This is a genomic window from Aeromonas enterica (assembly GCF_054052465.1).
In genome coordinates this window covers 115344-337926 of the sequence record NZ_JBSTYL010000001.1, presented here as the reverse complement: position 1 = coordinate 337926, position 222583 = coordinate 115344, and the positions used below count along the sequence as shown (strand labels likewise).

Genomic DNA, 222583 nt, shown 5'->3' with positions numbered 1-222583 from the left:
TTGTGTTCAGCAATGCTATGGCTGAAGCGTTCAAAGCTGCCAAGGGTGAATAATCCTTGATGCAAGAAAAGGGCGGCTTCACGCCGCCCTTTTTTATATTGGCGTAATGAATATTGCATGTGATCGGGGAAGGAGATTTAATGTTATGACCAAATCAGATCTCATCGAACAATTGGCTGCGAGCCGCATGCATATGCCGGCCAAAGATGTCGAAGCTGCCATCAAGGAGATCCTTGAGCAGATGGCATCGACTTTGCAAAACGGCGATCGGATTGAAATCCGTGGATTTGGAAGTTTTTCACTGCACTATCGTGCCCCCCGTGTGGGTCGTAATCCCAAGACCGGGGACAAGGTTGAACTGACTGGGAAATATGTCCCTCACTTCAAGCCTGGCAAAGAGTTACGCGAGCGCGTGAACATTATTGAATAATGCAGAAAACGGCATACCTGGGTATGCCTTTTTTGTTTTTATGGCCGCTATTGTGCCAATTGTCCGGTTTCTCCAAGTCTTTTCCCATTCGCTCTAGAGTCTGCCCGTGATTTTAAGGATAATCAGCCTTTCATTAGATACTGACAGGGAGCTCCTATGAAGCGTATCTTGGCCCTCATTCCGCTGGTGCTGGTGTTTATTCTGACCCTGGCCATCGGTTCGCAAAATGGTCAGCTGGTGCAGTTCAACTATCTGATTGCCCAAGGGGAGTTCTCGCTCTCCATGCTGCTGGGTTTCTTCTTTGGCGGTGGCTTCCTGCTCGGCTGGCTGGTGTTTGGCCTGCTATTTTTGCGCCTCAAGATGCAAAACCGCACCCTCAACCGCACCATGCGTCGTCAATCCCGCGAGTTGGAGCTGGCTCGGTCGGCAGTCAAGGAATAATGTCCCTCGATGCTTGAACTGCTTTTCCTGCTGTTGCCGATTGCCGCTGGTTATGGTTGGTACATGGGGCGCAGGAGTGTTCGCCAGGACACCCAGAAACAGAGTAACCAGTTTTCCCGCCAGTACGTGGCGGGCCTCAACTATTTGCTGTCTGACGAGTCGGACAAGGCGGTGGATCTCTTCATCCAGCTGCTGGAAGTGGACAGCGAAACCATCGAAACCCACCTCTCCCTTGGCAACTTGTTTCGTCAGCGCGGCGAGGTTGATCGTGCCATCAAGATCCACCAGAACCTGGTGACCCGTGAGCTGACTCGTGAACAGCGCCAGCTTGCGCTGCAGGAGCTCGCGCGCGACTTCCTGGCCGCGGGCTTGCTGGATAGAGCGGAGGCGCTCTGGAACGAGTTGTGCGAAGACGGCGACTACGAAGAGACGGCACTGGCCCAGTTGTTGATCATCCATCAGCAGTTGCGTGACTGGGACAAGGCCATCGAGGTCGCGGTGCGGTTGCAGAAATATCAAGGCAAGAAGCTGGCCGAGCCTATCTCGCATTTCTACTGCGAGCAGGCAGACAGCGCCTTTCGGGATGGTAACAAGCCTGCGGGGCTTGCCAAGCTCAAGCGGGCGTTGGGTGTCAACCCTGCCTGCGCCCGCGCCAGCCTGCGATTGGCCGAACTGGCGATGGAGGCGGGGGAGTATGAGCAAGCGGGCAAGGAACTGCTGCGGGTGTTCGAGCAGGACATCGACTTTGCCTCCGAAGCCATCCCCTGGCTCACCGAATGCTACCAGCGTCAGGGCCGATCTCTCGAGCTTATTCCCTTGCTGGAGCAGGCAGTGGAGGATCACGCCGGCGTCAGCGTGACCCTGGCCCTTGCCAAGTTGGTGGAGGAGCGCGACGGCCTGAGTCAGGCCCGCGCTCTGGTGCTGCGCCAGCTGCGTCGTCACCCTTCCATGAAGGGTTTCTACCAGCTGGTTGGTTTCCAGCTGGCCAGTGCCGAGGAGGGGCCTGCCAAGGAGAGCCTGGAGTTGCTGCAGCAACTGGTTGGCGAACAGATCAAGATCAAATCCACCCACAAGTGTCGGCAGTGTGGTTTTGCCACCCACTCGCTGTTCTGGCAGTGCCCATCCTGCCGTCAGTGGGGATCCATCAAGCCGATCCGCGGCCTGGACGGCGAATAAGAACCAAATCGATTGAAAGTGAGATGCCGGGTGCTGCAAGTGCCGCCGCGGTGTCATCAGGTTGAACCTGGGCCTGGATGGTGAAGCCACGCCCAGATGGTGAACAACAATCAATAGGAAGTGAGATGCTAGATCCCAAAGTACTGGTAGCGCTGGATTATCAGCACGAGGCCGATGCCTTCGCGTTCATTGAACGTATCTCTCCGGCCCAGTGCCGCCTCAAGGTGGGCAAGGAGATGTTTACCCTGTTTGGCCCCCAGTTTGTGCGCCAGCTGGTCGCCAAGGGATTCGATGTGTTTCTGGATCTGAAGTTTCACGACATTCCCAATACCGTGGCCAAGGCCGTGGCCGCCAGTGCCGAGCTGGGTGTCTGGATGGTCAACGTCCATGCCAGCGGTGGCGAACGCATGATGCGTGCCGCCAGAGAGGCCTTGCTGCCTTATGGCGACAAGGCGCCGCTGCTGATCGGGGTTACCGTGCTGACCAGCATGGAGCAATCTGACATGGCGCCGCTTGGCCTGGACGTGAGCCCGGCCGAGCAGGTGATCCGGCTGGCGACATTGACCAAGGCCGCAGGGCTGGATGGAGTGGTCTGCTCCGCCAATGAGGCGAGTGAACTCAAGGCTCTGCTCGGCGCCGACTTCAAGCTGGTGACCCCGGGTATTCGCCCCACCGGGTCCGCGGCCGGGGATCAACGCAGGGTGATGACGCCGCTGGCTGCGATGCAAGCCGGCGCCGACTATCTGGTCATAGGTCGCCCCATCACCCAGGCAGAGGATCCCGCCGCCATGTTGTCAGGCATCAATGCGGAGCTGGCTGGGCATTAAGTGTGTGAGCAGGCCGGATTGACCCCGGCCTGCTTATTGGTCAAGGCAACCAGGCGTTGAGCGCGATTATGCCTTGCTGGCCTGACTGCCGAGACTGACCGGCAACAGGCCGAACAGCAGCCCCGCCGCCGAGCCAATCAGATGTGATTCGATGTGAACCCGGGCGCCAATCAGTACAGAAACCGGGCTCTCGCCCGCACTGTAGAAGTCCACTCCGAGCTTGATGGCCACTCCCAGCAGCATCAGCCAGCCCGAATAGCGGCGATAGCGGATGTCCTGTAAGGCTCCCCACACGAACAGGCCGTGCAAGGCCCCCGACAGCCCCATGTACCACTGGGTCTGCGGGCATAACCACCAGATACCGAGACCGACGGCGCACCCCAGCAACAGCAGCAATACCGGCAGGCGGCAGCCCGTCAGGTATTCACGAAACAGGCTGTAGAGCACGCACAGACCGCTCAGGTTGAGCAGCAGGTGCCATAGATTGGTGTGGGCCAGATTGCCTGTTATGATGCGCCACCCTTCGCCTTGGGCGATCAGGGTGCGATCGAAGGAGAGCACATGATTCGGTACGGTGAAGAAAAGCAACAAGCTGGCGAGTGAAAGCGTGATGACCCAGAGTAATCCTGATTTTTCTGACAACATGAAACAGCCCAACGACAAGAACAGTCGATACTGTACACGTTGCACCAGAGCCCTCAAAGCCTGTCTGTGTGATTATATTCGGCAGGTGCCTCATCTCGCTCCCCTCCATATTTTGCAGCACCCGAGCGAAGCGGGGCACCCCAAGGGCACTGCAGCCCTGCTGGCTGCCTCCCTCACTCACGCCAGCATTCATGTGGGGGAGGATTTTGCCGAGGCGTATTGGCTCAATGCCTTGCTGGCGGATCCCAATATGCACTGCTATCTGCTCTGGCCTGACGAGCATGCGCTGGCGCTGGATCAGGTACAGGATCAACTGCGCCAGGCGGGAGAGCGCCGCCAGGTCTGCTTTTTGCTGCTCGATGGTACCTGGCGCAAAGCGTATCGCATCTTGCACAGCAATCCGGCCCTGCTGCGGCTGCCCAGGATCAAGCTCGGTGCCATACCGGGCCAGTACTCCATTCGCAAGAAGCCGTTTCCCGAGGCGTTGTCGACTCTGGAGGCGGGTTATCATCTGTTATCCCAGTGGGAGGGTGAGCCCGAGCGATTCGCCCCGCTGATGAACCTCTTTTCCCATTTAAACCGGCAGTGGCATGACTTTGCACAAGGTCGCCGTACTTGAACTGCCTGAAGGAGTGATAAACGTGAAGAAAGCCGTCGTGGTATTCAGTGGTGGACAGGACAGCACTACCTGTCTGGTACAGGCTCTGGCCCGTTATGACGAGGTGCACGCCATTACCTTCGACTATGGCCAACGCCATCGGGAGGAGATAGAGACGGCTCGCCGACTGGCCGACGCGCTTGGCATTGCCGCCCACAAGGTGATGGACGTGACCCTACTCAATGAACTGGCGGTCTCGGCCCTGACCCGGGATGACATCCCAGTCAGCTGCGAACTGCAGGACAATGGTCTGCCCAATACCTTCGTGCCGGGTCGCAATATCCTGTTTCTGACCCTGGCCTCCATCTATGCCTATCAGGTGGGCGCCGAGGCGGTGATTACCGGGGTGTGCGAGACCGATTTCTCCGGCTACCCGGATTGTCGCGACGAGTTCGTCAAGGCGCTCAATCAGGCGGTCGCTTTGGGGCTTGATCGTGGCATCCGCTTCGATACCCCGCTGATGTGGCTCGACAAGGCCGAAACTTGGGCGCTGGCGGATCACTATGGTCACCTGGAGACGGTGCGCCAGCAGACACTGACCTGCTACAACGGCATCGCTGGTGATGGCTGTAGCACCTGTCCCGCCTGCGAACTGCGTAGCCGGGGGCTGAACCTGTATCTGGCCGACAAGGCGGGCATCATGGCCCGGCTTTACGAGAAAACCGGATTGGGCGAGAAAAGCGGACTGTGAGCCTGCGTCTTGCCCTCGCTTGGGGTATAATCCGCGACTTTTGCAACAAGCCGTGACCGAGATGCACTACCCAATCAACGAGATATTCCAGACCATCCAGGGGGAGGGCATATTCACCGGCCTGCCCGCCATCTTCGTTCGCCTGCAAGGCTGCCCCGTGGGTTGTCCCTGGTGCGATACCCGTCATACCTGGATTGTCGATCCCGCTCGTGAAGTGGGGGTTCAGGCGGTGCTCGACTGTTCCAATGAATCCGATGGTTGGAGCAAGATGAGCACTGAGCAGATCCTGGCCAGTTTCCAGCAGCTCGGTTATCAGGCCCGTCATGTGGTTATCACCGGCGGCGAGCCTTGTCTGTATGACTTGCAGGCGCTCTCTTGTGCTCTGCTGGCAGCCGGGTATCAGGTGCAGATCGAAACCAGCGGTACCAGCGAAATCCAGACCCATGCCAATACCTGGGTCACGGTTTCGCCCAAGATTGGCATGAAGGGGGGACTGCCCGTGCTGATATCAGCCCTTGAGCGTGCCAACGAGATCAAGCATCCGGTGGCCACCGAGCGCCATATCGAGGAGCTGGATGCGTTGCTGGCGACCGCCACCTTGCGCCCTGACGTGGTGATTGCGCTGCAACCCATCAGCCAGAAGTCCAGAGCCACCCAGCTGGCAATGGCCACCTGCATCGCCCGTAATTGGCGGCTCTCCATCCAGACCCATAAATATCTGGACATCGATTAGTATGGAGTGGCTCTCTGACGAACGGGTGTTGCTGACCCTGACCCACACTATGCCTTATGGCAAATATCAGGGGCGGCGCATCATCGATATTCCGGAGCCTTATTTGGTGTGGATGGCGCGTGCTGGCTTTCCCCCCGGTGCGTTGGGTCAGACCCTTGCCCTTGCCTATGAGATCAAACTCAACGGGCTCGAATCCATGATTGTTCCCATTATTAACAGGATGTCGGTATGAGAATATATACGAGGCAGGGTGATAAGGGCATGACCCGGCTGGCCGATGGTGTGCAATTGGCCAAGGATGATATGCGAGTAGATGCCTATGGCTATATTGATGAATTAAATTCTCATATAGGTCTACTCATTGCCGAGGTTCCAGTCGTTGAAGTCGACTTATTAGCCGACTTGTTATTATTGCAACAAGAGTTGTTCGATCTGGGCGGTGAACTGGCATTTTCCAGCGATGCTCAGCAAGAGGCTATCTGGCAGGTGAATAATGGATGGACATTGCGACTGGAGCAGCAAATTGATGGCTACAGTGCCAATTTGCCCGTGCTGCGCAATTTCATTTTGCCCAGTGGTTCCCGGGCGGCGGCGCAAGCTCATGTGGTACGTACTTTGACCCGTCGCTGTGAGCGTCTGCTGTTGACGCTGAGTCGCACTGAACGTATAAACCCAGCCATTCTGCCCTACATGAACCGGCTGAGTGACTGGTTTTTCACCATAGCCCGCTACCTGCTGGCCTGCACGGCCACGCCCGAGGTACTCTGGGTCAAGGCTGCCGAACGAGGTTGATAAGGGGTTATCAGTTATAAAAAAACCTCGCCATGCGAGGTTTTTTATTGGCTATGTCCCAATTACGTGTTGCATGGGGTGCCCCAGCGCCTCATGCAAACACGCTTTGATATTTACTCCCCTTCCGTAACGCTCCAGCATCCTGCGCCAACCCAGGTAGTTCTTCAGGTAGTGGGTCGCCACACCATGAAATCGATCCATCCACGCTTTCAACCGATGGTGATACCCGTTTACGTGCTGGATGTGATACGCACCGACCACACGCTCGCCCTGACGATTGTGTACTACCTGATGGGTCACGCCCTGCGCTTGGCTGAAACTGGCATACACACCCGCACCATCGCTACACAGCACCGCTTCCGGTGACACCAGCGGCTTCAAGACCGCTATCACCGTCTTGGCATTCATCTGCGCCAGCTGAAAATCTGCATGGTGTCCTGCCCGATCTTGCACCACCATCACCGGAATGTAATCCGGCCCGGTTCCACGAGTTCGCCCTTTACCCCCGCGACGTCGTGCCGGGCGCGGCAGCCCCCGTTGCCCCTTGAACGACTCGAGGAAGAAAGTCTCATCGACCTCAACGATGCCCTCTTCCCACGTGGCTTGATGGCCTGCCATCGCCCGCAAGAAACGGTGACGCCAGAGGAAGGCGGTGTTTTTGCTGACCCCGCAACGCATAGCTGCCTGGCGGACGGTCAGTCCTTCGATGAGGGCTTGCGCGTAGTCTTCCCAGCACTGGGCTTTGCGCAACCGGGCCAGGGGCGTCTTGGTGAGCACGGTGCTGGTGCGCAGACACAGTTTGCAACGGTAGCGGCGCAGTCCCCGACTCCAGCCCCAGGGGGCCAGCTGAGCGGGTTCTGCCTGACAGTGCGGGCAACCGCTGCATGCCGGTAGCTGGGTATTGAGCGAGGTAATGGCGTGTGGCGCCGTGAGCTCCTGCTGGGCAACACGGCGCTGGCGCAGGGTTAACTGGGGAAAGAGGGACAACAGGTGTTGAAAGGCAGGGGTATCCATGATGGTAGACCTCAAGGAGATAGCCTACTTCAAGATTAGCCTTTCAACACGTAATTGGGACAGAGCCATTATTAAGGGGCAGACCTTGCATCTTTCAGCATTGCCTTTTCGCGCTCACGCGGATTAATGGGCGCTTCCGCGCCTGGATCTTCTGCGGCTCAGGGATAGGGGGGGGCCATGTCGCGCTGATGTTGGCGTTGCAGACCTCATCGGTGATGCTGGGTATCACCGACATCCAGTGAGCGGCTGGCTTCGGAAACAAAATATCCCTGGTCGAGTACCAGGGATGTGGCTTCCAGTATGAACTTGGCGGTATATGAGCGACATAGGCTTGTCATTGAACACCTCTGCCGATGCTGGCAACGGAAACCTGAAATAGGTCCTGGTTGCTTAGACCCTCGGCAATCCCTCTCGCCTCAACGCAGGAAGGCGGGTTCTGGCAGAGGGATGCCACGTTCTTCCATCACGGCACGTAACCGATCCGGATAGTCGGTAATGATGCCGTCGACCCCATTCTCCAGCATGCGGTTCATTGTCCCCTCATCGTCAACAGTCCAGGGGATCACCTTGATGCCTTCAGCATGGGCTGCATCGACCAGATCTGGCGTGGTGTACTCCACATAGCCAGGATCTCCGTAACGACCGCCCTGAGGGTCGCCGTGTACCGGGGAGATGGCATCGGCACCGAAGGAGGCCACGGCCTGCACCAGATCGCCATTGAAGTCATCGATATCGATACCACCCAGCCAGGGAGAGGCGCCTGGCATGCCTGCTTGCAAGAACGGCTGACCATTGGTCAGGGCGATGATGGGCAGGCTGGGCTCGAGTTCCCGAGTCAGCATCAGTGCACCCCAGTCGAAGCTCTGTATGGTCGCCTGCCGCATCAGGCCTGCGTCACGGATATCCTTGAGCACCGTTTTGACAAAGCGTTCCCGGGGGGCCGTCTCTTCCGGAGCCCCCGCCTCGACCTTGGTCTCGATATTGAGCAGTACCTGTTCGGCACGATAAGATTTCACCAGGGTGAATACCTCTTGCAGGGTCGGTATGGTTGCGCCCGGCACCAGAACCTGCTCAGGGAAATCGACCAATGGCAGGGAGCCGCAATTCAGCGTTTTCACCTGAGCCAGAGTCAGGTCTTTGATATATTTGCCCACATAGGGGTACAGGGGGTCGCCCTCGCTAACAGGTTGGGTATCCAGACACTTTTTGTCCGAAATCTTGCGATCATGAGTCACGACCGCGATACCATCCAGGGTGATCTGGGTATCCATCTCCAAGGTGGTGACCCCCATTTCCAGGGCATTGGCAAAGGCTGCCAAGGTACTTTCCGAGACAAGGCCAATACCCCCACGATGCGCCTCTAGATCGAAGGCTCTGGGTTCGTTGAACAGGTGCGACGAAGCGCTTGGCTGGGAGGTCGATTCATTCCCATTGCAAGCCGAGAGCAACAGGGGGGGCAAAAGCACCAGGCTCAGGAGCCGAGGTGTTGAAATAGGCATGGCAATAACCTTTTGGACAAGTGTTATTGGTTAACCTAATGATTTTATGTTTCCAAATTATTAATCTGATTGGAATTTTGATTGATAGCGTTCTGATCTGGCGTTTGGCATGGCACGAAGACTCAAGGTGATGCCAGCATGGCACCTTGTCCCGATGACGCCGCGAGACGCGGCGGCCAGCTAGCCCGCATATCGCAGAAACCAGCAATAAAAAAGCCAATAAACACAATGCCAGTCAGTGTTAACTGACCGGCATTGTGGACTCACAGCCCCTTTATCAGCGGGTAGGCGACCTCAATCGTCGTGCCTGTGTTTTTTATGCTTCTTGTGTTTCTTGTAGTGCTTGTGATCATCGTCGTCGTAGCGATCGTTATTGCTCTTGTGACCATCCCCCGTGTTGGCTCCAATTGCCGAGCCGCTGGCGCCACCGACCCCGGCACCGATCAGCTGGCCTGTGCTGCCTCCCACGCTCTTGCCAATGGCCGCACCACCCAGGGCACCGACGGCGCCTCCCAGGGCGGCTTCATTCTTGTTGCCTTTGTTGGCCGTGGCGGCGCCACCAGCCGCCCCACCAAGCGCCGCCCCCACCAGAGCACCGGTATCCCCACCCAACTCTTTGCCGATCATGGTGCCCGCCACACCACCAGCACCGCCACCAAGTATGGTGTTGAGCGTCTCAGAGGCCTGTACCGCGCAGCTCGGCAGCAGCAGGGTGCCCAGCAGGGCCAGGGCGCTCATGCCGCGCGTTTTCATTTCCATGGAGTACTCCTGTCAAACCTGATTAGTTTCCCCTGCACTATACAAATGGCCGCCAACCGCGCCAGTGGTACCAAGAGTGGAGCCTTCTGCCATAAAACAGCCCGGCTCGGATAAAACCGCATAAAACAATAAATAACATCATGAAAAACAAAGAAAAAATATATTTTATTGAAAAAATGAGGGGGTAACACAACGAGGCCGGATTGTCGCAGCCCATTCTGACACCATGGTGATCAGACAGATACTGTCATTGCCGCAGAAATCACCATGAAAAGTGCCAAGCCGGCCAGGTCATGCCGGCGGCAGATGCCAGCGATCACGCCCCAGCCGCTTGCTCTGGTAAAGGCACTCGTCGGCCCGTTCGAACAGAAAGAGTCCGTCATCCGGATAGTGGGCACCGCCCGCACTCAAGGTGACCGGCCCCTGACATTCACGCCATTGCTGGTTGCGCATCCGTGCCAGCAGGTAGGTCAGCCGCCGTTCCAGTTCGGAACGATCCCACGACAACAAGGCGGCAAATTCGTCTCCCCCGATGCGGTAGACAGTGCTGTTGCCCAGTTCGGCTGTCATCAACTCTGCCACCCGACAGAGCACGCCATCCCCCACGCTATGGCCCCAGCTGTCATTGATGCATTTGAAGTTGTCCACGTCGAACAGCACCAACCAATGGGGGACGAGGTTCTCCTCCAGCTCGCTTCTGCGCTGGGTAAAGGCTCGCCGGTTCATGATGCCGGTGAGGGGATCGTGCAGCAGGGCATCCTGCCCCTGCAGAAAACTGGCTCTCACCTGATCGATTTCACTGAGACTGCCATGCACAAACCAGGTCTTCAGCTGTGAGGATGCCTTGGGGATGGTCGGGTTCTGCACTATACCGCTCAGCGAGCCGGAGACCAGCGCCTGCTCCTCTTGAAAGATGCGCACCAGAAAATTGATGCTGCAAAACCAGATGGCAAACAACGAGAGCAGGGGCAGCACCACCATCAGCAAGGCCTCGTAGAGGCTGTCACGAAACAGCTTGGGCGGCAGATAGATGTTGAGATCCCAGTCGATATCCTCCATTTCACGCTTGAGGTGACTCCCACGCCAGATCACGTCCAACCCCAGCTGGTTGGGGCTCACAGCCACATGGGCATTGTTGTGAAACGCCATGTTGCTGCCCACCACCAACCGGCCACTGCTCCGCTGACTGATGTAGATGGCCGCCTGATTGCGACCCATGGCCCGTTGCAGCGCTTGCTGAAGCGCATCAAACGACATGTCCACCATCAAGAGACCAAGCAGTGCGCCTTCATCATCCTTGACCCGCTTGATTAGGGTCAGGATCAGGTTGCTGGAGCTGTATTCCTGATAGGGACCAAACCAGAGCAGTTCGTCTCCTTCCATCGACAACACCTTGTACCAGGGGCGGCTGGCGGCCCGATACCCGGCAGGCTGTTCCCAGGCAGGATAACTGCTGATCTGATCGGTATGCGGGTTGTAAAAATAGATGTAGTGATTGTCGCGCTTTATCTGGTGGGCGATGGCCCACAGCGGGTTGTCAGCCGGCTCGCCACGGGCAATGGCAGACTTGTCGAGCGAAGATTCCAGTACCGCCAGTTGCCACTGATTGGTCAGCACCATCTCGTGAATGAGCGCCGCTTCGATGGTGGAGATCATGTGACCGTACCCAGCCACTGTTTTGTCGATACTACGCAGATAACTGACCGCCGCCAGGGTCAGGGTGACGACCAGTATCAGGGCTCCCAGCAGGAAAGAACACGAGGTCAACACATAGTAACGCCGATTAATCACCCACTGGATCATGCCCACTCCATCGAACCTACTGATATGACAGGATTCTATGGTGAAAAGGCAACTTCAATCGTTGATTAAAATCAGCCAGGACAGGACCAATTGATAAAAAACATTAAAATGTGAAGTGATTCATTCGCTCCCCGACTATCAATATCCACAAAAAGTAAAAACAGTGACCACTGTACGTTGACGGTCAGACTACAAGCGGGTGTTATAGTCTGTAACTTGAACAATCGGAGCCGGATGGCCTTGCCAAGGACTACCGATGACGATTCCCTGTCAAACAAAGGAGATGTTATGAGCAGTCCGTTTATCGAACAGATCAAAGCACGTCGTACCATCTATGCCCTGGGCGACCAGGTCTCCCACACACCGGAGCAGCTGACGACCCTCATCCAGGATGCCATCAAGCACAGTCCCTCCTCCTTCAACTCCCAGAGCTCCCGTGCGGTCCTCCTGTTTGGCGCTCAGCACCACACACTGTGGGACATCGTCAAGGCGGAGCTGAAGAAGATAGTCCCGCCGGAGGCCTATGCCCAGAGCGAAGCCAAGGTGGATGGCAGCTTCCGGGCCGGCTTCGGTACCGTGCTCTTCTTCGAAGACACGGATGTGATCAAGGATCTGCAACAGAAGTTCGCCCTCTATGCCGACAACTTCCCCATCTGGTCCGAACACGCCACCGGCATCGCCCAGTTCGCGGTCTGGACCAGCTTGGCACAGGAAGGGATTGGTGCCTCCCTGCAGCACTACAACCCGCTGATCGACGCAGCGGTGCGCAAGGAGTGGGATCTGCCCGCCAGCTGGTTGCTGCGTGCCCAGATGCCCTTTGGCAGCATCGAGCAACCGGCCGGTGACAAGACCTTCATGGACGACGCCGTGCGTTTTCGCGTCTTCAAGTAATCCGGCTGTCTCGTCATCCCAAGCCCCCGCTCGCCGGGGGCTTTTCATGGCCTGCGTCCCCATCAGGTCAGCAGCATCACCTGCAACTCGCCCCCAGCCCCATCAAGCACCCTCACCTGACGCCAATCTTGGATCACCGCCGTCACGGCCGGATCGAGCCGCCGGCTGCCACCGACCTGCACTACTGTGCAACCGGCCCGCAGAGCGCTCGCTACGCCGGCTGGCGCATCCTCAAACACCAGGCAGTCGGCGGGGGCAACCCCAAGCCGCGTCGCCGCCAACAGATAAGGCTCGGGATCCGGCTTGCCCTGCATCACGTCTTCCGCCCCCACCAGCAGAGCGGGCAGTGGCAGACCTGCGCTCGCCAGCCGATGGCGGGCGACCCGCTGACTGGCGGAGGTCACCAGCGCCCAACACCCGACTGGCAGGCTGGCCAGTACGGCCCGGCACCCCATGATGGCCTCCGCCTGACCGGTGTGGTTGATCTCCAGTTCGTCGAGCAGGGCTACCTCCTGCGCCATGTCCAGCTGCGGGGCCAGGGCCCGGATCACCTCCCGCGAGCGCACACCGTGACACATGGCCAATATCGGCTCGGGGACCAGCTGATGACGGCGACACCAGAGCCGCCATACCGTCTCCACCTCGCCGGTGGAGTGCACCAGGGTGCCATCCATGTCCAGCAGCAGAGCGCGGGCCCGCAGGGTGAGCCGGGTCATGACGGGGCTCCGGCCAGCACGGGCTCAGCCCCGGCCAGCACGCTGGCGAAGGCTGACTGCTGAGCAGCTTGCTCATAACAAGCCAACGCCTGTTCGGCATTGCCCGCCCAGACCTGCAGAGGAGCCACCACAAATCCCTGTTGCAGCAAGCTCGTCAGCAGCTCTCCCGTCTCCGGCGCAGCCAGTGGCTGGGCCATTACCAGGGTTCCCTTGATCAAAAACAGATAGCGTTCGCTAGGCATGACATGGTTCCTCGTTGTGCATCAGGCAGGGCCGGTGGCCCGTTACGAGACCATTAGAACAAGGTGGTTAGATAATTTATAATTAATAAATGGCCATATTGGATAACAAAACGGAATGAAATTTGACTTGAGGCAACTGCAAGCGTTCGTGATGCTGGCCGAGACCGCCAACTACCGGGAGGCCGCCAGCCGGCTGTTCATCACTCAGCCGGCACTGACCAAGCAGATCCAGGGGCTGGAGCTAGCGCTCGGCAGCACCTTGTTCAACCGGGGGCGTCACGGCGCCAAACTGACCGCCATGGGTGCACAGCTGCTCACCCAGGCCAGCGCACTGGTCGAACACGGCAAGGGGTTTGAGCGTCATGCACTGGCACTGGCGAGCGGCATAGCAGGGCGGCTCAAGATTGGCTTCGGGCTGTCGAGTTTCGCGCTGGCCCCCTCGCTGGTCGCCCGTTTCAAGCAGCAGGTACCCGATGTGATGGTGCACCTGCAGGACATGACCTCCGCGATCCAGCATGAACGCTTGCTGTCGGGTCAGTTGCAGCTGGGATTCATGCGCCGGCCACACGCGCCGCAACTGCGGGAGCACAGGCTGCTGACCGACCGGCTGGTACTGGCCGTACCGACCCAGATGACGGGGCCGGATCCGGCTGCATTCGACGTGGAGTGGGCGCTGGCCCATCAACCACTGCTGCAGATGGTCGGCCACCGTTGCCCGGGCCTCAGCCAGCAGATCGCAAGCTTTCTCGGCGCCAATCGGCTGACCGGCATGGTCCAGGAAGCGGAAGATATCCAAACCCTGGTCGCCCTGGTGGCCGCCGGCATAGGCAACGCCATATTGCCGCGCAGCGTCAGCTTCATTGCGGGCCAGGATGTTACCCTCTATCCCTTGTCCGGCCCCTGGTCAGAATGGGAAATCAGCCTGGTCTGGAACCCGGCATTTGCCGATCCCATCCGCGATCGTTTCCTGCAACTGGTCATGGCGGCGCATCCCACGCCATGCTCGGCGGTGCCCGCGCGCTGAGTCGGGCATCGCCCGCCTCCCGAATACTCAAAACGCGGATCCCGAGGTGGAGCGCCTTCCCCATCAGCAAGGCGGCCTCCTTGCCGGTATTGCCGAAAACCAGTGCGAATGTATCGCCCTCGAACCGGCTTGGCAGATCCGCTGACAAAAAGCGTTGAGCAGATGGCCGGTCTGAGGACATCATCCCCGACCTGATGGCCCAAGTGATCGTTGCACGCCTTGACGTTGTCCAGACCCGGCATGATGAAGGAGATGGGTATGTACTCCCGCAGGCCGCGGCGTCACTCGTTATGCAAAAAGCGGTTGAACAGGCCAGCCTCAGTGGCCACACCACTGATCCTCACAGGGAATACCGTCCCCCTCCCCGTCCATCTTCATATTCGGACAGTGTTGCAGGAACCAGGTCGCCTCGTCGCAGGAAGTCATCTGGGAACAATACTCACGGCCATCGCACCCATAGCTGCGGGCCGGCGTCTGCGGGGTGCTGGCAGCACGACTCTCGACGCTGAAGGAGGAAACCGGCAGGGGAGCCATCGACTCGGCCGAGAAGCGAGAGTAGACAGAGAACAGCCCCGCCAGCACCAGCAAGGGGATCAACTTGCCGCGCCAGCTGCTCTTGCGGCGATAGGAGAGACCTGGGCGCGGTCTGGACGAAACGGGTTGCGGTACCCCCCTGGCCGCCGGTCGGCGAACCGCGTCTTTGCCGGACAAGGGGGGCACGGACGTGTCAGCCAGCGACAAGGGCCGGTCGGGAAAGAACACCTGCTCGGCCCTGGGTTTGCCGTCCTGACCGGCGCCAATCTGATAGGAGACCCGCTCCCCCGCCTCGGGCAGCCGACCATCGGATTGCAGCGCCGAGATATGCACGAACAGCTCGCGCCCTTGCTGCTCGCCCCCCTTCTGCTCCGGCGTGATAAAGCCAAAGCCGCGCGCCTCGTTCCAGCGCACGATCCGTCCCTGATAACGCATGTCCCATCCTTGTGGCCATCGATGCTTGGTCCATGTTGCCCAAAATGAACGCGGCCCGACAGGGGGCCGCAGACAAAATGTCAAAACAGTGAGCAAGCTCCGCCTGCCGCGGGGATCAGGCCAGCTGGGCCACCTTGATGATCTCGGCGATACGGCCGAGCATCCGCAGCGAACCGTGATGCTCGCTGGCATCCGCCGCCGCGCAGGCATCCTCCAGTATGGTGATGGCGTAGTCCCGATCATGGCCGTCCCTTGCCGCAGCCTGAATGGCCCAGCTGGTGCTGACCCCACACAGATAGAGGTGATCGATGCGATTGGCCCGCAGCGCAGGCTCCAGCGCCGTGCCATAGAAGGGGCTGACTCTGGGCTTGGTCAGCACCAGATCGCCGGATTGCACATCCAGCTCGGGGTGAAAGTCGGTGCCACTGTCCGCCAGCGAAAGCGCACCAAACTGATTGGCCCGACCAAACATGGGGGATCCCTTGGGCTGCAGCTGATAGCCGCCGTCAAAGCCCACCTTGATCAGGATCACCAGCCAGCCATGGGCGCGAGCATGGGCCAGCGCCTGATTGGCGTGCGCGATGGCGCCCTGCTCCAGCACATGGGCCGCCGAGGCGGCGATACGCCCGTCCGGGTGGGCGATGTCGTTGATGAAATCGATCACCAGCAATGCCTTGTTCATGCGATCTGCTCCCTTGTGATGGCGCCGCGCGCCTTAAACCAGCCCCAATGCGTAGCGCAGCGCCATCTCCTTGAGCGGGCCCGCCTTGTCCGCCAGATTGAGGGCCAGGTTGCGGGCCAGCTTGAGCGGCCCTATCTCGTTGCTGAACACCCCGTAGAAGAGATCCATCCCCGATTGCATCAGCAGGTTGTCGGGGCGACGACGGCGCTCATAGCGATCGGCCAACGCCAGTTGATGCCAGTCGGTGCCAGCCCCCTGCAACAGCTCGGCCCAGCAGGCCACGTCCTTGAAGCCGAGGTTGACCCCCTGCCCCGCCAGCGGATTGATGGTGTGGGCGGCATCGCCGAGCAGGACCACCCGGCCGGCGTGATAGTCGTTGGCATGGCGCCGCACCAGCGGGAAGCTCCCCTTGGCCGTGACGGTGAAACCACCGAGCCGGGCTGGAAAGTGGCGACGCACCTCCTCCCCCAGCCGTTCATTGCTCATGGCCGACAGGGTGCGAATGCGGGCGGGGCTGTCATACCACACCAGGGAGCCGTGCTGGCCCGGCAGCGGCAGGAAGGCGCGCGGGCCGTGCGGGGTGAACTGCTGCCAGGTGATGTCTTCCTGTTCGAAGTCGGTGTCGATGTTGATCAGCATGCAGTGCTGGCGATATTCGAAGTGCGACACGCCTATGCCCACCAGCCGGCGCATCTGGGATTCGGCGCCATCGCACGCCAGCACCCAGCGGGCGGCGAGTTCGGTGCCATCATCCAGGGTCAGCACAGCCTCGTCCACACTCTGACGCAGGCTCGTCACCGCTGCCGGGGTGTGGGTCTGGATGTTGGGGAAATCCTCCATGCGCCTCAGCAGCGCCAGCTGCACCAGCCGATTTTCTATGATGTAGCCGAGCTGGGGCAGGCCGAGGTCGGCGGCGTTGAAGCGGGTGGCAAAGCCGTCCAGCTCCCAGGTCTCCAGCCGGCGATAGGGGCAGAGCCGCATCTGCTGCAGATGTTGCCAGGCACCGGCCTGCGTCAGCAGCGCCACCGAGGCCTGACTGATGGCGGAGACCCGCAGATCCAGCGGCTGCTGTGGGGCGTATTGCTCGGGCAATTGGGTCTCTATGACCCGGATGGAGAGGCCCTGCGCCGCCAGCAGACAGGCGGTGGCGGCGCCAACCATGCCAGCGCCGACAATGGCGATATCACACTGTTCCATAACTTGATTCCTGAAAGGGGACGCCCCGGACAAGGGTAGACGGGGCCAAACCGAATGGGGACATGATACCGCAAGGGACCGGCAGAAACAGTGAGGCAAATTGTGAATTGCCGCGCCAAATCAAGGAGAAAACCCGAGTACATACCGGCTAGCCATGAGGGAGAAAGACCCATGACGGGCTGGATATTAGCTAGGCAGTATCCAGATTGCGGAGTAAAATGCCCGGTCCTTTGACCATGCCGATTTCCAAACAAGTCAAGAGAAGCAATGAGCAAGAAACTTCACATTAAAACCTGGGGTTGCCAGATGAACGAGTACGACTCGTCCAAGATGGCCGACCTGTTGGATGCCAGCAATGGCTATGAACTGACCGAGGAGCCCGAAGAGGCAGATGTCTTGCTGCTGAATACCTGCTCCATCCGCGAAAAAGCACAGGAGAAGGTGTTCCACCAGCTGGGGCGCTGGAAAAAACTCAAGGCCAACAAACCCGATCTGGTGATCGGTGTGGGTGGCTGTGTCGCTTCTCAGGAAGGGGACAACATTCGCACTCGCGCCCCTTATGTGGATATCGTCTTCGGTCCCCAGACCCTGCATCGCCTGCCCGCCATGATCAAGCAGGTGCAGGAGGGCCGGGGAGCCCAGGTGGATATCGCCTTCCCCGAGATCGAAAAATTCGACAGCCTGCCGGAACCCCGTGCCGAAGGCGCCACCGCGTTCGTCTCCATCATGGAAGGCTGCTCCAAATATTGCTCCTTCTGCGTGGTGCCCTACACCCGTGGCGAGGAGGTGAGCCGGCCGATGGACGACGTGCTCTACGAAATCGCCCAGCTCGCCGAACAGGGCGTGCGCGAGGTGAACCTGCTGGGCCAGAACGTCAATGCCTACCGGGGCCCGACCTTTGATGGCAGCATCTGCTCCTTCGCCGAGTTGCTGCGACTGGTGGCCGCCATCGATGGCATAGACCGCATTCGCTACACCACCAGCCACCCGATCGAGTTCACCGACGACATCATCGAGGTCTACAAGGACACCCCGGAACTGGTCAGCTTCCTGCACCTGCCGGTGCAGAGCGGTTCGGATCGCATCCTGACCATGATGAAGCGCCCGCATACCGTGCTGGAGTACAAGTCCAAGATCCGTCGCCTGCGTGCCGCCCGTCCCGACATCACCATCAGTTCTGACTTCATCGTCGGCTTCCCGAACGAGACGGACGAGGATTTCGAGGCCACCATGAAGCTGATCGAAGAGATCAACTTCGACATGAGCTTCAGCTTCATCTACAGCCCGCGCCCCGGCACGCCGGCCGCCGACATGCCCGACGACGTCGACATGGAAGTGAAAAAGGCCCGCCTGGCCCGCCTGCAGCATGTCATCAACAACCAGTCGATGCAGATTGGTCGCGCCATGCTGGGCTCCACCCAGCGCATCTTGGTGGAAGGGCCCTCCCGGCTCGACCCCATGCAGCTGTGTGGTCGTACCGAGAACAACCGGGTGGTCAACTTCGAAGGGCTGCACACCCTGATCGGCGGCTTTGCCGACGTGGAGATCACGGAGGTGCGTCCCAACTCCCTGCGCGGTCGTTTTATCCGTGGCGAGGATGAGATGAACCTGCGCATCGCCACGGCGCCGCGCGAGATCCTGGCTCGCCGTCCAGACAACGTGCCGGACGAGCTGGGCGTAGCCGCCTTCACTCCCCACTAATCTCTTCGTGCCCATCTGGCCAGGTCAGATGGGCACTGCGTCAAGACGAGGACATTTTGAGCCGACACATCTCGACCCTGAACCTACATCTGGAGCCCGCCGACAATCGGCGCCTCGCCAGCCTGTGCGGACCCTTCGATGACAACATCAAGCTGCTGGAACGCCGCCTCGGCGTCGAGATCAGCTACCGTGACAGCCACTTCCAGCTGGTTGGCAAACAGGCCCAGCTGGATGCCGCGGCCGTCATCCTCAAGCACCTCTATGTGGAAACCCAGCCCCTCAAGGGCGGCAAGGTGACCGACATAGTACCCGACATGGTGCACCTGGCCATTCAGGAGTCGCGGGTGCTGGAGCAGGATGACGAACCGGCCGCCGGCATTCCTTATGGCAAGGAGGTAACGGTCAAGACCAAGCGCGGCCTCATCAAGCCGCGCAGCCCCAATCAGGCGCAGTACATCGCCAACATAGTCCAGCACGACATCAGCTTCGGCATAGGCCCGGCCGGTACCGGCAAGACCTATCTGGCGGTGGCCGCCGCCGTGGATGCGCTGGAGCGTCAGGAGATCCGCCGCATCCTGCTGACCCGCCCGGCGGTGGAAGCGGGCGAGAAGCTCGGTTTCCTGCCCGGCGATCTCTCCCAGAAGGTCGACCCTTACCTGCGCCCGCTCTACGACGCCCTGTTCGAAATGCTGGGCTTTGAGCGGGTGGAGAAGCTGATGGAGCGCAACATCATCGAGGTGGCGCCGCTCGCCTACATGCGCGGTCGCACCCTCAACGATGCCTTCATCATCCTGGACGAGGCCCAGAACACCACCACGGAGCAGATGAAGATGTTCCTGACCCGCATCGGCTTCAACTCCAAGGCGGTGGTCACCGGCGACATCACCCAGGTGGATCTGCCGCGCAGCACCAAGTCCGGCCTGCGCCACGCGCTGGAAGTGCTGCAAGGGGTCGATGGCCTGTCGTTCAACTTCTTTGAATCCAAAGACGTGGTACGCCATCCTGTGGTAGCCCGTATCGTGCAGGCCTATGAGGCGTTCGATGCCAAACAGGTCGAGTCCATCCCTGCCAAAGCCAATAAAGAGAGTGCCCAATGAGTGTGACCCTGGATCTGCAACTGGCCTGCGCTCAGGTGGAAGATCTGCCGAGCGAAGCCACGCTGCAAGGCTGGCTTGACGGCACCATACTCGGCTTTCAGGAAGAGGCCGAGGTGACTGTGCGCATCGTCGATGAGGCGGAGAGCCGCGAGCTCAACCTCACCTATCGCGGCAAGGACAAGCCCACCAACGTGCTCTCCTTCCCGTTCGAGGCGCCGCCCGGCATGGAACTGCCACTGCTCGGCGATCTCGTCATCTGCCGCCAGGTGGTGAAACAGGAGGCCGTCGAGCAGAACAAACCGCTGGAGGCCCACTGGGCCCACATGGTTGTGCACGGCAGTCTGCATCTGCTAGGTTATGACCATATCGAGGATGAGGAAGCCGAGGAGATGGAGCAGCTGGAGCGCGACATCATGCAAGAGCTCGGTTTTGCCGATCCTTACCAAGACGATGAAGTTGCAGAGTAGATAGGAGAACGCCGAAGAGATGGTGCCACGCCTGGAGCGCGACATCATGCAGGAGCTCGGTTTTGCCGATCCTTACCAGGACGATGAAGTTGCAGAGTAGACAGGAGAACAAAGCCGAAGAGATGGTGCCACGCCGGGAGCGCGACATCATGCAGGAACTCGGTTTTGCCGACCCTTATCTGAACGACGAAGAGTAAAAGCGTAAAGGACGGGAGAGTCATCGTCTTGAAACAGCCGATGACCATCCTTATATCACCAAGACAATTCCAAATGTGTTCAAGCGAGTAACCAAGAGAAAAAATGACCGACGATCACCCTAGTACCGGCTCGCCGAAGAAAACCTGGCTCGACAAGCTCAGCCAACTCTTCCAGGGCGAGCCAAAAGACCGCAACGATTTGGTGGACGTGATAGCCGATGCCGAGGAGCGCGATCTTATCGATCAGGACACCAAGGACATGATTGAAGGCGTGCTCGAAATTGCCGAGCTGCGCGTGCGCGACATCATGATCCCCCGCTCCCAGATGGTCACCATAGAGAAGTCCCAGCCGGTGGACGACATCTTGCCCGTGATCATCGAATCAGGTCACTCCCGCTTTCCGGTGATCAATGAAGACAAGGATCATGTGGAGGGCATTCTGCTCGCCAAGGATCTGCTGCCGTTCGGTTTCGGCGGCCACCATGCCAGCGAGCCACTGCAGCTCGAGAAAATCTTGCGCCCCACGGTGATCGTGCCCGAAAGCAAGCGGGTCGACCGCCTGCTCAAGGAATTTCGTGAAGAGCGCTACCACATGGCCATCGTGGTGGACGAGTTTGGTGGCGTCTCGGGTCTGGTGACCATCGAAGACATACTCGAACTGATCGTTGGCGAGATCGACGACGAGTTTGATGACATCGAGGATGAGCCGGACGAGATCCGCCGCATCAGCAAGCGGGTCTTCTCGGTCAGCGCCCTCACCGAGATCGAGGATTTCAACGATTTCTTCGGCACCCAGTTCAGCGATGAAGAGGTGGATACGGTGGGCGGTCTGGTGATGCACGCCTTCAGCCACCTGCCCAAAAAGGGCGAGGAGATAGAGTTGGACGGCTACCTGTTCAAGGTGATGCACGCCGACAGGCGCCGCTTGCAGCAGTTGCAGGTGAAGATCCCCGACAACCATGTCGCGGCCCAGTCTGAAGCCCAATAAGTTACGTGCGGCCACCAGCCAGCCGTAAAGCATCAGCGCCCCGCTCGTCGGGGCGCTTGCCATTTTGCCCCCAGGCAAGGTGACTGCGCCACGGCCCCCACACACCATCCTCTTCCAGGCAAACCGCCCTGTCTGTCCCGTTTTCTGCCCGGTTTTGCCCGCCACGGCCGGGAGGCTCGCCGTTGACCGCATTTACAGGTTAAGATACCGACCAATCAACCTGTTGCAGTCCAATCCGAGCCTCTATTGCCCGTGAAATCGAAACTCCTGACAAGCCTCTGTGCCATGGCATCCGGCGCACTCGCCGTACTGGCCTTCTCCCCCTTCAACTACTGGCCGCTGGTGATCCCGTCCCTGCTCGGCCTCTATGCTCTGCTGGACAAGGCCAACCCCAAACAGGCAGCCTGGCGCGGCTTTGGCTATGCCATGGGTCTGTTCCTGCCGGGGCTGTGGTGGATCCATGTCAGCATGACCATGTTTGGCGGCATACCGCTGCCGGTCGCCTTCGTGCTGCTGGCCGGTCTGTCTGCCTATCTGGCGCTCTACCCGACCCTGGCCTGCTGGGCCTTCGCCCGCTTCTTCAGCGGCCGCCACTGGAGCCGCTGGCTGCTCGCCTTTCCGGCACTCTGGCTGGTGGCCGACTGGCTGCGCGGCTGGGTGATGACCGGCTTCCCCTGGCTCTGGTTCGGTTACAGCCAGATCGACGGGCCGCTCAAGGGCCTGGCCCCCGTCCTGGGGGTGCAGGGCATCACGCTGGCGCTGCTGCTGTCGGCCTCCGCCCTCTGGCTGATCTGGCAGAGCCGCAAGCCGGTCTGGCTACTGCTGCCCATCGCGCTGATCGGTGCCGCTCAGGGGCTGATGCAGCTCAACTGGGTGACCCGGGGTGAGCCGGTCAAGGTCGCCCTGGTGCAGGGCAACATAGCGCAGTCCCTCAAGTGGGATCCCGAGGCACTGGTGCCGACGGTACGCAAGTATCAGGATCTCAGCCGCGAGAACCAGGATGCCGACATCATCATCTGGCCGGAATCGGCGATCCCGGCCATCGAGAAGGAGATGGGCAATTATCTGGAGAGCCTGGACAAGGCGATGAAAGTGAATGATACCGGCCTGCTGGCGGGGATCATTCATTACGATTTCGAGCAGCAGCGCTTCTTCAATACCGTGCTCGGCATGGGAGTGCAGGATGCGGATGGCAAGGAGTCGTATCACTACCAGCACCAGAACCGCTACTACAAGTACCACCTGCTGCCCATCGGCGAGTTCGTGCCGTTTGAAGATCTGCTGCGCCCCATTGCGCCCTTCTTCAACCTGCCCATGTCCTCCTTCAGCCGCGGAAATGAGCAGCAGCCGAACCTGATCGCCAAGGGGCTCAAGTTTGCCGCCGCCATCTGCTACGAAATCATCTTCCCGGAAGAGGTGCGCCGCAACGTGCAACCGGATACCGACTTCCTGTTGACTGTCTCCAACGATGCCTGGTTCGGCACCAGTATCGGTCCCTGGCAGCACATGCAGATCGCCCGCATGCGTGCGCTGGAGCTGGCTCGCCCGCTGCTGCGCGACACCAACACCGGCATCACCATAGTCACCGAAATCGATGGCAGCATCATCGCACAGATCCCGCAATTCGAGGCAGGGGTGCTGAGAACCGAGGTGCGTCCTGCCCACGGTTCGACCCCCTACCTGCGCTTTGGCAGCTGGCCCATGTACGGGCTGACCGCTCTGCTGCTCGGCCTGGCACTGGCACTGCGCCCCCGTGCCCATCCCTGGGCCCGCGAGCTCTGAACCTGTGACCGGTCAATCGCTGAATAGCTGAATAAAAGAGGCGCCCCCTGGGCGCCTCTTTCCATCTGGTTGTCTAACGGGATCAGGGCGAGAGCGGCTCGCGGTGATACTCGGCGCAGCCGCACTCGGGACAGGTATCGAGCTGCTCGGGATGGAGCACGGTATGGCGCCAGCCACACTGGTCACACACCATGACCCCGAGTCCCACCCAGTCACCCGCCTCATAGACCCCCTTGTGTTCCAGCTCCTCCGCCAGCTCGCGCCACTCCACCTGGGCGCGATCGGTCACGTCTGCCAGCCAGGACCAGGCGGTATCCTTGAGGGCCAGCATGAAGGCGGACTCCTCCACCTCGGCACGCCCTTCGTCATAGTTGCCCAGATCCCGCTTCACGTACTCGGCGATCAGCGCCAGCTCATCCTGGGTCAGGTCGCCGGCCGCCTCCAGATAGGCCTGCACCTTGGCAATCATCCGGTTGAGGCGCTCCCCCTGGAACTCTTCTGTCTCTTGCCACTGCTTTTGCAGCTCGGCAATGAAGGCTTCATACCCTTTTTGACGTTTGTCCATTGCCGTTACTCCTCTACTGAACCCTGATCATGCCCGGCATAAGGCCTGACGGATGCTGGCGGTTGTTGCCGCCGCTGGATATGGGTATTCTATCGGGATTTCCCAGCTGATTTATCTATTCATTTCACAGATCCGGATGTCACCAATGCAAGAGCAATACGTTCCCCAATCCATAGAACCAGCAGTGCAAAAGCACTGGGATGCCAAGAAAACCTTCAAGGCCGTGGAGAAAGTAGACAAGGAAAAGTTCTACTGCCTCTCCATGTTCCCCTATCCGTCTGGTCGTCTACACATGGGGCACGTTCGCAACTACACCATAGGTGATGTGATCTCCCGTTATCAACGCCTCAATGGCAAGAACGTGCTGCAACCCATAGGTTGGGATGCATTCGGTCTGCCGGCGGAGAACGCCGCAGTCAAGAACAACACGGCGCCGGCCCCCTGGACCTACGAAAACATCGAATACATGAAGAACCAGCTGAAAATGCTGGGTCTGGGCTATGACTGGGATCGCGAGCTGGCCACCTGCAAGCCGGATTACTACCGCTGGGAGCAGTGGTTCTTCACCAAGCTCTACGAGAAGGGTCTGGTCTACAAGAAGACCTCCTCCGTCAACTGGTGCCCAAACGACATGACGGTGCTGGCCAACGAGCAGGTTGTCGACAACTGCTGCTGGCGCTGTGACACCCCGGTGGAGCAGAAAGAGATCCCCCAGTGGTTCATCAAGATCACCGACTACGCCGAAGAGCTGCTGAACGACATCGACAATCTGGAAGGCTGGCCGGAGATGGTCAAGACCATGCAGCGCAACTGGATTGGCCGCTCCGAAGGGGTCAACATCAGCTTCGCCATCGAGGGTCAGGCTGAGCAGCTTGAGGTCTACACCACCCGTCCGGATACCTTCATGGGGGTCACCTATGTCGGTATCGCCGCCGGTCACCCACTCGCGCTGCAAGCCGCCGAACACAATCCGGAACTGGCCGCCTTCATCGAAGAGTGCAAGAACACCAAGGTAGCCGAAGCCGAGCTCGCCACCATGGAGAAGAAGGGCATGGCCACCGGCCTCTATGCCATTCATCCGCTGGATGGCCGCAAGGTACCGGTCTGGGTCGCCAACTTCGTGCTGATGAACTACGGCACCGGCGCCGTGATGGCGGTTCCGGGTCACGACCAGCGTGACTTCGAGTTCGCCACCAAATATGGCCTCGACATCAAGGCCGTCATCAAGCCGGTCGATGGCGACGTCGACGTGACCGAAGCCGCTTACACCGAGAAAGGCGTACTGTTCAACTCAGGCGAGTTCGACGGTCTCGACTTCCAGGGCGCTTTTGACGCCATCGCCAACAAGCTGGAAGCCCTCGGCCACGGCAAGCGTACCGTCAACTTCCGTCTGCGTGACTGGGGCGTCTCCCGTCAGCGTTACTGGGGTGCCCCCATCCCGATGCTGACCCTGGCTGACGGTACCGTAGTCCCGACGCCGGAAGAGCAACTGCCGGTGCTGCTGCCGGAAGATGTGGTGATGGACGGTATCCAGAGCCCGATCAAGGCCGACGCCGAGTGGGCCAAGACCACTTACAACGGCCAGGAAGCGTTCCGCGAGACCGATACCTTCGACACCTTCATGGAGTCCTCCTGGTACTACGCTCGCTACTGCTCCCCGGACTACGACAAGGGCATGCTGGATCCCGCTGCCGCCAACCACTGGCTGCCGGTGGATCAGTACATCGGCGGCATCGAGCACGCCTGTATGCACCTGCTCTACGCCCGCTTCTTCCACAAACTGCTGCGTGACGCCGGTCTGGTCAACAGCGACGAGCCGTTCAAGCGCCTGCTCTGCCAGGGCATGGTGCTGGCCGACGCCTTCTACTACAAAGACGAGAAGGGCGGCAACGTCTGGGTCAGCCCGGTTGACGTCAAGGTCGAGCGTGACGACAAGGGTCGTATCACCAAAGCCGTCGACAACGAAGGCCGTGAAGTCATCCACTCCGGCATGACCAAGATGTCCAAGTCCAAGAACAACGGCATCGACCCGCAGCTGATGGTGGAGCGTTACGGCGCCGATACCGTCCGTCTGTTCATGATGTTCGCCTCCCCGGCCGAGATGACCCTGGAGTGGTCCGACTCCGGCGTCGAGGGTGCCCAGCGCTTCCTGCGTCGCCTGTGGCGCATCACCTTCGAGCACGTCAGTGGTGGTGCCGTTGCCGCGCTGGATCTGGCCGCCCTCAGCAGCGAGCAGAAGGCGGTACGCCGCGAACTGCACAAGACCATCGCCAAGGTGAGCGATGACGTGGGTCGCCGTCAGACCTTCAACACCGCCATCGCCGCCATCATGGAGCTGATGAACAACCTCTCCAAGCTGGGCAGCGACGAGCAGGATCGCGCCCTGATGCAGGAGGCGCTGGAGGCCGTGGTGGTCATGCTCTCTCCCATCACCCCGCACATCGGCTTCGAGCTGTGGAAGATGCTGGGCAAGGGTGACGACGTGGACCATGCCGTCTGGCCGGTGGCCGACGAAGCGGCCATGGTCGAGACAGAGAAGCTGGTGGTGGTGCAGATCAACGGCAAGATGCGCGGCAAGCTGACCGTGCCGGCCGAGATAAGCCAGGCCGACGTCGAGAAGCTGGCCATGGCCGATGCCTCGGTACAGAAGTTCACCGATGGCCTGACCGTGCGCAAGGTTGTCTATGTGCCGGGGAAATTGCTCAACATCGTTGCCAACTGATTGTTGACCACTGACTTGTTGCCAACCCATGGCGACACTCGGATGATAACGGCGGGCCCTGCGCCCGCCGCTCTTCCCTTCATGCAAAGAGGATTTCATATGGGCACCACCCTCACTCGCTGGATGGCCATAGTACTGATGGGCCTGCTGTTGCAGGCTTGTGGTTTTCAAATGCGAGGCACCGCGATCCCGCCCGAGTTGATGACCATGAAAGTGGTCGGTGACAACAAGAGCGACTTCTACCGGCTGGTCACGACCCGCCTCAAGGCAGCGGGTGTGCAGCTCGCCGACAAGGAGGGCATTCCGGTGCTGACCCTGTCCGGTGTCGGCAGCACCAGCCAGGTTGCCTCGGTCGACTCCATCGGCCAGGCCCGCGAATACGTGCTGGGCTACAACACCCAGTTCACCGTTTCCATGCCTGGCAAGCCGACCCAGGTCTTCCCCATCGCGTTCAACCGCAGCTTCCTGAACAAGCCGGATGCGGCATTGGCCTCTTCCCGCGAGCAGGAGCAGCTTGGCAAGGAGATGCAGGAGCAGGCTGCCAGCCTGGTGATCCGCCAGCTGAGCCAGGTCAAGTTCTGATGCGAGTATCTTGATGAGAGTTTACCCCGAGCAGTTTGCGGACCATCTCAAGACAGGGCTCAAGCCCTGCTATCTCGTTTTTGGTGACGAGCCTCTGCTCAAGCTGGAGGCCATCGACGCCATCCGTCAGGTCGCCCGCAAACAGGGGTTTGATGAGCGCCACACCTTCGTGGTGGAGCAGGGACTGGACTGGAATCAGGTTTATGACGCCTGTCAGGCCATGAGCCTCTTCTCCGCCCGCCAGATCATCGAGCTGGAGCTGCCGGCCAAGGTCGACAAGGATCTGGCCGCCCGCATCAGCGAGATCGGCAAGCAGTTGCACCCCGACCTGCTGCTGGTGCTCAGCGGTGGTCGCCTCAACCAGACCCAGATGAAGGCGGCCTGGTTCGACAAGCTCAGCCAGAACGGCACCTATGTGCCGGTCAATCACCCCGAGGCCCGCTTCTTTCCACGCTGGATGAGCGCCCGCTTCCAGCGTTTCGGCCTCAAGGCGCTGCCGGATGCCATCAATTTCATGTGCCACTCCTACGAGGGCAACCTGCTGGCCGCCAGCCAGGAGATCGAGAAGCTGACCCTGCTGGCGCCGCCCCAGCCCATCAGCGTCGCCTATCTGCAAGAGACCATCATACGCCACGCCCATTTCACGCCATTCCAGCTCATCGATACCCTGCTGGAGGGCAAGGTGAACCGGGCCCAGCGCATCTTGCTGGCCCTGCGTGCCGAGGGCACAGAGCCTGGTATGCTGGCTTGGGCCCTGTGCCGCGAACTGGAGCAGCTCACCGAGCTGGCGCTGGCGGCTCGGGCCGGCCAGCCGCTGGTGGAGCACTTCTCCCGCCTACGTATCTGGCAGAGCCGCCAACAGCTGATCCAGCAGGCCCTGACCCGGCTGCCCTTCACCAAGTTGCAGCAGCTGTGGCAGCTGATGGCCCGGCTTGACGACGCCCAGCGTCGCTTCGACACCGAGCAGGCTTGGCTGATGTTGCAGACTATCGCCCTCGGTTTTCGCGATGCGACCCCGTTGCCGCTGCCGATGGAGAACAGCCCATGCTGAAGGCTTCTATCAGCCGACTGAAGGCTCCTGTCGGCTTGCTTGGCGGCACCTTCGACCCCATCCATATCGGTCATCTGCGCCCGGCCATCGAGGCGCGCGATGCCCTCGGGCTGGCCGAAATCCGGCTGATCCCGAACCATATCCCGCCCCACCGTGCCAATCCGTTTTGTTCGAGCGAGCAGCGCCTCGCCATGGTCAAACTGGCGGCGGCGGAGAATGCGGGGTTCGTGGTGGATGAGCGCGAGCTCAAGCGGGACACCCCCTCCTGGACCATAGACACCCTCATCGAATTGCGGCAGGCGCTGCCGGGCACCCCGCTCTGTTTTCTGATGGGGATGGATTCCTTGCTCGGCCTGCCGAGCTGGCACCGCTGGCAAGAGCTGCTCGATCACGCCCACCTGGTGGTGAGTGTGCGGCCGGGCTGGCAGCCTGACTATCCAAGGGAAGTAGCCGAGCTGCTGGCACGCCATCACACTACGGATGCCACCGTACTGCACCGGCGCCTTGCCGGGCATATCTGGCTGGCGGACAATCTGCCCATCGAGCTGTCGGCCACCCGGCTAAGAGCCCTGCTGGTAGCGGGGGAGGATCCCCGCTACCTGCTGCCGCCGTCGGTGGCCGATTACATTCGCCAGCAAGGCCTCTACCAGCCAAGCTGACCGCAACCGGCACCGACTATTGTCCTGGCCGGTTGCGCACTATATTGATCAACAGGGGCCTGGTTTGCCAAGCAGGCACGGCCCCCGTTCCACTCCCCTTCACCGGACTGGGAAACGGGAGTGACCATGATATAATCCGCCGCCCTCAGGCGTCGGAACACAGGAGAAGATCATTGCAAGGCCAAGAACTGCATGCCTTTATCGTCGACAAGATCGATGACATGAAAGGCCGCGACATCATCACCCTCGATGTGCGCGGTAAATCCAGCATCACAGACGCCATGATCGTCTGTTCCGGCAACTCCAGTCGCCATGTCAGCGCCATCGCCCATCACCTGGCCAGCGAAGCTCGCCATACCGGGCTCGATCTGCTGAGCGTGGAAGGTCAGCTCACCGGTGAATGGGTGCTGGTGGATCTGGGGCAAGTCATAGTGCACGTGATGCAGGACGAATATCGCGACTTCTACCAACTGGAAAAACTCTGGGGCGCTACCGCTCAAGTGAATGCGCAATAAAAGAGCACAAGTGTAACAAACGATGAAGATCCAGTTGATTGCAGTGGGCACCAAGATGCCTGCCTGGGTAGAGCGTGGCTTCGAAGAGTACCGTCGCCGTTTCCCCAAAGACATGCCGTTCGAGCTGGTCGAGATCGGCGCCGGAAAGCGCGGTAAAAATGCCGATATTCCCCGTATCCTGCAAAAGGAAGGGGAAGCCATGCTGGCCGCCGCCGGCCGTTCGCGCATCGTGACCCTGGATATTCCCGGCAAGCCCTGGACCACGGAGCAGCTCGCAGTGCAACTGGAAGCCTGGAAGCTGGATGGTCGCGACGTGGCCCTGCTGGTGGGTGGCCCCGAAGGCTTGTCGCCCGAGTGCAAGGCCGCCGCCGAGCAGAGCTGGTCGCTGTCGCCACTGACCCTGCCCCACCCGCTGGTGCGGGTGCTGGTGGCCGAGAGCCTCTACCGCGCCTGGAGCATCACCACCAATCATCCGTATCACAGGGAATGAACCATGCACATCTGGCGCATCACCCCCTTATATCACCCGTATCACAGGGAATAACCCATGGGGTTTTTGTCTTCTCCCTTCGTCTGTCATAAGGTAGCGGCATGCTGAAGAATCGCATCGAAATGCGCGACCACAGCGCCGAGGGTCGTCTCTTCTTCCGACGCACTCTGGTTGCCTACATCGGCATGATAGTGCTGATGCTGGTGCTGCTGGCCAATCTCTATTACCTGCAGGTCGAATCCTTCGAGACCTATCAGACCCGCTCCAACGACAACCGGATCCGGGTCGTGCCCGTGGCACCGCCACGAGGCCTCATTTATGACGCCAACGGTGTGCTGCTGGCGGAAAACCGCCCCGTTTACAGCCTGGAAATTGTGCCGGAAGAGACCCAGGATCTGGAGAAGACCGCCGATGACCTCATCGCTTTGCTGGGCCTGCCGGAAGGCACCAAGGAGAAATTCCTGGCCGAGGTCAAGCGCCAGCGCCGCTTCAAGCCGGTGGCGCTGTTTGAGAAGCTGACCGAGTATCAGGTCGCCCTCTTCTCGGTCAATCAACACAACTACCCGGGTGTCAGCATCGAGGCCTACCTCAAGCGCTACTATCCGTTTGGTGACACTCTCACCCATGCTCTCGGTTATGTGGCCAAGATCAACACCCGCGATGTGGAGCGCCTCGACAAAGAGGACAAGCTCGCCAACTATGCCGCCACCAAGGACATCGGCAAGCAGGGGGTGGAGAAGTACTACGAGGATCAGCTGCACGGTGTGGCGGGTTATCAGGAGGTCGAGGTCAACAACCGTGGCCGGGTGGTCCGCACTCTCAAGTTCCAGCCGCCCGAGCCCGGCAAGGATATCTACCTCAACATCGACATTCGTCTGCAGCTGAAAGCCCAGCAACTGCTGGCCGGCCGCCGGGGCGCCATCGTGATGATGGATCCCAATACCGGCGCCATCCTGGCCATGGAGTCGAGCCCGAGCTACGACCCTAACCTGTTCGTGACCGGCATCTCCAGCACCAATTACTCGGCGCTGCTCAACGATCCGGCCCGCCCGCTGGTGAACCGCACCACTCAGGGCATCTATGCTCCCGCCTCCACCGTCAAGCCCATGATGGCGGTGATGGGGCTGAACGAGGGGGCCATCACCCCCAACTATCGCTACTTCGGCGGTCCCAGCTTTTCCATTCCCGGCACTACCAAGAAGTTCCGCGACTGGCGCCGTTGGGGTCATGGCTGGCTTGACGTCTACCGCGCCATCGAGGTATCGGCAGATACCTATTTCTACGATCTCGCCTATCGGGTCGGCATCGACAAGATCCACAGTTACATGACCAAGTTCGGCTTCGGTCAGTACAGCGGCGTCGATCTCTATGAGGAGACCAAGGGGGTCATGCCGTCCCGTGACTGGAAAATGGCACGCTGGCGCCAGCCCTGGTATCAGGGTGACACCATCTCCATCGGCATAGGTCAGGGCTACTGGAGCGCCACCCCGATCCAGCTGGCCAAGGCGATCAGCATCCTGACCCAGAACGGCCACGACGTGACGCCACATCTGCTCAAGAGCACGGCATCACAGGATGGGGTGGTCAATGCGCCCGTCAATCCGAACATGGCGCTCAAGGCCAAAAATGATGCCTATTGGCAAGTGGCCAAGGACGGCATGTGGCGCGTCATCAACGGCCATGAAGGCACGGGGCGCCGCGCCTTTGCCAACACGCCTTACAAGGCGGCGGGCAAGTCAGGCACCGCCCAGGTGGTGGGTCTGAAAGAGAACCAGGTCTACAACGCGGCCACTACCAAGGTGGAGCACAGGGATAACGCCCTGTTCGTCTCCTTCGCCCCGTTCGAGGCACCCAAGGCCGTAGTGGCTCTGGTGCTGGAGAACGCCGGCGGCGGCAGCAGCATGGCCGCGCCTGTGGCACGCCAGATGCTGGATGCCTATCTGGTGCCACCAGAGCCCCAGTTGCCACCCGCACCCAAGAAGCCATCCCCATCGAGCGAGGTCGTATCCAATGAGTAATTCCGCTCGGCAACAGAGCATCTGGTACAAGCTGCACATCGACCTTCCCCTGCTGCTCGGACTGCTGACCCTGATGTCCCTCTCCATGGTGGTGCTCTACTCCGCCTCCGGTCAGGATGTGGACTCCATCGTGCGCCAGCTGGTGCGCGGAGGACTGGCCTTCGCCCTGATGATCGGCATGGCCCAGCTGCCTCCTTCCCTCTATGCCCGCTGGTCGGTCCCCCTGTTCGTGGTGGTGGTATTGCTGTTGGTGGCGGTGGACGTGTTCGGCCATATCGGCAAAGGGGCCCAGCGCTGGCTGGATCTCGGCTTCATGAAGTTCCAGCCCTCCGAGGTGATGAAGCTCTCCATGCCCATCATGGTGGCCGCCTGGCTCAGCCGTCATTCGCTACCCCCCAGGTTCAGCCATTTGATGCTGAGCCTCATCATGGTACTGCTGCCCACCCTGCTGATCGCGGCTCAGCCCGATCTTGGCACCTCCATTCTGGTGGCCGCCTCCGGCTTCTTCGTCATCTTCCTGGCGGGGATCAGCTGGTGGCTGATCGGGCTGGCGGTACTGCTCATCTGCGCGTTCATGCCGGTGCTCTGGTTCTTCCTGATGCACGACTACCAGCGCCAGCGGGTACTGATGCTGCTCGACCCGGAGAAGGATCCGCTCGGCCGCGGCTACCACATCATCCAATCCAAGATAGCAATCGGATCCGGTGGCGTATTCGGCAAAGGATGGCTGCAAGGCACCCAGTCCCAGCTTGAATTTCTACCCGAGCGCCACACCGACTTCATCTTCGCGGTATTCAGTGAGGAGTTCGGTCTGGTGGGCGTCGCCCTGCTGCTGGTCATCTACCTCTACATCATCAGCCGCTGTCTGTTCATCTCCATGCAGGCCCAGAACAGCTTCGAGCGCCTGCTCGGCGGCGCCCTGACCCTCACCTTCTTCGTCTATGTGTTCGTCAACATGGGCATGGTGAGCGGTATTCTCCCTGTGGTGGGGGTACCTCTGCCGCTGGTGAGCTATGGCGGTACCTCCATGGTGACCCTGATGGCCGGTTTCGGCATCCTGATGTCCATTCAGACCCATAGAAGATTGCTCGCCTGATGAGAGGGGCCTGGCTGGCGCTCTCCCTGTGCTCGCTGACGGCGAGTGCAGCCCCTGCGCCCGAACGGCTGGCGCAGCTGGCCGAACAGCAGCAAGTGCCGCTGGCCGAATTGCAGGCGGCCACGGCGCAGGCCCGGTTGCGCCAGGACATCCTCGATACCATCAGCAAGCCGTGGGAAGCCAAACCCTGGCACAGCTACCGGCCCTTGTTCGTGACCCAGGCCCGCATTCAGGACGGGGTCAGTTTCTGGCAACGCCATGCCGATGCCCTGACGCGGGCCGAGCAGCGCTACCGGGTGCCCGCCGCCCTCATCGTCGCCATCATCGGCATAGAGACCTTCTACGGCCGCCAGATGGGCCGTCACTCGGTGCTCGACAGCCTCTACACCCTGGGATTTCACTACCCCGCGCGTGAAGAGTTCTTCGCCAAGGAGTTTGCCCAGCTGGTGCTGCTGGCCAAAGAGGAGAAGTGGCCACTCACCCGCCTCAAAGGCTCCTATGCAGGCGCCATGGGCATGGGGCAGTTCATGCCCTCCAGCTATCGCCACTACGCGGTCGACTTTGACGGCGATGGCAAGCGGGATCTGTTTGCCAATCCGGTGGATGCCATCGGCAGCGTCGCCAACTATTTTGCCCTGCACCAATGGCGCTGGGGGGAATCGGCCGTCGAGCCCGCCTTGATCGGGCTGGCGCCAGTGAGTACCCTGCTTCGGCCCGAACCCGAGCTCAAACAGCAGTGGGCAGAGCTGGCTGCCGCAGGCATTGAACTCGCCACACCGCTGGCACCCGACACGCCGGTGAAACTGCTGGCATTGGAACAGGCCGATGGACCGGAATACTGGGTCGCACGCCACAATTTTTATGTGATCACCCGCTATAACCGCAGCCCTCTCTATGCGATGGCGGTGCATCAACTCAGTCAAGCAATCCAGGAAGCGTATGCATTACAGCCACAAACTTCTCCCGCTCAGCCTGAGCTTGTTGCTGGCCGCCTGTAGCAGCCAGCCGGAGCAGGCCCCCCTGCCGCAGGAACCCGTTCAGCAGGAAAAACCCCAGGTCATCGAGATCCCGCAGGCCACCGGCGCCATACCGCGTCCCGAGCCCCTGAGTGCCAGCGGCAACCGGGACTACTGGATAGGCAAGCAGAAGAACGAGGTGTGGCGCGATATCAAGCACTACAGCGAAGAGGGCACTGCCAGCTGGCTTGCCCAGGATCTGGACGGACAGAAGACCGCCAACGGCGACGTGCTGGACAGCAAGCTGTTCAGTGCCGCCCACCGCAACCTGCCGCTGCCAAGCTATGTACGGGTCACCAATCTGGCCAACGGTCTGGAGACAATCGTGCGGGTCAATGACCGTGGCCCGTTTGACAGCACTCGCCTCATTGATCTCTCCTACGCGGCAGCCAAGCAACTGGACATGGTGGGCAGTGGCGAGGCCCGGGTGAGGATTGAACTCATCAACGACACCCCGGACCAGATGGTGATCATGGAGCCGATGAAGCCCATCGAGATGACCCCCACCACTTCGGCTACGCCACAGGCAACCGCACAAGATGGCTTCCTGGGTGAACCAACGACGCCAGCTGCGGCTCCGGCCAAGGCCCCTGCGGCCAAACCCGCCAAACCGGCACCAGCCAAACCGGCCGCCCCCGCCAGCAGCGGCGACGGCAAGATGATTCAGGTGCTGGCCAGTGGCTCCCAGCCCAGGGCCGAGGCCATGGGCAAGGTGATGACCCAGCGCTACGGCGTGCCTTATCAGGTGGTGGCCCACGACGCCATTTTCCGAGTTCTGCTGGGCCCGGTCGCCACCGACAAGCAGGCAAGCTTGCTCGAACAGATCCGCCAGGGAGGGTTGGAACAAGCCTTTATCGTTCCCTGATACACCTTGGCTCACCTCGAGTGAGCCATCGTCGAACACCTGCCGTTACGTCGTTTCCCGGCGTGACAATGGCAATCGATGGATAAAAAACCAGGCCAGATGGCACGTCGGGCTTGGACCGACGGTCGCTTCTGGTATAGTGAAGCCCGCATTTTTAACTTGGGTTACCCCCATCCAGGCACCAGGAATTTCAAGATGTCCAAATTTGCCCGTTCAGTTATTCTGGCCTCCCTGATCAGCGCCACCGCCCAGGCCAACACGCCTGTACCGACCCCGAACGCCAACCCGGTTGTTGTTCCCGCCGCGCCGGAGATCTCCGCCAAAGCCCATATTCTGATCGACTATTACTCAGGGCAGGTGCTGGCCGAGCAGAATGCCGAAGAGCGTCTGCCGCCCGCCAGTCTGACCAAGATGATGACCTCCTACATCATCGGCCAGGAGCTGCTGAAGGGGAACATCAAGCGCACCGACATGGTGACCATCAGCCAGAATGCCTGGTCCAAGAACTACACCGATTCCTCCAAGATGTTCATCGAGGTGGGCAAGCAGGTCTCCGTCGATGACCTGAACAAGGGCATCATCATCCAGTCCGGCAACGATGCCTGCGTCGCCATGGCCGAATTCCTGGCCGGCAGCACCGACTCCTTCGCCAGCCTGATGAACTCCTGGGCCGCCAAACTCGGCATGAAAGACAGCCATTTCATGAACCCGCACGGTCTGGATGCGGAAGGTCACTACAGTACCGCTCACGACATGGCGCGCCTGGGTCAGGCCCTGATCCGCGACCTGCCTGAGGAGTACAAGATCTACTCCCAGAAATCCTTCGTATTCAACGGCATCACCCAGCACAACCGCAACCGCCTGCTGTGGGATCAATCCCTGCAAGTGGATGGCATCAAGACAGGTCACGTCAGCCAGGTCGGCTACAACCTGGTCTCCTCCGCCACCAACAACGAAGGCATGCGCCTGATCGCCGTGGTGCTGGGCGCCAGCAGCGAGGGTTCCCGCGCCGCCGAGAGCAAGAAACTGCTCACCTACGGCTTCCGTTTCTTCCAGAGCCTGACCCCGTACAAGGCCGGCACCGAGCTGGTCACCCAGAAGATCTGGATGGGCGACAAGTCTGAAGTGAAGCTGGGTGTCGACAAGGATGTGTCCGTGCTGGTCACCCGTGGTCAGGGCAACAACCTGAAAGCGGACTTCCAGCTCGAGAGCGAACTGAAAGCCCCGCTGGCCAAGGGCCAACGTGTCGGTACCGTGTTCCTGAAGCAGGGCGACAAGGAGATCAAGCAGGTTCCGCTGGTCGCGCTGGAAGAAGTGCAAGAGGGTGGCCTGATGAGCCGCCTGTGGGATTACCTGGTGATGCTGGTCTCCAGCTGGTTCAAGTAAGACAGACGCACAATCCTGACCAAACAGCGGCGCCAACAGGCGCCGCTGCTGTCTTTACCCGGTCATACCAGCGAATAACCCTGCAATCTGCAGGTTCCGCCGACTGGCGATTTGTGGTAAAAAGCAGCATCTCCATGTCTTGTCGCGCTGTCCGGGCCTTGATCTCCGCCCGGGCGATGCCCATATAGACTTGTACATGGCGGGCTGATGAGCCTTAGGCCATCAGCCACGCAAGATTAAAGATGAAGTCATCCCGTGATGACGCCAAAAGGTGAGTAGATGAATACCAAGTTTGATGAACTGCTGGAGTTCCCCTGCAAGTTCCCGTTCAAGGTGCTCGGCATTGCCGACCCGGCCCTGCCGGATCAGGTGGTTGAAGTGCTGCAGCAACACGCCCCCGGTACTTACAGCCCGACCGTTCAGCCCAGCTCCAAGGGCAACTACCACTCGGTCCGCGTAACCGTGACGGCCCAGAGCAAAGAGCACATCGAAGCGATGTACCACGCCCTTGGCAAGATCGAGCTGGTGAAATACGTACTGTAATTTCTCTCTCGCCCCGCCAGGGGCGATTGATTTTGCGTCACCCCCGAGCGCTGACCCATGGTGCCGACTCAAGCGCCAGCCTGTGAGGAAAAGATGTCACCCCAGATCCCCGCCCAGCCACAGCTGCTCGTCAGACACCTGGGTCGCCGCCCCTACCAGCCGGTATGGGATGCCATGAAGGCCTTCACCGACAGCCGTACCCCCGACACCCCGGACGAGTTCTGGGTGGTGGAGCACGACCCCGTCTACACCCAGGGTCAGGCCGGCAAGGCCGAACATTTGCTCGCCCCTGGCGACATCCCGGTGGTGCAGAGCGATCGCGGTGGCCAAGTGACCTATCACGGCCCCGGCCAGCTGGTGCTCTACGTGCTGGTGGATGTGCGCCGCAGCAAGCTGACGGTGCGCGAGCTGGTGACCTGTCTCGAGACCGCCATCATCAATACCCTGGCCAAGAGCGGGATTGAGGCTTATGCCAAACCCGATGCCCCCGGTGTCTATGTGAAGAACCAGCTCGGCGCCTCGCTGCAGACAGAAGCCAAACTGGCCTCGCTCGGCCTGCGCATCCGCAAGGGTTGCTCGTTCCACGGCCTGGCGCTCAATATCAACATGGACATGGCCCCCTTCCTGCGCATCAATCCGTGCGGTTATGCGGGCATGGCCATGACCCAGACCAGCGCCCTGGGCGGCCCGCAGAGCGTGGCCGAGGCACAGGCCATTCTGGTGGCCGAACTGGCCAGCCTGATTGGCTATCACACGATCACGAATACCGACGATGCGGCATGAGCAAGCCCTGCCGTGCGGCCGCAAGGGCACAGAGATGACCCCGACGGCTATCAACCAAACAATAACAAACACCGAGAGTGAATCATGAGCAAACCCGTTCGTATGGAGCCGGGCGTCAAGCTGCGCGATGGCGACAAGATGGCCCTGATCCCGGTGAAATTCATGCCGGATCCCAACGAGGAAGTGCTGCGCAAGCCGGACTGGATGCGGATCAAGCTGCCGCCGTCGAGCCAGAAGATCGAGCACATCAAGAGCACCCTGCGCAAGAACAAGCTGCACTCGGTATGTGAAGAGGCCTCCTGCCCCAACCTGGCGGAGTGCTTCAACCACGGCACCGCCACCTTCATGATCATGGGGGCCATCTGCACCCGTCGCTGCCCCTTCTGCGACGTGGCACACGGCCGCCCGCTGGCGCTGGATCCCGACGAGCCGCAGAAGCTGGCACTCACCATAAAGGAGATGGGGCTGAAATACGTGGTCATCACCTCGGTGGACCGCGACGATCTGCGCGACGGCGGTGCCCAGCACTTCGCCGATTGCATCAAGCAGATCCGCGAGCACAGCCCGCAGACCCGCATCGAGATCCTGACCCCGGACTTCCGTGGCCGGATGGAGCAGGCGCTGGAGGTGTTTCGCGAAACGCCACCGGACGTGTTCAACCACAACCTGGAAACCGCCCCGCGCATGTACCGGGTCGCCCGCCCCGGCGCCGACTACAAGTGGTCCCTTGAGCTGCTGCGCCGCATCAAGGAGATGCACCCCCATGTACCGACCAAGTCCGGTGTCATGATGGGCCTTGGCGAGACCAACGAAGAAATCGTGCAGGTGCTCACCGACTTGCGCGAGCACGGCGTCAACATGCTGACCCTGGGCCAGTATCTGCAGCCGAGCCGTCACCACCTGCCGGTGAAGCGCTACGTGCCGCCCGCAGAGTTCGACGAGCTGAAGAACGTCGCCATGGGGCTGGGCTTCTCCCACGCCGCCTGCGGCCCCTTCGTCCGCTCCTCCTACCATGCGGACCTGCAAGCCAAGGGTGAAGAGGTGAAATAACCTCATCCACCCCTGGTCAAAAAAGAGCGCCCAAGGGCGCTCTTTTTTATGAGCCAGCCGCCGGTTGGCACCGTTCCAGCCCCCCGGCAACAGCCAGCGCCGTTTGCGCTCACTTCGCCGCCGGGTTAACGTGGGCACCTCTTCTCCCCTTGAGTGATGTGCAGGATGCCAACCCCCCTCGTTCGCCTGATCCCCATGAGCCAGGCTCACTACCCTGCCTATTGCGCCTACTTCATCGAGGATTACGCGCAGGATCTCGCCAGCAATCATGGCCATGATCTCGCCACCGCCCGCCGCAAGGCCGAGGCCTCCCTGCAGCACTCCCTGCCGCAGGGGGTCGACACAGCTGGCCACCGCTTGCTCTGCATCCTGCCCGCCGGCGAAGAGGAGGCGGTTGCGGCCGCAGAAGTGCAGCCACTGGGCTATCTCTGGCACGCCATCGACCCCGATGCCAGCGCCACCTTTATCTATGACTTCTATGTCGCGCCGGCTCACCGCAGTCAGGGCATTGGCAAGGCCGCCATGGCGGTGCTGGAGGCTGAGCTCAGGGCCAATGGCATAGGTCAGATCAAGCTGCGGGTCGCGTACGACAACCCGCGTGCACGGGCGCTCTACCAGGAGGCGGGCTTCGCCATCACCGGCTACAACATGGCCAAACGGCTGGGCTGAGCGGTTCCCTCCCTGTACCACCCCAGACAGGGGCGTGTCGTCCCCAGGGGGCGCTGCTATGATGTGACCGCCCCGGCCAATTGCCGCAGCGGCACGGTTTTTCATTCCCTGTTGCCCCGTTCAGGATCCTGTTTATGTCACACATCCGCGTCTTCATCGTGCACGGCTACACAGCCTCCCCCCAGTCCAACTGGTTCCCCTGGCTCAAGGAGAAACTCGAGTCATGCGGTATTCATGTCGAGGTGCTGGCCATGCCGGACCCGCATCAGCCGGAACCGGCGGTGTGGGATGCCGCCATGGACAGCCTGGTCCAGGATCACGATGAGCGCACCTTCCTGCTGGGCCACAGCCTCGGCTGCATCACCATACTGCGTCAGCTCAACCACCTGCCCCTCTCCAGCCGGGTGGGCGGGATCCTGCTGGTGTCCGGTTTCGATCAGCCGCTGCACACCCTGCCGGAGCTGGATCCCTTCATGCAGCCGGGCTACGACCCGGCGCACATCATGACCTTGGCTCCCCAGCGCGTCGTGGTTGCCTCCCGCGACGATGCCATCGTGCCTTATCGCTACTGCCAGCACCTGAGCGAGCAGCTGGCCGCGCCGCTCTACAGCCTGGAGCATGGCGGCCACTTTCTCGACCGGGACGGCTTCCTGACACTGCCGCTGGTCCACGACCGGCTGTTGGGGATGATAGCCCCCGCCGAATAGCAAAACGGCCACGCAAGTGGCCGTTTTCACAGGGGGCGTGCCTAGAGCGACATGCCGGAGAAAGACATGAAACCGAGCGACATCAACCCGGCCACTATGAAGGTGATGCCGATACCGCGCAGCCCCTCGGGTACATCCGAATACTTCATCTTCTGGCGCAGACCGGCGATGGCGACGATGGCGACGATGGCCAGCAACCAGCCAAGCCCTGAACCCGCCCCATACACTATGGATTCGATGAAATCGTAATCCCGCTGGGCCATGAACATGACACCGCCGAAGATGGCGCAGTGCACCGTCAAGAGCGGCAGATAGATGCCCAGCGCGTGATGGAGCGCCGGGAAATGCTTGTCGAGCACCATCTCCATCACCTGTACCAGCGCGGCCAGCACCCCGATATAGACAATGAAATCGAGAAAGCTGAGATCAAATTCGCCGAGGAAGGTGCTCTCGGGCCGCAGGATATGACGGTAGATCAGGTTGTTGAGGGGAATGGCGATCACCATGACCACCAATACCGTCAAGCCCAGGCCGAAGGCGGTATTGATGTTCTTGGAGACGGCCAGGAAGGTACACATGCCCAGAAAGAAGGCAAGGGCCAAGTTTTCGACAAAAATCGACTGAATAAACAGGTTTACATAATAATCCATCGGATCGGCTCACAGCTTGTTCAGATAAGGGCCCGGCTCCCGCACGGCAGGCGGGGTAAGCAGGGGCAACAAGGCGCGGCAACCGATCGCAGGCGTCAGCCAGCAGAGGGGTAAAACAGTCAATCGACGAGGAAACGCCGGATCCGGTGCGCGCTCAGCAGCAAGCCGGACGCGAGTGGCCGTGGCAGAAGCGAAATTGCAGGTGATGGCAGACCAGCAGCCGTTTGTGCAGGTAACCGAAGTAACCGGACAACTGCCTGAGGTAGATGAGGGGCAGGAAGAACAGCAGGCCGCAGAGCAGGCCCAGGATCTCGTGCTGGAACCAGGCCAGCAGCATCTGATAGAGCTCAGGATGGCTGGCGCTCTCCAGCCGCCGTCCCTGCTCGAAGCTGAGCCGCCACTGACCGCCCGGCGGCAGGCTGACGCTGTTGACGAGCCCCGGATCGGATGGCTCGTGCAGTTGCATCGCGGCCACCCGCCCGCCCGATATCGGCTGATCAGGCGCACTGGCGCCTCCCGCCGCGAAGGCGGCAAGCCACAAGATAGAGGCGATGGCGAGGGCCATCAGCCCTGTTGGTGATCGGCCAAGGGGTGGCAAGCGGTCAGGTCCCTGAAAAAAGACAACGAACGAATGGGGCAGAATGTATCACACTCACTCCATTTATTGAATTTAAAAATCTAGTAATTATATTTATTTGATACTAAACACCCGTTAAATCCAAAATAATGGCATTTAAAATCCATAAAAAGAACCCTACCGTCCTTCGCTGACACGGGCTCCTCCCTGATTGGCAGCCCAGGCCGATAACTACACGGCCACCCTGGGGTGGACGTTGTCGTGAACAGACGCGCTGGCGCTAGATGCCGGCAGCTTCCAGATGCTCCACCAGCAGCTGCACGCTGCGATTGCCGCGCCACTCGTTGACATCGAGTCGATAGACCAGCCGCACCCGCTTCACCGAGGCATCGGGCCAGCGCTTGAGATCGACCCCGAAGGCGATGGCATCCACCGCATGGCCCGAATCCGTGGTCAGCATCATCTTGAGGTGTTTCTCCCCCACCAGCCGCTGCTGCACCAGCACGAATTCGCCGTCAAACAGCGGCTCAGGGAAGGCCTGGCCCCAGGGGCCGGAGGCGCGAATAAGCTCCGCCAGCTCAAGGCTGAGCTCATCGGGCAACAGTTCGCCGTCGGTGAGCAGCACCCCGGTCAGCAGCTCCGGCGTCACCAGTTCGCTGATGACCGTCTCGAAGGCGCGACCGAAGGCCTCGATGTTGGTCTTGGGCAGGGTCAGCCCTGCCGCCATGGCATGGCCGCCAAACTTGCCCATCAGTCCCGGATGACGGGTATCGAGCAATTCGAGGGCATCGCGCAGATGCACGCCGGGAATGGAGCGACCCGAGCCCTTGAGCTCGGTGTCGCTACTCTCGGCAAAGGCGATCACGGGTCTGTAGTACTTCTCCTTCACCTTGGAGGCCACCAGCCCCACCACCCCCTGATGCCACTCGTCTCTGTGCAGCACTATGCCGGAAGGCACCTCGCCGTCACGAAAGCGGATCTGCTCCAGGGTGGCGAGCGCCTCCTGCTGCATCCCCTGCTCTATCTCCTTGCGCTCCTGGTTCAGGCTGTCCATTTCGGAAGCGAGCTGGCGCGCCAGGTTGATGTCATCGCTCAGCAGGCAAGCAACCCCGAGCGACATGTCATCGAGCCGGCCCACGGCGTTGAGGCGCGGTCCCAGTGCGAAACCAAGATCGGCGGCGGTGAGGCGGCGGCCATCGCGGCCCGACACGTCCACCAGCGCTTGGATGCCGGGACGGCAACGACCGGCCCGGATCCGCTGCAGCCCCTGATGGACCAGGATGCGGTTGTTGCCATCCAGCGCCACCACGTCGGCAACCGTACCAAGCGCCACCAGATCCAGATAGTCCGCCACATTGGGGGCACGAATGCCCTGCCGCTCATACCAGCCCAGCTGACGCAGGTGGGTGTTGAGGGCCGCCATCAGATAAAAGGCAACGCCCACCCCGGCCAGGGACTTGGAGGGGAAGTCGCAGCCGTGCTGGTTGGGGTTCACTATCGCGTCGGCAGCTGGCAGCTCCTGGCCCGGCAGGTGATGATCGGTGACCAGAACCTGCATGCCGGCCGCCTTGGCCGCCGCCACCCCGGCGATGCTGGAGATGCCGTTGTCTACCGTGATGAGGAATTCGGCGCCGCGCGCCACCGCCAGCTCGACTATCTCGGGGGTGAGGCCGTAGCCGAACTCGAAGCGGTTGGGCACCAGAAAATCGATGTGATAGCCACCCATGGCCCGCAGCGCCAGCACGCATAACGCCGAGCTGGTAGCGCCGTCACAGTCGAAATCCCCGACGATCAGGATGCGCTGCTGAGCAGTCAGGGCCGCCGCCAGCAGCGGTACCGCATGCTCCATGCCGAACAGACGCTGGGGCGGCAGCAGCGAGCTGGCACTGCGCTCCAGCAGGACGGGATCCTCTACGCCACGGCTGGCGAAGACTTGACGAAGCAGTGGATGCAGGGTGGCGGGCAGATGGGAATCATCAACTCGCGGACGACGACGGATTTGCAGGGGCATTGATGTGATCCAGTATCTTGAGCAGTTGTTCAGGGCTCTGATAACCCCGCACCAGATCCCCGTTTGGCAGGACCCAGCTTGGCAGCGCCTTGATCCCGAGCCACTGGCTCAGGCCGATATGATGGCCAAGGATCTCATTACAACCGGTCGCAGGCAAACGATCACTGAGACTGAGTTCACTGAACAGGGCGGGATCGCACCAGCGCGCCTGCGCTTCGGCCAGATCGGCAAAGGGGCCGAGCACCGGCAGCAGCTGCACGCTGACCCCCCTCGCCTGCAGGACCGGCAGCTCTTCCAGGGTGGTGCGACAGCTGCTGCAGGCGAGATCGGTGAACAGGGTGACGCTGTGGCGCTCGGGCACGGCCTTGAGCTGCACCCGCCGTTCGCCGATCTGGGCCAGGGCCAGCCGACGTTGCTGGCGCGGACCCAGCATGGTGAGATTTTTCATGTCGTGGCCCAGATCCAGCATGGTGCCCTGGAGCACATAGTCCCCCTTGGCATCGGTGTAGAGCAGCCCCTGAGCCGTTCCCAACATGAAGAGACCGGGCATGGGGGTCTCTTCCACCAGATATACCTGCACCCCGAGCCTCTGTTCTATGGTCTGTCGCAATAAGTGGGGATCCATCCCCGCGCCGGCAGCAAAAGTGCACAGCAGCATCATTCCCAGTAGTAAATGCTTCACTCTTTTACTCACTTGGCATGAACGAATGGACTCACAAGGTAACTCAGTGAATAGATGGCTCTCAACCGCTTAATTACTGACTGGTTAATAGCGGTCGCCGCAAAAAATCCCTCTCCGACAGGTTGCCAATTGGGCAGAGGCCCAGCAAGCTAACCGTGACGACAGGAAAAAGACGGTCATCCCTCTGTTTTCCTGATGCTTTATTATTCAAACATGGGTGCGGCAGCGGCCGCACTCTGACTATTTTTGGAGGGAAACATGAGTCTGATTCAAGAGTTCAAGGCCTTTGCAGCCAGAGGCAACGTCATCGACATGGCGGTCGGTATCATCATAGGTGCCGCCTTCGGCAAGATAGTCTCCTCCTTCGTGGGTGACGTGATCATGCCGCCAATTGGTCTGATCCTGGGGGGAGTGGACTTCAGCGATCTCGCCGTGACCCTGAAGGCCGCCGAGGGGGCCACCCCGGCCGTGGTCATCGCCTACGGCAAGTTCATCCAGACCATCATCGATTTTCTGATCATCTCCTTCGCCATCTTCATGGGGCTCAAAGCCATCAACACCCTCAAGAAGAAGCAAGAAGAGGCAGCCGCTCCCGCCGGTCCCACCAAGGATCAGGAGCTGCTGAGCGAAATCCGCGATCTGCTCAAATCCCAGCAGGGAAAATAAGCGCCAACTCCTGTCGTGTATTCGAAAAAAACCGCCTTCGGGCGGTTTTTTTGATGCCAGCGGATAGACTGAGGGCAACCAGCGAGACGCATCAGGGCCCCTGCCATCACGAAATAGGCCGTCCGCCCTCCCCGCCCGGCAGAACGGGCATAATATCGAGCCTATTCAAACCGCATTCGCTACCGGAGTCGCCATCATGCCCCCCCTCACCGTGACAGCCAGGCCCCATCACAGCTTCATCCTGCGATACCTGCTGCTGCTCGCCATGCCCCTGCTGTTGCTGACCGCCGGCAGCGGCTATCTGTTCGTCACCAAACAGCAGGAGACGATGCGCAGCCGGCTCGAGTTTTTCAGCAACAGTTCTGCCCAGCAGTGGGATGGCGCACTGGCTTCCGTCGAAGCGCAGATCAACATTCTGGCAGCGGATCTCGAGCTCAATGACGGCATCCTGCCCCCCGTGCTCAGCCAGCGCCATCATCAGGTGTGGCAGCAACTGAACCGCACCGGCAGCATGCTCAAGGGGCTTTACTATGTGCAGCGGGACAACAAGCTGGTCAACTTCGCCCATCTGCCTATTCCCCGCTCGTTCGATGCAAGCCGGCGCAACTGGTATCAGGCGGCGATCAAGACCCCCGGTATCAACGTCTGGGGTGCCCCCTACCTCGACGCCATTCAGCACGTCCCCGTCATCACCCTGTCACGGGCGGTGCTGAACCGGCAAGGGGAGCTGCTGGCGGTGATCGGCATCGATGTCGACCTGTCGGAGATATCGGAACGGATTGGCCGGCTGCTGCAGGGAGGGCGCCAGATAAGCTATCTGCTGTACGACATGAAAAACCACAGCGTGGTGGCTCACAGTGATCCCCTCAAGAACGGGGCCCCGCTTGATGACGAGCGGCTGGCCGGGCTCAAGGGGCGCAGCGGCTCCCTGCTGAGCGACAATGACGAGCTGATCGCCTACTACACCCTGGCCAACAACCCCAACTGGCGGGTCATCATCATCTACCCATTCAGCAACTCTTTCGTCATCAAGGAGTGGCTGCCCACCATGATGGTAGGGCTGCTCCTCTCGCTCACCATGTACATACTGGTGGCCGTCATCTTCCATCAGCGACTGGAAAATACCATCGGCATGCTGGTGCAGGTGGTACGCCAGCTGCGGATCACCCCGCCGGGACAGCCCCTCATCATCCCCCGCATTCCGGGCATCGAAGAGCTGGAAGACGAGATCACCATGATTTCCGACCAGATGCAGGCAGAGAGCGAAAAAGCCCAGCGCGATGCCCTGACCGGGCTCTACAACCGCCGCTACATGGACACTCTGCTGGCCGAGCTACACCAGCAGCATACCCCCTATGTACTGGCCATCATCGACATCGACAACTTCAAGCAGATCAACGACCGATATGGCCACCCCGCCGGCGACAGCGTGCTCAGACGTACCACCTCCCTCGGCAGCAAGCTGCTGGAGGGCAAGGCTACCCTCTGCCGCTTTGGTGGCGAAGAGCTGGTTGCCATCTTCGCACAGGGTCGGCTGAAGGAGGCCCATCAGCAGATGGAGCAGTGGCGCCGTGCCATGGGCAAGCAGAACTGGCGCGAGCCCGGCCTGACCGTCACCTTCAGTGGCGGACTGGCCGAGGCGCTGGACGCTCCCCCCGCCCAGGTGCTTGCCCAGGCGGACGCCGCCCTCTATCGCGCCAAACAGGAAGGGAAAGACCGTCTATCTCTGGCCTAGGCGCGCGGATGGTGCTCCCCGTGCAGCGCCTTGAGTCGCTCGTTCGCCACATGGGTGTAGATCTGGGTGGTGGAGAGGTCCGCATGACCCAGCAACATCTGCACCACCCGCAGATCGGCGCCGTGGTTGAGCAGATGGGTGGCAAAGGCGTGGCGCAGGGTGTGGGGAGAGAGCTCGCCCTGGATCCCGGCGCGCAGGGCATAAAGCTTGATGCGATGCCAGAAGGTCTGGCGGGTCATCATGCGGGCCAGCCTGGAGGGGAACACCACGTCCGAGCTGGTGCCCCCCAGTAGCAGAGTACGGGCCTCGCGGTAGTAACGCTCGAGCCAGTGGATAGCCTCCTCCCCCATGGGCACCAGCCGCTCCTTGTTGCCCTTGCCCACCACCCGCACCAGCCCCTGGCGCAGGCTGACATGCTCGGCGGTGAGCCCCACCAGCTCGGAGACCCGCAGCCCGGTGGCGTAAAGCAGCTCCAGCATCGCCTTGTCACGCAGCTCCAGCGGATCGTCCACCAGCGGCGCCGCCAGCAGCGCCTCCACCTCCCCTTCGCTGAGATCGGAGGGGAGCTTCTTGGGCAGCTTGGGCCCTTCCAGCAATACAGTGGGATCGTCGCCTCGCAGCTTCTCGCGGTTCAGATACTGATAAAAGCGGCGCAGGGCAGACAGAAAGCGGGCCGTGCTGCTGGCGGCAAACTGGTGATCCACCCGCCAGGCGAGGTAGTGCTGGATCTCGTCCATCCCGGCCAGCAAAAGAGAGCTGCCCTGCTCATCGAGCCAGAGGGCAAATTTTTCCAGATCGCTGCGATAGGAGCTGACAGTGTTGTCAGACAGACCCCGCTCCAGCCAGAGGGCGTCGAGGAAGGGTTCGATCAGGGGATGATTGTGCACGGCAGGCGCTGGCTTGGTCATGGTACTGGGTCTTGGGCAAACGGTAGCCCATTGTAACGCGCGCGGCGCCGGGCGAAAGCGGGATCTGACAAGGTCTGCACCACGCTTGCCCCGTGAAGGGTGCCGGGCAATCTGTTAAACTGGCGCCCCTCCCTGCAGCCTTTGCGCGCGCCAGCCCCACGCGCCGCCAGGATAAAGAGCTATCTGTTTTACGGTAAGGACAGTGCGATGAAGATAGGTTTGTTTTACGGTTCCACCACCTGTTACACCGAGATGGCCGCCGAGAAGATCCGCGCCCTCATAGGCCCGGAGCTGGTCGATCTCCACAACATCAAGGATGTGCCCCTCATCCGCATGCAGGAGTACGACATCCTGATCCTCGGCATCTCCACCTGGGACTTTGGCGAACTGCAGGAAGATTGGGAATCCCGCTGGGAGGATATCAAGGATGTCCATCTGGAGGGCCGCATCATCGCCCTGTTCGGCCTGGGCGATCAGCTGGGCTATGGCGAATGGTATCAGGATGCCCTCGGCCTGCTGCACGATCAGCTGGTGCCCAAGGGGGTCAAGCTGGTGGGTTACTGGCCCAGCGAGGGGTACGAATTCGACGCCTCCAAGGCGCTGATCGACGATGGTCGTCACTTCGTCGGCCTGGCGCTCGATGACGCCAACCAGTACGACCAGACCGAATCCCGCATCGAACAGTGGGTCGACCAGATATTGAGCGAGATCCACGAGCTGCTCTGATCCAGGTGGCTTGCATGCTCGATGACCCCTTGGATGCGGATCGACGATGGCCATCATCTTGTCGTCGGCCTGGCGCTCGATGACGCCAACCAGTATGACCAGACCGAATCCCGCATTGAACAGTGGGTCGACCAGAGCCTCGGCGAGATCCACGAGCTGCTCCAACCTCCCCTGGCGGCGGCCGGATTTTGGGCCGCCGGGCGCACAAATCGCACCGATTTTCTCAATCGGTATCATCGCATGACGCTATAGCGACTTTTTTGTGCTGGTCTGCAACAATGCAATCGACACCCCATAACACCATCAGAACGGGTGTCGGAAGCAAACAGGAAACAGACCAGAAAAGGATATTCTATGACCTCATTCTCCCTGTTGGCCCCCACCATTGCCCGCGACGTGCTCGATCACGCGCTGGCGCTCGGTGCCGACTTCGCCGAGCTGTTTGTGGAGCGCAAGCACCGCAGCCAGCTCAGCCTGCTCTCCAGCCAGATAGAGAACATCAGCGGCGGCCTCGATTTCGGCATCGGCGTGCGCCTCTGCTACGGCCACAAGGTACTCTACGGCTACACCAATCTGGCCGATCGCAACGAGCTGCTGCGCATCGTCACCCTGCTGGCGGCCAAGGACAGACGCGACCCCGTGGTGACCGCCACCGCCTTCGACTTCAGCCGTTTCACGGACCGCAATCCGGTCACCCTGCCGCTCGGTGCCGACAAGCTGCTGGAGCAGAAGATTGCCTACCTGCACGCCATGGATGCCGCGGCCCGCGCCGAGAGCGCCAAGGTAAGCCAGTTCTCGGGCAATGCCCTGGGCTGGGAGCAGGAGGTGGAGATCTTCAACAGCGAAGGGCTGCAAGTGGCCGATCGTCGCCACTACAACCGCATCATGGCCCAGACCATAGCCATGGAAGGGAGCGAGCAGAGCGTGGGCTACGAGGCCCCCGGCGCCATGATGGGCTGGGAACACGCGGCCCTCATAGACCCGCGCGAGCTGGCCCTCACCGCCACCCGCCAGGCGCTGGTGAAACTCGGCGCAGCCCCCTGCCCGAGCGGCACCCTGCCGGTCATCATGGAGAGCGGCTTTGGCGGCGTCATCTTCCACGAGGCGTGTGGCCACCTGCTGGAGACCACCTCGGTGGCCAAGAAGGCCTCGGTGTTCCACGACAAAATGGGTCAGCTCATCGCCAACCCCGTGGTCAACGCGGTGGACGAAGGCTTGCAGGGCAACGCCTGGGGCTCCATCAACGTCGATGACGAGGGGATGGCGACCCAGCACACCCAGCTCATCAAGGATGGCGTGCTGACCGGCTTCCTGGTCGATCGCATGGGGGCGCTCAAGACGGGCTATGCCCGCACCGGCTCGGGGCGACGTGAATCTTATCGCTTCGCCCCGGCGTCGCGCATGCGCAACACCTATATCGAGGCGGGCAACCACAGCCTGGAGGAGATGCTGGCGACGGTGGAACACGGCATCTATGCCAGGCGGATGGGCGGCGGCTCGGTGCAGCCGGGCACGGGCGAGTTCAACTTCAACGTGCAGGAGGCCTACCTCATCGAACACGGCAAGGTCACCCGGCCGCTCAAGTCGGCCACCCTGATCGGCACGGGGCCCCAGGTGCTCAAAGAGATCTCCATGGTGGGCCGCGATCTCGCCATCGCTGCCGGCATGTGCGGCTCTGTCTCCGGCTCGATCCCGGCGTCCGTCGGCCAGCCACCACTCAAGGTCGACAATATCCTGGTCGGAGGGAACGCCTGATGAGCCAACTCGATATGAATACTCTGCTCGCCCGCCTGCTGGACAAGGTCGCCGATCTCAATGCCGAGGCGGACATCATCGCCAATCGGGACAAGGCTTTCTCCCTCAAGGCCGACAAGGGCGAGCTGGGTGAATACAAGGTCACCAGCAGCCAGCAGCTCGGCATCCGCCTCATCAAGGATGGCCGGGTCGGCATCGCCTACTCGGAATCCCTGGATGAGCCGGCGCTGGATGCCATGCTGCAGGATGCACTGGATGCCAGCCGCTTCGCCAAGCTGGATGCGGATCAGCGCATCTCGGTAGCCAACAGCCGGATCACCACCGACAGCGCCGAGATAAACCAGCCTGACACCACGGCGGCGGAGGAGAAAATCGCCCTGGCCGTGCGCCTCGAGGCGGACATGCTGGCGCTGCCAGACGTGACCGGCGCGCCTTACAACAGCTTCTTCGAGGGGGAGAGCCGGCTCTGGCTCGCCAACAGCCTGGGCAGCCTCTGCCAGCACAGTGAATTCAGCGTCGGCTGCTACACCTCGGCGCTGATCGAGCGGGCTGGCCGCCAGTCCATGCATTCCCAGGGGCAGTATGGCCGCCGCTTCGACGAACTCGACAGCCAGGCCCTCATAGCGCAGATCCATGCCGTGGCCGACGGCCTGCTGCCGGGGGAAGCCGTGCCGAGCGGTCACTACAGCGCCCTCTTCAGCACCAACTGCTTCGCCAGCCTGTTTGGCTGCTTCCAGGCGGCGCTCTCGGGCAAGTGGGCCCAGCAGGGGATCAACCCCTGGCGGGGCAAAGTGGGCCAGTCTGTGGCCTCCCGCTGGCTCACTCTGGAGAGCCGGGCCTATATGCCGGGCGGCATGAACATCAAGGCGTTTGACGGTGAAGGGGCGCCCACCTCGGATCTGCTGCTGATTGGCGAGGGCGAGCTCAAGACGCTGCTGCACAACAGCGCCACCGCTCACCACTTCGGCCTGGTCAGCAACGGCTCGGCAGCGCGCAGCGCCCGCGGCGCGCTGGATGTGACGGCGCGCCACCTGGTATTTGGCACAGGCCCCCACAGCGAGGCCGAGGTCAAAACCGGCGAGTACCTGGAGCTGGTCAAACTGGACGGCCTGCACTCGGGCGCCGATGCGGTGAGCGGTGACTTCTCGTTCGGGGCGTCGGGCTTCCTGTGCCGGGACGGCGTTCGCATCCAGCCGGTGCGCGGCATCACAGTGGCGGGCAACTTCTACCGCCTGCTGGGTGAGCTGGAGGCGGTCGGCGATCGGCTGCACCACGACGATGGCAAGGGCTTCTACGCGCCTCTCATTCGTTTTGGCGGTTTGAATATCGCAGGAAAGTAAGTGACACCAGCGGGAAAATCATTCGATTCCTCATCCAGAAACGGCGCCATCAGGCGCCGTTTTTTATCTCTGCCTCTGGCTCTTCACACTGCAGCCAACGGGCTGAGGCCCGCCCCGCAGGCTCCGCAAACAACAACGGCGACCATCAGGTCGCCGTTGTTCATTAGCGGGCTTTCCGGCGGGTCATCAGACCTGCGGGTTGAGACGGGTCGGCATGCCGGTACGCTGTTCCAGCACCTGCTTGACCACGTTGGAGTCACTGTCCATGTGGGCGATGAAGCGGGTGATGGCCGGGGTCATGGGCAGCGGTACGGAGGCGGTAGAGTTGAACTCCTCCTCGTTGCGCGACAGCGGCTCATGGACTTCCATGTAGCGACCGCCATCCGGCTCGACCGTGGACTTGACCGGCTGGTTGACGAACTGGACGCGAGTACCGACCGGCACGTTGTCGAACAGGTACTTGATGTCATCGGCACGCAGACGGACACAGCCGCTGCTCACCCGCAGACCGATGCCGAAGGTGGCATTGGTGCCGTGGATGGCGTAGAGATTGCCGATGTAGAGCGCGTGCAGACCCATGGGGTTGTCCGGGCCTGCCGGCCAGACCGCTGGCAGGGTCTTGCCCTGAGCGGCGTAGCGGCGACGGATGTTCTCGGTCGGGGTCCAGGTCGGGTTGGCACGCTTGCGCTCAACCTTGGTGATCCAGTTCTCCGGGGTGTTGACCCCCAGCTGGCCGATACCGATGGGCAGTACCTGCACCACGTTCTTGCCTTTCGGGTAGTAGTAGAGACGCATCTCCGCCACGTTGATGACGATCCCCTCGCGCGGCGCATTCGGCAGGATCAGCTGATGGGGGATGACCAGTTTGCTGCCCGCCTTGGGCAGGTAGGGGTCGACACCCGGGTTGGCTTCCATGATGTTGGTCAGACCCAACTGGAAGTCGGAGGCGATCTGCTCCAACGGACGGTTGTCCGCGGGTACCACGTACTCCTGGTTCTCACCGATCAGACGGCTGTTGGCTGCAGGCAGCTGGTATTCAACGGCGGCAGCCTGCTGGCTGACCAGCGCCAGAGTACATAAAAGAGCCGAAGCGGCAGTGCGAAGCGGATTCATAAAATTCCTGTGTGGTTTCCTGTACCAAGTTGGCCGACGGCCATTTCATCCTCGGTCTGGCCTGTGGCGAGTCACCCTGCGCCCGAGGTCAATAACCGAGCGCGCATTCTTTCCTGAGTCGGCCAAAAATTCAACGTCGGGATGGCTCTTTTTGCATGAAAAAGTGCATCCATCGCCGCTGGCGCCTCCTCTTTTCATGTCAATCAGGCTAACAACCACAAACTGAGCAGAAGCTGAACAAAAAGGAGGTCAGTCGACCCCACTCTGTGATCAGTTGCTGACGAACGGGGTCGTCACGGCTCAGTGATGGCGACCCAGGTATCCAGCCTCTTCATCGCGTCTGCCAGCATACACATCCGGACCCGATAGCATGGGATGGACCTGGCTGGCGGAGGTCGGGGCATGCGCGCAGCCAAACTGCTGAAACGGGCATGGTCGGCTTGTAGATGCCATCCGGAGGAGCGGTACATAGCTGGAGTCGAAGAGGTGCTCGTGGTGTGCCTGCGCACCTTTACTTCCTGCACACCGCCAGAGGTCACATCATGATCTCGCCCCGGCGCTCGGCGTAGCGGGTCAACCGCTTGGGCGGGTTCAAGACAGGGCCGGGTAGGCCGCCAGATAATCCTGGGCCGCCTGCCAGCCCATCTGGTAACCCTGCTCCAGCCGCGCCCGGTCGGTGGTCATGCGGCCGACCCGAAAACCCGCCGGCGGCACTATGACCCGGATGCGGCAATCGGCCGGCGGCTGGCGGATGAAGTCGATGGCATCGTTGTAGCTTTGATGACGCGAAAGGCTGGCGCGAGCCAGGGCCGGCGTCTCGCGCAGCAGGTAGCGATGCAGGGCGGGCAGGCGCGGCGCCCGCTTGCGATAGCCCAGTGGCCGGGAGAGCACCACTGTGATGTCGCGCGCCCCCTGCTCATAGGCGTGACGCACCGGAATCGAGTCGGCCACTCCGCCGTCCGTCATGGCCTCCCCGTCGATGCGCACGAAGTCCCGGTAGACCAGTGGCACCGAGCAGGAGGCCTTGATCTGCTGCTCCAGCTCGGCCGCATTCCCCTTGAGGTAGGCGGCCTGACCGTCCGATACCCGGGTGGCCACCACGGTCAGCGGCACCGGATTGGCGGCGAAGCGGGCCAGATCGAGTCGGCACTCGCGGATGGTGATCTCCCACAGCCAGTCGAGATCGAGCCAGTGGCCGCCGCGCACGAACCTGGCCAGACTGATGAACTCGGGGCGACAGGAGTAGTCCGTGATGACGCTGTGGTTGCGCCCCCGCTGGCCAGCCAGAAAGGCCGCCAGATTGACCGCCCCCGCCGACACGCCGATGCAGTGATCAAACGCCGTGCGGCCCTTTGCCAGAAAGGCATCCAGCACACCGGCGGCAAAAATGCCGCGCATGGCGCCCCCCTCGACTACCAGGGCCGTTTGTCGCCGACTCATCTCGCCTCCCCGTTTTGCTCTGTGAATGGACTCACACTTTGGCTCATCCGGCGCCCGGCCAGGGGCCGGGATCCCTATAATGGGCGCGCCTCAACGCTCGTACCAACGAGATATAACTTATTGATGCTACGGAATATTACAATGAAAAATATCAGCAAGTCCCTACTGGCCGCTGCCATTTCCCTCGGATTGATGGCAGGCTGTAACAGCCAAAATGACTCCGAGACCCCGACCCCCATGGTTCGCTTCGCTACCTTCAACCTCTCCTTCGATCGCACCGCTCCCGGCATGCTCGCCGGTGAACTGGCCCTGAGCCGCGCCGAGCAGGATGCCCTGCTGGCGCGCCTCGCCGACGGCAGCCTGAGCGGCGCAGAGAAGACCAAGGCCCTCGACGTGCAGCAGATCCGCAACATCGCCGAAATCATCCAGCGCACCCGGCCGGACGTCTTCCTGCTCAACGAATTCGACAATGACGGCAAAGGCACCAGCACCACTGATCTGAAGGCGTTCAACGACAACTATCTGGCCCACGCCCAGCACGGCGAGGTGACCGCCATCAGCTACCCGGTGCTGCAGAACTTCGCCACCAACACCGGCCTGATGAGCGGCCATGACCTCAACTTGGACGGCAAGATCAACAACGGGCCGGACGACGCCTGGGGCTTTGGCAACTACCACGGCCAGTACGCCTTCGCCGTGATGTCCCAGTATCCCATCGACACCAAGCAGATCCGCACCTTCCAGAAATTCAAGTGGAAGGATATGCCCGGCGAAGCGAACCCCGTCATCGACGACTGCAACAATGCCAAGGCGCCGATCCCGGCCGGCCGCCAGTGCGGCGATGCCTGGTATGACGACGCCGCCTGGCAGGCCTTCCCGCTCTCGTCCAAGAACCACGCCGACGTGCCGGTGCGCATCAAGCGTGGCAACAAGGAGGAGGTGATCCACTTCCTCATCTCCCACCCGACTCCGCCCATTTTCGGCAACGCGGCGCGCCACAACGTCAAGCACAACCGGGCCGAAGTCGCCTTCTGGCAGGATTACGTGGAGACCGCCAGCTACATGGTGGATGACACCGGCAAGGCCGGTGGCCTGCCCGCGGGTGCCAAGTTCGTCATCGCCGGCGATCTCAACGCCGATCCCCAGATTGGCGATGGGGATCTGACCGCCATTCAGGATCTGCACAACCATGTGCTGGTCAATCAGGCCGTCACCAACGGCGCCCTGATCCCGGTCAGCCAGGGCGGCCCCGAGTGCCTCGCCAGCCAGCCGGATCAGTGCAAGCGCAACAACAACCGCCCCACCCCGGAGCGCATCACCAGCGGCAGCGGCCTGCAGCTCGACCACGTGCTGCCCTCCGCCAACCTGAACGCGGTCGCCTCCGGCGTGTTCTGGCCGGCCAGCTTCGAGCCGGGCTACCACCTGGTGTATGACGCCAAGCTTGGCATCGCCAAGCGAGTCAGCTCGGATCACCGCCTGGTGTGGGTCGACTTCAAACTGTGACAGTGACGCAGAGCAGAGAAGCAACGGGGCCCGCAGGCCCCGTTTTCATTGGGTCGTCATACCAGCTTCTCCACCCGGGCCGGCAGCCCCTGGCGGGCCGAAGAACCGATGGCCCAGTCAACCAGGGGGTAGCGGCCATGGCGGCTGGGATCCAGCACCGCCAGATCGTTGAGGTTGACCCCGGCCCCGCGCAGCGGATTGGCAACCACTTTTTGGCCGTCTATCCAGTGTTCCCGCGCCCCCAGCTCCTTGTGGCCGAAACCGTGTTCGATGGCGATGGCATCGGCCTGCACCCCGGCCACGCACTCGGCCACCCCGATCACGCTGCCATCCGGGGTGCTGACCCGCACCCTGTCCCCGCTCTCGATCCCCAGATGCGCCGCCGTCTGCGTATTGAGTCGCACCCGGTTGCTGGGGTTCACCTGGCGCAGGCGATCCGAGCCGATGCTCATGGAGCTCATGGTGTGAGACTTGTAGCTGGTGAGCAGCAGTGGCCACTGGGCCGGCTTGAACGCCTCATTGAGCGGCGTGCCGTCCGCCAGCTGGGGGCGGAAAAAGCGCGGGGTGCCGCTTAAGAACTGGCCGCTCTGGCTGTGACGGCGGCTGCCCACCTCGGGGTTCCACACCATCAGCGGCTTGGGCCAGCGCTTGCTCGGTTGACCCGCGTCGTCGCGCCCCTTCGCCACCGGCTCGAAGCGCCCGCCGCGAGCGAAGAGATAGGCGGCGCGGCCCGCCTCCTCCGCACTCAGGGTGGCATTCAGCACTGGCAGGATCCGTTCCACCCCGGACCAGGCGAGATCCTCGAGACCTATGGCGGGCACCGGCTGACCCAGGTAGGCCACGTTGGCAGCCCCGTAGAGGGAGAAGTCCGCCGCCTTGTGCAGGGCATGCACCTTGCCGTCCGCCCCCTCGACCGCCCCCTCGCCAAAGCCCGGCAACCCCAGCCGTTTGGCCACCGCGATAAAGAAGGACTCCATGCAGACCGGATCTCCCTCGGCAGTCTTGGCGACACGGGGCTCCACGATGGGCCAGCGGCCGGTGGAAACCTTGGTCAGCACCCCGTGCCAGGCGGTGGCCCAGCCCCAGGATTCGTAGGTCAGGGTGTCCGGCACTAGGTAGTCCGACAGCGCCGACGACTCGTTGATGAAGCTGTCTATGCTGACCACAAGCGGCAGCACGGCAGGATCCTTGAGCTGCTCACCGATGGCCTTGCTGAGCCCGGCCTGGCCGTAGAGGGGGTTGCCCATGTGGTTGATCCAGGCCTTGAGCCGGTAGGGGTAACCGTTCACTGCCGCAGTCAGGTGTTCGCCGAGCAATGGGCCCGAGATCGGGAACCAGGGCTCTTGCGCCGGATAGGGGTTCTGGCCCGCCTCGCGCTTGCGTCGATACTCAGAGGTCTTCTCGTAGGGGAACTTGGATCGCGACAGGAAGACCCCGGCGGGCTTGACCATACCGGGGAAGCTCGCCAGATCGTAACGCGGCCCCTCCCCGAAGGGATCGAACTTGCCGCCGCTCGCCACGGCGCCGCCCCGGGCGTTGAGGTTCCCAATCATGACGTTGAGCATCATGATGGCCCAGGCCGAGTAGAAGCCGTTGGCGCTCATGGTGCCGCCGTGGGAGACCACCGCCGCCCGGGTGCCGTGGCTGGTGAACTCCCGCGCCAGCGCCTCGATGTCGGCCACCGGCACGGCGCACTCGGCGCTGTATTGCTCGAGGGTGTGCTCCCGGCACGCCTCGGCCAGCAGCTGGAAGCTGCTCTTCACCATCAGCTCCCCCTTGGGGCCCTGAATGCGGCGATCCACCCAGAGGTGGGCCCGCTCACACTGACCAGCGGGTCTCAGCTCGCCGCTGCCCGCCTCCTCGACCAGCATGGCGTCTCCCTCCCCATAGGCTTCCCCATCAAAGGGCAAGCCAAGATCGCTGGCCCGCAACATCTGACCGCAGCGCGGGTGCGACTCGTCGCAGAGCACCAGGTGGCTGGCGTTGCAAAAACCGCGATAGCCGGCCTGCTCGGCCGCGGCGGCATGGGGTGCCATCAGGAAGGGCTCGGCGTAGCGCCGGTTGTCGATGATCCAGCGCAGCATGGCCATGGCCAGCGCCGAGTCGGTGGCGGGCCGGATCGGCAGCCAGCGGTTGGCCGGGGCAGACGGCATGTTCACCGTGTTGGGCAGGCTGGGCGCCACCACCACGTAGGAAAACGGCTTGTCCTGCCGCGCCCGGTTCGCCGCCAGCTGACGGGATTGCCGCTTGAAGGGGTTGCCGGATTGCTGGGGCGAGGTGCCCATGAACAGCAGGAAATCGCTCTCGTCCCAGTCCGGCTTGAGGTGGGCGTTCTTCTCAAGATCGTCCAGCAGGGCGCCGGCCCCGACCCGGAACGACAGACCGCAGTAGGCGCCGTGGTTGGCGAAGTTGCGGGTGCCAAAGCTGTTGAAGGTGAAGCGCTTGATAAAGGCATCCCGCCCCTCGTCCGAGGCGTTGCTCACCAGCAACTGGTTTGCCCTAGGGCCGTATTCCGGGTTGGCGGGATCCAGTGGCTCGTTGAGGTTGCGAATGGCCCGCAGCCCCTCGATCTGGCCCTCACCAAACAGGTCTCCCCCTTCCACCACCTCGGCCACCAGCTGCTCGAACGGGATACTCTGCCAGCGACCGCTGCCACGGGGACCGACCCGCTTGAGACAACGGGTGACTCGCTGCGGGCTGTCGAGCTGCTCGAGCATGGCGTTGCCCCGTGCGCAGGCGGTGGAGCGCCCCTCCAGCCCCCCTTCCTGATAGCCGCTGGTAGCGATCAACGCCTGCTTGACCGGCGTCTTGAAGTCGATGTGATGGCGGGCGGAGAGGGGATGATAGGGATTGCCGAGGATGCGCACTATCTTGTCGCTCTCGTTGTCGATACGGGCCCGCACCCCGCACAGGGTCCAGCAGCCGAGGCACATGGTATTGGCAACGCGCTGGTCCGGGTTGGGGTGAAGCTCCCCTTTCTCGTCAACCCTGTACTCCACGGCCAGCGAGTTGCCGTGGATGGGATCCCGGGTCGGCTTGCCGGCGCTGCCGGTCGTCACCCCGCTCGCCACCTGCTTGAGGGTATAGCTGTAACCGGCGACGAACAGTCCGGAGCCCCCGGCAATGGCGGCGCCCTTGAGAAACTTGCGTTTGCTGTGATCCATCAGAGTGCCTCGCGAGCGGAATGGGGAGTGGATACCTGAATGGCGGATGCTTGAGTAACAGATGGCGGAGCCGGGACGCGCACCAGCTCGGAGAGTGCCACCAGCAAGGCCAGCAGCAAACCGAAGGTGCCGAGAATGCCGAGCACGCCTTCCGGCCCCCAGGCGATCTGGTAGACATAGACACCGGCGCCATATTTGGGCACCAGCTGCCCCTGAATGAGCACCAGCCAACGCAGGCCCCACACCAGATGCAGGGTGAGCAGCGCGATCCCCCAGAGTGACAATCGGGTAGAGATCCTCGGCCGGACCAGCATCAGCAGGCCGACCAGCCCCAGAGTCAGCAGCAGCCAGTGGGCCGCCAGCCGCCAACTCGGGTCGAGCCGGTAGAGAGCTGCGGCCTCTGCTGCCGAGGCGCCGCCAAAGAGGGACCAACCCAGCAGGGAGAGTGCGAGCAGGCCCAAGGCAGGGCGCAATTGACGCAACAGCCGCGCTTCCGTGTCTGCCTGCCAGCCCGCCAGCAGGCGGTTGAGCAGCAGCAGGACACTCTGGGCCGCCAGCACGGCGCTCAGCGCCAGCAACCAGGGGAGCCAGGGGGAGTGCCAGAGCGGGCGCGCCGCCACCGCCATGGTCTCGAACCCGGTGTAGAGGGCGATGCTGAGCCCGCTCAAGGCCGCCAGCAGGGAGAGCGGCCTGAGCCACGTCTCGCCGGACCAGTCCCCCAGACAGAGCCACCGCGCCAGAGCCGCGACCCTGTCATTTTCCTCCCCGCGCCGGGCCAGGGCGGGTCTTAGCAGCAGCCAGCCAAACAACATGGAGAGCAGGCTGAACAGCGGCAGCAGGTAGGCGCCATACCACATGATGGAGCTGAACCGGGTCTGGGCGTAGAAGTGCCAGGCCCGGGCCGGCTGGTGCAAATCCGCCGTCAGGGCGATGGGCGCCACCAGGCCGGCCCCCATCATCAACACGGCGGCCAGGGTCTGCAGCCGCCGATCCGGCGTCTTGCGCCACAGGTCGACGTCGCCGAGCCAGAGAGCGCCATAGGCGAGGCCAATGAGGAAGAAATATTGCACCGCCCAGGGCAGCCAGGTGATGGGCTGATCCGGGGCCAGCAGTTCGTTAATGGTCATGGGCTATCTCCTTGCCGTCGCTGTCGAGCAGGCTACGCAGGGCCGGGTTGCCATCGATCTTGCTGACGAAGGCCTCGTCCATGCCCAGATAAAAGACCCGCGGCTGGGTATGGGCCTCGGGCTTGAGCACCTTGAGTTCGGATGCGTGCTCGCGCAGCAGGCGGCTGATCCGGCTCGCGGGATCGTTCAAGTCGCCTATGATGCGCGCCTCGCCGACGCAGCTCTCCACGCAGGCGGGCAGGAGACCCGCCTCCAGCCGGTGGGCGCAGAAGGTGCACTTGTCAGCGGTGTTGGTCTCGTGGTTGATGAAGCGGGCGTCATAGGGGCAGGCCTGCACGCAGTAACCGCAGCCGACGCACCAATCATTGTTGACCACGACTATGCCGTCATCGCGCTGAAAAGTGGCGCCGGTGGGGCAAACATCGAGGCAGGCGGGTTCGGCGCAGTGGTTGCAGAGTCTGGGCAACATGAAGAGGGAAGCGGGAGCATCGAGCGCCGCGACGTCGCTCACCTCGTACTGGCTGACGGTGGTGCGAAACTGACCGAGGGGGGGCTGATTTTCGATGGTGCAGGCCACGGTGCAGGCCTGACACCCGACGCAGCGGCGCAGATCGATCAGCATACCGTAGCGTTTGCGGTTGTCCCCCCGGCTGATGGCCGCCCGCCCATTGCGGGGAGCGGGAACGGACTGGGCCTGAACCTGAGTGACGGGGATCAGGGCGGCCCCTGCGGTGAGGGCGGCAATGCCGGATAGCAACCGGCGCTTGCTTGGCTCCATGGGATCTTCCTTCTACTGAGCTGGCGGACCCCTGCTGGGGTGTTGCGCCCATTCTCTTCAAGGCTCGACGCCACCTCTATTGTGGTTTTCCACATACCGGGAGCCGGGTTGATCCAGCGCAATAAAAAACGCCCCATCCCTGCTGAACTGTGACCGGGGCGGCGTTTGTCCCCCCCCTCCGGCCCCCGCTCGAGTGCAAGGGGGCGCTCCGGTGATAGACTGCCCCCTTTGCACCGAGAGGAGAGACAACTGCGCTACCCTGCCCCCTTGCCACTGCTCAGCCTGCTGCTCTGGCTCGCGCTGTCAGCCCTGCCGCTTCGGGTGCTGGCCGCCCCGGCCCACTCTTCGCCAGAGCAGGCCCGACAGGAGCCCGCGCCATCTCTGGTCAAGCCAGTGCGGGCCAAGGCCGCGCCGATACGAATAGGCGTGCTGGCGACCCGCGGCCCGGCGCTGGCGCGAGCACAGTGGCAACCACTGATGCGCTGGCTGGATCAGCGCGTGCCCGGCCATCGCTTCGTGCTGCATCCGCTGGGGCTCGATGATCTGGCCGAGGCCGTCGCCCTCGAGCACCTCGACTTCGTCATCACCAATCCGGGCCAGTCGGTGAGTCTGGCGCGCCAGTATCCGCTGGCCTGGCTCGCCACCCTCAAGAGCCCGGCCGGGGGCGACAACCTCGCCATCGGCGCCGCGCTGGTGGTACCCGCCCAGGCGCCCTACCGACACTGGCAGGATCTCAAGGGGCAGCCGGTCGCCGCCGTCTCGGAAAACGCCTTCGGCGGCTACCTCGCCTATCGCTTCGAGGCCGATGAACGGGGAGTCAGGCTGGACAACTTCTTCTCCGCCGTGCGCTTTACCGGTTTTCCGCTGGACCGGCTCATCGAGCGGCTGGCCGCGGGCGAGGTCGCCGCCGCCATCGTGCCGGTGTGCCAGCTGGAGCGAATGGTGCGGGAGGGCAAGGCCGCCCGGGGGGCGTTTCGCGTGCTGGACGATCAGGCCCCGCCCGGCTTTGGTTGCCAGAGTTCGACCCGGCTTTACCCCAACTGGTCCTTTGCCAAGACGGAGCAAGCTACCCCCGAACTGGCGCTGGCGGTGACCCGTGCGCTGTTCGATCTGCCCTTTGATAGCGAGGCGGCCATCGCCGCCGATTCGACGGGCTGGACCGTGCCCACCAGCGAGCTCGCCATCGACCGTCTGCTCAAGGCGCTGGATCGCCACCCGCTGCAGGGCCCCTGGTGGCAAGCGGCCTGGCACTGGTTGCGCCAGCATCAGCAGTGGGGCTGGGGCGCGCTGGCACTGGTACTGCTGCTGGGCGGCCACCACCTGCTGCTGCAATACCTGTTCAACCGCAGCCAGCGCCGGCTGCTCGCCGCCCGCCACCAGCTCGAGCAGAAGGGGCGCCAGCTGGCACAGGCCAGACGGCTCGCCGAACTGGGCGAGCTGGGCGCCAACGTGGCCCACGAGATCAACCAGCCTCTCACCGCCATCGCCAACTACAGTCAGGGGGCCTTGTTGCGGCTGGACAGGCTGACGCAGGATCCCGCTCAGGCTGCCGCCCATGCCTCCCTGCGCCAGGCGCTGGAGCAGATAGGACTGCAAGTCCAGCGCATCACCCAGACCGTCAACCGGCTGAGAACCCGGCTGCAGAAGCGCCCTCCCCGGCTCGAACCTTGCGATCTGCTCACCCTGATGGACGACTTGCGCCCCCTGATAGACCAGATGCTGGCACCGCTCGACGTCAACTTCATCCTGCACTGGCGGGGCCAGCCGCGCCGGCTGCCCCTCGACGGCATCGGGATGGAACAACTGCTGGTGAACCTCATCAAGAATGGCGCCGAGAGTGCGGCGCAGAGGGCCCGCACTTCTACGCAGGCACCGGCACAGGAGCCTGCCCGGGTCGAGCTGCTGATCGCGTTCGAGGCGGATCGATTGCTGCTGGAGATCCGTGACAACGGCGCCGGCCTGAGGGTGCCCGTGAGTGAACTGCAACAGGCGTTTTACAGCGACAAGCCTGATGGCATGGGGCTGGGGCTGGCCATCTGCCGGGACGTGGTCGAGAGTCATCACGGTCAGTTCACCCTCGACAACCTGAGCCCCCATGGCTGTCTGGCCCGGGTCACCCTGCCCGCGCCGCCACCCGAGGCCCCCACCTCATCCACCCCTACCACGCTACCGACACCAAGGAACTGAGATGCCGCACCCTGCCCGCCCCCCGCTCTATCTGGTCGACGACGATGAGGCCGTGCTCGACTCCCTGCGCTTCATGCTGGAGAGTTGTGACGAGCGGCAGGTGTACAGTTTCACTGACGGCAAGCGCTTTCTGGCCGAGGTTGATCTGCACCAGCCCGCCAGCCTCATCCTCGACTGCCGCATGCCGGGGCTGTCGGGCCCCGATGTGCAGCAGCGTCTCAAGGCGGCCAACAGCCCCATTGCCATCTTGTTTCTCACCGGCCACGGCGAGGTACCGCTGGCGGTGGAGTCCCTCAAACAGGGGGCCGTCGACTTCCTGCAAAAGCCGGTACAACTGGCCCCCTTGCTCGCCGCCATAGAGCGGGCCGAACGGGCGACACTGGCTGCGGCAATGCGTCTCACCAATCTGGCGGCCTATGCGCGGCTCACCCCGCGCGAACACCAGCTGTTGGAGCTCATCGCACGGGGCCACAAGAATCAGCAGATAGCGCAGGATCTCTGTATCTCGGTGCGTACCGTCGAGGTGTGCCGCGCCAGTCTGATGAAGCGCCTTGAGGTCAATTCCTTGGCCGAGCTGATGCTGCTCTATGCGGATGTCCACTCGGCGCCCTGATCCCGGTCAACCAAGGCTGCCCCGAGCGCCTCAGCAGCATCAGCCTGCAGCGCTATCGCCAGCGGGTATGGGTCGGCGCTCAGCTCACTAGCCTGATTGTTTCCATCTCTCGTGAATGGGCAGGCCAGGCGGCGACATGGGATGCCTTTGGCTCAGGCTGTCAGCCAAATCTGTGCGCAGGCCCGCTATTCCTGCGCCCGTGGCTTGCAGCGCAAATCGGGGTTTGCTAATACTCCGCGTCCATTGGATGAGCATCCCCTTTCGAGATAGTGTGCCGTGGCTTTCGAACAATTCGCGCTCGTGATATCTCTCTTCCAGCAGCTCTGCGTCTACCTGGTGATCGCCTGGCTGCTCTCCAAGACGCCGCTGTTCATGCCGCTGACCCAGGTGACCCTGAGCTGGCCCCACAAGATCCTCTGCTACCTCATCTTCTCCGGCTTCTGCGTGATGGGCACCTATTTTGGCCTGAGGGTCGAAGACTCCATCGCCAACACCCGCGCCATCGGCGCCGTGCTGGGCGGCATCGTCGGCGGCCCTGTGGTGGGGCTACTGGTGGGGCTCACCGGCGGCATCCATCGCTACTCGCTGGGGGGCTTTACCGCGCTCGCCTGCACCTTCTCCACCATCGCCGAGGGGCTGCTCGGCGGCCTAGTACACCGCCACTTCGTCGCCCGCCACCGGCTCGACCTGCTGTTCAGCCCCTGGGTAGTGGGCTCGGTGGCCCTTATCGCCGAGCTGATGCAGATGGGCATCATATTGCTGGTGGCCCGCCCGTATGACGACGCCGTCCACCTCATCGAGAACATCATAGCCCCCATGCTGGTGGCCAATACCCTGGGGGCCGCCATGTTCATGCGGATGATCCTCGATCACCGCGCCATGCTGGAGAAGTACTCGGTCGCCTTCTCCGCCCGCGCCCTCAAGATCGCCGAGCGGGCGATGCGGGTGCTGGACAAGGGCTTCACTCAAGAGGCGTGCCAGCAGATGGTGCGCATTCTCTACGAGGAGACCGGGGTCGGTGCGGTGGCCATCACGGATCGGGAGAAGCTGCTCGCCTTCATCGGCATCGGCGAGGATCACCACCTGCCGGGCACCGCCATCAACTCGGCCCACACCTTCAAGGCGATCCAGCACAACGAGGTGGTCTATGCGGACGGCAACCTCATCCCCTACAGCTGCAACCTGCATCCCCAGTGCCGGCTCGGCTCCTCGCTGGTCATTCCGCTGCGGGGGGAAGAGGGGTCGGTGGTCGGCACCATCAAGCTCTACGAGCCCAAGCGCAAGTTCTTCTCCTCCATCAATCGCACCCTGGGAGAGGGGATCGCCCGGCTGCTCTCCGGCCAGATCCTGGCCGGCAAATACAACGAGCAGAAGCGGCTGCTGGCCCAGTCGGAGATCAAGCTGTTGCAGGCGCAGATCAACCCGCACTTCCTGTTCAACGCCCTCAACACCCTGTCGGCGGTGATCCGGCGCGATCCCGAGAGCGCCCGCACTCTGGTGCACCACCTCTCCACCTTCTTTCGCAAGAACCTCAAGCGGCAGGGAGACGAGGTGACCCTGGCCGACGAGCTGGAACATGTGAACGCCTACCTGCACATCGAGCAGGCCCGCTTCGCCGAGCACCTGAGCGTGCAGATCCATATTCCCGAGCCGCTGCTGGAGTACCGGCTGCCCACCTTCTCCCTGCAGCCCATCGTCGAGAACGCCATCAAGCACGGCATCTCCCAGATGTTCGAGCCCGGCCGGCTCACCCTGACTGCGCGACAGGAGGGCGAACAGCTGGTGCTGGAGGTCGAGGACAACGCCGGCCTCTATCAGGCCAAGCGGGAGGAGAGCGGCCTTGGCATGAACATAGTGGACCGGCGCATCAAGGCCCGTTACGGCGCCGAGTACGGGGTCACCATTCACTGCGAACCCCATCAATCCACCCGGGTGAGGATCACCCTTCCCCTGCAGGAGAGCCCATGCTGACCGCCCTTATCGTCGACGATGAACCCCTCGCCCGCGAGGAGCTGCGGCTGCTGCTGGAGCAGGCAGGCAACATCCGCCTGCTGGGGGAGTGTGCCCACGCAATGGAGGCGCTGCCCGCCATCCATCGCCTCAAGCCCGACCTACTGTTTCTCGACATCCAGATGCCGCGCATCAGCGGGCTGGAACTGGTGAGCATGCTGGATCCGGACTTGCGTCCCCACATCGTCTTCATCACCGCCTACGACGAGTTTGCCCTGCGCGCGTTCGAGGAGAACGCCCTCGACTACCTGCTCAAGCCGGTCACGGCAGAGCGGATGAACAAGGCGCTGGAGCGCATCCAGCGGCTGCTTTCGCCAAAAGGTGAGCTGGCGGGCCAGCCGATGCAGGATCCGACCCGCATCGCCCAGCCCCTGCGCAGCATTCCCTGCAGCGGCCACAACCGCATCCTGCTGCTGCCCCTTGGCGAGGTGGAGTTCGTCCACAGCGATCTGGCCGGCAACAAGGTGGTGAGCGCCCAGCAGCAGGGCACCACCGAGCTGACCCTGCGCACCCTGGAGGAGAAGACCGGCTTCGTGCGCTGTCACCGCCAATACCTGCTCAACCCCGGCCAGATCCGCGAGATCCTGCTGCTCGACGGCGGCCTGGCGGAGGTGGTGACCCAGGGCGGCCACAAGGTGCCGGTGAGCCGCCGCTACCTCAAGCCCCTCAAGGAGCTGCTGGAGATCCCCTGATGGGGCGGGCCACTCATCCAGCTCCTGTTCTGCCCGCTACCGCTTACCACGCCCGCCGGCTCATCCCTCAAACCGCTCGGGGTCGCTTTTCTGCCGCTCACGGGCGGCCCTCTGCCACTGACCTTTTCTGCGCTCCCCTTTCCCCACCACGTCGGTAGAGTGCAGCCTGAGCCCGGCCGGATTGGCCGCAGGAAAAGGAAACTCCGTTATGCAACACGCAATCACCTTCGTCATTGCGGCCCTCTGCATCCTCGCCATCGCCTATCGCCTCTACGGCGTGTTCTTTGTGCGCAAAGTGCTGATGGCCGACGACAAGCTGGTCACCCCCTCCCACCAGCTGGAAGATGGCAAGAACTATGTGCCGACCAACAAGTGGGTCAACTTCGGCCAGCACTTCGCGGCCATCGCCGCCGCCGGCCCGCTGGTGGGCCCGGTTCTGGCCGCCCAGTACGGCTACCTGCCGAGCTTTCTCTGGCTGCTGATCGGCTGCGTCATCGGCGGCGCGGTGCACGACACAGTCGTGCTGTTCGCCTCAATGAAGCATCAGGGCAAGTCCCTCTCCGAGGTGGCCAAGGCCGAGCTCGGCCCCATCGCCGGCTGGTGTACCGGCCTTGCGATGCTGTTCATCATCACCATCACCATGGCGGGTCTCTCCATGGTGGTGGTGCACGCGCTGGAGCGTAACGCCTGGGGCGTATTCGCGGTCTTCATGACCATCCCCATCTCCATGGTGGTGGGGATCTGGCACAAGTTGACCGGCAACCTGCAAGCCGCCTCCTGGGTCGGCTTCATCGCGGTGCTGGCCTGCGTCTTCTTCGGCCCCTACGTGCAGGAGAGCGCCTTCGGTGCCTGGCTGACCCTGCGTGCCGAGACCATCAGTCTGGCGCTGCCGGTCTACGCCTTCTTCGCCACCGCGCTGCCGGTCTGGCTGCTGCTCACCCCGCGCGGCTACATCTCCAGCTTCATGAAGATCGGCGTATTCGGCGCACTGGTGATCGGCGTCATCTGCATCAACCCGGAGATCCAGTTCCCCGCCATGACCCAGTTCGTCCACGGCGGCGGCCCGGTACTGGGCGGCCCGGTCTGGCCCTTCATCTCCATCACCATCGCCTGTGGTGCCATCTCCGGCTTCCACGCCTTTATCGGCTCCGGCACCACCCCGAAACTGGTGGACAAGTGGAGCGACATCCTGCCGGTCGCCTTCGGTGCCATGCTGGCCGAATGCGTGGTGGGCGTGATGGCGCTGATCGCCGCCACTGCCCTGCACCCGGCCGACTACTTCGCCATCAACGCTACCCCGGAGGCCTTCGCCAAACTGGGGATGCAGGTGGTGGATCTGCCGTTCCTCTCCCAGGAGATCGGTATGGATCTGAACGGCCGCACCGGCGGCGCCGTCACCCTGGCAGTGGGCATGTCCTACATCTTCACCAAAGTGCCCTGGTTCAGCAATCTCGCCTCCTACTTCTTCCAGTTCGTGGTGATGTTTGAAGCGGTGTTCATCCTGACCGCCGTCGACTCCGGCACCCGGGTCTCCCGCTACCTCATTCAGGACTTCTTCGGCGAGTTCTACCCGCCCCTCAAGCGTATCGACTGGATGCCGGGCGCCATCGGAGCCAGCGTGCTCGCCTGCGTGATGTGGGGGTATCTGCTGATGTCCGGCGATATCGGATCTGTGTGGGCGCTGTTCGGGGTCTCGAACCAGCTGATGGCCTCGGTGGGCCTGATTATCGGTGCCACCATCATCTTGCGACTGGCCAGCAAGCGCCGTTACATGCTGACCTGCCTGATCCCGCTGGCCTACCTGTTCGTCACCGTCAACTACGCCGGTTACTGGATGGTCAGCCACGTCTACTTCAACCCCGAAGCCAAGGGCTACAACCTGCTCAACGGCGGCATCTCACTGCTGATGCTGGGGCTTGGCGCCGTCATACTGCTGTCGGCCATCCGCAAGTGGATTGAGCTGTGGAAGCTGCGCCAACAGCCCGAGTTCCAGATTGCCCCGGCCAGCGCCAGCTGACGGGAACCGTCCTCAATGATCAAGGCCCCACTTCGGTGGGGTTTTTCGTATTCAAAACGTGGCGAAATACTGCTCATCACAGATATCGGTGGAGCGGGCGAGGCGGTTGAGGCGGTGGAAGATGGTGCAGAAAATGGACGGCTTGATAACCGGCCAGAAGGTGGGCTCATCAGGATACATGAGCCGATCACAGAACCCGGCGGCCAATCGGGTTAGAATGGGGTCTCTTGTCGCCATGCCACACCCTGGCGGCGCCTCCTCCGCTTTCACTCATGAGGACACTTTTCATGGAACTGCTTCTTCTCAGCAACGGTAAAGCCACCGAATTTCCGGGTCTGCTCGGTTGGGCCCGCGACCGGGTGCAAACCCTGCTCGCCCGCAAACAGGTCAAGCGCATCCTGCTCATCCCCTACGCCGTGATCCGCAGCGACTGGGACGCCAGGGCCAATGAGCTCGGCGAGAGCCTGGGGGTGGAAGCCATCAGCATCCATCAGTTCGACGACCCGGTGGACGCCATCAACCAGGCCGACGCCATCTTTATCAGCGGTGGCAACACCTGGCGCCTGAACCAGCTGCTGCACGAAAATGGCCTGGTCGTGCCGATCCAGCGTGCCGTGCGCGAGCGGGGCGTGCCCTATGTGGGCTGGAGCGCAGGTTGCAACGTGGCCACCCCGAGCATTCGCACCACCAACGACATGCCGGTGTGCAACGCCGCCGTACTGCCCGCGCTGGGCCTGTTCCCGCTGCAGATCAACCCCCACTATCTGGATGCCAGCATCAGCGGCCACATGGGGGAGACCCGCGACGAGCGTCTGGCGGAGTTCTGCGCCATCAACCCGAGCGAATACGTGGTGGCCCTGCGTGAAGCCAGCCTGCTCCAAATAAGTGGCGAGAGCAGCGGCGACACCCTTGAATACTGGAGCGCCCGCGGCGAGAGCTTCAAGATCTTCAAGCACGGCGAGGCGATTCAGGAATGCATGGATGCCAGCCCGCTGGCGGCATTGACGCCGTTTCGCCCCCACGGCTGAACCATGATGCAAGCGGGTACACCGCAGCGTGGGTCGCCATTCTGAGCGACCTGGCCTGTGGTTTGCCATGCTGTGAGGGGCAAGGGAGATTCCCTCGCCCCTTTTCTTTTCGGCGGGAGGATGCAATGACGACACGGATAGAGCACGACAGCTTCGGGGAGATAGCCGTTCCGGCCGAGCGGCTGTGGGGAGCCCAGACCCAGCGCTCCCTGCACCATTTCGACATCTCGGGGGAGCGTCAGCCCATGGCGCTGATTCATGCCCTGGCGCGCATCAAGTCTGCCTGTGCCCGGGTCAATCACGCCAAGGGACTGCTGCCCGCTCGCACGGCCCAGGCCATCATGAGTGCCGCCGATGAGATCCTCTGCGGCCAGCACGAAGAAGAATTTCCGCTCAGGGTCTGGCAGACAGGCTCGGGCACCCAGACCAACATGAACGTCAACGAGGTGCTGGCCAACCGTGCCAGCGAGCTGCTCGGCGGCACGCGCGGCGAAGCGCGTCTGGTACACCCCAACGACGAGGTGAACAAGAGCCAGTCGAGCAATGACGTTTTCCCCAGCGCCATGAATCTGGCGGCCGTCAGCGCCATCACGCTGCAACTGCTGCCCGCCCTGATCGCCCTGAGCGCCACCCTGGCCCGCAAGGCGCACGCCTTCGACGACATCGTCAAGATAGGCCGCACCCACTTGCAGGATGCTACCCCGCTCACCCTGGGACAGGAGTTCTCCGGCTGGGTCGCCCAGCTGGAGCAGGGAGAACGCCACATTCGGGCCGCCCTGCCCCATCTGTGCGAACTGGCGCTGGGGGGGACGGCCGTCGGCACAGGCCTGAACAGGCCACCCGGCTTTGCCGACGAGGTGGCGGCTACCCTGGCGGAGCAGACAGGCTTGCCGCTGGTGAGCGCGCCCAACAAGTTCGAGGCGCTGGCGGCGAGCGATGCTCTGGTTCATGCCCACGGCGCACTAAAGACGCTGGCGGCATCGCTCATGAAGATCGCCAACGACGTACGCTGGCTGGCCAGCGGCCCCCGCAGCGGGCTGGGAGAGCTGCTCATCCCGGAAAACGAGCCAGGATCTTCCATCATGCCCGGCAAGGTCAACCCGACCCAGTGCGAGGCGCTCACCATGCTGTGCGCCCAGGTGATGGGCAACGACGTCGCCATCAATATCGGCGGCGCCAGCGGCAACTTCGAGCTTAACGTGTTCAGGCCGATGATCGCCCACAACTTCCTGCAGAGCGTGCGGCTGCTGGCGGACGGCATGCAGAGCTTCCACGACCACTGCGCCGTCGGCATCACCCCGAACCAGCCCCGCATCGACGAGCTACTGGCCCGATCCTTAATGCTGGTGACGGCGCTCAACCCCCATATCGGCTATGACAAAGCGGCCGAGATAGCCAAGCGGGCCCACCATGAAGGGCTCAGTTTGCGGGAGGCGGCCATCGCCTCCGGCCACCTGACGGCGCAGCAGTTCGATGCCTGGGTGGTGCCGGCCGACATGGTAGGTCGACGCGGCGGCTGAGCCACCCCGGAGGGAAGCATGCGATAAAAAAGAAGCCGGACTGCGCCGGCTTCTTTTTTCATGAATGAGTCAGGACTTGATCAGCTTGCTCAGCGCATCCAGCTCGCGCTGGGCGGCCAGCAACTTGGTCTGGGCCTCTTCCAGCTTGGCCTGTTTCTTGGCGATCTTGTCAGGCTTGCCCGACACCCGCGCATTTTGCAGTTCGAGCAGTCGCTCGTTCACCTGCGCTTTCAGCTCGGCCACCCGTTGTTGCTGCTCCTTGAACAGGCCGGCATCGGTGCAGTGAGCCTCGATATTGCGCAGCGCCCGCTCCAGCCCGGCCACCTGATCCGCGTTGTTGTGCGCCTTGGCGAAGGCCAGCTGGTCCGCCACGGCCTGTTGCCGAGCCTTGCAGCCAACTTCCTGGCTGCCATAGGCCTGACCGGCCAACAGCAGCATACTCATTCCGACAGCCTTCCACATAACGACCTCACTCCTCTGTCATGTTTGATGGCCGCCTATCAGACCGCACTCGGCCAAGCGGGTCAAGCCGTGCGCCAACCGGTACGACAGAGTTTGTGCAACATCACGCCAGCGCGGCCCCGGCGAGTCTACAATAGCGGCTTTCAGGATGGAGTCTTTTATGAATCAACGAATTGTCATCATTGCCAACGGCGCTCCCTACGGCAGCGAATCCCTGTTCAACGCCCTGCGGCTGGCCATTGCCCTGGGCGAACAGGGCGGTGCCAGCCTGCAACTGTTTCTGATGTCCGATGCGGTTGGCGCCGCACTGGCGGGGCAAGCCCCGGCCGAGGGGTACAATCTACGCCAGATGCTGGAGATCCTGCTGGCTCAGGGTGCCCTCATCCGCTTGTGCAAGACCTGTACCGATGCCCGTGGCATCACGGCCCTGCCGCTCATTGAAGGGATCGAGATCGGCACACTGCCGCTGCTGGCCCAGTGGACCCTAGCGGCCGATAAAGTGCTGACCTTCTAGTGCATAGAAAGATGGGCGCAGGCGTTGAGCTGCAACAACCCTGCGCCATTTGAAAACCATTCCCCTGCTGTTAATGTCTACACTGTCAGTTAGATAACAAAGTGCGCGCCGTCATTTTCGTTCAGGGAACTGCCATGAATCCAACCGAACAGACTCTGCTGGAGCAGATGCGGATAACAGAGTTCGAGATTGCCCATCGCAAGGAGCTGCTGCTGTTGAGCGAGGAAGATTTCACCCTGCTCGCCAGCTACCGCGTCAAGATAGAGCCCCACATAGATGCACTGGTCGACAAGTTTTATATGCTGCAGACCGGGATTACCGAGATTGCCCTGCTGATCGGCGACGCCGATACGCTCACCCGGCTGCGGGCGGCCCAGCGCCGTTACATCCTCGACCTGTTCAGCGGCCTGTATGACCTGGAATACGTCAACAACCGGCTGCGGATCGGGCTGGTGCACAAGCGGATCGGGGTGGAGCCCAAGCTCTATCTGGCGGCCATCAACACTCTCAAGGGGCTGCTCATCGAGGATATCTTCTCCCAGATAGAGCACGAGCCGGATCGCATTACCATGCTGACCGCCCTCGACAAGCTGTTCCTGTTCGACATTACCCTGGTGTTCGAGACCTACATCCGCAGCCTGGTCTCGGAGATAGAGTCATCCAAGGAGAAGTCCGAGATCTACGCCAAGACGCTGGAGGAGAAGGTGCGGGAACGCACCCAGCAGCTGGAGGAGATGAGCCGGACCGACTCCCTCACCGGCCTGCTCAGCGTACGACACCTGCAAGAGAACCTGACCCGCACCCTGCGCACCTGCCAGCGCCGCGCCGAGCCAGTGGTCATTGCCTACCTCGATATCGATGACTTCAAACAGATCAACGACAGTCAAGGGCATCAGCGGGGAGACGAGATACTGCGCATCGTCGGCACCTGCATTCGCAAAGTATCGCGGACGGAGGACAGCTGCTTTCGTTACGGCGGTGATGAGTTCTGTCTGATCCTGCCCAACTGCAATGAGGATCAGGCCAGAGATGTCTATCTGAAACGACTGACCAGTACGCTGGCAGAACAGCTCGGCGACGTGACGCTCAGCATCGGCATGGTGCAGACGGGCCCGGTCCAGTTCGACGAGGGAAACAGCCTGATCCGGCTGGCTGATGAACGCATGTATGCCGCCAAGAAGGCGATGAAGCAAATCAACCAAAAGGAGGCCCACTAACTCTCGCGGGAGCAGGCTTTCACCACCTCGGGGCGCGGGATACGTGCGCCCCACTCGTACAACAGGAAGGTCAGCATGCAGCACAGCGCCATCAGTATGTAGAGTGATTGTCCGCTCCATCGCTCCAGGATCCAGCCACCCAGCACGGCTCCTATGGCACCACCCAACCCGGCCAGCGCACCGGCACCGAAATAGCTCCCCTTTAGATGAGGGGGCGACATCTGATCGATCAGCACGTTGAGCAGCGGGAACAGGATCGTCTCCCCCACGCTCAGCAGCAGCACGGCCCCGATCCAGTGCGACCACTGCGCGGGATCCCCCAGTGCAAACAGCACCTGAGCCCCCAGAAACAGCATGATGCCAAGCTGCAGCCGCACCTTGCCCGGCCAGCGGGCGAGCAGATGCAGCAGCGGGAATTGCAGTAAAACGACGGTCAGCGCATTGATCGTCACCAAAATGGCGACCAGCCGCGCCACCTCGGGAGTCTCGGCCCGCGTCAGGTACTGCACCAGGGGTGAGTGAAACTGGGAGTAAACCAGCACCATCAGCAGGTTGGCCATCACCAGCAGCAGAAAACCCCGATCCAGCCACAGCACCTTGATGGCGGCCCGCAGACCCAAACCGCCACCGCGCCGCGCGTCCTCGTTCAGAGCGCGAAAGCCCCAAACGAAGGCGGCTCCCAGCAGCAGATAACTGCCGGCGAGCAGCAGGAAGGTCTGCTGCTGAGCACTGATACCCAGAGTCACCCCGAGCAAGGGCCCTATCGCCGCCCCCAGGTTGAGCAGGAAGTAGCGCAAATGCAGCGCCAGCTCGCGCGCCTTGGCCGAGGCGAGGCTGTCGGCCATCAGCGCCTTGCCCGGTGCATCGATGAGACCGGAGGAGAGACCGCTGCCGATCACCCCTACCCCGAGCCAGAGTACTGAGTGGGAGAAACCGAGCAAGCCATAGCAGAGCAGCGCCACCAGGCAGCCAGCCAGCAAGATGTTGCGCCGGCCCAGCCGGTCCGACAGCCAGCCGCCGTAGAAGCTGATCAGGGTGGAGAGCGCCGCGCTTGCTCCCAGCATGGCCCCTATGCCGGTGGCCGAGAGGGCATACTCCCGATAGAGCAAGATGGAGAGAAAGGGCCAGACCATGTAATAGCTGGTGCGCACCATGAAGGTGCCCAGGATCACGGTCCAGACCAGCGGGGGAAACTGCCTGAGGAGAGCCCACGACATCATACTGCTCCTTGTTGCCCGTCGCGCGGGAAGCTCATTGTTGTAACAGAGGGCTTCATAAGAAACAACACTGCTGCCGAGCAGACACAAAAAAGCCGACCCTGAGGTCGGCTCTTCAACGGCACGGCAGCCTTATTCGGCAGCAGGGGCCTCGACAGCAACAGCCTCGGCAACCGGGGCGGCAGCTTCGGTCGGTGCATTCGCTTCCTTGATGGAGAGACGCACACGGCCCTGACGGTCCACTTCCAGTACCTTCACCTTCACCACATCACCGATCTTCAGGAAGTCGGCCACGTTTTGCACGCGGGCATCGGTGATCTGGGAGATGTGTACCAGACCGTCTTTACCCGGCAGGATATTGACGAAGGCACCGAAGTCAGCCAGACGCACAACCTTGCCTTCGTAGATGCGGTTCACTTCGATCTCGGCTGTGATGGCCTCGATGCGACGAATGGCTTCCATGGCGGCTTCATTGGCAACGGCGGAGATGCGGACGGTACCGTCATCATCCAGCTCGATGTTGGTGCCAGTCTCTTCGGTCAGGGCGCGGATCACGGAACCACCCTTGCCGATCACATCCTTGATCTTCTCAGGATTGATCTTGATGGTGTGGATACGCGGTGCGAAATCGGAGATTTCGCTACGCGGCGCCTGGATGGCCTCGTCCATGACCTTCAGGATGTGCAGGCGAGCGCCACGGGCTTGCTTGAGGGCAATCTCCATGATCTCTTTGGTGATGCCTTCGATCTTGATGTCCATCTGCAGCGCAGTGATACCCAGGGTAGTACCGGCCACCTTGAAGTCCATGTCGCCCAGGTGATCTTCATCACCCAGGATGTCGGACAGCACGACGAAACCTTCTTCTTCCTTCACCAGACCCATGGCGATACCGGCAACGGAGGCCTTGATCGGCACACCCGCGTCCATCAGCGCCAGGGAGGAACCACAGACGGAAGCCATGGAGGAGGAACCGTTGGATTCGGTGATTTCAGAGACCACGCGCACCACGTACGGGAACTCGGCGGCGCTCGGCATCACGGCAGCAACGCCGCGCTTGGCCAGACGACCGTGACCGATTTCACGACGCTTCGGGCTACCCATCATGCCGGTCTCACCGACGCAGTACGGCGGGAAGTTGTAGTGCAGCATGAAGCGGTCGGCACGGTGGCCAGCCAGCTCGTCGATGTTCTGGGCGTCACGCTCGGTACCCAGGGTCGCAACGACGATGGCCTGAGTCTCACCACGGGTGAACAGGGCGGAGCCGTGAGCACGGGGCAGGATGCCGGTGCCAACGGACAGGGCGCGGATCATTTCCGGATCGCGACCATCGATGCGCGGCTCGCCACGGACCACACGGCCACGGACGATGCGGCTTTCCAGGCTGTGGAACTCTTCGCCAATCTTCTTGGCGTCATCTTCCACACCGGCGGCGATCACTTGCTCGACCACGCGCTGCTTGATGGCACCGATGGCGGCGTAACGCACGGCCTTCTCGGTGATGCGGTAGGCTTCACCCAGCTCGGCGGTCGCCAGCTCGGCAATCTTGGCCTTGAGCGCTTCGTTGGTCGCAGGCGGGGTCCAGTCCCACGGCTGGGTGCCCACATCGGCGGCGAATTCGTTGATGGCGTTGATCACGACTTGCATCTGCTCGTGGCCATAAACAACGGCGCCCAGCATCACTTCTTCAGAGAGGATGGCCGCTTCGGATTCCACCATCAGTACCGCGTTGGCGGTACCGGCAACCACCAGATCCAGATCGCTCTGGGGCAGTTCGGCAGTGGTCGGGTTCAACACATACTGACCGTTCATGTAGCCCACGCGAGCAGCCGCAATCGGACCGCCGAACGGGATGCCGGAGATGGCCAGTGCAGCAGAGGCACCGATCATGGCAACGATGTCCGGGGAAACCAGCGGGTTCACGGACATGACGGTGGCAACCACCTGAACCTCATTGAGGAAGCCTTCCGGGAACAGCGGACGAATAGGACGGTCGATCAGGCGGGAGGTGAGGGTTTCGCCTTCGCTCGGACGGCCTTCACGACGGAAGAAACCACCCGGGATACGACCAGCAGCATAGGTACGCTCCTGGTAGTTGACGGTCAGCGGGAAGAAATCGCGACCGTGATCGGCCTCTTTCTTGCCTACTACGGTCACAAATACGCAGGTATCGTCCATGCTGACCATAACGGCCGCAGTGGCTTGACGGGCCATCACACCGGTTTCCAGAGTGACGGTGTGTTGACCGTACTGGAATGACTTTACAATAGGATTCACGTGAATTTCCTTTTTACAATTTGGCTCTTTAAATTCGCGTGCAAGTATACTTGATTCGAACCAAAAGGTAAGCAGTGACACAAATTCTGTGAAGCCGGCAACAGCCTGACGCGCAATAAAAAAGGGGAACCCTGAGGTTCCCCTTTTTCGCGAAATCTGATGGTCGATTAACGACGCAGACCCAGCTTGGCGATCAGAGCAGCGTAACGCTGAACATCTTTACGCTTCAGGTAGTCCAGCAGCTTGCGACGCTGGGAAACCATGCGCAGCAGACCACGACGACCGTGGTGATCTTTAGCGTGCTCTTTGAAGTGACCTTGCAGATGGTTGATCTGGGCAGTCAGCAGGGCAACCTGCACTTCGGGGGAGCCAGTGTCGTTGGCGCAACGAGCGTTGTCAGCAACGATGGAAGCTTTGATCTCAGCATTTAGAGACATGGTATTACTCCAAGTAGAGTGTTTAAAGGTTCACAGCCAATCTCTAATTCAGCCGTGAAATGAGGGCGGTATCATAATCGTCCCCGTCACTTTTCGCAACGGGAAAGACGCCCAGATACCGCCGGAGGATCACTCCTCGTCGTGATCGTCGTGGTAGCGCACCAGACGCTTGGGGGCAACCCGCCCTTCGTCGTCGATCTCGCCCACCCCGATGAACTCACGTTCAGGGCCGACCGTCATGCGGACCTGGCCGCTTTGCGGCGCCCCGGCAACCTGCACGGCCTGTCCCTGGTTCACATAGGCAGCCACCGCCGCCAGCATGTTCACCTCGGGCAGCGCGGCCACGGCGGTATCCATCGGCAGCAACAAGGGGTCAAGCTGTTCCCGTGGCGGGATACTCTCGGCCTTCGCCTGCTCGAAGATGCACTCGAGTTGTTCCAGAGTCAGCATCCGCTCATAGGGATAACTGGCCACTTGGGTGCGGCGCAGCTGGGTGACGTGGGCGCCACAGCCCAGCACTTCGCCCAGATCGTCCACCAGGGAGCGAATGTAGGTGCCTTTGCTGCAGTGCACCTCCAGCTTGACCTCATCCCCTTCAAAGCTGATGAGCTTGAGCTCGAACACTGTGATGGGGCGGGCTTCCCGCTCGATCTCTATGCCTTCGCGGGCATATTCGTAGAGCGGGCGACCGTTGTGCTTGAGGGCGGAGTACATGGACGGCACCTGCATGATGGGGCCGCGGAACTGGTCCAGCGACTCGATCAGGGTGCCCACGGCCACGTTCACCGGCCGGGTGGAGACCACCTCGCCGTCGGAGTCGCTGGTGTTGGTGCGCTCGCCCAGTTTGGCGGTCACCTCATAGCGCTTGTCCGCTTCCAGCAGATACTGGGAGAACTTGGTGGCTTCACCGAGGCAGATCGGCAGCATGCCGGTCGCCAGCGGATCCAGGGCGCCGGTGTGACCGGCCTTGGCGGCGTTGTAGATCCGCTTGACCTTCTGCAACACATCGTTGGAGGTCAGACCGGTCGGCTTGTCCAGCAGCAGGATGCCGTGTACGTCACGACCCTTGAAACGGCGTCTACGAGACATCTCAGGCTTTATCCTCTGTATCATCCGGTGCGGCTTCGTCTTCTTCACGGCCGGCTTCGGCCATGCGACGCTTGTCGTCACGCACTGTGTTGGACACCAGGTTGGAGATGCGCATCCCCTCGACCAGGGTCTGGTCGTAGTAGAAGCGCAGCTCGGGCACCACCCGCAGGCGCATGGCGCTGCCGAGCAGGCTGCGGATGTAGCCGGCCGCTTCGGTCAGGCCCTTGAGCCCTTCCGCGATGCGCTCGGCATCGATATCCAGCTGCAAGAAGGTGACATAAACCTTGGCATAGTTGAGGTCCTTGGACACTTCCACGTCCGAGACGGTTACCATGCCGATGCGCGGGTCCTTGACCTCACGCTGCAAGATCAGCGCGATTTCACGCTGGATCTGCTGGCCGACCCTGTTGGTCCGGCTGAATTCTCTGGCCATATTCTATCCTGCGATAAAAGGGGGCCGCGGCCCCCTATTTTGTCTAACTCTCGGCTTACAGAGTCCGTTGAATTTCAATGGTCTCGTAAACTTCGATCTGGTCGCCTTCGCGTACGTCGTTGTAGTTCTTGACCGCGATACCACACTCGTAACCGTTGCGGACTTCGTTGACGTCATCCTTGAAGCGGCGCAGGGATTCCAGCTCGCCTTCATAGATAACCACGTTGTCACGCAGAACACGGATACGGTTGGAGCGCTTGACCACACCTTCGGTAACCATACAGCCGGCAACGGCGCCGAACTTGGGTGACTTGAAGACACTACGCACTTCAGCCAGACCGATGATCTCCTGACGATACTCAGGAGCCAGCTTGCCGCTCATGGCCTGCTTCACTTCGTCAATCAAATCATAGATGACGGAGTAGTAACGCAGATCCAGGCTCTCGGACTCGATGACCTTGCGCGCAGATGCGTCGGCACGGACGTTGAAGCCCACCAGGATGGCGCTGGAAGCCGCTGCCAGAGTGGCGTCGGTTTCGGTGATGCCACCGACACCCGAGCCCACGATCTTGACCTTGACTTCGTCGGTAGAGAGCTGGACCAGCGCATCGCAAATCGCTTGCACCGAACCCTGTACGTCGGCCTTGATCACCACGTTCACTTCGGACACTTCGCCCTCGGTCATGTTGGCGAACATGTTTTCCAGCTTGGCCTTCTGCTGGCGAGCCAGCTTGACGTCGCGGAACTTGCCCTGACGATAGAGTGCCACTTCACGGGCCTTCTTCTCGTCACGTACAACGGTGGCTTCATCACCAGCAGACGGCACCCCGGACAGACCCAGGATTTCCACCGGCAGGGACGGACCCGCTTCCTTGATTTCACGACCCAGTTCGTCACGCATGGCACGGATACGACCGTATTCCAGACCACACAGTACGATGTCGCCCTGGCGCAGAGTACCTTCTTGTACCAGCACGGTGGCAACCGGACCACGACCCTTGTCCAGGAAGGATTCGATCACGACGCCGCTGGCCATGCCATCGACAACCGCTTTCAATTCCAGCACTTCGGACTGGATCAGGATAGCTTCCAGCAGGTCGTCGATGCCTTCGCCAGACTTGGCGGAGACGTGAACGAACTGGCTGTCGCCACCCCAGTCTTCGGACATGACGTTGTAACGGGACAGCTCGGTCTTGACGCGATCCGGATCGGCTTCAGGCTTGTCGATCTTGTTGACCGCAACCACGATGGGCACTTCAGCCGCCTTGGCGTGCTGGATGGCTTCGATGGTCTGCGGCATGACGCCGTCATCGGCAGCAACAACCAGAACGACGATATCGGTCGACTTGGCACCACGAGCACGCATGGAGGTAAAGGCCGCGTGACCCGGGGTATCCAGGAAGGTGATCATGCCACTGTCGGTTTCGACGTGGTAAGCACCGATATGCTGGGTGATACCACCGGCTTCGCCAGCAGCTACCTTGGCTTTACGGATGTAGTCGAGCAGCGAGGTCTTGCCGTGGTCGACGTGACCCATGATGGTCACGACAGGTGCGCGCGGCTTGGCTTCGGAGGTCTCGTCACGATCGGACAGTACCGCCTCTTCCAGCTCGTTCTCACGACGCAGCACAACCTTGTGACCCATCTCTTCGGCGACCAGCTGAGCTGTCTCCTGATCGATCACCTGGTTGATGGTCGCCATGGCGCCCATCTTCATCATCGCCTTGATGACTTCCACGCCCTTGACGGCCATCTTGTTGGCCAGTTCGGCCACTGTGATGGTTTCGCCGATGACGACGTCACGGTTAACCACGGCAGCAGGCTTGTTGAAGCCGTGCTTCATGGCATTGGGCATGGCCACCTTGCCGCGCTTGCCTTTACGGGCACGCGGGTTGCGGGAGTCGCGATCATCTTCACGACGACCGGCCTTTTTCGGCGCCTTGACGGCGGCGGCGGCGGTACGACGGCTGGTCTCTTCCTTCCGATCCAACTCGTCTTCTGCGGCTTGCGCATGCTTGTTGGTGGTCAGATGATAGTCACTGCTCTCTTTGGCGCGAGCAGCTTCTTCTTCAGCCCAGCGAGGGCCGTTTTGTTCCGCCATGACGCGAGCCTCTTCGGCTTTCTTCGCGGCGAGTTCTTCTGCTTTTTGCAAAGCGGTTTGATCCTGTTGGCGCTTCAGTTCTTCTGCTTCGCGCTTGGCCATCTTTTCTGCCTCTTGCTGAGCTGTGCTACTGGCTGCTTTGGCGGGCTGTGGAGCCTGTCGAGCCTTTTGTTGTGCCTCGATCCGCGCCTTTTCCTCAGCTTCACGACGAGCCTGCTCAGCCTCACGGCGAGCCTTCTCTTCAGCATCGAGACGAACCTTGTTTTCGGCCTCGCTACGAGCTTTTTCTTCTGCTTCCAAACGCGCTGTTTCCTCGGCTTCCGCCTGGCGCTGTTCATCTTCCAGCGCCGAGCGTCTTACGTAGGTGCGAGATTTACGCACTTCAACCTGCACTTCCTTGTTTTTGCCGCCAGTCCCCTGAACACTGATGGTGCTCTTGGTCTTGCGCTGCAAAGTCATGCGGGCAGGTGCGGTGACCTCGTCACCTCCATGCTGTTTCTTCAGATGGGTCAGCAGAGTCTGTTTCTCAGACTCACTGACCATGTCGTCGGCCTTGCTCTTGCTGATACCGGCATCGACAAACTGCTGGAGAAGACGATCAACCGGTGTGTCGATGTCAGTGGCAAGTTGTTTGACTGATACTTCTGCCATTCATTTTCCTCCGTTTGATCTTACTCAGACTGCTCTTCTCCGAACCAACAGATATTACGAGCAGCCATAATCAGCTCACCGGCTTTCTCTGCCGTCAGCTCTTCAATATCAGCAAGGTCATCAATGCCTTGCTCTGCCAAATCTTCCAGGGTGCCGATACCGCGAGCGGCCAGGGCATACGCCATGTCACGGCCAAGGCCGTTCAGATTGAGCAGATCTTCGGAAGGTTCTACACCTTCAAAGGATTCTTCTTTGGCCAAAGCTTTGGTGGTCAGCGCATTCTTGGCGCGCTGGCGCAGCTCTTCAACCATGTCTTCGTCCAGGCCATCAATGGCCAGCAGCTCGTTGACCGGTACGAAGGCGATCTCTTCCAGGGTAGAGAAGCCTTCTTCCATCAGCAGACCGGCGAAATCGTCGTCGATATCGAGGGTGCTGGTGAACAGGGTCAGGATGCGGTCGTTCTCGGCCTGGTGCTTGGCACGCATGTCCTCAATGGTCATGACGTTCAGCTCCCAACCGGTCAGCTGGGATGCCAGACGCACGTTTTGACCGTTGCGACCGATGGCCTGGGCCAGATTGGCGGCTTCCACGGCGATGTCCATGGTGTGGTTGTCTTCATCCACTATGATGGAGGCCACATCGGCGGGCGCCATGGCATTGATCACGTATTGTGCGGGGTTGTCATCGTACAAAACGATGTCTGCGCGCTCACCGCTCAGCTCGGCGGAGACGGCTTGCACACGGGCACCACGCATGCCGATACAGGCACCAATCGGGTCAATACGACGATCGTTGGTCTTCACCGCGATCTTGGCGCGGGAGCCCGGGTCACGGGCGGCGCCCATGATTTCGATCATCTCTTCACCGATTTCCGGTACTTCGATGCGGAACAGCTCTTTCAGGAAGTCCGGGCTGGAACGGCTGACGAACAGCTGGGAACCACGGGCTTCGGGACGCACGGCGTAGAGCAGGCCACGGATGCGGTCGCCCGGACGGAAAGTCTCGCGCGGCAGCATGTCGTCACGGAAGATCACGGCCTCGGCATTGCTGCCCAGATCCAGGATCACGTTGTCACGGTTGCTCTTCTTGACCACACCACTGATGATGGTGCCTTCCTTGTCCTTGAACTGGTCAACGACTTGGGAACGCTCGGCTTCGCGCACTTTCTGCACGATAACCTGTTTGGCGGTCTGGGTGGTGATACGGTCGAAGGTCACAGAATCGATCTGGTCTTCTACATAGTCACCGAGCTGGATCTCGGGCTGCTCTATCTGAGCGGCTTCAAGGGTGATTTCACCGTACGGGTTCTCCATTGCAGCCTGATCGGCCACAACAACCCAGCGACGATAGGTATCGTAGTCACCGGTCTTGCGATCGATTTCGACCCGAACTTCAATCTCGCCTTCATATTTTTTCTTGGTCGCAGTCGCCAGCGCGGTCTCCAGAGCCTGGAAAATTTTCTCGCGGGGCACAGCTTTCTCGTTGGATACTGCGTCAACGACCAGCAAAATCTCTTTATTCATATCCGATAGCCTCGTTAACCAAAGTTCGGCACTATGTTCGCTTTTTGGATATTGGTGAAAGCCAACACGTCGTCCTTACCATCTACTGTCAGGGTGATCATGTCGCCTTGCACAGCTTTGATTACGCCTTTGAACTTGCGGCGGTTATTTGTTGCCATCCGCAGCTGCACCGCCGCCTCTTGGCCAACGTATTTTTCGAACTGGGCAACCTTGAACAGCGGACGATCCAGACCAGGGGAGGATACTTCCAGGAAGTATTCTTCTGTGATGGGATCCTCGACATCCATGATGGCGCCAACCTGATGGCTGACTTCAGCACAGTTCTCGACAGTCACACCATTCTCGCCGTCGATAAAGACACGCAAAGTGGAGTGGTTACCCGCGCGGATAAACTCAATACCCCAAAGTTCAAAACCCAAGGCAACGACCGGAGCCTCGAGCAGATCGGTCAAACGTTGTTCCAACGTAGCCAAAGTCACCCTCCGAAAAACAAAAAAAGGGCATAAAGCCCAGATAGAGATCGATTCAGAGTAAATCGCACATAACAAAAAGCCCCGATGTCAAATCGGGGCTTGGCGCTTTACCCTGATTGTCGCCTCGCAGCGACCGCCTTCCTGAGCGTAGGAAATGCGTGAAATTTGGTTGCGGGGGCCGGATTTGAACCGACGACCTTCGGGTTATGAGCCCGACGAGCTACCATGCTGCTCCACCCCGCGTCCGAAATCGTGCGAGATTATAGCCAGTTCATTCTCTTCACACAAGACTGACTGACTATAATATACCCGGTTACCCGAGCTCACTACTTAATTGGTGCCGTGGGCGGGACTCGAACCCGCACACCCTAGAGCACTACCCCCTCAAGATAGCGTGTCTACCAATTCCACCACCACGGCAAAACTCACTTATTCGGGAACGTCAGTGTCTTTCTTTACTGGCGCTTTGGTCTGCTCAACCTGTTTGGTTTGTTGCAGATTTTCCCATTCACTACCCTGCTTGACCTTGTTGCTGGACATAGAGCCGAGCACCAAGCTAATCAGAAAGAACAGAGTAGCCAAAATTGCTGTTGTTCGGGTCAGGAAACTGCCTGATCCACCGGAGCCGAATACGGTATTCGATGCCCCTGCGCCGAAGGAGGCGCCCATGTCAGCCCCTTTACCTTGCTGAATCATCACCAGACCAATCAGAGCCAGTGAAACCAGCAGATAAACGACTAAAAGAATTTCGTACATTTAACTTGCACCCTTTGCCGCTTCAACAATTCCTAAAAACGTCTTGTCATCGAGACTCGCTCCACCAATCAGGCCGCCATCAATGTCGGGCTGGGCAAACAAATCTCTCGCATTGGTCGGTGTCACGCTCCCACCATAGATGATTCTAACTTTCTCACCTATTACCGGAGTATCCTCCGCCAAGCGACCACGTATAAAGGAATGAACCTCTTGTGCCTGCTCGGGTGTGGCGCATTTACCTGTACCTACAGCCCAAATCGGCTCGTAGGCGATGATAGCATTATCGAAAGCCATCGCGCCATTTTTCTCTATGACGATGTCCAGCTCTTCGGCGATCACCTCGAAGGTTCTTCTCGCCTGCCTCGCCGCGCCCGATTCACCCAAACAGAGGATGGGGATCAAGCCTGCAGATCTGGCTGCCGCAAACTTCTCTGCGACGATAAAGCTGGTCTCACCAAAGAGACGCCTGCGCTCGGAGTGTCCTACCAATACGTAACGACACCCTGCCTCAACCAGCATCTGACACGAGACTTCACCCGTGTAAGCGCCAGCCTGGTGCTGACTCACATTCTGAGCCCCCAACTTCATCACCTTCTGCTCGTTGAGCAGCGCGGCCGTGAAGTCGAGATGCACATGGGATGGACACAAGACCACATCTACTCGCTCATCCATGCCTAGCAGGCACTGGCCAGTAAACTGCTCTAACTGCGACCTACTACCGTGTAACTTCCAGTTGGCGGCTACAAACGGCTTGCGATGTCCCATCGGCAACTCCCTTGCGAAAGCGGGGCTGATAATATCCAGAGGATTGTCAGCTGACAAGCGCTATTTTTGAATTTTCGAATCGTTTGAACAAGATACAACCAGGGCGGCTAAAAAGCCGCCCACTTTGTTCATTAAAACGCCGATTCGACCTGTTGAGCAATGCGTTGTGCCATGTCACGCACCTGCTGCTCATGCTCACCTTCCACCATGACCCGGATCAGAGGTTCGGTACCGGATTTGCGTAGCAGAACACGGCCACGGCCAGCCAGCTCCTGTTCCACTCGGGCTACTTCCTGGTTGACGGCATCAGCCGCCAGCGGATCCTTGCCCTCGGCAAAACGGACGTTCACCAGCACCTGCGGGAACTTGCTCATACCGGAACGCAGCTTGGCCAGCGGCATCTCGGCGGTGCAGATGGCCATCAGTACCTGCAGGGCGGCGACGATACCATCCCCTGTGGTGGTCTGATCCAGGCAGATGATGTGACCGGAGTTTTCCCCCCCGATACGCCAGCCCTTCTCGTTCATCATCTCCAGCACGTAGCGGTCACCCACCTTGGCACGGGCGAACGGGATCCCCAGAGTCTGTAGCGCCAGCTCCAGGCCCATGTTGGCCATCAGGGTACCGACGACCCCGCCCTTGAGGCGGCCGTTGCGCAGCGCATCGCGGGCGATGATGTAGAGGATCTCGTCACCGTCGATGATGTAACCCGTGTGGTCCACCATCACCAGGCGATCGCCGTCACCGTCGAAGGCCACGCCCAGATCCGCTTTGCACTCCAGCACCTTGGCTGCCAGTGCCTCGGGAGCGGTAGAGCCAACACCATCGTTGATGTTGAGGCCATCCGGGCTGCAACCGATGGCTATCACCTCGGCGCCCAGCTCGCGGAAGACGGAAGGGGCTATGTGATAGGTAGCGCCATTGCCGCAGTCGACCACCATTTTCAGCCCTTCCAGGCTCAGATGGGAGGGGAAGGTACTCTTGCAGAACTCGATGTAACGACCCGCCGCATCCTCGATGCGCACGGCTTTGCCCAAATCGGCAGACTCGACGCACTTGATCTCGTGATCCAGCTCGGCTTCGATAGCCATCTCGACCTCGTCAGGCAGCTTGGTGCCATCGGCGGAGAAGAACTTGATGCCGTTGTCATAGTAAGGGTTGTGGGAGGCGCTGATGACGATGCCGGCCTCGGCACGGAAGGTGCGGGTCAGGTAGGCAACGGCCGGGGTGGGCATGGGGCCCATCAGTATCGCTTTGAGACCGGCGGCAGAGAGACCTGCTTCGAGCGCGGACTCCAGCATGTAGCCGGAGATGCGGGTGTCCTTGCCGATCAGCACCTTACGGGTGCCCTTCTTGGAGAGCACCTTGCCCGCGGCCCAACCCAGTTTCATCACGAAATCAGGGGTGATCGGGAATTCGCCAACCTTGCCGCGGACACCATCGGTGCCAAAATACTTTCTTGCCATTGTCTGTTCTCGTTTTTTATTTGGATATGAAATCTTGTCCCGTCATTACCATCCAGCCGGCGCGCAGGGCATCCATGGTCTCTCGCACATCGTGCACCCGGATGATCCGGGCACCATGCTGCATCCCGATGAGGGCGCAGGCCAGACTGCCGGCCAACCGTTCATCAACCGAGCGACCGAGCAGGTTGCCTATCATAGACTTTCGCGACATACCGACCAAGAGCGGAAGCTGGTAATCGAGCAACTTCTCCTGCCAGGCCAGCAGTTGATAGTTGTGCGCCAGCGTCTTGCCAAAACCATAGCCCGGATCCAGCAACAGCTGCTGACGCCTTATCCCGGCGGCCAGACAGGCGGCGATGCGTTCGTCGAAGAAGGCCCTCACCTCCCCCAGCAGGTCGTCATAGTGGGGTTCGGCCTGCATGGTTCTCGGCTGGCCTTGCATGTGCATGAGGCACACGGGTACATCAGCTTCTGCGGCGGCGGCCAGGGCACCGGGTTCGAGCAAGGCCCGCACGTCGTTGATAAGGTGGGCCCCCGCCTTGCAGCCTTCCCGCATCACGGCGGCCTTGGAGGTATCGAGGGAGATCATCACATCCAGCTCGGCGACCATCCGCTCGACCACGGGGATCACCCTGTCCAGCTCATCCTGCTCGCTTACGTCGGGGGCACCCGGACGCGTCGACTCCCCGCCGATGTCGATAAGTGTTGCCCCCTCGGAGATCATCTGGCGAGCATGGGCCATGGCCCGGTCAATCTGATTGAAATTGCCGCCATCGGAGAAGGAGTCAGGTGTCACATTGAGGATCCCCATCACATGGGGACGATCGAGGGAGAGGCTGAGCCCCTTGCTGGTTAGCTGCATCTTCGCTTCCATTTACATAAAGAAAAACCCCGGGACCAGCCCGGGGTTTGCATCATCACGATTTATTTGGCCGGGAGATCGTTGGCCTTGTCGATGTCGACATCCGCCACCGGCTCCACGTCGGTCACTGCCGGTTTGGCATCCGCCGCGACAGTGGCACCGCCTTGCGGCGTGTCGCTGTGCTCGTCATGCCAGTTGCTGGGAGCACGCACCTCGCGACGGGCCATCAGATCGTCGATCTGCTTGGCGTCGATGGTTTCGTACTTCATCAGCGCATCTTTCATGGTGTGCAACACGTCCATGTTGTCCAGCAGGATCTGCTTGGAACGGGCGTAGTTGCGATCGATGACCTGCTTGACCTCGGCATCGATGACGCGCGCCGTGTCGTCGGACATGTGCTTGGCCTTGGCCATGCTGCGACCGAGGAACACTTCGCCATCTTCTTCCGCATAGAGCATGGGGCCGAGACGCTCGGACATGCCCCACTGGGTGACCATCTTGCGGGCGATGTCGGTCGCACGCTCGATATCGTTGGACGCACCGGTCGATACCTTCTCGGCACCGTAGATCAGCTCTTCCGCCAGACGACCGCCGTACAGGCTGGAGATCATCGACTCCAGGTGCTGCTTGGAGTGGCTCCAGCGATCCTGCTCCGGCAGGTACATGGTCACACCCAGCGCACGACCGCGCGGAATGATGGAGACCTTGTAGACAGGGTCATGATCCGGCACCAGACGGCCAATAATAGCGTGACCGGCTTCGTGATACGCAGTCATCTCCTTCTCGGAGTCTCTCATCACCATGGAGCGACGTTCAGCACCCATCATGATCTTGTCCTTGGCCTTCTCGAATTCGGCCATGGAGACCACACGACGGCTTTCACGTGCAGAGAAGAGAGCCGCTTCGTTGACCAAGTTGGCCAAGTCAGCACCGGAGAAACCTGGGGTACCACGGGCAATCAGCGCCGCATTGACGTCATCTGCCAACGGAACCTTGCGCATGTGCACTTTCAGGATCTGTTCGCGACCACGGACATCCGGCAGACCCACCACAACCTGACGGTCGAAACGGCCTGGACGCAGCAAGGCAGGGTCCAGTACATCGGGACGGTTAGTTGCAGCGATAACGATAATGCCTTCGTTACCTTCAAAACCATCCATCTCGACCAGCATCTGGTTGAGAGTCTGCTCACGTTCATCGTGACCACCACCCAAACCGGCACCACGCTGGCGACCAACCGCATCGATTTCATCGATAAAGATGATGCAGGGGGAAGATTTCTTGGCCTGCTCGAACATGTCACGCACCCGGGAGGCACCGACACCAACGAACATTTCTACGAAATCAGAACCGGAGATGGTAAAGAACGGCACTTTGGCCTCGCCGGCAATGGCTTTGGCCAGCAGAGTCTTACCGGTACCGGGAGGGCCTACCAGCAATACGCCGGTGGGGATCTTGCCACCCAGTTTCTGGAACTTGCTCGGATCGCGCAGATAGTCGACCAGCTCTTTCACCTCGTCCTTGGCCTCATCGCAACCTGCGACGTCGGCAAAGGTAGTTTTGATCTGATCTTCGCTCATCAGACGAGCCTTGCTCTTGCCAAACGACATGGCACCTTTGCCACCACCGCCCTGCATCTGACGCATGAAGAAGACCCAGACACCGATCAACAACAGCATCGGGAACCAGGAGATGAAGATAGAGGTCAGCAAAGACGGCTCTTCCGGCTTCTCACCCATCACTTTGACATTGTGATTGAGCATGTCGTTGAGCAGCTGGGGATCCGGCGCCGGTATGATGGTGGTGAAGCGTTCACCAGTGCGCTTGACGCCATTAATGACCTTGCCATCCATCCGTACTTCACGGATCTGCTCTTGGGTCACTTCTTTAACGAAGCTGGAATAGTCCAGCTGGCGACTGGTGGTATCGCTGGGGCTGAAGCTATTGAACACCGACATCAACACGACGGCGATGACCAGCCACAGGATTAGGTTTTTCGCCATGTCACTCAAATCAATGACCTCGCAGACTGACAGTTAACGATGAAGGTTAGGGTACTACAGTTTAAAACCGGTAGCCACAATGTAGACTTCTCGTGAACGGGCACGAGACGAGTCTGGTTTACGAATCTTGACAGCAGAGAAAAGCTTACGAATTTCATTGAGATAGGCATCGAACCCCTCTCCCTGGAATACCTTCACCACGAAGCTGCCATTACTGCGCAATACCTGGTTGCACATGTCGAGCGCCAGCTCGACCAGGTACATGGCGCGGGCCTGATCCACCTGCTGGGTGCCACTCATATTGGGCGCCATATCAGACATGACCAGGTCCACCTTGTCCGGACCGACACGGGCCAGCAAGGCACCGAGTACAGTTTCCTCCCGAAAGTCCCCTTGCAGGAAATCGACACCGGCAATGGGATCCATCGGCAAAATATCACACGCGATGACCCGTCCATCGTCACCCACCTGCTCAACGGCAAACTGGGACCAGCCACCCGGGGCCGCCCCCAGATCCACCACTGTCATGCCGGTACGGAGCAATTTGTCCTTGCCCTGGATCTCATCAATCTTGAAAACAGCGCGGGAACGCAGCCCCAACTTCTGGGCTTTTTTGACGTATTGATCGTCGAAATGTTCTTTTAACCAGCGGCTTGAGCTGGGGGAACGTTTTTTCTGGGTCATGATTGTCGACTTTAAAAAACCACAAGGGTTATTAGTATTAAGGGCTAAGTGGGGGTAGAATACGCCCCTTTCAACCCTGACTTATGAAGAAATTGCCATGATTCTCAACAATAAACAGAAACAGTACCTCAAGGGCCTTGCCCACAGTCTGAAGCCCGTTGTCCTGCTGGGTCAACATGGTCTGACCGAAGGCGTACTGGCCGAGATCGATCTGGCCCTGAACTACCACGAGTTGATCAAGGTTAAGGTTGCGTCTGAAGATCGTGAGATGAAACAACTGGTTATGGATGCAATTGTCCGTGAAACCGGCGCGGTCAAGGTACAGAGCATCGGCCACGTGCTGACCATCTATCGTCAGGCCAACGAGCCGAAAATCCAACTGCCCCGCAAGTAACAGGAAAGAGCCTCGCTCTTTCCTTCATTTCCCTTCTTCCCAAGTCGCTTGCCAAAGTAGTCTCCAGGCCCTTAACCTGCGATGAATACTCGTGGACACCCCGCTATGGATCACCATCAGATTCTCACCGAAGATGAACTGGCCATGTTACGGGACTTGGGGAGCAATCAGGAGACGGCCGCCGGACAATCCCTGAGCGGTTATCTCGCCACTCCCTTGCTCGGACTGCTGCAACGCGCCGATCAACTGGTGCTCGAAGCCCGCTTCGCCGGGCACCAACTCCGCTTTCCGCTGCGTTTCACCCAGGGAGACGATGGCTTTGTCGAGCCACGCATCGCCGCGCCCGTCATCAAGGAGCTGGGTTATCCCCATCTGCGCGCCTGGCGCCTCGACCAAAAGGCGCGTCTGAAGGTGGCCGATGCCGAGTATCTGGTGCACAGCCTGTCGCTGGACGGCTTGGTGGTGGAGGGCTTGCCCACCGGCCTGACGGTCGGCGCCACCCTCAGCGGCACCTTGCTCATTCAGGAACTGGCCCCGCTGCCCCTCTGCGCCGAGCTGGTCAGGCACATCCACCAGCGCAATGGCGTGCAAGGCTGGGCACTGCACTTCCAGATGGCCAAGCCGGATCTTGAGCAACTGCGCAGCTGGATGTTCGAGCGCCATCAGGATGCCTTCACCCAGGCCTACCAACCCCGCTAAATACAAACAGGGGAGCCGGGCTCCCCTGTTGCTGGCATGACCCTACCTCAGAGGTAGGCAACTTCCAGGATCTCGTACTCCACATCACCGGCAGGCGTCTTGACGATGGCAACATCATCCACTTCCTTGCCAATCAGGGCACGGGCGATGGGCGAGTTTACCGAAATCATGTTCTGTTTGATGTCAGATTCGTCGTCACCCACGATACGGTAGACAACTTCTTCTTCCGTCTCGCTTTTCAGCAGGGTCACGGTCGCCCCGAAGATGACGCGGCCATTGTTGGTCATCTTGGTGACATCGATCACCTGGGCGTTGGAGAGCTTGCTCTCAATTTCCTGAATACGGCCTTCACAGAAGCCTTGCTGCTCACGGGCAGCATGGTACTCGGCGTTTTCTTTCAGATCACCATGTTCACGGGCATCTGCAATCGCTTCGATAATCTGCGGACGAAGCTCGCTCTTCAGATAATCGAGCTCTTGACGCAGCTTTTCAGCGCCGCGAACAGTCATCGGAGTATGATTCATAGTCGAAACCTGGGTTGCTTGAAAAGAGAAGCTGCGGCTATCAAAGAGAGCCGCAGCTATCGGTTCGGATGAGGCATCTTAATATGAAGCTGGCACAAAATCCATGTCAGTCCCTGCGAGCCGGATCGCGATTTGCCATCAATACTACTTCTGCTCAGAGACGCCGATTGGCGCCGATACTGTCGGTTTACCCTGCATGATGGCGATCTCCACCCGCCTGTTCATGCGCCGGTTTTCCGGGGTCGTGTTCGGCACCAGCGGCTGGGAATCCGCCATGCCCTGCACCACCAGTCGCCCACCATCGAAGCCGGGTACCTTGATCATCTGATGGGCCACCGCCACCGCACGCTGGGAAGAGAGCTCCCAGTTGGACTGAAACAACTCATCTTCGGTGGCCACATTATCGGTATGACCCGAGATGGTAATTTCCCCTGGCACATCCTTGAGCAGCGTCGCCACCTTGCGCACCACGGGCCAGAACTGGGGCTGCAGAAAGGCGGAACCGGCCGGGAAAGCCGCTTTCTCGCGGATCCGTATGATAATCTGCTGACCCAGCGCCTCCACCTCTATGGCGCCATCCTGGATCTGCGCCTTCATCTGTTCCGCCAGCTCCTTGGCCAGCGCGTTGGACTGCTCCTGCTGTTTCTGCGCTTTCTGTTGGGTATCCCCCCCCACCAGCTTGTCTTCGCTTTTGTCATGGCCTCCGGCCTGATCGGCATCACCGGGCTGGAAATCCAGTTCGGTCTGGGTCATGTCGATGGTCTGCTGCATGATGGTATCGATAGGCGTCGGCTCGGGGCGACCCGGCCTGAACTCCTGAGCGATGACAGAAGTCCCTTTGGGGATGTCTTTGACCTCCAAAATATTCTGTACCCCGAACGCCTTCTCCATGGAGCCGGCGATCTGCTTGAACTTTTGCACATCCATCTCGGCGAAGGAGAGCAGCAGCACGAAGAAGCACATCAACAGCGACATCAGATCGGCAAAGGTGCCCATGTAACCGGGCAGACCAGGTGGCGGACACTTGCACTTAGCCATGGGGATTACTCGCTGCCATTGTTGCGTTTGGACTGGTTCAGGTAATTTTGCAGCATGGATTGTATCACCCGCGGGTTCTGACCATCCTGAATGCCCATGATGGCGTCCAGCACAAGACAGCGGCTCAGTTGCTCTTCACCGCTACGCAGCTCCAGCTTGTCGGCGATGGGGATCGCAATCATGTTGGCCTCAATGGCACCATAGAGTGTGGTGAGCAAGGCCACCGCCATGGCAGGGCCTATGGATTTGGGATCGCTCATGTTGGCCAGCATGGCGACCAGTCCCACGAGCGTGCCTATCATGCCCATGGCGGGCCCCAGATCCCCTAACGCACGAAAGACCTTGATGGCGATGACGTGCCGTTCGGCGGTGAGCTCAATGTCCTTCTCCATCACGGCGCGGATGACATCGGCGTCGTGCCCGTCCACCAGCATGTCGATACCTTTTTTCATGAAGCCATTCGGCACTTCGGCGGCTTCCAGCGCCAAGAACCCCCCTTTGCGGGCCGCATCTGCCAGTTCAACCGCCTTGATGATGAGATCGTCGAGCTTGTCGCCCTTGTAGATGAACGCCTTGCCTGCCACCTTGAACGCCATCAGGAACTGACCGATGTTGAACTTCATCATGCAGATAAAGAGGGAACCCAGTATGGTGATGTAGACGGAAGGCATATCGACGTACATGCTCATGGGCCCCCCCAGCAGCATGCCGTACACTACGACTCCAAATCCCAGCACTATGCCAATCAGACTACCTAGATCCACATCCCTACTCCTGTCAGCTGAATTTGTTGTGTCTGCAATTTGTTGAATTTTCTGCTATTGGCTCATCAGCGGCAAGGGCCGCCACATTTTTCCTTGTTCACAAGATGGCTTATTATCGGCCACTTTTCCGAGAGTTTAAGTCGACCGCACTTTTCAGCCTCCCCCCTGCCCTCCGTCGATGTTAAGATAAGCCGTTTTTTTCAATCCCCGAGGATGAACATGGCCAGTAAAAAAATCGACCGCCTGAGTTTTGATGCCACTCTGGAAGAGCTGGAGACCATAGTTCATCAACTGGAACAAGGTTCCTTACCGCTGGAAGAGGCGCTCAAGCAGTTCGAACAGGGTGTTCATCTGGTGCGGGCTGGCCAGCAGAAGCTGGAACAGGCCGAACAGAAGATCCAGATCCTGCTGACTCAGGCCGATGGCACAGAGCACGCGGCCCCCTTCCAGCCAGAGCAAGGAGAGGAATGAGTGACGCTGGACGACTTTTCCCGTCTGCATCGTCAACGTATTGACGACTGTCTGTCTGCACAACTTGAATCCTTGCCCGCCATGGCACCCCGTCTGCGCGATGCCATGCGCTACGGCCTGCTGCTGGGCGGCAAGCGAGTGCGGCCCTTCTTGGTCTACGCCGTGGGCGAGATGCTGGGCGTCAAGAGCGAGCTGCTGGATGGCCCAGCCGCCGCAGTAGAGTGCATCCACGCCTACTCCCTGCTGCACGACGACCTGCCCGCCATGGACAACGACGACTTGCGTCGCGGCAAACCGACCGTGCACAAGGCATTTGACGAAGGCACCGCCATCCTGGCCGGCGATGCCCTGCAGACCCAGGCCTTTGCCATTCTGGCCGATCATCCCATGCCGACCGAACTAATGGCCAACCGGGTACGCATGCTGAGCGCGCTTGCCCGCGCCTCGGGATATCTGGGCATGTGTGGTGGTCAGGCGCTGGATCTGCAGGCTGAAGGCCGCCAGATCAGCCTGCCCGAGCTGGAGCAGGTGCATCGCCACAAGACGGGCGCCCTGATCGAATGCGCCGTGGCACTGGGTGCTCTGTGCAAGCCTGACGTGGACGACGTGACCCTGGCGGCACTGCAAACGTACGCAGCCGCCATCGGACTGGCCTTCCAGGTGCAGGACGACATCCTCGACATTACGGGCGATACCGCCACTCTTGGCAAGCCACAAGGCTCGGATCTGGCACAGGAGAAGAGCACCTATCCAGCACTGCTCGGACTCGACAATGCCCGTGAGCTGGCTCGCGAACTGCACGGTAAAGCCTTAACAGCCTTGCAATCTTTGCCCTACAATACCGACATTCTGGAAGCGTTTGCCGATTACATCATCGAGCGAACCCACTAAACGCTGGATAACAGTAACAATATGAGCGTTGATATAAGCAATTTCCCCAACCTGGCCCTCGCGGATACGCCGGTCGAGTTGCGATCCCTGCCCAAAGAGCGGCTACCCATTCTGTGCGAAGAGCTGCGCGAGTATCTGCTGCGTTCGGTGAGCCGCTCCAGCGGTCACTTCGCCTCCGGCCTTGGCACAGTCGAGCTGACGGTGGCGCTGCACTACGTCTACAACACCCCCTTCGATCGGCTGGTGTGGGACGTGGGCCATCAGGCCTATCCCCACAAGATCCTGACCGGTCGGCGCGAGCGCATTCACACCATTCGCCAGAAAGATGGCCTGCACCCCTTCCCCTGGCGGGAAGAGAGCGAGTACGACGTGCTCAGCGTGGGCCACTCCAGCACCTCCATAGGTGCTGCCCTTGGCATGGCCGTGGCGGCCGAGAGCGAAGGGCTGGGGCGCAAGGTGGTGGCGGTGATCGGTGACGGCGCCATCACGGCCGGCATGGCCTTCGAGGCGCTCAATCACGCCGGCGATGTCCACAAGGACATGCTGGTGGTGCTCAACGACAACGAAATGTCCATCTCCGAGAATGTCGGGGCGCTCAACAACCACCTGGCTCGCATCATGTCGGGCAAGCTCTACACCACCATCCGCGAGGGGGGCAAGAAGGTGCTGGCCGGTCTGCCGCCGGTCAAGGAGCTGGCCAAGCGGGCCGAGGAGCACCTCAAGGGGATGGTGGTGCCCGGCACCCTGTTCGAGGAGTTCGGCTTCAACTACATAGGCCCCATCGACGGCCATGACATCAACGCCCTGGTCGAGACCCTTCGCAACATGCGCAACCTCAAGGGGCCGCAGCTGCTGCACGTCAAAACCAAGAAGGGCAAGGGCTACGAGCCCGCCGAAAAGGATCCCATCGGCTATCACGCCGTACCCAAGTTCAATCCCGATGAGTGTGCCCTGCCCAAGAGCGCCGGCGGCAAGCCGACCTTCTCCGCCATCTTCGGCCAGTGGTTGTGCGACATGGCCGCCAAAGACGAACGGCTGGTCGGCATCACCCCCGCCATGCGCGAGGGATCTGGGCTGGTCAAGTTCAGCCAGCAGTATCCGGATCGCTACTTCGACGTGGCCATCGCCGAGCAACATGCGGTCACCTTCGCCGCCGGTCTTGCCATCGCCGACAAGAAACCCGTGGTCGCCATCTATTCGAGCTTCCTGCAACGGGCCTATGACCAGCTGATCCACGACGTGGCGCTGCAGAACCTGCCGGTGCTGTTCGCCATCGACCGCGCCGGACTGGTGGGTGCCGATGGTCCGACCCATCAGGGGGCGTTCGATATCAGCTTCCTGCGCACCGTGCCCAACATGGTGGTGATGACGCCGTCCGACGAGAACGAGTGTCGCCAGATGCTCTACACCGGCTATCAGTGCAACCAGCCCGCAGCGGTGCGCTACCCTCGTGGCAGTGGCTGCGCTACCGAGATCCTGAGCGAGATGACGGCACTTGAGCTCGGCAAGGGCCGGGTCATTCGCCAAGGTCAGGGAACCGCCATACTGGCGTTCGGCACCCTGCTGCATCAAGCCAGGGCCGCCGCCGAGGCGCTCGATGCCACCCTGGTGGACATGCGCTTCGTCAAGCCGATGGATGAGGTACTGGTGCTGTCGCTTGCCACCAACCATGACCAGTTCGTGACCATAGAGGACAATGCCATCATGGGCGGTGCCGGCTCGGCGGTGAACGAACTGCTGATGCGCAACAAGCGGTGCAAGCCTGTGCTCAATCTGGGGCTGCCGGATCGCTTCGTGGAGCAAGGTACCCAGGAGGAGATCTATGCGCTGTTGGGACTCGACAGCACTGGCATTCAAACCAGCATCGAAGCCTGGCTGCAGGCCTGACCCAGCACATTGACACGCAAAGAAAGAAGGGCGCCTGATGGCGCCCTTCTTGTTATCCATTATTTCAAACCTGTGCACACACTGTCGCGATAATGGCGTCAGCAAGGTGAAGAGCGGCGCAGGAACCGGAGCGTATAGACATACGTGAGGATTCCGAGCAGCACATGAGCCTTGATCACGCCCTCGCAGTAAGTGTGCGGACTGGTTTTTATCAGCCCTTGTAGATCTTCGGGTTGAACACATCCCGCAGCCAGTCGCCCAGCAGGTTGATGACCAGCACCAGCACCACCAGACAGATACCCGGGAAAGCAGTGATCCACCAAGAGCCGGAGAAGATGTAGTTGAAGCCCACGCTGATGAGCGACCCAAGCGATGGCTGATCCACCGGCATACCAAGCCCGAGGAAGGAGAGTGCCGCCTCGCTCATGATGGCGTTGGCCACCTGCACGGTGGAGATCACCAGGATGGGCGACAGGCAGTTCGGCAGTATGTGACGGAACATGATGCGCGGGGCGCGGAACCCCATCACCTTGGCCGCTTCTACATACTCCTTCTTCTTCTCCGCCAGCACGGAGGCACGTACCGTCCGGGCGTACTGCGGCCACTCGGCGATGCCGATGATCACCACCAGCATCAGGATGGCAAACTTCGAGTAGAACTCGGAACCAAAGGTTGCCTGGAAGATGGCGGAGATGATGATGGCCACCATCATGGTGGAGAACGACAGCTGTACGTCGGCAAAACGCATCAGCAGGCTGTCGATGCGACCACCGAAGTAGCCGGCGATCAGCCCGATGACGATACCGAGCACCAGTTGCAGCCCCACCGCGAACAACCCTATGGTCAGCGAGATTCGGGCACCGTAGAGGATGGTACTCCAGATGTCGCGGCCCTGGTTGTCGGTGCCGAGCCAGAAACGTGCCTCGCCCCCATCCAGCCAGGAGGGCGGCAGCTCCGCATCCATCAGATCGAAACTGGTCTGGTCATAGACGTTGTGCGGCGCCAGCCAGGGCGCCAACAGCGCCGCCAGCACGAACACCACGAACACGGCGAAGCTGAACATGGCTACTTTATCGCGCAGGAAGTAGTAGACGATGTCAGAGTTCTTGAATCGAGCCCAACGGCTTGGGCTCGCAGTTACAGCATTACTCATGCGCTTACCCCTTCGTAGCCAGGTAGATAGCCGGGTTGATGACACGACCTGCATGGTTGCACCATGCCAAACAGCGGCTCACAGTCACAGCATTGGTCATCTGTTACCCCTTGGCGGTCAGGTTGACGGTCGGGTTGATGAACCCGTAAAGCAGATCGACCAGGGTATTGGTCACCACGAAAATCAGTCCCACGAAGATGACGTAGGCGGTGATCAGCGGGGTATCGACCCGGTGGATCGCTTCGAGGAACAGGAAGCCGGTCCCCGGCCACTGGAACACGCTCTCGGTCAGTATGGTATAGGCCACCATGGTGCCGATCTGCACGCCGCCGACGGTAATGACCGGCAGCATGGTGTTCTTCAGGGCGTGCTGATAGTAAACCTTGTTGTTGTCCAACCCCTTGGCACGGGCAAACTTGACGTACTCGGAGGAGAGCTGCTCCAGCATCTCGGAGCGCACCAGCCGGATGAACAGCGGCAGCATGATGGAAGAGAGCGATACCGCGGGCAGGATCAGGTGCTTGATACCGTCCCAGGTGAAGAAGCCCGACTCCCAGCCCAGCAGGTTACGGGTCTCGCCACGGCCATAGGCGGGCAGCCAGCCGAGCTGGATGGAGAAGAGGTACATCAGCATGATGGCGGTCAAAAAGACCGGGATCGAGATGCCGATACTGCTCCCCGCCATGATCATCTTGGTCGGTATGCTGCGCTGGCGGATCGCGGAGTAGACCCCAAGCGGAATGGAGACCACAACGATGATCAAGGCGGCGCCGAACACCAGCTCAAGGGTAGCCACCAGCTTGTCGAGGATCACCTCGAGGGCCGGTCGCTTGAAGAAATAGGAAGTACCCAGATCCCCCTGTACCGCATTTTTCAAAAAGCGGCTGTATTTGATGAGGAAAGGGTCGTTGAGGCCCATCTTCTCGCGCAATTCGTGACGCTGGGCTTCGGAGACGGATTGTCCCACCAGCTCGCGCAACGGATCCCCCAGGTTGTCCTGGATGGAGAAGGCGACCAGGCTGATGACGAACATCACTATCACGGCCTGATAGAACCGTTTCAGCAGGAATGTAAACATGCTTGTCCTTCTACATGGCCTGTGTCTTGGCACAGGCTTCTGTTAGTGGGCGGAGTGGCCAGCTGACCACCCCGCCCCGTCTTTCCTTGGTGCTTCGCTTACTTGCCGACCACCAGATCGCCGAAGTAAGGGAAGTTCATCACGTTGACCACCGGCTTGATATCGGCGTTTTTCTTGGCGCCATAGGCCAGATCTTCCCAATGAAGCGGCACATAGGCAGCGTCATCGATCAGCATGGCTTCCACCTTCTGCAACATGGCGGCACGCTTGGCCGGATCGGTTTCGGCGTTGGCATCCATCACCAGCTTGTCAGCCTCTGCGTTGGCATAACCGGCGCAGTTGTACTGACCCATGCCAGTCTTGGCGTCCTTGGTGAAGGTCAGGAACTCGAAGAAGTTCGCGGTATCTTCAGTGTCTGAGTGCCAGCCGATCAGCTGCATGTCAGCGGCGCACTTGTCAAACTCGGGCCAGTATTGCGCCACCGGCATGGTCTTCAGATCCACCTTGATGTTGATCTTGGCCAGCATGGCGGAGACGGCCTGGGCAATCTTGACGTCGTTGACGTAACGGGCAGCCGGGGAGATGAAGCTCATCTTGAAGCCTTGCTCGTAGCCGGCTTCCTTCATCAGCTGCTTGGCCTTGACCAGATCATACTGGGGCTTGAGCGCCTCGTTGTGACCGGCATAGCCTTTCGGGCTCAGCTGGCCAGCGGGAGTACCGAAGCCCTTGTTGATCTTCTCGACGATGCCCACCTGGTTGATGGCGTAGTTGATGGCCTGACGCACGCGCTTGTCTTTCAGCGCCGGGTTGGTGTTCTGGTTCAGCTCTATGATGATGGCGCGGGTACCGGACAGGGTCACCAGCTGGGTGTCCTTGCCATTCTTGACGCGCTCCAGATCGTTTGGCGCAACCGGGTAGATCACGTCCACGTCCCCACCCAGCAAGGCGGCAACACGGGTCGCATCTTCCTTGATCGGCACCACGGTCAGGTTCTCGACGTTGCCCTTGGAGGCCTTGTCCCAGTAGTTGGCGTTGCGGGCATATTCGAGCTTGACGCCCTGCTCACGGAACTTGACGCTGAACGGGCCGGTGCCGGAGACGTGAGTGGAGGCGTAGGAGTCGCCGTTCTTGACGATCTCACCCTTCTCTTTGCCTGCCTCGGTCTTGCCGGTGTAGAACTTGGAGTCCATCGGGAAGATGTAGGTAACGGTCTGCAGCACCAGCGGGAACGGCTTGGCGGTGATCAGATCGACCGTGTACTCATCGACCTTCTTCACTTCGGCGATGGGATCGAAGATGGCCTTGAAGTCGACGGAAGACTTCAGGCGGTTGACGGTCCACACCACGTCGTCGGCGGTGAAGTCATTGCCGGAGTGGAACTTGACACCCTTGCGCAGGAAGAAACGCACCGTCTTGTCATCGATACGCTCATACTTCTCGGCCAGACGCGGCTCGAATTTCAGATCCTGGGTGTAACGCATCAGGGGATCGAACACCAGGTGCGACATCTCCAGAGTCTGACCGGAGAGCTGCTCCTGCGGGTCCAGCGAGGTGGCATCCGAGGCAACGGCGACCTTGATGTCGACGGCGGAAACGTTAAACGCGAAACCAGCGGCGAACAGCGCCAGGGCAATCTTGGATAATCCTTTCTTCATGTCTTTCTCCATGCTTTTGGCTTTTTTATTGACAGACAAACCGGCGAACCGGTGCTTTCCTAGCTTGCGATTTCCAGCCCCTCGCGGGACATTCCCTTGAACTCCGGCATGAGGGAAATCAGCTTGCGGCTGTACTCATGCTCGGCATTGGTAAACAGTTTTTCGGTCTCGGCCACCTCCACCAGATGACCGTGCTGCATCACGCCGATACGATCGCACATCTGGCGGATCACCGGCAGATCGTGGCTGATGAACAGCATGGTGAGCCCGAGTTCCTGCTGCAGATCCTTGAGCAGGTTGAGGATCTGGGCCTGTACCGACACATCCAGCGCCGAGGTGGGCTCGTCGCAGATGAGGAAGCGTGGCCGGGTCGCCAGGGCGCGGGCGATGGAGATGCGCTGACGCTGACCGCCGGAGAATTCGTGGGGATACTTGACCCCGGCACCACGGCCGAGCCCGACGTGATCGAGCAGGTCGTTGACGATGCCCTCGATTTGGCTCTCGCTGCCCGCCAGCTTATGGAAACGGATGGGCTCGGCGATGATGTCACGCACCTTCATGCGCGGGTTCATCGAGGAGTAAGGGTTCTGGAACACCATCTGCATCTGGCGACGCAGGGGACGGCGCTCGTGCTCCCCTTTCAGAGCCGTCAGATCGATCCCCTCGAAGAAGATCTTGCCGGTATCGGGCGGATAGAGGCCGGTGATGGCACGGGCTATGGTGGATTTGCCGGAACCCGACTCCCCCACCAGACCGAAGGTTTCCCCTTCGAAGATCTCGAAGCTGATGTTGTTGCAGGCACGCACGTACTGGCGGCGGCTCGGGAAGATGGAGTCCTTGGTGACAAACCTCAGATCCACGTTCTCCACCCGCAGCAGGGCCCCCTCGTAGGCGCGTTCGTCCTGACTCTGGCCGAGCCAGTGGGTCTTGAGATCGATATTGGTATCCGGCGCACTGGCATCCTCGATGTAGGAGACCAGCGGGAAGCGCACCAGCTTGACGTCCGAACGTGGCACCGCCGAGATGAGGCTGCGGGTATAAGGGTGATTGGGGCGGCCCAGCACCTGCTCCGTGGTGCCAAACTCCACCAGATCGCCACGGTACATGACCGCCACCTTGTCGGTGACGTTGGAAACCACGCCCATGTCGTGGGTCACCAGCATGCAGCCCACCTGGCGCTCTTTGCAGAGGTTGCGGATGAGCTGGAGGATCTGATCCTGAATGGAGACGTCGAGGGCCGTGGTCGGTTCATCGGCGATGATGAGCTCGGGATCGCCGGAAAGGGCGATAGCGATGACCACCCGCTGACGCATGCCACCGGAAAACTGGTGTGGATACTGTTTGATGCGCAATTCTGGTTGCGGGATCCCGACCGCGCCCATCAGCTCGAGCGCCTTGGCAAAGGCGGCGTTGCGAGAGAGCTCGGTATTGGCAAGAATGGTCTCCACCAGTTGCTGCTCAACGGTGAACAGCGGATTGAGGGAGGTCATGGGATCCTGGAAGATGAAGCCGATGCGGGCACCACGGATGGCCCACATCTCGTTCTGGCTCTTGCCGGAGATGAGTTCACCGTTGAGATAGATGTCACCACGGGCGATACGGCCAGGCGGGCTCAGCAGATCGATGACGGCATTGCCTATGGTGGACTTGCCGGCGCCAGATTCGCCCACCACACCGACGATCTCCCCTTTTTCAACACACAAAGAGAGATCTTTGACCGCGGCCAGCACCCCATAGCGGGAGGGATACTCGATCCGCAAGTTTTTCACTTCGAGCAAGGACATGTTTACCTCTGCGGGGGACATCCGTCCCAAATAATTCGTCCGTAAATCGGCCGCAGATGCCGGTTGTGCCTTGAGTACTGATCTTGAGTGCTTTTTTGAGTAATAAACGCTCAATCCATGAGGCAGCGAAACCAGCGATCCGGGCGGGTTTTTTGCATTTTTTTGGAATAACCCGCGAGTAACTTAGACGGTTTGACCGCGAGTGTAAATGATCGAGTTATACAATTTCGCAATACTTTGCGCAGTCAGCGACCATTACAGCAGTCATAAATGATGATTTATGTCACATAACCAGACTATATAACCATTGAAAAGTATTTTTAGTGCTTTTACTTTCAACAAGGACGCAACAGGCGGGAATAATCACTATAAGCACAATAGCATTAAGCTTCGAATGAGTAGTGAATATTTATGTGAAATGATTTTTTAACGGCAGCATATGCCGGTGAATGAAAACTAAACAGAGCTATATAGGGGAACACCAGACTGGCGCTCCCCCCATGCGGGGAGATTCATCCCAGCCAGTATGCCAGCAATTGCATACAAAACAGGGCGAACAAACCGGCGATGAGATCGTCCAGCATGATGCCGAGTCCGCCGTGAATCCGGCGATCAAACCAGGAGATGGGCCAGGGCTTGAACACATCGAACAACCGGAACAGCACGAAGCCGGCCAGCACCCACTCCCAACCGGCCGGCGCCGCTATCATGGTCACGCCAAAACCGATCACCTCGTCCCAGACGATGGCACCGTGATCCGGCATGCCGATGGCATCGGTGGCACTCTGGCAAATGCGAATGCCCGCGACGAACCCCACCGCCAGCAAGGCGATGAACCAGGGCGTTGCCAGGCCGCTCACCAGCAGATAGAGCGGAATGGCGACCAGCGTCCCCATGGTGCCCGGCGCCCTGGGCGAGAGACCCGAGCCAAACCCCACTGCCAGCAAGTGAAGCGGATTCTTTAGATCCAGTCTTTTCAGCTCGGGCCTTATCATAAAAAAGGTCATGCGAAGTGATCCCACCCTTTCAACTGCAGGTCAATCGCTTGCTCGCCGCTCAGGTAGTCGATGCCCGGCTCGCCGGCCACAATACGGCCGATGCGGGTGAACTTGACGCCACAGTTGGCCAGCGCGGTATCCAGCGCGCCGCGGTGCTCCTCCGGCACGGTGAAGCAGAGCTCGTAGTCATCACCACCGGCCAGCGCCAGTTGCCAGGCATCCTGCTCGGAGACCGCATCCTGCAACACGGGCGAGAGGGGCAGCAGACCAAGGTTTATCTGGGCCCGCACCCCGGAAGCCTTGAGGATATGGCCGAGGTCCGAGGAAATCCCATCCGACAGATCCAGCGCACTGCTCGCCAGCCCGCGCAGGGCTTGTCCTGCCAGAATGCGGGGATGAGGATGATCGAGCCGTGGCAACACAGCCGCCAGCTGGTTCTCGTTGAGACTCCGCTTGCCGAGCAGATGAGAGAGCGCCAAGGCGGCATCCCCCAGGGTACCGGTGACATAGATGCCATCACCGGCCTTGGCACCGCTGCGCATCAAGGCACGACCGGCAGGAACGGATCCCTTCACCGAGACGGTGATGGAGAGCGGGCCGCGGGTCATGTCCCCGCCCACCAGCGCCACGTTGTAGTATTCGGCCAGTTCGAGAAAGCCTTCGGCAAAGCCGGCGACCCAGGGTTCGTTGATGGCCGGCAACGTCAGTGCCAGCGACACCCAGCGCGGCTCGGCGCCCATGGCGGCAAGATCGGACAGATTGACCGCCAGCGCCTTGTAGCCGAGATCCACCGGATCCATGTCGGGAAAGAAGTGAACGCCGCTCACCAAGGTATCCGTGCTCACCGCCAGCTGGGTATCGGCCGGCAGGGTCAGCAGGGCGCAGTCATCTCCAGGGCCCATCACCACGTCCTTGCGGGCGTGGGGGACCTTGAAGTACTTATCAATCAGCTCAAATTCACCCATACAGTAAAAAGCCAGCGGTTAGGCTGGCTCCTCTCTTAATGCTGACGGACAGCAGGATCAGCGCTTGGCCAGCGTCTTGATCACCTTGTCCAGTACACCGTTGACAAACTTGTGGCTGTCATCGGCAGCAAAGGCCTTGGCCAACTCGATCGCTTCGTTGATCACCACGCGCGGCGGCACATCATCACGACGGGTCAGCTCATAGGTCGCCAGACGCAGGATCGCCTTGTCCACCATGTCCACTTCTTCCAGCGGACGGGAGAGGAAAGGGGAAAACACCTTGTCCAGCTCGTTGCAGTGGAGGGCTACCCCGAACAGCAGATCGCGGAAGTAGTTCAGGTCCACACCCTTGGTGTCCTGATCTATCTTGAACTGCTCTTCGATGTCGCCCACGTTGGCCCTGGTCATCTGCCACTGGTAGATGGCCTGGGTGGCGCAATGGCGGGCTTTACGGCGCTCGGACGGTTTCAATGTACTTCTCCTCGTTACACGTCCAGCTGTTTCAGGACGTTGATCATTTCGAGCGCGCTCAGTGCAGCCTCTGCACCCTTGTTACCCGCCTTGGTACCGGCGCGCTCGATGGCTTGTTCAATGTTTTCTGTGGTCAGCACGCCGAAGGCAACCGGAATCTCATATTCCATCATTACCTGGGCCATGCCCTTGCTGCTCTCGCTTGCCACCAGCTCGAAGTGGTAGGTGCCGCCACGGATGACGGTGCCCAGCGCGACGATGGCGTCGTATTGACCACTCTTGGCCAACTTCTTGATAGCCAAGGGAATTTCGACGGCGCCCGGCACTCGTACCAGAGTGAGATTGCTGTCCTGGACTTGACCTTGACGCTTCAGCACGTCCACAGCACCGTCCACCAGGCTTTCGTTGATGAAGCTGTTGAAACGGGCAACGACAATAGCAACGCGCGCCTCAGGAGCGGCGATATTTCCTTCGATAACCTTCATTGGAAATCCTGTATCTGTGCAATCAAAAGGGGCCGGAGTCAAAAGTGCGCACATTCTAGCACAAAGGGGAATCGGACAAAAACATGCATCACAGTTTCGACAACGAGACTGCTATTGATCTTTTTATTAACTGCTCCGACCTGTTAATAATACGTGGCCCTGGCATGGGCTAAAAATAATAACATCAAGGAGTTCAGTATGTTGGATTTAAAACGCAGCAGCATCGTAGTCGCCTGCCTGCTGCCATTGGCTGTTCAGGCAGACGGTGGTGGTAGCCCGCGCATCATCGGCGGCAGTGCCGTGACGGCCCCAAGCTGGATGGTGGCAGTCGGCGAAGTCGTCAACGGCAACTGGAGCAATTTCTGCGGCGGCACCCTCATCGACAAGCAGTGGGTACTCACCGCAGCGCATTGCGTAGCGGATGCCCAGTCCGGCACCATGGAAGTGGCCATCGGAGTGACAGACCTGAGCCGACCTCACATTCGCAGCAAGGTCGATCAGGTGCTGATGCACCCCGAGTATTATGTCAATTTGCTCAGCAATCTGGGTAACGGCGAGCCCCCATCCTCTTCGGATGTGGCCCTGCTGCACCTTGCCACTCCGGTCACCCAGGCCCCCATCGCCATCGCAGACCCAGTCATCAAGGATACCTGGCAGTGGAGCACGACCATGCTGCATGCCCTTGGTTACGGTGGCACCGACCCCGATGCGACCAAATCCAGCCCGCAGCTGCTGGCAGTGGATCTCGCCTATCGGGGGGAGCGGGACTACTGGTACGGTGACCCGACCACCACCCACATCTTTGCCGGCAGCCTGGCCGGTCAGGACACCTGCAAAGGCGACAGTGGCGGTCCGCTGACTTATGGCGGCAAGCTGGTCGGCGTGACCAGCTACGGGGCTTTCCCCTGTGCAACCGGCAGCGCCGGTGGCTACGTCTACGCGCCTGCCTTCAGTGACTGGATCACCGAGCAGCAGCAGGGCATTACCCTGACCACGATCCGCGGCCTCGTCCTGCCCTCAGGCACCAGTGGCTGGGCCGACTACCTGCTAGCCAACCGCAGCAATCAGGCTGTGACCCTGAGCGGCGTCTACAGTGATGCTCCGGCCATGAGCAACGGCTGTCCCGGCCGTCTGGAAGCAGGCCAAACCTGCGCCCTGCGCCTTCGTGCCGACGGCAACGACACGGTCGGCACGCTTCGCCTGCAGGGGGTAGAACTCACCGTCACTGACGAGCGAGGCGCGAGTCAGCGTCTTGAAGCCGCCTTGATCAGCCTCACCAGCGAACCCACCAAGACCCCTGACCCAACAACGACCACCACGACCTCAAATGTTGGCGGTGGTGGTGGCGCCATGGGTCTCGGAGCCCTGTTGCTGTTGCCGCTTGTCTGGTTGCGCCGTCGCCGCTAAGGCAAAACAACAAGGGATGACCGAGGTCATCCCTTGTTTCATATCCATTTCATCGCATCAGGCTTATTCGCCCACGTACTCCACCACTTCCAGGCCGAAACCGCCGAGGGCATGGTATTTCTTCGGCGAGCTCAACAGCCGCATCTTGCCGACCCCAAGTGTCTTGAGGATCTGGGAGCCCACACCGACCCGGCGCGAGGTGCCCTGCCACTTGGCCCCTTCCGGTGCCAGCCCCTTGTCGGCAGCTTCAAAGCCTTTGACCCGGGCCAGCAGCTCCTCGCCGTGGGCCTCTGCCCCCAGGATCACCAGCACACCGCCCTCCTGGGCGATGCGTGCCATGGACTTGGGCAGCGGCCAGCTGCGGGCGGCGTGACGGTTGGTCAGCAGCAGATCGCTCAGCACGTCGTGCAGATGGACCCGCACCAGAGTCGGCTGCTCGGTCTGGATCTCGCCTTTCTTCAGGGCAAAGTGCACCTGGTTGTCGATGGTGTCGCGGAAGGTGATGAGGTCGAACTCGCCATATTCGGTAGGCAGCTTGCACTCGGCCACTTTCTCGACCGTGGTCTCGTGCTGATTGCGGTACTCGATGAGGTCGGCGATGGTGCCAAGCTTGATGCCGTGCTGCTCGGCGAAGATCTCCAGGTCAGGACGGCGCGCCATGGTGCCATCCTCGTTGAGGATCTCGACAATGACGGAAGCCGCCTCGTAACCGGCCAGCCGGGCCAGATCGCAGCCAGCCTCGGTGTGACCGGCGCGGGTCAGCACGCCGCCATCCTGCGCCATCAGCGGGAAGATATGACCCGGTTGCACCAGATCGGCGGCCTTGGCATTGGGCGCGACCGCAGCCTGTACGGTCACCGCGCGATCGGCAGCCGAGATGCCGGTGGTCACCCCTTCGGCCGCTTCAATGGTCACGGTGAAGGCGGTAGAAAACTGGGCATTGTTGCGGTCCACCATCAGCGGCAGCGCCAGCTGCTTGCAGCGATCCCGGGTCAGGGTCAGACAGATGAGGCCACGGCCATAGCGGGCCATGAAGTTGATATCCTCCGGGCGGACACAGGAGGCGGCCATGATGAGGTCCCCTTCGTTTTCCCTGTCTTCGTCATCCATCAGGATCACCATCTTGCCAGCCTTGATATCGGCAATGATTTCCTGGGTTGTGCTCAGCGCCATGGGCTACTCCATCAACATGCTTCGGGGATTGAGCCTGCCGGCTCGGCTTGATACGGAATTATTCTGCTCTAGATGGGGGCACAAGGCCCCATTTCAATCGGAGCGAGATCACAGAAAAGCGTTTTTCCCGCGGTATCGGTCGCTACAGGAAGCCGGACTGGGCCAGCTTTTCCAGCGTCAAGGTCGATGACGAGCTGTCATGTGCCTTGCCTTGCATCAGTCGCTCCAGATAGCGGGCTATCTGATCCACCTCGAGGTTGACCCTGTGGCCCGGCTTCCAGCGCGCTATGGTGGTCTCCTGGACGGTGTGGGGCACTATCGTCAAGCGGAACAAGTCTCCCTGCACGGCGTTGACCGTCAGGCTGATGCCATCCACCGCAATCGACCCCTTCTCGGCGATGTAGCGGGAGAGCTCCGTCGGCGCCTTGATCCAGTATTCGATGGCGCGGCCGCTGGCGGACTTGCTCTTCACTTCGCCGATGCCGTCCACATGGCCGGAGACCAGATGGCCTCCCAAGCGGGAGGTGGGCATCAGTGCCTTCTCAAGATTGACGGGATCGCCCACCCTGGCCTCGGCAAAGCCGGTGCGCGACAGGGTTTCCAGCGACACGTCGGCGGTATAGCGTTTGTCGCCCAGCGCGACCACAGTGAGGCAGACGCCGTTGGTGGCGATGGAGTCGCCCAGCTTGACGTCACTGAAGTCGAGACCAGGTGCGTGCACGGTAAGAGCCATGTCTTCACCCTGCCGACGCAGCTCGGCCAGGGTTCCCACCGCTTCGATAATTCCGGTAAACATGCAGATCACCTTGCTGATGACGGGGGCAGGCGCTGCCCCCCTTGAACATTGATAAATCAGGCTATTTTGGCGGTAATGCGAATATCTTGGCCGACCATGCGCACATCCTTGATGTTGAGCTTGGGAGCCTGGAACAGCCGGGTAAGTTCGGGCAGATGGAACAGGCCACGCCCCTCATCCCCCATCAGTCTGGGCGCCTGGTAGAGCACCAGCTCATCCACCAGCCCCTTGTTCAGCAGGGCGCCACACAGCCGCGGCCCGGCCTCCACCAGCACGGAGTTGATGTGCTGCTTGGCCAGCAGCATGAAGAGGCTGACCAGATCAAGCTTGCCATCCAGCAACGGCAGCTCCAACTGCTGCACCCAGGCCGGCCAGTCGCCGGCAGCCTTGTGGCGGGCCAGCAAGACCGGGCCTGTGCTCTGGAACAGGGGCAAGTCCGGAGTGAGCCGGTTTTGCGAATCGACGATGACCCGCAGCGGCTGGCGCAGGGTCTCTTTGGGGTAGCTGGCCTTGACCGAGGGGGGCAACTCGTCCCAGCGCACGGTCAGCGAGGCTCCGTCGGCCAGCACGGTTTCAGCACTGGAGAGCACCGCATCGTGACGGGCCCGCAGTCGCTGCACATCGGCACGGGCCAGGGGGCTCGTGATCCACTGACTCTCGCCGCTTGCCATGGCGGTGCGACCATCCAGGCTGGCGCCGAGCTTGATCGTCACCTGCGGGAAGGCGGTGCGCATCCGCTTGAAGAAGCCCGGATTGAGTGCCTCGGCCTCGGCGCTGAGCAGGCCGAAGTCGGTCTTGATGCCGGCCTCAGACAACATGCGCAGCCCGCGTCCACCCACCTCGGGATTGGGATCGACCATGGCGGCGACCACCCGGGTCACCCCGGCCTTGATCAGCGCCTCGGCGCAGGGCGGGGTACGGCCATGGTGGGAACAGGGCTCCAGGGTCACATAGGCGGTGGCGCCACGGGCCTGCTCACCGGCGGCATGCAGGGCATAGACCTCGGCATGGGGCTCGCCGGCACGCTTGTGCCATCCCTCACCGACCACAACGCCGGCTTTCACCAGCACAGCGCCGACGCAAGGATTGGGCGCCGTGGTATAGCGGCCGCGGCGGGCCAGTTCGAGGGCCCGACTCATCCATTGGTAATCATCTTGACTAAACATATGGGCTCCCGTTTCAGGCGAGAAAATAGGATCGATGAAGCAACCGGCAAGCGGGTTTACTTCTCCAGCTTGGCGATCTCTTCACCAAATTCGCGAATGTCTTCGAAGCTGCGATAGACGGAGGCAAAGCGGATATAGGCGACCTTGTCCAGGCCCTTGAGCTCATCCATCACCAGATTGCCCACCAGCTGGGAGGCAACTTCGCGCTCACCTGTGGCCCGCAGCCGGGACTTGATGTGGTTGACCCCCTTCTCGATGGCCTCCATGCTTACCGGCCGCTTCTCCAGAGCCCGCAGTATGCCGGCACGCAGCTTGTCTTCATTGAAGGGTTCACGGGAGCCGTTGGACTTGATGACGCGAGGCATCACCAGCTCGGCCATCTCGAAGGTGGTGAAGCGCTCATGACAGAGCAGGCACTCACGACGGCGGCGCACCTGATGGCCTTCTGCCACCAGACGGGAATCGATCACCTTGGTATCAACGGCACTACAGAAAGGGCAATGCATCTGACCTCCGGCGTTAACTGAAAAGGCACCTGCCCCACGGGGTCAGGATCTTGGCCGGCCAGTGTAGCACGGCCATCCAAAGCCGGTAAAAGCCCAGAAAAACAATATGTCACCGCAGATGCACCTTAGCAATATCAGCCAGTACGCAGCGCCTCTATGGCCGCGTCTGACAACCAGATCACAGTATTTGCGTCACCCTCGATCAGCGCAACGATGGCCTCTCTCGGTTTGCCAGGCCTCAGTCCCATAGAATGCCGCCTGGGAGCGGTTCAGATGCTCAAGGTCATCGTAGGCCCGCATCAGAAAATAGGCGTCCGGATCATGCAAGGAGGGACCATGGCTCACCACATCCATCCCCCAGGCAAGGTGCAAGGGCAGACTCTGCTCGCTGACCAGCCGATGAAACGCAGCACGGCTCCCTGCCTTGAGCCGATAGCTCCGTATCTCCAGCACTCGCTTCATCACGCTTTCTCCTGCTAAAAAATGGTGCCTGGAAGGCTGTATGGCCGAACTCAGTCGGCCAGGGGCTCAATCGTCATAGGGCAAGGCGTCGGGGTCACACGCCGTGTGATCAGGCGTCGGATCCTGCACAAACTGCACCGCATCGATATGGGCGTGGCCCTGCATCAAGGCCTTGCTCACCCTGTGCATGCCATCCATCACCCGTCCCGCACTGTCCAGAATGATGGGATAGGCGAGATCGGCGGCCAGCATCAGCTGACAGTGCTCTATGATGCTGCGTACCGTGGGTCTGGCTTCGCCATGTCCGTACCAGTGCTCGCTATCGAGCTCCGCAATCTGTGCCAGCGGCACAGCTTGCACCGGCAGCCCGCGGCTCAGCCGTACCAGACGGCGCACATCCCATGCCAGCAGGCCCTCCGGGCTATCACGAAAATGGTACTGGGCGCGGATGGACAAGATCAGATCGTCATCTGTGCTCGCACTCTGGCCTGGCATGGTGCCTCCTCTATCGGTCGAATGAGTACAGCCCTATGGCAAGGCCGGAGCAGAAACAACAATGCCACCCTGGGGTGGCATTGTTTTTATACCAGAGTCTCTGGCGTATCAGGCATAAACCGGGAAACGACGGCAGATATCCAGTACCTGCTCGCGCACTGTGGCCAGCACGGCATCGTTGTCATGGTTGTCCAGCACGTCGCAGATCCAGTTGGTCAGCTGGATGGACTCGGCTTCCTTGAAACCGCGGCGGGTAATGGCCGGGGTACCGATCCGCACACCCGAGGTGACGAAGGGAGAGCGCGGGTCGTTCGGCACCGAGTTCTTGTTGACCGTGATGTTGGCCTTGCCAAGGGCGGCATCGGCTTCTTTACCGGTCAGCTCGCGGCCGATCAGGTCAACCAGCATGAGGTGGTTGTCGGTACCGCCGGAGACGATCTTGTAACCGCGCTCGATGAAGGTGGCCGCCATGGCTTTGGCGTTTTTGACCACCTGAGCCTGATAGGTCTTGAACTCGGGCTCCAGCGCCTCTTTGAAGGCAACGGCCTTGCCGGCGATGACATGCATCAGCGGGCCGCCCTGGCCGCCCGGGAAGACGGCGGAGTTCAGCTTCTTGTAGAGATCTTCGTCATCGGCGGCGGAGAGGATCAGACCACCACGGGGACCGGCCAGGGTCTTGTGGGTGGTGGAGGTGACCACGTGGGCGTGGGGCACCGGGTTCGGGTAGACGCCAGCGGCGATGAGGCCAGCCACGTGAGCCATGTCAACGAACAGCCAGGCACCGATCTTGTCGGCGATTTCGCGCATGCGCGCCCAGTCAACCACGCCTGAGTAGGCGGAGAAGCCGCCTATCATCATCTTTGGCTTGTGCTCAACCGCCAGACGTTCCATTTCGTCATAGTCAATCTTGCCGGACTCATCGATACCGTAGGGGATGATGTTGTACAGCTTGCCGGAGAAGTTCACCGGGGAGCCGTGGGTCAAGTGACCACCGTGGGCCAGGTTCATACCCAGCACGGTATCGCCCGGCTGCAGCAGGGCCATGTAGACGGCGCTGTTGGCCTGGGAGCCGGAGTGAGGCTGCACGTTGGCGTAGGTGGCACCAAACAGTTCCTTGGCGCGCTCGATGGCCAGGGTTTCGACCACGTCGACGTACTCGCAACCACCGTAGTAGCGCTTGGCCGGGTAGCCTTCAGCGTACTTGTTGGTCAGCTGGGAGCCTTGGGCTTCCATGACACGGGGGCTGGTGTAGTTCTCAGACGCGATCAGCTCGATATGCTCTTCCTGACGACGGGTCTCGTCTGTGATGGCCTGCCACAGCTCTGGATCATAGCCTGCGATGGTCATGTCACGTTTCAACATCCGTTTCTCTCCTGAAAATCGTTTGCGCGTTAGGTGAAGTGGGCAGCGGCATTGTAACGTGAGCGAGATCAAAGAGACAGTCCAACCACCTAAAAATTTGTTTAAAAAATGTAAAATGCGTCGCAAATATCCCAGCCTGCATCGGCACCCAGCCCTCAGTCAGGGTGTCGGCCAAGGCCCTATTCCCCATGCATCCTTCCTTGCTATTCAGTACCCCAGAGCTCAGCCAACCGCCGCAAGCACAGCCAACAAACAGCAAAAACCAGAGCCGGATCATGGATATAGCGTTTACTAACAGATAACATCTTTGTATGGCACACGGGTTGCCCAGCCAAGATGGAGGCAAGAGATGCCTGATATGGCACTTACCTTAGATCCCAATCGCGTTGAATTTGCACCGTCCGGCGTACGCTCTCATCCAGACCTCAACCTGCACAGCGGTCTGCATTATCTGTTCCGCACCACCACACCCCGGGCGTTTGCCATCAGCACGGCAAACAACAAAACGGCTTATACGACCCGCAGCGGCTCAATACACTTTTTGCGTTTCCTGCCCTTTCAATCCGGGAGTACACCATGATGGATCACCTGATGCTGTTTTTGATTGTCGCGGTATTCGCTGTTTTCTATTGGGTTTATTACACCGGTAGCCGCAAGACGTCCGTCACCACCCCGTGGGAGGATCTGCCCAGCCGGGAGCAGTATCTGGCGGCGCATCCGGAAGCCGTCGATGGTGACATCATCTTTTGCATTCATTGCGGCCATCATCAGCAACTGGATGTCGGCCTGGTCTACCAGGCAGATTTCCGGCGTCAGCATATCTGCGCCCGCTGCAAGCAGGCGCTCTTTCGAGACGAGGAGTGAGCAAGATGGATGGATGTGGCCCTGCTGAGCCGGTCATTGGCAACCGATCAGCCGGCACGCTCAGGTGGATGCCGGCATGTTGCTCGCCTGCCAATGCTTGAGCTCTGCCACCGCATCATCAAACTTCCTTGACAGCTCAGCTGGATCGCCGGCACCAGCCTCCAGCTCGGCGCAGCATTCGGCAAATTCTGCCAGCCCGAGTGCCAGGGCACTGCCCTTGAGCTTGTGGGCCAGTCGCTGCCGCTCGATCCCCTCACACTGTCCCAATGCCGCCACCAGGGTCGCCCCTTGTGATTCAAACAATTCGATGAGCTGACGAATACGCTGGCCGCCCAGCAGGGCCAGATCAGCCTCCAGCACAGGATTTGCCACTTTCGCTCCTGGCCGGACGCCAACGGGCGCGCTGGCCGTGGGCTGTGACGCTACCTCTTCCTGGAATTGACGGCCAATGGCGCTGGCCAGTGCCGCCAATCGCACCGGTTTACCGACAAAATCGGCAAAACCTGCCGCCAGACAGAGGCGGATATCTTCGGGATACATCTGGGCCGAAATCGCAATGGCGGGCAAGGCGCGCTTATGCACCTCTTCACTGATGGCAGCCAAGTCCTCGCGCAGGGCAAGACCATCCATATCGGGCAGGTTGATATCCAGCAGCGCCAGATCGAACGCACGCTCGGTCACCCTTGCCAATGCCGTGCGTCCATCCTCTGCCAAAGTGACATGATGGCCGAGGCGTACCAGCATCCCCTGCGCCACCAGACGATTTATCTCATTGTCCTCCACCAGCAGGATCTCCCTGGGCTGACAGAGGTGGAAGGGGTGTGCTTCAACGGGCAGATTTGCGGTAGAACGCTGCAGTGGCAAGCTGAAACTAAAGTGACATCCCTCCCCCGGCCGGCTGACTAACAGCAGTTCTCCCCCCATGGCGGCGACCAGTCTGCGGCTGATGGCAAGCCCGAGCCCGGTTCCGCCCTGATGCCCAATATCACGTTTGCGCTGGCGAAATGCCTCAAACACGGCCTCCTGTTCATCCTGCGAAATGCCTGGCCCGGTGTCGCTCACCACAAACTGGATGCAAGGCTCTGCACAGGGGCCGCCACACTCGAGTGGTTTCACCTCCAGGAGGATCCGCCCCTCATCGGTGAACTTGACCGCGTTGCCCAGCAAGTTGGCGAGCACCTGGCGCAACTTGCCCGCATCCCCCTCCACTACAGGGGGCAACGTCGGCGCAAACACCAGTTCAAGGGTCACCCCTCTCTCCTCGGCCCTTGGCCGAAACAGGGCGCTCAGTTCATCGGCCAGTTGATGCAGTGGAAAGGGTTCCCGGCGTGCCTCCACATGGCCCGCTTCAATCTTGGAGTAGTCGAGGATATCGTTGAGGATCTCCAGCAAGGATTCACCGCTGTGCTCGATGGCCGCCAGGTAGCGCTGCTGTTCCGCACTGAGGCGGGTATCTTCCAGCAAGGTGAGCCCGCCCAGAATGCCGTTCATGGGGGTGCGGATCTCGTGACTCATGGTGGCAAGAAAGACCGACTTGGCGCGGTTGGCCTGCTCCGCCTCTGCGCGTGCCAGACGCTGGTTCTCCACCTCTTCGTTGAGGCGTTCATTGACATGGCTGAGCTGCTCGGTACGTTCCACGACCCGCGACTCCAGCTCCCGCTGATAGCGACCCAGTTCCACCGCATTGTCACGAAACACCTGCAAGGCCCGGCCCAGCTCCGCCAGCTCATCGCGCCCGGCACTGGCGATCGGCTCAAGAGGGGCCAGATCCCCACGCGCCAATCGGCTCATCCCCGCCACCGCCCGTTGCAGCGGCCAGACGATCCGGCCGTAGACCATGCGCCACATCAGCAACATCAGCAGTACCAGCGTGAGCAGACCAATCCCCATCAGCGCCTGCTCCAGCAGCCTGAGACGCTGGCTTAGCGCCTGTTGGCTCTCCCCCAGCGAATCGCGGGCACGGCTTACCAGCTCACCGACCTGCTGGTTGAGACTGTTCATCAGGGCCTCATTGGCACTGGCCAGCACCCGCAGCGCCTCTCCCTTGCCGAGCCAGTCACTGCGCAGTTGCACCAGTTTGTCGCTCTGTGCCAGCACAGTCAGCGCTTGCTCCACCGCCTGCCGGCGGGCCGGATCGGTCACCGCCCCGGCCCGCAGTTGCAAAATGGCCAGCTCCCGCTGCCCCTCTTGCAACAGCGTCTGCAATTGTTCCTGCCGTTCGCTGCGCCACATATCTTCGATACGCTGCTGCTGCATCAGGGTACGGTGACGCAGCTCGGTCATCTGCTCCAGCCAGTCGAGATCCTGCTCCAGCAGACGGTCCAGCGTCCGGGCTGCCTGCCCCCCTTGCTGTTGATAGAGGGAGCCCAATCCCGCCACCATCACGGTTTCGGCGTTCTCCATCTGGCTGCGCGCCAGCTCGGCGATCTGCCCGACAGCCGCCACCAGACGGGCGCGCTGCGCCTCACCCTGCGCCACTAGGGTCAGTCGCTCTCCCACCAGCCAGCCCTGCTGGCCCAGATTGCCGATGATGCTCTGGCTAAGCTGATCGAGGCTTGTTGAATCCTGCCCACGGCCAAGTTGCGCCAGCACTTGCTGCAGCTGCTGTCCCTGCAGGGTGAGCAAGCGTCCCTGATGCTCACGCTCTTGTTCGCTGGCCGCCGTTGCCAGCAGCCGGGAAGAGCTCTGGATCTCGCCACTGAGGCGAGACAGGTTGCGAGCCAGCTCCTGATCAGCCAGCGTCTGCTGCACCCCCTGCTCCAGCTGGCGAAGATGGCTAAGCCCCACCCACCCCAACAGGGAAGCGCTCAGGGTCAGCAGCGCCATCAGGGAGAAAGCCAGCAGCAACTTGCCACCCAGGCCGGAAAAGATTCTCACGGGAAGTCCCTTGGTTGTGGTCGGCTTTGACCGGATAATATGGCCCAACACTTTAACAAAACCCCTGACCATGCGAAGCGTCTATCTCTCCCCGTTGTTGCTGATCTGGTTGCTAATGCTTCCCCGAGCCGCCCTCGCCTTTGAGGTCGATCTCTGGCCCGGCGGCGAATTCAGCGGCCAGCCGGAGCGTCAGCACTGGCCGGAACCCGCCGCCGCAACCAAACCGCTGACCCTCTGTGCCCTCTACCCCCATCTGCGCGACGCCTACTGGCTCTCGGTCAATCAGGGCATGGTGGACGAGGCGAAGCGGCTGGGAGTCAAGTTGCAGATCCACGAAGCGGGGGGCTATGGCGCCCTCGCCGAGCAGCGCCAGCAGTTGCAGCGCTGCGTGCAGGAAGGGAGCGACGCCATTTTGCTCGGCGCGGTGAGCTATCAGGGCTTGCGCGAAGCGATCACAGCCACGCCGCTGCCGGTCTTTGGGCTGGTCAACGATCTGCCCAGCGGTCTGGTGAAGGCCAAAGTCGGCGTCTCCTGGTACCAGATGGGCTGGCAGATAGGCCACTGGCTGGCGCAGCGCCACCCCGCCGGCAGCAAACCGGTCTCGGTTGCCCTCTTCCCCGGCCCGCAGGCGAGCGGCGGCAACAACTTCGTAGAGCCGGGCTTTGCTGATGCCATCAAGGGGAGCGCCATCAAGCTGGTCACCACCGAACGCGGCGACAACAGCCGGGAAATCCAGCGCACTCTGGTACAGCAGACTCTGGCCCGCTATCCCGACCTCGACTATCTGGTGGGGGGCGCCATCGCCGCCGAAGTGGCAATCAACGAGCTGGCGCAGCGCCATCTCGACAGGCCCCGAGTGCTGAGCACCTACTTCAGCCACGGGGTGCAGCGGGGCTTGCGCCGGGGCAAGATCCTGGCCGCAAACAGCGATCAGATGCGGCTGCAGGGGCGCCTTGCGGTGGCTCAGGCGGTCTGCCTGCTGCAACAGCCAGACACCAGTGCCGAACAGTGTCCGCAGGTGATGGGGCCACCCATTCTGACCCTCTCTGCACCGCTGGTCGACCCCGCCGATTCCCTCTCGGATGGCGCTTTTCGTCCCGTCTATCGGGTCGAATAACTGACCATCCCAAATCCGATTAGCACACTCAAGGAGAAGAGATGAACGAGTTACATGCCAGCTGCCTGTGCGGCGCCGTCGCCCTGACCCTGCCGGATCAGTTCGACTATATGGGGAACTGCCACTGCAGCGAATGCCGCAAGTTTTCAGGGGGAGATTACGCCTCTGTCGGCGGACTGGATGGCAACAAGGTCACTATTGTGAAGGGAGAAGAGGCCATCGGCCGCTACCGGAAATCGGCAGAGACCACCCTGGCCTTCTGTCGTCACTGCGGCTCCAGCCTGTTCAGCCAGAAGAGCAGCAGCGGCAAGATCAATCTGCGCCTCGGGGTGCTGGACGATGTGCCGAGCCAGCGCCCCGCGTTTCACATTTTCGTCGGATCCAAAGCCCCTTGGCACCAGATTGGGGATGAGTGCCCGCAATTTGATACCCGCCCACCGGCCTGAGGCTTACAGGGATGGCGGCAGAGGTCAGGCACTGCGGCGGCGCTTGACAGGCCATGGCCATCGCGCCTGACTCAGGGGACTATCTCGCCGGCAAACAGATAGCCTTCACCATGGACGGTGACAAACAGCTGGGGATCCCGGGGATCCGCTTCCATCTTGCCGCGCAGCCGCCGGATCAACACGTCGATGATGCGATCGCTCGGGCCATCGCCGCGATGGCTGATAAGGGTCAGGATCCGCTCCCGACTGAGCACCCGCCCGGCATGGGCGACAAAAGCCACCAGCACTTCATATTCGGCCTTGGTCAGACGCACCGGCACCCCGTCCTTACTGAGCTGGCGACGGGGGATGTCAAAACGCCAGGGGCCGAAGCGCACCGCATCGTCAGCCACCGCAGGCTCGCTCGGCGCGGTGGCAGCCAGCGAGATCCGCCACAGCAGATTCTTGACCCGCACCAGCAGCTCCCGCAGCTCGAACGGCTTGGTGACATAGTCGTCGGCCCCCATCTCGAGGCCGACTATCCGGTCCACCGCATCACTGCGGCCGGTGACCAGAATGATCCCCACCGTGCTGCGCGCCCGCAGTTCACGGGCCAGCAGCAGGCCATCTTCCCCCGGCAGGTTGATATCCAGCATCACCAGATCGACCTCCTGCTGTGCCAGCACGGCGCGCATCTCCTGGCCGTTTTCGACCGCCGTCACCCGATAGCCCTCCCGCTCGAAATAGCCGGTCAGCTTCTCGCGGGTCACCGCATCATCTTCAACAACCAGAATGTGGTAGCGCATGGGCAGGGTTCACGATGGTCGACAAGGGAGGATTATTCTATTCACATTTTGTCATAAATACCCCTATTTCATTAATTTGTGGCGGCAGCCCTGTTCACAACGCCTCCCTATCATGGCCTCCATCAAAAAAGTGATGTGAGAGAGCATGATGAAAAAACTGTGGCACTTCCTGCGCACCCCCAGCCGTCGCTGGTCGGTACTGGCGCTGCTTCTGGTGGGCGTCGGCGTCACCCTCGCGGGCACCGTCGGCCTGCACTATGGCTTTGAGAAAACCAGCAGCCTCGAATTCTGTATCTCCTGCCACTCCATGAAAGACACCGTCTATCCGGAGTACAAGGAGTCCATCCACTTCAAGAATGCCTCCGGGGTACAGGCGGTCTGTACCGACTGTCACCAGCCGAAGGACTTTGTCGGCAAGGTGGCTCGCAAGATGGAGGCGGCCAACGACCTCTATCAGGAGTACATAGGCCACAGCATCGACACCCAGGAGAAGTTCGAGGACCGGCGCCTGCATCTGGCCGAGAAGGTGTGGGCGCGGATGAGCAGCCAGAACTCCAAGACCTGCAAGTCCTGCCACAGCTACGACAACATGGATCACGCCAAACAATCCCCGGCGGCAGCGCTGGCGATGAAAGACGCGGCGGCGAAGAACATGAACTGCATCGAATGCCACAAGGGCATCGCCCACGAACTGCCCAACATGGCGGGCGGCTTCCGTGCCACTTACGCCACCCTGGTCAACGACGCGCAGCAGGCGCCAGCCGCCGAGACCCTCTACAACCTGGGTGAAAAAGATCTCTATGCCAGCGAACAGAGCACCGACCCGGTCGGCAAACTGCTGCCAGCTTCCCGCATCGAGGTGGTGGCCCGCAGCGGCGATCGCCTCAAGGTGACCATCGAAGGGTGGCGCGAGAGCGACGGCAAGGGCCGGGTACTGAGCGAATACATGGGCAAGCGGGTCTTCGTCGCCACCATCCGTGACGAACTGAAAGCAAGCGAGAAAGTACTCAAGCAGGAGACCGACAGCGCCACCCATATCAAGTGGGAACAGGTTCAGGTGCAGGCCTGGGTCGATGGCAAGGGCTTTGAGTCCTCGCTCAAGCCGATCTGGGATTACGCCGGCGAGATGTACAAATCCACCTGCAACTCCTGCCACGGCGCGCCGGATCCCGCTCACTTCACCGCCAACGGCTGGATCTCGGGGCTCAAGGCGATGTCTGCCTACTATCGCCTGAGCAAGGAAGAGGAGCGCACCCTGCTCAAATACCTGCAAAACCATGCCGCCGATACCGGTGGTCAGGGCAGCCACTAAGTCCGGATTCGAAAGAGGAAGAACAAGATGATCAACATTTCCCGTCGTGGTTTTCTGGGTGGCTTGCTGGCCAGCGGTGCCTCTGCCCTGATCGGCCCCTCCCTGCTCGGTCGCGCCGTGATGGCCGCCGAGTCCGGCGAAAAACTGGTGCAGTCCGGCTCCCACTGGGGCGCCTTCCGTGCCCGGGTCGTAGACGGCCGCTGGGTCGAGACCCTGCCGTTCGAGCATGACAAGCACCCCACCGAGATGCTCAAGGCCCTGAGTGAAGTGGTCTACAACCCCTCCCGCATCCGCTATCCCATGGTGCGGCTGGACTGGCTGCGCAAGGGCCACCAGTCCGACACCCGCGAGCGTGGTCAGAACCGCTTCGTGCGGGTGACCTGGTCACAGGCGCTGGACTTCTTCTATCACGAGCTGGAACGGGTGCAGAAAACCCATGGCCCGAGCGCCCTCTATGCCGGTCACTCCGGCTGGCAGTCGGTGGGCAAGCTGCACTCCGCTGGCGCCATGCTGGGGCGCGCCATGAACTTGCACGGCACCTATCTGGCCAAGGCCGGTGACTACTCCACCGGTGCCGCCCAGGTGATCCTGCCCCACGTGGCGGGCGCCATGGAGGTGTATGAACAGCAAACCTCCTGGCCGCTGCTGCTGGAGCACAGCAAGACCATCGTCATCTGGGGTTCTGACCCCATCAAGAACCTGCAGGTGGGCTGGCTAGTGCCGGATCACAGCGTCTACGACTACTGGGCGCAGCTGAAAGAGAAGGTGGCCAAGGGCGAGATCCGGGTCATCAGCGTCGACCCGGTCAAATCCAAGACCCAAAAGTACCTCAATTGCGATCAGGTGACCCTGAATCCGCAGACCGACGTGCCGCTGATGCTGGGCATCGCCCACACCCTCTACAGCGAGAAGCGCCACGACGAGGCGTTTCTGAAGAACTACACCACCGGTTTTGACAAGTTCCTGCCCTACCTGCTGGGCACCAGCGACGGTCAGGTGAAGGATGCCGAGTGGGCGGCCGCCATCTGTGGCGTGCCTGCCGACACCATCCGCGAGCTGGCCCGCACCATGAGCAGCGGCCGTACCCAGCTCATCGGCGGCTGGTGTGTGCAGCGCATGCACCACGGCGAGCAGTACGCCTGGATGCTGGTGGTGCTGGCCTCGATGATTGGTCAGATCGGCCTGCCGGGCGGCGGTTACGGCTTTGGCTGGCACTACAACGGTGCGGGCACCATCACCTCCAGCGGCCCCATCATGTCTGGTTTCAGCTCGGTCATTCCCGGCGTCAAGCCACTCCACGATGGCGACTGGAAGGGTTACTCCAAGTACATTCCGGTGGCCCGTTTCGTCGACTGCATCCTCAACCCAGGCAAACAGATTGCCTTCAACGGCCAGACCATCACCTATCCGGAAATGAAGATGGCGGTGTTCTGCGGCAACAACCCGTTCCACCACCAGCAGGATCGCAACAAGATGGTCGCGGCCTGGCGCAAGCTGGAAACCGTGGTCAGCATCGATCACCAGTGGACCGCCAGCTGCCGCTTCGCCGACATAGTGCTGCCAGCGACCACTACTTATGAGCGCGATGACATCGAGCAGTGGGGCTCACACTCCAACGCCGGCATTCTGGCCATGTACAAGGTGGTGGAGCCGCTGTTCGAGGCACGCGATGACTACGACATCTTCGCCGACCTCTGCCGTCGCTTCGGTCGCGAGGCCGAGTTCACCGGCGGCAAGAGCAAGCTGGAGTGGATCCAGAGCATCTATGACGACGCCCGCCTGCAGGGTCGCGGCATTGGCATCCGTCTGCCCCGTTTCAGCCAGTTCTGGCACGGCGAAGGCTTCGTCACCTTCCCGACGGGCCAGCCCTGGGTGCGCCACGAGTCGTTCCGTCAGGAGCCGGATCTGGAACCGCTCGGCACCCCGTCGGGTCTTATCGAGATCTACTCCAAGACCATCGCCGACTACGGCTATGCGGATTGCCCGGGCCACCCGGTCTGGATCGAACCCTATGAGCGCTCCCACGGCGGGCCGGGCAGCGCGAGTTTCCCGCTGCACCTGCAATCCTGCCACCCGGACAAGCGGCTGCACAGCCAGCTCTGCTCTTCCGACAACTACCGCGCCACTTACACGGTGCAGGGTCGCGAGCCTGTCTATATGAACCCGCAGGATGCCAAATCCCGTGGCCTCAAGGACGGAGATCTGGTGCGGGTGTTCAACGGTCGTGGTCAGGTACTGGCTGGGCTGGTGGTGAGCGATGACTACGCCCCCGGCGTGGTCAGGATCCAGGAAGGGGCCTGGTATGGCCCACAAGAGGGTGGCAAGGTCGGCACCCTCTGTACCTATGGCGATCCCAACGTACTGACCGCCGACATCGGCTCCTCCAGCCTGGCGCAGGCCACCACGGCCCATACCGCGCTGGTGGAGATCGAGAAGTTCCGCGGACAGGCACCTGCCGTCACCGCCTTCGGCACGCCGGAGTCGGCCAAGGGCATCGACCCCATGTTCCCGGCACTCTGACCCAGGGGGGACGAAAGCGCCCCCTTGAGTTTCCTTTATTTTTAAAGTCGTTAGAATCGGGAGCCATCAAGGCTCCCGATTGCCATCCACGGAGGAAAAATGCAGGAATTTATGTCTACCAGCGAACGCAGGGCCGAGCTTTACTGGTGGTTTTCCACCCTGTTCGCCGCCGAACTCAGTGATGAGCAGATCGCCGAATATGACACCTATGATGTGCGCAGCTTTCTGAAAAGCCTCTCTACCCTGGATCCCATGCGTGACGCGGTAGGAGAGCTCAACGAGGCCATTGCCCGTCTGCTGGTGCGCCCGGATCGCCAGCTGGAGCTCGCCGCCGACTTCGCCGGTCTGTTTCTGGTGGATCCCAAGCAGGGCGCCCTGCCCTACGAATCGCTCTACCGTGGCGAGGCCAAGTTGCTGATGCAGGCCCCGATGGCCGAGATGCAGGCCCGCCTCGATCGCCTCGGCATCAATGTCAGCGATAAATACAAAGAGCCTGCGGATCATCTGGCCATCGAGCTGGATCTGATGGGCAATCTCATCATACGCGCCGCCGAAGCGGCCAGTGCCGGGCAGCGTGAACAGTGGCTCAATGAGCAGGAAGAGTTGCTGCACACTCATCTGCTGGTCTGGTTCCCCCATTTCGAGGCCGCCTGCCGCGCCGCCGATCCATTCGGCTTCTATGGCGCCAGCGCCCGCCTGCTGGGGATATTCCTCACCATGGATGCCAACTACCTCAGCTTGGTCAAACCGGCCCGTTCCGCCGACTGAGTCGATGAAAACCGCCCTGTTGCTGATCGCCTGCTGGCTACTGACCCTGATCCCGCAGGATCAGGGTCTGACGCCGCTCTTCAGCCTGCTGTTCCATCCGGACAGAGACTTGTATGGTACGGCACAGCTCACCGGCTTTGGCGGCATATTGCTGACCCTCTACCTCGCCAACCTGGGGGTGGAGGTGGTACTGCGCCGCCGCTTTCAGATAGCCGGCATGCTCACCCTGCTGGTCGCCTGGATAGGTTTTATCAATGCCAGCGGCAGCGAGGCCCACTGGCTCTTGTTACTTGCCCTCTCCCTGCCCTTTCAGGTGCTCGGCCTGCTGGTGCTGGCGCGCGGCATTCAGGCATTCGGCCGCCAAAAGGGCTGAAAAAGCGCCAAAAGTATTACAAATCATGACAGCCGGATCCGCAGATCCCCCGTTATCGCGGGGCTGACGCAACCACCGCCGGTAACATCCGCTTACATTCAGCTCCCATTCAGTTTTGTTGCAACCGTTATAGTGCCGCTCCTTTTCCCACCGATACAGGAGCAACCGCATGCCTCCACAGGACGCACGCATCACGGGTCTCGACCTGTTGCGAGGGCTCGTCATCTTCATGGCCGTCTTCGAACACTACACCGGCTACCTCAACTACTGGTACATCGACTTCTTCAACCGGGAACAGGCCCTGTGGGATAGCTTCTATCTGTCGCACAAGGCCATGGCCGGCCATCTGCTGCCCATGGATCACACCACGGCCCAGGTCTCGGCCTGGCTCATTCCCTGGGTGAGCCAGATCTACCTGGCCCTGGCGGCCTTCAACCTGAGCCGTCGCGATCAGGTCGGTTTCAGACCGCAGCTGGGCGGCAAGCTGGTGCTGTTTGCCAGCATCATTCTGGTGCTCTATGTCGAAGGACTGGTCATAGCCCCCAACTTCGGCGAGGCCATCTCCTTCTATCCGGTCATGCTGTGGATGTGCCTGCTGGCGCTCTTCTCGCTGGTCTACGCCTGGTTCGGCATTCGCGGCATGCTGCTGCTGACCCTGCTCAGCCTGCTGCTGGATCAACTCGGCGTGCAGACCCTGCTCGGCCACATCGACGGCTGGATGAAGCTGCATGTGCACCCCGACTATGAGCTGGATGCCCGCCTCGATCTCTTCATGGCCAGCGGCTGCTTCGGTTTCCTGTATGGCTGGTGCTGGCATCAGCGTCCCCAATGGCGGGATCGTCTCAACGGCCTGGTGCTCACCCTCTCCCTCATAGCCCTCGCCGTTTACCTGGTGTTTGGCGAGAGCAGTTCGGTCGAGCTCAACGACATCTACGCCAACGAGCATGAGCTGGCGATGGACATGACGGGCCGCGCCGGGATCTGGGGCATGGAGTTTCTGGTGATCGGGGTCGTGCTCTGGCTGCATCAGCGCAATATCCGCCTGTGCTGGCGCCCACTCAACTGGATCGGCATGTATTCTCTGACCGTCTTCATCTTTCACAAGAGCATCTTCGTGCACCTGTGGGGCCCCTTGTTGCTGTGGTGGACTGCGCGCCAGGGCACCATATTGCCCAACAGCTTCGGCCTCATCATGGCACTCAGCGCCACCAGCGTGCTGCTCATCTACGCCTTCCAGCGCTCCGGCATCATCTGCCACCTGATGGGCATGCATCAGGACAGAGACTGGGTGCGGCTCTATGGCAAGTAGTCATCGCTGGCTGCTATTGGCCCTTGCCCTGGCGTTACCCCTGTCAGCCAAGGAGCCGGACAACCAGTGGCAAGTTGGCGGCCAGTGGCAGCTAGGCAGCAATCAGGCGGGGGTCAGCGCCGACGCCAGCATGCAGTTCTGGCTCGCCTATGAACGGGAAACCCAGGTCGGCCTGCTCTTCGCCGATGGCCAGAGCGCCGGGCTGGCCTTGCCGCTATATAAAAAGAGCTTCTTTGCGGTCGGCGTCGCTCCCATGCAGGTGGTCGATCGTACTCGCTTCAGCGCGCTCTGGCGCCTCGGCTGGCAGCTGGACGAGGATCATCAGCTGACACTGGGCCAGCTCTATGATGTCACCGGCCGCTATGGCCAGATCTGGTATATGGAGCACAGCCTGCCGCTGCCGGCTGCCCTCTCCCTCAATCTCTGGCTGACACGAGGCAATCAGGCTCACATGACAGCCTATGATGCCGACGCGGGTTGGCGGGACTGGGGGCTCACGCTGGAGCGCAGCTGGGCCTGGCGGCAGTGGCGACTGGGCACTGAGCTGGGGGCCAAACAGTGGCTGATCAAGGAGCACGACTGGCAACCAGTAGTGAATCTGACCCTGAGCTATCGCTTCAGCTGGTAACACACCAGATAGGGGGCAAATGCAACCCCTTCTCTTCCCTCCAAAGCGCTTCATGCCATACTGACAACACTTTAAATGACAATAAAGTCAATTCAGGAGCGTGCGATGGGTGAAGAGACGTTCAACGCCATGCCGGATCCGCCAATAGCGGGACAGCTGAATGTGAACGAGCTGCAACAGCTGTTCGAACTGGCGCCGTTTGGCATAGGTGTATTCGATCGGCACTTTCGCTGCCGTGGCATCAACCAAACGCTCGCCGACCTCAACGGCCTCTCCCGGGAAGATCACTACGGCAAATATCTACGCGAAATCGTGCCCACCCTCGCCCCAGTACTGGAGCCACTCTTTCAGCAGATCATCAGCAGCGGCGTTCCTCAGGTGGAACTGAACCTGAGCGGCCATACGGCTGCGCATCAAGGCCAACTGCGCCACTGGCAGGCCATTTACAGCCCCATGCTGGATGATTGGGGCACGCCCGACGGCATCCTGACCATAGTGCGGGATGTGACGGAACAGGTCGAGGCGCAACAACGGCTGGAGCTGGCCATGAGCGCCGGCCAGGTCGGGGTCTGGGAGTGGCATGTGGTGGAGGACAGGCTGCAATTTGATGGTCAGGTCGAGCGCCTGCTCGGCACGGCTGCCAGCCAGTTCCAGGGCGGCATGGAGCAGTTCATCAAACGCTTCGATCCCGTGTCTGGTGAACAACTCAGACTCGCACTCGATGGCACAGCCCCCATTCACCTGACCCTCAGCTATCTGGGACAAGACCAGTTGCGGGGCTGGGTCGACATCCATGCCGATCACGTGGCAGCAACCGACCATCAGGGGCGCCGCATCACCGGGGTGATCCACGATGCCACCAACCGCTGCAATCAGGAGGACCGGCTGCGCCAGGCCAACGTGGTATTTGAGACTGCCGCCGAAGGCATCATCATCATGGACAGCCAGCGCCAGATCACCTCGGTCAACCCTGCCTTCTGCAACATGACCCAGTACGAGCCGGACGACATAGTGGGCAAATCGCCGGAATCCATTATGCATCCGCGCCGCCACACCGATATCGATTACCCTTGGCACACTCTGCTGCCTGGCAGCCATGCCTGGCACGGGGAGATGATGTGTCTGCGCAAAGATGGTGGCTATTTTACCTCCTGGCAGCATGTCAGTGCCGTTTACGACAGCCGCCACAGCACTACCAACTATGTGATCGCCTTCTCCGATATCAGTGCCATTCGCAAAGCCGAGGCACAACTCAATCACCTCGCCTATCACGATCCCCTGACCGAGCTCGGCAACCGCAATCTGTTGCAGGAGCGGCTCGAACTGGAACTCAAGACCGCACAGCTCAACCGGCAACGGCTCGCCCTGCTGTTCATCGACCTCGACGGGTTCAAACTGATCAACGACAACCTGGGCCATCGGGCCGGGGATCAACTGCTCAAGCTGCTGGCCGAACGAATACGCAGTTGTCTGCGTCACAACGACGTAGCCGCTCGGCTCGGCGGAGATGAATTTCTGGTGCTGATCCCCTACTTCGAACAGCAGGAGGAACTGGAGCGGCTCACCGAGCAGTTGCTGGCCAGGCTGCGTGAGCCGGTTGAGCTGGAGCACGAGCAGGTCGCCGTCTCCGCCAGCATAGGCATAGCCCTCTACCCGGAACACGCCCAGAGCCCGGATGCCCTGATCAGTGCCGCCGACAATGCCATGTACGAGGCCAAGAGTCAGGGTCGCAACGGCTATCTGTTCTACACCCCCTGCATGGCCGAGCAGACCCGGGAGAGGATGAGTATGGAGCAGGGACTGATCAAGGCCATAGAGCAGCATCAGTTTTGTATCCTGTACCAGCCCATGACGGATCTGACCAGCAACCACCTGAGCGGGCTGGAGGCCCTGCTGCGTTGGCAACACCCCAGCGAAGGTATGATAGCCCCCACCCGCTTCATCCCGGTGGCCGAGGAGTGCGGGCTCATCGAGCAGATCGGTGAGTGGGTCATGCGTACCGCCTGCCTGCAGGGGCAAGCGTGGATCGCCGCCGGACTGGCGGTACCACGGCTGTCAGTCAATGTGTCGGTGCGGGAGATGCGCTCGATTGGCTACGTGGAGCGGGTCGCCGCCATCCTGGCGGAAACCGGCTTCCCGCCGGAGCGGCTGGAGATAGAAGTCACCGAGAGCATTATCCAGCGGGTCGATCAGAGCCTGCAGCTGTTCACCCGTCTGAAGGCACTGGGGGTACAGATAGCCATCGATGACTTCGGTACCGGTTTCTCATCCCTGAGCCTGCTGAAAAGCCTGCCCATCGATCGCATCAAGATAGACCGCACCTTCGTGCAGGCCCTGCCGGACGACAAGCACAGCCGGGAGCTATGTCGCACCATCATCAATCTGGCCGACAGCCTGAACATGGCAGTCACCGCCGAGGGGATCGAAACCCAGGCCCAGCGCCAATTTCTGCAATCCCTGCACTGCCAGGAGGGACAGGGCTATCTGTTCAGCCACCCCTTGACTGAACCCCATCTGGCGGCGCAGCTAACTCCCCACAAGGGAGCATGGTGCTGAAGCGGGACCCGCTCGCAGCAACATCTAGACGATACTTGAGCAGCCACTCAGTCGTTGAACGTCAATCTGGCTCCCCAGCCCTCGCTTTGACTCTGGGGCGAGTCGGCCATCAGCGCATCTTGCGGATAGGGCGAGTCCTTTTGCTCAAGGGTGACCGTCACTGGCGGTTTGCGTGCCAGAAATGCACTTCCCATCTGCTCGGCAACACGCTCCCGCACCGCCGGCGAGCTCGTCTGATCGCGGGTCACGGTGAACTCTTTGGACGGGGGAGCAGCCAGTACGGCGTCATCGGCAAGCGGGGTGGCGTCAAACTGCCAGAGGGAGGTGCAAAGGAGCAAGGACAGCATGGCTATCTCCATCGGTAAAACCGATGTTTTTACTCAATCACAGATGAATTGTCACTCATGGCGCTGTAAGCAGATGTTTCCATCTATCCAAAAGTCTAATTGCCCTCCCTCGCCAAAGGTATAAGTTGTTACTTAATCATTACGAGAATGTATTCAAAGGAGTGACACATGAGCGAGAGCAAGGTCTACCCGGTCAAGGCCCACATCAGCAAGGGCGCCCTGTTGGACAAGGCAGGCTACGAGGCCATGTACCAGGCCTCCGTGCAGGATCCGGATGCCTTCTGGGGTGAGCAGGGAAAAATCCTCGACTGGATCAAGCCCTATACCAAGGTCAAGAACACCTCCTACGACCCGGGCCATGTCTCCATCAAATGGTATGAGGATGGCCTGCTCAACGTCTCGGCCAACTGCCTGGATCGCCATCTGGCACAGCGCGGTGACAAAGTCGCCATCATCTGGGAAGGGGACAACCCGGCCGAGGATCGCAAACTGACCTACCGCGAGCTGCACACCGAGGTGTGCAAGTTTGCCAACGTATTGAAAGCACAAGGCGTGCATCGGGGTGACGTGGTCTGCCTCTACATGCCCATGGTGCCGGAAGCGGCCATCGCCATGCTGGCCTGTACCCGCATCGGCGCCGTGCACAGCATCGTCTTCGGCGGCTTCTCGCCGGAGGCCCTGGCCGGTCGCATCATAGACTCTGGCTCCTCCATCGTCATCACGGCCGACGAGGGGCTGCGCGGTGGCCGTCCAGTCCCGCTCAAGAAGAACGTGGATGAAGCGCTTACCAACCCGGATACCCAGGTCAGCAAGGTGATCGTGCTCAAGCGCACCGGTGGCAAGGTCGCCTGGCACGGCCACAGGGACATCTGGTGGCACGAAGCCATCACGACCGTCAGTGCCGACTGCCCGCCCGAAGCCATGGGTGCCGAGGATCCGCTGTTCGTCCTCTACACTTCAGGCTCCACCGGCAAACCCAAGGGAGTGCTGCACACCACAGGCGGCTATCTGGTCTATGCCACCCTCACCTTCAAGTACATCTTCGACTACCACGAGGAGGACATCTACTGGTGTACCGCCGACGTGGGCTGGGTCACGGGCCACTCCTATCTGGTCTACGGGCCGCTCGCCAACGGCGCCACCACCATCATGTTCGAAGGGGTACCCAACTACCCGGCCACCAACCGCATGAGCCAGGTGGTGGACAAGCATCAGGTCAGCATCCTCTACACGGCCCCGACGGCGATCCGCGCGCTCATGGCCAAGGGCCTGGATGCGGTCGAGGGTACATCCCGCCAGAGCCTGCGCATCATGGGCTCGGTGGGTGAACCCATCAACCCGGAAGCCTGGGAATGGTACTACCGCACCATTGGCGAGGAGCGCTGCCCCATCGTCGATACCTGGTGGCAGACCGAGACCGGCGGCATCCTCATCAGCCCGCTGCCCGGCGTCACCGATCTCAAGCCTGGCTCGGCCACCCGCCCCTTCTTCGGCGTGCAGCCGGCGCTGGTGGACAACATGGGCGAACCGCTGGAGGGGGCCACCGAGGGCAATCTGGTGATCACCGACTCCTGGCCGGGTCAGATGCGCACCGTGTTCGGCGATCACGAGCGCTTCGAACAGACCTACTTCTCCACTTTCCCCGGCCGCTACTTCACCGGCGACGGCGCCCGTCGCGACGAGGATGGTTACTACTGGATCACGGGGCGGGTGGATGATGTACTGAACGTCTCGGGTCACCGCATGGGCACAGCCGAAATTGAATCGGCGCTGGTCTCTCATCCCAAAATTGCCGAAGCGGCAGTGGTGGGGGTACCCCACGAGATCAAGGGCCAGGGCATCTACGCCTATGTCACCCTGATCGCCGGGGAGGAGCCGAGTCGCGAGCTGCATAAAGAGGTGAAGGAGTGGGTCCGCAAGGAGATTGGCGCCATCGCCACCCCGGATGTGATCCACTGGGCCGAAGGACTGCCCAAGACCCGTTCCGGCAAGATCATGCGGCGAATTCTGCGCAAGATCGCCACCGGCGAGACCGACAGCCTGGGTGATATCTCCACCCTGGCGGATCCCGGGGTCGTGGACAAGCTCATTCGCGAGAAGTCCGAAGCGGCCTGATCCCGCCCCTTCTCCACCTCCAAAGCCGGCCCTGTGCCGGCTTTGTCGTCTCTGCTACTGAGCAATTCAACAGCGAACCGAGAAGCTCAAAAAACAGACAGATGTAGAGATTAGACCAGTAAAATGCTGCTAATTTTCACGAAATCAATATAATTGCGAAATCTGTGTGCCAGTGCACACCGAATTGCGCAGAAAATGGCTAGATTTCTGGTAGTCCACAAGATAGCTGATAGATAGCAGCATTATCATCGAGGATGTACTCAATATGTCGCAAAATCACCGTATTCTCCTGCTCAGCGGGCCGAACCTGAACCTGCTGGGCAAACGGGAACCGGGCATCTACGGCAGCAAGACGCTCGACGAGATCGTTGCCGATCTGACGCGCAACGCCAGCGAACTCGGTGTCACACTGGAACACCTGCAATCCAACGCCGAACATGAGTTGGTCAGCCGCATTCACCAAGCCATGGGCCAGGTGGATTTTATCATCATCAATCCGGCCGCCTTCACCCACACCAGCGTCGCCATTCGCGATGCCCTGCTGGGTGTGGCCATTCCCTTCATTGAGGTTCACCTGTCAAACGTCCATGCCAGGGAACCTTTCCGTCATCACTCCTATCTGTCTGATGTCGCCAGGGGAGTGATCTGCGGGCTGGGTGCCGATGGCTACCAATTCGCTTTAACCGCGGCCGTGCATCAGTTGCGCGCGGCTTGATAATCACTGATCAGATAAAGAAGAAAGAGAATGCTAATGGATATCCGCAAAATCAAGAAGCTGATTGAACTGGTTGAAGAGTCCGGCATCGCCGAACTGGAGATCTCCGAAGGTGAAGAGTCCGTTCGCATCAGCCGCAACTTCTCCGGTCAGGTGACCACCGCCATGCCGCAGATGATGATGCAGCCAGCCATGGCCCCTGCCGCCGTACCGGCAGCCGCAGCTACAGCACCGACCGCAGATGCCGCCGCACCGAGTGGTCATCTGATGCGCTCCCCCATGGTGGGTTCCTTCTATCGCTCCTCCAGCCCGGAAGCCAAACCATTCGCGGAAGTGGGTCAGCACGTCAATGTCGGCGATACCCTGTGCATCGTCGAAGCCATGAAAATGATGAACCAAATCGAGTCTGACAAGGCCGGTGTGATCAAAGCGATCCTGGTTGAAAATGGTCAGGCCGTCGAATTTGACGAGCCGCTGTTCATCATCGAATAAGGGAAATTGCCACCCATGTTGGACAAAGTAGTCATCGCCAACCGCGGTGAAATTGCCCTGCGGATCCTGCGCGCTTGCAAAGAGCTCGGGATCAAGACAGTGGCCGTTCACTCCACCGCCGATCGGGAGCTCAAACATGTGCTGCTGGCCGACGAAACCATCTGCATCGGCAAGCCTGCCAGCGGTGAATCCTACCTCAATGTGCCGGCTATCATCGCCGCCGCCGAGGTCACGGGTGCCGTTGCCATCCACCCTGGTTACGGCTTCCTCTCCGAGAATGCCGATTTCGCCGAAGTGGTCGAGAAATCCGGCTTCATCTTCATCGGCCCGCGCGCCGAGACCATTCGCCTGATGGGTGACAAGGTCTCCGCCATCGAGGCGATGAAGAAGGCTGGCGTACCTTGCGTACCAGGCTCCGACGGTCCCGTCGACAGCGATGCCAAGCACAACGCAGCCATCGCCAAGCGCATCGGTTATCCGGTGATCATCAAGGCCGCCGGTGGCGGTGGTGGTCGCGGCATGCGCGTGGTACGCAGTGAAGCCGAGCTGGCTGCCGCCATCGCCCTGACCAAGTCCGAAGCAGGCCAGTTCTTCAAGAACGACATGGTCTACATGGAGAAGTACCTGGAAAACCCGCGCCATATCGAAATTCAGATATTGGCAGACGGCCAGGGCAACGCCCTCTATCTGGGCGAGCGTGACTGCTCCATGCAGCGTCGCCACCAGAAAGTGGTCGAAGAAGCGCCGGCACCCGGCATCACCGAAGAGATGCGCAAGTTCATCGGCGAGCGCTGCGTGCGCGCCTGTATCGAGATCGGCTACCGCGGTGCGGGGACCTTCGAGTTCCTGTACGAAAACGGTGAGTTCTATTTCATCGAGATGAACACCCGTATCCAGGTTGAGCATCCGGTCACCGAGATGGTCACCAGCGTGGATCTGATCAAGGAGCAGCTGCGCATCGCCGCCGGTCAGCCCCTGTCGATCACCCAGCAGGACATCCGCATTCGTGGCCATGCCATCGAATGCCGGATCAACGCCGAAGACCCAGCCACTTTCATGCCGTCTCCGGGCCTGATCCAGCGCTTCCACGCGCCGGGTGGTCTGGGCGTACGTTGGGATTCCCACATCTACGCCGGTTACAAGGTGCCGCCTTACTACGACTCCATGATCGGCAAGCTGATCTGTTACGGCGAGAACCGTGACGTCGCCATCGCCCGCATGCGTCAGGCGCTGGACGAGCTGGTGGTGGAAGGGATCAAGACCAACGTCTCCCTGCAAAAAGAGATCATGAAGGACGAGAACTTCCAGCACGGTGGTACCAATATCCACTACCTGCACAAGAAGTTGGGTCTGTAAGGATCTAAGACAGAACAATGACTTCCGATAGAAGTCAGCTCCGCAAGGAGCCTCTGTTGAAAAAGGGCCATGGCGACATGGCCCTTTTTTGTTATCCTTGCGCCCCTCAAAATTGTCGGAGGCCAAGGTGAATCGTTTCGCACTCGCTCGCCGGGAAGCAGCCCTCTGCCTGCTGCTGACCCTGCTCTACTTTCTTGCCTGGTATGGCACTGCCTATTTCATTCCCGAAGAGATCGAATGCTGGGACATACCGCTCTGGTTCCTGCTCAGCTGCATGGTGATGCCACTGCTGTTCATCGTGCTGTGCGGCCTGATGGTGGATCGCCTGTTTGTGGATATTCCCCTCGATACGCCTCCCCATGCCAAGGAGCCTCCCCATGAATCTTGAGCTGATGCTGCCGCTCATCATCTATCTGGTGCTGGTACTGGGAGTCGGCTTCTGGGCCAGCCGCCATCGCGCCGGCGGTGACTTCGTGCAGGAATACTTCATCGGCAACCGCAGCATGGGTGGCCTGGTGCTGGCCATGACCCTGGTGGCCACCTATACCTCGGCCTCCTCCTTTATCGGCGGCCCGGGGGCGGCCTACAAGATAGGCCTTGGCTGGGTGCTGCTGGCGATGATCCAGCTGCCCACCGTCTGGCTCACCCTGGGGGTGCTTGGCAAGAAGTTCGCCATCATAGCCCGCCGGGTCAATGCGGTGACCATCAACGACATGCTGTGGGCCCGCTATCAGAGCAAGGCCGTCGTCGTGCTGGGCTCGGTTACCATCATCCTCGCTTTCATCGCCACCATGGTGGTGCAGTTTATCGGCGGCGCCCGCCTGCTGGAGACGGCAACCGGCCTCAGCTATCAGCAGGGGCTCTTCCTGTTTGCCAGCTGCGTGCTGCTCTATACGGTGATCGGCGGCTTTCGCGCCGTGGTGATGACCGACGCCCTGCAGGGCATCATCATGCTGATCGGCACCGGCGCCCTGCTGGCGGGGATACTGATTGCAGGAGATGGATTGCCGAACCTCATCCACCAGCTCAGAGAAATCGATCCCAAGCTGGTGAGCCCGCAAGGGGCCGGCGACATGCTGACCCAGCCCTTCATGCTGAGCTTCTGGATCCTGGTCTGCGTCGGGGTGGTGGGGCTGCCCCACTCGGCCCTGCGCTGCTTTGGCTACCGTGACAGCAAGGCGCTGCACAGAGGCATTCTGATCGGTACCGTGGTCAGCGCCCTGCTGATGTTCGGCATGCACCTGGCCGGGGCGCTCGGTCGCGCCATCCTGCCCGGCATGGACAGCCCGGACAAGATCATGCCCTCGCTGATGATGGAGGTGCTCCCCCCCTGGCTGGCCGGGGTCTTTCTGGCGGCGCCGATGGCGGCCATCATGTCCACCATTGACTCCCAGCTGATCCAGGCCTCCGCCACTTTGGTGAAGGATCTCTACCTCAACTACCTGAGCCCCAAGAAGTCCGGTCAGGAGAAGCTGGAGGTGCGCATTCCCCGCCTCTCCCTGCTCTGCACCCTGATCCTGGGCACGCTGGTGCTGCTGGCGGCGCTGCAGCCCCCCGAGATGATCATATGGCTCAACCTGCTCGCCTTCGGCGGCCTGCAAGCCGTGTTCCTGTGGCCGCTGGTGCTCGGCCTCTACTGGTCGCGGGCCAACGGCCCGGGCGCCCTGGCCTGCATGGTGTCCGGCATCGTCTGCTATGGCGTGCTGAGTCAGTGGGGGATCAAGCTGGCCGGACTGCACGCCATCGTGCCGAGTCTCGCGCTGGGGCTGGCGGCCTTCGTGGTGGTCAGCCTGCTGACACCGCCACCCGGCCAGAGCGTGCGGCGATTGTTTGAGCAGCAGTAACAAATAGATTAATAAAGGGTTCCAAAACTATCCCCAAATGGGTGTTTTGCGGGTAAACTGTGCGCCAAGTCACAAAACTTCGCGCCCTTATGCCAGTACAGAACGCCAGACAGATCCTGACTCATGCCCTGCAACGACTCGGTTATTCCCTGTTGTTGCCGGTCTCCATACTGCCGCTGGCGGCCCTGCTCTATCGGCTCGGTCAGCCGGATGTGCTGGATTTGGCGGTGCTCTCCCTCACCGGTCGTGCCCTGTTCAGCCAGATGCCGCTCATCTACGCGGTGGCCATCGCCTTCGGCCTGAGCCGGCAGGGAGAGGGCACCCAGGCGCTGGCCGGGGCGGTCAACTTCCTGCTGCTGAGTTCGGCACTGGGCACTCTGGCCCCCGGCCTGCATGCGGATATGATCTGCGGCTTGCTGGCAGGCATGACCACGGCCATCGTCTGCCCCTGGGTGAAACGGCACACACTGTCGGGCTGGTTGCAGAGAGTGAATGGGGACTTCCTCTGCCTGCTTGCCTCGGCGCTCAGCTGTCTGTTGCTGGCGTTCCCTCTCTCCCTGTTCTGGCCGCTGCTGGAGCAGGGCATCACGCTGCTGGCCTCAGAGCTGCTCACCACCCCGCTCGGCGCCTTCTGCTATGGCGTACTGAACCGCTTGCTGATCCCCCTCGGCCTGCATCAGGTATTAGGCAGCCTCATGGGGCTGGGCGAGAGCAACCTGCTGGCGCTGGCCAGCGCCCAGCCGCTGCACGAAGGCTATGTGGCCGGGCTTTACCCCATCATCATGTTCGGCCTGCCCGGCGCCTGTTTTGCCATCTGGCTGCACCGCCAGCGCATGCAGCGCCTGCCACAGGGGGGCCTGCTGCTCACCCTGGCGCTCACCTCGGCGCTGGTGGGGATCACCGAGCCCATCGAATTTCTGTTCGCCTTCACCGCCCCCTGGCTGTTTCTGGCCCACGCCCTGCTGACCGGGCTGTCGCTCGCCATCTGCAGCGCTCTTGGCATCCAGGTGGGCAGTTACTTCTCTGCCGGCCTGCTGGATCTGGTGCTGAGCTACCAGTCCGGCGAGCACAGCTTCTGGCTCATACCCGTCGGTATCCTCTTCTTCGTCGCCTATACCCTGCTGTTCTATCAACTGCTGGAGCGCGCCCCCCTCAGCCTGCCGAGCAAGCCCATTGCCAAAGAGCATTCAAGGCTTGCGAGCGTCGCCCCCTCGGATCCCCAGATGCTCGCAATCCAGTACCTCAAGGTGCTGGGCGGGATGGACAACCTGCAGGCCATGAGCGTCTGCCTGACCCGTCTCAGCCTGCGGGTGCGCGACATAGCCTTGGTGGATCAGTCCCGTCTGCTGGGGCTGGGTTGCCTTTCCTGGATCCAGCTCAACGACCATCAGCTGGTGCTGGTGCTGGGCCCCAATGCCAGCCTGATCGAGGGCCAGATCCGCATGCTGGCGGAGCGCCAGTCGGTGCCGCTCGGCCTCAAGCCCAATCAGGAGTCCACCAGCCAGAGCAACTGGTAGCCTCAGGCAAACGGCAGCCGCTCGGCGACGAAGTCCATCAGCGAGCGCAAGGCGGGCGCCAGATGTTCCCGGCTCGGGTAGATGAGGTAGAAGGGATTGGGCGGTATGGGGTGATCCGGCAGCAATTTCTGCAACCGCCCCGTCGCCAGATCCTGCTGGCAGACGTGGTGTGGCAGCAGGGCAATGCCCCCCTCGTGCAGCGCCAGCTCCCGCAACGCCAGCAAACTGTTGCTGATGCAGGCCCCTTGCGGCCGCCAGCCCCCCTCCTGCAGTGGCCACACCGGCAATGCCGAGTGCACCAGACAAGGGTGAAGCCCCAGCTCAGACAGCTGCTGCGGCGTGCCATGGGTCGCCAGATAACCGGGAGCCGCCACCAGATGGCGCGGCACCTGACCAATGCGCCGGCAGATGAGACTGGAATCTTTCAGCGGCGCCGCCCGCAGCGCCAGATCGTAACCCTCTCCCACCAGATCCAGTTGCTCGTCACAGAGGGTCAGCTCCAGCACCACCTCGGGATAGAGGGCACGAAACTCGGCCAGGATCCGGCCAAGCAGCAGGGTGCCGGTCGCCTCGGGCGCCGTGATCCTTACCCGACCGGCGGGGGCGGTGCGCAGCCGCGCCATCGCCAGGTTGGCACTGCGGGCCAGCGCCAGCAGCGCCCGGCACTGCTCCACGTAGATCTCTCCCTGCGGCGTCAGGCTCAACCGGCGGGTGGTGCGCTGCAGCAGCCGCACCCCGAGCTGGGCTTCGAGCCGCGAGATCTTCTGGCTCACCGAGGACTTGGGCATGCCGAGCGCCTCGGCGGCACCGGTAAAACTGCCCTGCTCCACTACCGTGGCGAACAGCCCCATCAATTCCAGTTCGACATTGTTCATATATTCAAACAGTCTGTCCCAATTACCCATCTTAATCAGGATAATCAATCAGACTAGAGTGGCTGGCAATCCCAATCCATCCGATTTGAAAGGAACTGCCATGAAAGCCATCGCCCTCACCCATTATCTGCCGAGCGGCCACCCCCACTGCTTCATCGAGGCCAATCTGCCCAACCCGACCCCAGGCCCGCGGGATCTGCTGGTGAAAGTGACGGCAACCTCGGTCAACCCGGTGGACACCAAAGTCCGCGCCCCCAAGGCCAAGATTGAGCCAACCCCCCGCGTACTGGGCTGGGATGCGGTCGGTGAGGTCATGGCAATCGGCCACAAGGTGACCCTGTTCAAGGCGGGCGACAGAGTCTGGTATGCCGGCGACATCAGCCGCCCCGGCAGCAACAGCGCATTGCAGCTGGTGGATGAGCAGATAGCCGCCCTCGCCCCCACCAGCCTGACAGACCCGGAAGCCGCCGCCCTGCCGCTCACCGCCATCACCGCCTGGGAGGCGCTGTTCGAGCGCATCGGCCTTCGCCGCGAGAGCACGGGCAAGCTGCTCATCATAGGCGGTGCCGGCGGCGTCGGCTCCATCGCCATCCAGCTGGCCCGCCAGCTCACCAACATGGAGGTGATCGCCACCGCCTCCCGGCCAGAAAGCCGTGAATGGTGTCTGGCAATGGGCGCCCATCAGGTGGTGAGCCATCACCAGTTGCAGGCAGAGCTCACCACTCTTGGCGTCACCCAGCTCGATGCCATCTTTTGCACCAATGCCACCGAGCAGCACTGGGATGCCATGGCCAGCCTCATTCGCCCGTTCGGCCACATCTGCACCATCGCCGAATCCAGCGAGCCCTGGGATCTGGGCCTGCTCAAGTCCAAGAGCATCGCCTTCAGCCAGGAATTCATGTTCACCCGCTCCCTGTTCCAGACCCCGGACATGATCGAGCAACACAAGCTGCTGGGCCGGGTCGCCACCCTCCTCGATCAAGGGGTGCTCAAGACCACGCTCACCCGCACCCTGGCCGAGCTGACCCCCGTCACCCTGGCCCGGGCTCATGCCGAGGTGGAAGCGGGTCGCATGGTCGGCAAGCTGGTGATCGACATGAGTCGATTCGGCAACTAATCTCTTATGGGTAAAAACTGCACCATCATGGGGTGAATTCACCAGTGACAGGCCCCATCAGTGCACAGTTCACAAGCAGGCACCACGCGGCATCACCATAAAAAGAGCCAAAAAAAGGGGCCATCCCGCCGGGATGGCCCTAAATACCTGAACGTTGGGGTAACAATCACACACATATCCTTATGCAGGACATCTCCATCTTTGCATCTTGTGTGCCAATCCCCTGGATCTGCGCCCTTTCTTCACGCTCATCCCCACACAGCAGCCCACGCAAGCCCGCTACCCGTCAGCAGGCAAAAAAAAAAGCCACCCTAAGGTGGCTGAAAAAGATGACGGAACTTTCCTAGAGCAAAGCATTCAGCGGGAACAGGTTGCTTCCCGTCACCCAATGAGGAATACATTAACCGTGCCAACTTGGCAGAGTTCTCTTCCTGCACCATGCCGACATGGGCAAACCACGACAGCACAGGCCCATGATGATAGAATCTCGCGGTTTCACATTTATGAAGAGTCGACGCCATGCCCTGGATACAAATTCGAATCAACGCCACTGCCAAGACAGCAGACAAGGTGAGCAACATGCTGCTGGGGCGTGGAGCCCAGGCCGTGACCTTTATGGATGCCCAGGATGTGCCCGTGTACGAGCCGCTGCCCGGTGAAACCCCGCTCTGGGGCGAGACCGAAGTGATGGGCTTGTTCGATGCCGAAACCGATCCGGCCCCCACCATCGCCTTCTTCCAGCAGATCTTCGGCGAAGACGTGGGCTACAAGGTCGAACAGCTGGAAGACAAGGACTGGGTGCGCGAGTGGATGGATCACTTCCACCCCATGCAGTTTGGCGAGCGGCTCTGGATCTGCCCGAGCTGGCGCGACGTGCCCAATCCGGATGCGGTCAACGTCATGCTGGATCCGGGTCTGGCCTTCGGTACCGGCACCCACCCCACCACCGCGCTCTGCCTGCAGTGGCTGGACGGGCTGGATCTGGCCGGCAAAACCGTGGTCGACTTTGGCTGCGGCTCCGGCATTCTCGGCATCGCCGCCCTGAAACTGGGGGCCGCCCGCGTCATCGGCATCGACATCGATCCGCAGGCCATCCAGGCCAGCCATGACAACGCCGAGCGCAACGGCGTCGCCGGCCAGATCGAACTCTACCTGCCGGCGGATCAGCCGCAAGGAGTGGAAGCGGACGTGGTGGTGGCCAACATCTTGGCCGGCCCGCTGCGGGAACTCGCACCGCTCATCGCCGGCCACGGCAAAGCGGGCAGCCTGATGGCGCTCTCCGGCGTGCTGGAGAGCCAGGCCCCGGAGCTGGAAACCATCTACGGCCAGTGGTTCGACATGGACCCGACCGCAGTGAAAGAGGAGTGGTGCCGTCTCTCCGGCCGCAAGCACGGCTGATAGAGAGCGGCTATTGCGGCGGCAACACTGTGGTCGCAAGCACGGCTGATAGAGAGCGTTATCCTTCTATGCAAACCAACAAGGGCACCCCAGGGTGCCCTTGTCGTTTCCCGTCGCCATTCTGCCCACTCTGGGGAGAGCTTCACGCTTCTATCCTCCTCGATGGCTTATGCTCTCCTCCTCCACCCCATTGAGGCCCAGCCATGACCGAATATCAGAAGATGATCAGCAGCCAGCCCTATAACTGCATGGCGCCGGAGCTGGATGTCCTGCGCCGGGAGACTGCGCGCTTGTACCGCCGTTTCAATCGCTGCGACGAGGAGGAAGAACAGCTGGCGCTGCTGCAGGAGATAGTCGGCGAGCTGGCGGAGAACGCCTTTATCTGCCCGCCCCTCTACTGCACCTATGGCCGCCATATCAGCCTGGGGAAGGATTCCTATATCAACATGGGAGCCACCATGCTGGACAACGCGCCGATCCGCATCGGTGCCAACGTCATGATAGGGCCGAACGTGCAGATCTATACCGCCGCCCACGCACTGGCAGCCGATGAGCGCATCCAGGGGGTGGAGACGGCGCTGCCGGTGACCATAGAAGACAAGGTCTGGATCGGTGGCGGCGCCATCCTGCTGCCCGGCGTCACCATAGGGCGGGAAGCCATCGTCGGCGCGGGCGCCGTGGTGACCAAAGACGTGCCGGCCGGTGCCCGGGTGGTGGGCAACCCGGCCCGGATCCTGGCCGCCAAAGCGAAGTGCTGACCCCTTCCCGGCGCCAGGCCGTCGCAGCAACCGCCAAGCGGGTCCCGCTTCACCTACCTACAGTGAAGCAACGGCAGGCATGGGGCAGTTAACGGGCGCCCATAAAAATGAAGCCCAATGTCATAACGACGTTGGGCTGTAAAAAGGTGCTACGGAATTGCGACTCTCATCGCAGAAAATTAGAAGGGGTCACCTTCTAAACTGGCACAGGGATATTAACGAGGCGCAAACGTTTTACATAGCGTAATCAACCAGGATTGAGAACAGCCTCTCACTATTTAAAAAATTCCCTGCCAAGCCCCGTCCCCCTCTTGGCAAGCATTTATTTATCAGTACAGCCTCAGGCTCGTGATCGGGCGGGATCAAAAAAGCCCTGACAAGTCAGGGCCTTGGTCAAATTAATGCCGCTTAGAAGCGACGAACAAACTCATCCGGCGGCAGTTCGCGCAACTTGCGCGCCTCCAGCATGGGGGTGCCGAGGTAGAGGAAACCCACCAGTTGATCCTCCGGGGCCAGCCCCAGCCCGGCGTTGACCCGCTCATCGAAGATGAACCAGCCGGAGCGCCAGATGCCGTTGAAGCCCTGGGCCTGAGCCGCCATCTGCATCGCCATCAGGGCACAACCGGCGGAGAGTTCCTGCTCCAGTTTCGGTACCTTGGGGTGGGCCTGATAGCGGGTGGCGACAGCCACCAGCAAGGGGGCGCGCAGCGGCGCCTCCTGGCACTTCTTGATGCTCTCTTCATCCTCGCCACGGGCACGGGCGGCCTCGGCCAGCAGGGCCCCCAGCCGCTCACGCCCCTCCCCTTCAAACAGGATGAACTGCCAGGGAGTCAGGGTGCCATGATCCGGCGCGCGCAGCCCCGCTCTGAGGATATTGTCGAGCACCTCACCGCCCGGGGCGGGTGTGGTCAGGCGGCCACAGGAGTGGCGGTTGAGCAGTAGAGTAAGTGCATCCATCGGGAGCTCCTTTATTGAGAGGAAGGGGGGCGCGACAAACAGACGCGCTCACTTCCCGGGTATCAGAATGGCTTGGAGAGATTGATGCGCCATTCCCAAATGTTGAGCCCACCCTGACCAAGGCTGAGATAACCCGCACTGGTCGTCAGCGTCGTCGAACCATCAAGCAGGGTACGCAATCCCAGCCGTACAGTGCCACTGAGCGGTTCGGTGCGTGCAGAGTCAAGATTGCCCGTCAGGATATAGCCATCGTTGGGTCTCTCAAAGCCATAATCCACCCCCAACTCCCCATAGGGCATCAGCGGCAGGCCACCGGAGGTATGGTAGATCCGGCTGAATTCGACCGAGCCGATCAGGTTGCCTTGGTTGTAGCTGTCACTCTCTCTGTCCAGTTTCAATGCCAACCCTTGATAATCCCCCTGCAACGGATAGCCTTCGCTGTTGCTATGGCTGTAGTTCAGAGCCAGACGCGGACGCACTGACAACTGCTCCCAGAAGTACTGGCCCGTGGTCCCCAGGCTGCCACTCAACGATCTTGAGCCATAGTCCCCCGAGAGGAACAGCAGATCCTGCTCATTGTCCATCCAGCCGTACATCAGGGTGGCATCCAGCATCCAGCGCTCCGACGCCTGATAGACCAGATAGGGGCCGATATTGTAACCACCGGCCGCCAAGCGCATACCACCGTTGAAAGAGTCCACCTTGCTGTCGACCCGGGAGACGATAAAACCAACGCTCAACTCGGGGTTGAGGCGCGTGTCGGCCCCCAGACTGAATACATTGGTGCTGCCAGACACATCTGCACCTTCTCGATGATCCGAGATGTCGTAGTAGACCTCATCACCCCACAGACTCCACTTCCGTACCGCCGGTTGGGCCTGCGCAGCCAGATCGGAGCGGGTGAAGGGACAATCCGGGTACTGATCCCGCTGCTCGGGCGGCAGTTGCGCCCGCTCATCCGCCATCACGCACAGCACGCGATCGTTCAGGGCTCGTTCGCTCGCCTGTTGACCGGCGCCAACCACAGCCGGCGGGCTGACCGGCACCAGAGGCTGAGGCAATCCCGGATTGGGCAAGAGCTCCCCGGGTGGCAACGTGCCGATCGGCGGCTGCACCCCACCGGGTCGGGTCGGCATCACTCCCGTGGGCGGCAGGATCCCATCCGGCGGCTGCACTCCACCAGGCCGTGTCGGCATCACTCCCGTGGGCGGCAGGATCCCATCCGGCGGCTGCACTCCACCGGGTCGAGTCGGCATCACTCCCGTAGGCGGCAGGATCCCATCCGGCGGCAGCACTCCACCAGGCCGTGTCGGCATCAACCCCGTGGGTGGCAGGATCCCACTCGGAGGCTGCACTCCACCGGGTCGGGTCGGCATCACTCCCGTGGGTGGCAGAGTCGCGATCGGCGGCTGCACTCCACCAGGCCTGGTCGGCATCACTCCCGTGGGTGGCAGGGTCGCGATCGGCGGCTGCACTCCACCAGGCCGGGTCGGCATCACCCCCGTGGGTGGCAGGGTCGCGATCGGCGGCTGCACTCCACCAGGCCGGGTCGGCATCACTCCCGTAGGTGGCAGGGTCGCGATCGGCGGCTGTACCCGACTGGGCAGGGTGGGTATTACCTTAGGTGGCGGCGTTGGTTTGGAAGGCAAGCTTGGCGGGGGAAATGTATTGGGGAAAGTAAAATGCCCGGCTTGCTGGTTATCTGTGTCAAGCAGAACCCGCTTACCGGAGCTTGAGTCTATGTAGGCGTAAAGCTTGTGAGTCCCCCCATTTTGTACCTCGGGAGAAACCGTCAGATGCAATCCTTGGTGTCCCTGACTCCAGCTGTCATAGATCTGGCTCTGTTTGGCCGACTCAACCTCAAACTGGCCCAGAGAGACGGCTGACAGCCAGAGCGAATGTTGTCCATCTGCAGTCCAGCCAAGAAAAACCAGTTGCCCGGAAGGGTCGGCCGTAGCAGGGGTAGTATGCAATGCAATCACAGTGGCCAGAGCGATGACACTCAGGGAACGCACCGGCATGTGGGCAGAAATCGTTGACTTCGCAGGGCTCATGGCAATTCCTTTTACCAGACTCGACATATCCGACACCGGGCAGACAGCCATCGTCGATGGGCACCACCCACGACCAAGTGCCAGGGATTACCCTGACCCCACATGGATGCCACCGCAACTGACGTCGATAATCTGCCCGCGAGCAACCCGTATGAATGAATCATCAGACGGGTACAATCTGTACCATATTGTAACGTCATCAGTTCGACAACCGGCTTCTCTCGCCATGGTGACCACGCGTGCAAACCCACGAAAAAGGGACCGTCTGGTCCCTTTACTCATGGCTGAACAGGCTCAGATGACGGCCGCCAGCTCGGCCCCCTGGCGGATGGCCCGTTTGGCATCCAGCTCGGCGGCCACGTCGGCGCCACCTATGATGTGTACCGGCTTGCCTGCCGCCTGCAAGCCCGCTTGCAGCTCCTTGAGCGGCTCCTGCCCGGCGCAGATGATCACCTGATCCACCGGCAGGCACTGCCGGGTTTCGCCCACCTGGATGTGCAGGCCCTCGTCGTCGATGCGCAGGTACTGGACGCCGGAGAGCATCTGCACCTTGCGGTTTTTTAGCACGGTTCTGTGGATCCAGCCGGTGGTCTTGCCAAGGCCATCCCCCACCTTGCTCTCTTTGCGCTGCAGCAGCCAGATCTGGCGCTCGGGGGCGTCGATCACCGGAGTCATCAGACCGCCGCGCTCGCCGAGACTCTTGTCGATACCCCACTCCCTGAGCCAGTGATCACGATGATGCTCCGCGCTCCCCTCCCCCTTCTTCTCAACCAGAAACTCCGCCACGTCGAAACCGATGCCGCCGGCGCCGATCACGGCGACCTTGTCGCCCACCGGCTTGTGATCCCGCAATACGTCGATGTAATTGAGCACCTTGGGATGCTCTATGCCAGGAATGTTCGGGGTGCGCGGGCGTATACCGGTGGCGAGGATCACCTCGTCAAAGCCGCCACCGAGCAGACTCTCGGCGCTCTGGCGCTGACCGAGGTAGAGCTCGACGCCGCACTTCTCCAGCCGCTTGGCGAAGTAGCGCAGGGTTTCGTGAAACTCCTCCTTGCCCGGGATCTGCTTGGCGAAGTTGAACTGGCCACCGATCTCGCTCGCCTGATCGAACAGGCTCACCTGATGGCCGCGCTCGGCGGCGTAACAGGCAAACGCCAACCCGGCCGGGCCCGCCCCCACCACCGCCAGCTTCTTGGGCTGGGGCACGCGGCCGAAGGTGAGTTCGGTCTCGAAACAGGCACGGGGGTTGACCAGGCAGGAGGCGCGTTTTTGCTTGAACACATGATCCAGACAGGCCTGATTGCAGGCGATGCAGGTGTTGATCTCGTCCGCCCGGTTCTCGGCGGCCTTGATGACAAATTCGGGGTCGGCCAAGAAGGGGCGCGCCATGGAGACCATATCCGCCTCGCCACTCGCCAGTATGCGTTCGGCCACCTCGGGGGTATTGATCCGGTTGGTAGTGATGAGCGGCACCTTGAGGTGCTTTTTCAGCTCGGCGGTCACCCAGCTGAAGGCACCGCGCGGCACGCTGGTGGCGATGGTGGGAATGCGCGCCTCGTGCCAGCCGATGCCGGTGTTGATCAGGGTCACGCCGACCTGTTCCAGCGCCTTGCCCAGCGCGATCACCTCTTCCAAGGTCGAGCCCTGCTCCACCAGATCCAGCATGGAGAGGCGGAATATAATGATGAAATCCGGGCCCACCCGCTCGCGAATGGCCCGCACTATCTCCACCGGAAAACGCATCCGGTTCTCATTGCTGCCACCCCAGCCATCGGTGCGCTTGTTGGTGCGCTCGCAGATGAACTGGTTGATGAGATAGCCTTCCGACCCCATCACCTCGACGCCGTCGTAACCGGCCGCCCTGGCCAGTTGCGCGGTGGAGGCAAAGTCGCGAATGGTGCCGCGGATCTGCCGCTCGCTCATGGTGCGCGGCTTGAACGGGGATATGGGGGCCTTGAGGGCGCTCGGCGCCAGGCTGAAGGGGTGATAGGCGTAACGGCCGGCATGGAGGATCTGCAGCGCTATCTTGCCCCCCTCCTGGTGCACGGCCTGGGTCACTTTCTTGTGCCTGGCGACCTGCCAGGGGAAGCTCAGCTGCGAACCGTGGGGCACCAGCCGCCCGCGCAAGTTGGGAGCGATGCCGCCGGTGACGATGAGACCGACGCCGCCGCGGGCGCGTTCGGCATAAAAGGCGGCCAGCTTGTCAAAGCCGCCCTTCTCCTCTTCGAGGCCTGTGTGCATGGAGCCCATCAATACCCGGTTGCGTAGCTGGGTAAAACCGAGGTCGAGGGGGGTCAGCAAAGTCGGATAGCGGCTCATCATGAACTCCTTTTCGAGGCAGGTGCGCAGGAACCCATACGCACCACCTGGCTCTTGAGCCGGGCGAAGCCAGGGTCGAGGGGAGTCAGAAGCGTAGGGTAGCGGCTCACAAGGCCTCCGGTTAACTTTTTGTTATCAAATTGAAGCTAGAGTAAAGAATCGAAAATGCTTTTTCAAACAAATGTTTGGACATATTTTCGGCGAACAGACGTGTTCCGAAGCAAGGGATAACGATCGCGCTATCGATCGCCCCAAGCGGAAATGGCAATTGGCGGGTCAACTGGTTAATAATGGTCCTTCTCTACCCATTAACAGGGCGATAACGCGGCTATGTCTATTTTCAAAGGTCTGGGGTGGCTGTTTCGCAGCCTCTGGCGCCTGCTCAACTTTACCCGGCTGATGCTGGTCAATCTGCTGTTTCTCATCGTCGTGCTGGTCATCATTTTCAGCGTCAGCCAGAAAGAGGCGCCCAGCGCCCCCATCGAAGGGGCCCTTACCCTCAATCTCTCCGGCGTGCTGGTTGAACAGCGCTCGCAAACCGATCCTACGGTGCAGCTGCTGCGTCAGGTGGACAACAGCGAAGATCTGCCCAGCGAGATAGTCCTCTCCGATCTGCTGTGGGCCATTCGCAGCGCCAAGGATGACGATCGCATCAAGGCGCTGGTGATCAAGCCGCAAGGGCTGCAGGGCACCAGCTTCTCCAAACTGCAGGAAGTGGCGAGTGCCATCGACGAGTTCAAGGAGAGCGGCAAGCCGGTCATCGCCATGGCCGACTACTACAACCAGGGCCAGTACCTGCTGGCCGCCCACGCCGATCACGTGCTGCTCAACCAGAGCGGCGCCGTGCTGATCGAGGGGCTAGGCGTTTATCAGACCTACTTCAAGTCGGCGCTGGAGCAGCTCAACATCACCCCTCACGTGTTCAAGGTCGGCACCTACAAGTCCTTCGTCGAGCCCTATACCCGCGACGATATGTCCCCCGAGAGCAAGGAGGCGAACCAGCGCTGGCTGGATCAGTTGTGGCAATCCTATGTGGCGGACGTGGCCGAGCAGCGGGAGATAGAACCCGAGGCTGTCGCGCCGGGCAAGGCTCGCTTCCTCGAGCTGCTGCGCAAGGCTGGTGGCAACGCCGCCAACTACGCCCTCGACAACGGTCTGGTGGATCAGCTGGCCACCCGTGACGAGATGACCCAGGCGGTCATCAAGGAAGTGGGGGAAGACGAGGATCACGGCTGGAAGGGGGTCGACCTGAAAACCTATCTGGCGGCGCTCCCTGAGCAGTATCCCCAGAGCGGCAAGGATGAGGTGGGTCTCATCGTCGCCAGCGGCGCCATCATGGATGGCGTGCAACCGGCCGGTACCATAGGCGGCGACAGTCTCTCCGATCTGCTGGCCGATGCCCGTCGTGACGACAAGGTGAAAGCCGTGGTGCTGCGGGTCGACAGCCCGGGCGGCAGCGCCTTCGCCGCCGAGCAGATCCGCGCCGAGCTGCTGGCCCTGAAGCAGGCCGGCAAGCCTGTGGTCATCTCCATGAGTAGCTACGCCGCCTCCGGCGGTTACTGGATCTCCGCCGATGCGGACAAGATCTTCTCCTCCCCCACCACGCTCACCGGCTCCATCGGGGTGTTTGGCATGTTCGCCACCATCGACAAGGCGCTCTCCCAGTACGGGGTGCACACCGACGGTGTCGGCACCACGGATTACGTCGGCGTCGGCCTGACCCGCGCCCTGCCGGATCACGTCGGCCAGGCCATTCAACTGAGCGTGGAAGACACCTATCAGCGCTTCGTCGGCCTGGTGAGCAAGGGCCGCGGCCTGAGCCCGGAAGAGGCGGAAAAAGCGGCCGAGGGCCGGGTCTGGACCGGTCAGGATGCCAAGGCGCTGGGGCTGGTGGACGAATTTGGCGATCAGGAAGCGGCCATCAAGGCGGCAGCCGAACTGGCCAACCTCAAGGAGTGGCAGGTCACCCCCATCGAAAAGGAGGAGTCCACCAGAGACAGGTTCCTGCGTCAGCTGTTCGACAGCAGCGCCCAGGCGCTGGCCCCGCACCTGCAAAGCTGGTTGCCGGCAGGGCTTGGCAAGGCACTGGCAGAGGTGAACCGCAGTCTGGATCCGCTGACCCGCTTCAACGACCCGCAGGGTACCTACGCCTTCTGCCCGGTCTGCGTGCCATAACCGGAGACGCGCAACAAAAAACCGCCCTCGGGCGGTTTTTTTACATCTGCGGCCTCAAGGGGCCTGAATCACGCCAGCAGGCCGGATTCGTGCCACTGGTGCAGCTCGGCCAGCACCCGGGTCTCCCGCGCCGTCCACTGGGGACAGGGGCCCGCCAGCTGGGTCTTGTTGGTCTGCAGGGCATAGTCCAGTTCGAACCAGCCGGGGGTAAAGCCGAGCCGTATCTCGTAGGGCTGGGGCCGCGGCTCGCTCCAATCCTCCCCCACCTGACAGAGGTAGTAGAAGGAGCGGATGCAGTAGGCGTCGTAGTCGGCCTCGCGGGCCGCGCGATACTCCCGGGTCTGACCGAGCAGGGCACCGACAGCCACCAGCTCGGCGCCACACTCTTCTCGCAGCTCGCGTGCCAAGGCGGCACTGTGGCACTCCCCTTCCTCGATGCCGCCACCGGGAAACATGAGGTCGCCATTGACCCGGGAGTGGACCAGCAGCAACCGGTCACCGCGCAGGACGATGGCCCTGACGGTGACGCGCTCCAGCTGGCGGCCACCGGTGGGCACCTGGCCGTGCATGAACTGGATGTCGAAGGGGTGAGGCCAATCGCTGGCCAGTTGTTCAATGTGATTCATCAGGGTTCAGGGACGGTAAGTCCCGCTTTTTAGCTGCTCGACTATGGTGGCGGCCTGGCTGTCCCAGGCCTCCTGATCGGCTTTGCTCAGGGAGTGATAGAGGCCAAAGCGCTTGGCCGAAACCTCGGGTGTATTCTGGAACGACTCGCTCACCTTGCCCCACAGATAGGCCAGACCGTACTGCTTCTGGCCCATGTAGAGGGTGCTGAGGGAGGTGAGGATCCGGCTGTTGACCGCATCTCCTTCCCGATAGAGAGAGAGTGCGTGCTGCATGAGTGCGATGGCCTTCTGCGGCTCGCTTTTGGCATGGATGCCCCCCAGCGCGAGCTGCAACTCGGGCTCCTCCAGCACAGGCTGCCCCTCCAGCGCCATGAACTGCTGGCGGGCCAGCTCGTTGGTATTGTTGGTCCAGTGCCAGAGCAGCAGATAGGGATCCTGCGAGTTGCGGGTAGCGGCATCGAGCCGGGCCAGCTGATCGCCAGCCGCCAGCATCCCCTCCACCCGAGGGCTCTTCTGCTCCCGGGCCGTCTTGTATTCAATATTGGTGGAGTGCTCGGCGCACTTGAGGTAACGCTCCAGGCTGCGCATCAAATCATATTTGTGCCTGTCCGTCCCCTCTTCCTGCAGATGGTAGCGAGCCCGAATGATGTCGGTCCGTTCATAGCGACACCAGCCGTCGTCTACCAGGTCCTGACAGAGAGCCGGATGATTGGCACAGATGTTGTGGATCCTGTCATCGTTGCAGGCGGTGAGGGTCAGGCCGCAACAGAGGCCGAACAGCAGGGAGCGCGCTGGAAAAGGGGTCATGGTTCACATCTTGTTGGTAACAATTGCCGCCTGCCATGGCCACCCTTGGCTAGCAAACAGGTTACATATCCATTACAATGCGCGCGCCGTATAAGGCCGCGATTGCAGAATAATATAACGAAATATACACCCCTACACTGATCTGCATTCGACGAATTTCTATTTGCCCCAACAACGTGAAATAAAGGATCTGGTTAATGACCCACGAGCACTACTTGCAAGCGTGGCAGGAGAGCCAGGAGCTCGCCGAAGCCATGCAACCCTTGATAGGTCGCCTCTACCGACAGCAAGGGATCGAGATCACCGTCTACGGACGTCCCCTGCAAAATGCCTCCACCATCGATATCCTCAAGGCCCATAGGGTCGTCCGCCGCCATCAGGGCGCCCCGCTGCCGATCCAACAGAGCTTCCCCCTGCTGCAGGCCATCCTGGCCCTCAATCCGACCGCCGCCGAGATCGATCTGGGCAAGCTGGCCGTGGGTTACTGGCAGGATCACCAGGATGAAGCCGGTATCGACGACTACCTGCGCGCCAAGCTGGCACCGGCTCTGGGTCGCGGCGTACCGGCACCCACCGACGTGGTGCTGTACGGCTTTGGCCGCATAGGCCGCCTGCTGGCCCGGTTGCTGATCGAGCGTACCGGCGCCGCCAACTCCCTGCGACTGCGCGCCATCGTCGTGCGCGGTGGCCGCGAGGGGGATCTGGAGAAACGTGCCAGCCTGCTGCGTCGTGACTCGGTACACGGCCCCTTCAACGGCTCCATCGAGGTGGATGTGGAACGCAGTGCCATTATCGCCAACGGCACCTTCATCCAAGTGATCTATGCAAACAGCCCGGCGGACATCGACTACACCGCCTACGGCATTCAGGATGCGCTGATCGTTGACAACACCGGGGTCTGGCGCGACGAGGCGGGGCTGTCTGAACACCTCAAGGCACGCGGCGCCGCCCGGGTACTGCTGACCGCCCCCGGCAAGGGCGAGATGAAGAACGTGGTGTTCGGGGTCAACCACGAGGTGATAGGGCCCGATGACAAGATCATCTCCGCTGCCTCCTGCACCACCAATGCCATTACCCCTGTGCTCAAGGTGATGCAGGACAAGTACGGCATCCGCCACGGCCACGTGGAGACGGTCCACTCCTACACCAACGACCAGAACCTGATCGACAACTACCACAAGGGCGAGCGGCGCGGTCGCAGCGCGGCCCTCAACATGGTGATGACCAGCACCGGCGCCGCCAAGGCGGTGGCCAAGGCACTGCCGGAGCTCAAGGGCAAGCTGACCGGCAACGCCATCCGGGTGCCGACCCCCAACGTGTCGCTGGCCATCATCAACCTGTCGCTGGAGCAGAGCACGGATCGGGAGAGCCTCAACGCCTATCTGCAACAGATGGCGCTGAGCTCGGCCCTGCATCGCCAGATCGATTTCAGTGCCAGCACCGAGCTGGTCTCCTCCGACATGGTGGGATCGCGCTTCGCGGGCATCGTCGACTCCCAGGCGACCATAGCCGAGGGGGATCACTGCGTGCTCTACGTATGGTATGACAACGAGTTCGGTTACAGTTGTCAGGTAGTGCGGGTGATGGAGCAGATGGCTGGCGTAGTCCGCCAGGATCTACCGGCATAGTCCGCCAGGATCTGCCCGCCTGATCCCGGGTTCATGGCTCAATGTTCAAGGAGAGGCCGGATGTCGTTTCAACAGGGTGAGTTTCAACAGGCCATCAGACAGATGCCCAAAGAAGTGTACGAGCGGCTCAAGACCGCAGTCGAACTCGGCAAGTGGCCCGATGGCAAGCCCCTCACCGACGAGCAGAAGGCCACCTCGCTGCAGGCGGTGATGGCCTGGCAGGCGATGCACATCGACAATCCCGAGCACATGAACATCGGCCGTGACGGCGAGATAGTGATGAAGAGCAAGAGCGAGCTGAAACGTCAGTATCGGGATGAGGAAGAGATAGTCAGGATTGACCTCAGTCACTGATTCGGAGCCGGGATACCGCTGCACTGCGGCGCACAGCAAAGAGGGGAGCCATGATGGCTCCCCTCTTTATTTCCTCTCTCCCCCATGGTAGCGAGGTCAGAAGCTGTTCACGACCTGTTGCGAGAAGGCGTCAGCAAGGTGAAGAGCTGCGCATGAGCCTTGATCACGGCTTCGCAGTAAGGTCGTGGACAGTTTCTCAGGGGGTCAGCTCACCACGCAGGGACTGCTGCATCAGCTCGCGGATGCGCGGCGCCGGCAAGTCCTGGCTCAGCAGGAAATGCAGCTTGGTCAGTGCCGCCTCGGCGGTCATGTCGAAGCCCGAGATGACCCCGGCCCGGGAGAGGGCGTTGCCGGTGGCATAACCCCCCATGTTGACCTTGCCATGCAGGCACTGGCTCAGGTTGACGATGATGACACCGCGGGCCGACGCCTCGGAGAGCAGCGCCAGCATGGCCGGGTTCTGGGGCGCATTGCCCACCCCGAAGGAGAGCAGGATCAGCGCCCGCACCGGTTGCTGCAGTATGTTGGCGATCACCTCCGCCGAGATGCCCGGATAGAGGGTCACCACGCCGATGGGCTGGGGGGTGATGTCGTGCAGCACCAGCGGCCGCTCGGACGGCACGCCCAGCTCCCCCGCTTCCAGGGAGATGGCGATGCCGGCGTTGAGTAGCGGCGGATAGTTCGGCGAATCGAAGGCGTGGAAGCCGTCGGCGTGCACCTTCTTGCTGCGGTTCCCGCGATAGAGCTGGTTGTTGAAAAACAGCGTCACCTCGTGGATCGGGTAGTTGGCCGCGATGTAGAGGGCGTTGAGCAGGTTCTGCTGGCCGTCGGAGCGCAGCTCGGCGAGCGGGATCTGGGAGCCGGTGATGATCACCGGCTTGTGCAGATCTTCCAGCATGAAGGAGAGCGCCGAGGCGGTGAACGACATGGTGTCGGTGCCGTGCAGGATCACGAAGCCATCATATTTCTCGTAGTTGTCTCGAATGTCCTCGGCGATGCGCTGCCAGTCCGCCGGCGTCATATCGGAAGAGTCGATGAGGGGATCGTATTCGTGAATATGGTAATCCGGCATCTCGGGGCGATGGAACTCGGGCATCCGCGCCAGACAATCTTCCATAAAGCCCGCCATCGGCACATAGCCGTGGTCGGAGCGCTGCATCCCTATGGTGCCGCCTGTGTAGGCAATGTAGATGGACTTCTTCACACCCTCTCCTCTTTGATGGGCACAACACCCGTGTTAATGGGCTGAATACCCGCAAACCATGAATCCCATGGGAAACGAACCTGTGTCTTCACATTCCGTTCGTTGCCGCTTGATGGGCTGGAAATTGGCGAATTATAGAGACTGGTGCCCCAAATGACAGCCGTGAAATGTCCCGTAAACCGTATTAAACAGCGACTAACCTTATAGTTTTAAATGTCACAACATACCTAAAGGGTGAACATTTATCTGACAAATATGGATATAAGTGGTGCTTTTTGCTACTATCCGCTCGATTTTTCATAAATCTCATCTGGATGCCTGATCTGTTCAGGCCCGCATCGGTCCCATTTTTACGTGGGACGGGGGCATGGCGCCCCTTCTTTGTTGGCACCTGAGCCACACTGTTTTTATCCCGGCTGAATCTGTGAGTCTGCATCAACGAAAGACACAGCCAATCAACATGGGAGTACTGAATGCTACAACTTGATTCCTACGCCACCCTGGTCGCAGCCACTCTGGTGTTGCTGCTCGGTCGTTTGCTGGTGACCCGAGTCGGGCTGCTGCGAACCTTCAACATCCCCAAACCGGTTGCCGGCGGCCTGGTGGTCGCCCTGGTGCTGCTGCTGCTGCGCTCCACTCTGCAGATGGAGCTGCAGTTTGATACCAGCCTGCAAACGCCGCTGATGCTTGCCTTCTTCGCCTCCATCGGCCTCTCCGCCGATCTCGCCAGCCTCAAGCGCGGCGGCAAGGCGGTGCTCACCTTCCTGCTGGTGGTCACCGGCCTGCTGCTGGTGCAAAACAGCCTGGGGGTTGGCTTGGCAACCCTGCTCGGCCTGGATCCCCATATGGGGTTGCTGGCCGGCTCCATCACCCTCTCCGGCGGCCACGGCACGGGCGCGGCCTGGGGCGCCACCTTCACCGAGAAGTACGGGGTGCAATCCGCAGCCGAGCTCGCCATTGCCTGTGCCACCTTCGGCCTGGTGCTGGGGGGCCTGATCGGCGGCCCAGTAGCCCGCTATCTGGTGAAGAAGGTGAAGGTGCCCGGCGAGGAGCACAACCGGGACAACGCGCCGCAAGGCTTCGAAATGCCCGACATGGAGCGCCCGCTCACTACCTTCAGCCTGATCGAGACGCTGGCGCTGATCGCCATCAGCCTGAAGGGGGGCGAGATGCTCTCCGCCTACCTCAAGGGCGGCGCCTTCGAGCTGCCGGTGTTCGTCTGCGTGTTGTTTGTCGGTGTGCTGCTGCGCAATGTGCTGACCCTGCTGAACTGGCACGAGGTGAGCGATCGGGAGGTCTCCCTGCTCGGCAACGTCAGTCTGTCGCTGTTCCTGGCCATGGCGCTGATGAGCCTGCGACTGTGGGATCTGGCCAACCTGGCCCTGCCCATCTTCATTCTGCTGGCAGCCCAGACGGTGGCGATGGCGCTCTACGCCATCTTCGTCACCTTCCGGGTCATGGGCAGCAACTATGATGCGGCCGTACTGGCGGCAGGTCACTGCGGCTTCGGCCTGGGGGCCACCCCGACGGCGATTGCCAACATGCAGGCCATTACCCAGCGCTTCGGCCCCTCCCACCTGGCGTTCCTGGTGGTGCCCATGGTGGGCGCCTTCTTCATCGACATCATCAACGCCATGGTGATCAAGCTGTTCCTGGCACTGCCCTTCCTGTAACGCTCGGCAAGACGTGATATGAACAAGAGCCCACCTCATGGTGGGCTCTTTGCTGGGTGGCATCCTGGATGCACTGCGCCATCGTTTGTTGGCAGAATGCGACTCAGGTGGCAATCACAATCACGGGCGCCAGCCAACTGCCACTGTCATGAGACAACCAGACCGCAGATAACAAAAAGCCCCGCACCAGAGTGCGGGGCTTTGTTCAGGATGGGACACCGGCGCCGGTGTCCCATCGGCATCATCCTTTACAGGATAAAGGTCGACACCTGCTGGTTCAGGTCGGTAGCCCGCCCCTTGAGGCTATGAGCCTGGTCAAGATCGCGCATGGCGGCGGCGGTGATCTCGTCACTCACATCCTTGATGGCAGTGGTGTTCTGGGTAATTTCACCAGTCACCTGAGTCTGCTCCTCGGCGGCCGTGGCGATCTGGCCCGCCATGTCGGAGATGAGCGACACGGCCCGGGTGATCTCTTCCAGCGCGGCGGCGGCGGCATCGGCGTCTTTCACGCTGTTGTCGGCCAACCCCTGGCTGGTCTGCATCAGGCTGACCGCACGGGCCGTGGTCTGTTGCAGCGTCTCTATGGTGGACTGGATCTCCTGGGTGGAGTCCTGGGTACGGCGCGACAGCACTCGCACCTCGTCGGCCACCACGGCGAAACCGCGACCCTGCTCACCGGCGCGGGCCGCTTCGATGGCCGCGTTCAACGCCAGCAGGTTGGTCTGCTCGGCAATGCCCTGAATGGTGGAGAGGATACCGGAGATGGCCTGGGCGTGGCGGCTCAACTCGCCGATCACCTCGGTCGCCTGGCCCACCTCGTCGGCCAGACCATTGATGGACTGACGGGTCTGATTCACCAGCATCTTGCCCTGCTCACTGCTCTGGGCAGATTGCTGGGCCGCGGCGGCGGTGTTCTCGGCGTTGCCGGCGATCTCCATGGTGGCGCTCGCCATCTCGGTGACGGCGGTGGCGACCATGGTTACTTCCTGCTGCTGACGCTGCAGCTCGTCCACGGCGGCCTGGTTGGTCACCAGACTGCGCTCGGCATCGGCGTTCAGCTCATTGGCCAGCTTGCGGATATTACCGATCAGCTGGTGCTGGCTGCCGACGAAGCGGTTGAAGCTGTTGGCCAGCTGACCCACCTCGTCGTTGGTGTCGATCTTGATGCGCTGGGTCAGGTCGCCGTTACCATCGGCGATGCGGGCCAGCGCCTGGGAAACCTTGCTGAGCGGGCCAAGCAGCAGGCTGACCAGCCAGGAGATGGCGATGATGCTGCCCACCAGCACCAGCAGGGCCAGGCCAAGCTGAGTCATCAGCAGAGAGGAGAGCGGCGCTTCCAGAGTTTCCTTGTCCAGTACCAGCACCAGTTCCCAATCGGTATCCGGGATATCCACGGCCCACAACAGCTTGTCGCGCCCTTCGCTGTCGAAGTAGGCCGGCAGCAGGCTGTTGCTGGCCTTGCTTTGATCAATCAGGGAATTGGTCAGATCGTTGTCGATCTCGGTGGCCGGCTTCATCGCCTTGGCCGCGTCCTTGTACGCAATGACGGTGCCATCCTTGTGCATCATGATGGCAAAGCCGTCGGCAGGCAGCTTCATCTTGGTGACGTCTTCCACCAGTGAGGCGATGGAGAGGTCGCCACCGACCACGCCACCCTGAACCGGCTGTGCCAGAGTCACCACCATGATGTTGTAGGCCACGTCGAGGTAGGGCTTGGTGACAATCAGGCTGCCCTTGCCCATGGCTTCCTGATACCAGCCGCGGGAGCGGGGGTCGTAACCGGCACGGTTGATGGAGGGATCGGAGTCGTTCATCTTGCCGCTGCTCTCGCCAAAGTAGGTGAGCTGGAAGCGGCCGGAGACTTGCGCCTGCTGCAGAGTGTTGAGGGGGTCGGCGCCGGCCTTGCTGCCGAGTGCCTGGATCACGTCGCGACGGGCGGAGAGCCAGTCACTGACACTGGCGGCCTGCTGGCTGCCCAATCGTTGCACCTGTTCCTGACTGCCTTGCAGCAACAGGGACTTCTGGCTGGTATAGCTCTGCCAGGAGAGCAGCAGGATCACCAATGACAAGGCGATCACCACTGACAACAGTATCTTCTGCTTGAGTGATAGGTTTTTCATTATGCGTTCTTCTTATGAGGTCAGGAACAGGATTTCCCAAAAGTGCACAGCACTGCGTCGTTATTAGCGACCCGACAGGCCGAAACTGAACCTGAAAATGAGTCTGCGGGTGAGATTTTCCACCGAGTTAAGGAAAACTGCACCAGAAATTGACTACAGGACGCGCACAAGGACAGGCGACCCTGTTTATTCCTTCCACAATTGGCTAGAATATCCCGTTTTTAAATCACATCGACCCCGAGAGTTTTCACGATGTTTGAAGTCAATCCTGTATTAAACAAGCTTAAGGAGCTGTCTGAGAGGACCGAGCTTCTTAGGGGGTACCTTTGACTATGACGCCAAGAAAGAGCGTCTAGAAGAGGTCAACGCCGAGCTGGAACAGCCGGACGTATGGAATGAGCCGGAACGCGCGCAGGCGCTGGGCAAGGAGCGCGTCACGCTGGAAAACGTGGTGGGCACCATAGACACCCTGACCCAAGGCGCCGAAGACGTCGAGATGCTGGTAAGCCTGGCAGTGGAAGGGGAAGACGAAGAGACCTTCAACGAAGCCGTGGCCGAAGCCGATGTGCTGGAAAGCAAGCTGGTGGATCTGGAATTCCGCCGCATGTTCTCCGGTCAGCACGACGCCTCCGACTGCTACATCGATATCCAGTCCGGCTCCGGTGGTACCGAAGCGCAGGATTGGGCCAACATGGTGCTGCGCATGTACCTGCGTTGGGGCGATGCCCACGGCTACAAGCCGGAGCTGATCGAGCTCTCTGACGGCGATGTGGCCGGTATCAAGTCCGCCACCATCAAGTTCACCGGCGAATACGCCTTCGGCTGGCTGCGCACCGAGACCGGTGTCCACCGTCTGGTTCGCAAGTCCCCGTTCGATTCCGGTGGTCGTCGCCACACCTCGTTCTGCTCCGTGTTCGTCTACCCCGAGATCGACGATGACATCGACATCGAGATCAACCCGGCCGACCTTCGCATCGACGTCTACCGCGCCTCCGGCGCCGGTGGTCAGCACGTCAACCGGACCGAATCCGCGGTACGTATTACCCACATTCCCACTGGGGTCGTGGTACAGTGCCAAAACGATCGTTCCCAGCACAAAAACAAAGATCAGTGTATGAAGCAGCTGAAAGCCAAGCTCTACGAGCTGGAGATTCAGAAGCAGAATGCCGAGAAGCAAGCCCTCGAAGAGACCAAGTCCGATATCGGCTGGGGCAGCCAGATCCGTTCCTATGTGCTGGATGATGCGCGTATCAAGGATCTACGTACCGGCGTCGAAACCCGTAATACCCAATCGGTACTCGACGGCGATCTGGACAAGTTTATCGAAGCTAGCCTGAAGTCAGGCCTGTAAAAAAAACAGAACAGCAGGAATCACCATGTCTGAACAAACCACAACTCCGGAAGTCGACCAAACTCTCGATCTGAACAACGAGATGCAGGAGCGTCGTTCCAAGCTGGCCGCCTTGCGTGCCCAGGGCAACCCCTTCCCCAACGACTTCCGTCGTGACAGCCTCTCCGGCGATCTGCACGCAGAGTTTGACGACAAAAGTGCCGAAGAACTGGTGGCCTTGGGTAAACGGGTGAAGATTGCCGGTCGCATCATGACCCGCCGGATCATGGGCAAGGCATCCTTCGCCACCCTGCAGGACATGGCAGGTAAAATCCAGGTCTACGTGACCCGTGACGATCTGCCGGAAGGCTTTTACAACGAGCAGTTCAAGAAGTGGGATCTGGGCGACATCGTGGGTGTCGAAGGGACTCTGTTCAAGACCCAGACCGGCGAGCTCTCCGTTCACGTTTCAGATATCCGTCTGCTGACCAAGGCACTGCGTCCGCTGCCCGAGAAGCACAAAGGCCTGACCGACCAGGAAGCGCGCTGCCGCCAGCGTTACCTGGATTTGATCGCCAACGAAGAGTCCCGCAAGACTTTCATGATCCGCACCAAAGTGGTTGCCGGCATCCGCAAGTTCTTCAACGACAAGCGCTTCATGGAAGTGGAAACACCCATGATGCAAGTCATCCCGGGTGGCGCCTCCGCGCGTCCGTTCGTCACTCACCACAATGCGCTGGACATCGACATGTACCTGCGTATCGCACCGGAGCTCTACCTGAAGCGCCTGGTGGTAGGTGGTTTCGAGCGTGTCTACGAGATCAACCGCAACTTCCGTAACGAAGGCATCTCGGTGCGTCACAACCCCGAGTTCACCATGATCGAGTTCTACATGGCCTATGCCGACTACATCGATCTGATGGACCTGACCGAAGAACTGCTGCGCACCCTGGCGCAGGACATTCTGGGCGACACCAAGATCCGTTACGCGAAAGAGGGCGAAGAGGGTCTGACCATCGACTTCGGTCAGCCGTTCCAGCGCCTCACCATGGTGGACTCCATCCTGAAGTACGCCGATGGCGTTACCCTGGAAGATCTCTCCACTCTGGAGAGCGCCAAGGCCGTTGCCAAGCGTCTGCACATCGAGCTGATGAAGGGCTGGGAGCTGGGCCACGTGATCACCGCGATCTTTGAAGAGACTGTGGAGCACATGCTGCTGCAACCCACCTTCATCACCGAGTATCCGGCCGCCGTCTCTCCGCTGGCTCGCCGCAACGACGTGAACCCGGACGTGACCGACCGCTTCGAATTCTTCATCGGTGGCCGCGAGCTGGCTAACGGCTTCTCTGAGCTGAACGATGCAGAAGATCAGGCCAAGCGCTTCCAGGATCAGGTAAACCAGAAGGAAGCCGGTGACGACGAAGCCATGTTCTATGACGCCGACTTCGTGACCGCGCTGGAACACGGCCTGCCGCCGACTGCCGGTCAGGGCATAGGTATCGACCGTCTGGTCATGCTGTTCACCAACAGCCACACCATCCGCGACGTGATCCTGTTCCCGGCCCTGCGCCCGCAACAGAAATAAGCCCGGTGCGCAGGCCTGGCCTGCACCTCGATGGCAATAAAACGCCCCGCAACTGCGGGGCGTTTTTTATGGCGAAGGCAAACCAGTGACGGGACCTCGAGGGTAGCGCACGCTGGCACCTCATGGGGTAGGCGGCAGCAGCCACTCCCCCTGCCACAGGGTCAGCGCCTGGCCCGACATCAGCACTCGATCCCCCTGCAGGACGAGCCTGAGCTCCCCGCCGCGCGCCGAGATCTGGCGGGCCTTCAGCTGCGTCTTGCCGAGACGCCCGGCCCAGAAGGGCATCAGGGCACAGTGGTTGGATCCGGTGACGGGATCCTCCTCCACCCCGACCCAGGGGGCGAAATAGCGGGAGACAAAGTCATCGTCCCCTCGGCTGGACGGCGCCGTCACCATCAGGCCGCGACCGGGCAGGGCACGCAGGGCGTGGAAGTCCGGCACAAGAGCCTTTACCTCTTCCTCACTCGAGAGCGTCAGCAGGAACTTGGCACCGGCGGCCAGGGTCTGCAATGGGATGCAACCGATAGCCGCCCCATAGGCCGGATCCAGCGCCAAGGGCATGAGCGGAATACGCGGGAAGTCGAGCCGGATCCACTCCCCCTCGCGCCTGGCCAACAGTTCACCGCTGCGGGTCTCGAAGCGGATGACCTCCTGCGGTGCCACCGCCCCCGTCTGCCACAGCACATGGGCGGCCGCCAGGGTGCCGTGGCCGCAGAGATCCACCTCTACCTTGGGGGTAAACCAGCGCAGCCGATAGTGCGCAGCCCCTGTCGGTGTGAGAAAGGCTGTCTCCGACAGGTTGAACTCGGCCGCCATGGCCTGCAGCCGCGCATCGGACTGGGCCGGCCCAAGTACCACCACGGCCGGGTTGCCGCCAAAGGGATGCCGGCTGAAGGCATTGACATGAAACAGTCTGATAATCGACATTCGCTTTTCCTGTGACGTCATGACGGGGTTCATTCATCGCCGTTTATAGCATGAAACCGGGCCCTGCCCGACGGGCTCAAGATCCCGCCAGACATGTTTTTAATGCACTAATAGAATAAAAAAGACATTTTTATTCTTTGTTGTTATCCATCACACCCCTTAACCTGACCAAAAATCAGACCATGGAAGACGCGTGTGATGCAATTGAAGGATTCTCTGACCAACCTAGCTCCCCTCTCTGATGAACAACAACGTCAGCTGAACCAGGCGCTCTCGACCCTCAATACCCAGCAACTGGTCTGGGTGAGCGGCTACCTCTACGGTCTCTCCCAATCCGGCAGCCAGCCTGCGGCAGCTAGCGGTGCGCCGGCGACGCCCGGCGGCAGTCTGACCATTCTTTACGGCTCCCAGACCGGCAACGCCAAGGGTGTGGCAAGCTTGATCAAGACGCAGGCCGAGGCCCGCGGCCTGCCGGTGACGCTCACCTCCATGGCGGACTACAAACCCAAGCAGCTCAAGAAAGAGACTCACCTGCTGGTGGTAGTGAGCACTTACGGGGAAGGTGAACCTCCGGAGAGCGCGGTCGATCTGTTCGAGCAGCTCAAGAAGGGCAAGGTCGGCAAGCTGGAGGGGCTCAAGTTTGCCGTACTGGGGCTCGGTGACAGCTCCTACGAATTTTTCTGCCAGACGGCTAAGGACTTTGACAGCCTGCTGACCAAGGCGGGCGCCGATCGGGTGCATGAGCTTGCCAGTCTGGATGTGGACTATCAGGAGGCCGCCAAGGCCTGGGGCGAGCAGGCGGTCAATGCCGTTGCCACTACCCTCTCTGCTGGTCCTGCCGGCAGCAGCGTGGCCAGCGCGGTACAGCAGGCGGTCGGCCACAGCCAGTACAGCAAGGAGAACCCCTTCCCGGCCCGCCTGTCGGTCAATCAGAAGATCACCGGCCGCGATTCCACCAAGGATATCCGCCATGTCGAGATCAGCCTGGAGGCGTCCGGCCTCACCTACCAGCCGGGGGATGCCCTCGGCGTCTGGTTCGACAACGACGCCGATCTGGTGGGCGAAGTGCTGGCCAAGGCCGAGCTCAGCGGTGACGAGGCGACCGCCCACGGCAGCCTGCGCGAGGTGCTCACCCGTAACCTTGAGCTGACCCGGCTGCACGGCGGCTTTATCACCGGGCTTGCCGAGCTCTCTGACAATGCGGCGCTCAAGGATCTGGCAGGTGACAAGGCCCAGGTCAATGCGCTGGTGGCCTCTGCCCAGGTAGTGGATGTCCTGAAACGCTTCCCGACCTCCTTGAGCGCAGAGCAGCTGATCGGCCTGCTGCGCCCGCTCACTCCCCGCCTTTACTCCATCGCCTCCGCCCAGAGCGAAGTGGAAGAGGAGGTCCACCTGACCGTCGGCGTGGTCCGCTACCCGCAGGAAGATGGCACAGTGCGCTCTGGCGCCGCCTCCTCCTATCTGGCGGACAGGCTGGCCGAGGAGGCCGAGGTGCGGGTGTTTGTCGAACATAACGACAACTTCCGCCTGCCGGCGAATCCCGACACCCCCGTCATCATGGTGGGCCCGGGTACCGGCATAGCTCCGTTCCGCGCCTTTATGCAGGAGCGCGAGACTCAAGGGGCCGAGGGCAAGAACTGGCTGTTCTTCGGCAACCCCCACTTCACCCAGGATTTCCTCTATCAGGTGGAGTGGCAGCGTTATGTGAAATCGGGCCTGCTATCGAAAATTTCGCTGGCCTTCAGCCGGGATCAGGCCAACAAGATTTATGTGCAGGACAGGTTGCGTGAAGCGGGCCTGGAGCTCTATCAGTGGCTGGAAGCAGGTGCTCACTTCTATGTGTGTGGTGACGCCAACAAGATGGCCAAGGATGTGCAGGAGGCCCTGCTGGATGTGATTGCCGAACACGGTCACAAGAGCCGTGAGGAAGCAGAAGAGTATTTGAGCGAATTGCGTCGTGCCAAACGTTATCAAAGGGATGTCTATTGATGAGCAAACAACCTCTCTCTCACCAAAAAGCGGGACCGGTCGAAGGGCCGCTGGCCGACAACGAACGTCTGAAACGCGAGAGCGATCATCTGCGTGGCACCATAGCGCAGGATCTGCAGGATCCCCTCACCGGCGGCTTCAACGGCGACAACTTCCAGCTGATCCGTTTTCACGGCATGTATCAGCAGGATGACCGCGACATTCGCCCGGAGCGCACCACCCAGAAGCTGGAGCCGCTGCACAACGTCATGCTGCGCGCCCGCCTGCCGGGCGGCATCATCACCCCGGCCCAGTGGCAGGTGATCGACAAGTTCGCCGAGGAGCACAGCCTCTACGGCAGCATTCGCCTGACCACCCGTCAAACCTTCCAGTTTCACGGGGTATTGAAGCGCGACATCAAGCTGATGCACCAAACCCTCAACAGCACGGGCATAGATTCCATCGCCACCGCCGGTGACGTGAACCGCAACGTGCTCTGCACCAGCAACCCGGTAGAGTCCGAGCTGCATCAGGAGGCCTATGAGTGGGCCAAGCAGATCTCCGAGCACCTGCTGCCCAAGACCCGCGCCTACGTGGAGATCTGGCTGGATGGCGAGAAACTGGGTGGGGACGAGGAGCCGATCCTGGGTTCCAACTACCTGCCGCGTAAATTCAAGACGACCGTGGTGATCCCGCCCCACAACGACATAGACGTGCATGCCAACGATCTCAACTTCGTGGCCATCGCCGAAGGCGGCAAGCTGGTGGGCTTCAACGTGCTGGTGGGCGGTGGTCTGGCCATGACCCACGGCGACACCAGCACCTACCCGCGCAAGGCGAGCGACTTTGGCTTTATTCCGCTCTCCCACGTGCTGGACGTGGCGGCTGCCGTGGTCAGCACCCAGCGCGACTGGGGCAACCGGGTCAACCGCAAGAACGCCAAGACCAAGTACACCCTCGAACGCGTCGGTGTCGAGGCCTTCAAAGCCGAGGTGGAGAGCCGTGCCGGTATCCAGTTTGGCGAGGTGCGCCCCTATGAGCTCACCAGCCGTGGCGATCGCTTCGGCTGGGTCGAGGGGATCGACGGCAAGCACCACCTGACCTTGTTTATCGAGAACGGCCGCCTGCTGGACTTCCCGGGCAAGCCGCTCAAGACCGGCATGCTGGAGATAGCCAAGGTGCATCAGGGGGATTTTCGCCTGACCGCCAACCAGAACCTCATCATCGCCGGCGTACCCGCCAGCGAGAAGGCCCGCATCGAAGCCCTCGCGCGCCAGTATGGCCTGCTGGATGACGGCGTGAGCGAGCAGCGCAAGCAGTCCATGGCCTGTGTGGCTCTGCCCACCTGCCCGCTGGCAATGGCGGAAGCCGAGCGCATGCTGCCCGCCTTTGTCACCGACATCGAGGGCTTGCTCACCAAACACGCGCTGGCGGATGACGCCATCATATTCCGGGTCACCGGCTGCCCCAACGGCTGCGGCCGCGCCATGCTGGCGGAAGTGGGCCTGGTGGGCAAGGCGCCCGGTCGCTACAACCTGCACCTGGGGGGCAACCTGGAGGGGACCCGCATCCCGCGCCTCTATCAGGAGAACATCACGGAGCCGCAGATCCTGGCCGAGCTGGATAGCCTGATCGGCCGCTGGGCCACCGAGCGCGACGGGAGCGAGTGCTTCGGCGATTTCGTGATCCGCGCAGGCATAGTGGCCCCCGTCATCGACTCCGCGAGGGACTTCTATGCAGCCTGATCAGATCGATAGCACGCTGCTCGCACGCACCGCCGACGGCCGGCTCGACCTCGACGCTCTGCAGGCCCTCGGTCGCGAAGAGCAGGTCGAGGCACTCGCCCCCCTCAACCGGGCGCTGGATACCATGAGCGCCCCTGAACGGGTGCGCTGGGCGCTGGCCAACCTGCCGGGGGAGCATGTGCTGTCGTCGAGTTTCGGCATTCAGGCCGCGCTGATGCTGCATCTGGTGAGCCGCGAGCGGGCCGACGTACCCGTGGTGCTGACCGATACCGGTTATCTGTTCCCCGAGACCTACCGCTTCATCGATGAGCTGACCGAGCGCCTCGCGCTGAATCTGAAGATATACAGGGCCGAGTTGTCACCGGCCTGGCAAGAGGCGCGCTTCGGCCTCTTGTGGGAGCAGGGCGTGGAGGGGATCACCCGCTACAACCAGCTCAACAAGGTGGAGCCCATGGACCGCGCCCTGAACGAGCTGGGGGCCCGGACCTGGTTCTCGGGCCTGCGCCGGGAGCAGTCCGGCAGCCGGGGCAAGCTGCCGGTGCTGGCCATCCAGCGCGGCCGCTTCAAGTTCCTGCCGGTGATCGACTGGAGCAACAAGGACGTCTTCTACTACTTCAAGGAGTTCGACCTGCCCTACCACCCGCTGTGGGAGCAGGGCTATCTGTCGGTCGGCGACGTGCACACCACCACCAAATGGGAACCCGGCATGAGCGAGGAACAGACCCGCTTCTTCGGCCTCAAGCGCGAATGCGGCCTGCACGAGGAGAGTGGCGAGCACGACGGCTCCGGCATATAACCCGTTGGCAAATCAGTATGCTGACAATAAAAAATGCCCGGCAATCTGGCGGGCATTTCTATCAAACATATCCAGTCAGAGAGTTCACTACGTAGCCACATGATCTGCTTGTTGTTACTGCGCAGCTCTCGCCTTGGCCAACCAGTCGTTGACCAGCGTCTCATGCCCCTTGATCCAGGCATCTGCATGGCGCTCAATATCTTCGGGCTTGTTCTGCCCCTGTTTCATCAAACCATTTTGAACGTTGATGTCATTGATCGGCAGCTTCATTTCGGCAAACAGCTTGGCAGCTGAGGGGTTAGCCTCTGCAAATGCCTTGTTGGCAACTATGTGTATGGTATTCATCTCAAAACCATAGTTTTTGCCATTCGCCAATTTGGTGTCACCCTTACGCCCCCCCGGCAAAGCGGTATAAGGTACTTCCAGCCATATGACATCTTTGCCCGGCACCAGTTCACTACTCAGCCAGTAAGGGGTCCAAGTGTAGTAGAGCACCGGCTTGTTTCCCTTGTAGCGGGTAATGGCATCGGCGATGAGAGCCGCATAATTCCCCTGCAGATGGGCTACCGTCTGTTCCAGACCATAAGTCTTGAGCTGATAATTGATTACCATCTCGCAACCCCAGCCCGGATTGCAGCCAACCAAGTCGGCTTTGCCATCACCATCACTGTCAAACAGTGCCGCCAGCTTGGGATCCTTCAACTGGGCAATATTGGTGATGCCGTATTTGTCGGCGGTGCTCTTGTCGATGAGATAGCCTTGAACCGCCCCGGTCACATAGGTACCTTTGCGATAGAATTTGGCATCGCCTCCGGCCTTCTCATACTTTTCCGTATGAAGCGGTTCCCAGTTAAAAGTGAGAAATGTTGCATCGCCGATGGCGACCGAGGCATAGCCCACATTGTAATCCGCTTCCTTGGCTAGTTTAACGTCATAGCCGAGTGCCGCCAGCAACTTGCTCACCAGCAGAGTCTGAAACGCCTCCTCCGGCAAGTTGCTCTGAATGGGTTGAACTGGCACGGCAGCCACGGCTGCCGTGCTCAGCAACAGGGCGCCCAACATCCATCCCTTGATGATGATCTTCATACTTGTTCTCCTTTGGTGTGAGTCCTGTGGCACCGTTCGAACAAAGTGAGCAACAAGGCGATCGGGCCACGCTGATACCAGCGTCCAGCATGTCCTGATCTGGAGTGGCCCATCGCCTGGGTCATACGATCCAGCACGATGGCAAGAAGGACGATGCCAACCCCCCCCACAGAAGCCATCCCCATGTCGAGACGACCGATGCCACGCAATACCATCTGGCCAAGCCCCCCCACTGCGATCATGGAGGCTATCACCACCATGGAGAGGGAAAGCATCAGTGACTGATTGACCCCGGCCATGATGGTGGGCATGGCGAGCGGTAGTTGTACCTTGAACAACAGCTGGGAAGGGCTGGCACCGAATGAATTGCCGGCCTCGATAAGATCCTCAGGCACCTGACGAATACCAAGAATGGTCAGCCTGATCATGGGGGGCAACGCGAATATGATGGTTACCACCACCCCAGGTACGTTGCCGATGCCAAACAGCATGACGATGGGAATGAGATAGACGAAAGCCGGGGTGGTCTGCATGGCGTCCAGCAATGGCTGGGTCCAAGTGGTGGCCTTCTCGCTGCGAGCCAGCAGAATGCCCGCTGGCAAGCCGATCAGGATACAGAAGACGAGTGATGTCAGTACCAGCGACAAGGTCACCATGGCGTCGGACCAAACCCCGATGAGACCGACCCCGACAAGAGAAGCCAACATGCCCAGCGCCATGCGCCCACTGACCAGTTGCCAGGCAATCAGGGTCAGCAAACCCACCATGATGATGGAAGGAATGCTCTGAAGCGTTCGAGTCAGCGCGTTGAGCGTCACTTCGACCGGAGCCCTGATGACCTGGAACAGGGGTCTGAAATTGCTAACCAGCATACCTATGCCCTGTTCGACCCAGCGATCGAGTGGCACCCAAGTCTGCTGGAAAGGCTCCAGTGGATCGAACGCCAGTTCTTCCGTTTTCGCGGTTATCTCGGCCTGCCAATCACTGCTGGCCACCGCCGGTTCGGTTGTGCTGGCCCAAGGATCGGCGGCCTTATCCGTTACCTCACTGCTATTCCCAGCATTGGCAGTCACCTCTTCAGCCCAAACCGGGTGAGTCCCCAGCAACAGGAGCGCCAGGCAGAGGGAGATAAATGGCTTCATGCCGAGCTACTCCTGTTCAGTGTATTGAGCAGATTTGCCTTTGATATAAGGCCCAGGTAGGTACCATCCTCCTCAACAACGGGTACATGGCAGGGGGCTGCAGCTACTTCACTGATCAGTTCATGAAGCGGAGTATCTGCCAATAGAGGGGTCACCTCATCCAACAAGGCCTGCTCCAAGCTCCCCTTGCCACGCACCGCTTGGCTCAGCGACTCCACCGAGACTACCCCGATGAAGCGCCGGCGACGATCCACCACGTAGCCAAACTCACGCTCCTGCTCCTTGAGCTGACGCAGGGCATTGCCCGGCCCGTCCATAGCATTCTTCTTGATAAGCGGCATCTGCTTGCGACTGACGATATCGCGGGCGCTGAACACGTTGGCCAGATCCACGCCACGAAAGAAGGCGCGTACATAGTCGTTGGCCGGCTGGTTCAGGATCTCGTCCGGAGTGCCCACTTGCACCACCTGACCATCCTGCATGATGGCGATGCGATCGCCGATGCGCATCGCCTCGTCCAGATCGTGGGAAATAAAGACGATCGTACGTTGATGGCTGGCCTGCAGCTTGAGCAACTCGTCCTGCATCTCGGTACGGATCAATGGATCCAGCGCTGAAAAAGCCTCATCCATCAGCAGGATATCGGGATCGTTTGCCAGTGCCCGAGCCAGGCCGACCCGCTGCTTCATACCACCGGAGAGGGCATCGGGAAAGACATCCATCCACTCACCCAACCCTACCTGATTGAGTGCCTGACGGGCACTGTGCTGGCGATCTGCCAGCGGTACGCCGGCCAGCTCCAGGCCGAAAGCCGTATTTTCCAGTACGGTCAGATGAGGCATCAGAGCGAAGGATTGAAACACCATGCTGATCTTCTTGCGCCGCACCTGGCGCAATTCGCTGTCCGAGATGGCTGCGATGTCCTCACCGTCAATCAACACCTGACCACGGGTCGGCTCGATCAGCCGGTTGAAGAGCCGTACCAGGGTGGATTTACCCGAACCAGACAACCCCATCACCACGAAGACTTCCCCCTCGTAGATGGTCAGGTCAACGCCCTGCACACCCAAGGTCTGTCCGGTTTTTTGCATGATGCTGGCGCGGTCATGCCCTTTCGCCAGCAATCTGAACGCCTTTTCCGGCTGTTCTCCAAAGATTTTATAGAGTGATCTGACTTCGAGTTTGACTGTCATGCTGTCGTTTTTTCATGGTCGACATCTAGGTGCTTAGCCTGCCGAACGCGAACCAATTACTTATAACACTAAGCAATAAAATCACAAAAAAGAAGAACCAAAAGAATCCTAATAAAAAAACATTATAATAAACAAATGATTAATAATGTGTTTTTAAATGCAGCAATGACAATACCAACAGCGCAAATAGTTAACGAAATTAATTAATTTTTATTTTTAAACAAGCAGATACGAAAGGCAGTAGTACTGCTGGCAAACAGAACGCTATTCACAGGAAAGAAGGGAGGCAAGAGAGTGCATCGACGTCATACACATGGGGCGAAAAACAGGAAAAATGGCAGAAAGGATATCTGGTCACGGTAAGACTTTGCATAAATAAGCCCCTTGTGCAGTACAAGGGGCCTTTCACTTGTCACCAATATTCCGTGCCCGTCAGCGCCGCTGCCAGGTTTCGAAACAGTAGGAGTGGGGATTCTTCTCATCGGGCTGATGGGGTTCGCGCTCAACGCATTGCCACTCCCCCTCCTCGAAAGCAGGGAAGCGGGTATCCCCCGTCACCGCCAGATCGATTCGGGTCAGATAGAGGTTGTCGGCCTGTGGCAGCAACTGGCCATAGAGATGACCACCACCGATCACCATCAGCTCGTCTACCGTCTGACCGTCGGCCAGCAGCGCCAGCGCGGCCTCGACCGAATCGACCACCTCCACGCCGTCAGCCTGGTAATCGGGGTTGCGGCTGATCACCAGATTGCGCCGCCCTGGCAGCGGCCGACCTATGGATTCGAAGGTCTTGCGTCCCATCAACACCGGTTTGCCCAGGGTCACCCGCTTGAAGTGGGCCAGATCCGCCGGCAGGTGCCAGGGCATCTGGTTATCCAGGCCTATCACCCTGTCGTGGGCCATGGCGGCAATCATGGAAATCTTCATGGGGTCAGCCTCTCACACCGTCTGTCAAATAATGGGCCGGTTACGGTACACGACCAGGGAGGGGATCGCCAAACCGAAACTGAGGGCCCCGACGATGAACAGTGCCTTGAGGCCGTTCTCCAGCGCACTCTGGATAAGGTCCATGGTCACCCCGGAGATGTTGAGCTCCACCACGGCGATCATCGCCTTGAACGCATAGCTGCCCGGGATCATGGGTATGATGGAGGCAACACTGAACACGGGACGCGGCGCCAGCAGCCGACGGGACCAGTAGACACAGACAAAACCGACCGTAGTCGCCGCCGCCAGGGTGGCCCACTCGATGGGCATGCCGTAGTGAATGAGCAGAGTGCGCAGGCTGTGAGCCAGGGCGCCGCCCATGGCACAGTACTTCAACATGCGTGGCGGCACGTTGAACAGCATGGCAAACCCCACCGCCGGAATGGAAGACCAGAACGCATCCTTGGCCAGCAGCCAGACAAGATCCATCATACCTTCCACTCCCAAATCCCGGTCACCGACATGGCCAGAATGATGCCGGTATTGATCCGCGTGCTGATGGTGAGCAGGGCAACCCCGTTCCCGTTGGCCGATACAGAGTCGACAGCCTTCATACTTTCCACCCCCAGATACCAGTGACCGACATGGCGAGAATGATACCGATGGCGGCACTGATAGTAAGCAGGGTCGCCGTGCCCCAGCGTGCCAGCCCCATGTTGAAGTAACCCTTCACCATGTCGGAAACCGCGTTGATCAGCGGAAAGCCGGGCACCAGCAACAATACACTGGCCGCCATGGCGAGATAGGGCTGAGCCCCCCAGTTGAAGAAGGTGGCACTGGAGGAAAGCAGGGTGGCAATGAACCCGGTCGCGGCAAAGTTGATGAGAGGGCTGTGGTGATGACGGGCGATCAGCTGGCGCACCCGCATCGCGACCGAGGCCGAGAGACAGGTCACCAGGAAGATGGGCCAGTCGCCGCCGAACAACAGGCTGAAAGCGCCGCAGGAGAGCCCCACCATGGGCACCACCAGCCAGGGGTGGTAATGAAACGGCACTATGCCGTCGAGTCGCTGACGCACCTCGCGCGCACCGATCAGCTCCTTCTCTGCCATGATGCAGATACGCTGGATCTCGCACACCACCTGCATGTTGATGCCGTGCTCCCGCACCCGGCGGGTAGTGGTGACGCAACTGCCCTGATAGAGGCTGGTGAGCACGATGGCGCTGGAGGAGATGGCCATCTCGACGCTCTCCAGCCCCAGCGCCATGCCAAGCCGGACCGTGGTCTGCTCTATGATGCGACTCTCGGCCCCGAACTGGGCCAGCATCTGGCCCACCTTGACGATGATCCGGGTGATCTCTGTCTGCTGCTCCCGCGACAGCACCCGTCTTGGTGTGATACTTCTCATAATCCCTTCGAGTCGTAGCAAAATTAAAGTATCGCCATATTAGCCTAACTGTCGGCGCCATACATCCACGCCGATCACGGCAATAATCAATTTTTAATAAAACAGCGAACGCCACGAAAATACATCAAATGGATTACAAATCACTCCAGATAAATTAACGTCAGCAAGCGGAGCTCACCCGATGACAAATATATAATGTTGGATAATATCCAGCCATGTTAGCAAGGGGATATTTATTTCTTCTTGCGATAATAATCGAAGAAAGAAACTACATTATTTTCTCTGTAGACGGGGGCCTGGTCAGAATAGAGATTGGCATTGAGCTGGATCATCTCACTGCGCATGGAATAAAAGGAGTCGTGCATCATGGTCGCAATACGAATGCAGCTATCCATATTGTTCTTGGCCAATTGACGCTGACAGTCGATACGAAACTGCAGACCGCGCAATCGCTGCCGCTGCTCCGGACTGACCCGGTCGATCAACCCCTCTATTTGCTGGCGAAGCAACTCGTCGAGTCGCTCTGGCTCCGCCACCGCCAGTCTTCTCAAGGTATCAAAATCAGGCAACTCCATATGCCCTCCTGCGGCCAGCCGCTGCATGGTGATACTCAAACAACAACAATTGGTTCATATTTTCACCAATCGCATAAGAAGTTATATAAGCCGAACCTTGCCGCGGTTCAATCCATGGGGTCCGCTTTCCCGTCCGCCTGCGCCAAAAGATGACAGCACAGAGGGAGCCACTTTCAATTATTCGTTATGGATCAACTGATTATTCCTGAATATTGGCGGCACTTTCGTTTATACATTTTTGGCGTGGCAATCATGTGATGTTATGTCTTATTGAAAGGACGCAGCCGCCATGGATTTTCATTCGGCACTTCCCCTTGTCCCAGCCCTCTTCGCTGCCTGACCTCGTTTAACATATCTCACTGATTATGTTATTTTATTTGCCACTTATTCTAGGCAACCAAGAGCAGACAATGAGCAAGGCAAGAATCGGTATCGTCACCGTCAGCGATCGCGCCAGTGCAGGCATCTACGAAGATCTCTCCGGCAAGGCCATCATAGAGACCCTGGGGGCCTATCTGACCTCGGAGTGGGAACCCGTCTATCAGGTGATCCCGGATGAACAGGATCAAATTGAGACCACCCTTATCCGGCTGGCGGACCAGGAGCAGTGCTGCCTCATCGTCACTACGGGCGGCACAGGCCCAGCCAAGCGGGATGTGACCCCGGAGGCCACGGAGGCGGTGTGCGATCGCATGATGCCGGGCTTTGGCGAGCTGATGCGGGCCGAATCCCTCAAGTTCGTGCCGACCGCCATTCTGTCGCGCCAGACCGCCGGCCTGCGCGGCAGTTCGCTCATCGTCAACCTGCCGGGCAAGCCCAAGTCCATCCGCGAGTGCCTGGATGCGGTCTTCCCTGCCATCCCCTACTGCATCGATCTGATGGAAGGGCCCTATCTCGCATGCGACGAAGCCGTCATCAAGCCGTTTCGCCCCAAGAAATAAACCTAAAAGTGGACGGGGTGACCCCCGTCCACTTCCTAATTTGCAGCCGTTTATTTGCGGCCGTATACCTTGACCCCGGCCTTGCTCCCTTCCGAATTGCCATAGACCTCGATCCGCTTGATGCAAAGCCGGCTGCCGAGGGATTTCCAGCCGGACTCCTGATCCTCTTTCAGATCCTTGTCGAAATTGAGGGTCTTGCTGCGATCATTGCCATAAAACACCTTGACCCTGTCGAGGGTCAATTCCCGCCCCGCCTTGACCATGATGGACTTGGCCGGTCGGCAAACGATGATGGGAATAATGGCCGGATGGTCACCGACGCCGAGCAGCATGGTTTTGCCCAGCCGAAATTCATCATCGGCCATGGCCGTTGCGGGCAGCGCCAATAAAAGGGTGGACAGCAAGAGTGCATTGAAACCGCAGCGCAGGTGGGGTTTAGCAGAGAAAACAACAGATGAAACAGACATTATGCCTCCCGAAAAATGGGAGGCATAATAATTCATCAAGGCTAAACCCAGGCTGTACCGGCGCCCTGCCCGCAGGCAAGACGCACGGTTTCAGGACCAGCGTTTGAAGATGAGGGACGTGTTGATGCCGCCGAAAGCGAAGTTGTTGGACATCAGATAGTCCACCACCAGCGCGCGGCCATTGCCCACCACATGATCCAGCGGGGCACAGTCCGGATCCGGCTCGGTCAGGTTGATGGTGGGGGCAAACCAACCCTCCTGCATCATCTCCAGTGACAACCAGGCCTCGATGGCACCGCAGGCCCCCAGGGTATGGCCGAAGAAGCTCTTGAGCGATGATATGGGGGTCTTGTCGCCAAAGATGGCGGCGGTGGCGTGGCTCTCGGCGATGTCGCCGCGCTCGGTGGCCGTGCCGTGGGCACTGATGTAGCCGATGTCGGCGGCCGTCAGCCCGGCCTGGGCCAGCGCCATCTCCATGCACAGCTGCATGGTCTCCTGCTGGGGCTGGGTCACGTGGGCGGCATCGCAGTTGGTAGCAAAGCCCACCAGCTCGGCGATGATGGTGGCCCCGCGCTCCTGCGCATGTTCCAGCTCCTCCAGCACCAGAGTGCCCGCCCCCTCGCCAATCACCAGACCATCCCGCTGCCGGTCGAACGGTCGCGGCGCCAGCTCGGGATTGTCGTTCATCTGGCTGGTGGCAAACAGGGTATCGAACACCACAGCTTCCGACGGGCAGAGCTCCTCCGCCCCGCCGGCCACCATCAGGGTCTGATAGCCATGTTTGATGGACTCGTAGGCGTAGCCAATCCCCTGGCTGCCGGAGGTGCAGGCACTGGAGGTGGGGATCACCCGCCCGCGCAGGCCGAAGAAAAGGCCGGTATTGACCGCCGCCGTGTGCGGCATCATCTGCACATAGGTGGTCGCCGTGATGCTGGCGGTGCTCTTGTCGTTGAGCATGACGCCGAAGGCGCGGATGGGATCCGTGCTGCCGGTGGAGGAGCCATAGGCGATGCCGGTGCGACCATCGGTCAGCACGGGGTTGTCGATAAGCCCCGCCCGCACCAGCGCCAGCTCGGTTGCCACGGTCGCCAGCTGGGAGACCCGCCCCATGGCCCGCGTCTTCTTGCGCGGATAGCTGGCGGGCAGCACAAAATCGGCAATGGGCGCCGCCAGCCGGGTGTTGAGCCCTTCGTAGATGGCCCACTCCGGCATGCTCACCACCGCATTGCGTCCCGCCTGCAACTTTGCCCGCACGCTCGGCCAGTCCTGACCGAACGCCGTCACTCCGGCCATGCCGGTTACTACTACCCGCTTCATACCATACCGCCATTCACAGAGATAACCTGGCGTGCCACAGAGACAGCACCCTGTTGAACCGACACAGGGCAAAAGATCACCCGCCCCCGCGTCATACCATGCCCCCGTTGATGGAGATGACCTGACGCGTGACATAGCCGGCGATGTCCGACATCAGGTAGGAGACCAGCCCGGCCACCTCGTCCGCCTGTCCCATGCGCTTGAGCGGGATCAGCTTCATCGCCTCCTCCTGCACCTCGGCACCAACCATGCCGGTGTCGATGAGGCCGGGGGCCACGCAGTTGACCGTGATCTTGCGCTTGGCCAGCTCCAGCGCCAGCGCCTTGGTGGCCCCCATGATGCCCGCCTTGGCGGCGCTGTAGTTGACCTGCCCACGGTTGCCCATCAGGCCTGATACCGAGGAGATGGTTACGATGCGGCCGCCCCGGCGCAGACCTATCATCGGCATGATGCAGGGCTTGAGCAGGTTGTAGAAGCCGTCCAGATTGGTGTGCAGCACCCCGTCCCAATCCTCGTCGGTGAGGGCGGGGAAGGCACCGTCACGTATGATGCCGGCGTTGCAGACCACACCGTAATAGGCGCCGTGCTCGGCCATGTCTGCTTCCAGCCGCTCGCGGCAGCCCTGGCGATCGGCGATGTCGAACTGGATCAGGCGCCCCTGCCCCCCAGTGGCTTGCAGGTTCGCCAGCGTCGCCTCGGCACCGGCGCGGTCGCCGTGGTAGTGCACAACGACGAGAAAACCGTCGGCGGCCAGTTTGAGGGCGATGGCGCGGCCTATCCCCTTGCTGGCGCCCGTGACCAATACGGTAGAGATCATGAAACGTCCTTCGCTAACAAATCGGATAATTCGCCGGGTGCGGGTTGATAGGTCGAGAGGCGCGCGGTGGCGCACTCCTGCCCATCTTGCAGGATCCGGCATTCGAAACTGGCCATGCCGCCGTCTTGCAACAGGCAGCTGGCCTCTATGGTGAGCAGGGCCCCCGCCGCAAAGCGGGTGGGCTGGCAGCGGTACTTGCGAGTGCCGAGCAGCATGCCGATGCGCACCGGCTCGCCGCGCAATCGCCCCTGCATGCCGGCCCAGGCGGCGATGGTCTGCGCCATCAACTCGATGCCGACCCAGGCGGGCAACGAGCCCTCGCCATCGAGCAACAAGGCGTGCCGGACGCCGACCCGGGTCTCGCAGCACACCCGGCTCGCATCCACGACGCAGAGCCTGTCCAGCAGCAGCATGGGGGCCTGATGGGGCAAGAGAGTGTCGATGGCGGGCAGCGGTACGAGCTCATTCATGAGGGTAATAGTCCAAACAGCAGGCTGACATTGTTGCCACCGAAGGCAAAGGAGTTGGAGAGGACCAGGGGTGCCGCCAGCAACGTCTCATTGCTCACCAGCCGGATGGGAGCCAGCGCCGGATCCGGTGTCGTCACCCGCTGGGGCGGCAACGGCAGGGCCCGCTCCAGCAGCAGGCAGGCGAGCGCGGCCTCGATGGCACCGGCCGCGCCCAGAGTATGGCCGGTGAGCGGCTTGGTGGAACTGCAGGGCACCTTGTCGCCGAACAGGCGATGCACGGCCTGGCTCTCCATGGCGTCATTGAGGCGGGTGGCCGTGCCGTGCAGGTTGATGTAACCCACCTGCTGCGCCGTCACGCCCGCCTGGGCCAGCGCCATCTGCATGGCCGCCTCGGCACCCACGCCGTCCGGATGAGGAGCCGAGATATGCCAGGCATCGGACGACTCGCCCGCCCCCAGCAGCGCCAGCGGCGCGGGCTGGCGGCTCAGCAGAAACAGCGCGGCCCCCTCGCCTATGTTGATCCCCTGCCGGCCGTTGTCGAATGGCTGGCAGAGGGTGCCGCTCAGGGACTCCAGGCTGTCAAAACCGTTGAGGGTCAGCCCGCACAGGCTGTCGGCACCACCGACCAGCACGGCGTCCACCAGCCCGGCCGCCAGCATCCGCTGACCGCTGATGAAGGCTCGCGCGCTGGAGGAGCAGGCGGTGGAGAGGGTGTAGGCGGGCCCTTCCAGGCCGAGATAACGGGCCAGAAATTCAGACGGGGAGCCCAGCTCCTGCTGGCGATAGTCAAAGGCGGGGGGAATCACCTCCCCCCGCCGGGCGGCGGCGATCGCCAGCTCGGCCTCGCCAATCCCGGCAGTGCTGGTGCCGAGCACCAGTCCCACTCGCGCAGGGCCATGCGTCGCCAGCGCCTGGTCCAGTGCGGGGCGGATCTGGGCCAGCGCCGCCAGCAGCAGGCGATTGTTGCGCGAGGCATAAGGGGCCAACGCCGCCGGTATCTCGGGCAGCGCGCCTTCGACCCGCCCCACCGGGGTCAGGCGACCATCCAGCAACGTCTGGCGGTAGCGGGTGAGCGGCGTAATCTCCTCTGCCTGCCAGGCCAGCAGGGCCTCGGCGCTGGCATCCCTGCCCTGCCCCAATGCCGACATGAGGCCGTAGGCCGCGATATAACAACTCATTGGCTCAGAGTCTCCAGCTGCAAACGGTAGTGAAACACATGCTGTTGCAGGCTGACCGGCTCCCGCACGCCGCCCTTGTCCTGATACCCGATCTCGGTGACCAGGGCGCCATCGGGGGCGCGCAGCCGGCGCGTCAGCCCTTCGTCCCGCAGCGTCCAGCCCGGCGGCAGCTGCGGCTGCCAGCTGGCCAGCGGCCAGTAGCAGAGCATGACGTCCGCCAGCACCTGGGTCACGGGCGGCATGCCGGTGGCGAGCAGCGGGCTCAGTTGCTGAGTCGCTATGCCCTGCTGGTCGTAACGCACCCGAAACAGCCGGATCCCGGTCGGGGTCAGACCGACCAGGGTCAACTGACTGCCATCGGCCTCCAGCACCGTCATCAGCTGATGGGCGCTCTCCCCCACAGTGGCCGTCAGCAACTGCTGGCGATAGACGGGGGTGGCAAGCACGGGGGCCGGCAGCGCCATGACGGTCCCCTTGTCGAGATAAGCGGTGGGGGCCGGCTGGCTGCTGCAGCCCCCCAGCAAGAGGACGAATAATACAAACAGTGATCTCATTGTCATGTTGGCTCCCGCACCGCGCCATCCGGTCGCACGCGGTCCAGCACCAGAGGCGACAACAGGAAGGCAGTAAAGATACCGCCGCTCAACACCAGGCCAAAGCCCGCGATGGCGGGGGTGTGACTCAGCGCCAGCAAGCCGAACGCCAGCTGGGTGGTGAGGTTCGCCAGCAGGATGGCGAGCAGGGTAGAACTCTGCCGCGCCAGCTGGTTGCCACAGTGGGCAAAGAAGAGGCCGTAGTCGATGCCGATGCCGAAGATGAGGCTGAGCGCCAGCACACCGAACAGGGTGAGCGGCTGGCCACAAGCGGCGAGCAACGCCAGCCCCATGGCCAGCGCAATCAGGTTGACCAGCAGTACCCGGGCCGCCCGGGCCGCCCCCATCCTCCGCCAGAGCAGCAGGGCTACCAGGCCGATGGCCAGCAACAGCAGCTCGGCCAGCTTGATACGGTAGTGGGCGAACAGCTGACTCCACTCGCTGCGTTGATCCTGCCAGTAGATACCTTGTTCGGCAGCCGCCAGCGCCGTCAGGGCGACCTCGTCCTGCACCCCGACCAGCGGCACCCAGATGGCGACGCGACCATCCTCCAGCGAGTGCCACAGCAGACGGCTCCCCTCGCTGACCGGGCTGGCCAGCCAGTCTGCCGGGGTCAACCAGTCAGGCTGACGGGCAGGCTCCTGCACCGGCAGACCGGCCCCTTGCAGCCGGATCACTACTTGAGGCAGCAAGGCCCTGATGGCGGCCGCATCCTGCTGCTGGCGCGCCAGCGAGGGCAGCCAGCGACTGAGGGAGACAAAGTCCCGCAGCGCGCCACGATCCTTAAGCTCGGCCAACTGGCCATCCAGCCGCTCCAGTCGTTGCAGCGCCTGCTCGGCATCCGGGCCCGTCACCAGAAAGCCCTGCATGCCCCCCTGCTGACCGGTCAGGGTCTTGATCTGGCTCTCCTGCGCCTGCAGTTCTACCGGCAAGGGTTGCAGCCGGCGTATGTCGTCATCCACCTGCAGCTGGCTGATGCCAAGGGCGGCCAGCAGCAGGCAGAGCAGCGGCAGGCCGATGCGCACCAGGCGACGCTGCTGCCAGGCTCTGAGCCAGGCCATCAGCAGTGGCTGACTGCGCAGGGGCCGGATCGGCAAGGGGCCCGCCCAGCGCGGGAACAGGCAGAGCACTGTGATGAAGGCGCTGAACAGGCCCGCCAGCGCACACACCGCCAATTGCTGCAACCCGGGGAAGGGGGCAAACCAGAGCAGGCCATAACCGATCAGGGTGGTCAGCACCGCCAGCGAGAGGCTCGGCAGCAGCCGTAATCGGGTCTGATGCGGCGTCTCGTCGCCGCCGTGCAGCCGTCGCTCGCACAGGAAGTGGATGGCGTAGTCGATGGCGATGCCGATGAGGCTGCTGCTGATCACCAGGGTGAAGACATGGATCTCGCCAAACAGGATGAGCACGGTGCCCAGCCCCCACATCAGCCCCACGCAGATGGGCAGCAGGGAGAGCAATAGCGCCCGGGTCGAGCGGAATACGCCCCAGATCAGCAGCATGACTCCGATCATGGAGCCCAGCCCTATGGTGGAGATGTCCTGCTGGGCCAGGTTGCTGGCGTGCTGGCTGTAGAAGAGGGTGCCCCGGCGCAACAGCTCGGCGCCGGGATAAGCCTCGGCGAGGCGCTGCTCGGCGTTGTCGAGCTCCCTCAGCAACCCCTGATTGCGCTGGATATCGAAGGCGGAGAGATCCAGCTCGGCCCGCACCATGTACCAGTCGCGGCCCGCCTTGTCCCGACTGACCAGCCAGCCCTCCTTGAGCTGCATGGGACCGCTGGCCTCAGCCAGCACTCCGGCCCGGGTCAACAACAGCGGATCGCTCTGCCACTCGGCGCGAGAGACACCGCCAAAGGGCGAGTAAATCTGGCCGAGCACCCACTGGCTCCAGCCCTCGGCGCCAGCCGCCAGCCGGGCCCGGCTGGCCTCATCAAGCCGCTGCCAGGCGAGATCGTGCAGATAGGCCTGCCAGGCGGGGGCCAGCTCGGGCTGATAGCCCTTGATATGGGAGAAGGCCGCTATCTGGCCGAGCTGTTTTACCCACAGCTCGGCCGCCACCTGCCCATCCTGTCCGGCAGGCAGGCTCAGCATCCAGACCAGCTGGCGATCGAGCTGTTGCAACAAGCCCTGCTGCAACGCCGGATCCAGATCGCTGCGGGATTCGTGGGGCAGCAGATCCATCAGGCTGGTATTGATGCGGCTGTGGGGTAGCTGCCAGGCCAGCACCGCCACCAGCAGCAGGCAGAGGCCAATCCAGAGGGTGCCAAGCCGGCGCCAGGTGGTTTCAGATTGCAGCAAGGTCGATTCTCCCGGCCAAGCCAGGGGCAGTGGCTTGGCGCGATGCGGGGCTAGTGGGCAGCAAAGCGGGCCAGCTCCTCAGGGGTCAGTGGCAGGGTTCGCTCTTGCCAGGCACTGAAACGGATGCGGGTACTGTCACCCTGCTTGTCGGCGATGATGAGCTGATCCAGCTGCCCTTGCCCGCTCAGGGTCAGGCTGGCGAACACCTTGTTCAGCGGTGTCAGGGTCGGCACCAGCAGCAGCTGCCAGCCCGCCTCCGTGCTCTGAAAATCGATCTTGAAGTAGCGGCTCAGGGTCGCCTCGTCCGAGCCGAACAGCGCCAGCAGCATCTGGCTGAATTCAAGCAGCTGGGGACTGTCGATGACGGTGGCGGGCTGACCCGCCACCTGCTGCACCATGCGTTGCGGCGTCAGGGTCAACGTCAGGGCAAAGGGCTGCTGTTGCTGCCACCAGAGACCCAGATCGCGCACCAGCAGCAGCTCGCCGGAGGCCCTGAGCGGCTGACTCAGCCCCGCCACCTGCTTCTCCTGCTCGAAATGGGCCTGCCGAGCCGGGCTCAGGGTCAACAGCTGCTGCACCTGGTCACGGCTCAGGGGCGCCGCCTGCAGCGGCAACACCAGCAGCAGGGCCAGTCCGACCATCAGCCGGTTCAGAAGACAGCTCATTGGCTCACCCCCAGCTTGTCCAGCAGCACCTGGGGCGAGGCCAGGCACATCTCGCCGCTCGCCTTGCTCACCGCCACCTGGATGCTGTAGCCCTTGCTGGTGCGGGTGCCGCTCGCGGCATCGCTCAGCAGGTAGTCGATCTTCAAGCGGTTCTGGTACTCGGTCAGGGTGGCGCGCACCCGCACCCGCTGGCCGAAACACAGCGGTGCCAGGTACTTCATCCGGGTGTCGATGATGGGCCAGAGGTAGCCGGAGGCCTCCATCTGCGGGTAGTTGTAATCGATGAGGTCGAGCAGGGCGCAGCGGGCCAGCTCGATGTAGCGAAAGTAGTGGCCGTGCCAGGCGACCGCCATCATGTCCACATCGTGAAATGGGATGGTCACTTCCACTTCGGCACTGATCTGCCAGGGTTCATTCTGCATGGGTTGTCTCATCAATAGTGACCTTGTTTCAGTCCTGGCTCGGCCCATAAAGGGGGTAGTGACGCTGGCGGAGGCGAGCAATCAGCGCCCTGAGCTCCTGCTCCAGCGCCCTGTCTTCCAGCAGAGGCGCAAACTCGGCCCGCACCTGCTGCACCATTCTGGCCAGGGCCGGGCTGAGCGGCCGGGTGAAGGGCGTGGGCTGGGCCAGGCGCAGCTCGACCCCCTGTACCGCCGCCAGCAGGCAGGCGGCCCCGACCTGTTCGGTCAGGGTCAGCACCCGCAGGGCATCGCGCGCCGCTATGGTGCCCATGCTCACCTTGTCCTGGTTGTGGCACTCGGTGGAGCGGGAGAAGACGCTGGCGGGCATGGTCTGCTTGAGCGCCTCCGCGGTCCAGGCCGAGACGCCGATCTGCACCGCCTTGAAACCGTGGTTGATCATCTGCCGCCCGGCCGGCGCCCCCGAGAGGTTGCTCGGCAGGCCACCGTTGAACTTGGTGTCCACCAGCTGGGCCAGCTGGCGATCCAGCAGGTCGGCCAGATTGGCGATGGCCGTCTTCATGCTGTCCATCGCCATGGCGATGTGGCCGCCGTAGAAGTGGCCACCGTGCATCACGTGCTCCCCCTCCCCGTCGATCAGCGGGTTGTCGTTGGCGCTGTTGAGCTCGTTTTCGATGAGCTGGCGCCACCAGGGCAGGCTGTCGGCCACCACACCTATGACGTGGGGCGCGCAGCGCAATGAGTATCTGTCCTGCAGCCGATCGCTGTGGCGCGGCAGCTCGCCGGCCACCAGATCCGACCTCAGCCAGGCCGCTATGCCCTGCATGCCGGGGTGGGGCTTGGCGGCAAACAGCCGCTCGTCGAAGTGGAAGGCGTTGCCCCCCATGGCGACGCTCACCAGCGCCGTGATCCGGGTCGCCAGTTGCATCAGGTAGTCGGCACGGGCGTAGGCGAGACAGGCCAGCGCCGTCATCACGGAAGTGCCGTTCATCAGCGCCAGCCCCTCCTTGGGTCTCAGGGTCAGGGGGGTAATCCCCAGCTCCCGATAGACCTCGGCGGCGGGACGCAGCGCGCCATCGTGATGGAGCTCGCGCTCCCCCACCAGCACAGCGGCGACGTAGGAGAGCGGGGTGAGATCGCCGCTGGCGCCGACGGAACCTTCTTCCGGTATACGCGGTATGAGATCCTGCTCCAGCAACCAGCAGAGCCGCTCAAGCAAACCCGGGCTGACCCCGGAGACTCCCTGCGCCAGCGAGCAGAGCCGGGTCGCCAGCACGGCGCGGCCGGCATCGAGCTCAAGATCCGCCCCCAGCCCGCAGCCGTGGAAGTGGGTCAGGTGCAGCGGCAGCTCGGGCACCAGCTCGGCGGGCACGGGCCGGGTCACCGAATCCCCGTAGCCTGTGGTCACCCCGTAGATGACCCCCTCCTCGGCCAGCAGCCGGTCGAGGAAATCGGCGCCCCGCTGGATGCGCGCCATAAAGGCGGGATCCGGATTCAGTTCGGGTTTGGCTCGCCCTTCAGCCAGCGCCACCACATCTTCAATGGTCAACGGCTCGGCGCCGAAGGTGACGCACTTCATCTCACTCTTGTTCATCGGTCAGCTGCCAGAAATCAAAAAAGTTGAACCAGTCCAGCGGGGCGCGCAGGCAGTGATGCTGCAGGCGATCGGCATAGGCCTGCACCCTGGACGCGAGTATCTGTTGTCGCCCCTGGCGCGGCAGGCTGAGGCTGTCGGCAAAGGGCTCGAAATGCACTCGAAAGCGCCCCTGCTCCTTGAGGCCGAACATCAGGTAAACCGGGCAACCCAGCACGCTGGCCAGGGCGAAGGGACCGAGGGGAAAGGGGGCCGGCGCGCCGAGAAAGTCGGCCCAGACCACCCGCTTCTCCCGGGTTACCGAGGTACGATCGCCGACGATCACCACCCACTCCCCCTGATCCAGCTTCTCCTTGAGCAAGATGGCGGTATCGGCTCCCATCTCCTGCACCTGGATGAGGTTGAGCCGTGAATCCGGGTTGATCTGCTTGAGCAGGGCGTTGAAACGGGCCGCGTGACGGGTAAAGACCAGCGCATTGATGCGCACCTCCCCCTTGCGACTGCCAAGGGCCCGGCACAGCTCGAGATCGCCGAGGTGAGAACCCAGCAGCAGCAAGCCCTTGCCACTGTTGATGGCGGCCTCGTAGTGATCCCTTCCCACCAGCTCGATCTGATCCTCGACTATGTCGCCGCGCCAGCCGGCCAGCTTGTCGAGCGCCGCCTCACCAAAGCGCAGGAAGTGGCGAAAGCTCGATCTCGGCTCAGGGGGGAGCCGTATGCCCTGAGTGCGGGAAAAGGCCTCGAGCCGGGCCAGATAGGCTTGGGATGCCTGACGCTGAGCGCGGCCGGTCAGCCAGAAGTAGCCGATGACGGGGTAGAGCAATAAGGAGAAGCCCCGCCGCCCCAGCAGGCGATAGCTGGCCAGCATGATCTGCATGCCGAGCAATGAACCGCGCTCCGGCGTGCGCGACCAGTGGGTCCGGCGCTCGCGCCACAGCCGGGTCGCCCATGACCAGAGGCGGCGGGGCCCGCTCGCCAGGCGCAACAGCAGATCCCACAACAGGCGGCACACCAGCCGGGTGTGCATCCAGGAGATGTCGCGATTGTCGCGCCCGAGCTGGAAATGGGAGCTGCCATCGGCGGGATAGATGACCCGGGTCGGCACGAAACGCACCGCCACTCCGGCCCAGTGCAGGCGCACCATCACCTCGGTGTCAAAATCCATCCGCCTGCCGAGCGCCACCCGTTCGAGCAGCGCACAGCTGGCCGCCAGCGGATAGACCCGAAAGCCGCACATGCTGTCCTTGATGGTAAACGACAGCGTCTCGATCCAGACCCAGACATGGGTGATATAGCGGCCATAGAGGCGCCCTTTGGGCACGGAATCGTCGTAGAGCGGGCGGCCCGAGATAAGCGCCTCCGGGTGCTTGCCCGCCTCGGCCAGCAGGGCCGGAATATCAGCCAAATCGTGCTGGCCATCGGCATCCACCTGCAGGGCGTGGCTGAAACCGAGGCCATGGGCGTGGCGCAGCCCCGTCATCACGGCGCCGCCCTTGCCCTGATTGTGCGAATGGCGCAGCAGGGTAACCCAGGGGTGGCGGGCGGCCAGCCCATCCAGCGCGGCGGCGGCGACGGGTTCGCTACCATCGTCGATCAGCAGGCAGGGCAGCTCATATTCGGCCAGCCGATCCAGCACAGCGGCCAGCGGGCCGGCGTGGTTGTAACAGGGGATCAGGATGCAGGGCGTCATGGGATGAAGCGCACCCGTCCGCTGCTCGCCGGCTCGTCCCCCAGCGTATAGCTGAAAACAAGCTGATCCTTTTGTGGCTGCCACTGCAGGCTCAGGCTGCACTCGGCCCCCGGCCGCAGCGGGCGCTGGAACTTGAGCTGATCCAGCCCGTGAAACGGCAGCGCCAGGTTGAGCCGGCTGGTGGCATAGTGCATGACCCAGTGGATCTGGGTGACCCCTGGCAGCAGGGGCGCCCCAGGAAAGTGGCCCGCAAACCAGGGCAGCTCCGGATCGAGCCGCAGGTGCAGGCGCACGCCATCGGCCAGCGTCTCGCAGCCCAGTACTGTCGGCAGCGTGTCAGCAGAGAGGCTCATCGAACAGCTCCTTGAGTTGTGGCCAGGGGCGTTTGCCCTGGGCGTTGACGGGCATGCACTCGACCCGGCGCAGGCTGCGCGGCAGGGCAACCGGTTCGAGCCAGGGGCGCAGCTGCTGGCGCAGGGCCAACAGGAAGCGGCCCTGACCCAGCTCGGCCCAGCGGGCGGCCCCCAATTCGCTCAGCACCAGCACGGCGCCGAGGATCTGACGCTGGCCCTGCTGCAGAGGCAGCACGGCGGCCAACTCCACCTCCGGCAGGGCTTGCAGGCGCGTCTCCACCTCGTCGAGGGAGATGCGCTTCTCCTCCAGCTTGATCACCCTGTCCTGGCGCCCCAGCAGCTCAAATCCGTCCCCCTTGATCACGATGCGATCGGCGCAGGCCAGCCAGTCGTCCTCTGCCAGGAAGGGGGAGCGCAGCAGCAAGCCCTGATCCGGGCCGACCCGCACCTCGACCCCGGGCAAGGGGGTCCAGGGGGTCTGCGCCTGATGGCGCTGACGCCAGCCGATGCCGCCGGTCTCGCTGCTGCCGAAGATCTCCACCGGCAACTGGCCGAGCAGGGCCCGGGCCTGATGGGCATCCTCGGGTTGCAGGGGCCCGCCGGAGGAGACGACAAGGCTGCACCCTGCGGCGGGAATGGCCGGATCGAGCCGGCTGAGAAACGCGGGGGAAGCGATCAGGGCCCAGGGGGCGGTTTGCACCGCCAGCTGCTCCGGGTAGTCGATGCTGCGGCGATCGAACGGACGCCCCAGGGCCAGCGGCAGCAGGATGCGAAACAGCAGGCCGTAGATGTGCTGGTGACTGACGCTGGCCAGCACCCGGGTATCGGCCAGGGCCTGGCCCCAGAGCGCCATCTGCACCCGCAGCTCGACCTCCAGCTGGGGCCAGGCTTTGGGGATGGCCTTGGGCTCGCCGGTGGAGCCCGAGCTGAACAGGGTCAGGTCGAGACGCTCGGGAACCCGGCTGGCGTGCTCTGCATCCAGCTCACCATGGCAATCGGCCAGCGGCAGCCGCAGCTGGGGCACATCAAGCCCATCGGCTGGCAGCCCGCCATCGGTGAGCAGGCCGTCAAACTGATCCCGCAGCGCCAGCAGCCCGGCCAGCCGTTGATGGCCCGGCAGGATGGCTTGATGACCGCCGAGGGCGCAGGCCAGCAGGGCCTGGGCAAACAGCAGGCTGTCATCGAAACAGAGCGCCCAGCGCGCGCGCGGCTGCCCGGGGCGAGCATGGCGTGCCATGGCCCGGGCCAGTTGCAGGCTACCAAGGCGCAGTTCGGCCAGGGTCACCTCGCCGCCTTGACCGAACGCCACCAGCTGGTCGTCGTCCCGCTGCCAGAGCGTTTGCAGCAGGGTCATGGGGCCCGCCTCTTCATCAGTCGCCTGCGTACCAGATATTCCCCTGCCATCAAAGCGCCCATCAAGGCGTAGCTGATGAGGCCGTTGTAAAGACTCCAGAGCGCCAGATCGCCGTGCCAGATGGTGAAGGCCGCCAGGGCGCCGTTGACCACGAAGAAGCCGCACCAGACCTGGGTCACCCGCCGGGTATAGCCGATGGCGACATCCGGCAGACGGGGATCCTGCAGGCGGGCCAGCCGCTCCACCAGGCTCATGGGACGGGTCAGGCTCCAGCCAAACAGGCAGAGCAGCGCCAGGCTCACCGCCAGCGGGTAGTAGAGCAGCCAGTGACGGGCGTTGAACAGGGCCGACAGCAGGGTCAACCCCAGCCCGATGCAGGCCAGCAGGCGGCCCAGCCAGAGCCACTCGGGCAAGGGGCCGAGACGGGCCCGGCCCTTGAGCAGACCCGGCAGCAGCCGCAGCGAGAAGATGAGCAGCAGGCCAAGCAGCAACGGGGTCTGACCGGCACGGGTCAGACCCCAGTAGACAGCCAGCGGGTAGAGCAGCAGGGCACCACCGGCCAGCCAGGAGAGCCAGCGCGTCATGGGCGGGGGCGCACCGGCATCAGGTGCTGGCGAGCAGACGCTCGACCGCATCCACCACGTCATTGACGCTACGCACCGACTTGAACTCTTCCGGCTTGATCTTCTTGCCGGTCAGTTTCTGCAGGTGCACCACCAGATCGATGGCATCTATGCTGTCGAGCTCGAGATCCTGATAGAGGCGGGCCTCCGGGGTAATGGCCTCTTCATCCACCTCGAACAACTCGACGAGAGCGGCCTTTATCTGGGCAAAGATGTCGTCACGGGTCATGGCTCAGGCCTCCCCTTTCGACTGGGCCTGCACCAGGGCGACCAGGGCCGCGACTGAGGCAAAGTGACGACGGGTATTTTCATCCTCGGCGGAGAGCACTATGCCGTAGCGGCCCTTGATGGCAAGGCCCAGCTCCAGCGCATCGATGGAGTCCAGTCCCAGGCCGTCACCGAACAGCGGCGCCTGGCTGTCTATATCCTCAGGGGTCAGCCCCTCGAGGTTGAGACTGTCGATGATGAGTTGTTTTATCTCTAGGTGCAGGTCTTGCATAACTGTTCCATACGCTGTCATTGGGGCCCCATTTGCAGGGCCCGGGTGAGAAACCGGGTCAGCTGGCGCGCGGCCAGCGCACAGCTCTGGTCGGTGGCGACCACCTCGTCTGCCGCCACTTGCGGCAGGAATTCTATGGTGAAAGTCGGCTTATTTTCCGGGATCTTGAACCATTTGTCCTGTTTGGTGAGAAATCGAGTGCTGCAGTGGATCCGCACCGGCTGCAGGGGCACCCGGCTGCGCACCGCCAACTGGGCCGCGCCGCGTTGCAACTTGATGGGTTCCCCCGGCGTGGTGCGGGTTCCCTCCGGGAAGATCAGCAGCAGACCGCCGGCCTGGATCCGTGCCATGCACAGGGGCAGGAGGCACTCCGCCTCCACATTGGGCAGGTAATCGGCGGCCCGCACCACGCCGCCCACGAAGGGGTTGCGCCAGAGGGACTGCTTGACGATGCAGTCGCACACCGGCATCTCGGCGGCCAGCATGACGTAATCGAGCAGGCTGGGGTGATTGGCCACCACCAGGGCGCCGCGCAAGTCGGCGGGCATGCCGCTCACCCGATAATCCAGCACGCCCCAACCACGCAACACGCCGAGAAACAGCCGAAAGCTGTGGCGTATGGTCAGCTGGGCCAGAGTACGCCGCCGCTCCCCACGCAAACAGAGCGCCAGCAACGGAAACCAGCACAGAGAGAGCAGCAGGCCGCCCACCCCGAACAGGGTGAAGCCAAGGGCAGTGCCGATCAGCCGCCAGCCCCGATTCAGCGCCGCAGCCATGTCCACTCCTGACGGCCATCGCAAAGGGTCAGGGTCGATTCATGCCGCAGCAGGGCCCGCCAGAAGGCCAGCGACTGAGGCAAAGAGGGGGCAGCCCTGATGTTTTCATCCCCGTAGCACTGAGCGGGATCGCAACACCACTGCTCGCCGGCCTGCAGCACCAGCCCCAGCGCATGGGGCGGCGCCTCGTCCGGCAACCAGGGGCGGTGAAACTCGGGCACGGGCCCCTCGAACGCCACCAGCAGCACCCGGCTGGCACCGGCGTGCAGCGCCGCCACCGCCTCGGTAAACCCCGCCATCAGCCCGCCCTCTCCCGCCGCCAGCGAGGTCATGGGGATGGCGGCCTTGCCCTGAATGGAGCTCAGGCCGGCGGCCGTGTTGTGCACTGACATGGAGAAATCGGTAGGGGACAGCGCCTGGCCGTCCGCCAGCGCCTGCAACAGAGTCACAGAACGGGCCAGTTCGCCGTGGCGGCTGACGAAGATGGCGTAATCGACGGGATGGCGAGCCAGCAGGCTCAGCCCCAGCTGCACCGCCAGCCGGGAACCCTGGCTCAGGCGGCGCGCCATCATCATGGGCAGCAAAGGGGTTGTGGGAAACGGTGAGTCGATGGGCCAGCGGCCCTGCAGCGCCCATTCCTGCCAAGCGGCGTCATCGACCAAACCGGGTGACAGTGCCTGGCTATCCAGCAGCGAGAAAGAGAGCATGTTTCAGGCAACCTGTCCTTAAAACTGTGGGTGGGAGCGAAGACGATAAAAGGCACTCACCCGACGAGCAGTGCCTGCTCCACGGCATTGAATGAAGTCATCACATTAATACCGCGCGAATAATACCATTATTCGTCAAAAATAATAGCTGGAGCAGATTATCCACCGCCTTGGTGATTGAAAATAAACAATTTGTGTTGTCTCATTGCCACGCCAAATTGATGCATATCCTCCCCAAGGAAAATATTATGAAACTCATTAATAAAATACCCCTGCTGCTGGCCTGTGCCCTGCTGGCTGCCTGCTCCACCAGCCAACCCATTCGCAATATGGCCGCCAACCCGGTTGCCTTCAATCTGACCGAAGATCAAGTAGCCAGCGCCATTATCACGGCGGGGATCAGCAAGAGCTGGGTGATGAAAAAAGAGAAGCCGGGACTTATTCGTGGCCAGGTCAATGTACGCCAGCATCAGGCGGTGATCGATATTCCATATAGCAGCCACGACTATTCCATCAATTATGTGAGCAGCGTCAATCTGGATGACAAGGGCAAGGGCAGCATTCATCGCAGTTATAACCGCTGGGTACTGGGTCTGAATCAGGCCATCCAGACCGAACTCGCCCGCGCACAGAGCCGTTAATCCGGCAGGAGCTACCCCGTGAACCATTATCAGGCAGACCCCTACAACGCGCTGGAGGCCATAGGCGCGGCCCAGAAGATCGCCTTCGGGCCCATGCTGTTCCAGGCCAGCTGGTGTCTGCGTGAGACAGGGGTGCTCGCCTTTCTCGAGACCCGTGGCCAGCAGGGCGCGCCGCTGGCGGACATAGCCCAGGCGTGCGAGCTGAGTGAATATGCGGTCAGCGTGCTGCTGGACATGGGCCTCGGCGGCGGGCTCTGCTACCTGGCCGATGATCGCTATGTGCTGGGCCGGGTCGGCAAGTACCTGCAGCACGATGCCATGAGCCGGGTCAATCTCGACTTCACCCAGCACGTCTGCTATCAACCCCTCGCCCATCTGCTCGACGCTATCCGCGACGGTACGCCGGCCGGTCTGCAGGAGTTCGGCCCCTGGCAGACCCTCTACCCGCACCTGAGCGAGCTGCCCGAGCCCGCCCGCAGCAGCTGGTTTGCGTTTGATCACTTCTACTCCGACTGGGCGTTCCAGCAGGCACAGGCTAAGGTGCTTGGCTATGAGCCGCGCCACCTCTACGATCTGGGCGGCAACACCGGCAAGTGGGCCATCGCCTGCGCCAACCGGGATCCGGCGCTGCGGGTCACCATACTGGACTTGCCAGAGCAGCTGGCGCTGGCCCGACTTAATATTGAAGAGGCGGGACTGACGGCGCGAGTGCAGGGCCACCCGGTGGATCTGCTGCAAGCAGGCCCCCTGCCCGGCGAGGCCGATCTCTGGTGGATGAGCCAGTTCCTCGACTGCTTCAGTCACGAACAGATAGTCACCATCCTGAACCGGATCAGGCTGGCCATGCCACCCGATGCCCGGGTCTGCATTCTGGAGCTGTTCTGGGACAGGCAGACCTTCGAAGCCGCCAGCTTCAGTCTCAACGCCACCTCCCTCTACTTCACCTGTCTGGCCAACGGCAACAGCCGCTTTTATCACTCCAAACAGATGTATCAGTGCCTGCGCGAGGCGCATTTCCACGTGGAAGAAGAGCATGAGATCCCGGGCCCCGGCCACACCCTGCTGGTTGCCCGTCCGCTGCACACGAGGCCATAATGCCGACATCGGTATCGAGATGATGATGAAACGAGAAGGAACACACATGACGCCTAACTATCTGGCACTGCTGGCACTCGGTTTGACCCTGGGCACAGTGACCGGCGGCTGTGCAGACATCAAGGAGGCGGGCAGGACCGTGGGGCACACCACCCGCAACGTGACCCGCGAGATTGGCCACACCACCCGGGATGTGACCCGTGAAATCGGTCACGGTACCCGGGATACCGTCAAGAAAATCGGTGACGATATGAACGAATGACAACAGGGGCCAAGGCCCCTGTTGTCATTGGATGGATCAATTGCCCCACATGGCCATCAGCCGGGATTCCATGGCCTCTTCCTGCTCATCCGGCAGCTCGGTGAAGAAATCGAGCCCAGTCTGCTCCTCCACCGCATCCACAGTCACTATGTAATCCGCAAGCCGGCTGGCCGACACGTTCTGCTGCGGCAGGACGAAGGCGATCGCCTCCTGGTTGGCCACGTCCATCACCACTCGATAATAGGCGTGGGGCACGGTCACACCGTTGCCGATGGCGCTGTCGGAGTTGGTGAAGATGGGGCCCGTGATCACCTGCACATCCTGATAGGCGATGGCCCACTGGCGGGTCTTCTCCTCCAGAATGCGCCAGGCGCCCTGATTGAGCGCCGGCAACTGCGGAGTCATGTTGGTCAGCAGGAAGCTCTGCTTCATGGTGGTGGCGGTGGCGCGCATGTCCGCCGCGGGCGCCTGATGGCCGCGGTCATAACCCGAGCCCTTGTAATCCGCCAGGGTAGCGCGGTACTGCACCGGCACCTCCCTGTCTTCGGCGAAGGCATCCTTGCGTGCCACCTGGCCCTGGGCACTGGTTGCCGTCATCCGATAAGAGACCCAGTCAGAGACCTTGGTGTCATAGTTGTAACCGGCGGCGTAACCGTCCCGACACAGCAGCTGACTGGATTGGCTGGGGACCCCGAGCTTGACGTGGTCCTTGCACTGAAAGCCCGCCGCCAGGGTCGGGAAGGTGGTGAGAGTGAATCCGATAGCCAGAACTAATTTATTGATATTATTCATTATTATGCCACTCCTTGTATTAGGCGGAGTGATTTGACACCAGGTCGGATGAGTTAGGCAATCGAACAGATTGTGAGCGTGTTGAAATTGTGAAGAGGGCTGCAAATCGGTGAAATCCCCGTCGCCAGCTGGGGGATTGTCATCCCCTTGTCATTATGCTGAATACTGTACTTTGGCTGTGTTATCAGAGAGATAGGGCCATGAAAAGCGGGGCATCAGCCCCGCTCGATTTCAGAACCACGACCCGCTCAGCTCTTGACCTGAGGCCTGGGGGTATCGGGTTGGGAGGGCGGCAGGATCGGCAGCACTATCTGCGGCTGCTCGCCGGTCAGGCTCTTGAGGTAGGCGGTCATGTCGTCGGCCTCCTGCTCGCTCAGGGTCTGGCCCAGCTGGATGTCCGCCATGACCTGCACCGCCTCCTTCAGATCCCAGACTGAACCGTCGTGGAAGTAGGGGTAGGTCAGCTCTATGTTGCGCAGAGTCGGCACCTTGAACCAGCCGATGAACTGCTTCTCGCCGGTCACGCCGCCACGGCCCAGGGCCGGGTTGTCGGTCTTGAACGGCTTGACCAGCCCCATCTTCTGATAAGAGTTGCCGCCGATGGCCACCCCGTTGTGGCAGGCGGTGCAGCCCTTCTCCTTGAACAGCTGATAGCCCTTCAGCTGCTGCGCCGTCAGCGCCTTGCCATCTCCCTTCAACCAGCGATCGAACGGCGCGTTGGGGGTGACCAGGGTCTCCTCGAAGGCGGCGATGGCGTCCGTGACCTCATTGATGCCGAAGTCCGCCTTGCCGTAGACGGCGCCGAAACGGGTGCGATATTCGGGCAGGGTGTGCAGCGTCTCCACCGCCAGCTTGTGGGTGAAGGCCATCTCCAGCGGATTCTCGATGGGGCCCGCGGCCTGCGCCTGCAGATCCTTGGCACGACCGTCCCAGAACTGCACGAAGTTGAGGCTGGAGTTGAGCACGGTGGGCGAGTTGATCGGCCCCTCCTTCCACTTGTGGCCAAGAGAGCTGACCTGGTTGTCCACCCCGCCGGTCGCCAGGTTGTGGCAGGAGTTGCAGGAGATGGCGTTGGATTTGGAGAGCCGTGGCTCGAAGAACAGCATCTTGCCCAGCTCGACTTTTTCCGGCGATGCCACCTTGGGTACCTCTACCGGTTGGACCGGTTCAGCCGCCCACCCCGCCCCGGGCAGACCCAGCGCCAGCAACAGACAATATTTATTCATTTTTTCTCTCCCTTGTGACTGTGCATAACAGCAGCATCAGCCTGACCGGGAAAGCCTGCTTATTATTTGTTCAAGATCAAATGAGACCAACAAAAACCACATTAAAAACAATGAATTAACATATTACAGGCGGACCAGTGGCGGGGACTTGCGAGCCAAAAAAGAGCTAAATTCTGATGAATAAATTATGAGCTAATTCATCTGCGATGACAGCCAATTAATTAGATTGCTGTCATTGAATAAAGCGATTATTCAATATGCAGGCGCTGCCGACTGTTAATTAGATTTATATTAAATGCATCATAAATATGATCGGTAATGCGGCTGTTAATAATAAACAATCCGGTCTGACATTCTGTATCCCGCACTTCAGATAATGCCATCCCCTGTTCCTTCACTTATTAAGGAGGCGGATGGCTGTGCTTTTCAATCAAGATAAGGATGTATGATGAGAAAGTCCCTGTTGGCCTGTGCCCTGTTGCTCTGCCCCACCGCCTTTGCCGCCACCCCGCATTGGGAATACAGCGGCGAGGCCGGCCCGGCGCAATGGGCCAGACTGACCCCGGAATTTGGCCAGTGCGCGGGCAGCAACCAGTCGCCGGTCAACCTCGATGATCTGGTGGAAGCCAAGCTGGCCCCGCTGCAGTTTCACTACCTGGCGGGTGGCCAGAACGTCACCAACAACGGCCACACGGTACAGGTCAGCTATGACCCGGGCAGCTCGCTGCAGCTCGACGGCATGCGCTTTGAGCTCAAACAGTTCCACTTCCACGCCCCCAGTGAAAACCTCATCAAGGGCAAATCCTACCCGCTGGAGGGGCACCTGGTGCACGCCAATGCCAAGGGGGAGCTGGCGGTGGTGGCCGTGATGTTCGAGCCGGGCCGCGCCAACCCGGCGCTGAGCCAGGCTTGGCAGCAACTGCCGGCGAAGGCGGGCGAAAGCCGGTCGCTGGCAACGCCGCTATCAGCGGATCAGCTGCTGCCCGCCAACCGTGACTACTACCGCTTCAGCGGTTCGCTGACCACCCCGCCCTGCTCGGAAGGGGTGCGCTGGCTGGTGATGAAGCAGCCGGTGCAGGTGAACCAGGCCCAGATCGATGCCTTCAAGGCGGTGATGCACCACCCCAACAACAGACCCGTGCAGCCGCTGCACGGGTCTGTTGTTGCAATAATCCACCCTGGCGATCACAGAGCCGAAATAGAAAAGAGGGCCCACAGGCCCTCTTTTTCGTTTGCAGCAACTGATTACAGACTGGCGGCAATGCGCGCCCCCAGGGCGGCGTTGTTCAGCTCCAGCTGGACATTAACGGCCAGGGAGTTACCGCCCCGGACTACCCGTTACAGGCTGGCGGCGATACGCGCCCCCAGCGCGGCGTTGTTCAGCACCAGCTGGATATTGGCCGCCAGCGAGTTGCCACCGGTCAGCTCGCACACCCGGGCCAGCAGGAAGGGGGTGGACGCCTTGCCCTTGACCCCCTGCTCGTCCGCCTCTTGCAGCGCCTGTTTAATGGCCGCATCTATGTCGGCCTTGGGCATGGCAAACTCGGTCGGGATCGGGTTGGTGACCACGGCGCCACCGGCCAGCCCCAGCTCCCACTTGAGGCGCAGCGCCTCGGCGATCGCCGCCGGGCTCTCCAGCCGGTAATCCACCTTGAAGCCGCTCTCGCGGGTGTAGAAGGCGGGCAGCTCATCGGTCTGATAGCCGATGACGGGCACCCCCTGGGTCTCCAGGTACTCCAGGGTCAGACCTATGTCGAGTATCGACTTGGCACCGGCGCAGACCACGGCCACCGGCGTCTGGGCAAACTCCTGCAGATCCGCCGAGATGTCGAAGGTCTCCTGGGCGCCGCGATGTACGCCGCCGATGCCGCCGGTAGCGAACACCCGGATGCCGGCCATGGCGGCGATGATCATGGTGGAGGCGACCGTGGTCGCCCCCAGCCCCTTGTTCGCCAGCACGAAGGGAATATCGCGGCGGCTGCACTTGGTGGCGGCATGACCGGCCCGACCCAGCGCCTCCAGCGCCCCCGCATCCAGACCCACCTTGAGGCGGCCATCCAGGATGGCGATGGTGGCCGGCACGGCGCCGTTGTCGCGCACGACTTGCTCTACCTGACGCGCCGTCTCCACGTTCTGCGGATAGGGCATGCCGTGGGAGATGATGGTGGACTCCAGGGCGACGACGGGTTTGCCGGCGGCCAGGGCCGCGGCGACTTCAGGTTGGATATCGAGGTAAGCGTTCAACATGGGTACTCCTCCAGCATGCGTTCAACGGCGGCCTTGGATAGGCCGGAAAAGACGGTATCGGAACAATTAACGGTGAGAGCGGCGCAGCCGAGGGCGAAACGGGTAGTGTCGGTCATGTCGCTCTCCTGCAACCAGGCGTGGGCCAGCCCTGCCATGAAGGCATCGCCACCGCCGGTCACGTTGACGACCTGGCTGCCGAGCACGGGCAGATGGCCCTGGCACTCCCCGTCGCTGTAGAAAATCCCCTGATCGCCGAGACTCAGGAACAGCCGCTGCACCCCGGCGCGGTGGAACCAGGCCGCCGCCATGGGCCAGGTATCGGGCCCGGCGATGGTGAAGCCGCACAGCTGCTCGGCCTCGCTGCGGTTGGGTTTGAGGGTGTGGATCCTGTGCAGCCAGGGGCGGATCTTCTCCACCTTGGCCACCGAGACGGTGTCGACGAAGATGATGTGCTCTCCCTGGCGCTCGAACAGCCAGTCGAGGGTGTGGGTGGCGAGGTTGGTGTCGAGCACCCAGAGCCGCGCCGCGCCGAGAAAACCGCTCAAGGGGGTGAGCCGGGCCGGTGTCAGTTGATCGATGATCGCCATGTCGTTGACGGCGCAGCTCATCTCGCCACTGCCATCGTGCAGGCTGAGGTAACAGGAGGTCGCCTGGCCATCCAGCATCAGCACCTGACGCACGTCGACGCCAGCGCGCTGGGTCACGTCCAGCAGGTGATGACCATATTGATCGTTGCCCACCGCGCTCAGCAGCCGGGTATCGGTGCCGAGCCGCGCCAGGTTCTCGGCTATGTTGCGCCCCACCCCGCCGGCGGAGGTGCGTACCTTGCCGGGGTTGGAGTCGCCGATGCGCAGGTTGTCGTGGCTGCAGCCGCAGATATCCATATTGGCGCCGCCGATCACCACGGCGTAGGGCCCTTCCCGCAGCACATAACCGCGCCCCTGCACATAGCCCTGGCGCATCAGGCTGGAGATGTGGCTCGCCAGCGCCGAGCGGCTGATGCCGAGCCTGTCCGCCAGCTCCTGCTGGGCAATCATGGGATCCTGACGCAGCAGGGCGAGGATCTCTTGTTCACGCTCAGTCATAGACAAACATCCAGTTACAAACGTTTGTCCATTATTTCCGAAAAACGTTTTCCCGCCATCATCGCATGCAAAAATTGTCGGTTTGCGCACAAAAAATCAGCAGCAGGCTGCGATGAGCTTCTCGTATCTGAATGCCACTTTTCATGGGCGGGTGGGCAACGGCCGCTTATAATGCGGCCGCCACAGAGGAGAACAAGATGAAAGAGTCAGGTCATGGCTGCACAGAGCAGACCGATACACAGTCGCCAACGCAGGAGGCACCGGGCTATTGCTGCATCGGACTGGTCAATCCCAAATCCCCGGAGAACGTGGGGGCCGTGATGCGCGCCGCCGGTTGCTATGGGGCGGACGAGGTCTACTACACGGGCAACCGCTTCGAGCTGGCGCGCCGTTTTGCCACGGATACCAAGCAGATGGTGGACAAGATCCCCCTGCTCGGGGTTGATAACCTCATGGAGATAGTCCCGACCGGATGCGTCCCCGTGGTGGTGGATCTGATTGAAGGCGCCATATCGCTGCCGGATTATGTCCACCCGGAGCGGGCCTTCTATATCTTCGGCCCCGAGGATGGCACCCTGGATCCCGCCCGTTATGGAGCCGTGAAGGACGTGGTCTATGTACCAACGCAAGGCTGCATGAACCTGGCAGCCTCGGTCAATGTGATCCTGTATGACCGCTTGGCGAAACGCCTGCGGGCCGGGCTAACAGAGTAAATCAGTGGTCCATGTGACCACACAGCAAGGCGGCATGCATCTGGCGGCTTAGGTCAAGGTGATCCTGTGTGATCGCTTGGGCAAGCCTCTACGGGCAGAATCGTCGGCAAGCATAATCCCCTAGTTCTGTACCCGCTGTTCCTGCTCATTGATAAAACTGCGATAGTAATCATAAAGTTGGTAACGTCGATAAATATCGGCCAAGGTGCCGTGCCGGATCACATTGACCATGCCCTGATCCCAGAGTTGCTGAAGGTATTTGCCTTTCTCGGTATTGGCAAAGATAGGATAGGTCGGGATCCAGCGCAGGAAGGTGCGCTTCATGTCGGCAGGGAGCGAATCTGCCGAATAGAGCACACCGGCGGTGAGGTAGTAACGATAGCGCTCCTTGGCCAACAGTCGCAGGGCCATGTCATGGCTATCTATCTCGTGCCAACGCATGGAAACCGGGATGTACTTGTCAAGGGCCCATCCTCGCAGCCACAACACCCCCTGCCCTTCCAGACTGCTTTCACCCAGCCACTGGGGCTGCCACTTCTTGAGCATCAGCACGGTCAGATCGTCGGCCGAGGCCGGATAAGCGGGCTGACGCACACCGCTGACTTCATCCCGATAGACTCCCATTGCCATGTCGCCCCCTTTCTGGGACACCAACGCCAGTGCTCTCTTGTAAGGCACGATATGCGGAATGACGTCATAGCCGTTGGGTTGATAGATGGTCCTGACGATATCCAGATAGACGCCTCGTCCATCCGGCTGGCAGAAACCGGGCCAGTCATCGCAATAGACGTGCAGGGGATCGGCTCGACCGGGCAGGGAGAATAGAAGAAGTAGCAACGACAGCAGCAGACGAACCATTTTCACAATTCCCTCGGTGGCGATGTTTTCATCCGGCAGATCAGCCAGCGCGATGAATGCACCAAAGCCATAACCACATCATAAGAAGATTTAGCGCTGAATCACCTCTTTTTCCCGGTTTTGAGAGCGAGTCGAGGGTTATTAGCAGTTGAATGGGTATTATCAACAATAAGATTCATTAGTAGCCCAACCATAGGGGAGCCTTCATATGCCATCCATCAAAACTCTGCTCTGCCCCGTCGATTTTTCCCAGATGTCTCAGTCCGTGCTCGACTATGCGGTGTTCATGGCCCAGAGCCATCAGGCTGAACTCAAACTGGTTCATGTCGTGGACCAACTGCACGGTTTCGACAGCTACAAGATCCTGCACATGACCGCCATCGAAATCACCCATGAGATGGAGCGCCAGGCCAAAACCCAGATGAAAGAACTGGTCGCCAGCCTGCCCATACCCGCCACCTTCGAAGTTCGCTTCGGTCGCGCCGCTGACGAAATTGTCATTCAGGCGAAAGAGGAGAAAGCCGATCTGGTCGTCATGGGCAGCCATGGCCGTTCCGGCATCAGCCACCTGCTGGTGGGCAGCGTGGCCGAGTCCGTGGTACGACACGCTCCCTGCCCCGTATTGGTGGTGCGCAAGTAATCCTTCCTGCACCGTGCGACAACAAAAAGAAGGCCAGCGATTGCTGGCCTTCTTTTTTTGGGCTCGCAGGCCTGCCTCAGCCGTGGGCGTAGATGACGCTGCCTCCCTTGATGATGTCGATGATGGCCCTGGACTGCTCCTTGGGCAGCGCAGGGCATCCCCAGCTACGCCCCAGCTTGTCATATTTGAGCAGATGGCGCGGGCTGGCATAGTCGGCACCGTGCACGACGATGGCCCGCTTGCGGGCATTGCTGTTCTGACCCGGGCTCAGGCCGTCGAGACGCAGCGAATAGCCGTGCTTGCCCTGATAGGTCTCGGCGGTGCGATAGACGCCGAGAGAACTCTGCATGGAGTTGAGCTGGTTGGAAAACTGACGGGCGGCCAACTCGCCCGAGTTGCGACCGTGGCTGACCCAGGTGTGATAGAGCAGCTTGTGACGTTTCACGTCGATGACAAACAGCCGGCGCTGAGTTGAGGGTTTGCTGTAGTCGATGATGGTGAGTATGGGTTTGCGCTTGTAGCGCACGCTTTGGTAGCTGTTGATGGCCTTGCGAAACACTCGGCTGTCGAGCTTGCCTGCCAGCCCCAGCTGGCGATAGAGATCCTGATCCCAGCTGGCGTGGCTGCTGGTACTGAAACAGAGCGCACCCAGCAACAGCGGCACGCTCAACCAGAGCCATCCTAGCCGCGCAATCCAATCTGTTTGCTTCATCCTTGAATCTGCTCCCGTTTTTGTTGGTAGTGCAGTGTGCAAAATATCGCCACACCCCGCTGAATAGTTATATCCAAGCCCCTGATGGGGCGCAAGAAAAGAGCATAAAAATGCCGACCTGAGTCGGCATGGTTTCAGCAGGAGTGGCAACGTCCTCAGGCACGGATCAGATAATCCGCCAATCCCACCCACTTATAGCTGGTGAGCTCGGTCAGCCCCATGGGGCCGCGGGCGTGCAGCATCTGGGTCGAAACCGCCACCTCGGCACCCAGCCCGAACTGGCCACCGTCGGTGAAGCGGGTAGAGGCATTGACGTAGACGGCGGCCGAACCGGCGCCATTGACGAAGCGCTCGGCATTGCCCAGGTCGTTGGTGAGGATGGCATCCGAGTGGCCGGCGTTATGCTCGCGCATGTGGGCCAGCGCCTCGTTCACGTCCGCCACCAGTCTGACCCCCAGGGTCAGCCCCAGCCATTCGGTATCGAAATCTTCCGGACCCGCCTCGCGCAGCGTATCGGCGCCAGCCAGCAACGCCATGGCGTTGGGGGCGGCCACCAGGGCCACCTTGCGCTCGTTCATCAGGCTGACCAGCTGCGGCAGCAAGGCGGCGGCCACCTTTTCATGCACCAGCAGGGTATCGAGGGCGTTGCAGGCGGAGGGGCGCTGCACCTTGGCGTTGTCGATGACCGCCAGCGAGCGCGGCAGATCGGCGCTCTCGTCCACGAAGACATGGCTGATGCCAAAGCCGCCAATGATCACGGGGATGGAGCTGTTCTCCTTGCACATCTTGTGCAGCCCGGCACCGCCACGGGGGATGATCATGTCCACATAGCGATCGAGACGCAGCAGCTGGCCCACCAGCGCCCGATCCGGGTTGTCGATGTACTGTACCGCCTCGGCAGGCAGACCCGAGGCGGCCAGCGCGCGCTGGATCACCCGCACCAGCTCCAGGTTGGAGTGAAAGGTCTCGCGCCCGCCACGCAGTATGCTGGCGTTGCCTGTCTTGAGGCAGAGGCTGGCAATGTCGATGGTGACATTGGGACGTGCCTCGTAGATGACGCCGATGACGCCGATAGGCACCCGACGACGGGAGAGGCGCAGGCCGTTCTCCAGCACCCGGTTGTCGATTTCGGCACCGACCGGATCATCCAGGGTGATCACCTTGCGCACGTCTGCCACTATGCCAACCAGCCGGGCTGGATTGAGCAGCAGCCGATCCAGCATGGCGTCCGACAGTCCGACCTCGCGGCCGGCGGCGATGTCTTTTTCGTTGGCGGCCAGGATCTGGCTACTGCGCGCCTCCAGCTCGTCGGCGATGGCGGCCAGCGCCCGGTTCTTCTGCGCCGTGCTGATGGTCGCCAGTTGATAGGCGGCTTCGCGGGCCGCCTGCCCCATTTTCTCCAGACTCATGATTGTGTCCCTTTCTGGGTGTCGCTTTACGGCAACACCATGTCATCTCGGTGAATGGCCCATGATCCCGTAGCCGTAACCACAGGCTCTATCGAACCGTCTGCCCTAGAGCAGCACCATGTCATCTCTGTAAATGGCCCATGATCCCGTAGCCGTAACCACAAGCTCTATCGAACCGGCTACCTTACAGCAACACCATGTCATCTCGGTGAATGGCCACGGCGCCATAGCCGTAGCCCAATATCTGTTCTATCTGATCCGAGTGAACGCCCCGCAGCTTCTCCAGCTCCAGATGGTCGTAACGACAGATGCCACGGGCCAGCTCGACGCCCTTGGGATCGAGAATTCGCACCACATCGCCGCGCACGAAATCCCCCTTCACTGAGACTATGCCCTTGGGCAGCAAGCTGGAGCCCTTCTCCTGCATGGCGGCCACGGCGCCCTGATCCACCTGGACTTCACCGTGGGGGGGCGGGCCGGCCAGAATCCAGCTCTTGCGCCCTTCCAGCGGCGAGGCCAGCGCCGGGAACAGGGTGCCGATGCGCTCACCCTTGGCGAGACGACCTACCACCTCCGGCATTTGGCCGGTGGCGATCACCACCTTGACCCCGGCCCGGCGCGCCACGTCGGCCGCCTGCAGCTTGGTCGCCATGCCGCCGGTACCAAGACCACCGACACTGCCACCTGCCAACTTGCGCAGGGTGTCATCTATGGTTTGCACCTCTTCGATCAGCTGGGCATCCGGGTTGCTGCGCGGATCGGCGGTGAACAGGCCGGTCTGATCGGTCAGCAGGATCAAGAGGTCGGCATCGGCCAGAATGGCGGCGCGAGCGGAGAGGTTGTCGTTGTCACCCACCTTGATCTCGGCAGTCGCCACGGCATCGTTCTCGTTGATGACCGGAATGATGCGGTGATCGAGCAGGGTGCGCAGGGTATCGCGGGCATTGAGGTAACGCTCGCGGTCTTCCAGATCGGCGCGGGTCAGCAACATCTGGCCGATGTGCAGCCCATAGAGGTTGAACAGATCCTGCCATACCCGAATGAGCTGGGTCTGGCCAACCGCCGCCAGCATCTGCTTGTTGGGCAAGGTCGGCGCCAGCGGGGGGTGACCCAGATGTTCACGCCCGGCGGCAATGGCCCCCGAGGTGACCACTACGACTCTGTGGCCGTGACGGTGCAAGGCCGCACACTGCCTGACCAGCTCCACCATGTGGGCACGGTTAAGCTGGGAAGATCCCCCAGTGAGCACGCTGGTGCCCAGTTTGACGACTATGGTTCTGTTTTCCATGGGAGCAAGAAGGCTGAAAAGTAAGGAATCCCTTTATACCCACGGCCCTGTTGCCCTGCAAGGCAATTAAGCCCACAAGCGCTGCGTGGACGAAGGAAGCTTGCCCTGTGACGAGAGGCGGCTGGCTTGAAGAGAGAAATGGGTAACGGCAGGCAGTGAGACAAGATGGCCCTGCGAGGGAGTGAACAACTCGCAGGGCATCAGTACATCAGGCGGCGGTGACGGTCAGCTCGTTGGTCACCTGCTCGGCAGGGGCCAGCCGACACTCAAGCAAGGCAAGCTTGTCGCTGATGAGCTTGTAGAAACGGTTGAGGGTGCGATCGACTTCCACCTGATGCTTCTTCGGGATTGGCTTGTTGAGCCAGACCCCTTCCGCATTGTAGAAACCGACCTGATAGTGATAGCTGAAGCTGTGGTCCTGCTGCTCCAGCACCAGCCACCAGCCCCAGAACTCCCGCTTGTCCGGCGCCGGTTTGGCGCTGACGCAGACGGAGAGACAATCGAAACGATAGCGCCCCTCTTCACACAGATCTTCACGTAAATAGGGGCCAATTGCAGCAAACTGCCTCAGCAGTCGCTTGTAGGTCACTTTTTCTGACATGTTAACCTCCCTGTTGAACAAGCCATATCATCCTGGGATGATGCTATTTTTTAGCGCTATATCATGTACATAGATGTTTTTTAAGCCAGTCTACCATCTCTTTCAACGCCTCGTCGTACACCTCCAGCAAGGGTTGCTTGTCGAACACCACCGCCTTGCCATTGCGGCTGGCGGACGCCAATGCCCGTACATCCGACTCGGGACAAATAAAATCTTTCTTGTGCCCGATACTTAATATCGGCACGGAGGTGCGAGTCCCCAGCAATCCTTGCGTCTTGAGGGAAAAAACCTGGCATTTGGTGCGCAGCGACTCCCACTGGGCCGCGTCGGCCCCCAGGCGATTCGCCAGTCCGTCGCGCATCATGCGCGGGCAGCGGGCAAACATCTCCTGATTGGTGAACACCTGATTGACACCCGCCCCTATGCAGACCACGGTCCTGAGCTTGAATGGCTCGATGAAGGCCAGCCGCGCCGCCACATTGCCCGCCAGACGAAAACCCACCATGGCGATGCGCTGGTGATCGACCCAGGCCACCTCTGACAGGTGGTTCAGTACAGCCTGATGCAGCCGACTGGTGTCTTGTACCAGCGGCCAGTGCTCGGCATAGCCGATGCCCGGCATATCCAGCGACAACATGCCGATGCCGTTGGGTTCCAGGCATTTGAGATAGAGGTTGAGGAAATCGACCTGCAGCGAGTCGATGCCGCCGCTGACGATGACCAGGGGTACCGGCTTGTCCGTGGTCGGCAGATGCAGATAGCCCTGAATATGCTTGCCACGAAATGGCACCTGTATCTCTTTGAGGGGGACCTTGAACAGGCGGCCCGCCTCGCGGTAGGCCATGTTGCCGAGCAACTGGGCCTGATCCGCCAGCTCGTCATTCTTCAGATGGGGGTAACTGGCGATGGAGTAGTAACGCACCGCCCTGAGCAGATCTTTCAGGGCTGCCGCCGAGTTACCCTGCTCCACCAGCGCACGGCCCTGGTTGAAGTAACGGCCGGCCAGCTGGCTCCACTCATAGACCCAGTTGCCGGACACATAACCCTTGATGGTATCCAGGTAACGCTCGTGGGTGCGTTCCCCTTGTCCCATGGCGATGCAGGCCAGCGTCTGTTCCACCTCGACCGGATCCGCCCCCTGCCAGGCCCAGGTCGGCCGGCGCAGCAAACGATACCAGCGCGACGACATAGAGCCATCGATAAAGGTCTCGTCCAGATTGGCATCTTGCTCTTCCACCGGGCTGCTGTTGGAGATCTCGGAGGTCTCCAGCACCTTCTTGACCCGGGTAAAAAGCTTCTCGGTCAGGTTAAGGTCGTCGTTCAAGTCCAAAGTAATTACTCATACTGTCAGGCAATGGCTCCATCTTAACCATTTTTTCCGCCCGGCAGCCAGTTGCACCACAAAAAAACAGGGCTCCATATAGGAGCCCTGTGAAGCTGATTCAGCGCTTACTCTTCGTCGCAGATAGGCTGGGCAAACTCCAGCGCCATGTCCCAGGGCTGTTCGATCCAGGTGTCCTGCGGGATGGCGACTTCGAAGTCATCCAGCAGCTGCTCACCCATGGGCTTGGCGAAGATGGCGATGAACTTGGCTTTGGGATAGAGCTCGCGGATCGCCTTGGCGGTAGTACCTGTGTCCACCAGATCTTCCACCACCAGCCAACCTTCACCATCACCGGCCGTGGTCGCCGCTTTGACGACCACCAGCTCGCGCTGGCTGTTGTGGTCGTAGCTGGAGATGCACAGGGTTTCGACATTACGGATGCCAAGTTCGCGAGCCATCAGCGCGGCCGGAACCAGACCACCACGGCTGACAGCTATGATCCCTTTCCACTGGCTGACAGGCAGTTGACGACGGGCCAGACGGCGCGCTTCACGTTGCAGGTTATCCCATGAGACGTAGAATTTTTTAGGCATAGTAAATAACTCAATAGCTTACAGTTAAAACAAAGGGTTAGTGCGCAACGCTGCGCGGTAAAGTGCAATGCATACGGAATTCTGCCGCCATTTCGCCGCCATTTTTTACCTATGAAAATGGGTTAGTCAGGGGGTTAAGTCTGACTGCGTCATCGAGGTGTTCGGGGGCAAAATGGGCGTATCTCATGGTCATCGTAATGGAGCTGTGACCGAGGATGCGCTGTAGGACGAGGATGTTACCACCATTCATCATAAAATGGCTGGCAAACGTATGCCTCAACACATGAGAAAGTTGACCAGTTGGCAGGGTAACGCCTGATTTTTCGGCAGCATATTCAAATGCGTCATAGCATGGCGGGAACAATTTCCCATCGACCCGCGCCTGCTTGGGGATCTGCCCATATAACTCGGGCGAGATAGGGACTGACCTATTGCGCTTGCTCTTGGTCTGGGTGAACGTCAGCCGGTATTTGCTCACCTGGGCGCGAGTTAACCCTTGAACTTCGGACCATCGGGCCCCGGTCGATAGGCAGAGCTTTACCACCATGGTCAGGTCCGGCACGCGGGAGTTGGCGCACGACTTGAGTAACAGGTCGATTTCACTCTTGGTGAGATAAGACATCTCACTTTCTTGTGTCTTGAACAGCCGCAACCCAACCAGCGGGTGGGGATATGGCCACTCTTCCAGCCGGATCAATTCGCCAAAAACGGCGTGGAGCAAACGCTGCTCGTTGTTGATCGTCACCACTCCAGCGGCTCTATCCCAGCACCGGCCAGGGAAGATGATCTGTCCACTCAAGCGCCCTTCACGATATGCAGCGAAATGGTTCTTGCTGAACTCTACCGCCAGCGGGTTCCCCATAGCCTCGGCCATCAAGGTCAGTTTGCGATGAACCTGTGTGGCTGCGGCCAACGTTTGCCCATGCAGGCGATACCACTGCTCGATGACGTCTGATAGATGGCGCTTATCTTCCGCGACCTTATTGGTCGTCAGCCAAGGGTTGCTGTTGCTCTCTTCAAGCAACCACTTTTCCCAGACCTGCGCCTCGCCCTTGGTGGCGAACCGCTTGCGCTTGCGAGGGCCATCACGGCCTTGGGGATAGACTTCGGCAAGCCAGAGGCGCGGCTTGCCGTCGTCAAGTTTACGAACGGTCATTCAGATATGATTTCCATGATGTTCCCATCAAGATCTACCTGAGCCACGACCGTGTTTTTAACCACACCACCAAATCCGTTTTTACCGCGAAACGTGGTGGAGACGATGAGCGAATCACCGAGGTCACGATAGGTTGTCTCGACATGCTCATAGCTGTCAGGGTCATTCATGCTCTTCTTAATGGCACTCTCAAGGGTACGGTGAGACCCATCCCATGGGCTGAACTGAGCCTTGACCTTCTTCACTCGCGCCTCGATGACCGCTTTCTTGGCAAAGGCCTTGTCTTTCTCGGCCTGCTTGTCCTGCTCTGATTCGTAGGGGTTCACACCAACGTAATCAATGCCGGGATATGGAAGATGAACATCATCCGGTTTGACACTGTATTTTTTGGCGAGAAAAGCCTTCAACTTCTCTTCATTCAAATCACCGTTTTTGTCCAAGTACCGACTGCGGTTCTTGATCCAGTCCCGATACACGCCCCACTCTTTTTCAGTGACCGTAACGTTGGATGCAGCTACATCCCACACGATGCCGTTGCAGTCACTGCCGGAGAAGTTGCAAGCATCTGAAAAATACGTGGCCTTGGCCAGGTTGCTGCCTTTGCCTGCAAACAGCTTGTCATACTCAACAAATACGGTAACAACGGGGATCCCCGTCTTTTCAAAGATATCGCTGGCCGCCTTTCTGGCTGTTGCCGCTCGGTCACCCTTTGTCTCTGCCAGGGGGGCCGCAACGAAAAAGGTTTCTTTGCGAGCCTTCGTTTTCATATTTCCTGAAATAATGGTGTAAGGCTTTGCCTCACCAATCACTCTCACAAAACCAGCGGGCTTATCCTGCTTATCTACCTGCTCAGCAGCAGTAGTCGCTGGGGCTTTCTTCTGCACACCTGACTCACCAGAAAATCCGATGATGAGAGTCAGCGCCAACCAACCCAATGAAATAACCCGTGCTTTGGTGCTATATCCCTTTCGTAGCGTGAACCATGAAGATACAAACGGGATCAAAATAATGCCGATCATCAAAGGAATGCTGACCTTCCGTGGCCCGGCTTGCAACTGTTCGATTGGTGGTTGAGTAATCTCAGACGCAGTATTGGGCCGCCCACAATGCGGGCAACTCGGGGCTGAATCAGAAATGTCTTTTTTGCAATCAGGACACTGAATAAGCGGCATTACCTTCTCCTTGCATTCGTCAGAATTTTTTACCAGCCCACGCCACGCGGCCAACAATATGCACATCGGCCCGCTGGTCTTTGGTGACCACCTGGGTTTCATAGTCGGGATTGTCAGAGAGCACCTTGATGCCACCGAGCACATCAAATTGCAGCCTCTTGACCAGCAGGCTGTCACCGATGCGCAGCACATAGAGGCCATCGCGCAAAGCCTCGCCGTTGCACAGATTCACCAGGATGATGTCGTTGTTGCTGATGGTGGGCTCCATGCTGTCGCCCTTGGCACGGATCACCGCCAGTCGTTCCGGTGCCAGCCCCTCTTTCTTGAGCCAGTCAGTGCGAAACGCCATTGGGTCGGTTTTCAGCTCATCGGATACGGTTGCTCCGAATCCAGCAGAAGCGAACACCTGGTAGCAGTCGACCAAGGTGTAGTCCTGCATTTTGCTGCTGTAGGTGGATATGGACTCTTCTGACACAGCAGTGTCATCAACATGCCCTGCTCTCACATAGGCAGGAACTTCAGGGAGGAATGTTACTTGCTCGGGCTGCTCGCCGATGCCAAGGCATAGCCACAGAAACAACCGCGGCTCGTGGCCACAGATTTGAGAGACCAAGCCAACAGAGGGCATTGTCTCGCCAGTGAGGTACTTTCGCGTAACAGCATCACTGACACCTGCCCGACGGCTAAATGACTTAACGCTCTCTCTACCTATCAAGCTCTGTAACCTATTGGCGAAACCCTGCATATCAAAGGCCGTACCGTTCAAGATCTCCATAACAAAAGTAACCTCTTGGTGATTTTTATCGCCCTGTGGTTGCGCGCTATTGCGCCAGCGTATATAGTCACCTCAAGATCACGTTAATGACCTATTGCTTACGAGGCTGGTCAATAACGTTCGTAGAGGTGAAAAGTAAACGCATAGGGGCGCAGTATGACGCAACGTGACACCGAAAAACAGCCTTTAGGGGCGCAAGCTGCACCGATAGGTGACGCCGTTCAACCGCCAGTTGACCCGCTGGCAGAAGTGCTGCGCCAGCTGGAAACCATCAAACAACGCCTGGCGCTCTCTATGCTGCCGGCCATCCCGCTCGATGCCTTCCTGACCATGCTGCGTGACGAACTCAAGTTCGATATGCCGCTGCGCACCGCGCAAGCCATGATCAGCGATGGCCGCTTGCCCATCGTTCCCAAGCTGCGTGCTGCCGACAAGCCGTGGGTCAACCTGCAGCGCTGGCGCGAAATGACCAAGGAGCCGTCGAACTACTTCAAGTTTGTTCATGAGAACTCCAATCATCGCGTAGCCAAAGCCGCTACCAAAAAGTCAGCGCAACGCGCTGCCGCCTGACCTAAAGGTAGCGATTGAGCACAGGGGGATAAAGTGTCAAACCAACGCACTCACTCACACAGCCACTTTGCCGGGGCCTGCGACCTGTTCAAACAGGCGCACAACATCAGCCAGCTGGCAGAAGACATTGGCATGTCCAGCCATGTGCTTCACAACAAATTCAATCCGGCGTGTGAGCGGCACAACCTGACCGCCCAAGACTTGATCGCCCTCTATCGTGCCACCGGTGACGACACTCTGTTTGATGGCCTGCTGTTTGACTGCGGCCTGACTGCCGTTCGCCTGCCCGCCGCTGCTACCGCCGCCCCAGAGGCTCGCGCCCAGCAGGCGTTCAACGCCAGCGCCCAGATCATGGGCGTCACTGCCCAGGCGACCACCATCCTCGCCGGTGACCGCGTCACCAAATCCCACAGAAACACCGTCGTCACCGGCATCTGGGCTGGCATCGAGCACCTGGTGCTGATCGCCACCGAAGTCGAAAACAAATTTCAAGCCGTCCCTGGTCTTGCGTGTGCTGCCGACATGGCCCGCGCAGCCCTCGGCGCATAGGAGACCAGACCATGAGATTTCCGTGCCCACATTGTGGTTCACGAAGTGCGATTCGCAGCACCAACCGCATGAGCCCCCTCACTGGGATCCTGCGCTGCCGCTGCAACAACGACGATTGCGGGTTTGTGTTTCAGGTCGGCGTCGAGGTGACGGGGTATTACGTCGCCAGCGCCACCCCAAATCACGCCATCAACCTGCCAAAGCTCAATGGCGTAGGCCGCCACTGGGAACCGGGGGTGAACTTCAAGGATGTCGCCCCAATCCGCTCAACCATCCGCCCCTTCAAAGCGGTAGAGGAAGAACGCAACAAGACCAAGGAGGAAGCATGAAACTTCGCGCCGAGCAGCCGGGGCTGATCCCGCTGCCTCACCTGCTGTTTAACCGCGCCGTCGTGGTGTGTGAACCGGCCGAGCCGGTGATGCGCAACACCACCCGCTTTGATGGCAGTTATCTGGAAGACAACCAGGGCCGCCGTGGCGCCCTGCGCTTCCAGCCACGCCAACAACCCCGCCCGCACTGGCTGACCCAGTTGCTGCAGGCATAACCGGAGGGCCACCCCATGAACACAGCACAGGTTCTGCCGTTTAAACCAGAGCAAAACGTCTCTTGGTCAGAGCGCCTGAGTAGTCAGCAACCGATGTCTGCTGATGAAGCGCTGGCGGAAGTTCGAGCCCAGTTCGGCCGCAATGGGGCGGCCAGCCGCTGGTCACGCCTGCCGACTCGGGCCCGCTCGGTCATCTGCTACGCGGCCGGGGTATCAACCACCGCAGCCGGGCAGGAGCTGGACCAGTTCGACTTTGAGCAGCAAGAGGCGATCCGCCTCGCCCTGGGCGACCTGCTGGGCACCCTGCGGGAATTCGACGGGGCGGTGCTGCACCGCCGCGAGTGGCACCGCACCACCCGCCGCATTGACGGACCAAGCCGCAGCGAGCTGGAACAGGCAGAACACGAAGACAAGCGCCGGGCCGAGCTCAACGAGCAGGCCAGCATGTTGGAAAGCCGCATTGCGGTTGCAAGAAAAGTGGCCGGAAACGGCCAATAACCAAAGCCTTCGGGCTATCAAAACTGAGGAATGACCATGTTTGGAAAAATGTTTGGCAAGAAAGCGTCCGCCGCCAAGGCCGAGATCAAGAAGTTCGAAAACCGCGACTGATGGAAGCCACCGTGGGCGGCTGCCTGCTGGTTGCCTTCGCTGACGGTGAATGTGAAGACGCAGAGCTCAAGACCATCGAGTCCCTGCTGCGCACCAACAAGGCGCTCGAAGGGTTCGGCCATGAGCTGACCGACACCGTCAACCGCTTCACCGAGCGCCTGAAAGCTGGTTACCGCGTGGCCCGTGTCGAGATCCTGCGGGAAATCGAAGAGGTGAAGGGCAACCGCCAAGAAGCAGAAGACGTGCTGGTCACCATGCTGACCATCGCCGAAGCCGATGGCGAGATTGAAGAAGCGGAACAGAAGGAGCTGACCACCGTCGCCGACCGTCTGGGCCTGCGGATTGCCGACTATGCCTAACCCTCGCTGGTTACTGGTCGGTGCCTTCCTGCTGCTGTCGGTGGGGGTCGATTTCAGCTCCCGCATTCTGTCGATGGCAGCGGATGGGCTGCTGGTAGGGGCCGCAATCGCCATCGCCTGGCCGCTGCTGAAACCGAAGAAGTGATGACAACGGGCCGACGGGAATCGGCCCCATCCCTTAGCCGCTACGAGTGGCGGTTAAGGGATGCCAAAAGCAGGCAATAAAAAACCCCGCAAAGGTGGTGGAACACCGCGGGGTTTCACAAACAAAACTGAGGGTTAACTCATGAACAATAGTACAGCAGAACAGGCGATCCGCAAAGTCGCCAACTCCTTGATAAATACCCACCGCCCCCAGTTGGGGGCATGCCACAGCGTGGCGGTCGAATCCAGCCTCGAAGCCATGGCCGAACTGGCCGACGAGTTGGGCCTGCTCGACATCTACGCCGAGCTGACCAAGCGCCTCGAAATCCTGCGCGGTGGCCAGCGTCCGCCAGTGCTGGATGTGGCGGCAGCCAAGCCGCACCTGCTCGCAGACCATCACGAAAACCAAAAGGGGTCAGCCTACACCCAAGGGTTTAACCGTGGCTGGACTGAGGCTGCCGTTCACCCCATCAAGCAGTTCCCTGGCATCGACCAAGGCATTTATGAGCAAGGCCGTGCAGATGGTCGCCGCGCCTTTGAAGAGGCGTCAAAAACATGGTTCCAGTCGCCCTTTGCCCATGCACTGAAAGGCGGTGCCCAATGATCGCCATCACCAGCAAGCACACCGTCTCATCCCCTGCCGATGCCGTCGCCTACCTGGTGCGCCACGGCTACATCAAGGTGCGCGGCCACTGGCTCAGAGGCCAGCGACACGCCGCCCGTATCGAACCCCTGGCCTCTGGCCGTGCCTGTGTACTGGAAGGAGTAGCCGCATGAGCAACACCATCATGACCCTCGCCTGCCTGAAACAATGGATAGCCGAGAACGAAGCTCGCCTGGTACCTACTGCCCCGCTCTGCTGCTGCGGCGAACTGGGGATCTCTATCCGTGTCGAGGCTGGCCATGTCGCCATTGACGAGCCGGATTACAGCCAAGTCGAAGGGGGTGCCCAGTGACTCAAGACCTATTCGAACTGGAATCGCCGGTCGACGAGCTAGGCGGTTGTGAGTCAGGCCCTGCCCACATGCAACCACCTGCACCGGTCAGCCAACTGACCAAGCACTGGGACGTAGCGAGGAAGGAATGGATTGACACCATCCATCTCAACCATGCCACCGAGGCGCTGTTGGCACTGGGCGCTATCAGCGCCGTGTACTGGCTGGCCGTCGGCAGTGCCGAGTTGGCTCTGGCAAAAGAGATCGCCGAGTGGTGGGCCGAATGCGAACCACTCCACGGACTGGGGGAGACCATCAAATGACCACGCCAGAACAAGAAGAGTGCACCACTGAAATGGCGTTTGGCGCCGATATCGCTGCCCTGAAACTCATCTTCCAGGTAAAGAGAGAAACCCTTCGCCAGTTTCAGAACCAGCTGATCGCCCTGCGCAAGGAGCAAAAGCCGATCACGAATGTTTATGCCGTCCGCTCCTTGTTGTTTGCCTGCCGCGAAGAGCGGGCAGGGGCCAATTTTGCATTCGCGCAACTCGAAGTCGGCGAGAAGTTCATTGAAGAAATTCGCCGGGTCAGAACAAGCGAATCATTCAATGTGAACGACCTGTTCGACATGCCGGAGGAGACCATCAAATGAGCCACCAACAAATCATTGACCAGTGGGTCACCAAAATGCTGTCCGCCGAGGCCAGCCTGCACGGCCTGCAGCTCGACCTGCTGGACCTGCGCAAAGACGGCCCCCATGGCCAGCGTACTCCGGCAAGAACCCATCTGACCTTGTGCCGCCAAGCCCGCACTGCCGCCCGCATGGCTTCACGCAAAATCCAGTCCCTCTATACCGGGGGTGCGGCATGAGCAACATCGTAAGCATCACTGACCTGCTGGCAGCTATCGGCAGTGACAACATCAAGTTTCAAGTTCTACAAAATTCACTGCTGGACATCAAAGCCAAGAAAAGAGGCTCAGATGTAACCTTCTGTACCGATGCGATCAACCCAGCGGATATTTTTGCAAACACCGGCCCGAAGGGGCTGATTATCTGGGTTGATAGAGATCTGATGAATCAGCGCCTTGAAGAGATCAAGAGTGGGCAACACACCAATATATCCCGCGCCATCGTGCTCGAGAGCCTTGTTGCCACCTTCGAGCGTGAAGGTAGCGGGACTATCGAAGTTGATGGCAAGCGCTACGTCAGCACCGACCACCTGCGGGATCTCGCTGCGGCCATCCGCCAACTGAATACATCAGAGGGCGCCATCTAATGACCCATCAAAAAACAGCCGGGCATGCCCCGGCTTTGGGCGTCCTGCACCCTGCAAACAGCCAAGCAAAATCGCAACATGTCTACGACTTGGCGAATTTGGACCAGCAGAGCCTTGAGAAACTGGAATGGATGGCTGACGAGTGGGTAAACCGGCTAGAGAACGTCAGGGTGCGCCCAGCATTCCGCATCGACACCACCGATCAGGTCACGCTGGAGCCCTGCACCAAGTGCCACCAGAACTCGGTGTGCATGCCGGTGGCTGGCCGCCACGGTCGCCGCTCCTACCCCTATTGTGTCGAACGCTGCTGGCCAATGGCCCGTGCCGCCAGTGAAACCGTGGTGAAGGCCGCCCCTGCTGCTCGCCCCTCGATGATCTGCAGCTGCTGCGGCGAGTTCCGCCATGTGCGCCCGGTCATCCTGTCTGGCAACCGCATGACCAGCCTGTTTTTCTGCGAAACCACCTGCTGGTCTGATCGGCTGGCAACCATCGACATGGTACCGACCTGCACCCACTGCGGCCGCTACCTGCAACCGAACGAATACACAGATGGCAAATGCGGGGTGTGCAAATGAACGAACCCATCAACAACCTGCAGGGCATCCAGCTGCCCCAGCACTACCTGGTCGGCCACCATGCCATCAATATGGCCGGCGCTGCCGAGCAACTGGCCCGCGTCGAGTGGCACGTTGCCAAGCCGCTGGCCAAGACCTACCTGCACCGCTACCCCGCCAACCCGAAAACCGCCAATGTCTGGCTGCGCCGCATCGTTGACGTGTGCGCCGCTGCGCAAAGCCGGTTCCCGATCCCGGTGGTCGACCTGCGCAACGACATGCGCCGCGAACTGGTCGCCGCCGAGTGGGCCCGCCGCTGCCAGCAACTGCTGACCACCGGCGCCAACGAGCGCACCGCCACCGAGCTGCTGGCTGACCTTGGCGCGCAGGCGCAGGCTTGGCACTTCTGTCCTACTTTGCCGGTTCATCCACGCACCCGCGCCGAGCGCCTGCTGGAAAGACCGCTGACCGACGCAGAGCGGGCCAATCTGGCCCCTGCCGTAGACAAGTTCGAGGGCGATGCCGCCAGCCTGCTGGTGCGCCTGCTCGATGAGTCCTGGTGGCTGCGCAAGATTAACCGCGCCTGGGCCATCTATTGCGAGCTGATCGCCATCCTCACCGGCCAGGTGCGCAAGGGGGTCAGCCCCTACGCCAGCGCCCACGCCGTGCGCGAGTTCACCCAGCGCAAAGCGGCCCAGCGGGCATGGATGGAGAGCATGAGCGCCGTCAACGAGGCGCTGGGGCAAGAGATCGATCTGACTGACGCCATCATGGCATCCGTGGCCAACCCCGAGATCCGCCGTCATGAGCTGATGGTGCGCATGCGCGGCTTTGAAGACATGGCGCAGGAACAGGGCAAGCTGGGCCTCTTCCTGACCTTGACCGCCCCATCCAGCTATCACGCTTGGCGGGTGGGCAAACAAGACAAGGCCAAGACCTACCAGAACGAAGACTTCAACAACGCGACCCCGACCGAGACAAACCGCCTGCTGTGCAAACAGTGGGCCCGCTTTCGTGCCGCGCTGGCGCGGGAAAAGGTCGGGGCCTTTGGCTTTCGGGTAGTGGAGCCGCACCACGACGCCACCCCGCACTGGCACTGCCTGCTGTTCATCAACCCGGAACATCAGCACGTCTTTCTGACCCTGCTGGCCTTCCACTTCACCGCCGCCGAACGGGACGAGCTGAAAATGCCCAACGGTGCCGAGCTGAACGCGTTGGCCCAGTCGCGCATCCGTAACAAGTTGCCGCACATCAAGAGCCTGCTCGACATCACTGACAAGCAGACCATCAAGGCCATCAACCCCAGGGTGAACTGGAAAGAGATAGACCCGACCAAGGGCAGCGCCACCGGCTACATCGCCAAATATATCGCCAAGAACATCGACGGCCATGCCGTGGGGATGGATTACGAGGCCGAGGCCCCCGTTGACCACACCACCATCGCCGTGGCCGCTTGGGCCAGCTGCTGGCGCATCCGCCAGTTTCAGCAGATCGGCGGCCCTGCCGTGAGTGTGTGGCGCGAGCTGCGCCGCCTGGGTGACGAGGTGATCGAGTGGGATTGCATCCTTGAAGCCGCTCGCCACGCTGCTGACAACAACCGCTGGGGCGACTTCATTGCCGCCATGGGCGGTATCGAGACGCCCCGCAAAGAGCACCTGATCCGCCTCTCCAAGCGCCTGGACGAAGCCGCCAACAAATACGGCGAGGATGTGATCAAGCTGCTGGGACTGATCACCGACGTAGGCATGACCACGGCCGTAACCCGCACCGAAGGCTGGCAGATTGTGCGCAAGGGGGCAGCGGTGCAGGGTTTGGGCGAGCAGCGCGAGCATGCAGTGGGCGAGCGCAGCGAGTTGCCCTTGAGCAGCGGCAGCTGCGCCCCTTGGAGTTCTGTCAATAACTGTACGGAAGGATCCGAATCAGGGGTTAAAGGATCCACTCTGGCTAAGGAGTTGAGCCGTATGGGTCTTGATGCAAGCAACGCCGCCCTGCTGCAACACGGCAGCATCATCAATGCCGGTGGTCAGTACGTGCGCCTAGTCGGTGATCGGCTGATTGTGACCCGTCGCTGGCCTGGTGCTGGCGATGCGGTCGCCAATCAGCTGACCGCCGAGGTAGAGGCCGAACGGGCCCGCAACCGCGCCGCCAGCAGCACCGAGCTGGAAGGACAGGCCCGCGAGCTGATCCACACCAGCGGTAGCGTCACCGACTGGCTGGCCGCCATGCCGCTGGCGCAGGCCGAAGAGGCGATCGCCATCTTCACCCGCCTGCTGGATGACGAAGAAGACCGGGGCAGCTATCAGCCCAGCGAACAGGAGCAGGCCCGCGTCTCGAGCATGCGAGCCGACAACGACCGCCATCAGGCGGAGATTGCCAAGGCGCGGGCGCGCCTGGGCGTGGAATAAGGAAGTCAGAAAAATGCATACTCCTGTTTTGCGTTATCACGGCGGTAAATTTCGCCTCTCCTCTTGGCTCTACGGCTTCTTCCCCAAGCACGAGATCTATGTTGAACCATTCGGCGGAGCTGCCTCAGTCCTGCTACGCAAGCCTCGCAGCCATGGCGAGGTTTACAACGATCTCGACCAAGACATATTCAACCTGTTCCAGGTGCTGCGCGACGAGAGGGCAGCCGCCCGTTTGCGTGAGCTGTGCGAACTGACGCCGTACAGCCGTGACGAGTTCCAACTGGCGTACCAGCACACCACCGACCCCATCGAGCGAGCCCGCCGCACTATCGTCAGGAGTGCCATGGGGTTCGGCAGTGGGGCGGCAACGGGCCACAAAACGGGGTTTCGCTGCGAGGCCCGCCGCAAACATGCCACAAGTGCCGATGTGTGGGTGAAATACCCGGCGGTGCTGACATGGGTCGCCCAGCGTCTACGCGGGGTAAACATCGAGAATCGCCCTGCTGCCCAGTGCATAGCCTCTCACGATACGGATCGGACGCTATTCTATGTCGATCCTCCTTACATGATGGAAACCAGGCGTATCGGCAGCTCTGGGCACGTCTACCGCCATGAGTTGACCAAGCCGCAGCACGTAGAGCTCCTACAACAGCTGCTGGGCGTTCAGGGAATGGTTGCCTTGAGTGGCTACGCCTCCGAGCTATACAGCGACATGCTGACCGGGTGGCACTGCGAGACAAAGCAGTCCCGGATCAGTGCTGGTGCTGGTACAGGGATAAAAACTGAGTGCCTATGGTTGAATCCTCAATGCCAGGTAGCGCTGGAACATGGGGCGATAGACATAGGTCACACATCACGCGGGGCATATGTCACACATCACATTCGTCAGCAGGGCACCGAGGCAAAAATCAGCGCCGCGATAGCACATCTTGAGGGCCTGGGATCTAAGGTAACAAAAAAGGCCGTGGCAGCCGTGGCAGGTGTTTCAAGGGAACACATAACAAGAAAATACGGGCACTTGTTCAATGTTGAACAAAGTAATGAGGTGGCGGCATGACTGACACCATCACCCGCGCCGACGTCGAACGCCTGCAACCGCATTGCCTGCGGCACTGGCCCATCATCCAGCAGCACCCGCCGGGATCGGCGGGCCGCAAGGCCATCGCTCGCGAACTCAATGGCCTGCCGGCCGCCGACCGCCACATCTGCGATCAGTTGCTCGACCGGATGGAACGGGTCATCTGCTTCAAAGATGCCTGGTTCCCCTTCTACCTGGGCGAGCTCGATACCCTCACCCCACCGGTGAAGGCCAAGCGGGTGCTACCCACTGGCCCCACCGCCAAGCAGGTATGGAAGGACACCCGGGCGCGGCAGGGTGCGTTTGCCAAAGGGATCACAAGATGAGCAAACCAAAGGACGCGAAATCCAGAAAGCAGGCGCAGCGATCAAGAGACGCTGCGCTCGGTATCCAGCGGGTTGAGGTGCGGCTCTCCATCCGCGAACGCGAACAACTGGAAACCCTGCGCAGTGCCCGAGCCGGATCCGGTGAACCCTACAGCGCCGACGAGTACATCAGTACCCTGCTGCGCCGTGACTGGGAACACTGGCAGCAGCAACAAGCAGAGCTGGCCACGCAGACCTGCCCGAACTGTGAATGTGCTCTGCCTGCTGGATGCGGCGGAGCATTCAAAGGGCAGCCTGAGTGCTGGCACACCCAGGGCGACAAGGCTCTCGCTCTATAAGGAGGCAACATGCAACAGATGCTACAAGTTGAGCCCGCCGTCGGCGGGCGCTACCGGGTGATCCGCCCAGCCGAGTCGGTCGAAGACATCGACGGCAGCCTGATCACCTTTGCCCAGGTCGAATTCGTGGCCGTGATACTGGAAAAACCGGAGAAGGTCATCGCTTTTGACGGGTATAAAAAGGAAGTCGAGCCCCTGCCAGAACACCTTAAAAAGCCGGAATGGCTGTGGATCAGAAAACTCCGTACCGGCAGGACGCAGTGGTTACACCGGGAAACCTGTCAGTTGGTGCCATTACCTTAAAAAACGCTAGATGTGTCCGGTCACAAAACCCAAAACGTGACCGGACACATTGCAGCGATTACCATGTCAGCACAACAAAGCGAGGTACCCAATGAGTTTTAACCTGTGTGACCTGCCGCCAGAAGAAAAGGCCCTGATCGAAGTCGACAAAGCCGCCGCCTACGCGGTGTGGAAGGAACGCAACGGCAAGCTGGCCACGGCAGAGCTGGACAGTTCAGCTTTCACCGGCCATCAGCTTGAGGTTTTCACCAAGGCGCTGGTCAAGTACCGGACAAAGCCATAACCACCGATTGCCAATCAGTTTAAAGCCCCTCATGCAGGGGCTTTTTAATATATTAAGAGTGGGATAAACAAAGTGTACATAGTATGCACACAACCTGTACAAATAAGGCCGTAAGAAGTCGGGCTAGGATGTCAAAACGATATTTTTTTAATATTGAAGTAATATTATTTTGGGTGGTGCGGGGTTGCTTATATACCTGCATATAAACATTGAAGCCGTGCCATCCTAAAGGGGTAAGCATGACTGCATGTCGTGCCATAGGAAAATTGTCAATGTCCACGAAGGACACGGATTCACTGGTGGGTTAGGATGTTGTCAGGCTAAGACAATGACTCGATACTATTGTTTGCTTATGGCTTAAATATTTAGGAAGGCTTAAACATTCTTAAAAAAATACCTAACAAAATGCATTGACTGACAATATTCACGGCGCATAAGATGCGGCAAAACTTGAAGATGAAAACAAAAATCCGGTCATGCAGGAGGGAATCATTTTGTCTGTTAGAAATATAAGTGTATCAGCGGTAAATCTTTACAGCACCAGACCACACCGACAGCAGCCAATCAATTTCAGCATCGCTCATGCTGAGAAATATCGCCCGCTGGTCATGCCTGGATTCCGACAGCGAAAGCCAAGCCGGTGCTGGCAGCATCTGCTGAACGCTGATCCCGAGGTGCAGGCACAGCAGAACGGCGTCTTCCAGGTTGATGAATCCGCCATGCTCATCATCAACCCAGCGCGATACCGTGCTGGGATTGACGCCAATCAAGCGGGCCGCATCTGAGTATGTGAGGTGGGAATTGTCGAGCAACGTCCGCAGTCTGGCCTTGGAATCAAGGAGGTACTGCCGAGCGATAACTGGTAACGGTCTTTTTCGCTTCATCCTGGGCTGTCTCCAACATACTGGACCGCCCGCGCTCTGGTTTTTATGTGAACTGCACCTGTCAGAAGTGACAGTAAAAAACACTCATTTATGCAAAAGCTAGTCGCTGATCGCTGAGATATGCAATGCCGTCCTGAATAAAATGGACTGGCCAAACCAGTGCGCAACGATAAGCCACGGGACTAACATCAATCGGGAGCAAAAAACTATGCAAGCACCAACATCCGCCATCGTCTTTGAGAACATCTACCACGTATCGGCGATGATCACGGAATCGAGTAACCCTGCGCAGCACGGCCACCTGGAATCCATCATCCAGACCCTGACCTGGGCAGGGGCCAAAGCCGACTTGGAGCAGAAGACAACACACCTTGCCAACACAGTTACCAACTGATTCTGTGCATAACTTGAACAACGGGGGCCACTGGCTCCCGTTGCTTTTTACGGGGCTCACAAGTGAAAGGATCTGACGGAAAGTGAAAGATCGTAAAAAGGATCTGGTGAGCCATGCGCGCCCAGTGCTGGCGCGAGGAGCCGCCACTCGGCCACAGTCTTTCACCCGCATGATTTTCCACACATGAAGCGCGCAGGCGAGGCGGGGTCTTGCGGCGCGCTCTCGCTGCGCGGCAGGGTCCCAACCCCCCAGCAGGACACGCCAGCGAGCGCAGGGAGCACTCGCAGGATCCGGCCTTATGGCCGCGTGGGTTTAAGGGGCGATCGCACAGCGGGCCGATGGTGCGCGCATGCTAGGGGTAACTGCGGCAAGGCCAGGACCTTGGCAGGTCAGGCGCTGCCTGACCAGTGACCGGGCAAAAGAAAACCCCGCCTGATGGCGGGGTGGTTGGGATACGCTGGCCGGGTCAGCGCAGCTGATCGCCCTGGCTGGCCGGCTCGGTACCGGCGGCGAGCTTGTACGGATTGAACCGGATGATCTCTTCCCCTGCCCAGTCGTTCATCGCCAGCAGGCTGGCCTTGATGCTGTCGATCTCGTTGACGTCGAACACCTGAGCGGCCTCCGTCACATTGCCAAACCCGCCAGTGCTGTTCGGCATCACCCCCATCAACTGAGGCGGTACCCGATGAGTGGCCAGTTGGTCATCCCGGCTCACGTTCTTGATGCTCAGGAAGTCATCCTTGGCCGCTACCTCGGCCACCGGGATCAGCTTGACCCCGTCCTTGCTGCCGCCCGGCGTGTAGAGCAGCAGGTTACGGAAGTTGCCGGGGCCCTTGCTCTGGCGCAGCGCCTCCTTGAGCTTGGCGATGTCCCCCTCGTTCTGCACCGCGTCAGTGATGTGCATGATGAAGCCGGCATGACTGCCGTTCTCATAGTAGCGGCGACGGAACAGGGTGGCCGACTCGTTCAGCAAGGTCGAATTCAGCCCGCCCACATAGTCAGGGATGCCGTAGATCTCCTGATTGATGTCGCTCTCCATCACATGGCCAACCCGACCAGCGGGCAGCTCCTGCTCCTGCCCTGGCTGGGCAATCCACCAATAGGTGGCCATATCCAGCCCACGCCGGGTGTACTTGGCGCGCAGATGGTCATAGCGCAGCACCCCGCCGATCCGGTTCTGCACCGCCTGCAGGTAGCCGTTGCCAAAAATCAGATAGTCCAGCGCCAGCCCGGTGAAGCCCGCCAGACTCAGTTTCGGATGAGGGATGAAGCAGGATCGCAAGATATTGCGCTTCACCTGAATGGCCGAGGCATGGTGTACCCCGGCCCGATAGACACGCGAAAGCCCATTGAGGGACAGCGGCGGCTCATACCAGCGGCCGTTGTGCATCGCTTCCAAGTAGTCGAACACCTCCCGCTGCGATAAGACCGGCACCGGCTCGCCAAAGCTGAACGCCTCGATGGCCTCGCCACCGGATTGCTGGGTCGCCGTTACCGGCTGGGTAGTGCGCGGGTTGCGGCGCTTTCTCATTCGAAAATCTCCATCATGCTGGTATTGGTACCGTTGGCACCTGCCAGCGGCTCATGTAAAAGGGCCTGCATCGTTGCCCAGGCAATATCTGCGTGGCTGATCTCCTCGGAGCGGCTGGCTTCAAAGGTCGGCATCTTGCCGCTAGCCGTTAACCCTCGACGGATACTCATAAACGCTTGGGCCAAGTCAGTAAAACCGCTGTCAAACTCCAGCCGCCCCTTGTTCATCACGTCCTGCGCCTTCATCACCATCTGCATTTTTACGTTGGCGCTGTACTGAATTGCCGTCACGGCGGGATAGAACTGCCGCACCAATTGCAGCACGCCCTCCCCGATCCCAGTCGAGTCGATGCCGATATAGGTAACGTTGTAGCGATCGCACATGGCCCGGATAGCCTTAGCCTGCGCATCAAAGTCCATCCCATGCCAACGATGCCGCTCCAGCACTCGGAACTTGCCACCGGGTACCGCTGGCGGGGCCAGCACTGCGCAGCCGGCGCTATCCCCCTTGCCGCCCTTGGCAGGGTCATAACCGATCCATACCGCTCGGTTGCCAAGTGGACGCAAGGCATGAGGTTTGTAGTCATCCCACAACTCCCAACTGTCAACCATGCAACGTTGCAGGGTGGCGAGTGGGAACACACTGGCCGTGTCGTCCATGAATTCGCACATCAGCAGGTTGCGATATTCATCCTCCGAATACTCGCTGCGCAACTGATCCAGGTCGAACAGATCGCAGCCACCGCGCACCGCATCCTCAACCGTGACAATCTGCCTCCACTGGCCATCGGCGCACAGCTTGCCGCCGGCCAGATTGGTGTGGCTCAGGTCAATCTCGACCCGGTCGGCCTTGGCCTTTCCCCGGTTGAAGTTGGCACCAGACCAGAACGCATAGGCTGGATGAGAAAGGCTGGAAGGGGTGGAAATGTAGGTCTGGCGCCACTTCTTGTGCATCGCCATGCCAGAGGCCACCTTGCGGAACTCAAGAAAGCCATGGATCCAGAAATACTCATCCATGTAGATGTTGCCGTGGTAGCTCTGGGCGGTGCGGGCATTGGTACCAAGAAAATACATGTGCGCCCCGTTCGGCAGCACCATGGGGTCGCCTTTCAGCTCAACCCCCTCCTCCTTGGCAAACTGGATGATGTACTGCTTGAACACATGGGCCTGCGCCTTGCTGGCCGACAAGAAAATCTGATTACGCCCGGTTACCAGGGCATCAATGAACGCCTCGAAGGCAAAGAAGTAAGTGGCCCCAATCTGGCGCGACTTGAGCAGGTCGCGGATCCGGTGCTGCTTGCCCGCCTCGTACCAGGTGCGTTGATAGCCAAACATGGTCGACTCGAACCGCTCGATTAACCGTTCCTGCTGCTCGGGCTCGACAACATTGCGCTCGGGCGCCTTCTTCGGCCCCTTGTTGCGGTTCGCCACCTTGGGATTGAGGTCGGTTTCATTGCCGCCGTTGCTGTACTTGTTGACCCGGGCGATCCGCTCCAACTGCCTGCCCAGCAGGTCAATCTCCTTGAAGTCGCCGCCGCTCTTCACATCCTTGGCGATCAACTGGCACATCCGCGCCTCAATGGCGAAGTCGACCCGGTCTATGGGTTTGATGTCATCCCAGCCGTCGCGCTTCTTCCAGGTCGAGACTGTCCCCTCCGGCGTTTGCAGCAATTCAGCAATGACGCGGAGCGGGTAGCCCTGAAAGAACAGGTGCATGGCCTGCCGTCTGGGTTCGATATGGGGGAAAAGTAACGGTGCTGTAGTCATGGCGCCAGTCTACCGACCAAGACAAGCACCCTGACGCCCGCGCCAGTGTATCCACCGTGGATACACTGGCCGCCGATTGCACGATCACGCCTATCACCCAGACCATAACCGCGACATCACCACCCAATCACCAAAGGGATCCCAGCTCATGGCTAAGTCCAAATTTTTCCGTGTTGCCGTCGAAGGGGGCACGACCGATGGCCGCACCATCACCCGCGAATGGATTGAACAGATGGCCAAGCGCTACAACCAGTCCACCTATGGCGCCCGGGTCAATATGGAACACATCCGGGGCTATGACCCGACCGGTCAGTTCAAGATGTACGGCGATATCACCGCCGCCAAGACCGAAGAGGTCGACATGGAAGGTGAAAAGCGCCTGGCCCTGTTCGTGCAAATCGACCCGACCCCGGAACTGGTCGAACTGAACAAGAAGCGTCAGAAGGTGTTCACCTCTGTCGAAATCCACCCCAACCTGAACGAGAAAGGCGCCTACCTGATGGGGCTGGCCGTCACCGACAGCCCAGCCAGCCTCGGCACCGAAATGCTCCAGTTCTGCAGCAAGGCCTCGGCCAACCCGCTGGCCGAGCGCAAACAGTACAAGGAGTGCCTGTTCACTGCGGCGCTGGAAACCGTCATCGAATTCGAAGACGAAGCCGACAAAGGCCCAACCCTGGCCGAGCGCATCACCGCCATGTTCAGCAGCCACAAAAAGCAATCCACCGCGGATTTCGGTGACGTGCATCAGGCCGTCGAAGCCGTGGCCAAAGAAGTGACCACCATCGACGCAGACCTGCAGAATAAGTTCACCGCACAGGCCACCACCATCACCGAACTGACCAGCCAGCAGGAAGCCACCGCCAAAGCGCTGGCTGACCTCACCGCCAAGCTGGAAGGCCAGGAAGATTTCAGCCACAAGCGCCAGCCCGCCACCGGCGACAAAGGCTCCACCATCGAAACCGACTGCTAAGGACCCCATCCATGCGTAACGAAACCCGCCAGAAGTTCAACGCGTTCACCGGCCAACTGGCCAAACTCAACGCCATCACCAGCGCCATGGTGCAGTTCAACGTGCAGCCCAGCGTCCAGCAGACCCTGGAAACCAAAATGCAGGAGTCGGTCGAATTCCTACAAATGATCAACGTCATCCCGGTACCCGAAATGAAGGGGCAAAAGGTGGGTATCGGTATCGGCAGCACCATCGCTGGCCGCACCAATACCAGCGACAAAGACCGCGAGCCCAATGACCCGAGCGCCCTCTATCCGCATGACTACGAGTGCGCAAAGACCAACTACGACACCAGTCTGGGGTACAACAAACTGGATATCTGGGCCAAGTTCGCCGACTTCCAGACCCGTATCCGCGACGCCATCCTCAAACGCCAGGGGCTCGACCGCATCATGATCGGCTGGCACGGCACCAGCGTGGCGCCGGACACCAACCGCACCACCCACCCCATGCTGGAAGACGTCAACATCGGCTGGCTGCAACACATCCGTGTGGATGCACCGGCCAAAGTGATGGATGAAGGTACCGAAGGCTCCGGCAAGATCTACATCTACCAGCCGAAGAATGATGCAGACACCAAAGAAGGGGACTACCACAACCTCGACGCCCTGGTGTTCGATGCCGTCAACGAGTCGATCGCCCCCTGGTATCAGGACGACACCGATCTGGTGGTCATCTGCGGTCGCAAGCTGCTGGCCGACAAATACTTCCCCATCATCAACAACGCCGACAACAACCAGGACAAGCTGGCCGG

225 protein-coding genes, 2 tRNA genes and 4 pseudogenes (2 of these 231 only partly in view) are annotated in these 222583 nt (G+C 60.9%); 117 read left to right on the top strand and 114 right to left on the bottom strand.

Going from position 1 to position 222583, the window contains the following annotated elements; genetic code table 11:
- From rpsA to pyrF, 5 genes are all read left to right on the top strand, one after another.
- Positions 1–53 carry the 3' portion of a 30S ribosomal protein S1 gene (rpsA, locus tag ACW5XD_RS01695; RefSeq protein ID WP_042034339.1) on the top strand. 1618 nt of this gene lie to the left of the window's left edge, so only the last 53 of its 1671 coding nucleotides appear in the window; its start codon lies off the left edge, out of view; the stop codon is at positions 51–53.
- Between the two features lie 92 nt (positions 54–145).
- The gene (gene ihfB, locus ACW5XD_RS01690) at positions 146–430 is read left to right on the top strand and encodes an integration host factor subunit beta (protein ID WP_005299934.1); all 285 of its coding nucleotides are present in this window, start codon (positions 146–148) and stop codon (positions 428–430) included.
- Positions 431–586: 156 nt separating this feature from the next.
- The gene (locus tag ACW5XD_RS01685; RefSeq protein WP_042034338.1) at positions 587–871 is read left to right on the top strand and encodes a LapA family protein; all 285 of its coding nucleotides are present in this window, start codon (positions 587–589) and stop codon (positions 869–871) included.
- Between the two features lie 9 nt (positions 872–880).
- Entirely contained in the window at positions 881–2047 is a 1167-nt protein-coding gene (lapB, locus tag ACW5XD_RS01680; RefSeq protein WP_456493342.1) for a lipopolysaccharide assembly protein LapB, read from the top strand.
- A 125-nt stretch (positions 2048–2172) separates the two neighbouring features.
- Positions 2173–2874 carry an orotidine-5'-phosphate decarboxylase gene (pyrF, locus tag ACW5XD_RS01675; RefSeq protein ID WP_456493341.1) on the top strand — a complete coding sequence of 234 codons (702 nt, stop codon included), beginning with the start codon at positions 2173–2175 and terminating at the stop codon, positions 2872–2874.
- Between the two features lie 66 nt (positions 2875–2940).
- Here the strand turns inward: pyrF and rrtA are convergent, their stop codons facing one another.
- Complete coding sequence (gene rrtA / locus ACW5XD_RS01670) at positions 2941–3519, bottom strand: rhombosortase (protein ID WP_456493340.1); 579 nt, start codon at positions 3517–3519, stop codon at positions 2941–2943.
- On the opposite strand from rrtA, the gene ACW5XD_RS01665 reads away from it, so the two are divergent.
- The 5 genes from ACW5XD_RS01665 (at position 3485) to ACW5XD_RS01645 (ending at position 6393) form a co-directional block, all read left to right on the top strand.
- The gene (locus ACW5XD_RS01665) at positions 3485–4138 is read left to right on the top strand and encodes a tRNA-uridine aminocarboxypropyltransferase (RefSeq protein WP_456493339.1); all 654 of its coding nucleotides are present in this window, start codon (positions 3485–3487) and stop codon (positions 4136–4138) included. The two genes, rrtA and ACW5XD_RS01665, sit on opposite strands and share 35 nt — an antisense overlap.
- Before the next feature lie 22 nt (positions 4139–4160).
- Positions 4161–4868: a 7-cyano-7-deazaguanine synthase QueC gene (queC, locus tag ACW5XD_RS01660; RefSeq protein ID WP_456493338.1), complete on the top strand. Its 708-nt coding sequence runs from the start codon at positions 4161–4163 to the stop codon at positions 4866–4868.
- 61 nt (positions 4869–4929) lie between these two features.
- Entirely contained in the window at positions 4930–5601 is a 672-nt protein-coding gene (queE, locus tag ACW5XD_RS01655) for a 7-carboxy-7-deazaguanine synthase QueE (protein ID WP_456493337.1), read from the top strand.
- A gap of 1 nt (position 5602) precedes the next feature.
- Positions 5603–5833, top strand: coding sequence for a DUF3820 family protein (locus ACW5XD_RS01650; protein WP_456493336.1), 231 nt, complete (start codon positions 5603–5605; stop codon positions 5831–5833).
- Positions 5830–6393, top strand: a complete 564-nt coding sequence (locus tag ACW5XD_RS01645) for a cob(I)yrinic acid a,c-diamide adenosyltransferase (RefSeq protein WP_456493335.1) — start codon at positions 5830–5832, stop codon at positions 6391–6393. Before ACW5XD_RS01650 ends, ACW5XD_RS01645 begins: the two co-directional genes overlap by 4 nt.
- A 51-nt stretch (positions 6394–6444) precedes the next feature.
- Here ACW5XD_RS01645 and ACW5XD_RS01640 read toward each other — a convergent pair whose 3' ends face one another.
- From ACW5XD_RS01640 to ACW5XD_RS01620, 5 genes and pseudogenes are all read right to left on the bottom strand, one after another.
- A complete protein-coding gene (locus ACW5XD_RS01640) occupies positions 6445–7407 on the bottom strand; it encodes an IS1595 family transposase (protein ID WP_456493334.1) in 963 nt (320 codons plus the stop codon).
- 217 nt (positions 7408–7624) lie between these two features.
- Positions 7625–7745 (bottom strand): annotated as a pseudogene (locus ACW5XD_RS01635) (IS3 family transposase); the annotation flags it as partial.
- A 78-nt stretch (positions 7746–7823) separates the two neighbouring features.
- Complete coding sequence (locus ACW5XD_RS01630; RefSeq protein ID WP_456493333.1) at positions 7824–8906, bottom strand: glycerophosphodiester phosphodiesterase; 1083 nt, start codon at positions 8904–8906, stop codon at positions 7824–7826.
- A gap of 294 nt (positions 8907–9200) precedes the next feature.
- The gene (locus ACW5XD_RS01625; protein ID WP_456493332.1) at positions 9201–9665 is read right to left on the bottom strand and encodes a YMGG-like glycine zipper-containing protein; all 465 of its coding nucleotides are present in this window, start codon (positions 9663–9665) and stop codon (positions 9201–9203) included.
- 291 nt (positions 9666–9956) lie between these two features.
- Positions 9957–11468, bottom strand: coding sequence for a diguanylate cyclase domain-containing protein (locus tag ACW5XD_RS01620; protein WP_456493331.1), 1512 nt, complete (start codon positions 11466–11468; stop codon positions 9957–9959).
- Between the two features lie 288 nt (positions 11469–11756).
- On the opposite strand from ACW5XD_RS01620, the gene ACW5XD_RS01615 reads away from it, so the two are divergent.
- Positions 11757–12359: a nitroreductase family protein gene (locus ACW5XD_RS01615; protein WP_456493330.1), complete on the top strand. Its 603-nt coding sequence runs from the start codon at positions 11757–11759 to the stop codon at positions 12357–12359.
- Between the two features lie 62 nt (positions 12360–12421).
- Here ACW5XD_RS01615 and ACW5XD_RS01610 read toward each other — a convergent pair whose 3' ends face one another.
- Both ACW5XD_RS01610 and ACW5XD_RS01605 read right to left on the bottom strand, forming a co-directional pair.
- Positions 12422–13075 (bottom strand): HAD-IA family hydrolase, encoded by a 654-nt coding sequence (locus ACW5XD_RS01610; RefSeq protein ID WP_456493329.1) that lies wholly within the window; start codon positions 13073–13075, stop codon positions 12422–12424.
- On the bottom strand, positions 13072–13317 hold the full coding sequence (locus ACW5XD_RS01605) for a hypothetical protein (protein WP_456493328.1): 246 nt from the start codon (positions 13315–13317) through the stop codon (positions 13072–13074). The genes ACW5XD_RS01610 and ACW5XD_RS01605 overlap by 4 nt, the downstream gene beginning before the upstream one ends.
- 115 nt (positions 13318–13432) lie before the next feature.
- On the opposite strand from ACW5XD_RS01605, the gene ACW5XD_RS01600 reads away from it, so the two are divergent.
- On the top strand, positions 13433–14341 hold the full coding sequence (locus ACW5XD_RS01600; protein WP_456493327.1) for a LysR substrate-binding domain-containing protein: 909 nt from the start codon (positions 13433–13435) through the stop codon (positions 14339–14341).
- 318 nt (positions 14342–14659) lie between these two features.
- On the opposite strand, the gene ACW5XD_RS01595 is transcribed toward ACW5XD_RS01600, so the two are convergent.
- The 3 genes from ACW5XD_RS01595 to ACW5XD_RS01585 all read right to left on the bottom strand — a co-directional run bounded on the left by ACW5XD_RS01595 (position 14660) and on the right by ACW5XD_RS01585 (position 17189).
- The gene (locus ACW5XD_RS01595) at positions 14660–15310 is read right to left on the bottom strand and encodes a cold shock domain-containing protein (protein ID WP_456493326.1); all 651 of its coding nucleotides are present in this window, start codon (positions 15308–15310) and stop codon (positions 14660–14662) included.
- A gap of 115 nt (positions 15311–15425) precedes the next feature.
- The gene (locus ACW5XD_RS01590; RefSeq protein ID WP_456493325.1) at positions 15426–15992 is read right to left on the bottom strand and encodes an isochorismatase family cysteine hydrolase; all 567 of its coding nucleotides are present in this window, start codon (positions 15990–15992) and stop codon (positions 15426–15428) included.
- A gap of 33 nt (positions 15993–16025) precedes the next feature.
- Positions 16026–17189, bottom strand: coding sequence for an FAD-dependent monooxygenase (locus ACW5XD_RS01585; RefSeq protein ID WP_456493324.1), 1164 nt, complete (start codon positions 17187–17189; stop codon positions 16026–16028).
- A 267-nt stretch (positions 17190–17456) separates the two neighbouring features.
- On the opposite strand from ACW5XD_RS01585, the gene miaB reads away from it, so the two are divergent.
- From miaB to lnt, 6 genes and pseudogenes are all read left to right on the top strand, one after another.
- A complete protein-coding gene (gene miaB / locus ACW5XD_RS01580) occupies positions 17457–18890 on the top strand; it encodes a tRNA (N6-isopentenyl adenosine(37)-C2)-methylthiotransferase MiaB (protein WP_456493323.1) in 1434 nt (477 codons plus the stop codon).
- Between the two features lie 56 nt (positions 18891–18946).
- On the top strand, positions 18947–19987 hold the full coding sequence (locus ACW5XD_RS01575; protein ID WP_456493322.1) for a PhoH family protein: 1041 nt from the start codon (positions 18947–18949) through the stop codon (positions 19985–19987).
- Complete coding sequence (gene ybeY, locus ACW5XD_RS01570) at positions 19984–20454, top strand: rRNA maturation RNase YbeY (protein ID WP_456493321.1); 471 nt, start codon at positions 19984–19986, stop codon at positions 20452–20454. Before ACW5XD_RS01575 ends, ybeY begins: the two co-directional genes overlap by 4 nt.
- 101 nt (positions 20455–20555) lie before the next feature.
- A pseudogene (locus tag ACW5XD_RS01565) lies at positions 20556–20651 on the top strand (rRNA maturation RNase YbeY); the annotation flags it as partial.
- Between the two features lie 103 nt (positions 20652–20754).
- Positions 20755–21639 (top strand): CNNM family magnesium/cobalt transport protein CorC, encoded by an 885-nt coding sequence (gene corC, locus ACW5XD_RS01560; protein WP_042034712.1) that lies wholly within the window; start codon positions 20755–20757, stop codon positions 21637–21639.
- A 285-nt stretch (positions 21640–21924) separates the two neighbouring features.
- Entirely contained in the window at positions 21925–23421 is a 1497-nt protein-coding gene (gene lnt / locus ACW5XD_RS01555; protein ID WP_456493320.1) for an apolipoprotein N-acyltransferase, read from the top strand.
- 82 nt (positions 23422–23503) lie between these two features.
- Here the strand turns inward: lnt and ACW5XD_RS01550 are convergent, their stop codons facing one another.
- Positions 23504–23986 carry a zinc ribbon-containing protein gene (locus ACW5XD_RS01550; protein ID WP_456493319.1) on the bottom strand — a complete coding sequence of 161 codons (483 nt, stop codon included), beginning with the start codon at positions 23984–23986 and terminating at the stop codon, positions 23504–23506.
- A gap of 145 nt (positions 23987–24131) precedes the next feature.
- On the opposite strand from ACW5XD_RS01550, the gene leuS reads away from it, so the two are divergent.
- The 16 genes from leuS (at position 24132) to ACW5XD_RS01470 (ending at position 40138) form a co-directional block, all read left to right on the top strand.
- Entirely contained in the window at positions 24132–26708 is a 2577-nt protein-coding gene (leuS, locus tag ACW5XD_RS01545; RefSeq protein WP_456493318.1) for a leucine--tRNA ligase, read from the top strand.
- Between the two features lie 99 nt (positions 26709–26807).
- Positions 26808–27290, top strand: coding sequence for an LPS-assembly lipoprotein LptE (locus tag ACW5XD_RS01540; protein WP_456493317.1), 483 nt, complete (start codon positions 26808–26810; stop codon positions 27288–27290).
- Positions 27291–27303: 13 nt separating this feature from the next.
- Positions 27304–28341, top strand: coding sequence for a DNA polymerase III subunit delta (gene holA, locus ACW5XD_RS01535; protein ID WP_456493316.1), 1038 nt, complete (start codon positions 27304–27306; stop codon positions 28339–28341).
- Entirely contained in the window at positions 28335–29000 is a 666-nt protein-coding gene (gene nadD / locus ACW5XD_RS01530; RefSeq protein ID WP_456493315.1) for a nicotinate-nucleotide adenylyltransferase, read from the top strand. The genes holA and nadD overlap by 7 nt, the downstream gene beginning before the upstream one ends.
- Positions 29001–29173: 173 nt before the next feature.
- Positions 29174–29515 carry a ribosome silencing factor gene (gene rsfS, locus ACW5XD_RS01525; protein ID WP_456493314.1) on the top strand — a complete coding sequence of 114 codons (342 nt, stop codon included), beginning with the start codon at positions 29174–29176 and terminating at the stop codon, positions 29513–29515.
- A gap of 22 nt (positions 29516–29537) precedes the next feature.
- Complete coding sequence (gene rlmH / locus ACW5XD_RS01520; protein WP_042034723.1) at positions 29538–30005, top strand: 23S rRNA (pseudouridine(1915)-N(3))-methyltransferase RlmH; 468 nt, start codon at positions 29538–29540, stop codon at positions 30003–30005.
- Between the two features lie 101 nt (positions 30006–30106).
- On the top strand, positions 30107–32023 hold the full coding sequence (gene mrdA, locus ACW5XD_RS01515; RefSeq protein WP_456493313.1) for a penicillin-binding protein 2: 1917 nt from the start codon (positions 30107–30109) through the stop codon (positions 32021–32023).
- On the top strand, positions 32016–33119 hold the full coding sequence (rodA, locus tag ACW5XD_RS01510; RefSeq protein WP_456493312.1) for a rod shape-determining protein RodA: 1104 nt from the start codon (positions 32016–32018) through the stop codon (positions 33117–33119). Before mrdA ends, rodA begins: the two co-directional genes overlap by 8 nt.
- A complete protein-coding gene (gene mltB, locus ACW5XD_RS01505; RefSeq protein ID WP_456493311.1) occupies positions 33119–34117 on the top strand; it encodes a lytic murein transglycosylase B in 999 nt (332 codons plus the stop codon). The genes rodA and mltB overlap by 1 nt, the downstream gene beginning before the upstream one ends.
- Entirely contained in the window at positions 34059–35000 is a 942-nt protein-coding gene (locus tag ACW5XD_RS01500) for a septal ring lytic transglycosylase RlpA family protein (RefSeq protein ID WP_456493310.1), read from the top strand. The genes mltB and ACW5XD_RS01500 overlap by 59 nt, the downstream gene beginning before the upstream one ends.
- Positions 35001–35195: 195 nt before the next feature.
- Positions 35196–36386 (top strand): serine hydrolase, encoded by a 1191-nt coding sequence (locus ACW5XD_RS01495; RefSeq protein ID WP_456493309.1) that lies wholly within the window; start codon positions 35196–35198, stop codon positions 36384–36386.
- 279 nt (positions 36387–36665) lie between these two features.
- Complete coding sequence (ybeD, locus tag ACW5XD_RS01490) at positions 36666–36929, top strand: DUF493 family protein YbeD (protein ID WP_042867550.1); 264 nt, start codon at positions 36666–36668, stop codon at positions 36927–36929.
- 93 nt (positions 36930–37022) lie between these two features.
- Entirely contained in the window at positions 37023–37712 is a 690-nt protein-coding gene (gene lipB, locus ACW5XD_RS01485) for a lipoyl(octanoyl) transferase LipB (protein WP_456493308.1), read from the top strand.
- Between the two features lie 84 nt (positions 37713–37796).
- Entirely contained in the window at positions 37797–38762 is a 966-nt protein-coding gene (gene lipA, locus ACW5XD_RS01480; RefSeq protein ID WP_456493307.1) for a lipoyl synthase, read from the top strand.
- A 165-nt stretch (positions 38763–38927) separates the two neighbouring features.
- The gene (locus tag ACW5XD_RS01475) at positions 38928–39431 is read left to right on the top strand and encodes a GNAT family N-acetyltransferase (RefSeq protein ID WP_456493306.1); all 504 of its coding nucleotides are present in this window, start codon (positions 38928–38930) and stop codon (positions 39429–39431) included.
- Positions 39432–39565: 134 nt separating this feature from the next.
- Positions 39566–40138 (top strand): RBBP9/YdeN family alpha/beta hydrolase, encoded by a 573-nt coding sequence (locus tag ACW5XD_RS01470; protein ID WP_456493305.1) that lies wholly within the window; start codon positions 39566–39568, stop codon positions 40136–40138.
- Positions 40139–40179: 41 nt separating this feature from the next.
- Here the strand turns inward: ACW5XD_RS01470 and nqrE are convergent, their stop codons facing one another.
- The 4 genes from nqrE to ACW5XD_RS01450 form a co-directional block, all read right to left on the bottom strand.
- Positions 40180–40788, bottom strand: coding sequence for an NADH:ubiquinone reductase (Na(+)-transporting) subunit E (nqrE, locus tag ACW5XD_RS01465; protein WP_456493304.1), 609 nt, complete (start codon positions 40786–40788; stop codon positions 40180–40182).
- Positions 40789–40942: 154 nt separating this feature from the next.
- Positions 40943–41353: a hypothetical protein gene (locus ACW5XD_RS01460; protein WP_456493303.1), complete on the bottom strand. Its 411-nt coding sequence runs from the start codon at positions 41351–41353 to the stop codon at positions 40943–40945.
- A 292-nt stretch (positions 41354–41645) separates the two neighbouring features.
- Positions 41646–43376, bottom strand: coding sequence for a single-stranded-DNA-specific exonuclease RecJ (gene recJ, locus ACW5XD_RS01455; protein WP_456493302.1), 1731 nt, complete (start codon positions 43374–43376; stop codon positions 41646–41648).
- On the bottom strand, positions 43342–44058 hold the full coding sequence (locus tag ACW5XD_RS01450) for a disulfide isomerase DsbC N-terminal domain-containing protein (RefSeq protein ID WP_456493301.1): 717 nt from the start codon (positions 44056–44058) through the stop codon (positions 43342–43344). The genes recJ and ACW5XD_RS01450 overlap by 35 nt, the downstream gene beginning before the upstream one ends.
- Positions 44059–44316: 258 nt before the next feature.
- Here ACW5XD_RS01450 and mscL point away from each other — a divergent pair, with 258 nt between their 5' ends.
- Together mscL and ACW5XD_RS01440 are read left to right on the top strand one after the other, a co-directional pair.
- Positions 44317–44724: a large-conductance mechanosensitive channel protein MscL gene (mscL, locus tag ACW5XD_RS01445; protein ID WP_005317444.1), complete on the top strand. Its 408-nt coding sequence runs from the start codon at positions 44317–44319 to the stop codon at positions 44722–44724.
- Positions 44725–44920: 196 nt separating this feature from the next.
- Entirely contained in the window at positions 44921–46459 is a 1539-nt protein-coding gene (locus ACW5XD_RS01440; RefSeq protein ID WP_456493300.1) for a sensor domain-containing diguanylate cyclase, read from the top strand.
- Here ACW5XD_RS01440 and xerD read toward each other — a convergent pair.
- Complete coding sequence (xerD, locus tag ACW5XD_RS01435; protein WP_456493299.1) at positions 46456–47367, bottom strand: site-specific tyrosine recombinase XerD; 912 nt, start codon at positions 47365–47367, stop codon at positions 46456–46458. The genes ACW5XD_RS01440 and xerD overlap by 4 nt on opposite strands.
- Positions 47368–47574: 207 nt before the next feature.
- Between xerD and fldB the strand changes: the two genes are divergently transcribed.
- The 4 genes from fldB to ACW5XD_RS01415 all read left to right on the top strand — a co-directional run bounded on the left by fldB (position 47575) and on the right by ACW5XD_RS01415 (position 51188).
- A complete protein-coding gene (gene fldB / locus ACW5XD_RS01430) occupies positions 47575–48093 on the top strand; it encodes a flavodoxin FldB (RefSeq protein ID WP_042867526.1) in 519 nt (172 codons plus the stop codon).
- 21 nt (positions 48094–48114) lie between these two features.
- A complete protein-coding gene (locus tag ACW5XD_RS01425; protein ID WP_456493298.1) occupies positions 48115–48345 on the top strand; it encodes a hypothetical protein in 231 nt (76 codons plus the stop codon).
- Between the two features lie 102 nt (positions 48346–48447).
- Positions 48448–49848: a TldD/PmbA family protein gene (locus tag ACW5XD_RS01420; protein ID WP_456493297.1), complete on the top strand. Its 1401-nt coding sequence runs from the start codon at positions 48448–48450 to the stop codon at positions 49846–49848.
- Positions 49848–51188: a TldD/PmbA family protein gene (locus ACW5XD_RS01415; RefSeq protein ID WP_456493296.1), complete on the top strand. Its 1341-nt coding sequence runs from the start codon at positions 49848–49850 to the stop codon at positions 51186–51188. Before ACW5XD_RS01420 ends, ACW5XD_RS01415 begins: the two co-directional genes overlap by 1 nt.
- A 186-nt stretch (positions 51189–51374) precedes the next feature.
- On the opposite strand, the gene ACW5XD_RS01410 is transcribed toward ACW5XD_RS01415, so the two are convergent.
- Positions 51375–52301 (bottom strand): L,D-transpeptidase family protein, encoded by a 927-nt coding sequence (locus ACW5XD_RS01410; protein ID WP_456493295.1) that lies wholly within the window; start codon positions 52299–52301, stop codon positions 51375–51377.
- A 591-nt stretch (positions 52302–52892) separates the two neighbouring features.
- Positions 52893–53741, bottom strand: a complete 849-nt coding sequence (locus ACW5XD_RS01405; protein WP_456493294.1) for a patatin-like phospholipase family protein — start codon at positions 53739–53741, stop codon at positions 52893–52895.
- 141 nt (positions 53742–53882) lie between these two features.
- Between ACW5XD_RS01405 and ACW5XD_RS01400 the strand changes: the two genes are divergently transcribed.
- Positions 53883–55244 carry an endonuclease/exonuclease/phosphatase family protein gene (locus ACW5XD_RS01400; protein ID WP_456493293.1) on the top strand — a complete coding sequence of 454 codons (1362 nt, stop codon included), beginning with the start codon at positions 53883–53885 and terminating at the stop codon, positions 55242–55244.
- Between the two features lie 56 nt (positions 55245–55300).
- On the opposite strand, the gene ACW5XD_RS01395 is transcribed toward ACW5XD_RS01400, so the two are convergent.
- From ACW5XD_RS01395 to dsrO, 3 genes are read right to left on the bottom strand one after another with little or no spacing between them, the layout of a single operon-like run.
- Positions 55301–58408 carry a molybdopterin dinucleotide binding domain-containing protein gene (locus ACW5XD_RS01395; protein WP_456493292.1) on the bottom strand — a complete coding sequence of 1036 codons (3108 nt, stop codon included), beginning with the start codon at positions 58406–58408 and terminating at the stop codon, positions 55301–55303.
- Positions 58408–59535 (bottom strand): NrfD/PsrC family molybdoenzyme membrane anchor subunit, encoded by a 1128-nt coding sequence (gene nrfD / locus ACW5XD_RS01390; protein ID WP_456493291.1) that lies wholly within the window; start codon positions 59533–59535, stop codon positions 58408–58410. The genes ACW5XD_RS01395 and nrfD overlap by 1 nt, the downstream gene beginning before the upstream one ends.
- Positions 59525–60313, bottom strand: coding sequence for a sulfate reduction electron transfer complex DsrMKJOP subunit DsrO (gene dsrO, locus ACW5XD_RS01385; protein WP_456493290.1), 789 nt, complete (start codon positions 60311–60313; stop codon positions 59525–59527). The genes nrfD and dsrO overlap by 11 nt, the downstream gene beginning before the upstream one ends.
- Before the next feature lie 267 nt (positions 60314–60580).
- Between dsrO and ACW5XD_RS01380 the strand changes: the two genes are divergently transcribed.
- The 5 genes from ACW5XD_RS01380 (at position 60581) to ACW5XD_RS01360 (ending at position 67832) form a co-directional block, all read left to right on the top strand.
- Positions 60581–62500: a sensor histidine kinase gene (locus tag ACW5XD_RS01380; RefSeq protein WP_456493423.1), complete on the top strand. Its 1920-nt coding sequence runs from the start codon at positions 60581–60583 to the stop codon at positions 62498–62500.
- 1 nt (position 62501) lies between these two features.
- Positions 62502–63113: a response regulator transcription factor gene (locus tag ACW5XD_RS01375; protein ID WP_456493289.1), complete on the top strand. Its 612-nt coding sequence runs from the start codon at positions 62502–62504 to the stop codon at positions 63111–63113.
- A gap of 276 nt (positions 63114–63389) precedes the next feature.
- Positions 63390–65084 (top strand): LytS/YhcK type 5TM receptor domain-containing protein, encoded by a 1695-nt coding sequence (locus ACW5XD_RS01370; protein ID WP_456493288.1) that lies wholly within the window; start codon positions 63390–63392, stop codon positions 65082–65084.
- Entirely contained in the window at positions 65078–65815 is a 738-nt protein-coding gene (btsR, locus tag ACW5XD_RS01365) for a two-component system response regulator BtsR (protein ID WP_456493287.1), read from the top strand. Before ACW5XD_RS01370 ends, btsR begins: the two co-directional genes overlap by 7 nt.
- A gap of 208 nt (positions 65816–66023) precedes the next feature.
- Positions 66024–67832 (top strand): carbon starvation CstA family protein, encoded by a 1809-nt coding sequence (locus ACW5XD_RS01360; protein WP_456493286.1) that lies wholly within the window; start codon positions 66024–66026, stop codon positions 67830–67832.
- A 51-nt stretch (positions 67833–67883) separates the two neighbouring features.
- On the opposite strand, the gene ACW5XD_RS01355 is transcribed toward ACW5XD_RS01360, so the two are convergent.
- The gene (locus ACW5XD_RS01355) at positions 67884–68012 is read right to left on the bottom strand and encodes a hypothetical protein (RefSeq protein ID WP_456493285.1); all 129 of its coding nucleotides are present in this window, start codon (positions 68010–68012) and stop codon (positions 67884–67886) included.
- A gap of 107 nt (positions 68013–68119) precedes the next feature.
- On the opposite strand from ACW5XD_RS01355, the gene pepE reads away from it, so the two are divergent.
- Entirely contained in the window at positions 68120–68860 is a 741-nt protein-coding gene (gene pepE, locus ACW5XD_RS01350) for a dipeptidase PepE (protein ID WP_456493284.1), read from the top strand.
- Between the two features lie 125 nt (positions 68861–68985).
- Complete coding sequence (gene fumC, locus ACW5XD_RS01345) at positions 68986–70380, top strand: class II fumarate hydratase (protein WP_456493283.1); 1395 nt, start codon at positions 68986–68988, stop codon at positions 70378–70380.
- 69 nt (positions 70381–70449) lie between these two features.
- On the opposite strand, the gene ACW5XD_RS01340 is transcribed toward fumC, so the two are convergent.
- The gene (locus tag ACW5XD_RS01340; protein WP_456493282.1) at positions 70450–70824 is read right to left on the bottom strand and encodes a DUF1090 domain-containing protein; all 375 of its coding nucleotides are present in this window, start codon (positions 70822–70824) and stop codon (positions 70450–70452) included.
- 178 nt (positions 70825–71002) lie between these two features.
- Between ACW5XD_RS01340 and ACW5XD_RS01335 the strand changes: the two genes are divergently transcribed.
- Both ACW5XD_RS01335 and ACW5XD_RS01330 read left to right on the top strand, forming a co-directional pair.
- Complete coding sequence (locus ACW5XD_RS01335) at positions 71003–71356, top strand: DsrE/DsrF/TusD sulfur relay family protein (RefSeq protein WP_456493281.1); 354 nt, start codon at positions 71003–71005, stop codon at positions 71354–71356.
- A gap of 134 nt (positions 71357–71490) precedes the next feature.
- Positions 71491–72573 carry a protoglobin domain-containing protein gene (locus tag ACW5XD_RS01330; protein ID WP_456493280.1) on the top strand — a complete coding sequence of 361 codons (1083 nt, stop codon included), beginning with the start codon at positions 71491–71493 and terminating at the stop codon, positions 72571–72573.
- On the opposite strand, the gene ACW5XD_RS01325 is transcribed toward ACW5XD_RS01330, so the two are convergent.
- The 16 genes from ACW5XD_RS01325 to rlmE form a co-directional block, all read right to left on the bottom strand.
- Positions 72570–73880 carry an MFS transporter gene (locus tag ACW5XD_RS01325; RefSeq protein WP_456493279.1) on the bottom strand — a complete coding sequence of 437 codons (1311 nt, stop codon included), beginning with the start codon at positions 73878–73880 and terminating at the stop codon, positions 72570–72572. The two genes, ACW5XD_RS01330 and ACW5XD_RS01325, sit on opposite strands and share 4 nt — an antisense overlap.
- Before the next feature lie 42 nt (positions 73881–73922).
- Positions 73923–76064 (bottom strand): polyribonucleotide nucleotidyltransferase, encoded by a 2142-nt coding sequence (pnp, locus tag ACW5XD_RS01320; RefSeq protein ID WP_456493278.1) that lies wholly within the window; start codon positions 76062–76064, stop codon positions 73923–73925.
- 167 nt (positions 76065–76231) lie between these two features.
- On the bottom strand, positions 76232–76501 hold the full coding sequence (rpsO, locus tag ACW5XD_RS01315) for a 30S ribosomal protein S15 (protein WP_005317514.1): 270 nt from the start codon (positions 76499–76501) through the stop codon (positions 76232–76234).
- Between the two features lie 129 nt (positions 76502–76630).
- Positions 76631–77590 (bottom strand): tRNA pseudouridine(55) synthase TruB, encoded by a 960-nt coding sequence (gene truB, locus ACW5XD_RS01310; protein ID WP_043140204.1) that lies wholly within the window; start codon positions 77588–77590, stop codon positions 76631–76633.
- A gap of 1 nt (position 77591) precedes the next feature.
- Positions 77592–78023, bottom strand: a complete 432-nt coding sequence (gene rbfA, locus ACW5XD_RS01305; RefSeq protein ID WP_042866616.1) for a 30S ribosome-binding factor RbfA — start codon at positions 78021–78023, stop codon at positions 77592–77594.
- A gap of 55 nt (positions 78024–78078) precedes the next feature.
- Positions 78079–80775: a translation initiation factor IF-2 gene (gene infB, locus ACW5XD_RS01300; protein WP_456493277.1), complete on the bottom strand. Its 2697-nt coding sequence runs from the start codon at positions 80773–80775 to the stop codon at positions 78079–78081.
- Positions 80776–80795: 20 nt separating this feature from the next.
- Entirely contained in the window at positions 80796–82298 is a 1503-nt protein-coding gene (nusA, locus tag ACW5XD_RS01295) for a transcription termination factor NusA (RefSeq protein WP_456493276.1), read from the bottom strand.
- Between the two features lie 14 nt (positions 82299–82312).
- A complete protein-coding gene (gene rimP, locus ACW5XD_RS01290) occupies positions 82313–82771 on the bottom strand; it encodes a ribosome maturation factor RimP (RefSeq protein ID WP_005317527.1) in 459 nt (152 codons plus the stop codon).
- Positions 82772–82937: 166 nt separating this feature from the next.
- A tRNA-Met gene (locus ACW5XD_RS01285) sits at positions 82938–83014 on the bottom strand.
- A gap of 92 nt (positions 83015–83106) precedes the next feature.
- Positions 83107–83191, bottom strand: a tRNA-Leu gene (locus tag ACW5XD_RS01280).
- 9 nt (positions 83192–83200) lie between these two features.
- The gene (secG, locus tag ACW5XD_RS01275; RefSeq protein ID WP_456493275.1) at positions 83201–83527 is read right to left on the bottom strand and encodes a preprotein translocase subunit SecG; all 327 of its coding nucleotides are present in this window, start codon (positions 83525–83527) and stop codon (positions 83201–83203) included.
- Positions 83528–84292 (bottom strand): triose-phosphate isomerase, encoded by a 765-nt coding sequence (tpiA, locus tag ACW5XD_RS01270; RefSeq protein ID WP_456493274.1) that lies wholly within the window; start codon positions 84290–84292, stop codon positions 83528–83530. It lies immediately after the preceding gene.
- A gap of 131 nt (positions 84293–84423) precedes the next feature.
- Entirely contained in the window at positions 84424–85758 is a 1335-nt protein-coding gene (gene glmM, locus ACW5XD_RS01265) for a phosphoglucosamine mutase (protein WP_456493273.1), read from the bottom strand.
- A gap of 16 nt (positions 85759–85774) precedes the next feature.
- Positions 85775–86620, bottom strand: coding sequence for a dihydropteroate synthase (folP, locus tag ACW5XD_RS01260; RefSeq protein WP_456493272.1), 846 nt, complete (start codon positions 86618–86620; stop codon positions 85775–85777).
- A 62-nt stretch (positions 86621–86682) separates the two neighbouring features.
- A complete protein-coding gene (gene ftsH, locus ACW5XD_RS01255) occupies positions 86683–88632 on the bottom strand; it encodes an ATP-dependent zinc metalloprotease FtsH (protein ID WP_456493271.1) in 1950 nt (649 codons plus the stop codon).
- Positions 88633–88677: 45 nt separating this feature from the next.
- Positions 88678–89307: a 23S rRNA (uridine(2552)-2'-O)-methyltransferase RlmE gene (gene rlmE / locus ACW5XD_RS01250; RefSeq protein ID WP_042866625.1), complete on the bottom strand. Its 630-nt coding sequence runs from the start codon at positions 89305–89307 to the stop codon at positions 88678–88680.
- Between the two features lie 97 nt (positions 89308–89404).
- Here rlmE and yhbY point away from each other — a divergent pair, with 97 nt between their 5' ends.
- The gene (yhbY, locus tag ACW5XD_RS01245; RefSeq protein WP_042035811.1) at positions 89405–89701 is read left to right on the top strand and encodes a ribosome assembly RNA-binding protein YhbY; all 297 of its coding nucleotides are present in this window, start codon (positions 89405–89407) and stop codon (positions 89699–89701) included.
- 105 nt (positions 89702–89806) lie between these two features.
- Complete coding sequence (locus ACW5XD_RS01240) at positions 89807–90400, top strand: PilZ domain-containing protein (RefSeq protein WP_456493270.1); 594 nt, start codon at positions 89807–89809, stop codon at positions 90398–90400.
- Positions 90401–90447: 47 nt separating this feature from the next.
- Here ACW5XD_RS01240 and greA read toward each other — a convergent pair whose 3' ends face one another.
- The 3 genes from greA to pomA all read right to left on the bottom strand — a co-directional run bounded on the left by greA (position 90448) and on the right by pomA (position 92726).
- Positions 90448–90924, bottom strand: coding sequence for a transcription elongation factor GreA (gene greA, locus ACW5XD_RS01235; RefSeq protein WP_456493269.1), 477 nt, complete (start codon positions 90922–90924; stop codon positions 90448–90450).
- Positions 90925–91068: 144 nt separating this feature from the next.
- On the bottom strand, positions 91069–91962 hold the full coding sequence (locus ACW5XD_RS01230) for a flagellar motor protein MotB (protein ID WP_456493268.1): 894 nt from the start codon (positions 91960–91962) through the stop codon (positions 91069–91071).
- 5 nt (positions 91963–91967) lie between these two features.
- Entirely contained in the window at positions 91968–92726 is a 759-nt protein-coding gene (pomA, locus tag ACW5XD_RS01225; RefSeq protein ID WP_456493267.1) for a flagellar motor protein PomA, read from the bottom strand.
- Positions 92727–92945: 219 nt separating this feature from the next.
- Between pomA and xseB the strand changes: the two genes are divergently transcribed.
- The 3 genes from xseB to dxs are packed head-to-tail and all read left to right on the top strand — an operon-like array spanning position 92946 to position 95975.
- Positions 92946–93197, top strand: coding sequence for an exodeoxyribonuclease VII small subunit (gene xseB / locus ACW5XD_RS01220; protein ID WP_456493266.1), 252 nt, complete (start codon positions 92946–92948; stop codon positions 93195–93197).
- Positions 93198–94088, top strand: coding sequence for a (2E,6E)-farnesyl diphosphate synthase (ispA, locus tag ACW5XD_RS01215; protein ID WP_456493265.1), 891 nt, complete (start codon positions 93198–93200; stop codon positions 94086–94088).
- A 21-nt stretch (positions 94089–94109) separates the two neighbouring features.
- Positions 94110–95975: a 1-deoxy-D-xylulose-5-phosphate synthase gene (gene dxs, locus ACW5XD_RS01210; RefSeq protein WP_456493264.1), complete on the top strand. Its 1866-nt coding sequence runs from the start codon at positions 94110–94112 to the stop codon at positions 95973–95975.
- Between the two features lie 211 nt (positions 95976–96186).
- Here dxs and ACW5XD_RS01205 read toward each other — a convergent pair whose 3' ends face one another.
- The 8 genes from ACW5XD_RS01205 to ribH all read right to left on the bottom strand — a co-directional run bounded on the left by ACW5XD_RS01205 (position 96187) and on the right by ribH (position 104564).
- The gene (locus ACW5XD_RS01205) at positions 96187–97128 is read right to left on the bottom strand and encodes an ABC transporter permease (RefSeq protein WP_456493263.1); all 942 of its coding nucleotides are present in this window, start codon (positions 97126–97128) and stop codon (positions 96187–96189) included.
- A 103-nt stretch (positions 97129–97231) separates the two neighbouring features.
- Positions 97232–98206 (bottom strand): ABC transporter permease, encoded by a 975-nt coding sequence (locus ACW5XD_RS01200; protein WP_456493262.1) that lies wholly within the window; start codon positions 98204–98206, stop codon positions 97232–97234.
- Between the two features lie 98 nt (positions 98207–98304).
- Complete coding sequence (locus ACW5XD_RS01195; protein ID WP_456493261.1) at positions 98305–99861, bottom strand: ABC transporter substrate-binding protein; 1557 nt, start codon at positions 99859–99861, stop codon at positions 98305–98307.
- A 59-nt stretch (positions 99862–99920) separates the two neighbouring features.
- Complete coding sequence (locus ACW5XD_RS01190) at positions 99921–101645, bottom strand: dipeptide ABC transporter ATP-binding protein (RefSeq protein WP_456493260.1); 1725 nt, start codon at positions 101643–101645, stop codon at positions 99921–99923.
- A 512-nt stretch (positions 101646–102157) separates the two neighbouring features.
- Complete coding sequence (locus tag ACW5XD_RS01185) at positions 102158–102652, bottom strand: phosphatidylglycerophosphatase A family protein (protein ID WP_456493259.1); 495 nt, start codon at positions 102650–102652, stop codon at positions 102158–102160.
- A complete protein-coding gene (gene thiL / locus ACW5XD_RS01180; protein WP_456493258.1) occupies positions 102649–103608 on the bottom strand; it encodes a thiamine-phosphate kinase in 960 nt (319 codons plus the stop codon). The genes ACW5XD_RS01185 and thiL overlap by 4 nt, the downstream gene beginning before the upstream one ends.
- 57 nt (positions 103609–103665) lie before the next feature.
- Entirely contained in the window at positions 103666–104079 is a 414-nt protein-coding gene (gene nusB, locus ACW5XD_RS01175; RefSeq protein ID WP_042035824.1) for a transcription antitermination factor NusB, read from the bottom strand.
- Between the two features lie 14 nt (positions 104080–104093).
- Positions 104094–104564, bottom strand: a complete 471-nt coding sequence (ribH, locus tag ACW5XD_RS01170; RefSeq protein ID WP_005317595.1) for a 6,7-dimethyl-8-ribityllumazine synthase — start codon at positions 104562–104564, stop codon at positions 104094–104096.
- A 198-nt stretch (positions 104565–104762) separates the two neighbouring features.
- Here ribH and ACW5XD_RS01165 point away from each other — a divergent pair, with 198 nt between their 5' ends.
- Positions 104763–105971: a S1 family peptidase gene (locus tag ACW5XD_RS01165; protein ID WP_456493257.1), complete on the top strand. Its 1209-nt coding sequence runs from the start codon at positions 104763–104765 to the stop codon at positions 105969–105971.
- 63 nt (positions 105972–106034) lie between these two features.
- On the opposite strand, the gene ribBA is transcribed toward ACW5XD_RS01165, so the two are convergent.
- The 7 genes and pseudogenes from ribBA to glyA form a co-directional block, all read right to left on the bottom strand.
- Complete coding sequence (gene ribBA / locus ACW5XD_RS01160) at positions 106035–107144, bottom strand: bifunctional 3,4-dihydroxy-2-butanone-4-phosphate synthase/GTP cyclohydrolase II (protein WP_456493256.1); 1110 nt, start codon at positions 107142–107144, stop codon at positions 106035–106037.
- 142 nt (positions 107145–107286) lie between these two features.
- Positions 107287–107940: a riboflavin synthase gene (locus ACW5XD_RS01155; RefSeq protein WP_456493255.1), complete on the bottom strand. Its 654-nt coding sequence runs from the start codon at positions 107938–107940 to the stop codon at positions 107287–107289.
- Between the two features lie 56 nt (positions 107941–107996).
- Positions 107997–109106: a bifunctional diaminohydroxyphosphoribosylaminopyrimidine deaminase/5-amino-6-(5-phosphoribosylamino)uracil reductase RibD gene (gene ribD / locus ACW5XD_RS01150; protein ID WP_456493254.1), complete on the bottom strand. Its 1110-nt coding sequence runs from the start codon at positions 109104–109106 to the stop codon at positions 107997–107999.
- A gap of 56 nt (positions 109107–109162) precedes the next feature.
- Entirely contained in the window at positions 109163–109612 is a 450-nt protein-coding gene (nrdR, locus tag ACW5XD_RS01145; RefSeq protein ID WP_042866644.1) for a transcriptional regulator NrdR, read from the bottom strand.
- Between the two features lie 134 nt (positions 109613–109746).
- Positions 109747–110074: pseudogene (locus ACW5XD_RS01140) on the bottom strand (NIPSNAP family protein).
- A 66-nt stretch (positions 110075–110140) separates the two neighbouring features.
- Entirely contained in the window at positions 110141–110569 is a 429-nt protein-coding gene (locus ACW5XD_RS01135; RefSeq protein ID WP_456493253.1) for a hypothetical protein, read from the bottom strand.
- 108 nt (positions 110570–110677) lie between these two features.
- Entirely contained in the window at positions 110678–111931 is a 1254-nt protein-coding gene (gene glyA, locus ACW5XD_RS01130; protein ID WP_456493252.1) for a serine hydroxymethyltransferase, read from the bottom strand.
- A 349-nt stretch (positions 111932–112280) separates the two neighbouring features.
- On the opposite strand from glyA, the gene ACW5XD_RS01125 reads away from it, so the two are divergent.
- Both ACW5XD_RS01125 and ACW5XD_RS01120 read left to right on the top strand, forming a co-directional pair.
- A complete protein-coding gene (locus ACW5XD_RS01125; protein WP_456493251.1) occupies positions 112281–112511 on the top strand; it encodes a hypothetical protein in 231 nt (76 codons plus the stop codon).
- Positions 112508–112795, top strand: coding sequence for a hypothetical protein (locus ACW5XD_RS01120; RefSeq protein WP_456493250.1), 288 nt, complete (start codon positions 112508–112510; stop codon positions 112793–112795). Before ACW5XD_RS01125 ends, ACW5XD_RS01120 begins: the two co-directional genes overlap by 4 nt.
- Before the next feature lie 60 nt (positions 112796–112855).
- Here ACW5XD_RS01120 and torS read toward each other — a convergent pair whose 3' ends face one another.
- Positions 112856–115672, bottom strand: a complete 2817-nt coding sequence (torS, locus tag ACW5XD_RS01115; protein WP_456493249.1) for a TMAO reductase system sensor histidine kinase/response regulator TorS — start codon at positions 115670–115672, stop codon at positions 112856–112858.
- 70 nt (positions 115673–115742) lie between these two features.
- Here torS and torT point away from each other — a divergent pair, with 70 nt between their 5' ends.
- Together torT and ACW5XD_RS01105 are read left to right on the top strand one after the other, a co-directional pair.
- Positions 115743–116789, top strand: coding sequence for a TMAO reductase system periplasmic protein TorT (gene torT, locus ACW5XD_RS01110; RefSeq protein ID WP_456493248.1), 1047 nt, complete (start codon positions 115743–115745; stop codon positions 116787–116789).
- Positions 116790–116830: 41 nt separating this feature from the next.
- Positions 116831–117235, top strand: a complete 405-nt coding sequence (locus ACW5XD_RS01105; RefSeq protein WP_456493247.1) for a GFA family protein — start codon at positions 116831–116833, stop codon at positions 117233–117235.
- Between the two features lie 71 nt (positions 117236–117306).
- Here ACW5XD_RS01105 and torR read toward each other — a convergent pair whose 3' ends face one another.
- Entirely contained in the window at positions 117307–118020 is a 714-nt protein-coding gene (gene torR / locus ACW5XD_RS01100) for a two-component system response regulator TorR (protein WP_456493246.1), read from the bottom strand.
- A 145-nt stretch (positions 118021–118165) separates the two neighbouring features.
- Here torR and torC point away from each other — a divergent pair, with 145 nt between their 5' ends.
- The 7 genes from torC (at position 118166) to ACW5XD_RS01065 (ending at position 127486) form a co-directional block, all read left to right on the top strand.
- Positions 118166–119332: a pentaheme c-type cytochrome TorC gene (torC, locus tag ACW5XD_RS01095; RefSeq protein ID WP_386913089.1), complete on the top strand. Its 1167-nt coding sequence runs from the start codon at positions 118166–118168 to the stop codon at positions 119330–119332.
- A gap of 27 nt (positions 119333–119359) precedes the next feature.
- Positions 119360–121852 (top strand): trimethylamine-N-oxide reductase TorA, encoded by a 2493-nt coding sequence (gene torA, locus ACW5XD_RS01090; protein ID WP_456493245.1) that lies wholly within the window; start codon positions 119360–119362, stop codon positions 121850–121852.
- Between the two features lie 99 nt (positions 121853–121951).
- Positions 121952–122620 carry a molecular chaperone TorD gene (gene torD, locus ACW5XD_RS01085; RefSeq protein WP_456493244.1) on the top strand — a complete coding sequence of 223 codons (669 nt, stop codon included), beginning with the start codon at positions 121952–121954 and terminating at the stop codon, positions 122618–122620.
- A 4-nt stretch (positions 122621–122624) separates the two neighbouring features.
- Entirely contained in the window at positions 122625–122993 is a 369-nt protein-coding gene (locus tag ACW5XD_RS01080) for a hypothetical protein (RefSeq protein ID WP_043140136.1), read from the top strand.
- Between the two features lie 169 nt (positions 122994–123162).
- Complete coding sequence (locus ACW5XD_RS01075; RefSeq protein WP_456493243.1) at positions 123163–124302, top strand: hypothetical protein; 1140 nt, start codon at positions 123163–123165, stop codon at positions 124300–124302.
- A complete protein-coding gene (locus ACW5XD_RS01070) occupies positions 124292–124930 on the top strand; it encodes a hypothetical protein (protein ID WP_456493242.1) in 639 nt (212 codons plus the stop codon). Before ACW5XD_RS01075 ends, ACW5XD_RS01070 begins: the two co-directional genes overlap by 11 nt.
- A gap of 105 nt (positions 124931–125035) precedes the next feature.
- The gene (locus ACW5XD_RS01065; RefSeq protein WP_456493241.1) at positions 125036–127486 is read left to right on the top strand and encodes a sensor domain-containing protein; all 2451 of its coding nucleotides are present in this window, start codon (positions 125036–125038) and stop codon (positions 127484–127486) included.
- A 47-nt stretch (positions 127487–127533) separates the two neighbouring features.
- Here the strand turns inward: ACW5XD_RS01065 and ACW5XD_RS01060 are convergent, their stop codons facing one another.
- Complete coding sequence (locus ACW5XD_RS01060) at positions 127534–127833, bottom strand: hypothetical protein (RefSeq protein ID WP_456493240.1); 300 nt, start codon at positions 127831–127833, stop codon at positions 127534–127536.
- A 168-nt stretch (positions 127834–128001) separates the two neighbouring features.
- On the opposite strand from ACW5XD_RS01060, the gene acs reads away from it, so the two are divergent.
- The 7 genes from acs (at position 128002) to ACW5XD_RS01025 (ending at position 135872) form a co-directional block, all read left to right on the top strand.
- A complete protein-coding gene (gene acs / locus ACW5XD_RS01055; protein ID WP_456493239.1) occupies positions 128002–129948 on the top strand; it encodes an acetate--CoA ligase in 1947 nt (648 codons plus the stop codon).
- Positions 129949–130213: 265 nt separating this feature from the next.
- Positions 130214–130663, top strand: coding sequence for a type II 3-dehydroquinate dehydratase (gene aroQ, locus ACW5XD_RS01050; protein ID WP_456493238.1), 450 nt, complete (start codon positions 130214–130216; stop codon positions 130661–130663).
- A gap of 36 nt (positions 130664–130699) precedes the next feature.
- Positions 130700–131155 (top strand): acetyl-CoA carboxylase biotin carboxyl carrier protein, encoded by a 456-nt coding sequence (accB, locus tag ACW5XD_RS01045; RefSeq protein ID WP_456493237.1) that lies wholly within the window; start codon positions 130700–130702, stop codon positions 131153–131155.
- A 15-nt stretch (positions 131156–131170) separates the two neighbouring features.
- On the top strand, positions 131171–132511 hold the full coding sequence (gene accC, locus ACW5XD_RS01040; protein WP_042866664.1) for an acetyl-CoA carboxylase biotin carboxylase subunit: 1341 nt from the start codon (positions 131171–131173) through the stop codon (positions 132509–132511).
- Positions 132512–132638: 127 nt separating this feature from the next.
- Positions 132639–132899 carry a DUF997 family protein gene (locus tag ACW5XD_RS01035; RefSeq protein ID WP_456493236.1) on the top strand — a complete coding sequence of 87 codons (261 nt, stop codon included), beginning with the start codon at positions 132639–132641 and terminating at the stop codon, positions 132897–132899.
- Complete coding sequence (gene panF / locus ACW5XD_RS01030; protein WP_456493235.1) at positions 132889–134355, top strand: sodium/pantothenate symporter; 1467 nt, start codon at positions 132889–132891, stop codon at positions 134353–134355. The genes ACW5XD_RS01035 and panF overlap by 11 nt, the downstream gene beginning before the upstream one ends.
- Positions 134356–134444: 89 nt before the next feature.
- Complete coding sequence (locus ACW5XD_RS01025; RefSeq protein ID WP_456493234.1) at positions 134445–135872, top strand: PTS transporter subunit EIIC; 1428 nt, start codon at positions 134445–134447, stop codon at positions 135870–135872.
- Positions 135873–135874: 2 nt separating this feature from the next.
- Here ACW5XD_RS01025 and ACW5XD_RS01020 read toward each other — a convergent pair whose 3' ends face one another.
- On the bottom strand, positions 135875–136747 hold the full coding sequence (locus tag ACW5XD_RS01020) for a LysR family transcriptional regulator (protein WP_456493233.1): 873 nt from the start codon (positions 136745–136747) through the stop codon (positions 135875–135877).
- 100 nt (positions 136748–136847) lie between these two features.
- Here ACW5XD_RS01020 and ACW5XD_RS01015 point away from each other — a divergent pair, with 100 nt between their 5' ends.
- The 3 genes from ACW5XD_RS01015 (at position 136848) to ACW5XD_RS01005 (ending at position 140020) form a co-directional block, all read left to right on the top strand.
- Positions 136848–137864 carry a zinc-binding alcohol dehydrogenase family protein gene (locus ACW5XD_RS01015; protein ID WP_456493232.1) on the top strand — a complete coding sequence of 339 codons (1017 nt, stop codon included), beginning with the start codon at positions 136848–136850 and terminating at the stop codon, positions 137862–137864.
- 519 nt (positions 137865–138383) lie between these two features.
- The gene (prmA, locus tag ACW5XD_RS01010) at positions 138384–139262 is read left to right on the top strand and encodes a 50S ribosomal protein L11 methyltransferase (RefSeq protein ID WP_098982739.1); all 879 of its coding nucleotides are present in this window, start codon (positions 138384–138386) and stop codon (positions 139260–139262) included.
- A 203-nt stretch (positions 139263–139465) separates the two neighbouring features.
- Positions 139466–140020, top strand: a complete 555-nt coding sequence (locus tag ACW5XD_RS01005) for a sugar O-acetyltransferase (protein ID WP_456493231.1) — start codon at positions 139466–139468, stop codon at positions 140018–140020.
- 408 nt (positions 140021–140428) lie between these two features.
- On the opposite strand, the gene ACW5XD_RS01000 is transcribed toward ACW5XD_RS01005, so the two are convergent.
- The 3 genes from ACW5XD_RS01000 to ACW5XD_RS00990 all read right to left on the bottom strand — a co-directional run bounded on the left by ACW5XD_RS01000 (position 140429) and on the right by ACW5XD_RS00990 (position 145353).
- Entirely contained in the window at positions 140429–140977 is a 549-nt protein-coding gene (locus ACW5XD_RS01000; RefSeq protein ID WP_456493230.1) for an NAD(P)H nitroreductase, read from the bottom strand.
- Positions 140978–141039: 62 nt separating this feature from the next.
- Positions 141040–142152 (bottom strand): autotransporter domain-containing protein, encoded by a 1113-nt coding sequence (locus ACW5XD_RS00995; RefSeq protein ID WP_456493229.1) that lies wholly within the window; start codon positions 142150–142152, stop codon positions 141040–141042.
- A gap of 1173 nt (positions 142153–143325) precedes the next feature.
- Positions 143326–145353, bottom strand: coding sequence for an oxidoreductase (locus ACW5XD_RS00990; RefSeq protein WP_456493228.1), 2028 nt, complete (start codon positions 145351–145353; stop codon positions 143326–143328).
- 330 nt (positions 145354–145683) lie between these two features.
- On the opposite strand from ACW5XD_RS00990, the gene sppA reads away from it, so the two are divergent.
- Positions 145684–147528 carry a signal peptide peptidase SppA gene (sppA, locus tag ACW5XD_RS00985; RefSeq protein WP_456493227.1) on the top strand — a complete coding sequence of 615 codons (1845 nt, stop codon included), beginning with the start codon at positions 145684–145686 and terminating at the stop codon, positions 147526–147528.
- A gap of 68 nt (positions 147529–147596) precedes the next feature.
- On the opposite strand, the gene ACW5XD_RS00980 is transcribed toward sppA, so the two are convergent.
- Positions 147597–148154 carry an NUDIX domain-containing protein gene (locus ACW5XD_RS00980; RefSeq protein WP_456493226.1) on the bottom strand — a complete coding sequence of 186 codons (558 nt, stop codon included), beginning with the start codon at positions 148152–148154 and terminating at the stop codon, positions 147597–147599.
- 6 nt (positions 148155–148160) lie between these two features.
- Positions 148161–148961, bottom strand: a complete 801-nt coding sequence (locus ACW5XD_RS00975; protein WP_456493225.1) for a DUF2989 domain-containing protein — start codon at positions 148959–148961, stop codon at positions 148161–148163.
- A gap of 197 nt (positions 148962–149158) precedes the next feature.
- Here ACW5XD_RS00975 and ACW5XD_RS00970 point away from each other — a divergent pair, with 197 nt between their 5' ends.
- Together ACW5XD_RS00970 and ACW5XD_RS00965 are read left to right on the top strand one after the other, a co-directional pair.
- Positions 149159–150589, top strand: a complete 1431-nt coding sequence (locus ACW5XD_RS00970) for a glyceraldehyde-3-phosphate dehydrogenase (RefSeq protein ID WP_456493224.1) — start codon at positions 149159–149161, stop codon at positions 150587–150589.
- Between the two features lie 60 nt (positions 150590–150649).
- Positions 150650–150943 carry a YeaC family protein gene (locus tag ACW5XD_RS00965; RefSeq protein ID WP_290021427.1) on the top strand — a complete coding sequence of 98 codons (294 nt, stop codon included), beginning with the start codon at positions 150650–150652 and terminating at the stop codon, positions 150941–150943.
- Positions 150944–151139: 196 nt separating this feature from the next.
- Here ACW5XD_RS00965 and ansA read toward each other — a convergent pair whose 3' ends face one another.
- Positions 151140–152147: an asparaginase gene (gene ansA, locus ACW5XD_RS00960; RefSeq protein ID WP_065402624.1), complete on the bottom strand. Its 1008-nt coding sequence runs from the start codon at positions 152145–152147 to the stop codon at positions 151140–151142.
- Positions 152148–152620: 473 nt separating this feature from the next.
- Here ansA and gltS point away from each other — a divergent pair, with 473 nt between their 5' ends.
- Positions 152621–153820, top strand: a complete 1200-nt coding sequence (gene gltS, locus ACW5XD_RS00955; RefSeq protein WP_456493223.1) for a sodium/glutamate symporter — start codon at positions 152621–152623, stop codon at positions 153818–153820.
- A 248-nt stretch (positions 153821–154068) separates the two neighbouring features.
- Here the strand turns inward: gltS and ACW5XD_RS00950 are convergent, their stop codons facing one another.
- Complete coding sequence (locus ACW5XD_RS00950; RefSeq protein WP_456493222.1) at positions 154069–155940, bottom strand: methyl-accepting chemotaxis protein; 1872 nt, start codon at positions 155938–155940, stop codon at positions 154069–154071.
- Positions 155941–156192: 252 nt separating this feature from the next.
- On the opposite strand from ACW5XD_RS00950, the gene prfB reads away from it, so the two are divergent.
- A protein-coding gene (gene prfB, locus ACW5XD_RS00945) for a peptide chain release factor 2 (protein ID WP_456493221.1) occupies positions 156193–157291 on the top strand; the annotation gives its coding sequence in 2 pieces (ribosomal slippage) (positions 156193–156267 and positions 156269–157291; 1098 coding nt in all).
- A 25-nt stretch (positions 157292–157316) separates the two neighbouring features.
- Entirely contained in the window at positions 157317–158855 is a 1539-nt protein-coding gene (gene lysS, locus ACW5XD_RS00940) for a lysine--tRNA ligase (protein ID WP_456493220.1), read from the top strand.
- 120 nt (positions 158856–158975) lie between these two features.
- On the opposite strand, the gene ACW5XD_RS00935 is transcribed toward lysS, so the two are convergent.
- Positions 158976–159782 carry a PhzF family phenazine biosynthesis protein gene (locus ACW5XD_RS00935; RefSeq protein WP_456493219.1) on the bottom strand — a complete coding sequence of 269 codons (807 nt, stop codon included), beginning with the start codon at positions 159780–159782 and terminating at the stop codon, positions 158976–158978.
- Positions 159783–159980: 198 nt separating this feature from the next.
- Here ACW5XD_RS00935 and ACW5XD_RS00930 point away from each other — a divergent pair, with 198 nt between their 5' ends.
- The 3 genes from ACW5XD_RS00930 to ACW5XD_RS00920 are packed head-to-tail and all read left to right on the top strand — an operon-like array spanning position 159981 to position 164291.
- Positions 159981–161771, top strand: a complete 1791-nt coding sequence (locus tag ACW5XD_RS00930) for an assimilatory sulfite reductase (NADPH) flavoprotein subunit (RefSeq protein ID WP_456493218.1) — start codon at positions 159981–159983, stop codon at positions 161769–161771.
- Positions 161771–163495 carry an assimilatory sulfite reductase (NADPH) hemoprotein subunit gene (gene cysI, locus ACW5XD_RS00925; protein ID WP_456493217.1) on the top strand — a complete coding sequence of 575 codons (1725 nt, stop codon included), beginning with the start codon at positions 161771–161773 and terminating at the stop codon, positions 163493–163495. Before ACW5XD_RS00930 ends, cysI begins: the two co-directional genes overlap by 1 nt.
- Positions 163485–164291 (top strand): phosphoadenylyl-sulfate reductase, encoded by an 807-nt coding sequence (locus tag ACW5XD_RS00920; RefSeq protein WP_456493216.1) that lies wholly within the window; start codon positions 163485–163487, stop codon positions 164289–164291. Before cysI ends, ACW5XD_RS00920 begins: the two co-directional genes overlap by 11 nt.
- Before the next feature lie 114 nt (positions 164292–164405).
- Here ACW5XD_RS00920 and proX read toward each other — a convergent pair whose 3' ends face one another.
- The 8 genes from proX to ACW5XD_RS00880 form a co-directional block, all read right to left on the bottom strand.
- The gene (gene proX, locus ACW5XD_RS00915) at positions 164406–165377 is read right to left on the bottom strand and encodes a glycine betaine/L-proline ABC transporter substrate-binding protein ProX (protein ID WP_456493215.1); all 972 of its coding nucleotides are present in this window, start codon (positions 165375–165377) and stop codon (positions 164406–164408) included.
- The gene (gene proW, locus ACW5XD_RS00910; protein ID WP_456493214.1) at positions 165374–166519 is read right to left on the bottom strand and encodes a glycine betaine/L-proline ABC transporter permease ProW; all 1146 of its coding nucleotides are present in this window, start codon (positions 166517–166519) and stop codon (positions 165374–165376) included. Before proW ends, proX begins: the two co-directional genes overlap by 4 nt.
- Complete coding sequence (gene proV / locus ACW5XD_RS00905) at positions 166516–167712, bottom strand: glycine betaine/L-proline ABC transporter ATP-binding protein ProV (RefSeq protein ID WP_456493213.1); 1197 nt, start codon at positions 167710–167712, stop codon at positions 166516–166518. The genes proW and proV overlap by 4 nt, the downstream gene beginning before the upstream one ends.
- Positions 167713–168144: 432 nt before the next feature.
- Positions 168145–168639: a type 3 dihydrofolate reductase gene (gene folA, locus ACW5XD_RS00900; protein ID WP_456493212.1), complete on the bottom strand. Its 495-nt coding sequence runs from the start codon at positions 168637–168639 to the stop codon at positions 168145–168147.
- Positions 168640–168663: 24 nt separating this feature from the next.
- Complete coding sequence (locus ACW5XD_RS00895) at positions 168664–169131, bottom strand: threonine/serine exporter family protein (protein ID WP_456493211.1); 468 nt, start codon at positions 169129–169131, stop codon at positions 168664–168666.
- Complete coding sequence (locus ACW5XD_RS00890) at positions 169128–169253, bottom strand: hypothetical protein (RefSeq protein ID WP_456493210.1); 126 nt, start codon at positions 169251–169253, stop codon at positions 169128–169130. Before ACW5XD_RS00890 ends, ACW5XD_RS00895 begins: the two co-directional genes overlap by 4 nt.
- A complete protein-coding gene (locus ACW5XD_RS00885; protein WP_456493209.1) occupies positions 169250–170047 on the bottom strand; it encodes a threonine/serine exporter family protein in 798 nt (265 codons plus the stop codon). Before ACW5XD_RS00885 ends, ACW5XD_RS00890 begins: the two co-directional genes overlap by 4 nt.
- Before the next feature lie 233 nt (positions 170048–170280).
- Complete coding sequence (locus ACW5XD_RS00880) at positions 170281–170622, bottom strand: DUF3135 domain-containing protein (protein ID WP_456493208.1); 342 nt, start codon at positions 170620–170622, stop codon at positions 170281–170283.
- Positions 170623–171032: 410 nt separating this feature from the next.
- Here ACW5XD_RS00880 and mog point away from each other — a divergent pair, with 410 nt between their 5' ends.
- Positions 171033–171563: a molybdopterin adenylyltransferase gene (gene mog / locus ACW5XD_RS00875; protein WP_456493207.1), complete on the top strand. Its 531-nt coding sequence runs from the start codon at positions 171033–171035 to the stop codon at positions 171561–171563.
- 50 nt (positions 171564–171613) lie between these two features.
- On the opposite strand, the gene ACW5XD_RS00870 is transcribed toward mog, so the two are convergent.
- The 18 genes from ACW5XD_RS00870 to ACW5XD_RS00785 form a co-directional block, all read right to left on the bottom strand.
- Positions 171614–171928: a DUF2541 family protein gene (locus ACW5XD_RS00870; RefSeq protein ID WP_456493422.1), complete on the bottom strand. Its 315-nt coding sequence runs from the start codon at positions 171926–171928 to the stop codon at positions 171614–171616.
- A gap of 192 nt (positions 171929–172120) precedes the next feature.
- On the bottom strand, positions 172121–173347 hold the full coding sequence (locus ACW5XD_RS00865) for a beta-ketoacyl-ACP synthase (protein ID WP_456493206.1): 1227 nt from the start codon (positions 173345–173347) through the stop codon (positions 172121–172123).
- A 91-nt stretch (positions 173348–173438) separates the two neighbouring features.
- Positions 173439–174164: a 3-ketoacyl-ACP reductase FabG2 gene (locus ACW5XD_RS00860; RefSeq protein WP_456493205.1), complete on the bottom strand. Its 726-nt coding sequence runs from the start codon at positions 174162–174164 to the stop codon at positions 173439–173441.
- A complete protein-coding gene (locus ACW5XD_RS00855) occupies positions 174161–174634 on the bottom strand; it encodes an ApeP family dehydratase (RefSeq protein WP_456493204.1) in 474 nt (157 codons plus the stop codon). Before ACW5XD_RS00855 ends, ACW5XD_RS00860 begins: the two co-directional genes overlap by 4 nt.
- Positions 174631–175812, bottom strand: a complete 1182-nt coding sequence (locus ACW5XD_RS00850; RefSeq protein ID WP_456493203.1) for a beta-ketoacyl-[acyl-carrier-protein] synthase family protein — start codon at positions 175810–175812, stop codon at positions 174631–174633. Before ACW5XD_RS00850 ends, ACW5XD_RS00855 begins: the two co-directional genes overlap by 4 nt.
- Positions 175809–176366 (bottom strand): DUF3261 domain-containing protein, encoded by a 558-nt coding sequence (locus tag ACW5XD_RS00845; protein ID WP_456493421.1) that lies wholly within the window; start codon positions 176364–176366, stop codon positions 175809–175811. Before ACW5XD_RS00845 ends, ACW5XD_RS00850 begins: the two co-directional genes overlap by 4 nt.
- Before the next feature lie 2 nt (positions 176367–176368).
- Positions 176369–178702 carry an MMPL family transporter gene (locus ACW5XD_RS00840; RefSeq protein ID WP_456493202.1) on the bottom strand — a complete coding sequence of 778 codons (2334 nt, stop codon included), beginning with the start codon at positions 178700–178702 and terminating at the stop codon, positions 176369–176371.
- A gap of 50 nt (positions 178703–178752) precedes the next feature.
- Complete coding sequence (locus ACW5XD_RS00835; protein ID WP_456493201.1) at positions 178753–179367, bottom strand: outer membrane lipoprotein carrier protein LolA; 615 nt, start codon at positions 179365–179367, stop codon at positions 178753–178755.
- Positions 179364–179789 carry an acyl-CoA thioesterase gene (locus ACW5XD_RS00830; RefSeq protein ID WP_456493200.1) on the bottom strand — a complete coding sequence of 142 codons (426 nt, stop codon included), beginning with the start codon at positions 179787–179789 and terminating at the stop codon, positions 179364–179366. The genes ACW5XD_RS00835 and ACW5XD_RS00830 overlap by 4 nt, the downstream gene beginning before the upstream one ends.
- A 28-nt stretch (positions 179790–179817) precedes the next feature.
- Positions 179818–181380, bottom strand: a complete 1563-nt coding sequence (locus tag ACW5XD_RS00825) for an HAL/PAL/TAL family ammonia-lyase (RefSeq protein WP_456493199.1) — start codon at positions 181378–181380, stop codon at positions 179818–179820.
- Positions 181367–183070, bottom strand: a complete 1704-nt coding sequence (locus ACW5XD_RS00820) for a glycosyltransferase family 2 protein (protein ID WP_456493198.1) — start codon at positions 183068–183070, stop codon at positions 181367–181369. Before ACW5XD_RS00820 ends, ACW5XD_RS00825 begins: the two co-directional genes overlap by 14 nt.
- Complete coding sequence (locus tag ACW5XD_RS00815; RefSeq protein ID WP_456493197.1) at positions 183067–183423, bottom strand: ApeI family dehydratase; 357 nt, start codon at positions 183421–183423, stop codon at positions 183067–183069. Before ACW5XD_RS00815 ends, ACW5XD_RS00820 begins: the two co-directional genes overlap by 4 nt.
- Positions 183407–184777, bottom strand: a complete 1371-nt coding sequence (locus ACW5XD_RS00810; protein ID WP_456493196.1) for an AMP-binding protein — start codon at positions 184775–184777, stop codon at positions 183407–183409. Before ACW5XD_RS00810 ends, ACW5XD_RS00815 begins: the two co-directional genes overlap by 17 nt.
- The gene (locus ACW5XD_RS00805) at positions 184774–185361 is read right to left on the bottom strand and encodes a hypothetical protein (protein ID WP_456493195.1); all 588 of its coding nucleotides are present in this window, start codon (positions 185359–185361) and stop codon (positions 184774–184776) included. Before ACW5XD_RS00805 ends, ACW5XD_RS00810 begins: the two co-directional genes overlap by 4 nt.
- A gap of 19 nt (positions 185362–185380) precedes the next feature.
- Complete coding sequence (locus ACW5XD_RS00800; RefSeq protein WP_456493194.1) at positions 185381–185629, bottom strand: acyl carrier protein; 249 nt, start codon at positions 185627–185629, stop codon at positions 185381–185383.
- A 3-nt stretch (positions 185630–185632) separates the two neighbouring features.
- Complete coding sequence (locus ACW5XD_RS00795) at positions 185633–185899, bottom strand: phosphopantetheine-binding protein (RefSeq protein WP_005317803.1); 267 nt, start codon at positions 185897–185899, stop codon at positions 185633–185635.
- A gap of 17 nt (positions 185900–185916) precedes the next feature.
- The gene (locus ACW5XD_RS00790; protein ID WP_456493193.1) at positions 185917–186675 is read right to left on the bottom strand and encodes a lysophospholipid acyltransferase family protein; all 759 of its coding nucleotides are present in this window, start codon (positions 186673–186675) and stop codon (positions 185917–185919) included.
- Positions 186660–187382, bottom strand: coding sequence for a beta-ketoacyl synthase chain length factor (locus ACW5XD_RS00785; RefSeq protein WP_456493192.1), 723 nt, complete (start codon positions 187380–187382; stop codon positions 186660–186662). Before ACW5XD_RS00785 ends, ACW5XD_RS00790 begins: the two co-directional genes overlap by 16 nt.
- 248 nt (positions 187383–187630) lie before the next feature.
- Here ACW5XD_RS00785 and ACW5XD_RS00780 point away from each other — a divergent pair, with 248 nt between their 5' ends.
- From ACW5XD_RS00780 to ACW5XD_RS00770, 3 genes are read left to right on the top strand one after another with little or no spacing between them, the layout of a single operon-like run.
- Positions 187631–188023, top strand: a complete 393-nt coding sequence (locus ACW5XD_RS00780) for a hypothetical protein (RefSeq protein ID WP_456493191.1) — start codon at positions 187631–187633, stop codon at positions 188021–188023.
- Between the two features lie 18 nt (positions 188024–188041).
- Positions 188042–189118 (top strand): methyltransferase, encoded by a 1077-nt coding sequence (locus ACW5XD_RS00775; RefSeq protein ID WP_456493190.1) that lies wholly within the window; start codon positions 188042–188044, stop codon positions 189116–189118.
- A 46-nt stretch (positions 189119–189164) separates the two neighbouring features.
- Positions 189165–189380: a hypothetical protein gene (locus tag ACW5XD_RS00770; RefSeq protein WP_456493189.1), complete on the top strand. Its 216-nt coding sequence runs from the start codon at positions 189165–189167 to the stop codon at positions 189378–189380.
- 36 nt (positions 189381–189416) lie between these two features.
- Here ACW5XD_RS00770 and ACW5XD_RS00765 read toward each other — a convergent pair whose 3' ends face one another.
- From ACW5XD_RS00765 to ACW5XD_RS00755, 3 genes are all read right to left on the bottom strand, one after another.
- Positions 189417–190172, bottom strand: coding sequence for a DNA/RNA non-specific endonuclease (locus tag ACW5XD_RS00765; RefSeq protein ID WP_456493188.1), 756 nt, complete (start codon positions 190170–190172; stop codon positions 189417–189419).
- Between the two features lie 248 nt (positions 190173–190420).
- Complete coding sequence (locus tag ACW5XD_RS00760; protein WP_456493187.1) at positions 190421–191398, bottom strand: cytochrome-c peroxidase; 978 nt, start codon at positions 191396–191398, stop codon at positions 190421–190423.
- A 248-nt stretch (positions 191399–191646) separates the two neighbouring features.
- Positions 191647–191781, bottom strand: a complete 135-nt coding sequence (locus ACW5XD_RS00755) for a hypothetical protein (protein ID WP_456493186.1) — start codon at positions 191779–191781, stop codon at positions 191647–191649.
- A gap of 65 nt (positions 191782–191846) precedes the next feature.
- Here ACW5XD_RS00755 and ACW5XD_RS00750 point away from each other — a divergent pair.
- Positions 191847–192563 (top strand): annotated as a pseudogene (locus tag ACW5XD_RS00750) (carbonic anhydrase); the annotation flags it as partial.
- A 173-nt stretch (positions 192564–192736) separates the two neighbouring features.
- Here ACW5XD_RS00750 and ACW5XD_RS00745 read toward each other — a convergent pair.
- A complete protein-coding gene (locus tag ACW5XD_RS00745; RefSeq protein WP_456493185.1) occupies positions 192737–193645 on the bottom strand; it encodes a pseudouridine-5'-phosphate glycosidase in 909 nt (302 codons plus the stop codon).
- Positions 193639–194730: a PfkB family carbohydrate kinase gene (locus ACW5XD_RS00740; protein ID WP_456493184.1), complete on the bottom strand. Its 1092-nt coding sequence runs from the start codon at positions 194728–194730 to the stop codon at positions 193639–193641. The genes ACW5XD_RS00745 and ACW5XD_RS00740 overlap by 7 nt, the downstream gene beginning before the upstream one ends.
- A 197-nt stretch (positions 194731–194927) precedes the next feature.
- On the opposite strand from ACW5XD_RS00740, the gene ACW5XD_RS00735 reads away from it, so the two are divergent.
- A complete protein-coding gene (locus tag ACW5XD_RS00735) occupies positions 194928–195443 on the top strand; it encodes an RNA methyltransferase (RefSeq protein ID WP_456493183.1) in 516 nt (171 codons plus the stop codon).
- A gap of 120 nt (positions 195444–195563) precedes the next feature.
- On the opposite strand, the gene ACW5XD_RS00730 is transcribed toward ACW5XD_RS00735, so the two are convergent.
- The gene (locus ACW5XD_RS00730; protein WP_456493182.1) at positions 195564–196301 is read right to left on the bottom strand and encodes a hypothetical protein; all 738 of its coding nucleotides are present in this window, start codon (positions 196299–196301) and stop codon (positions 195564–195566) included.
- Between the two features lie 208 nt (positions 196302–196509).
- On the opposite strand from ACW5XD_RS00730, the gene ACW5XD_RS00725 reads away from it, so the two are divergent.
- Complete coding sequence (locus tag ACW5XD_RS00725) at positions 196510–196941, top strand: universal stress protein (protein WP_456493181.1); 432 nt, start codon at positions 196510–196512, stop codon at positions 196939–196941.
- Positions 196942–197017: 76 nt separating this feature from the next.
- Here ACW5XD_RS00725 and ACW5XD_RS00720 read toward each other — a convergent pair whose 3' ends face one another.
- The 9 genes from ACW5XD_RS00720 to ACW5XD_RS00680 form a co-directional block, all read right to left on the bottom strand.
- A complete protein-coding gene (locus ACW5XD_RS00720; RefSeq protein WP_456493180.1) occupies positions 197018–197653 on the bottom strand; it encodes a murein L,D-transpeptidase catalytic domain family protein in 636 nt (211 codons plus the stop codon).
- A gap of 155 nt (positions 197654–197808) precedes the next feature.
- The gene (locus ACW5XD_RS00715) at positions 197809–199062 is read right to left on the bottom strand and encodes a glutamate-5-semialdehyde dehydrogenase (RefSeq protein ID WP_456493179.1); all 1254 of its coding nucleotides are present in this window, start codon (positions 199060–199062) and stop codon (positions 197809–197811) included.
- 184 nt (positions 199063–199246) lie between these two features.
- Complete coding sequence (gene proB / locus ACW5XD_RS00710; protein WP_456493178.1) at positions 199247–200350, bottom strand: glutamate 5-kinase; 1104 nt, start codon at positions 200348–200350, stop codon at positions 199247–199249.
- A gap of 208 nt (positions 200351–200558) precedes the next feature.
- The gene (gene crl / locus ACW5XD_RS00705; RefSeq protein WP_456493177.1) at positions 200559–200951 is read right to left on the bottom strand and encodes a sigma factor-binding protein Crl; all 393 of its coding nucleotides are present in this window, start codon (positions 200949–200951) and stop codon (positions 200559–200561) included.
- Positions 200952–201012: 61 nt separating this feature from the next.
- The gene (gene frsA / locus ACW5XD_RS00700; protein WP_456493176.1) at positions 201013–202281 is read right to left on the bottom strand and encodes an esterase FrsA; all 1269 of its coding nucleotides are present in this window, start codon (positions 202279–202281) and stop codon (positions 201013–201015) included.
- 119 nt (positions 202282–202400) lie between these two features.
- Entirely contained in the window at positions 202401–202868 is a 468-nt protein-coding gene (gene gpt / locus ACW5XD_RS00695; RefSeq protein ID WP_042866764.1) for a xanthine phosphoribosyltransferase, read from the bottom strand.
- A 109-nt stretch (positions 202869–202977) separates the two neighbouring features.
- Positions 202978–204024: a phage integrase gene (locus tag ACW5XD_RS00690; protein ID WP_456493175.1), complete on the bottom strand. Its 1047-nt coding sequence runs from the start codon at positions 204022–204024 to the stop codon at positions 202978–202980.
- Positions 204021–205196, bottom strand: a complete 1176-nt coding sequence (locus tag ACW5XD_RS00685) for a DUF4875 domain-containing protein (protein ID WP_456493174.1) — start codon at positions 205194–205196, stop codon at positions 204021–204023. Before ACW5XD_RS00685 ends, ACW5XD_RS00690 begins: the two co-directional genes overlap by 4 nt.
- A gap of 19 nt (positions 205197–205215) precedes the next feature.
- Positions 205216–205671 carry a S24 family peptidase gene (locus tag ACW5XD_RS00680; RefSeq protein WP_456493173.1) on the bottom strand — a complete coding sequence of 152 codons (456 nt, stop codon included), beginning with the start codon at positions 205669–205671 and terminating at the stop codon, positions 205216–205218.
- 456 nt (positions 205672–206127) lie between these two features.
- Here ACW5XD_RS00680 and ACW5XD_RS00675 point away from each other — a divergent pair, with 456 nt between their 5' ends.
- From ACW5XD_RS00675 to ACW5XD_RS00575, 21 genes are all read left to right on the top strand, one after another.
- The gene (locus ACW5XD_RS00675) at positions 206128–206541 is read left to right on the top strand and encodes a hypothetical protein (protein WP_456493172.1); all 414 of its coding nucleotides are present in this window, start codon (positions 206128–206130) and stop codon (positions 206539–206541) included.
- Positions 206542–206574: 33 nt separating this feature from the next.
- On the top strand, positions 206575–207090 hold the full coding sequence (locus tag ACW5XD_RS00670) for a phage regulatory CII family protein (protein WP_456493171.1): 516 nt from the start codon (positions 206575–206577) through the stop codon (positions 207088–207090).
- 11 nt (positions 207091–207101) lie between these two features.
- A complete protein-coding gene (locus tag ACW5XD_RS00665; RefSeq protein WP_456493170.1) occupies positions 207102–207419 on the top strand; it encodes an ogr/Delta-like zinc finger family protein in 318 nt (105 codons plus the stop codon).
- The gene (locus ACW5XD_RS00660) at positions 207416–207634 is read left to right on the top strand and encodes a hypothetical protein (protein ID WP_456493169.1); all 219 of its coding nucleotides are present in this window, start codon (positions 207416–207418) and stop codon (positions 207632–207634) included. Before ACW5XD_RS00665 ends, ACW5XD_RS00660 begins: the two co-directional genes overlap by 4 nt.
- A gap of 93 nt (positions 207635–207727) precedes the next feature.
- Positions 207728–208132: a hypothetical protein gene (locus ACW5XD_RS00655; protein WP_456493168.1), complete on the top strand. Its 405-nt coding sequence runs from the start codon at positions 207728–207730 to the stop codon at positions 208130–208132.
- A 110-nt stretch (positions 208133–208242) separates the two neighbouring features.
- Positions 208243–208602 carry a tellurite resistance TerB family protein gene (locus ACW5XD_RS00650; RefSeq protein ID WP_456493167.1) on the top strand — a complete coding sequence of 120 codons (360 nt, stop codon included), beginning with the start codon at positions 208243–208245 and terminating at the stop codon, positions 208600–208602.
- Complete coding sequence (locus tag ACW5XD_RS00645; protein WP_125598642.1) at positions 208595–208747, top strand: DUF3927 family protein; 153 nt, start codon at positions 208595–208597, stop codon at positions 208745–208747. Before ACW5XD_RS00650 ends, ACW5XD_RS00645 begins: the two co-directional genes overlap by 8 nt.
- 141 nt (positions 208748–208888) lie before the next feature.
- Positions 208889–209350, top strand: coding sequence for a hypothetical protein (locus ACW5XD_RS00640; RefSeq protein ID WP_456493166.1), 462 nt, complete (start codon positions 208889–208891; stop codon positions 209348–209350).
- Positions 209347–209523 carry a hypothetical protein gene (locus tag ACW5XD_RS00635; RefSeq protein ID WP_456493165.1) on the top strand — a complete coding sequence of 59 codons (177 nt, stop codon included), beginning with the start codon at positions 209347–209349 and terminating at the stop codon, positions 209521–209523. Before ACW5XD_RS00640 ends, ACW5XD_RS00635 begins: the two co-directional genes overlap by 4 nt.
- Complete coding sequence (locus ACW5XD_RS00630; RefSeq protein ID WP_456493164.1) at positions 209520–209702, top strand: hypothetical protein; 183 nt, start codon at positions 209520–209522, stop codon at positions 209700–209702. The genes ACW5XD_RS00635 and ACW5XD_RS00630 overlap by 4 nt, the downstream gene beginning before the upstream one ends.
- Positions 209699–210004, top strand: a complete 306-nt coding sequence (locus ACW5XD_RS00625; RefSeq protein ID WP_456493163.1) for a hypothetical protein — start codon at positions 209699–209701, stop codon at positions 210002–210004. Before ACW5XD_RS00630 ends, ACW5XD_RS00625 begins: the two co-directional genes overlap by 4 nt.
- Complete coding sequence (locus tag ACW5XD_RS00620) at positions 210001–210333, top strand: hypothetical protein (protein ID WP_456493162.1); 333 nt, start codon at positions 210001–210003, stop codon at positions 210331–210333. The genes ACW5XD_RS00625 and ACW5XD_RS00620 overlap by 4 nt, the downstream gene beginning before the upstream one ends.
- The gene (locus tag ACW5XD_RS00615; RefSeq protein WP_456493161.1) at positions 210330–210551 is read left to right on the top strand and encodes a hypothetical protein; all 222 of its coding nucleotides are present in this window, start codon (positions 210330–210332) and stop codon (positions 210549–210551) included. Before ACW5XD_RS00620 ends, ACW5XD_RS00615 begins: the two co-directional genes overlap by 4 nt.
- Positions 210548–210958 carry a hypothetical protein gene (locus ACW5XD_RS00610; protein ID WP_456493160.1) on the top strand — a complete coding sequence of 137 codons (411 nt, stop codon included), beginning with the start codon at positions 210548–210550 and terminating at the stop codon, positions 210956–210958. Before ACW5XD_RS00615 ends, ACW5XD_RS00610 begins: the two co-directional genes overlap by 4 nt.
- A 131-nt stretch (positions 210959–211089) precedes the next feature.
- On the top strand, positions 211090–211533 hold the full coding sequence (locus ACW5XD_RS00605; protein WP_456493159.1) for a hypothetical protein: 444 nt from the start codon (positions 211090–211092) through the stop codon (positions 211531–211533).
- Positions 211530–213917 (top strand): replication endonuclease, encoded by a 2388-nt coding sequence (locus tag ACW5XD_RS00600; protein ID WP_456493158.1) that lies wholly within the window; start codon positions 211530–211532, stop codon positions 213915–213917. The genes ACW5XD_RS00605 and ACW5XD_RS00600 overlap by 4 nt, the downstream gene beginning before the upstream one ends.
- A gap of 13 nt (positions 213918–213930) precedes the next feature.
- The gene (locus tag ACW5XD_RS00595) at positions 213931–214974 is read left to right on the top strand and encodes a DNA adenine methylase (protein WP_456493157.1); all 1044 of its coding nucleotides are present in this window, start codon (positions 213931–213933) and stop codon (positions 214972–214974) included.
- Positions 214971–215321, top strand: a complete 351-nt coding sequence (locus ACW5XD_RS00590) for a hypothetical protein (RefSeq protein WP_456493156.1) — start codon at positions 214971–214973, stop codon at positions 215319–215321. The genes ACW5XD_RS00595 and ACW5XD_RS00590 overlap by 4 nt, the downstream gene beginning before the upstream one ends.
- Entirely contained in the window at positions 215318–215659 is a 342-nt protein-coding gene (locus ACW5XD_RS00585; RefSeq protein ID WP_456493155.1) for a hypothetical protein, read from the top strand. Before ACW5XD_RS00590 ends, ACW5XD_RS00585 begins: the two co-directional genes overlap by 4 nt.
- A gap of 9 nt (positions 215660–215668) precedes the next feature.
- Complete coding sequence (locus ACW5XD_RS00580; RefSeq protein ID WP_456493154.1) at positions 215669–215962, top strand: hypothetical protein; 294 nt, start codon at positions 215669–215671, stop codon at positions 215960–215962.
- Positions 215963–216053: 91 nt separating this feature from the next.
- Positions 216054–216245 carry a DUF3283 family protein gene (locus ACW5XD_RS00575; protein ID WP_456493153.1) on the top strand — a complete coding sequence of 64 codons (192 nt, stop codon included), beginning with the start codon at positions 216054–216056 and terminating at the stop codon, positions 216243–216245.
- A gap of 518 nt (positions 216246–216763) precedes the next feature.
- On the opposite strand, the gene ACW5XD_RS00570 is transcribed toward ACW5XD_RS00575, so the two are convergent.
- Positions 216764–217129, bottom strand: coding sequence for a helix-turn-helix domain-containing protein (locus tag ACW5XD_RS00570; RefSeq protein ID WP_456493152.1), 366 nt, complete (start codon positions 217127–217129; stop codon positions 216764–216766).
- 208 nt (positions 217130–217337) lie between these two features.
- Between ACW5XD_RS00570 and ACW5XD_RS00565 the strand changes: the two genes are divergently transcribed.
- Positions 217338–217523, top strand: coding sequence for a hypothetical protein (locus ACW5XD_RS00565; protein WP_456493151.1), 186 nt, complete (start codon positions 217338–217340; stop codon positions 217521–217523).
- 466 nt (positions 217524–217989) lie between these two features.
- Here ACW5XD_RS00565 and ACW5XD_RS00560 read toward each other — a convergent pair whose 3' ends face one another.
- Both ACW5XD_RS00560 and ACW5XD_RS00555 read right to left on the bottom strand, forming a co-directional pair.
- Entirely contained in the window at positions 217990–219054 is a 1065-nt protein-coding gene (locus ACW5XD_RS00560) for a phage portal protein (RefSeq protein ID WP_456493150.1), read from the bottom strand.
- Entirely contained in the window at positions 219051–220820 is a 1770-nt protein-coding gene (locus ACW5XD_RS00555) for a terminase ATPase subunit family protein (protein WP_456493149.1), read from the bottom strand. Before ACW5XD_RS00555 ends, ACW5XD_RS00560 begins: the two co-directional genes overlap by 4 nt.
- A gap of 148 nt (positions 220821–220968) precedes the next feature.
- On the opposite strand from ACW5XD_RS00555, the gene ACW5XD_RS00550 reads away from it, so the two are divergent.
- Positions 220969–221790 (top strand): GPO family capsid scaffolding protein, encoded by an 822-nt coding sequence (locus ACW5XD_RS00550; protein ID WP_456493148.1) that lies wholly within the window; start codon positions 220969–220971, stop codon positions 221788–221790.
- A gap of 11 nt (positions 221791–221801) precedes the next feature.
- Positions 221802–222583: the 5' portion of a phage major capsid protein, P2 family gene (locus ACW5XD_RS00545; protein ID WP_456493147.1), read on the top strand. The gene runs 271 nt beyond the window's last position; 782 of the gene's 1053 nt are visible here — the first part of the coding sequence; its start codon is at positions 221802–221804; the stop codon falls past the right edge of the window.

What these genes read in the sequence shown, in the direction of transcription:
- ihfB (WP_005299934.1), top strand. Translation starts at nt 146, where the DNA reads ATGACCAAATCAGATCTCATCGAACAATTGGCTGCGAGCCGCATGCAT.
- ACW5XD_RS01685 (WP_042034338.1), top strand. Translation starts at nt 587, where the DNA reads ATGAAGCGTATCTTGGCCCTCATTCCGCTGGTGCTGGTGTTTATTCTG.
- lapB (WP_456493342.1), top strand. Translation starts at nt 881, where the DNA reads ATGCTTGAACTGCTTTTCCTGCTGTTGCCGATTGCCGCTGGTTATGGT.
- pyrF (WP_456493341.1), top strand. Translation starts at nt 2,173, where the DNA reads ATGCTAGATCCCAAAGTACTGGTAGCGCTGGATTATCAGCACGAGGCC.
- ACW5XD_RS01665 (WP_456493339.1), top strand. Translation starts at nt 3,485, where the DNA reads ATGACCCAGAGTAATCCTGATTTTTCTGACAACATGAAACAGCCCAAC.
- rrtA (WP_456493340.1), bottom strand. Translation starts at nt 3,519, where the DNA reads ATGTTGTCAGAAAAATCAGGATTACTCTGGGTCATCACGCTTTCACTC.
- queE (WP_456493337.1), top strand. Translation starts at nt 4,930, where the DNA reads ATGCACTACCCAATCAACGAGATATTCCAGACCATCCAGGGGGAGGGC.
- ACW5XD_RS01650 (WP_456493336.1), top strand. Translation starts at nt 5,603, where the DNA reads ATGGAGTGGCTCTCTGACGAACGGGTGTTGCTGACCCTGACCCACACT.
- ACW5XD_RS01645 (WP_456493335.1), top strand. Translation starts at nt 5,830, where the DNA reads ATGAGAATATATACGAGGCAGGGTGATAAGGGCATGACCCGGCTGGCC.
- ACW5XD_RS01640 (WP_456493334.1), bottom strand. Translation starts at nt 7,407, where the DNA reads ATGGATACCCCTGCCTTTCAACACCTGTTGTCCCTCTTTCCCCAGTTA.
- ACW5XD_RS01630 (WP_456493333.1), bottom strand. Translation starts at nt 8,906, where the DNA reads ATGCCTATTTCAACACCTCGGCTCCTGAGCCTGGTGCTTTTGCCCCCC.
- ACW5XD_RS01625 (WP_456493332.1), bottom strand. Translation starts at nt 9,665, where the DNA reads ATGGAAATGAAAACGCGCGGCATGAGCGCCCTGGCCCTGCTGGGCACC.
- ACW5XD_RS01620 (WP_456493331.1), bottom strand. Translation starts at nt 11,468, where the DNA reads ATGATCCAGTGGGTGATTAATCGGCGTTACTATGTGTTGACCTCGTGT.
- ACW5XD_RS01615 (WP_456493330.1), top strand. Translation starts at nt 11,757, where the DNA reads ATGAGCAGTCCGTTTATCGAACAGATCAAAGCACGTCGTACCATCTAT.
- ACW5XD_RS01610 (WP_456493329.1), bottom strand. Translation starts at nt 13,075, where the DNA reads ATGACCCGGCTCACCCTGCGGGCCCGCGCTCTGCTGCTGGACATGGAT.
- ACW5XD_RS01605 (WP_456493328.1), bottom strand. Translation starts at nt 13,317, where the DNA reads ATGCCTAGCGAACGCTATCTGTTTTTGATCAAGGGAACCCTGGTAATG.
- ACW5XD_RS01600 (WP_456493327.1), top strand. Translation starts at nt 13,433, where the DNA reads ATGAAATTTGACTTGAGGCAACTGCAAGCGTTCGTGATGCTGGCCGAG.
- ACW5XD_RS01595 (WP_456493326.1), bottom strand. Translation starts at nt 15,310, where the DNA reads ATGCGTTATCAGGGACGGATCGTGCGCTGGAACGAGGCGCGCGGCTTT.
- ACW5XD_RS01590 (WP_456493325.1), bottom strand. Translation starts at nt 15,992, where the DNA reads ATGAACAAGGCATTGCTGGTGATCGATTTCATCAACGACATCGCCCAC.
- ACW5XD_RS01585 (WP_456493324.1), bottom strand. Translation starts at nt 17,189, where the DNA reads ATGGAACAGTGTGATATCGCCATTGTCGGCGCTGGCATGGTTGGCGCC.
- miaB (WP_456493323.1), top strand. Translation starts at nt 17,457, where the DNA reads ATGAGCAAGAAACTTCACATTAAAACCTGGGGTTGCCAGATGAACGAG.
- ybeY (WP_456493321.1), top strand. Translation starts at nt 19,984, where the DNA reads ATGAGTGTGACCCTGGATCTGCAACTGGCCTGCGCTCAGGTGGAAGAT.
- corC (WP_042034712.1), top strand. Translation starts at nt 20,755, where the DNA reads ATGACCGACGATCACCCTAGTACCGGCTCGCCGAAGAAAACCTGGCTC.
- lnt (WP_456493320.1), top strand. Translation starts at nt 21,925, where the DNA reads ATGGCATCCGGCGCACTCGCCGTACTGGCCTTCTCCCCCTTCAACTAC.
- ACW5XD_RS01550 (WP_456493319.1), bottom strand. Translation starts at nt 23,986, where the DNA reads ATGGACAAACGTCAAAAAGGGTATGAAGCCTTCATTGCCGAGCTGCAA.
- leuS (WP_456493318.1), top strand. Translation starts at nt 24,132, where the DNA reads ATGCAAGAGCAATACGTTCCCCAATCCATAGAACCAGCAGTGCAAAAG.
- ACW5XD_RS01540 (WP_456493317.1), top strand. Translation starts at nt 26,808, where the DNA reads ATGGGCACCACCCTCACTCGCTGGATGGCCATAGTACTGATGGGCCTG.
- holA (WP_456493316.1), top strand. Translation starts at nt 27,304, where the DNA reads ATGAGAGTTTACCCCGAGCAGTTTGCGGACCATCTCAAGACAGGGCTC.
- nadD (WP_456493315.1), top strand. Translation starts at nt 28,335, where the DNA reads ATGCTGAAGGCTTCTATCAGCCGACTGAAGGCTCCTGTCGGCTTGCTT.
- rlmH (WP_042034723.1), top strand. Translation starts at nt 29,538, where the DNA reads ATGAAGATCCAGTTGATTGCAGTGGGCACCAAGATGCCTGCCTGGGTA.
- mrdA (WP_456493313.1), top strand. Translation starts at nt 30,107, where the DNA reads ATGCTGAAGAATCGCATCGAAATGCGCGACCACAGCGCCGAGGGTCGT.
- rodA (WP_456493312.1), top strand. Translation starts at nt 32,016, where the DNA reads ATGAGTAATTCCGCTCGGCAACAGAGCATCTGGTACAAGCTGCACATC.
- mltB (WP_456493311.1), top strand. Translation starts at nt 33,119, where the DNA reads ATGAGAGGGGCCTGGCTGGCGCTCTCCCTGTGCTCGCTGACGGCGAGT.
- ACW5XD_RS01500 (WP_456493310.1), top strand. Translation starts at nt 34,059, where the DNA reads ATGCATTACAGCCACAAACTTCTCCCGCTCAGCCTGAGCTTGTTGCTG.
- ACW5XD_RS01495 (WP_456493309.1), top strand. Translation starts at nt 35,196, where the DNA reads ATGTCCAAATTTGCCCGTTCAGTTATTCTGGCCTCCCTGATCAGCGCC.
- ybeD (WP_042867550.1), top strand. Translation starts at nt 36,666, where the DNA reads ATGAATACCAAGTTTGATGAACTGCTGGAGTTCCCCTGCAAGTTCCCG.
- lipB (WP_456493308.1), top strand. Translation starts at nt 37,023, where the DNA reads ATGTCACCCCAGATCCCCGCCCAGCCACAGCTGCTCGTCAGACACCTG.
- lipA (WP_456493307.1), top strand. Translation starts at nt 37,797, where the DNA reads ATGAGCAAACCCGTTCGTATGGAGCCGGGCGTCAAGCTGCGCGATGGC.
- ACW5XD_RS01475 (WP_456493306.1), top strand. Translation starts at nt 38,928, where the DNA reads ATGCCAACCCCCCTCGTTCGCCTGATCCCCATGAGCCAGGCTCACTAC.
- ACW5XD_RS01470 (WP_456493305.1), top strand. Translation starts at nt 39,566, where the DNA reads ATGTCACACATCCGCGTCTTCATCGTGCACGGCTACACAGCCTCCCCC.
- nqrE (WP_456493304.1), bottom strand. Translation starts at nt 40,788, where the DNA reads ATGGATTATTATGTAAACCTGTTTATTCAGTCGATTTTTGTCGAAAAC.
- ACW5XD_RS01460 (WP_456493303.1), bottom strand. Translation starts at nt 41,353, where the DNA reads ATGGCCCTCGCCATCGCCTCTATCTTGTGGCTTGCCGCCTTCGCGGCG.
- recJ (WP_456493302.1), bottom strand. Translation starts at nt 43,376, where the DNA reads ATGCCCCTGCAAATCCGTCGTCGTCCGCGAGTTGATGATTCCCATCTG.
- mscL (WP_005317444.1), top strand. Translation starts at nt 44,317, where the DNA reads ATGAGTCTGATTCAAGAGTTCAAGGCCTTTGCAGCCAGAGGCAACGTC.
- ACW5XD_RS01440 (WP_456493300.1), top strand. Translation starts at nt 44,921, where the DNA reads ATGCCCCCCCTCACCGTGACAGCCAGGCCCCATCACAGCTTCATCCTG.
- xerD (WP_456493299.1), bottom strand. Translation starts at nt 47,367, where the DNA reads ATGACCAAGCCAGCGCCTGCCGTGCACAATCATCCCCTGATCGAACCC.
- fldB (WP_042867526.1), top strand. Translation starts at nt 47,575, where the DNA reads ATGAAGATAGGTTTGTTTTACGGTTCCACCACCTGTTACACCGAGATG.
- ACW5XD_RS01425 (WP_456493298.1), top strand. Translation starts at nt 48,115, where the DNA reads ATGACCCCTTGGATGCGGATCGACGATGGCCATCATCTTGTCGTCGGC.
- ACW5XD_RS01420 (WP_456493297.1), top strand. Translation starts at nt 48,448, where the DNA reads ATGACCTCATTCTCCCTGTTGGCCCCCACCATTGCCCGCGACGTGCTC.
- ACW5XD_RS01415 (WP_456493296.1), top strand. Translation starts at nt 49,848, where the DNA reads ATGAGCCAACTCGATATGAATACTCTGCTCGCCCGCCTGCTGGACAAG.
- ACW5XD_RS01410 (WP_456493295.1), bottom strand. Translation starts at nt 52,301, where the DNA reads ATGAATCCGCTTCGCACTGCCGCTTCGGCTCTTTTATGTACTCTGGCG.
- ACW5XD_RS01405 (WP_456493294.1), bottom strand. Translation starts at nt 53,741, where the DNA reads ATGAGTCGGCGACAAACGGCCCTGGTAGTCGAGGGGGGCGCCATGCGC.
- ACW5XD_RS01400 (WP_456493293.1), top strand. Translation starts at nt 53,883, where the DNA reads ATGAAAAATATCAGCAAGTCCCTACTGGCCGCTGCCATTTCCCTCGGA.
- ACW5XD_RS01395 (WP_456493292.1), bottom strand. Translation starts at nt 58,408, where the DNA reads ATGGATCACAGCAAACGCAAGTTTCTCAAGGGCGCCGCCATTGCCGGG.
- nrfD (WP_456493291.1), bottom strand. Translation starts at nt 59,535, where the DNA reads ATGACCATTAACGAACTGCTGGCCCCGGATCAGCCCATCACCTGGCTG.
- dsrO (WP_456493290.1), bottom strand. Translation starts at nt 60,313, where the DNA reads ATGGAGCCAAGCAAGCGCCGGTTGCTATCCGGCATTGCCGCCCTCACC.
- ACW5XD_RS01375 (WP_456493289.1), top strand. Translation starts at nt 62,502, where the DNA reads ATGCCGCACCCTGCCCGCCCCCCGCTCTATCTGGTCGACGACGATGAG.
- btsR (WP_456493287.1), top strand. Translation starts at nt 65,078, where the DNA reads ATGCTGACCGCCCTTATCGTCGACGATGAACCCCTCGCCCGCGAGGAG.
- ACW5XD_RS01360 (WP_456493286.1), top strand. Translation starts at nt 66,024, where the DNA reads ATGCAACACGCAATCACCTTCGTCATTGCGGCCCTCTGCATCCTCGCC.
- ACW5XD_RS01355 (WP_456493285.1), bottom strand. Translation starts at nt 68,012, where the DNA reads ATGTATCCTGATGAGCCCACCTTCTGGCCGGTTATCAAGCCGTCCATT.
- pepE (WP_456493284.1), top strand. Translation starts at nt 68,120, where the DNA reads ATGGAACTGCTTCTTCTCAGCAACGGTAAAGCCACCGAATTTCCGGGT.
- fumC (WP_456493283.1), top strand. Translation starts at nt 68,986, where the DNA reads ATGACGACACGGATAGAGCACGACAGCTTCGGGGAGATAGCCGTTCCG.
- ACW5XD_RS01340 (WP_456493282.1), bottom strand. Translation starts at nt 70,824, where the DNA reads ATGAGTATGCTGCTGTTGGCCGGTCAGGCCTATGGCAGCCAGGAAGTT.
- ACW5XD_RS01335 (WP_456493281.1), top strand. Translation starts at nt 71,003, where the DNA reads ATGAATCAACGAATTGTCATCATTGCCAACGGCGCTCCCTACGGCAGC.
- ACW5XD_RS01330 (WP_456493280.1), top strand. Translation starts at nt 71,491, where the DNA reads ATGAATCCAACCGAACAGACTCTGCTGGAGCAGATGCGGATAACAGAG.
- rpsO (WP_005317514.1), bottom strand. Translation starts at nt 76,501, where the DNA reads ATGTCTCTAAATGCTGAGATCAAAGCTTCCATCGTTGCTGACAACGCT.
- truB (WP_043140204.1), bottom strand. Translation starts at nt 77,590, where the DNA reads ATGTCTCGTAGACGCCGTTTCAAGGGTCGTGACGTACACGGCATCCTG.
- rbfA (WP_042866616.1), bottom strand. Translation starts at nt 78,023, where the DNA reads ATGGCCAGAGAATTCAGCCGGACCAACAGGGTCGGCCAGCAGATCCAG.
- infB (WP_456493277.1), bottom strand. Translation starts at nt 80,775, where the DNA reads ATGGCAGAAGTATCAGTCAAACAACTTGCCACTGACATCGACACACCG.
- nusA (WP_456493276.1), bottom strand. Translation starts at nt 82,298, where the DNA reads ATGAATAAAGAGATTTTGCTGGTCGTTGACGCAGTATCCAACGAGAAA.
- secG (WP_456493275.1), bottom strand. Translation starts at nt 83,527, where the DNA reads ATGTACGAAATTCTTTTAGTCGTTTATCTGCTGGTTTCACTGGCTCTG.
- tpiA (WP_456493274.1), bottom strand. Translation starts at nt 84,292, where the DNA reads ATGGGACATCGCAAGCCGTTTGTAGCCGCCAACTGGAAGTTACACGGT.
- glmM (WP_456493273.1), bottom strand. Translation starts at nt 85,758, where the DNA reads ATGGCAAGAAAGTATTTTGGCACCGATGGTGTCCGCGGCAAGGTTGGC.
- folP (WP_456493272.1), bottom strand. Translation starts at nt 86,620, where the DNA reads ATGCAGCTAACCAGCAAGGGGCTCAGCCTCTCCCTCGATCGTCCCCAT.
- rlmE (WP_042866625.1), bottom strand. Translation starts at nt 89,307, where the DNA reads ATGACCCAGAAAAAACGTTCCCCCAGCTCAAGCCGCTGGTTAAAAGAA.
- yhbY (WP_042035811.1), top strand. Translation starts at nt 89,405, where the DNA reads ATGATTCTCAACAATAAACAGAAACAGTACCTCAAGGGCCTTGCCCAC.
- ACW5XD_RS01240 (WP_456493270.1), top strand. Translation starts at nt 89,807, where the DNA reads ATGGATCACCATCAGATTCTCACCGAAGATGAACTGGCCATGTTACGG.
- greA (WP_456493269.1), bottom strand. Translation starts at nt 90,924, where the DNA reads ATGAATCATACTCCGATGACTGTTCGCGGCGCTGAAAAGCTGCGTCAA.
- ACW5XD_RS01230 (WP_456493268.1), bottom strand. Translation starts at nt 91,962, where the DNA reads ATGGCTAAGTGCAAGTGTCCGCCACCTGGTCTGCCCGGTTACATGGGC.
- xseB (WP_456493266.1), top strand. Translation starts at nt 92,946, where the DNA reads ATGGCCAGTAAAAAAATCGACCGCCTGAGTTTTGATGCCACTCTGGAA.
- dxs (WP_456493264.1), top strand. Translation starts at nt 94,110, where the DNA reads ATGAGCGTTGATATAAGCAATTTCCCCAACCTGGCCCTCGCGGATACG.
- ACW5XD_RS01205 (WP_456493263.1), bottom strand. Translation starts at nt 97,128, where the DNA reads ATGAGTAATGCTGTAACTGCGAGCCCAAGCCGTTGGGCTCGATTCAAG.
- ACW5XD_RS01200 (WP_456493262.1), bottom strand. Translation starts at nt 98,206, where the DNA reads ATGTTTACATTCCTGCTGAAACGGTTCTATCAGGCCGTGATAGTGATG.
- ACW5XD_RS01195 (WP_456493261.1), bottom strand. Translation starts at nt 99,861, where the DNA reads ATGAAGAAAGGATTATCCAAGATTGCCCTGGCGCTGTTCGCCGCTGGT.
- ACW5XD_RS01190 (WP_456493260.1), bottom strand. Translation starts at nt 101,645, where the DNA reads ATGTCCTTGCTCGAAGTGAAAAACTTGCGGATCGAGTATCCCTCCCGC.
- ACW5XD_RS01185 (WP_456493259.1), bottom strand. Translation starts at nt 102,652, where the DNA reads ATGACCTTTTTTATGATAAGGCCCGAGCTGAAAAGACTGGATCTAAAG.
- thiL (WP_456493258.1), bottom strand. Translation starts at nt 103,608, where the DNA reads ATGGGTGAATTTGAGCTGATTGATAAGTACTTCAAGGTCCCCCACGCC.
- ribH (WP_005317595.1), bottom strand. Translation starts at nt 104,564, where the DNA reads ATGAAGGTTATCGAAGGAAATATCGCCGCTCCTGAGGCGCGCGTTGCT.
- ACW5XD_RS01165 (WP_456493257.1), top strand. Translation starts at nt 104,763, where the DNA reads ATGTTGGATTTAAAACGCAGCAGCATCGTAGTCGCCTGCCTGCTGCCA.
- ribBA (WP_456493256.1), bottom strand. Translation starts at nt 107,144, where the DNA reads ATGGCGCTGAGCACAACCCAGGAAATCATTGCCGATATCAAGGCTGGC.
- ACW5XD_RS01155 (WP_456493255.1), bottom strand. Translation starts at nt 107,940, where the DNA reads ATGTTTACCGGAATTATCGAAGCGGTGGGAACCCTGGCCGAGCTGCGT.
- ribD (WP_456493254.1), bottom strand. Translation starts at nt 109,106, where the DNA reads ATGTTTAGTCAAGATGATTACCAATGGATGAGTCGGGCCCTCGAACTG.
- nrdR (WP_042866644.1), bottom strand. Translation starts at nt 109,612, where the DNA reads ATGCATTGCCCTTTCTGTAGTGCCGTTGATACCAAGGTGATCGATTCC.
- ACW5XD_RS01135 (WP_456493253.1), bottom strand. Translation starts at nt 110,569, where the DNA reads ATGCCAGGCCAGAGTGCGAGCACAGATGACGATCTGATCTTGTCCATC.
- glyA (WP_456493252.1), bottom strand. Translation starts at nt 111,931, where the DNA reads ATGTTGAAACGTGACATGACCATCGCAGGCTATGATCCAGAGCTGTGG.
- ACW5XD_RS01125 (WP_456493251.1), top strand. Translation starts at nt 112,281, where the DNA reads ATGCCTGATATGGCACTTACCTTAGATCCCAATCGCGTTGAATTTGCA.
- ACW5XD_RS01120 (WP_456493250.1), top strand. Translation starts at nt 112,508, where the DNA reads ATGATGGATCACCTGATGCTGTTTTTGATTGTCGCGGTATTCGCTGTT.
- torT (WP_456493248.1), top strand. Translation starts at nt 115,743, where the DNA reads ATGCGAAGCGTCTATCTCTCCCCGTTGTTGCTGATCTGGTTGCTAATG.
- ACW5XD_RS01105 (WP_456493247.1), top strand. Translation starts at nt 116,831, where the DNA reads ATGAACGAGTTACATGCCAGCTGCCTGTGCGGCGCCGTCGCCCTGACC.
- torR (WP_456493246.1), bottom strand. Translation starts at nt 118,020, where the DNA reads ATGCGCTACCACATTCTGGTTGTTGAAGATGATGCGGTGACCCGCGAG.
- torC (WP_386913089.1), top strand. Translation starts at nt 118,166, where the DNA reads ATGATGAAAAAACTGTGGCACTTCCTGCGCACCCCCAGCCGTCGCTGG.
- torA (WP_456493245.1), top strand. Translation starts at nt 119,360, where the DNA reads ATGATCAACATTTCCCGTCGTGGTTTTCTGGGTGGCTTGCTGGCCAGC.
- torD (WP_456493244.1), top strand. Translation starts at nt 121,952, where the DNA reads ATGCAGGAATTTATGTCTACCAGCGAACGCAGGGCCGAGCTTTACTGG.
- ACW5XD_RS01080 (WP_043140136.1), top strand. Translation starts at nt 122,625, where the DNA reads ATGAAAACCGCCCTGTTGCTGATCGCCTGCTGGCTACTGACCCTGATC.
- ACW5XD_RS01075 (WP_456493243.1), top strand. Translation starts at nt 123,163, where the DNA reads ATGCCTCCACAGGACGCACGCATCACGGGTCTCGACCTGTTGCGAGGG.
- ACW5XD_RS01070 (WP_456493242.1), top strand. Translation starts at nt 124,292, where the DNA reads ATGGCAAGTAGTCATCGCTGGCTGCTATTGGCCCTTGCCCTGGCGTTA.
- ACW5XD_RS01065 (WP_456493241.1), top strand. Translation starts at nt 125,036, where the DNA reads ATGGGTGAAGAGACGTTCAACGCCATGCCGGATCCGCCAATAGCGGGA.
- ACW5XD_RS01060 (WP_456493240.1), bottom strand. Translation starts at nt 127,833, where the DNA reads ATGCTGTCCTTGCTCCTTTGCACCTCCCTCTGGCAGTTTGACGCCACC.
- acs (WP_456493239.1), top strand. Translation starts at nt 128,002, where the DNA reads ATGAGCGAGAGCAAGGTCTACCCGGTCAAGGCCCACATCAGCAAGGGC.
- aroQ (WP_456493238.1), top strand. Translation starts at nt 130,214, where the DNA reads ATGTCGCAAAATCACCGTATTCTCCTGCTCAGCGGGCCGAACCTGAAC.
- accB (WP_456493237.1), top strand. Translation starts at nt 130,700, where the DNA reads ATGGATATCCGCAAAATCAAGAAGCTGATTGAACTGGTTGAAGAGTCC.
- accC (WP_042866664.1), top strand. Translation starts at nt 131,171, where the DNA reads ATGTTGGACAAAGTAGTCATCGCCAACCGCGGTGAAATTGCCCTGCGG.
- panF (WP_456493235.1), top strand. Translation starts at nt 132,889, where the DNA reads ATGAATCTTGAGCTGATGCTGCCGCTCATCATCTATCTGGTGCTGGTA.
- ACW5XD_RS01025 (WP_456493234.1), top strand. Translation starts at nt 134,445, where the DNA reads ATGCCAGTACAGAACGCCAGACAGATCCTGACTCATGCCCTGCAACGA.
- ACW5XD_RS01020 (WP_456493233.1), bottom strand. Translation starts at nt 136,747, where the DNA reads ATGAACAATGTCGAACTGGAATTGATGGGGCTGTTCGCCACGGTAGTG.
- ACW5XD_RS01015 (WP_456493232.1), top strand. Translation starts at nt 136,848, where the DNA reads ATGAAAGCCATCGCCCTCACCCATTATCTGCCGAGCGGCCACCCCCAC.
- prmA (WP_098982739.1), top strand. Translation starts at nt 138,384, where the DNA reads ATGCCCTGGATACAAATTCGAATCAACGCCACTGCCAAGACAGCAGAC.
- ACW5XD_RS01005 (WP_456493231.1), top strand. Translation starts at nt 139,466, where the DNA reads ATGACCGAATATCAGAAGATGATCAGCAGCCAGCCCTATAACTGCATG.
- ACW5XD_RS01000 (WP_456493230.1), bottom strand. Translation starts at nt 140,977, where the DNA reads ATGGATGCACTTACTCTACTGCTCAACCGCCACTCCTGTGGCCGCCTG.
- ACW5XD_RS00990 (WP_456493228.1), bottom strand. Translation starts at nt 145,353, where the DNA reads ATGAGCCGCTATCCGACTTTGCTGACCCCCCTCGACCTCGGTTTTACC.
- sppA (WP_456493227.1), top strand. Translation starts at nt 145,684, where the DNA reads ATGTCTATTTTCAAAGGTCTGGGGTGGCTGTTTCGCAGCCTCTGGCGC.
- ACW5XD_RS00980 (WP_456493226.1), bottom strand. Translation starts at nt 148,154, where the DNA reads ATGAATCACATTGAACAACTGGCCAGCGATTGGCCTCACCCCTTCGAC.
- ACW5XD_RS00975 (WP_456493225.1), bottom strand. Translation starts at nt 148,961, where the DNA reads ATGACCCCTTTTCCAGCGCGCTCCCTGCTGTTCGGCCTCTGTTGCGGC.
- ACW5XD_RS00970 (WP_456493224.1), top strand. Translation starts at nt 149,159, where the DNA reads ATGACCCACGAGCACTACTTGCAAGCGTGGCAGGAGAGCCAGGAGCTC.
- ACW5XD_RS00965 (WP_290021427.1), top strand. Translation starts at nt 150,650, where the DNA reads ATGTCGTTTCAACAGGGTGAGTTTCAACAGGCCATCAGACAGATGCCC.
- gltS (WP_456493223.1), top strand. Translation starts at nt 152,621, where the DNA reads ATGCTACAACTTGATTCCTACGCCACCCTGGTCGCAGCCACTCTGGTG.
- ACW5XD_RS00950 (WP_456493222.1), bottom strand. Translation starts at nt 155,940, where the DNA reads ATGAAAAACCTATCACTCAAGCAGAAGATACTGTTGTCAGTGGTGATC.
- lysS (WP_456493220.1), top strand. Translation starts at nt 157,317, where the DNA reads ATGTCTGAACAAACCACAACTCCGGAAGTCGACCAAACTCTCGATCTG.
- ACW5XD_RS00935 (WP_456493219.1), bottom strand. Translation starts at nt 159,782, where the DNA reads ATGTCGATTATCAGACTGTTTCATGTCAATGCCTTCAGCCGGCATCCC.
- ACW5XD_RS00930 (WP_456493218.1), top strand. Translation starts at nt 159,981, where the DNA reads ATGCAATTGAAGGATTCTCTGACCAACCTAGCTCCCCTCTCTGATGAA.
- cysI (WP_456493217.1), top strand. Translation starts at nt 161,771, where the DNA reads ATGAGCAAACAACCTCTCTCTCACCAAAAAGCGGGACCGGTCGAAGGG.
- ACW5XD_RS00920 (WP_456493216.1), top strand. Translation starts at nt 163,485, where the DNA reads ATGCAGCCTGATCAGATCGATAGCACGCTGCTCGCACGCACCGCCGAC.
- proX (WP_456493215.1), bottom strand. Translation starts at nt 165,377, where the DNA reads ATGAAGATCATCATCAAGGGATGGATGTTGGGCGCCCTGTTGCTGAGC.
- proW (WP_456493214.1), bottom strand. Translation starts at nt 166,519, where the DNA reads ATGAAGCCATTTATCTCCCTCTGCCTGGCGCTCCTGTTGCTGGGGACT.
- proV (WP_456493213.1), bottom strand. Translation starts at nt 167,712, where the DNA reads ATGACAGTCAAACTCGAAGTCAGATCACTCTATAAAATCTTTGGAGAA.
- folA (WP_456493212.1), bottom strand. Translation starts at nt 168,639, where the DNA reads ATGAAGATTTCCATGATTGCCGCCATGGCCCACGACAGGGTGATAGGC.
- ACW5XD_RS00895 (WP_456493211.1), bottom strand. Translation starts at nt 169,131, where the DNA reads ATGATGGATCTTGTCTGGCTGCTGGCCAAGGATGCGTTCTGGTCTTCC.
- ACW5XD_RS00890 (WP_456493210.1), bottom strand. Translation starts at nt 169,253, where the DNA reads ATGAAGGCTGTCGACTCTGTATCGGCCAACGGGAACGGGGTTGCCCTG.
- ACW5XD_RS00885 (WP_456493209.1), bottom strand. Translation starts at nt 170,047, where the DNA reads ATGAGAAGTATCACACCAAGACGGGTGCTGTCGCGGGAGCAGCAGACA.
- ACW5XD_RS00880 (WP_456493208.1), bottom strand. Translation starts at nt 170,622, where the DNA reads ATGGAGTTGCCTGATTTTGATACCTTGAGAAGACTGGCGGTGGCGGAG.
- mog (WP_456493207.1), top strand. Translation starts at nt 171,033, where the DNA reads ATGAGCAAGGCAAGAATCGGTATCGTCACCGTCAGCGATCGCGCCAGT.
- ACW5XD_RS00870 (WP_456493422.1), bottom strand. Translation starts at nt 171,928, where the DNA reads ATGGCCGATGATGAATTTCGGCTGGGCAAAACCATGCTGCTCGGCGTC.
- ACW5XD_RS00865 (WP_456493206.1), bottom strand. Translation starts at nt 173,347, where the DNA reads ATGAAGCGGGTAGTAGTAACCGGCATGGCCGGAGTGACGGCGTTCGGT.
- ACW5XD_RS00860 (WP_456493205.1), bottom strand. Translation starts at nt 174,164, where the DNA reads ATGATCTCTACCGTATTGGTCACGGGCGCCAGCAAGGGGATAGGCCGC.
- ACW5XD_RS00855 (WP_456493204.1), bottom strand. Translation starts at nt 174,634, where the DNA reads ATGAATGAGCTCGTACCGCTGCCCGCCATCGACACTCTCTTGCCCCAT.
- ACW5XD_RS00850 (WP_456493203.1), bottom strand. Translation starts at nt 175,812, where the DNA reads ATGAGTTGTTATATCGCGGCCTACGGCCTCATGTCGGCATTGGGGCAG.
- ACW5XD_RS00845 (WP_456493421.1), bottom strand. Translation starts at nt 176,366, where the DNA reads ATGAGATCACTGTTTGTATTATTCGTCCTCTTGCTGGGGGGCTGCAGC.
- ACW5XD_RS00835 (WP_456493201.1), bottom strand. Translation starts at nt 179,367, where the DNA reads ATGAGCTGTCTTCTGAACCGGCTGATGGTCGGACTGGCCCTGCTGCTG.
- ACW5XD_RS00830 (WP_456493200.1), bottom strand. Translation starts at nt 179,789, where the DNA reads ATGCAGAATGAACCCTGGCAGATCAGTGCCGAAGTGGAAGTGACCATC.
- ACW5XD_RS00825 (WP_456493199.1), bottom strand. Translation starts at nt 181,380, where the DNA reads ATGAACAAGAGTGAGATGAAGTGCGTCACCTTCGGCGCCGAGCCGTTG.
- ACW5XD_RS00820 (WP_456493198.1), bottom strand. Translation starts at nt 183,070, where the DNA reads ATGACGCCCTGCATCCTGATCCCCTGTTACAACCACGCCGGCCCGCTG.
- ACW5XD_RS00815 (WP_456493197.1), bottom strand. Translation starts at nt 183,423, where the DNA reads ATGAGCCTCTCTGCTGACACGCTGCCGACAGTACTGGGCTGCGAGACG.
- ACW5XD_RS00810 (WP_456493196.1), bottom strand. Translation starts at nt 184,777, where the DNA reads ATGACCCTGCTGCAAACGCTCTGGCAGCGGGACGACGACCAGCTGGTG.
- ACW5XD_RS00805 (WP_456493195.1), bottom strand. Translation starts at nt 185,361, where the DNA reads ATGACGCGCTGGCTCTCCTGGCTGGCCGGTGGTGCCCTGCTGCTCTAC.
- ACW5XD_RS00800 (WP_456493194.1), bottom strand. Translation starts at nt 185,629, where the DNA reads ATGACCCGTGACGACATCTTTGCCCAGATAAAGGCCGCTCTCGTCGAG.
- ACW5XD_RS00795 (WP_005317803.1), bottom strand. Translation starts at nt 185,899, where the DNA reads ATGCAAGACCTGCACCTAGAGATAAAACAACTCATCATCGACAGTCTC.
- ACW5XD_RS00790 (WP_456493193.1), bottom strand. Translation starts at nt 186,675, where the DNA reads ATGGCTGCGGCGCTGAATCGGGGCTGGCGGCTGATCGGCACTGCCCTT.
- ACW5XD_RS00785 (WP_456493192.1), bottom strand. Translation starts at nt 187,382, where the DNA reads ATGCTCTCTTTCTCGCTGCTGGATAGCCAGGCACTGTCACCCGGTTTG.
- ACW5XD_RS00780 (WP_456493191.1), top strand. Translation starts at nt 187,631, where the DNA reads ATGAAACTCATTAATAAAATACCCCTGCTGCTGGCCTGTGCCCTGCTG.
- ACW5XD_RS00770 (WP_456493189.1), top strand. Translation starts at nt 189,165, where the DNA reads ATGACGCCTAACTATCTGGCACTGCTGGCACTCGGTTTGACCCTGGGC.
- ACW5XD_RS00765 (WP_456493188.1), bottom strand. Translation starts at nt 190,172, where the DNA reads ATGAATAATATCAATAAATTAGTTCTGGCTATCGGATTCACTCTCACC.
- ACW5XD_RS00760 (WP_456493187.1), bottom strand. Translation starts at nt 191,398, where the DNA reads ATGAATAAATATTGTCTGTTGCTGGCGCTGGGTCTGCCCGGGGCGGGG.
- ACW5XD_RS00755 (WP_456493186.1), bottom strand. Translation starts at nt 191,781, where the DNA reads ATGGCATTATCTGAAGTGCGGGATACAGAATGTCAGACCGGATTGTTT.
- ACW5XD_RS00745 (WP_456493185.1), bottom strand. Translation starts at nt 193,645, where the DNA reads ATGTTGAACGCTTACCTCGATATCCAACCTGAAGTCGCCGCGGCCCTG.
- ACW5XD_RS00740 (WP_456493184.1), bottom strand. Translation starts at nt 194,730, where the DNA reads ATGACTGAGCGTGAACAAGAGATCCTCGCCCTGCTGCGTCAGGATCCC.
- ACW5XD_RS00735 (WP_456493183.1), top strand. Translation starts at nt 194,928, where the DNA reads ATGAAAGAGTCAGGTCATGGCTGCACAGAGCAGACCGATACACAGTCG.
- ACW5XD_RS00730 (WP_456493182.1), bottom strand. Translation starts at nt 196,301, where the DNA reads ATGGTTCGTCTGCTGCTGTCGTTGCTACTTCTTCTATTCTCCCTGCCC.
- ACW5XD_RS00725 (WP_456493181.1), top strand. Translation starts at nt 196,510, where the DNA reads ATGCCATCCATCAAAACTCTGCTCTGCCCCGTCGATTTTTCCCAGATG.
- ACW5XD_RS00720 (WP_456493180.1), bottom strand. Translation starts at nt 197,653, where the DNA reads ATGAAGCAAACAGATTGGATTGCGCGGCTAGGATGGCTCTGGTTGAGC.
- ACW5XD_RS00715 (WP_456493179.1), bottom strand. Translation starts at nt 199,062, where the DNA reads ATGAGTCTGGAGAAAATGGGGCAGGCGGCCCGCGAAGCCGCCTATCAA.
- proB (WP_456493178.1), bottom strand. Translation starts at nt 200,350, where the DNA reads ATGGAAAACAGAACCATAGTCGTCAAACTGGGCACCAGCGTGCTCACT.
- crl (WP_456493177.1), bottom strand. Translation starts at nt 200,951, where the DNA reads ATGTCAGAAAAAGTGACCTACAAGCGACTGCTGAGGCAGTTTGCTGCA.
- gpt (WP_042866764.1), bottom strand. Translation starts at nt 202,868, where the DNA reads ATGCCTAAAAAATTCTACGTCTCATGGGATAACCTGCAACGTGAAGCG.
- ACW5XD_RS00690 (WP_456493175.1), bottom strand. Translation starts at nt 204,024, where the DNA reads ATGACCGTTCGTAAACTTGACGACGGCAAGCCGCGCCTCTGGCTTGCC.
- ACW5XD_RS00685 (WP_456493174.1), bottom strand. Translation starts at nt 205,196, where the DNA reads ATGCCGCTTATTCAGTGTCCTGATTGCAAAAAAGACATTTCTGATTCA.
- ACW5XD_RS00675 (WP_456493172.1), top strand. Translation starts at nt 206,128, where the DNA reads ATGACGCAACGTGACACCGAAAAACAGCCTTTAGGGGCGCAAGCTGCA.
- ACW5XD_RS00665 (WP_456493170.1), top strand. Translation starts at nt 207,102, where the DNA reads ATGAGATTTCCGTGCCCACATTGTGGTTCACGAAGTGCGATTCGCAGC.
- ACW5XD_RS00660 (WP_456493169.1), top strand. Translation starts at nt 207,416, where the DNA reads ATGAAACTTCGCGCCGAGCAGCCGGGGCTGATCCCGCTGCCTCACCTG.
- ACW5XD_RS00655 (WP_456493168.1), top strand. Translation starts at nt 207,728, where the DNA reads ATGTCTGCTGATGAAGCGCTGGCGGAAGTTCGAGCCCAGTTCGGCCGC.
- ACW5XD_RS00650 (WP_456493167.1), top strand. Translation starts at nt 208,243, where the DNA reads ATGGAAGCCACCGTGGGCGGCTGCCTGCTGGTTGCCTTCGCTGACGGT.
- ACW5XD_RS00645 (WP_125598642.1), top strand. Translation starts at nt 208,595, where the DNA reads ATGCCTAACCCTCGCTGGTTACTGGTCGGTGCCTTCCTGCTGCTGTCG.
- ACW5XD_RS00640 (WP_456493166.1), top strand. Translation starts at nt 208,889, where the DNA reads ATGAACAATAGTACAGCAGAACAGGCGATCCGCAAAGTCGCCAACTCC.
- ACW5XD_RS00635 (WP_456493165.1), top strand. Translation starts at nt 209,347, where the DNA reads ATGATCGCCATCACCAGCAAGCACACCGTCTCATCCCCTGCCGATGCC.
- ACW5XD_RS00630 (WP_456493164.1), top strand. Translation starts at nt 209,520, where the DNA reads ATGAGCAACACCATCATGACCCTCGCCTGCCTGAAACAATGGATAGCC.
- ACW5XD_RS00620 (WP_456493162.1), top strand. Translation starts at nt 210,001, where the DNA reads ATGACCACGCCAGAACAAGAAGAGTGCACCACTGAAATGGCGTTTGGC.
- ACW5XD_RS00615 (WP_456493161.1), top strand. Translation starts at nt 210,330, where the DNA reads ATGAGCCACCAACAAATCATTGACCAGTGGGTCACCAAAATGCTGTCC.
- ACW5XD_RS00610 (WP_456493160.1), top strand. Translation starts at nt 210,548, where the DNA reads ATGAGCAACATCGTAAGCATCACTGACCTGCTGGCAGCTATCGGCAGT.
- ACW5XD_RS00605 (WP_456493159.1), top strand. Translation starts at nt 211,090, where the DNA reads ATGGCTGACGAGTGGGTAAACCGGCTAGAGAACGTCAGGGTGCGCCCA.
- ACW5XD_RS00600 (WP_456493158.1), top strand. Translation starts at nt 211,530, where the DNA reads ATGAACGAACCCATCAACAACCTGCAGGGCATCCAGCTGCCCCAGCAC.
- ACW5XD_RS00595 (WP_456493157.1), top strand. Translation starts at nt 213,931, where the DNA reads ATGCATACTCCTGTTTTGCGTTATCACGGCGGTAAATTTCGCCTCTCC.
- ACW5XD_RS00590 (WP_456493156.1), top strand. Translation starts at nt 214,971, where the DNA reads ATGACTGACACCATCACCCGCGCCGACGTCGAACGCCTGCAACCGCAT.
- ACW5XD_RS00585 (WP_456493155.1), top strand. Translation starts at nt 215,318, where the DNA reads ATGAGCAAACCAAAGGACGCGAAATCCAGAAAGCAGGCGCAGCGATCA.
- ACW5XD_RS00580 (WP_456493154.1), top strand. Translation starts at nt 215,669, where the DNA reads ATGCAACAGATGCTACAAGTTGAGCCCGCCGTCGGCGGGCGCTACCGG.
- ACW5XD_RS00575 (WP_456493153.1), top strand. Translation starts at nt 216,054, where the DNA reads ATGAGTTTTAACCTGTGTGACCTGCCGCCAGAAGAAAAGGCCCTGATC.
- ACW5XD_RS00570 (WP_456493152.1), bottom strand. Translation starts at nt 217,129, where the DNA reads ATGAAGCGAAAAAGACCGTTACCAGTTATCGCTCGGCAGTACCTCCTT.
- ACW5XD_RS00565 (WP_456493151.1), top strand. Translation starts at nt 217,338, where the DNA reads ATGCAAGCACCAACATCCGCCATCGTCTTTGAGAACATCTACCACGTA.
- ACW5XD_RS00560 (WP_456493150.1), bottom strand. Translation starts at nt 219,054, where the DNA reads ATGAGAAAGCGCCGCAACCCGCGCACTACCCAGCCGGTAACGGCGACC.
- ACW5XD_RS00555 (WP_456493149.1), bottom strand. Translation starts at nt 220,820, where the DNA reads ATGACTACAGCACCGTTACTTTTCCCCCATATCGAACCCAGACGGCAG.
- ACW5XD_RS00550 (WP_456493148.1), top strand. Translation starts at nt 220,969, where the DNA reads ATGGCTAAGTCCAAATTTTTCCGTGTTGCCGTCGAAGGGGGCACGACC.